Raw genomic sequence first — 230,686 nt, forward strand, 5'->3', positions numbered from 1 at the left:
GCTCCATCGGCAGCCACCGGCACGCCATTTTTGTGGTTAAAGTTCAGCAAATAAAACGCTATCGCATCCAGATCTTTGTCGGTCAGATACTGCGTGCTCTGCGTCACCACCTCACTCATTGGCCCGGAAAGCGCATCGTGCTGGCTGCGCCCCATGCGCAGCAAGTCTTTTAATTCATCTCTCGACATAGAAATGTTTCGCAACGAAGGTGCATACCAACCTTCAATCATCGCCCCCGTCAGATATTCAGCGCTGGAGGCGTCATAGCCTTTTTCCTGCATCGTCACACCTCTTGGGGTATGACACGCACCACAATGCCCCGGCCCTTCCACCAGATAAGCACCTCGGGCTAATAAATCAGTGGGCTGCCCGGTTTTATTTTCAGGGGCCGTCTCTTCGACGAACAACCAGTTCCAGACATGCAAAGGCCAGCGGGCCGACAAGAGCAAAGGGATCTCATTGTCTTTGTTTTTTGTATCCGCCGCCGGAACCTCATTCATGAAATAGTCATACAGTGCGCGAATATCTTGATCCGTCATTTTGGCGTAGGACGGATACGGCATCGCGGGATATAACGGATGCCCATCTTTTGCGATGCCCTGCCTGACGGCTTTTTCGAACTCTTCGTATGAATAATTACCAATGCCGAAGGTTTTATCCGGCGTGATGTTAGTGGCGTAAATATCGCCAATCGGCGTGGAGAACTTTTTCCCGCCCGCCATCGGCGCTCCGCCTTCGGTGGTGTGGCACGCCACGCAATCTGAAATCTTTGCCATATATTCGCCTGCCGAACTCGCGGCGGCATTCCCCGCGACGAACAAGCAGCCAATAGCCAATAAAGTCTGTTTCATGTCGCTCATCCCATCGCTTTAAGTTCGTTGACCGCGCGCCACGCCTGGTCAATCGCGGTATGCGCGTAGGCGTCCCAGTCGGAATCAGAGTTGGCTATCGCAATGCGGCCAATGGGTTGACGCGCGCGCTCAATGATTTCGGGCATTTTGTCCATATCATCGAACAAGGCGGTGGCGTAGTAAGAATAACCGTGCGCCCAGCGGTTAACGGTGATGGCAGTAATATCCCGTTCATGGTCAAAACCGGTTTGCCCGAGCATTTCCTGCAATTGTGTACGAATCATTTTTTCATGGGTGTCGAATGGCGTACCCAGTAAATACGCCCGCCCCTGGCGGAATTGTTCGCGCGCACTCAATTTGCTTCCCGGATACGTCGGTACATAAACCATATGCAGACACATCGGTTGATCGGCATTTTGCGGATGCTGGTAACCGCCCATGCTGACCGGATAATCCAGCTTCACGCGGCTATATGGTGCGGCGGGTGAATAAAATTCGTGGATGCCTAATTGCATGAATGACTGCCAGTTTTTGACCACCACATTGGTGTACACCAGCGGCGCTTTAACGTTGAGCCGCAGGTCAGCCTTTTGCTGTTCCGGCGTTTCAGGCACCAGATACGGGATCATCATGTTGTAACCCGCCATGATGGCTTTTCTCCCTTTCACGCGATGCGCTTTACCGTCATTCACGTAAGTCACCACCACACCGTCTTCGCTATTGGCCGCATTAATCACCATGCTGTTAAGGCGCAGGCGTGTGCTGTTTTCCGGCAGATCGAGCTTTTCATAATGAAGCCTGGCGGTAATGGAATCCTCCATGGTGTTACCCGGCAGCGCATCTGGAATCAGGTGCCTGACGATCAGCCGCGCAAGCCCGGCGTTACCATCAGGAAAATGATAAACATAGGGTTCATCGAGATCGGCCTGTGCCTCTTCATCAAGCGGCGGTAAATCCATGGCATCCATTCCCGGAAGCGCGCAGGTTCGGGCATCGCTACAACTTACGCCTTCAATACCGATGGCAAAAAAGTCGTTGGTGCGTTGCTGGAAATACATCAGCGCCATTTTGCTCAAGCCGACTTTTTCTACCAGGAAATCGCGGTAACTGTGGGTGTCCATCCACGCGGATTTTTCGTCGGCGGTCATGCCTTTCAGGTAATCCACTGGATTCACATGCAGATCCAAAATGGCTTTGCGATCGCTTTCGCTCAACGGGAAATCATTAATGAATGCTTCAAGGGGGCGACCATTGAGTTTATCGCGCGGAATATCATCAGCGACGGCGTGCCCAGGATCACCGCTGACAATTTTGGTTTCACCAAAGTTCTTTTTGTCGAAGAAAACGCCACGGCTGAGTTTTAAATCGGGGTAGAAATTAACGTCAAAGCTTTCCTTCATTCTGACGACGCTTACGCCGACGGTAGACAGCAGCCCATTTACCTCATCGCTAAAATTGCGGCTCGGCGATTGAAAGGCTTCACTGCCGCCATAGCCAATGATTTTTTTGCCGTCCGCTTTAAATTCATTACGTTTCGCGTGACCGCCAAAATCATCATGATTATCGAGCACCAGCACTTTGCTATTCTTACCCGCCAAATCATGCCAGAAGCTGGCGGCAGATAAACCACTTAGCCCGCCGCCAACAATCACCAGATCATATTCTTCTTCGATGGGCAGATGGTCGGTACTAAATTTTTCATGATCGCGGCCAATCGCATGTGCCATTTCAAAAGAACCGGGATGATTCCCACGCAGCCCAGTGAGCTGCGGTGGATAATAGTCATCGCCAATCATCACACTGGCTTTTCCGGCAGCTTTTGCAAAATCAAGTGGTGTCATCCCTGCGGCAATAGTAATTGCCACTCCATTGAGAAAATCACGTCTGGTGATAGACATATCAGTCCTTATTTAGCTTGTGGCTTTAGTTCTTCGTCGAGCTTTTTGGAGTCGTAGTAATCGCCCTGCCAGGTTATTTTCCCGTTATTGACGGTGATATAACTGACTCCTTCAAATTTAATCGGGTTATTTGTGGCCGGGCTTCCCGCCCATTCGCCGCTATTTTTACCGCTGAATTCCCAGCGAAAAGCGATAGTGTCGTGATCGTAAACTGGCTTGCTGGTCATTTTCCAGGTTAAATCTGGCACCGCTTTAATAAACGCGCCTATCACCTCTTTTTCGGCGTTACTTTTCCCTTTCACCGGCGTACCGCTGGCGGCATCGTAATACACCACATCATTGGATAAATATTGCGCGGCCTTTGCGGCGTCATGGGCATTCCACGCCGACATATAATCTTTAACCACCGTTAACGGAGACACTTCCGCTAATGCCAAATTTGAGAACAGCGCCAGGGACAGAACAGCGACTTTCATTGCTTTCATTTCATCACCTTAAAGTCTAATCGGAGCGGCGTTAATTATTCAGAGATGTCACACATGATGTGTTTCACTCGCGTGTATTCATCCAGTGAGTAGGATGATAAATCTTTGCCATAGCCAGATTTTTTGAAACCGCCGTGAGGCATCTCCGCACACAGAGGAATATGGTTGTTAATCCATACGGTGCCGAAATCCAGGCGAATGCTGAAACGTTGGGCGCGGTTGTGGTTGCTGGTCCAGATGCTCGCCGCCAGGCCATATTCCACATCATTGGCCTTCTCCAGTGCTTCCGCCTCGGAGGAAAACTTCTGCACTGTCATCACCGGGCCAAACACTTCGTGCTGGATGGCCTCGTCGCGTTGATCAAGCCCGGAAATAATCGTCGGTTCAAAATAGAAGCCTGGGCCATCCCCCGCTTTGCCGCCAGTTTCGATGACGGCGTGTGACGGCAGGCGGCTGATAAAACCTTTGACCTGTTCTAGTTGGTTGCGGCTGTTTAACGCGCCGTACAACGCGTCTTTATCTTCCGGCGTGCCAAATTTGATGGCGCGGGTTTTGGTGACCAATTTTTCGAGGAATTGCGCATAGATAGAGTCTTCAATCAAAATTCGCGTCGCCGAGGTGCAGTCTTGTCCAGCATTGAAGAACCCTGCGGTGGTGATGACCTCCACCGCTTTGGCAATGTCGGCATCGGCAAAGACGATGACCGGAGCCTTACCGCCCAATTCAAGGTGCGCTTTGGTCAAATTAGCCGCAGCAGAGGCAGCAACTTGCAACCCCGCACGAACCGAACCGGTTATCGAAACCAGTGACGCTTCGGTGCTGGACACCACCAGCGAGCCGGTTTCCGCTTTGCCGAGCACCACGTTAAATACCCCTTGCGGGAAAAGAGGTGCTGCCAGTTCCGCCAGAATCAACGTGCTGATGGGCGTGGTATCGCTGGGCTTTAACACCACCGTGTTTCCAGCGGCCAGTGCCGGTGCGATTTTCCACACCGCCATCATGAAGGGATAGTTCCACGGGGTGACCTGGCCGACAATCCCCAGCGGTTCGCGGCGAATCGTCGAGGTTAAGCCCTCGGCATATTCATAGGAGGCTTTTCCTTCCAGGCAACGCGCAGCACCAGCAAAAAAACGCAGCGCATCACAGGATGCCGCAATCTCTTCTTTTTCAATGAAATGCCGTAGTTGCCCGGTTTCTTCGCTTTGCGCCTGAATCAGGCGTTCAACATTACGTTCAATTTCATCCGCCAGTTTCAGCAGCGCACGCTGTCTCTGCGACGGCGTGGAGTGCTTCCACACCGCAAAAGCTGTTTTCGCCGCCAGATAAGCTTGCTCGACCTCCGCACGACCGGCGCTCGGCGACAGTGCGTAGGTTTCACCATTCACCGGGCTAACCAACTCGAAGAGGTTCTCCTGCGAACCCGCGACATATTGCCCATTGATAAAATGCTTCAGAATCTTCATCGTGCTCTCCGCTGGTTTAAACATATATTATATTATGTAATATGTTTGATGAAGTTTAAATTCAATAACATTTTGCTAACAATATGATATACATCCCATTCCGAAGTGATTCTTTACGCAGCGCTTGTATGCTATGTTCAGTGGCCTTATTCAAGGAGTCTCTCTTCAGGGAAAATTATGATTACGCATGCGGTGATATTCGCGCCAATCGGTCAGGCCAGCCGTTCCGATCAGATAGTTCAGCGGCTTTCCAACGCCATTATTACCGGCCTGCTTGAGGCAAACGAGCAGCTACCGAATGAAGCCGATCTGGCAAAAATGATGGGGGTTTCGCACATCACCATCCGGGAAGCGTTAAACACGCTGCGCGCGAATAATTTAATTCATACGGTGCGTGGGCGTAACGGTGGCAGTTTTGTGTGCGAACAAGCGTGGGAATTAAGTCACTCTCTTAATCCTTTTAAAACCCTGAGCACTGATTACCTGTCTGATTTGGGCGAGATGCACTGCGCGATTATTAGCCACAGCGCAAGGCTTGCGTCGCGCCGTATGACGAACGCCGATATTACCCGCCTGCGCGACTTTGTTGCAGTACTTGCCGCCTCCACCACGCCCGAGGCACGTACTCAGGCCGACATGCGCTGTTTGTTAGCCATTGCCGCCTGTTCACAGTCAGCACGTCTGGCAAACCAGGAGCTGATTTTGCAATCTGAATGGTCGTCACTGGTGGCGATGCTGTTCCGTTCAGAAAATATACATCGCGAGATTGTTGATCTGTATATCTCGTTAATTGACACGCTGGAATCTCACACTGAAATCGAGTCAGTTAACATTGCCAAAAAATTAATCGACACGTTTACTTTCTATCTGATAGAAAATAAATTGAAGCACAACGTAAATAATAACCAATAAAAACAACAGGCATAAATATGCTACAAACAACATCACTCCGTACTCTAAGCACCAAAATTGATAAAATCATTAACTCGACTATTGAATCCACCGTGTTGCTTGCCAGGGAAATTGAAGCTTCGCTGGCTGAAATTAAAGACGTTAAGCTGGAGCATCTGCTTGAGCCGTCAGTCAGAAAAACCATTCAGGATCATATTAAACAAACTCTGAATAGTAATGGTTACTGTGCGGGTGCCGGTTTTGCCAGCCATATTGAAAGCAGCGTCAGCAATAAGGAATTCTGGCTTCTGGAGTGGTGGTATAAGAAAGCCGATGGTGTAAAACAGGTGAATCTGGATTTGGACCAGGCCACACAACAGCGCCTGGATTTCCGTACCTTTGAATGGTTTAAGCAAGCGCCATCGGTGGATAACGCCTTTATCCATGGCCCCTACGTCGACTATATTTGCAATACTTCGTACACCCTCACCTGCGCCGTCCCGGTTCATTTTCAGGATCAGTTTTTAGGTGTTGCGGCGATAGATTTATTAGTCAGCCGTGTAGAGGATGAGCTATTACCTTATGCGGCTAATGATAAAGTTATTCTAACCAATAAAGAGCGCAGAATTATTTTCTCTACCCATCCACGATTCCGCGTCGGTGATTTACTGGATGCCAGTGTGACGAGTATTGTCTTTGAGAATGATTATTTTAATTTATATATGTGAATAAGTCGGATGTCGCTACGCTAAGCGACATCCGACATTGATATTAACCTTGTTCGGTATTTAATTTACGAGCGTATTCAATCGCATCATTCTCGGGTGCACTCGAGCGACCAAACGGTTTGCTGACGAACATATAAATCAGGCCCGAACCAATCACAATCGCCAGTCCTATCAGCACCGTCCAGCGGTCCATAAAGTTTTCACTCTGGGCCGGTTGCGCCAGTAACCAAATACCGCACAACCCGTAAGCCAGTGCCAGAATATTGACGATAATCCCCCACGAACCCACCGTCCATTCACCGGCAGGTTTCCACCCTTTCAGGCGCTGGCGCAATGCCGCCAGTACCACCATCTGGAAGGAAATATAGATACCGATGACCGCAAATGCGGTAATACGCGCCAGGCTATCAGGCTGGAAATAGACCCACACGCAGATAATCACCGGTAACAAACAGCTCACCATCATGGCGTTATCCGGCACGCTATGTTTGGAGATTTTCGACATCCATTCGCTGCCAGGTAGCATGTTATCGCGGGAGAAGGAAAATATCAGACGGCTCAAGGCAGCTTGCAAAGAAAGAATACAAGACAACATCGCAATCACCGCGACCACAATAAAGACCGTAGCACCGGTTGGCCCCAACGCTTCGTTGAGAATCGCCGGAATCGGGTCGGAAATTTTACCGTTTACAATATTGACTAAATCTGGGGACGATAACAAATAACCCATAATCGAAATTACCGCAGAGATGGCACCAAACACGATACTTAAAATCATCGCCACGGGAATTTTCTTACCTGGGTTTTTCACTTCTTCTGCCACATTACCGCAGGCTTCGAAGCCGAAGAACATAAACAACCCCATCAAAGATGCTGACATAAAGGCGGTGGTGTAATTGCCGTCGTTAGCCAACACGCCCATCGAGTCAAATACCACGGAGAAAGGTTGCGAGCGATGGAATATCAGCAGATAAATGCCGAGTGCAATAACGCTGACGATTTCACACCAGAAACCAATTCTCGCCACGCGAGCCAGGTTTTTGGTGCCTGACATATTCACGACCATCATAATCAGCAGCAAGACGACCGACGTCACCATCATATTGCCCGCACTAGTGGCGTAGTGGAATAACGAGGCCACGAAGGTAGAGGTGTATTCCGCAATCGAAGTAATGGTAACCACTAACGCCCAAAGATAGATCCAGGCGGCAATCCAGGCATATTTTTTACCCCAAAGTCTTCTCGCCCACGGATATAAGCCACCGGTAATCGGATATTGCGAGGCCACTTCACCAAAGACTAACGCCACCAGTAGTTGCCCGCACGCCACAATCAATATCCACCAGATAGCCGGTGGCCCCGCGAGCGTCACGGCCAACGCAAACAGCGAATAAACCGCAGTCAGTGGCGAAAGGTAGGTAAATCCCAATGCGAAGTTAGACATCAGCCCTATCGAGCGGTTGAATTGCTCGCCTTTAACTGGCTGATGTTGGTGATGTTGTTTGTCTGTCGTCTGGTCCATATCTTTTCTCTTTATGTGGCATAAGGGCAGGCAGTGTGTGTATTTTATAAAACATAATATGTTATATGTATACGCTCAATGTCACATAATTGTTAAAGATTTTGAGCGAGATTTTAACAAGAGAATTGTCGGATGACGCTACGCTTATCCGACCTACGATTTGGATTTTGTAGCACGGGTAAGCGTAGCGTCCCCCACCAGAAATTTGGATTTTGTAGGGTGGGTAAGCGTAGCGTCACCCGCCAGAAGTCAGGATTTTGTAGAGCGGGTAAGCGCAGTGTCACCCACCAGAAATTTGGATTTTGTAGAGCGGGTAAGCGCAGCGTCACCCACCAGAAGTCAGGATTTTGTAGGGCGGGTAAGCGCAGTGTCACCCGCCAGAAGTCAGGATTTTGTAGCACGGGTAAGCGTAGTGTCACCCGCCAGAAATTTGGATTTAGTAGAGCGGGTAAGCGTAGTGTCACCCGCCAGAAATTTGGATTTTGTAGCACGGGTAAGCGCAGCGTCACCCGCCAGAAATTTGGATTTTGTAGGACGGGTAAGCGCAGTGTCACCCGCCAGAAGTCAGGATTTTGTAGAGCGGGTAAGCGCAGTGTCACCCACCAGAAATTTGGATTTTGTAGAGCGGGTAAGCGCAGCGTCACCCACCAGAAGTCAGGATTTTGTAGGGCGGGTAAGCGTAGCGTCACCCGCCAGAAGGTTGTAAATGTGAATGGGTTAAGCGAGGTTAACGCAGACGTATTTCATCTCTAAATACTCATCAATCCCAAAGCGTGAGCCTTCGCGCCCCAGCCCTGATTGCTTGATGCCGCCAAATGGCGCAACTTCGTTGGAAATCAGCCCGGTGTTGACCCCTACCATGCCGTATTCCAGTGCTTCAGGAATTTGCCACTGGCGCTTCGCATCCTGCGTGAATATATACGCGGCAAGGCCAAATTCGGTATCGTTGGCGTAATTCACTACTTCGTCGTCACGGTCGAATTTAAACAGCGCAGCCACCGGCCCGAAGGTTTCTTCACGAGCAAAACGCATCTCTTGCGTGATATTGGCCACCACGGTCGGAGCGAAATAATTGCCACCCAACGGATGTTTATGGCCGCCAGTTAACAGCGTGGCGCCCTTTTGCAGCGCGTCATTCAGATGCAGCTCAACTTTTTCAATCGCTTTGGCATTGATAAGCGGCCCTTGTGTCACGCCGTCATCCATACCATTGCCGACTTTCAGGGCTTCAACCGCTTTCACCAGTTCATCGCACAACTTTTGATAAATCCCGCTCTGCACGTAGATGCGGTTGGCGCACACGCAGGTTTGCCCGCTGTTACGGAATTTCGACGCCATAATGCCCTTTACGGCAAGCCCAAGGTCGGCATCGTCAAAGACAATAACCGGCGCATTTCCGCCAAGCTCCAGCGAGAGCTTTTTGATGGTCGGAGCACATTGCGCCATTAATAAGCGCCCTGTTTCCGTGGAGCCGGTGAAACTGAGTTTGCGTACCGTGGCATTGCGACACAGTTCACCGCCAATTTCTTTGGCATCTCCGGTAATGACCTGCAACAGGGCTTTTGGCAAACCTGCCAGTTCGGCAAGTTTGGCTAACGCCAGCGCGGTCAGTGGTGTTTGTTCCGCGGGCTTAACGATAATTGCACAGCCTGCGGCTAATGCCGGAGCTACTTTGCGGGTGATCATCGCCGCCGGGAAATTCCACGGGGTGATTGCCGCACAAACACCAACAGGTTGTTTCGAGACGATAAAACGTTGATCCGGGTTGGTCGGTTGCAACAACACGCCATCGACTCTTTTCGCCTCTTCCGCAAACCAGCTAATGAACGAGGCAGCATAGTTTACTTCGCCACGCGCTTCAGCCAGCGGTTTGCCGCCTTCACTGGTAATCAGCCGCGCCAGATCTTCAGTATTTTCCTGAATCAGGCTCACCCAACGATGGAGGATTTTTGCGCGGCTTGCCGCAGTCTGCATCTTCCACGCTTTTTGCGCGATCTCTGCCGCCGCGATTGCCTGCTGAGTTTCAGCTTGCCCCATCAACGGCACTTCGGCGATTTTCTGCCCCGTCGCGGCATTGACCACCGACATGGTTTTACCCGACTGGGCGTGGCTCCACTCGCCGCCAACCGGGCAACTGTCGAGCAGCAGGTCTGTATTGTTTAAATTGATCATCTTGGGTCTCACATTTGCGTCGCGGTTTTAATGATATCCAGCGCTTTATCGAACTGAGCATCAGGGATGGTCAGCGGATAAAGGAAACGGATCACGTTGCCATTTTGACCACAGGTCAGTAGCAGCAAGCCTTGCTCCAACGCACGTTTCTGCACTTGCTGGGCAATTGCCGCAGACGGCTCGCCAGTTGTGGTGTCGTAAAATTCTGCGGCAATCATCGAGCCAAGGCCACGCACTTCCGCTAAGGCCGGGCAATTTTGTTTGATCTCGCGCAGCGCAGATGTCAGCCGTTCGCCCAGTGCTTCGGCTCGTTGGCAGAGTTTTTCCTCAGCAATAATATCCAGCACCGCATGGGCTGCCGCCACCGACAGCGGGTTACCGGCGTAAGTCCCGCCCAAACCGCCAGGCGCAGGTGCATCCATAATTTCCGCTTTACCCACCACGCCAGATAACGGCATGCCGCCTGCCAGGCTTTTCGCCATAGTCATCAGGTCAGGTTGATGCGCGTAATGGTTCATGGCAAACATTTTGCCGGTGCGCGCAAAACCACTTTGCACTTCGTCAGCAATCATCACGATGCCGTGGGTATCACAAATTTGGCGAATCGCCGCCACAAATTCAGGCGGAGCCACATTGAAGCCGCCTTCACCCTGCACAGGTTCGAATATAATCGCCGCTACCTGAGTTGCCTCAATGTCGGATTTAAACAGGCGTTCGATGGATTTCACCGCATCGTGAGTGGAAATCCCGTTCAGTTCGGACGGATACGGCGCATGGAAGACGGACCCAGGGAATGGGCCAAAACCAATTTTGTAGGGAGCCACTTTGCCGGTTAACGCCATGGTCATGTAAGTGCGACCATGGAACCCACCGCTAAAAGCAATCACACCAGGGCGGCCAGTATGGGCGCGGGCAATCTTCACCGCGTTTTCTACCGCTTCAGCCCCGGTGGTGAAAAAGGCCGTTTTCTTACGCCCAGCGATTGGCGCGGCGGCGTTAATTTTCTCTGCAAGCTGAACGTAGCTTTCGTAAGGGACAATCTGATAAGCGGTGTGAGTAAACGCTTGAAGTTGCTGCTCAACCGCCTGCACCAGGCGAGGATGCCGATGGCCGGTATTCAGCACGGCAATCCCGGCGGCAAAATCAATGTACTGCTTGCCTTCAACGTCAGTGATGGTGCTGTTTTCAGCCGATTGGGCAAAGAAATTACACATCACACCTACGCCACGTGGAGTAGCAGCCAGACGACGTTGATGGAGTTCGTTATTACTCATTTTTTTATCCCTCACACATTTATCAAATAGACAGGTTGTATTACCTGATTCATTTAGACAGTATCTGGTACCTTAATCGAGAGCCAAATCGTTTTAATAATAGGATCCAAATGCGTTCACTTGCCGTAGATGTGATCAAGCAGGCATTTATCCACACGCCTGGCGAGAAACTTCATAAGAAACTCTATGTTGCGATATGCAACTGCATCCTCGAAGGGAGTTTACGTCCAGCAGCGCGCATGCCACCGACCCGGGATTTGGCAAATGAACTGGCACTGTCGCGAAATACCGTATTACGGGTGTATGAGCAGTTGCAGGCAGAAGGTTATATTTCAACACGCACCAGTAGCGGCACATTCGTCACCGAAAGTGTGCTGGATAATCTCACCACGCAAGTCACTAAAACGGTACAAACCACACAGCCTGACGCACCTGCAACTCTTTCAGACCGTGGCCTTGAACTGCTGGGAAATGCCAGTGCCAGCCCCGCGCAATGGGGGGCTTTTATTCCTGGTGTGCCCGATGTGAATAGCTTCCCGCACCGCATATTTAAGAAGATTTATGATCGCGTCGCCAGGTCCCCTGACCCGCAATATCTGACTTATGACGCAGACGGCGGGCTCGAGTTGTTGAAATCCGCGTTGTCTGATTATTTGCGTACCGCGCGTGGAGTAAAATGTTCCACCGACCAGATATTAATCACCGAAGGGATTCATCAGGCTCTGGATTTAGTCACCCGCACGTTATGTAACCCAGGCGACCATGCGTGGATTGAAGAGCCCGGCTATTGGGGCATTAAGAATATATTACGCATCAATGCCGTCAATATGACGGCGTGTGATGTCGACGATCAGGGATTAGTTCCAGAACCGGCCCCCGCCGTGCGGCCAAAATTAATCTTCGTGACCCCTTCCCATCAATATCCGCTTGGTTCGGTGATGAGCCTGCCTCGACGGCAGTTATTACTTTCGCAGGCCAGGGAATTTAAAAGCTGGATTGTCGAAGATGATTACGACAGTGAATTTCGTTTTTCAGGCCAGCCGATACCGTCACTACAAGGGCTGGAAGAAAACAGCCCAGTCATTTATATCGGCACCTTCAGTAAAACGCTGTATCCCGCACTGCGTCTGGGTTATGTCGTGCTGCCCAAGCAGTTAGCGGCGCCACTTAAAAAGGTGCATAACGAGCTTTATCGCGGTGGTCATCAGATAGTTCAGGCAGCTTTAGCAGAATTTATCCGTGAAGGTTATTACGCCGCGCACATTCGCAAAATGCGCCAGTTATATAGCAAACGCCGCAGTTTATTGGTGGAACTGATTAAACAGTATCTGGGTGAAGCCTATCTTGGTTATTTTAACAGTAACGCCGGTCTGCATCTGATTATTCAATTCCCCCTTGAAGCGGATGATATTGGTATCTCAAGACTTGCGAATGCTGAAGGGATTCTCGTCAGGCCATTGTCGCGTTATTATTTTAATCAACAGAAAATGAAAGGATTATTAGTCGGTTTCGCCAGCATTCAGGATAGCGATATGGAGGCCTCGTTTATTCGTCTGGCGGAGATCATTAAGCAGAACGTCTGAAGCGAAAGCAGTGATTGAATTACGATAATGTTATGTTATAACGTTTTATAAATTCACATACCCACTGGAGAACTTCATGACTAAACGCATTTCCGCCGCGCTGCTGGGCGCTGGCATTTTACTGAGTAGTGCTCATGTACTGGCGCATAGCCATTCACACGGCAAGCCGTTAACTGAAGCTGAACAGAAAGCCAGCGCCGGAGTTTTCGACGATAACGACGTCAAGGACCGCACCCTCAGCGATTGGGATGGGATGTGGCAGTCGGTGAATCCTTACCTGTTAAACGGCGACTTAGATCCGGTGATGGCGAAAAAAGCCCAAAAAGATGGCAGTAAAACGGTGGCGCAATACAAAGCGTATTATCAGAAAGGTTACGCGACGGATATCGATACTATTGGCATCGAAAACAACACTATAGAGTTTCACACTGGCAAAACGATCTACACCTGCCACTACGCCTACTCTGGTTTTAAAATCCTGAATTACGCCTCTGGCAAAAAAGGTGTGCGCTATTTGTTTGAGTGCAAAGATAGCCAGTCAAAAGCCCCAAAATATGTGCAATTTAGCGACCATATTATCGGTCCGCGCAGATCTGAACATTTCCATATTTACATGGGTAATGATTCCCAGCAGTCATTATTAAAAGAAATGGACAACTGGCCGACGTTTTATGAGTACTCATTAAGCAGCAAGCAAATTGTCCACGAGATGCTGGAACACTAAAAAGCTATCGATTTTGCTCAGCGCATTCATCGGTTTACCGGGTCCTGGCTGAGGGTGAATGTGCGCCTTAATCTCAAACATCGGTCATCATAGCGCCGGAGTCATCACCGCTTCCGGCGCACTTTGCGCAATACAATTGCAGATATCGGGCAATAACGCTTCCATCTTCATCCTTAAACCTGGGATTGAAACCCTGTTTTATGATCTATGCTGAAGGCTACCAGTCAAGCAAGATGATTCACCCGCTGAATCACCGCTAGCAGTGTGCTTCTTGTCCTGCTTAACACTTAATAATGTCAATCAGTTACATCAGCATTGAATTGTTAATCAGGCGATGTAAAATTAACGTTAATATGTATTGCTGATGTGAATCATTCTTCAGATTCCTGGACTTCTTCTTCGCCATATCACCTCCTTCTCGGCGACCAGGTTTGAACCATTTTTTCAGGGAACGTTACGATGAAATTGCGAAATCTGTTGATCCTTGCTGTTGTTGCGACGGTTGTGGGCTGTAAAGCGCCCCCACCAAAAATGACGGACGACACTCTCGTCACCAGTGAGATCAATGGTGTCACATTGACGCACCGTTATGCGGTTAGCGCGCCAAAAGAATTCACCCCAGTCAACGCAAGTTTTAGGGCGCTGTATGCAGGGTCAATTATGAGCAAACCGGACTTCGGCGGAAAAGTCGTCAGCACCCTTGATAATGGGCAAAGTTACACCGTTTTGGGGCAAGTCGAGAATAATTGGCTGGCCGTTGCGCAGCAGGATAAACAGGAAATGTTGGGTTATGTTCCTGCACGTGCGCTGGTGAAAAGTGAACTGTATGCACAAACGCTGAAAAAAGATCGCCCTCGTCCACGCAAGGCCACCAAAAAAACCACCTGCGTTGCGGTCGATGGCAGTAGCAAAGCCTGCCAGAATGCGAACAGCGGCACCTGGATCATTGATTAACTGTCGACGTTTTACGTCATACCTTGTTGTTTAAAACTGTTCGGCTAAGAAGGATTTCTATGAAACTCTGGCTTTCGAGTCTGGCGCTACTGCTGGCATCTACTTCAGTGTGGGCGGCTGGTAACTATCGTATCGTCCAGTCTCCTTCGCAAAAGCTGGATGTCTGGATTGACGATGTGCAAAACAACACGCCGCAAAGCTGGTGTGCGCAAGAACTTCCCCTGCGAATCGTCGCCAATGGCGATAAAAATCCGGCGCTGCTCAATGTTTTTATGCCACGTCTGGGAACACTCCTGGAAAGCCAATGTAGCGCGGTGCAAATAGTCAGTTGGCGGATGGAAGACCCACAGGGTCAAGCACTCGCGGTTGGCACTGCGAGCAGAAGCAGCGACTGGACGGTGATTATCGCGCCGGTTGTTTCCAGCGAACTCAACACCCAACCCGCTCGCGAAGAAAACTCACCGTTAGCGGACCGCACGCCATGGCAGGAGTTTACGCTGCAAGACGGCTGTCATTTGCGCACTTTCTGGCAGGGTGATGCTAATTCGTCAGCGATGTTTATCCCAAATGGTAAATGTGAAAAAGGCGGCTGGTTGAATGGCCACAGTGAAATCATTCAGAGCGGCGCTAAAGGCGAAACACGCAATGTGATGACCTTTGTGCATGGCTTCCCGGTCAGCGGATTAAGCGCCGATGCCGGTTCTGACAGCCTGCTGATTACCAGTCTCAATAACGAGCGGATGGTGGTCAGTAATGAACATGCTCCGCAGAGTTGGATGATTTTGCCTTATCACTCAGAGCTGAATGGCTGGAAAGCCACTGGCATGGTTGCCGTTGAAGTACCACGCGAACTGGCAGTAGATGAAGCCGCTATCCAGAAGCGTTTAAATATTGTGCGCAAAGTTTGGTCGGCGTGGCTCGCACCGGATACCCCTATCACCTTGTTGTTGATTGATTCCCTGCGTCCGCAATTGCGTGATCCAGCGGTTGGCGCATGGCGCTCCCAGAAGTAACCCTGAATTTTCGTCGATTTCGAGCAGAGTAAGGCCATCATGACTGATAAAGATTACAACTCCGAACTACCCGACGCTCTGCCGCCTGGCTTCCGTTTCGACGAGTTTGAAATTCAGCAAGTGACTGAATCCACCAATACTAACGTGGTGTATAAAGCGTGGGACCACCAGCTTGAGCGCCCGGTCACTATCCGCGAATTTATGCCGCGTGCGCTGACGGTACGCAGCGATAATATGCAGCTGGTGTTACGCAGCAAGCAAGACAGCCAGGCGTTTAATGTCGGAATGAATCGTTTTGTGCAGTCTGCTCGCCAGCTCGCACAATTTAACCACCCCAATTTGCTGCAAGTGTTTAGCTTCTGGACACAAAACGAAACCGCCTATGCGGCGACACGCTACTCCAACGGCGTAACGCTGGCTGAATTGCATCAGCATCAGCCTGAAGTGATTAATGAAGCCTGGATTCGGCGCATCTTGCCGATGTTGTGCGGAGCGCTGGCAACATTACACGATGAGGGGTTTATCCATCGTGACCTGTCGTTAAGAAGCATTCAAATTCAGGATAACGGCGCGCCTTTGCTATTGAATGCTGGCGCTCCGCGTCCAGGAAAAACCGAAAATGGCGATGAGATTAAAACGCCACTCAATCCAGGTTTTGCGCCGCTTGAACAATATGCTGATGACCTCGAAAACCGGCTCGGGCCATGGACGGATATTTACGCACTGGGGGCGATTCTCTACACCCTGATCACCGGTACTTGTCCACCGGCCAGCGTTACCCGCACCATTCAAGACCCGTGCGTGAAGCTGGCAAAAAATCGGCCTGAAGGTTATTCCCATAGCCTGTTGCAGGCGGTGGATAACGCGCTGGCGTTAAAACCGGAAGACCGCCCGCAGTCTATTGCAGAATTTGCGGCGCTGGCGGACATGCCGTTAAGTGGTATCAACGGCGCGGCACCGTTGAAACAGCCTGGCACCATGCTGGTCGCGGTGGAAGATGCGGAAATCACCCATCTCTCGCCGTTCAAAAAACGCTACAAATTGCCGCTACAGATTGCCGCCAGTTTACTGGTAGGCGTGGCGATTGGCGGTTTCATTTTTAATAACAACGCCCCTTCTGTTTCTACTACCCAGACGGCCAAAACCGACAAACCGGTTGCGGAAAAAGCGGAAGCTGCCGGGACTAAAAGCGTGGTGCCTGTAGCGGATGGCGCGATAGCGCGCATTTATGTACGCATGAATGATGGCGAACAACTGGATGTTAATGGCAAGGCCGAAAAAGTGACACCAGGCGCCAATGGCTATGGCTTCCTGCAACTGCCTGCGGGCCAATATGAGCTTACGTTGCGTGATAAAAATCTGTCGCGAAGCATGACGTTATCGGTTGAAAAAGCGGGGACATGGTTGGTCAATCCGCAAGGGTAAATGGACGTTTAGCCAGGCGGTAAATTATCTGCTTTATCAGATTATGAGACATCTCCCGTAGCACTAGCCAGAAATTCGGCTAAGGTTTTCATAGGGTTGATCGCGGTAAACTTTCGCCGCGGTAGCCTGTAAAGGAGAACGATTAATGATAAATCCTGTTTTGCGCCGTCCTCGCACGTTATTTTTTGCGATTCAAATAGCTATCGGTTGTACGTTCGTCACTTTGCCTGCCTCAGCCGCAGACAGCCTGCCACAACCGCCTGATGTCATCCTTGGCCCGCTGTTTACCGATGTCCAGACGGCAAAATTATTCCCCGATCAGAAAACATTTGCCGATGCGGTTCCCAAGAATGATCCGTTGATGATCCTTGCGGATTACCGCATGCAGCGCAATCAATCGAGTTTCGATTTACGCCATTTTGTCGACGTTAACTTTACCTTGCCAAAAGAAGGTAAAAAGTATGTCCCGCCTAAAGGCCAAACGTTACGCGAGCACATCGACGGTTTATGGCCGGTGCTGACGCGCACCACTGACAGCACCGATAAATGGGATTCGCTGCTACCGTTGCCGAAACCGTATGTGGTACCAGGCGGGCGCTTCCGCGAAGTCTATTATTGGGACAGTTACTTCACCATGCTGGGGCTGGCGGAAAGCGGCCACTGGGACAAAGTTCAGGACATGGTCGATAACTTCGCCCATGAAATCGACACCTTTGGGCATATTCCTAACGGCAACCGCAGCTACTATCTGAGCCGCTCTCAACCGCCGTTCTTTGCCTTTATGGTCGAACTGCTCGCCAGCCACAAAGGTGACGAAACCTACACCACCTATCTACCGCAGTTGAAAGCTGAGTATGCCTGGTGGATGCAGGGCAGCGATACGCTGGCAGCAGGCGCTGAAAACTTGCGGGTGGTGAAACTGAAAGATGGCTCGGTGCTAAACCGTTACTGGGACGATCGCGATACACCGCGCGCCGAATCGTATCTGGATGACGTGACCACCGCGAAGAACAACCCCAACCGCCCGGCGACGGAAATCTATCGCGATTTACGCGCAGCTGCGGCTTCGGGTTGGGATTTTAGCTCGCGCTGGATGGATAACCCGCAGCAACTGGGCTCGATTCGTACCACCTCTATCGTTCCGGTTGATTTGAACGCTCTGCTATTCCAGATGGAAAAGACCCTCGCGAAAGCAAGCCATGTGGCGAAGGACAGCGCAGCTGCCACGCAATATCAGCAACTGGCCGATGCCCGTCAAAAAGCCATCGAAAAGTATCTGTGGAACGATAAGCAAGGCTTCTATGCGGATTACGATCTCAAGAACCACGCGGCTCGTTCGCAACTGACCGCTGCCGCGCTATTCCCGCTGTATGTTCATGCCGCTTCGAAAGATCGCGCTGAAAAAATGGCGGCCATCACCCGTTCGCAATTGCTGAAAACTGGCGGGCTGGCGACCACCAACCTGAAAACGGGCCAGCAATGGGACGCACCAAACGGCTGGGCGCCATTGCAGTGGGTGGCCACGGAAGGCCTGCAAAATTACGGCCATAACGATCTGGCAATGGAAGTCACCTGGCGCTTTATGACCAACGTGCAGCAAACCTATAACCGCGAGCAAAAACTGGTGGAGAAATATGACGTATCCACCACGGGTACCGGCGGTGGCGGAGGTGAATATCCGCTGCAAGATGGATTTGGCTGGACTAACGGCGTCACCTTGAAAATGCTCGATTTGCTGTGTGGCAAAGAGAAACCGTGTGATTCCACACCGGACAAATTGCCTTCTGCAACACCGGGGCCGGTGAAAGAGACGATTCAGCCTGCTAGTTCTGCGAAGTAGTTTTCCCCTCACCCTAACCCTCTCCCGAAGGAGAGGGGATTGTCTGGTTTCTCTCTCAGCCTCATCCTCTCCCGAAGGAGAGGGGATTGTTTTGTTTTCGCCTTGTCCTTCCCCTTCTCCTGGGGGAGAAGGACGGGATGAGGGCGCCCACTCCCCCGCCAAAATTGGCACTTGAAACAAAAAACAATAACGATAATAATTCGCATTCAATTTATTAGCACAAATAGCTAAATCAATACCTCCTGGGAATATAACTAAATGAAACTGGCATTTACAGTAAAGCGCTCTGCTTTACTCTGCGCGCTGGCACTCGCGGCACCCACTTACGCATTGGCAGAAGACACCGTCGTCGTTACCGCCTCCCCCGCACAAACCTCCACCAGCCCAACCGAAGGTTACAGCGCAACGGTCAGCCGTGGAGCAACCAAAACCGATGAGCCGCTGATTACTACCGGTCAATCGATTTCGGTGATTACCCGCCAACAAATCGAAGACCAGGGCGCGCTCTCGGTTAATAGCGCGCTAAATTACACTCCAGGCGTATTTACCGGCTTTGCCGGTGGTGCAACGCGTTATGACACCGTGGCTTTGCGCGGTTTCCACGGCGGCGACGTCAATAATACCTTCCTCGATGGCCTGCGCCTGATGAGCGACGGCGGCAGCTACAACGTGATTCAGGTTGACCCGTGGTTCCTCGAGCGAATCGATGTGATTAAAGGGCCATCGTCGGCACTTTATGGCCAAACCATACCAGGTGGACTGGTAATGGAAACCTCAAAGCGCCCGCAATTTGTCGAGGAAGGCCACGTTCGTGCGATGTACGGTAATCACAACACCAACGGCAGCGCATTTGATTACACCAATGCGATTAACGAAGAATGGGCGTATCGGATTATTGGTTTAACCAAAAACAGCGACACTCAGTACGAGAACACGCGGGACGAACGTTATGCGATTTCCCCGTCCCTGCTGTGGCAACCCGGCGAAAATACCTCGCTGTTGCTGCGCGCCTATCTGGAAAAAGATCCATCAGGCGGATTCCACGGCTCGGTTCCGGCTGATGGCAGTATTTATTCATCCACCGGGCGCAAACTCAGCACCGGTTTCTCTGACGTCGAACCGGGCAATGACGCTTTCAAACGCCACGAGCAAATTTACAGCTACGAGTTTGCACACAGCTTTAACGATGTGTGGGCGTTCCGCTCCAACGCCAGTTATACCCACTCGAACGTCAGCCTGAAACAGGCTTACCAGATTGGTTGGGCAGACGTGGCGCATGACGAACTGATGCGTTATTACAGCGGCGAAACTTCATCACTTGACGCTTACGCCATGGATAACCAACTGGAAGCCGATTTTGCAACTGGCGAGCTGGATCACAAAGTGGTGCTCGGCGGCGAATTCCATAAGTTCACCAACAATTTGTCCGATGACTCCGCTTACACCACCAACCTCAACCCGTGGACGGGTGAGTCTGGCGGCCCTGGCGGTTTCTATTATTACGACCCACGCGATCCCACGTATTCCACCATCAATCAGGGCCTGCTGACCAAAGCCGGTAAACGCCAGTATGAACAAACGGGTGTCTATCTGCAGGATGATATGCAGTGGAATCAATGGCACATGACGCTTTCTGGCCGTTACGATCACATCGTGACCAAGAGCCATATTGTGGCAGATGCCATTGATAGCGTCGTCACCGATAACCGTACTGACGATCACTTCAGTGGCCGCGCATCGTTGCTGTACGCATTCACCAATGGGATATCCCCATACATCAGCTACAGCCAGGCCATCACGCCGCAGGTTCTGCCGGATGCCGAAGGCAAGCTGCTGAAACCGACCACCGCTGAACAGTATGAAGCCGGGATGAAATACCAGCCGCTGGGTACGGCGGATCTCTACACCCTCGCCCTGTATGACCTGACGCAGAAAGATGTCGGGAACCGCGTGGTTCAGGGCAGTTACTATGAGCCAGCGGGTAAAGTTCATTCGCAAGGTGTTGAGCTGGAAGCACATTCTCAGTGGCATCCACGTTTCTCGACCGTTGCCGGATACACTTACAACAAAGTGCGCTTTAAAGATGCCATCGACGGTAACGATGGCAACACGCCATACGTCACACCAGATCAGATGGCCAGCCTGTGGGGAATGTTCAAAGCCGACTTCGGTATTAGCCTGGGTTCAGGTATTCGCTATATCGGCAAGCAATGGGCGGACAATGAAAACACCCTGCGCGTGCCTTCTGTAACGCTGCTTGATGCAATGGTGCGTGCTGAGATGGGGGCGTGGACGCCGTCACTGAAAGGTGCCTTCGTGCAAGTTAACGCCAATAACCTGACGGGCCGTGATTACGTTGCGGGTTGTTACGGCACCGGTTACTGCTACTGGGGCGCGGAGCGTTCTGTGATTGCTACTGTGGGATATGATTTTTAATCAGTGAAGTGGGTGTCGGATGGCGCAAGCGCCATCCGATATTTATTTGACCTTTTACTGAATGACACTCCCGGCAATATTCACTTCAGCCTTTGCACCCTGCTGTTTTTCCAGCGCGAGCTGCGCCAGTGGCGTATCGGCTTCATAACGCCCTTTCGCATCGAGGGTTTTCTCGTATTTGTTGTATTTCCACCAGGCATAGCCGAGGAAAATAACCAGACCGCCAACGTTATAAAACACAATGGTCATAATGCTCGCCCCCGTCGGGAAGGTAGAAGCAATAAACCCGACGGTGAAAATAACAATTAAGACGCTAACAATAGCGATGCCCTGCATTCGTGAACCCATGCGGAAATCACGGTTCACTTCATCGTATTTCAGGCGCAAGTTCAGGTAAGCCAGCATGATAAACAGCGGTGGCAACATTGACGCCGCCGCCGTCATGTTAATCAGGGTGTTCATCAACTCCTGCACGTTACCCGAACCAATAGTTGGGATAAGCATCAACGGAATGACAATCAAGAACTGAATCCAGGCCGCGCGAGTCGGTACGCCATGCTGGTTCAGGCTAACCGTTTTCGCACCAAAGATACCTTTCGGGATCTCAGTAAAGAAGATTTTGACCGGTGCCGCCGTCCACATCAGCAATGAACCAAACATGGCAGTGAACGAAACAATTCCGACAAAGCGATTCATCAGTATCACTGGCAGGCCAAAGTGTTGCGCCAGGCCGCCAAATACCTGAACCGTGCCACCGGTGTAGTGCAAATCAGCCTGGTGGACAAAGACGTTAATCAGCAGCGATGAAACGGTATACAGCACGCCGATAAACAGCCCAGAAAGAATGATCACTTTGACGAACGCTTTGCTGCCGCCCTTAACGTCATTGACGTACACCGCCACGGACTCTGCGCCACCCGCAGCCTGGAAAATCCACGCAATAATGCCGAGGAACGCCCAACTAAATTGCGGAGTAATGGCCTGCACGTTAATTGGGTCAGCCGGTTCAACACCGCCAATGACCGCAGCACCTGCCAACACAATGTAGGAGAAAGTGAGTAATAACATCAGCGTAGAAGTTACTGACGTCATCGGCCCGAGCAGTTTCGCCCCGTGGTTTGAAATCCAGGTGGAGAATGCGAACAGGATAATACTGATGATAGCCGTGGTTAATGGCGTGAAAATATAGTCATATCCGAGGAACGCATACGAGGCGTAGGCAATGACCCTTGGCAATAACGAGGTGAAGAAAAACAGGTTCACAAACCAATAGGTGTAGGCGGTGATAAATGCCCAACGGCCACCAAGTGCACTTTTTACCCAGGCGTAAACCCCGGCTTCTGAATTACGGTTTAACGAGACAAATTCAGCGATGATTAAACAGAACGGAATAAAGTAAATAAGCGTAGCCACCAGGAAAACCGGTGCCGATGCAATGCCAAGTTGCACGTTATTGTTAATGACGTTATTGAAGCTAAAAACCGCCGCAAATGTCATTGCCAATAAGCCAAACTTGCCAATGGTATTTCTGTTTGTTGAAGCCATGAGAACTCCACATTGTGTAGGGTATATTTTTTATAACTGCTTTTTGTAGGTCGGATAAACGTCAGCGTCATCCGACACTAAGCGGTGCTTAACACCTTATTTATTAAGGAAATAGGTTTCCTCAACCGTCACTTTTAAAATTACCTTTCTCATGCCCTCGCCATGTGAAAAACGGTGCGCCTGATGATTTTCAAAAATAACCACATTGCCAGCTTTGAGACGATAAGCCTCGCCCCGCCCGCGTAAATGCTCACGGTCAGTTTCGTCGCGATAAATCATTTCATGGGTTAAGTCGCTTTTATCCGCTATTTCAACGGTTTCTTGCCCAGCGAGGTAATAATGCACGTCGAAATAACGGCGATTCCCTTCAAATAATTCGCTATTTTCGCTGTTGCCTTCCGCCAGGCGATAGACCAGCGAATCGCCAATTGAATAAAAAACATTGGCTTTAATATTATTACGGTTATTAATCGCTTCCATGCAGCGTTGCCATTTCTTTCCGGCATGATAGATGCGTTTAAAATCTTCTAAGGTGTTTAAAATAATCATTCCACTTCCCTCGCTGGTGAAGCCTGCTGGAAATCGTATTTCGCCAATTCAACCGGGGTCATTTGTGACTGACTGAATGGCACCATGGTGAAGCCGTAGCTAAACGGTTTTAGATAAACCCGGAACGAATCCAGCACTTCTGAACCCCAGGAGTTAGAACCTAAGCCGAGAGTTTGGTCATCAAGATTCAGCGTCAGATAGTCGCTTTCCACAAGCTCATTGATGTGTTGCGCCTGCTGCAGCATGTCGGCGCTGTACGGCCAGAGACTGAAGTTAATCGGTTTACGCGGCTGAATAAAAAGACCATTCCCCTTTGCATCTTCAACAGTTAACCAACGCACCTGCTGGCGGTTACCGTTATCTTGTGGGAACGGATAGTTTTCAAACAGGCTGTCTACCGGCTGACGATAATGCCCAATCAGGTTGTTCTGGCAGCTATCGCCGTAGTTTTCACCCGGCCCACGGCCATAATATTCCACTTCGCTGAAACGCTTGCTGATGCCAAAATCGAGGCCAATTTTTGGAATAATCGCCTGATAATTTCCGTAAGGTGTGCCCGAAAGTTCAAGCGACACATGGCCCGCAGGGGTAATCCGCCACTGGTAGGTGCAACGCATGCCAAAATCGAAAACTGGCGGCGCAATCACGCTATCCACTTCAATGACCAGATCGTCACCTTGCGTGGTTTGGCGCATTGCGCGGAAATGGTGCTGCATCAGGTGGAGGTGATACGGCTGCCACAACCCTTCAAATTCCTGCTTATGGTTATCAATCGTCGGCTTGAAGAAGGTGAGATGCGGTGCGCGACCGACAATCTCTTCACCATTCACCAGCCATGAAGTCAACTCACCCGTCAGGCGGCAGAAGGTCAGGGAAAAATCTGCACCGCTGACGATTTGCTGATGCCCGCGCGTTTCGCTGTGCAGCGAACGGGAGGGTTTCACTGGCAGCGCTTCACGCGCGCCTGCCGCCTGGCGCAGGATTTGATAGTGGCCGAGCAAAGACATCGCTTCGCTGTATGGTGTTGCGTGACGTTTGTAAACTTCGACATTAATAAACACTTCGCCAGCTGGCAGCGACGGAGCGTTGAGGCGCAATTGTTCTTTTTCACCGGGTTGTAAACAAGGTGCCGCCACAGTCTGTTGCGCGAGGGTTTCACCATCGAGCTGATAACTGACCTGGAGTTCGATGTCGTTTAACGCGCTGAACCAATAACGGTTTTCCACCAGCAACACATCATCTTTTTCGGTTTGCTGCACCGCAACCGGACACAAAACCTGCTTATATTCACGCAGCCCTGGCCCTGGACGCTGGTCGGGATAAATCAGCCCATCCATGCAGAAGTTATAGTTGTTTGGGAAGTCGCCGTAATCGCCACCGTACTGATAACGCTCACGTCCTTGCTCGTCGTGCACCAACAAGCCGTGGTCGCACCATTCCCAGATGTAATGCCCTTGCAGGCTTTTATGTTGATTGATGACCGCCTGATATTCCGCCAGCCCGCCCGGCCCGTTACCCATCGCATGGGCGTATTCGCACAGAATGCGCGGCTTCGGATGCGGGTACTCGCCAAAGGCATTCATCATTGAGACGCGGGAATACATGGTGCTGATGACGTCCACCACTTCGGCATCGCGATCTTCTTCGTAATGCACCAGGCGTGTCGGGTCCAGCTCCTTACAACGTGCGGTCATCGCGCGGATGTTGCAGCCGTAGCCGGATTCATTACCCAATGACCAAATGATGACCGACGGATGATTTTTCTGTGCCAGAACATGGCGTTCGATGCGTTCGACGTAAGCCTGCTCCCAGGCGGGATCATCGGTAATGCGGCTAATATCACCTACGTTAGCAAAACCGTGGCTTTCCAGGTCGGTTTCCGCCATTACAAACAGCCCGTACTGGTCGCACAAGGCATAAAAGCGCGGGTCGTTAGGATAGTGTGCGGTGCGTACCGAGTTGATGTTGTGCTGCTTCATCAGAATGATGTCGCGCTCGGCGCGTGCCATATCAATGGCGCGGCCTTTTTGATGGTCATGATCGTGGCGGTTGACGCCATGCAGTTTCAGGTAGCGACCATTCACGTAAAACAAGCCGTCGCGCACTTTGATATCGCGGAATCCGACCTGCTGCGGCACCACTTCGACGATCTCGCCACGGTTATCGCGCAAAGTTAGCAGCAGCAAATAGAGATTCGGCTGTTCTGCGTTCCACTGTTTAGGTTGTTTGACCGGTAACACCAGCTGGCAACGCAAATCGCTGTGGACAGACAGCGCATCGTGTTGCTGTTCGGCGATACACTTTTCGCCATCAAATAGCTGTGCCAGTAGTTGATAGCCTTCGGCAGGTGTCGTTGCGATGTTACGTACATCACAGGAAAGCTGGAGTTCGGCATCACAGTAGTTTTCGTCAAACTCAGTGACGACCGTAAAATCATGCAGATGCACATTCGGCTGACCGGTCAGGTAAACGTCACGGAAAATCCCCGCCATCCACCACATATCCTGGTCTTCGATGTAGGTTGAATCCGCCCACTGCATGACGCGAACCGAGAGTAAGTTGTCACCGACTTGCACGTAAGGGCTGATGTCGAACTCTGCCGTCAGGCGGCTGCCTTTGCTGAACCCAACGTAGTGGCCGTTAACGTACACTTCAAAGTAGGTTTCTACGCCATCAAACTTGATGAGGATCTGGCGTTGTAGCCATTCGGAGGTCAGGGAAAACTGGCGCTGGTAGGCACCGGTTGGATTGTTGGTGGGAACAAAAGGCACATCAATCGGGAAAGGGAATCCTTCATCGGTATACTGCAAATGACCGTGACCTTCCATTTGCCACATGCCCGGAACGGTAATTTCGCCCCACTCTGGCATCGCCTGACGGTAAAACGCTTCAGGCACTTTTGCAGGATGGTCAAAATAGTTAAACGTCCATTTCCCGCTAAGTAACATAAAGCCGAGGCTTTCTTGCCGATCAAGCGTTTTAGCCTGCGCTTCGCTTGCGTAACGATGAAACCAGGCGCGTGGTGGCAGCCGGTTCTCAGATTGTTTGTTTATGTTTTCCCAGTTATTCACGCCAACATCCTCATTACGTGTGTATGAGGAAAACAATAGTAAATATTTACTAAAACTTAAAATCGAATTTTACTAAATGACGAGGGGATCACAATAATAGAGCCAATCCCCTAAATAATTCGAGTTGCAGAAAGGCGGCAACGCAGTGAGTCCCCAGGAGCTTACTCAAGTAAGTGACTGGGGTGAGCGAGGAAAGCCAACGTATCTGCGGCTTGAAGAATGACGGGGATTTTATGAGGTTGTAGTATCTCGCAACTGCAACGAGCTTGGGACAAACACCGAGAGCGGAATAGTACGTTCATCACGCAGGCGTTCCATTAAAAGATTTACCGCCTGGGCACCCATCGTTTCAGAATGGATACGCACGGTAGACAACGCGGGGAAAACAAAGCGTGCGGTAGGAATATCGTTAACGCTGATTAACGCCATTTGCTGCGGGACTTTAACCCCGTGTTCATGCAATGCACGCAACACACCAATGGCAATGGAGTCGGTAGCAACGAATAACGCTGGCGGGTAATCACCTGATGTAGCAAGCATTTTCAACGCGCACTGGTAGCCAGACTGGCTGCTAAAGTCGCCGTAATAAACATCTTTTGCGCTGACCACTTTCTTACTACGCCCATACTCTACGAAAGCTTCTTCACGCTGGTCGGCATAGGCTGGGTCATCGCGGCCACCAATAAAACCAATCCGCATATAGCCGCGCGAGATGAAGTAATCGATAACTTTACGGCTGATTTTGTACAAGTCCACGTTAACGCAATCAAAACGAGGATCATCAGTCACGCCATCAAGGAACACCAGAGGGAGTTCTTGTTGATCAAGCCATGCCCTGGCAACTGGCAGAGGTTTACCAATTATTAGTAAACCATCGACGGCGGCAACAACCGGACGTTCGCTTTTAAAGTCGTAACAAGAAACCAGAGTAATGCCTAATTTTTCGCATTGTGTTTCAATGCCATAGCGCATCGCCAGATAATAGGGGTCATTAATCTCGAGCTCTTGTCCGTGGGTATACAGTGCCGCAAACGTCAGCCGCTGACTTGCCTGCCGTTTCGCGCTGGGGACTTTGTATTCCAGTCTTTCTGCGGCTTCGAGGATTTTTTGCCGTGTCTGTGTTTTGACGCTCAAACTCGGGTCGTCATTGAGCACGCGTGAAACGGTCGCCACAGAGACCTGAGCCGCCTCAGCAATTTCCTTCAATGTAGCCATAACACCCCAATAATCACCTGATGAAAACAACAGCTTAATGTCATAACTGACCCGTGTATACCCATTCGTTTAACCTGTTTCACGGCAATCTGAAGTTGTGAGCCAGCTATCGCTTTGCTGCTTCAAGTGTATTTTTTAGTAAAATATTATCTAAGATAACTACCGTTACCCTGCCGTAACAATAATGCAAGCAAACGGCATAACCATTCGATACTTCTGATGCACTCTTTTATTGGTAAGGAAACGGCATGAAACCAGTACTTCGACTTGCCCCACTGGCGGTGTTGCTCGCGTTGTCGGGATGTCAGTCAACAGACCATGACTCGACAACCCTCAAAGCTAATCAGTTCCACAACGTTATTGACCGCAGCGGCGCGCCGCAAGCGATGCTCGATTACGATTTTGATGAGCATCAGCGCTTTAACCCGCTGTTTGATGATGGTGCGTGGCACGGGCATTTGCTGCCCGCAAACAGCGAAGGTATGGGCGGATTCCCGGGGCCTGCGCTACTGACCGAAGAGTACATCAACTTTATGGCGAATAATTTCGACCGCCTGAGCGTGTATAAAAACGGTGAGAAAGTGGCGTTCACCATGCAGGCGTACAGCATTCCTGGTGCTTTGATTCAAACGCTCTCCGCACCAGGTGTGACGGTAAAAATGACGCTGCGTTTTGTCATTTCCCGCACCTCTTTACTGGCGACAGAAATCACCACCGACACACCGCTTGAGCTGGTGTGGGATGGGCAGTTGCTGGAAAAATACCATCTACAGGAACAGAAAACGCAGTCAAACGAGACGATTGACCAGGCATTCCCTGCATATGGCCGCACACTACACGCCACCCAAGACGGACTGAACGTGAGCTTTGGTAAAGTGCGCTCCGACTCTAATCTGATGACGTCTGGCGAGTCGCAATACCAAATCCACAAAACGCTACCGATGAGCACGCAAATCAACGGGCATAGTTTTGTGGCAAAGGCGAATATTGCCCGTTCCACCACTATTTATACTACCTACTCGCACCTGCTGAATGCGGCGGAAGTGCAAAAAGAACAAGCCAAAATCACCGATATTCTTCAGCATCCACAGCCATATCTCAGCGCCTCGGAACAACGCTGGGAAGGTTATCTAAAGAAAGGGTTAAACAACCCTGATGCCACAGCGGCTCAGACTCGCGTTGCAGTGAAATCGATTGAGACGCTCAATGGCAACTGGCGCGGTGTTGCCGGAGCGATGAAGTTCGACTCCGTGACGCCATCGGTGACCGGACGTTGGTTCTCCGGTAACCAGACCTGGCCGTGGGACACATGGAAACAGGCTTACGCGATGGCGCATTTCAACCCGGATGTGGCAAAAGATAACATCCGCGCCGTATTTGCCTGGCAAATCCCGGCTGATGACCCTGTGCGCCCCTGGGATGTGGGCTTTGTGCCGGATCTGCTGGCGTATAACACCAACCCAGAGCGCGGGGGCGATGGTAGCAACTGGAACGAACGCAATACCAAGCCAAGTCTCGCCGCCTGGTCAGTGATGGAAGTGTATAAAACCACCGCCGATAAAACCTGGCTGGAAGAGATGTATCCGCATCTGGTGGCTTATCATGACTGGTGGTTACGCAACCGCGACCATAACCACAACGGTGTGCCGGAATACGGCGCGACTCGCGACAAAGCGCATAACACCGCCAATGGCGAGATGATATTTACCGTGAAACGCGGCAACAAAGAGCAAAAAATGGTCGGTCTGGAGAATTACAACCGCGTGTTACGCAGCGGAAAGTATGACAGCATCGATATTCCGGCGCAGGTGGCGGCAGCCTGGGAATCAGGGCGTGATGGTGCAGCGGTATTTGGTTTTATTGAACCAGACCAGTTGCAGCGTTATCTGGATAAAGGCGGTAAGCGCGAAGACTGGCAGGTGCTGTTCGCGGAAAACCGCGCGCCAGATGGCACTTTGCTGGGCTATTCGTTGCTCCAGGAGTCGGTTGATCAGGCCAACTACATGTACAGCGACAGTAGTTACCTGGCGGAAATGGCCGATATTCTGGGCAAAAAGGATGATGCGCAGAAATTCCGTGGTCACGCCAAAAAACTGGCTGATTACATTAACACCTGTATGTTCGACGACGCGACCGGCTTCTATTACGACATCCGCATTGAGGATAAACCGCTGGCAAATGGCTGCGCGGGGAAACCTATCGTCGCACGTGGCAAAGGGCCGGAAGGCTGGTCACCGTTATTTAACGGTGCCGCCACCCAGCCACATGCTGACGCCGTGGTTAAGGTGATGAAAGACCCGAAAGAGTTCAACACTTACGTGCCTTTGGGCACCGCAGCCCTCACCAATCCGGCATTCGGGCCGGATATTTACTGGCGCGGACGCGTGTGGGTGGATCAGTTCTACTTCGGGCTGAAAGGAATGGAGCGCTATGGTTATCGTGCTGATGCGGTCGAAATGGCTAATCGCTTCTTTGCGCATGCTAACGGGCTGATCACCGACGGGCCAATTCGTGAGAACTACAATCCACTAACCGGTGAACAACAAGGCGCACCTAACTTCTCATGGAGTGCCGCGCATCTTTATATGCTGTACAACGACTTCTTTACGCAAAAACAGTAAACATGAAACGGCCCCAGAAATGGGGCCGCTGAGAATAGCTTTTGTCGGGTGACGCTACGCTTACCCGACCTACAAAAGTAGTTGTAGGTGGGATAAGCGCCAGCGTCATCCACCATTTGCACAAATTATCGTCGAACCATGCGGTAAATAATTAGCACAATAATCGCGCCCGCAACGGCAACCAGGAAACTCGGTAAGTTGAAGCCCGTAACACTGCCACCAATATGAAGAAATGTCGCTATCCAGCCCCCTACAACGGCACCGATGATCCCTAAAATACAGGTAAGGATAAAACCACCACCGTCTCGACCAGGCATAAGAAGTTTTGCAATAACACCCGCTATCAAACCGAAAATAATCCAGGCCAGAATACCCATGTTAAACGTCCTCTTCATTATTGTGTTGGTCGTAACAAGTCAGAATCCACGTCAACATGACCACGGCTTCTGTTTGTCGGTACGCTAAGTATAATCAAGTGTTAGAAAAATGTGACTGACGTCACCAACATATTGAATTTGTGAAGATAAAAAACCGAGATTTATCTTAAGTTTTTCACTTTTGTGCCGATATAGTTTCTTACAGCTTTCAAAACACAACATGGACCTGGCCTTGAGTAACTATAACGAGCAGTTTCTGAAACAAAGTCCTCTGGCAGTATTAGGCGTGTTACGTGATCTCCATAAAAAGCAGGTACCGATTCGTCTGAGCTGGCAATCCGGGCAATTCATCAGCAAGATTCTTGAGGTCACTGCGGCAGGTTTGATTGTGGATTTTGGTAGCCAGGCGCAGGAAAACCAGGGCGCGCAGAAAGCAGCAAACATTCAATTCACCGCCGAAACCGAAGGGGCGAAGGTTGAATTTATCTTGCCGAAAATCACGGCGATAAATTACCTGAACTTACCGGCATTCCACGCCCCTATTCCACCGGCTTTATGGTTTGTTCAACGCCGCGAGTACTTCCGAATTTCAGCCCCCTTGCAGCCGTATTATTTGTGCAACACAACGCTACCCGATGGTTCTCCCTTCCGGTTCAGGCTGTGTGATTTGTCATTAGGTGGAATGGGTGCATTGGTTGATGGCCCACTGCCGGAAGGGCTGAAAGATGGGATGCGTTTTTCTCAGGTGGAACTCGATTTAGTACAGTGGGGGAAATTCCATTTTGATATGCAGTTGATCACCTTATCTGAACGGAAAGTGATCGACAGTAAGAACCAGACTGTCAGCACCCCGCGCCTGAGTTTCCGCTTTCTTAACGTTAACCCCGCCGTGCAGCGCGAATTGCAGCGTATTATTTTCTCGCTGGAACGGTCGGCCCGCGAGAAAGCAGGCCGGGTGAAATAGCAAAACTCATCGGACAGTTACATCGCGTTTAACGCTTTAGAGACCTTATACAAATACCGTGGTGCCTGTGGTGCCGGGTGGTTCTTCGCGATGTACTGGTAAAACTCGTCTGGGCTTAGGTCATTGATCTCATCAATGGCCTTTTTGCGATCTGAGGAGAACGTCCTGAGCAATGCCCCCGCACCGTTAGCATACGAGGCCAGTAACGCATATTGCATCGTTTCCGGGTCCTCAATACCGGCCAGAATGCCGTGTTCGAGAATGCTCAAATACGCAGTACCAATTGAGATGTTACGAGCCGGGTCTTTCAGCTCACTGGTTGACGGCTGCCCGCCCCACCCCAGATGGCGATAAACATCTTTGCCAGCTGTTGAGGCTTTAATCTGCATCAGACCCACAGCATTGGATTTACTGACCAGCGCAGGGTTACCGCCGGACTCCACAGCAATAATGGCTGTCACCACGCGTGGACTTACGCCCCACTCTTTTGCCGCTTGTTCGGTAATTGGCATCCATGTTAATGCGCGTTGTACCGGTTTTGTTGGATCCCACTCGGGTTGTTTGGTTGTGTGGCTCGAACAACCCGCTAATACCAGAACCAATACAATCAGCCATCTTATATTCACGCATCTATCCTTATATTACTAAGCCGTAGTTACCGCGATTCGTCGTTGTCGACGGGTGACAACCACCGTTTCAAGCGGCATGATAACCAATTCACTTTACGCAAGGAAATGCCATGTCGACGATTCGTTTAATTGCCCCCTCTGGATTCTGTGTTAATCAGGCTGCTGCTGCCCGCGGCATCGAACGTTTGAAAGCCGCAGGTCACCGGGTTGAGAACCAGTCTGTGGTGACGCGACGCTTCCAGCGTTTTGCCGGAACAGACGAACAACGACTGGCCGATATTCAGGATTTATCTGCACTGCCGTCAGAATGCGATATCGTGCTGGCGGTACGCGGCGGCTATGGTGCAACGCGTCTGCTTGAAAAGATTGACTATTCGAGCCTTGGACATGCCTTTGCTGAACGGACACCGATCATTTGCGGGCATAGCGATTTCACCGCAATTCAGTTAGCGCTCCTTTCCCAAACCGGGACGGTTACCTTCAGCGGGCCAATGCTTGCCGGTAACTTTGGCGCTGAAGAGTTGAATAGCTTCACCTGGCAGCATTTCTGGCAAGCAATTACTGAACCGAAATTTACCGTGGACTGGCAAAGCCCTACGCCAGCCTGTACCGCGAGCGGTACGTTGTGGGGGGGAAATCTGGCGATGCTGGTGTCGATGATTGGCTCGCCATGGCTCAAGGTTATCGATGGCGGCATTTTAGTGGTTGAAGATATTAACGAGCACCCGTTCCGCGTGGAGCGCTTGTTGCTGCAACTTCATCACGCAGGGATTCTAGCGCGTCAAAAAGCGCTGATTCTGGGCAGTTTTAATGGTGCAACGCTAAGTGATTATGATGGCGGGTATGATTTCGACGAAATGTGCCAAATGTTGCAACAACGCTTATCGATACCGGTCCTGCGGGGTTTACCGTTCGGCCATGAACCCGAAACAGTTACCCTGCCACTGGGTGCCTGGGGTGAACTGCATCACGATGGGCAAACTGCCAGCCTGACCGTCAGTGGTCACCCCGTTATGAGGCAAAAAAAGTAACTTTCGCCCTGCAGATAGCACAATTAATCAATGCCTTCCGTGTTAACATATGTACACGTTTGGCACAGGCAAAAGGGGAAAGATAATTTTGGACGCAGGGGCGATCGTCAGTCTGTTTATTTTAGGTTCCGTATTGGTAACTTGTAGCATCTTATTAAGTTCTTTTTCCTCTCGTCTTGGTATCCCCATTCTGGTTATTTTCCTCGCTATCGGCATGTTAGCGGGGATCGACGGTATCGGTGGCATTCCGTTTGATAATTATCCTTTCGCTTATTTGGTCAGTAACCTGGCACTGGCGGTGATCCTGCTTGATGGCGGAATGCGCACCCAGGCCAGTTCGTTTCGTGTAGCCCTTGGCCCCGCGCTTTCGCTTGCCACTGTTGGCGTATTGGTAACATCGGGTTTAACCGGTATGGCGGCCGCCTGGCTGTTCAATCTTAATTTAATCGAAGGCTTACTGATTGGCGCTATCGTCGGCTCAACCGATGCGGCAGCGGTGTTTTCATTGCTTGGCGGCAAAGGGCTTAACGAACGTGTTGGCGCCACACTGGAGATTGAATCTGGCAGTAACGATCCGATGGCAGTGTTTCTGACCATCACGCTGATTGAGATGATTCAGCAGGGGCAAACTGGCTTGAGCTGGATGTTCGTGGTGCATCTTATTCAGCAGTTTGGGCTGGGAATTTTGCTCGGCCTCGGCGGCGGTTATCTATTGTTGCAGATGATCAACCGCATCACTTTGCCACAAGGTTTGTATCCGTTGCTGGCGTTGAGCGGCGGGATTATGGTGTTTGGCATCACCACGGCGCTGAACGGTAGTGGGATTCTGGCGGTCTATCTTTGTGGTTTCCTGTTAGGTAACCGCCCGATTCGCAGCCGCTTTGGTATTCTGCAAAACTTTGACGGGCTGGCGTGGTTTGCGCAAATCGGCATGTTCCTGGTGCTGGGATTGCTGGTGAACCCTACTGATTTGTTGCCGATTGCCATTCCGGCGTTGCTGCTTTCCATCTGGATGATTTTCTTTGCCCGCCCGCTGTCTGTGTTCCTCGGTCTGCTGCCATTCCGTGGCTTTAATCTGCGTGAACGTGTGTTTATCAGTTGGGTAGGATTACGCGGTGCGGTGCCAATTATCCTCGCGGTATTCCCGATGATGGCGGGCCTCGAAAATGCTCGTTTGTTCTTCAATGTGGCGTTCTTCGTGGTGCTGGTATCGCTGTTGTTACAGGGCACGTCTCTGAGTTGGGCGGCTAAAAAAGCCAAAGTTGTGGTGCCGCCAGTCGGTTGGCCGGTTTCCCGTGTCGGTCTGGATATTCATCCGGAGAATCCATGGGAACAGTTCGTGTATCAGCTAAGTGAAGATAAATGGTGCATCGGTGCCTCCCTGCGCGACCTGAAAATGCCGAAAGACACGCGAATAGCGGCACTGTTTCGTGACAATGTTCTGATGAATCCTGGCGACCGCACGCGGTTGAAAGTCGGTGATGTGCTCTGTGTTATTGGCCGTGAGCGCGATCTGCCTGCACTCGGTAAAATGTTTAGCCAGTCACCTCCTGTGGCGCTTGATCAGCGCTTCTTTGGGGACTTTATCCTCGAAGCCAGCGCCCAGTTTGCCGATGTCGCGACCATTTATGGGCTTGAGCTGGATGACAGTGTGAACACGCAGCAAACGTTGGGTGAATTTGTGGTAGGCATGCTTGGTGCAGCGCCGGTCGTCGGTGACCAGGTAGAATTCGCTGGCATGATTTGGACGGTTGCCGAGAAAGAAGATAACCAGGTGCTTAAAATCGGTGTCAGAGTCGAAAGCGAAGAAACCGAGTAACAAAGTGGGTGTCGGATATCGCTTGCGCTAATCCGGCATCCACGTTTTGTAGGGCGGATAAGCGTAAGCGTCATCCGTCAGCTTTTAAGGTTGTGTCACAACAGGCACTCGCGGTGCCAGTGCACACATCAGTTCGTACCCTACTGTCCCTGCAGCATGAGCGACATCATCAATTTTAACCTCGTTACCCCACAACTCAACCGGGCTGCCGATCCCAGCCTGTGGGCATGGTGTGAGGTCAACAGCCAGCATATCCATGGATATCGCCCCGACAGTGTGCGTTAACACGCCGTCGACACGCACTGGCGTACCCGTCGGTGCATGACGCGGGTAACCATCCGCATAACCACAAGCGACGATACCAATTCGCTGTTCAGCATCAGTGCGATAACGGCTGCCGTAACCGACGGCATCGCCCGGTTTGAGATTCTGGATACCAATAATTTCACTTTGCAAACTCATGACCGGCTGCAAGCCGCTGGTGGCGACATCGCACCATTGGCCGCTCGGCGATGCGCCATACAGCACAATACCAGGACGAACCCAATCGAAATGCGCTTCAGGGTGCCACAGCGTTGCCGCAGAATTCGCGAGTGAGCGAGGGCAATCTAAACCTTCGGCTGCCTGCTCTACCCGCTTCATCGGTTCAACAATCCCTTCAGGCTGCTCCGCATCGGCAAAATGTGCCATCAGCGTTAACTGGCCGACGTTGGCAATAACCCGTAATTGCTGCCAGATAGAATGCACCCGATCAGCGCTGAACCCGAGTCGGTTCATGCCACTGTTCATTTTCAGGTAAACATCGAGTGGTGCGTTAAGTTTGGCATTCGCCAGAGCCTTCACCTGCCAGTTGCTGTGCAAACTGGTGGTGAGACGGTACTGGTCAAACAGCGGCAGTTCATCGGCGTGGAAAAAGCCTTCGAGCATCAAAATCGGCCCTTTCCAGCCGCGTTCACGCAGCAAAATAGCTTCTTCAATGTTGAGCATCGCGAAGCCATCAGTTTCATTTAATGACGACCAGATACGCTCCAGACCATGACCATAAGCATTCGCTTTGACGACCGACCAGACGCGTGAATGAGGTGCTGCCCGGCGGACAACTTTTAAATTGTTACGCAGCGCGCTGAGATCCAGCGTCGCAAGAACAGGACGGGTCATGTCCGCTCCTTGTTTAAAATTAATTATGAGCGTTATGCAGACGCTGTGAGCCTGTCGGATTGAAGCCTGGGGAGTAACGCGCTACCGCGAGATCATCAAACGGAATCGCCGGTGTTCTTCCAGAAATTAAATCACTTAACATCTGACCTGAGCCGCAGGCCATCGTCCAACCCAGCGTTCCGTGCCCCGTGTTGAGCCACAAATTCTTGAACGGTGTCCGCCCGACAATCGGTGTGCCATCTGGCGTCATCGGACGTAAACCGGTCCAGAATGTCGCCTGTTCAACGTGCCCACCGCGCGGGTAAAGATCGCGGACGACCATTTCCAGGGTTTCACGACGTGGTTGCCGTAATTCAGTGTTGTATCCAACAATTTCTGCCATCCCGCCGACGCGAATACGCTGGTCGAAACGCGTGATAGCAATTTTGTATGTCTCATCGAGAATAGTCGAAACCGGAGCGCCTTGCTCATCGGCAATAGGTATCGTCAGGGAATAGCCTTTGAGCGGATACACTGGAATATCAACGATATTTTTCAATAAGCCCGTGGAATACGAACCGAAAGCGACAACATACGCATCGGCTTTCACCACCTCTTTACCGCACTGCACACCAAAAATATTCTGGCCTTCATACAGCAAACGATCGACTGGCGTATTAAAACGAAACACTACGCCCGCTTCGGCGGCCATGCGGGCCAGATTTTGCGTGAACAACTGGCAGTCGCCAGTTTCATCATTAGGAAGACGCAGGCCACCCGTCAGTTTATGGGCGACATCAGCCAGTGCAGGCTCTACTTCGGCTAAACGACTGGCTTCCAGCAATTGGTACGGCACACCGGCATCTTCGAGAACCGCAATGTCTTTGGCCGCGTTTTCAAACTGCTGCGCGGTGCGGAACAGTTGCAGCGTACCGCCCTGCCGTCCTTCATATTGAATATTGGTGCTCTGGCGCAGTTCTTTCAGGCAATCGCGGCTGTACTCTGCCAGGCGCACCATGCGGCCTTTGTTTTCCATGTAATGGCGCATGTCGCAATTGCGCAGCATTTGCAGCATCCACTTCAGCTGAAATTGCGTGCCATCAAGGCTAATGGCCAGTGGAGCGTGGCGCTGGAACATCCATTTAATAGCTTTAAGCGGCACACCAGGAGCCGCCCAGGGGGCGGCGTAACCCGGTGATATTTGCCCGGCATTGGCCGCGCTGGTTTCCATGGCAGGCCCCGCTTCCCTGTCGATAACCGTGACATCATGCCCAGCCTGACGCAAATACCAGGCACTGCTGACACCAACAACACCACTTCCCAGCACCACAACACGCATATCCATTCCACCATTTAGCTAAAAGAATAATCTTCTGATTACAAATTGATAACCCAGATGAAAATGTTATTCAACATATGGCTTTATTATAGTGACTTTCCTCACATCCTTAGCTGATACAGCAGGATGGCGATAATTAGAATCTCCTGCGATGATTCTATTTTACGCAGAATATTATTCTGCATTTCTCGTCAAATACGGGGTGTTAAGATGAGTAAATCGTGAGGAAAAAATTTTGCTTGCAGCGGCTAAGTTTCAGGAGTTGTCTATTCTTGAAGGTGAGGCTTTCCATCCAGAGAGAGCCGCCAACAATGAGGGCGCGCTGATGGCTATTGTTACTGATTCCGCCACAAAGGATTCTAAACGTCTTAGTGATGGACCTGACTGGACGTTCGAACTGCTTGATGTCTATCTCGCTGAGATTGACCGTGTCGCTAAACTCTATCGGCTGGAGACTTATCCTCACCAAATTGAAGTGATTACCTCCGAGCAAATGATGGATGCTTATTCAAGTGTCGGGATGCCGATTAACTACCCGCACTGGTCATTTGGTAAAAAATTCATTGAAACGGAGCGGCTTTATAAACATGGGCAGCAGGGTTTGGCCTATGAAATCGTCATCAACTCGAACCCGTGTATCGCTTATTTGATGGAAGAAAACACCATCACAATGCAGGCACTGGTTATCGCGCATGCCTGTTATGGGCACAACTCTTTCTTCAAGAACAACTACTTGTTCCGTAGCTGGACGGATGCCAGCTCGATTATTGATTATCTGATTTTCGCCCGTAAATACATCACCGAGTGTGAAGAGCGTTATGGCGTAGATGAAGTAGAGCGTTTGCTCGACTCCTGCCATGCCCTGATGAACTACGGCGTGGATCGCTATAAACGTCCGCAGAAGATTTCATTGCAGGAAGAAACCGCCCGGCAGAAAAGCCGTGAAGAGTACCTGCAAAGCCAGGTCAACACGCTCTGGCGCACCCTGCCACGCCGTGAAGAGGAAAAGACGGTTGCTGAAGCACGTCGTTACCCTTCTGAGCCGCAAGAAAACCTGCTCTATTTTATGGAGAAGAATGCACCGCTGCTGGAGTCATGGCAGCGTGAAATTTTGCGTATCGTGCGTAAGGTCAGTCAGTATTTTTATCCGCAGAAACAAACACAAGTGATGAATGAAGGCTGGGCGACGTTCTGGCACTACACCATCCTTAATCATCTGTATGATGAAGGTAAAGTGACCGACCGCTTTATGCTGGAGTTTTTGCACAGCCACACTAATGTGGTGTTCCAGCCGCCGTACAACAGCCCGTGGTACAGCGGGATTAACCCGTATGCCCTCGGTTTTGCAATGTTCCAGGATATCAAACGGATTTGCCAATCGCCGACCGAAGAAGATCGCTACTGGTTCCCGGATATTGCCGGTAAAGATTGGCTGGAAACACTGCATTTCGCGATGCGTGATTTCAAGGACGAAAGTTTTATCAGCCAGTTCCTGTCACCAAAACTGATGCGCGATTTCCGTTTGTTTACCGTGCTTGATGATGACCGCAATAATTACCTGGAAATTGCCGCTATTCATAATGAAGAAGGCTACCGGAAGATCCGTGCTGAACTGTCCGCTCAGTACAATCTCAGCAACCTTGAGCCAAATATTCAGGTGTGGAACGTTGATTTACGCGGCGACCGTTCGCTCACGCTGCGTTATATCCCGCATAACCGAGCGCCACTGGATAAAGGGCGTCGTGAAGTCCTCAAACATGTGCATCGTCTGTGGGGCTTTGATGTGACGCTCGAGCAGCAAAATGAAGATGGTAGCGTTGAGTTGCTTGAACGTTGCCCTCCACGGCTCAATAGCCTGTAACCGTCACTGCACCGGCATAAAAAAACGCTTCCTTCGGGAAGCGTTTTTCGTATTAAGTGGGTTGATATGAAAATGCCAGATTAACGGCTGTGCATCGCCAAATCGCCCGGTAAATTTTTCTGCATCCGATGCCAGATTTCACCACTTTCACGGCCATAGGTACGAACGGTATCAAATACCTGGTCGTGCAGGCCTTGTTGGCAAATTTCTGCCAGACGGTGGTAGAAGCCTAATGCCAGGCTGCGCGCTTCAGGGCTTGAGAAATAGTGACGACCGATACGGGTATATAATCCTTTCATTCCATTGAGGATTAGCCCGTAAATCGGGTTGCCAGAAGCGAACGCCAGGCCACGGAAAATGCTGTAATCCAGCTTTGCAAACGCATCAGCGTGGTCTTCAACACTATTCGCCGTCGCCAGGACTTCTTGTGCTTTATCCGGATGCTGACGAACAGCGGTGCGGATAAAGATCGTCGCAATGTTGGTACGAACGGATAACAGATTATCAATCAGCTGCGGCACGCTGTCGTGATCGAGACGTGCCAGCGTTTCCAGAATGTTTAAACCTGAGGTTTCCCAGAAGTTATTCACTTTGGTCGGCTTGCCATGCTGAATGGTTAACCAGCCATCACGCGCCAGACGCTGAAGCACCTCGCGCAATGTGGTACGAGTGACGCCAATTAGCTCGGATAACTCACGTTCAGCGGGAAGAATTGTCCCCGGAGCGAAGCGGTTATTCCAGATACTCTCAATGATGTATTCTTCCGCGAAACCCGCTGGGCTCTGCGCCTTAATGACCATAGTATGCTTTCCATTACACAGGTTTTGCTAAAGAGACTCATCATACCAGATGCCTTGCGGCGCAGGTAGCAGCGACAGCCGCCAAATGTGGAATCGTGGTTTAATTTTGCACGTAATCACACATCCAAATAATATTCCAATACCTTGATTGAAATCTTGTGCGCGGTTAACCTGAAACACCTCGATTAAAACGCAATTTTATAATGTATCCGAAATGTTTCATTTTTAACGCAGGCTGATAACTATCCGCTCTGTATCTGAGACATGACGGGTCACAGGAGCATGATAATTCAACGATGGAAATGTCTACCGGGCGTGCGCTGTTTCGCAACTTCTTAGGCCAGTCTCCGAATTGGTACAAGCTGACTTTATTGACTTTTTTAGTCATTAACCCTTTAGTTTTTTGGTTTGTTAGCCCATTTCTGGCAGGCTGGTTACTTGTAGCAGAGTTTATCTTTACCCTCGCGATGGCGCTGAAATGTTATCCGTTAATGCCAGGCGGTATGTTGGCGTTTGAAGCGGTGTTCATCGGCATGACCAGTGCAGACCATGTGCGCACAGAAATCGCCGCCAACATCGAAGTCTTGCTGTTGCTTATCTTTATGGTGGCTGGCATCTACTTCATGAAGCAACTCCTGCTTTTGGTCTTTACCAAGTTGCTGTTGGGTATCCGCTCGAAGATTTTACTCTCGCTGGCATTTTGTCTCGCTGCGGCTTTTTTGTCAGCATTTCTCGATGCCCTTACTGTGGTCGCGGTGGTCATCAGCGTAGCAGTGGGTTTTTACGACATTTATCACCGTGTGGCATCCGCTGGCGACATTGACGGGGATCTTCAGGATGACTCGCGCCTTGATTCCGAGAATCGCAATACGCTTGAAGAGTTCCGCGCTTTCTTACGCAGCCTGATGATGCACGCAGGTGTCGGCACGGCACTGGGTGGCGTGATGACGATGGTGGGCGAACCGCAAAACCTGATCATTGCGAAAAATGCCGGTTGGCATTTTGGTGATTTCTTCCTGCGTATGGCACCCGTTACCCTACCGGTTTTCGTCTGCGGACTGCTCACCTGTGTTCTGCTTGAGTCCACCAAAATCCTCGGTTACGGCGAAAAACTGCCGGAAAAAGTCCGTGGGATTTTGCAAGACTACGATACCAGGAGCGCGCAGAAGCGCACGCGCCAGGACCGTATGAAGCTCATCGTTCAGGCATTGATTGGTGTTTGGCTGGTTATTGCGCTGGCACTGCATCTGGCTGAAGTCGGGTTAATTGGTTTATCGGTGATTATCTTCGCCACTGCACTTTGTGGTGTGACTGATGAACACCAGATAGGTAAAGCCTTCACCGAAGCGCTGCCCTTCACTGCCCTGTTAACGGTGTTTTTTGCGGTGGTCGCAGTGATTATCGACCAGCATTTGTTTACGCCGGTGATTCAATTTGTATTGCAAGCCGAACCGCAATCGCAACTGGCGCTGTTCTATTTGTTCAACGGTATTTTGTCATCGATTTCCGATAACGTGTTTGTTGGCACCGTGTACATCAACGAAGCGAAAGCCGCGCTAACCAGCGGCATTATCGATCTTAAACAGTTTGAGTTGCTCGCGGTGGCCATTAACACTGGGACTAACTTACCATCAGTTGCGACACCGAACGGCCAGGCAGCATTTTTATTCCTGCTCACTTCGGCGCTGGCACCACTGATTCGCCTATCTTATGGTCGCATGGTGCTAATGGCTCTGCCATATACGCTGGTGCTAACTGTGGTCGGCCTGTTATGCGTAGAATTTACTCTACTGCCAGCCACGGAATGGATGATGCAAACTGGTTTGATTTCCTCCCCCGCTATAGACGCCATACCGCACTAAGCTAAATTTACGGGCAGCCTGCTGCCCGTTTACCTTTTTGTCTGATAAACATTCAATTAGCATGTTATTTTGATGTGCGTACTGGTGCTGAAACCGAATTCGTTTACACTGCCGACTAAAAGCATGTTGCAGGGATACTGATTATGTTGCGATATTTGAACCAATGCTCCCGTGGGCGCGGTGCCTGGCTTCTTTTGGCATTCACGGCTTTCGCCCTGGAGATGGTGGCATTGTGGTTCCAGCACGTCATGTTGCTGAAACCTTGTGTAATGTGTATTTATGAGCGCTGTGCACTGTTTGGTGTAATGGGTGCGGGAATTGTTGGTGCGATTGCGCCGAAATCACCGTTGCGTTATGCCGGAATTGCACTGTGGATTTATAGTGCCGGGAAAGGTCTGCAGTTAGCATGGGAACATACCATGCTGCAACTTCACCCTTCTCCGTTTGTAACCTGTGACTTTGCCGCTCGTTTCCCAGGCTGGTTGCCACTCGATAAATGGTTACCACAGGTTTTTGTGGCGACAGGGGACTGTTCCGTGCGTCAATGGGAATTCCTGTCGCTGGATATGGTGCAGTGGCTGGTAGGAATTTTTGCTGTGTTCCTGGTGATTGCTGTGCTGGTGTTGATTGCTCAGCCATTCAAACCAAAACGTCGTGACCTATTCGGTCGTTAAGTCCAGGTCTCCAGAAAACAAAAACCCGCCGAGGCGGGTTTTTTATTATTAGTGGTCGCGACGATAAAGCTCCCACTGGTCCATACGTTCACCGCTCGGCAATAAGCAATCACCACGCTCACCCAAATCGGTTTTCACCGTCCTTAATTCACCGCCTTTGTCTTTGCAGTAAACTGACGCCGGGTTCGGCATGCCGATAACCTGAGGCGGTTTGGGTGCAGTGGGTTCTGGAGATGAACAGCCACTGAGTATGATCGCCCCAAGCACTAGTGTTATTTTTTTCATTATTCCTCCGTTATGGAGGCCGAATGGTAACAGTGCAGGACTGGGGAAAGCAAAATCAGCGGCAGACGTTTTTAGCGAGCAGACACGCTATGTTGATGAATCGCACTCATCGCTTGATGAAGGAGGTGCATCCCTGATTTACAGAAGATACAAACAGCGCCATGGGGATTTGTTTCTCGGACATCGTAGGGGGAAGTGCGATACTGTGAACCGCCACATGACGGACACTTAAATGTTAAATATTGGATAAAAACCTACTTTTACTTGTTATTGAAAGGGTACTGTATCAGGGAAAAACAGGTTTGTACGATTTATTTTTGCAAATCGGACAAACCTTAGCAATTGCTTCTACAACGCCCCATTCTCTCAGGAATGGCTAATCAACAGAGAGCTTATATGAAGCCTACGATACGATTCTTGCCGTTGTTTTTAGCCTCATAAAGCAACTTATCAGCCTGCTCCAGCATGTTATCCAGACCGTACGCAGAATCAGCTTCTACCATTCCACAGCTAAACGTCACTTTAAGTGATTCTTCGCGCCAGATTCGTTGAGCAACTTCATTTCGCCACTCATCCATCAGTTCGTAAGACTGCTTAAAAGTGATACCAGGGAAAATCACCACCATTTCTTCGCCGCCAAAGCGGTAAATTGAATAATCGTCCCCCAATATTCTTGCCCCAATACGACAGACATTTTTAAGCACCGTGTCACCGACGGGATGACCAAACGTGTCATTGATTTGTTTGAAGTTATCCAGGTCGATGATGGCCAGGTGGAAACTGATATTCTTGTTATGTAAATCAGCGGCATCTTGCTCAAATTTACGACGCGTACCTGCTTGAGTCAAAGTATCGGTTACAGAAAGAGTTTCAACTTCTTTAAGATGCTTATGTTTTTGCACCATACCTTCATAAAGACTTTCAAAGTTATCAACCTGACTATTAACCTCCAGTCCATTACTACTCATGTATAACAGGCTAATCAAGCGTTTGAAATAGATTCTAAACAGCGCAATAACCACAAAGTAAAAAATAGAAGATATTAAAATAACTAAAGCCAACAACTTGTATTCAGATTCAAAGGTATTGGTATAGGTTGATATGTTTACAGATGTATAAGCTATCCAACCAGGATTATTATAGGCACGATAATAAACAACCTTCCCTGTTTCTTCATCGACAAAAGATCCATATCTTTCGGTGGTTTTATCTAACCATGACTTTGGTACGCTTCTTTTAAACACAATATCTGTATTTGAATACATGACAACAACGCCGCTGCGCGATGCGACCTCAAATCTGCCATCATAAGGTATGGAGACATCCTGAAGCATTCTGCTCATGTTCTTCATATCAAGATCGAACGCTACGTTTCCGACCTGTTCCGAATGTGAGTCGAATATATTCATACTGACGGAGACAGAAAGTTTGGACTGATCTTTTGCCCTGTCGAGTTTCAATGTTTCATAGGGGTCTGAAAAAATTATTTCATCTTTTATTCCTGCGTGGGGGTACCATGGCCTCGCACTTGGAACAAATGGACTTAGTCTAATTTCTGGGTAAATTTTGTAATTTTCAAAAACATCAGAAACCAACGCAGAACTAAAAAACATTGTCGAATCAACAATTGAGGGGATAACCATGTTGAGATCGATGTATTCTGAAGACAAATACTTTTCAATTGCATTCCCTTTCATATTATCTGACAGCGAAAGCAATAATAGTTTCATCTCGTCCACCGGACGTTCCACGCAGGATTTTGCAGAGTTATCGGTAAACCTTCTCATCGTATCTCTAAAATCGTTTTCTTTTTCGTACTTAATGTAGAAAAGTGCACAAGTGCAGAGGAAGATAAAAGGAATCAACATGACAGACATGTGGATCATTATGGCTTTGTTTGTCGATATTTTCTGCATTTCTTAAATCGCCATGAACACTAATAAAATCACATTCTCAATTGAGAAATAGTGCTACTTTGTTAAAACGGGCGGCAATTATATACAAATTATCGAAATATACATTATTTATTACAGTGAAATTTACTTTACAATAATTTATCAAATAAAATACAAACGTGATGTGTGACGTTAATAATGAGAATTATTATAAAAGTTAATATGACGAGAATTTAAAGAATTGGATATTGTGAAAATACGGTCTACAGGTCATTTGGCGCTATGACACATTGCCATAGCGCTATTCAACCGTACGGGTCAATCAGCCCACTCAGGTTTGTTTAAAATGTGGTCCTGCCAGTCGCGCACTTCGGATTCTTTCACTGCGATATGACGCACAGAAATGCGTTCGCCGTGCATTGCCGCTTTTGAGCCAGTCAACAACGGGTGCCATGCCGGCAAGTCTTTGCCTTCAGCTAACAGACGATAAGCGCAAGTATGCGGAAGCCATTCGAAGGTAGGTAAATTGTCACGCGTTAGCTTGATGCAATCTGGCTCGTAGTCAAAGCGACGGGCATAGTTTTTACACTGGCAAGTTTTGATGTTTAACTGCTTGCAGGCAACGTTGGTGAAATAGATTTCATCCGTGTCTTCATCCATCAATTTATGCAAACAGCACTGGCCGCAGCCATCGCAGAGAGATTCCCACTCCGCATCACTCATTTCGTCAAGAGTTTTGCACTGCCAGAACGGCGCTGTTGTCATGATGGTGTCCTGTAATAAAAACAAGCGCACCTTATAAACAGTCTGAGCCGCAGATGCAAGTTTTGCCGCCCACAGGCGGCAAATTGATTATAGAACACGCGTAGTCAAACTACGGTTAGCAAAGCTCACTTCTAGTTCATCACCGCTGTTGAGCGGCCCAACACCTTCCGGGGTCCCGGTGAGAATGACATCTCCGGCACGCAGGGTGAAGAACCGACTCATATAGGCAATGAGTGGCACGATTTTATGGATCATATCGGAGGTACTGCCCTGCTGGCGGATTTCACCGTTGATCTTTAACGCAAGCTCTGAGTTTTGCGGATCGCCGCTAAATTCACTGGCGAGAACAAAACCTGAAATCGGGCAAGAGTTATCAAACCCTTTGGACTTTTCCCACGGCTGGCCCGCTTTTTTAAGTTTGCCTTGTAAATCACGCAACGTAAGATCAAGCGCTACGCCATATCCTGCAATGGCTTTGGTCACATGCTCTTCCGTCGCCTTTCTCAACGTTGAGCCGATCAGAATTGCCAGCTCCACTTCATGGTGAACGGAACCCAAATCCTGCGGTAGAACCAACGGCTGACGAATATCGCACAGCGCACTCTCGGGCTTAATGAACAACACCGGCTCATCGGGCGTCGCACTGCCCATCTCTTTGATATGTTTTGCGTAGTTACTGCCTACACATACTACTTTGCTGACCGGAAAATCCAGCAGCGCCCCCTGCCAGTTATGATGCTGATACATGCTTTCCTCTGCCTCGTTGCGTATATTGGGTATATAAGAACTGATGAGTCTGGGTTACTGCACAATCGCATCCGCCATTGTGCCGATACTTATCGCAAAGTAGTAAGAACGGTTCCAGTGCATAATTGTGCGGAAGTTGTTGTAGACCAGGAATGAGCGCCCCTGATTATCATCCGGTGTCACAATCCAGGCTTTTTTCTTCGACAGATGCAGTGGTGTGCCGTCTTTCTGTATGACACCTAATTTTCGCCACTGAGTGACGGTTTTGCCCTGGTTTGATTTAGTACCTGCAAGGGCACTATTGAAACCTTTGGGTAAAGTTATTTCTTTACCCCATGAGCCACCTGCTTGCCAACCTTCTTTTTTCAGGTAATTAGCCGTGGAAGCAAAAACATCGCTAGTGTTCTGCCAGATATCAATTTTCCCGTCACCATCGCCATCAGCACCGTAGTGCAGATAGGAAGTCGGCATAAACTGGTTTTGCCCCATCGCGCCTGCCCACGAGCCTTTCAACTCTTGTACCGGGATATGCCCCTGGTCGAGGATTTTCAGCGATGCCATCAACTCTTTGGTAAAAAAGGCTTCACGCCGCCCTTCAAAAGCGAGCGTTGCCAGTGCAGAAATGATGTCCTCTTTCCCTTGTATTTCACCAAACAAGCTTTCCATGGCCCATAGAGCCACAATGTACTGGCTTTGTACGCCAGTCCGCTCACTGACCTGGTTTAATTCACTTTGATGCTGGCGATACTGCACACGCGCTTTTTCAATCTTTTTCGGCGTGATCACTCGTGCCAGATATTCATCAAGCATGATTTTCTTTTCAAGCTGGTTCTGGTCAGATTTTATGACCCGATCAACAAAATGGACGTTGGCAAAAGCGCTGTTGATGGTGCGTTCACTGATACCCTGTGCTCGGGCCTGGGTCTTAAGGGTTTCAACAAAAGCGGGGAATTCGGCGGGATTACGCCCTTGTTCTGCAAGCGTGGTCGGCGCGGGCTTAGCCTCAGGCTGCGGCGCAATCGGTGTGTTTACAACAGATTGCGTCTGCGCATCGGCGGATGAAACGCTAAAACCACCCAGGATAAAGGCGATGACCGTTAAACAAATTGCTGGAGTATTCATTATTTTCCCCGCGGTTATTTGTTCTAAATATCATCTACCTTTATACCCGTCATACTTCAAGCTGCAGGGGTGTTGGCTGCACTCACAAACCCCAGTCACTTACTCAAGTAAGCTCCAGGGGATTTGCTCCCTTGCCGCCTACCTGCAACTCGTAGTATTTAGAGTATATGTATAGGAAGAATTGGGCACTAGTCTGAAACTTATTTTTTCGGACTACTTTCGAGGTGCATTTTTAACAAACTTTCTGGGGGCGGTGGCAATTGTAAATAATAGCCCTGATCTTTGAGTGCTTGCTTTACTTTATCAAAATCAGCGTTAGCCAGTTTTTTACTGCCATCAAGCGGCAATATCATCGCCAATTGGGGTGTACCAAAACCTTTCATCAATTCTTCAGGAACCCGAGAGAAATCGTCTTTTTTTTCGACATATAGATATGTCTGGTCACGCTTGCTACTTCTGTAGATCACACAAAACATTTTTTTTACTCTATTTTCGCCAGATGGTGGCTTGCCTGAATATACCTGTGACTATAACATGCCAGATGTACTTCGGAATATCGTCCCACAGCAGTGGGGATTAAAACTGAATTGAGTAAGGCCAGGATGTCAAACACGCCAATCGAGTTAAAAGGCAGCAGTTTTACCTTATCAGTGCTTCATTTACATGACGCACAACCCGAGGTGATTCTCCAGGCCCTCCAGGAAAAAGTATCTCAGGCTCCAGCCTTTCTGAAAAATGCCCCGGTGGTGGTGAATGTTGCCAGTCTCGATGGTTCAGTTAACTGGAAAAAAGTCCAGCAAGCAGTGGTTTCTTCCGGTTTGCGTGTCGTCGGTATTAGTGGCTGTAAAGACGAAGCGCTGAAAAAAGAAATTGAGCGTGCGGGCTTGCCACTTCTGACGGAAGGGAAAGAAAAAAATTCACGTGCTAAGGCCGCGCCCGTTGAGATTGCCGCCCCTGTCGAACCCGTTGTTAACTCGATCACAAAAACACGTTTGATTGATACCCCGGTTCGTTCCGGTCAGCGCATTTATGCACCAAACTGTGATTTGATTATCACCAATCACGTCAGTGCCGGTGCAGAACTTATAGCTGATGGTAATATTCATGTTTACGGCATGATGCGTGGCCGTGCCCTGGCGGGTGCCAGCGGCGATCGTGATGCACAAATATTCTGTACAAATCTTGCTGCTGAGCTGGTCTCAATAGCGGGTGAATACTGGCTGAGTGAACAAATACCAGCTGATTATTATGGGAAAGCAGCACGCCTGAGTCTGGCGAGTGGTGCTCTCTCCGTTCAACCTTTGAATTAAGCCCTTTTAACAAGGAATTCCTTTATGGCACGCATTATTGTTGTTACATCGGGTAAAGGGGGCGTCGGTAAGACCACGTCCAGCGCGGCCATCGCTACAGGTTTGGCCCAGAAGGGAAGAAAAACCGTCGTAATCGATTTTGATATTGGCCTGCGTAACCTGGATTTGATTATGGGCTGCGAGCGTCGGGTGGTATACGATTTCGTCAACGTTATTCAGGGCGATGCCACATTAAATCAGGCGTTAATCAGAGATAAACGCACCGAGCAGCTCTATATTCTGCCGGCATCACAGACTCGTGACAAAGACGCACTCACGCGTGAAGGCGTGGCGAAAGTGCTTGAAGACCTGAAAAATATGGACTTCGAATTTATTGTTTGTGATTCCCCTGCAGGTATCGAAACTGGCGCATTAATGGCGCTCTATTTTGCTGATGAAGCGGTTATTACTACTAACCCTGAAGTTTCATCAGTACGAGATTCTGACCGAATTCTTGGTATTCTTTCTTCTAAATCTCGCCGTGCAGAAAACGGTGAAGCGCCGATTAAAGAACACCTGCTTCTTACTCGCTACAACCCAGGCCGTGTTAATCGCGGCGACATGCTAAGCATGGAAGATGTGCTGGAAATCCTGCGCATTCCACTGGTCGGGGTTATCCCGGAAGATCAATCTGTTCTGCGTGCGTCAAACCAGGGTGAGCCGGTCATTCTTGACCAGGAGGCTGATGCTGGTAAAGCTTACGCAGATACTGTTGAGCGCCTGCTTGGCGAAGATCGCCCTTTCCGCTTCATTGAAGAAGAGAAGAAAGGCTTCCTCAAACGCCTGTTCGGAGGATAAGTTATGGCATTACTAGACTTTTTTCTCTCACGGAAAAAGAACACCGCCAACATTGCAAAAGAACGTCTGCAAATTATCGTTGCAGAACGGCGCCGTGGTGATAGTGAACCGCATTATTTACCGCAGCTAAAACGCGATATTCTGGAAGTGATTTGCAAATACGTCAAAATCGATCCAGAGATGTTAACCGTCGTTCTTGATCAAAAAGATGACGATATTTCTGTTCTGGAGCTTAATGTCACGTTGCCAGAAGCACAGGAAGCAACAACAAAATCTGCGTGATGCAACTGCTCAAAATAAGCCCTCAGAATTAATCCTCGGGGGCTTATTTATTTTTACGCACAGACAACTTTTTAATACAGACTATTCTTAAATAGTTAATGGTTTTATTCCATTATTACTCAACACATCCCTGTAATTATTCCCAGTAACTATCAACAAATATTAAAAATCAGCCAACAGCGTTTTTAATGCTTCACCCATCACTCGCCCACGCCAACCACTAATTAATTCCGGTTGTGTTGATGGTGATTTTAATTTCCAGTGCCAGTTCAACAGTTGGTTAATTTGTCGACGTGAAGCCAGCAATTCAACGCTTAAACCACAATCCTCGCTCACTTGCTGTACCAACGCTTTAATCGCTTTAAATACGCGGCGATAGCCCGGCATATCAACCAGATTGCTTAACGGTTCTGGCAATTCATCATCAGATAGTGCCTGAGCTTCAACGACCATCTCTAACAGTGCTTTGCCGTGGAAACGGATTTCACTCCCGCTCAGGCCAAGATGTTCCAGTTCCCCCAACGAACCAGGCATGTAACGCGCGACCTGCCACAGATGTTCTTCACGCACCACAAAATTGACAGCCATGTCGCGCTCGCGCGCTTTGCGCAGTCGCCACGAGGCCAGTTTCTTCAGACAAGCCAATTGACGTGTTCTCAACTGCCATGCGTTACCAATTTCGCGCCAGGCTTCTTCCGGGTCCAGCACATCCTGACGACGCGCTGCCATCAAGTTACACTCATCTAGTGCCGCTTCCATCCAGCCTGCAGCTTGTGTCTCTTCCATCAATTTATGCGCAATGGGCAGCAAATAAAGGACATCTGCGGCGGCATAGTCACACTGACGCTCGGTCAGCGGGCGAGCAAGCCAGTCGGTACGTGATTCACTTTTATCCAGGGCGATCCCCGTGAAGGACTCAACGATGGTGGCAAAACCACACGAGAGTGGGCGTCCACTAAACGCTGCCAGGATCTGCGTATCAATAAACGGATCGGGCAGCATGCTATACGCATTGAGGAATACTTCCAGGTCTTCGCTACCCGCGTGCAGGAATTTAATCACTGCTTTATTTTGCAGTAGCGCTTTAAACGGTGACCAGTCAGTGATGGTTAACGGGTCGATAAGCGAAGCTGTTTCACCGTCAAATAGCTGGATCAAACCCAGTTGCGGGTAGTAAGTACGGGTACGAACAAATTCGGTATCCAGCGCTATCGCTGGAAAGTGACGAGCGGCCTCACACACTGTGGCAAGGGCTTCATCGGTAACAATCATTTGGTAAGTCAAATTCAGTTCTCTTAGGTTTGCGCCCATAAAAAACGCCGGTTTACCGGCGTTAGGGCGACGGACTCGGAGCTCAGGCGTTATTGTTGCCTTTACTGACCGATTCGTCACGTAGTTCTCGTCGTAATATTTTGCCAACGTTTGATTTTGGTAGTTCTTCACGGAACTCAACAAGCTTAGGTACTTTATAACCTGTGAGGTGGCGGCGACAAAAAACAACCAATGCCTCTTCAGTTAAAGCTGGATCTTTTTTCACTACGAAGATTTTTACCGCTTCACCGGACGCGCCATTTGGAACGCCAACCGCCGCGACTTCAAGTACGCCGCTATGTTGCATAACCACGTCTTCAATTTCGTTTGGATACACATTAAAGCCGGAGACCAGAATCATATCTTTCTTGCGATCGACGATACGCATAAAGCCCTCCTCGTCCATCACAGCAATATCACCGGTACGTAGCCAACCGTCATGCATAATCTCATCTGTTGCATCCGGGCGCTGCCAGTAACCCAACATCACCTGCGGGCCTTTCACACACAGCTCGCCGGGCTCGCCCGGAGGCACTTCTTCGCCTTCGTCATCAATCAGTTTCACTTCGGTGGAAGGCACCGGTAAACCGATACTGCCACTGTGGTAATCCATGTCATGCGGATTAGCACTGACCAGCGGTGCACATTCCGTCAAACCATAACCTTCAAGCAGGAAGCGGCCGGTCAGTTTCTCCCAGCGTTCAGCCACCGCGTGTTGTACTGGCATCCCGCCGCCAGCCGAAAGATGCAGGCTAGAAAAGTCGAGTTGCTGGAATTCTTTATTATTGAGCAGCGCATTGAACAATGTGTTAACACCGGTCATGGCGGTAAATGGATATTTCGCCAACTCTTTCACCAGCCCCGGAATATCACGCGGGTTAGTGATAAGCAGGTTCTGCCCACCAAGCTCAATAAACAGCAGGCAGTTCATGGTGAGCGCAAAGATGTGATAAAGCGGCAGGGCCGTCACCACCAGCTCTTTGCGTTCGAATAACAATGGGCTGTAAGCCGCTCTGACTTGTTCCAGATTCGCCAACATATTGCGGTGCGTCAGCATCGCCCCTTTGGCAACGCCTGTCGTGCCACCGGTATATTGCAAGAACGCGAGGTCGGCATTCAGAATTTCAGATTTAATATACTGGAGACGATAGCCGTGTTGCAGGGCACTGCGGAAAGAAATGGCATCGGGAAGATGATACTTCGGCACCAGGCGTTTGATGTACTTAACCACAAAGTTGACTAACGTCCCTTTTGCCGCAGAAAGCTGGTCGCCCATACGGGTCAAAATAACGTGTTTTACCTGAGTTTTATCGACAACTTTTTCTAGCGTATGCGCAAAGTTCGAAACAATCACAATGGCGCTGGCACCGCTGTCATTAAGCTGATGTTCAAGCTCACGTGGGGTGTACAACGGGTTGACGTTCACCACCACCATGCCCGCACGCAAAATACCGAACAACGCGACGGGATACTGCAACAGGTTTGGCATCATTAACGCAACGCGGTCGCCCTTTTGCAGGCCAAGACCTTGTTGTAAATACGCAGCAAAAGCACGGCTTCGCTCTTCCAGCTTACGGAACGTCATCACTTCGCCCATATTCACGAACGCAGGCTGATCCGCATAGCGTGCCGTTGCTTGCTCAAACATATCAACCAGGGACTGATAACGGTCAGGATTTATCTCAGCCGCAACATCGGCTGGGTAGCGGTTAAGCCAAACCTTCTTCAAGGATCCACCTCTGAATTTATTATTCGTCGTCATCACAACCCCAATATATAAACACGCTGTTAACATAATATTAACTCAGCGTACCAGTTTATTAATTAGACTGATTTAAGGTTGCGAAGCACATCACTAATTATTTTTTATCGATTGTAGAAAAAAATAGACAGCGGACATGCCGCTGCCTATTTAACTTGTTAAAACAGTGAGTTACTCAGTTACGATAGTCTGAACCTGTGCCGGACCTGGATTATACCATCCGCCGCCCCACATCCCGCCGTAGCCGTAACGCCCACGATAAGGGTACGGCCCGCCCCAGAACCACGGGTCGATTGGCTGTGGCGGCATGACCACTTGTTGTGTAACACGCCAGCGTTTATAGCCATTGACCTGCATCACCATAAACTTGTAAGCGGTTTCGCCCACTTTGCCTTCCACCACACCAGTGATGGGACCCACAACGGTGACCAACTGGCCACGGAAATCGACCGGGTCGAGGAAGCCATTCACGTCAGCGTAAATACGCCCTCTGGAAGGCTCACCCAATTGCGGGCGCGCTCCGTCGTCGAGGCTGACGGTGGCAATTTCCAGACGTGTTCTGCCTTGTTTGTTATCGATGTTCACCACTCGCCCACCGAAACGCGCTTCTTGCCCAACGTAGAGTTGCGGTGCATTCATCACTCGCGCTAAATCTTGTTGCGGCGTGGCACTGGTGCCCTTAATCGCATCAGGGATGGTGACACAACCACTCAGCATAACTACGGCAGCAACTGCCAGTAATCGGCTAACAATTCTGAGATTCAAACCAGCCATAACCTTTCTCCTTGACGCAGTTTCGGCTTCCCAAAAACGTTGGGAATTATTCTCTGCCTGGAAGCTTCTTCCATGTCACTTCATTACGCAGATAAACCGGCTCGGCATGTTCTACCGCCACCGTACAACCATCATTTAATGCCTGAATTGCCAAAGGCAACATATCTTCTGCTGCAGGAAGTGTGACTTCACCATCACGGATCTGCAGTTCACTGCTTTGCGCCATATCTGGCCAGGCTTGCCAGCCCGTGCCTACTGTCGCCCATTCGCCCTGAAGATGCTTCAACCGTTCAGCAACCGCTTCTGGTTTTAACACAGCTTCAGTTTCTTCACCGTGCCAGACACCCAGTTCATCACGCTGGTATTCAGCCCAATACACTTCACCCATGCGCGCGTCGATAGCTGCCAATACACGGGTCGCTCCGGTCATACGCCAGGCACCCTGCGCCATGGTGGCCAGAGTCGAAATGCCAATCATCGGCAATTCAGCCCCCAGCGCCAGCCCTTGCGCAATACCAATACCGATACGCACGCCGGTAAAACTACCTGGGCCACGGCCATAAGCAAGCGCATTCAATGCGGTCAGACCAACACCCCCTTCATTGAGGATGTCTCGCACCAGCGGCAGGATACGTTGGGTGTGTTCGCGTGGGCAGAGCTCGAAATGGGCAAGGGTCGCCCCTTCATTATACAGGGCAACCGAACATGCTTCTGTCGCGGTATCGATGGCTAAAATTCGCATGGTATTGCCAACCTCTGGCAGGAAAATAAGGTCAAAAATCGGCGCGCATCATACCATAGCCTGGCACAAATTACTGCGCCGAGCGGTGGTTAAGGAATTCAACTGCCCGATTAATATCCCGTGTGCGCGGTGTGGGCGGCAGGCTGTTGAGGAATACAGCACCATAAGGGCGCATCACCAGGCGATTATCACAAATCACCAGCACACCACGGTCATCAACATCACGGATTAAGCGTCCAACGCCTTGTTTTAAGGTAATAACGGCGTCGGGGAGTTGCACGTCTTCGAACGGGTCGCCCCCACGCAGGCGGCAATCTTCCATGCGTGCTTTCAGCAAAGGGTCATCCGGCGAGGTAAACGGCAGTTTGTCGATAATCACCAGTGACAGCGCATCACCACGCACATCCACACCTTCCCAAAAACTACTGGTCGCGACCAACAATGCGTTACCTGCGTCAACGAACTGCTGCAACAACTGGCCTTTGCTGGTTTCACCCTGCAACAACACCGGTAATGTCATAGTGGCGCGGAATTGCTCGGCTAAATCGCGCATCATCGAATGGGAGGTACACAACATGAAGCAACGACCATTGTTAGCTTCGATAAGCGGCTTGAGCATTTTTGCCAGATGTTTGCCTGCTGCCGGTTGGTTAGGCGTTGGTAAACCACGCGGCACACACAACAACGCCTGGCTGGCATAGTCAAACGGGCTGGCTAATAACAAGGTCTGCGCATTGGCGATACCCAGACGTTCGGTAAAATGGCTAAGCTGGTCGTTTACTGAAAGCGTTGCCGAAGTAAAAATCCAGGTACCTGCTTTTTGGCTGATCACTTCCTGGAATTTATCGGCGACGGAAAGCGGTGTTAGCGCCAGCGTGAAGTTGCGCGCGTTACATTCATACCAGTAGCTGTAACCCGGGGTATCGACCTCTTTGAGGCGTTTGATTCGCCCACGTAAAATCACGATGCGTTCGAAAGCCGCGTCCAACAATGCAGAGCGCCCAAGGGAAAGTTTGGATACGTCGTAACACAGCTCAAGCGCATCATCGAGCAACAATAACGCACGTTGTACCGACGGTTCGGCCAGTAATTCTCGCAAATTGCCGCGGTAACCTGGGTCACCCATTTGCAGGCGAAAATCTTGCGTGCTTTGCGCCAGACGGTCCGAACTTTTTTGTAATTGCTGGGCGTCACGCACTTCAGTGCGATAAGCGATGGAGATATCTTTGGCTATGTCGAGTAACTGGCGGCTGGAGACCGATTGCCCAAAATACTGGCTGGCGATGTCGGGGATTTGGTGGGCTTCATCGAAAATCATCACTTCTGCTTCCGGAATCAGCTCGCCAAAACCGCCCTCTTTGACCACCATATCGGCCAAAAAGAGGTGATGGTTAACCACCACAACGTCTGAATCCATGGCTTTTTTACGCGCTTTCACCACAAAACAATCTTTGTAAAGCGGGCAATCTTGCCCCAGGCAGTTATCGTTGGTGCTGGTCACCATCGGCCAGACGGCAGAGTCCTCGGCAACACTGGCGCAAGTGCTGATATCCCCGTCCACCGTTTCAATCGCCCAACCCCGTAATTTGACGATGTCACTTAGCGTCTGGACTTGCAGATCGCCGCCCGCCAGCGCTTGCTGTTCTAAACGCTCAAGGCATAAATAGTTCGAACGCCCTTTTAACAGCGCCAGCCGCCCTTTGAAATCCAGCGCCCGCGCCACTGTTGGTAAATCGCGTGAGAAGAGCTGATCCTGTAAGGCTTTTGATCCCGTAGAGATAATGACTTTTTTGCCTGAACGCAGAGCCGGAGCCAGATAAGCGTAGGTTTTACCCGTACCGGTACCCGCCTCCACCACCAGCTCACGCCCGGAAGCGATAGCCTCAGCCACGGCTTGCGCCATCTGGCGTTGTGGTTCACGCGGTTTAAAACCCGTTATCGCCGTAGCGAGTTGGCCGTCTGCTGCAAAATCGTCTGTCACATTACCCCCTGGGTTTATTGACAGTGATTATGTCAGCCTGAGCGGTGTTAAGCCAGTGGAAGCCTTCTGTAGATTGTGGCAGGCTGTGCCACAGTATGAACAAGCTGAAAAGGAAACAGTGATGAGTATTGTGCGTATAAAACCGGAAGCGCGTTGGTCGGATGCGGTCATTCATAACAACACGTTGTATTACACCGGTGTGCCAGAAAACCTTGATGCGGATGCTTACCAGCAGACCGCCAACACGCTTGCGCAAATTGATACTGTGCTTGAAGAACAAGGCAGCGATAAGAGTAAGATCCTCGATGCCACCATTTTCCTGCCGGAAAGTGCCGACTTTGCCGCGATGAATAAAGCCTGGGATGAATGGGTTGTTGCGGGTCATGCGCCGGTGCGTTGTACCGTGCAGGCAAAATTGATGAACCCGCGCTACAAAGTAGAAATTAAGATTATCGCGGCAGTGTGACACTAAGCGGGCTGTAGCCCGCTTTACTTATCGTCGTCGTTTTCTTCGTAATGGTCGACATATCTTTCTTCTTCATCGTTTTCATCCGTGTTTTCTTCGTCACTCTCAGCGTTACCGACGTCGTCATCTTCAAAACGGACCGCGACCATCTCGCCAGTATGATTGGCACGAATTTCTGCGGCGACCAGTGTAATCGCTTCACCACTGCTCATGCCCTGGGACATCAGTTCCTGAATACGTTCTACAGCTTTCTGCTGTTGCTCATGGGATAATGCGGGTAATCCTGAAAACATTTTCGACTCCTGATACATTGCCTGGGTTAATTATTTCACGCTGCTAACAGGGTTTCCAGCGGGTTCACTGGTATAGCAGGATGATCACTCTCTTTTTTTAGTTGTGGTTTATAACGTTGCAGACTCTCACTTTTCGAACTTTGCCGTGGCATGCCGATGCTGTTCAACACGCTTTCAAAGCGACTGCACAGCAGCCATGGGCCATGCTTCTGCATTCCGGCTTCGCTGACCATCCTCATAATCGCTTTGATATTCTGGTTGCAGAACCTCGGGCAACATTAGTGACGCGTGGTCCTGAAACAACAATTTGCGTGGACGGTATCAGTTCAACGCATCACGGCGATCCTCTGCATCTACTACAGGAAACTCTGGATAGTTTTGGTTATCAGCCAGAGATACACCCGGAACTCCCCTTTTTAGGCGGTGCGTTGGGGTTGTTCGGTTATGACCTCGGTCGCCACTTCGAAAAATTACCCGAGCGGGCACAACGCGATCTTACTACACCCGATATGGCGATAGGCATTTACGATTGGGCGTTAATTGCTGACCATCAAAATCAGTGCCTGACTCTGCTGTGTTGGGGGGATATTGATGCTCGCCAACAGTTTCTTGAAACGCTGACCGCGTACAGCCCTCGCCAACCGTTCCGCCTGACGAGCGCGTGGCAGTCCAGTATGACCCGCGAGCAGTATGGACTTAAATTCCGTCAGGTACAGGAATATCTCAAAAGCGGCGATTGCTACCAGGTGAACCTCGCGCAGCGCTTTAACGCCAGTTACGAAGGCGATGAATGGCAAGCATTCGAATGCCTGAACGCGGCGAATCGGGCTCCGTTCAGTGCGTTTATTCGACTTCCTGACAGCGTGATTTTAAGCCTGTCGCCTGAGCGGTTTATTCTGCTGGAAAATCACAACATACAAACGCGCCCGATTAAAGGCACTTTACCGCGCCTGGAAGATCCTCTGGCCGATGCGCAGCAGGCTGAAAAACTGGCGAATTCACCAAAGGATCGCGCAGAAAACCTGATGATTGTTGATTTGCTACGTAATGACATTGGCCGTGTTGCGGTACCGGGCAGTGTAAAAGTCCCTGAGTTATTTGTTGTTGAGCCCTTCCCGGCAGTACATCACCTGGTGAGTACCATAACCGCACAATTGCCTTCGCATCTTAAGGCAACAGATTTACTGCGCGCCTGTTTCCCTGGTGGGTCGATTACCGGTGCACCAAAAGTTCGCGCTATGGAAGTGATTGAAGAACTCGAGCCGCAGCGGCGTAATGCCTGGTGTGGAAGTATCGGCTATTTAAGCTTCTGCGGAAATATGGACACCAGTATTACCATCAGGACTCTGACCGCCGAAGGAGGCAAACTTTACTGTTCGGCGGGAGGTGGAATTGTGGCTGATAGTGTTGAATCTGCGGAATATCAGGAAACTTTTGATAAAGTTAATCGTATTCTTCCACAACTAGAGAAGTGATGAGATGTCTGGTTCGTCCCTGAGTATGAACGATTTTTTATCGCGTTTTCAGCTGTTGCAACCGCCCGTAACGCGCACGACGAGTAATCATCGCCAGGCTGCGGTGCTGATTCCTATTGTACGCCGCCCACAGCCTGGGCTGCTGTTGACCCAACGTTCGACCATGCTGCGTAAACATGCCGGGCAAGTTGCCTTTCCAGGCGGTGCGGTGGACGACACTGATGAGTCATTGATTGCCGCGGCACTGCGCGAGGCATGGGAAGAAGTTGCCATTTCGCCAGAGCATGTTGAAGTGATCGGCACTTTGCCGCCGGTCGATAGCGTCACCGGGTTTCAGGTTACGCCAGTTGTCGGCATCATCCCTCCCGATTTACCTTACCAGGCCTGTGAAGATGAAGTTGCAGCGGTTTTTGAGATGCCTTTAATGGAAGCGCTCACCCTGGGTCGCTATCATCCGCTGGATATTCACCGTCGTGGTAACGCCCATCGCGTTTGGCTTTCCTGGTATCAACACTACTTTGTCTGGGGTATGACTGCCGGAATTATCCGTGAGTTAGCTTTACAGATAGGTGTGGAACCGTGATCACTCTTTAATTCTGCAAATACGGCTATATTTAGCAGAGTGTCTTGCTGTAGTTTTATTCCCCCATAGACATAAGGGGCAATAAAAAGAGTGGTTGATCTGACTGATTACTCCCTGGAAGCGCATTCTGCGGACCGGATTAGTCAAGTTATGGTTAACCATTAGTTTAATTCATGTGAATAGTTTACTACAGTGACCAATAAATTTTTAAACTAGCTAGCTGCGGTTTTGCAGCAGCAAATTTTATTTAGCCGGTGTCCTGAAAGGAGTTTAGTGTGATTAGCATATTCGACATGTTCAAAGTCGGCATTGGGCCATCCAGTTCCCATACCGTCGGTCCGATGAAGGCCGGTAAGTTGTTTGTCGACTCGCTGCTCGAAAATGGATTACTGGAAAGCACGACGCGCATCGCCGTCGATGTTTACGGTTCCCTGTCGCTGACTGGTAAAGGGCACCATACTGATATCGCTATCATCATGGGTCTTGCAGGTAACGAACCTGCCACTGTTGATATTGACTCCATTCCTGCGTTTATTCGCGATGTAGAAACGCGTGAACGTCTGTGGCTTGCCCAGGGTCGCCACGAAGTTGATTTCCCGAAAGATACCGGCATGTGTTTCCGTAACGACAACCTGTCGTTACATGAGAACGGCATGACTATCCATGCGTTCAGCGGCGATCAAAAGATCTACAGCAAAACGTATTATTCCATCGGCGGTGGTTTTATCGTTGATGAAGAGCATTTCGGCAAAGAGGCAGCAGATGAAGTTGTCGTGCCCTACTCGTTCAATTCCGCGGAAGAAATGCTGAATCACTGTAAACAGACCGGCATGTCCCTGTCTGGCGTGATCATGCAGAACGAACTGGCTTTGCACAGCCGTAAAGAAATTGAAGAGTATTTTGCCAACATCTGGCAAACCATGCGCGCTTGTATCGACCGTGGCGTCAATACTGAAGGTGTGCTGCCTGGCCCATTGCGTGTACCGCGTCGTGCTTCCGCATTGCGCCGTATGCTGGTATCCAGCGATAAACTCTCCAATGACCCAATGAACGTGATTGATTGGGTGAACATGTTTGCGCTGGCGGTGAACGAAGAAAACGCCGCGGGCGGGCGTGTGGTTACCGCTCCGACCAACGGTGCCTGCGGCATCGTCCCTGCAGTGCTGGCGTACTATGACCACTTTATCGAATCAGTCAGCCCTGACACCTACATCCGTTATTTCCTCGCATCCGGTGCGATTGGTGCGTTGTATAAGATGAACGCGTCAATTTCTGGTGCTGAAGTGGGTTGCCAGGGTGAAGTCGGTGTGGCCTGTTCAATGGCGGCAGCCGGCCTTGCTGAAATTCTCGGGGCCAGCCCAGAACAAGTTTGTGTTGCGGCGGAAATTGGCATGGAACACAACCTCGGTTTGACCTGCGACCCGGTTGCGGGCCAGGTTCAAGTGCCGTGTATTGAACGTAATGCGATTGCTTCTGTGAAAGCGATCAACGCCACCCGCATGGCAATGCGCCGTACCAGTGAACCTCGTGTTTCTCTCGATAAAGTGATTGAAACAATGTATGAAACGGGCAAAGACATGAATGCGAAATACCGCGAAACCTCTCGCGGTGGCCTGGCAATTAAAGTCCAGTGTGATTAATCCCTTCCGGCCCTCAGTGATGAGGGCCAGGCTAGTGCGGGTCATTCACCTGAACTTGAGAAGCCAACTGCTTGTTTAACCATTAAAAGGTGCTGCGTCTGCTCAACGACGCGGCTCCTGAACAACGAAACGCAAAAAAAAGGTTATTTTTCCAGCGCTCTACAAATCCCCCACTACACTTTGAATGTTCTGTGTGCCGATTTCGGTCGCGGTTCTACACAAGGTGATCACGGATGCAGACAGCTCAACGTATATTACGAGGCTACCGTCGCAGGCGTTTAATTGTCTGTATCGGCTTAGCTGTTCTGGCACTCGTGTTGACTCTGAGCGCACGCTATGTTGCTGAGCGCAAAGTGAATGAACAGCATTTGCAGGCGTTTAATCAACGTATTATCAGCACGCTAGAGAGTATTCTGATCCCCCTTGAACAAGGCAACAAAGAGCTTATTGCTTTAGTGGGAATGTCTTGTGAGGCCGCGCAACTCAAAATGCGCGAACACGCAGCACGCCTGCAAACAGTGCGTTCAATCGGGCTGATTAAGGATGATATTCTTTATTGCTCAAGTATTTTTGGCAGCCGCCACGTCCCGATTAATTTGCTACAACCCAAATTACCTTCATCTCTTCCACTGCTGTTTCTCTCAATTGACCGTTCATTACTGAAAGGCACGCCGATTCTGTTGTCCTGGACACCGTCATCCAACAGCAGTCACGAAGGCGTCATGCAGATCATTAATATTGAATTGCTGACCGGATTAATCCTTGAGCCTGAACGCCCATGGGTATCGCGTGCTGTACTTAATGTCGCGGATTCGCACCTCGAATATGGTGCAGGACTTTTGCAGCGAATTGTTGTTGAAGATGGGCAAGTCATCCATGAAATGGCTTCCGAACACTTTGCGTTTTCCATCACCACCATTGGCCCCTCACCTGGGGCATTGGCATTAAGCAATTTGCCAACTCAACTTCCACTGGCACTGATTCTCAGTATGCTGATTGGTTATATCGCCTGGCTTGCAACCGCCAATCGCATGAGTTTTTCATGGGAAATTAATGTTGGTATGGCCTCTCATGAATTCGAGGTCTTCTGCCAGCCACTAGTGAGCGCTCGTAATCTGCAGTGTGTCGGTGTGGAACTACTATTGCGCTGGAATAATCCACGCCAGGGCTGGATCTCCCCCGATGTATTTATTCCCCTCGCTGAGCAGCAAAACCTGATTGCCCCGTTGACCCGCTATGTGCTGGATGAAACCGTTCGCCACCTTGATATTTTTCCCAAATCACGTCATTTCCACATCGGGCTAAACGTGGCGGCCAGCCATTTCCATGAAGCTGAGATTATTGCCGATTTGCGCCGTTCCTGGTTCCCTGCACACCCGCTGCAAAAATTGACTCTGGAGTTAACGGAACGAGATGCGTTGCCAGATGTTGACTATCGTGTGGTGCGTGATTTGCATCGTATGGGCGTGGGTTTGGCGATAGATGATTTCGGTACGGGGCAGAGTTCCCTGGCCTATCTGGAAACACTGAATCCAAATGTACTGAAAATTGATAAGTCGTTTACTGCGGCTATCGGGACTGATGCGGTGAACTCGACGGTGACCGATATTATTATCGCACTGGCGCAGAGGCTGGGAATCTCTCTGGTGGCCGAAGGCGTTGAAACGCCGCAGCAGGCAGAGTATCTGCGCAGCCACGGCGTGAATGTCTTGCAAGGTTATTTGTATGCGCGACCAATGCCACTGAGCGAATTCCCTCGCTGGTTAAGGGGGAGCACACGCCCCCCGCGCCATAGAGGTCATCCTATTTCTGTCGTTCCGCTGCGCTGATTACTCTTCTTCATCTTCATGTTCGGAGCGTTCTTTCACCACACGGACCAGGTCCACACGGTAATCGTTCGCTTCGACAATCTGGATGCGAAGCGGAGCAACTTCAATGACATCACCCGCTTTCGGGATTTGGCCATTCACCGAGATAACCAATCCGGCAATCGAGGCGATATCTTCGCTGTCGTTAACCAGAGTATTGATATCCAGATGCTGCTGAATCGCATGCAGGTCAGTGGAACCTTTCACCAACCAACCGTCACCGTCGCGCACAATTTCTGGTGTTTCGTCAGCATCGGGGAATTCACCCGCAATGGCTTCCAGGACATCCAATGGTGTCACCAGACCTTGAACGACGCCGAACTCGTTGTTGACGATAACGAAGCTACCGCGAGCACGACGCAGCACACCCAGCAAGTTGATAGGGTCCAGCGTTTCCGGAACCACAATCGCCGGATATTGGGCCGCAATAGCCGCAACATCGCCACCATTTTCCAGCGCCACCAGCAGCTCTTTAGCCCGCACGATCCCGATGATTTCATCAAGCTCACCGCGGCATATCGGGAACAGACTGTGTGGAGATTCCAGCAGTTGTTCACGAATTTCAGCCGTCGATTTATCGGCATCAACCCAGGAGATTTCACCACGAGGCGTCATAATGCTACGCAATGAACGTGAAGCCAGCGTCAGTACCCCGTTTATCATGTAACGTTCTTCTTCAGCGAAGGATTCCGCTTCAATCGGGGTGATGGTTTTGTTGTCTTCATTCTGTGAGCGCGCCTGGCGCTTGCCATTCATTAAGCGCAAAATCGCATCAGCTGTACGAGCACGTAGCGGTACATTTGACTGATGGCGAATAAAGTTGCGACGCGCAATCTGGTTAAAGAACTCGATGATTATCGAGAAGCCAATCGCTGCGTACAGGTAGCCCTTAGGAATATGGAAACCGAAGCCTTCAGCAACCAGACTCAGGCCGATCATCAACAAGAAGCTCAGGCACAGCACCACGACCGTTGGATGCTGGTTAACAAAATTCGTTAACGGTTTTGACGCCATCAGCATCACACCCATCGCAATCACAACCGCCGCCATCATGACAGGCAGGTGATTCACCATCCCTACGGCGGTAATGACCGCATCTAGCGAGAACACCGCGTCCAATACAACAATCTGCAGTACTACGACCCAGAAACTAGCGTAGCCTTTCCCATGCCCATCATCATGCTGGCGGTTTTCCAGCCGTTCATGCAGTTCGGTCGTGGCTTTAAACAGCAAGAATAAGCCCCCGAATAGCATGATGAGATCGCGCCCGGAGAACGTCAAATCTGCGACGCTAAACAGGGGTTGGGTCAGTGTCACCATCCATGAGATCAATGACAACAAGCCTAGTCGCATCACCAATGCCAGAGATAAACCGATAAGCCTCGCTTTATCCCGTTGTTTTGGTGGAAGTTTATCCGCAAGAATCGCAATAAAGACCAGGTTATCAATACCCAGTACGATTTCCAGAACAATAAGTGTCAGTAAACCCACCCATATTTGGGGATCCATTAAGAGTTCCATGACAAGCTCCAGCTTTGGGAATCACTGCGCGGCAACCCGCAAAATACGGACGCAGAAAGTTGAATTAAGGTATTAACGGGGCGTGTTACGCCATTATGAAAGGCTGAGGATTCAGACCTGAAAATGAAAAGACGTCGGTGACGGTCCATACGGTGGGCTACTGCCCTTTACTCCTTAGTTATTAAACGGGATGCAAACAATATCAGAGCAAATTACCCTTTTGCAAAGATTTACCTGATTTTGCAATTTTACTGTCATTGACCAAGCGCATAATTTGCTCCGCGAAACAATATGTGTGAAGCAAAGCTAAATTACGGATCTTCATCACATAAAATATTTTTTTCACTGACTAAAATAAATCCGTCTTCAGTTACACATCTTTACTCATACCGTTATCTGAATCGATTCGCTCAATGAAACGGATAATCTACAAAACACCCATTTTAAGGGTGTGGTTATGTCCAACACAGGAGGTAGCAAGTGACTATTGCTATTGTCATAGGCACGCATGGCTGGGCAGCAGAACAATTGCTGAAAACCGCTGAAATGCTATTAGGCGAACAAGAAAATGTTGGCTGGATAGATTTCGTTCCCGGTGAAAACGCCGAAACTTTGATCGAAAAATATAACGCTCAATTGGCAAACCTGAAAACCGACAAAGGTGTGCTGTTTCTCGTCGATACCTGGGGCGGTAGCCCTTTCAATGCGGCTAGCCGTATTGTCGTCGATAAAGAGCATTACGAGGTCGTCGCCGGGGTCAATATTCCGATGCTGGTCGAAACCTTGATGGCACGTGATGATAACCCTTCATTTGATGAATTAGTGGCTTTGGCAGTAGAAACAGGTCGCGAAGGGGTTAAAGCCCTGAAAGCAAAACCTGTTGAAACTGCAGCACCTGTAGCGCCCGTTGCTGCACCAAAACCTGCGGCACCGCTGAAGCCAATGGGTCCAAATGACTACATGAACATTGGTCTGGCACGTATTGATGACCGTTTGATTCATGGCCAGGTGGCGACTCGCTGGACTAAAGAAACTAACGTGACGCGCATTATTGTTGTCAGCGATGAAGTTGCCGCCGATACCGTGCGCAAAACTCTGTTGACGCAAGTTGCGCCTCCAGGCGTAACAGCACACGTGGTTGATGTGGCAAAAATGATCCGCGTGTGGAATAACCCGAAATATGCAGGCGACCGTGTGATGCTGCTGTTCACTAACCCAACTGATGTTGAACGCGTCGTGGAAGGTGGGGTGAATATTAAGTCAGTCAACATCGGTGGTATGGCGTTCCGCCAGGGTAAAACTCAGGTGAACAACGCGATTTCTGTCGATGAAACGGATATTGAAGCCTTTAAGAAACTGAACGCGCGTGGCATTGAACTGGAAGCGCGTAAGGTTTCTACCGATCAAAAATTGAAAATGATGGACCTGATCGCGAAGGTGAAAAACTAATTACTAATGTAATTAGTTTGATTCTACGTTTTGCTCAGTTTTCACACATAAGTCACTCGTTTAAGGAGAAGTACAATGGAGATTACCACTCTTCAGATTGTGCTGGTGTTTATCGTAGCCTGTATTGCCGGTATGGAGTCGGTGCTCGATGAATTTCAGTTCCACCGTCCGCTGGTCGCCTGTACCTTAATTGGTCTGGTCCTCGGTGACATGAAAACCGGTATTATTATCGGTGGTACACTTGAAATGATCGCGTTGGGTTGGATGAACATCGGTGCGGCGGTTGCTCCCGATGCGGCTCTGGCGTCAATTATCTCGACCATTCTGGTTATCGCCGGACATCAGGGCATCGGTTCTGGTATCGCTCTGGCCATTCCACTGGCAGCAGCAGGCCAGGTTCTGACCATTATCGTTCGTACTATTACCGTGGGCTTCCAGCACGCAGCAGATAAGGCCGCCGAAAATGGCAACCTATCGGCACTCTCCTGGATTCACGTTTCCTCCCTGTTCTTGCAAGCAATGCGTATCGCCATTCCTGCCGTTATCGTCGCGGTTTCCGTGGGGACTAGCGAAGTGCAGAACATGCTGAACGCCATTCCTGAGGTGGTAACCAGCGGTCTGAACATCGCCGGCGGCATGATTGTGGTAGTGGGTTATGCGATGGTCATCAACATGATGCGCGCAGGCTACCTGATGCCATTCTTCTATCTGGGCTTCGTTACTGCGGCTTTCACCAACTTCAACCTGGTTGCATTGGGTGTGATTGGTGCTGTGATGGCAATTCTGTACATCCAGCTGAGCCCGAAATACAACCGTACTGCCGGTGCTACAGCGCCTGCTGCCGGTGCTAACGACCTCGATAACGAATTAGATTAATAGGTGAGCGAAATGGTTGATACCACTAAAACAGTAACTACCGAGAAGAAACTCACTCCGGGCGATATTCGTGGCGTGTTCCTGCGTTCTAACCTCTTCCAGGGGTCATGGAACTTCGAACGTATGCAGGCGCTGGGCTTCTGTTTCTCAATGATTCCGGCAATTAAACGCCTGTATCCTGAGAACAACGATGCGCGTAAACAAGCGATTAAACGTCACCTGGAATTCTTCAACACCCATCCCTATGTAGCCGCTCCGGTTCTGGGCGTTACCCTTGCGATGGAAGAACAACGTGCGAACGGTGCAGAAATTGATGATGGTGCCATTAACGGTATCAAAGTTGGTTTGATGGGGCCGCTGGCGGGCGTGGGCGACCCAATCTTCTGGGGTACTGTACGCCCAGTATTTGCAGCGCTAGGTGCCGGCATTGCCATGAGCGGCAGCCTGCTCGGCCCATTGCTGTTCTTCATCCTGTTCAACGCAGTCCGTTTGCTAACCCGTTACTACGGTGTGGCTTACGGCTACCGTAAAGGGATCGATATCGTTAAGGATATGGGCGGCGGCTTCCTGCAGAAATTGACTGAGGGGGCGTCAATCCTCGGCCTGTTTGTCATGGGGGCACTGGTAAACAAGTGGACGCACGTTAACATACCGCTGGTTGTGTCGAAAATTACCGACCAGACCGGCGCAGTTAAAGTGACCACGGTTCAAACCATTCTTGATCAGTTGATGCCAGGCCTTGTGCCATTGCTGCTAACGTTTGCTTGTATGTGGCTGCTGCGTAAGAAAGTCAACGCGCTGTGGATCATCATGGGCTTCTTCGTTATCGGTATTGCCGGTTATTCTATCGGCTTGCTGGGTCTGTAATTACCATGTTATGCAAACCGGGGCCCCTGCCCCGGTTTTTTTATTGTTTAGAATGAAGGTAGTGTTATGACGTTGACGGATGTGGTTTTACTCGTTTTCATTGTGCTGTTGCTCGCGTGGTCAATCTATGATGAGTTCATCATGGATAAGCTCAAGGGCAAAACCCTACTCAAAATCACCCTGCTGCGCCGTAATCGTATCGACAGCACCATCTTTGTTGGTCTGGTTGCCATCCTCATCTATAACAACGTCACCACTCACGGCACACCACTGACAACCTGGTTATTATCTGCACTCGCGTTACTCGCTATTTATATTTCGTGGATCCGTCAGCCTAAATTATTGTTTAAAACAGAAGGTTTTTTCTTCGCAAACGTGTGGATTTTATATTCACGAATTAAAGAAATGAATTTATCTGAAGACGGAGTGTTGGTGATGCAACTAGAGCAACGCCGTTTACTGATTCGGGTTAAAAATATCGATGACCTGGAAAAAATTTATAAACTAATGGTTGATAATCAATAAGTTATAAATATAGCAAAGTCTATATTTTGATATTTTTTGTACAGTTATTTAAATATAGCCGATGCTATTTCGCACAATTAGTGTGCTATTATTTTAACGTTTAAGTTACTTATTAAGTTAAATGAAAATCGTTATCATTTAAGCGTCTGGAATAATAGTTTCCAAATATTGTTTTATCTTTGAATAATATGTTAAGGTTGCGCCCGTCGTTGGGGAGTAGCCGATTTTCGCCATTGCGAAAATGTACATGTCAACATACTCGTTACTTGTTTTAGCAGGCTTTTTAAACAAGAAAATAACGTGGCATGTACGACTCAAACACTGAGTAGGCGAGACCATAGGCACGTAGCCATCGTTTTAGTTGGGGATGGTCGACGTGTATATGGATATTCCCAACTGAGGCGTTTGTATGAATCTCTCCGCTACAATTATTCTTGCTTTTGGCATGTCGATGGATGCGTTTGCTGCATCAATCGGGAAAGGTGCCACCCTCCATAAACCTAAGTTTTCCGAAGCCATACGTACCGGCCTGATTTTTGGTGTTATTGAAACGCTCACACCGCTGATTGGCTGGTGTCTGGGGATGTTGGCCAGTAAAGTTGTGCTGGAATGGAACCATTGGGTTGCTTTTATCCTGCTCGTTTTCCTCGGTATCCGAATGATCTATGAAGGGATTCGCGGCAACGATGATGAAGAGACACCAAAGCTACAACGTCATGGATTTTGGTTATTGGTCACGACAGCTATAGCAACCAGCCTTGATGCAATGGCGGTGGGCGTCGGTCTGGCATTTCTGCAAGTGAACATTATTGAAACTGCGCTGGCGATTGGTTGCGCGACCATGATCATGTCTACGATGGGTATGATGCTGGGCCGTTTTATTGGCCCACTACTGGGTAAACGCGCCGAAATTCTCGGCGGCGTGGTGTTAATTGGGATTGGTTGCCAGATCCTTTACGGCCATTTCAGCGCGCTAAGTTAAATATTCAAGCTACCTGGGCTTCGCGTCGCCAGACGCGAACCACAAAGTCAGTCTCACATTCAAATGCCGTTTCAGCCGCTAAGGCTTGCCACACTTCCGGGCGAGCGCGCCAGGCAAACGGCGTCATTTGTAGCAATGCTACCGCTTTATCACCCTTTAATGTCATCGGCCAGCTAATTTGCTGAGTCTGTTCTGCAATAAAACCAGGCAAAGATTCAGACTCAGAGCTGTGCAACACAATATTGTCGTAAATTAGGCCTTTCAACTGCATTAAATGACGGGGACCAGGGGTCGCCGTAATGACGATACCGCCAGGTTTTACCACCCGCGCCAGTTCTTCCGCTTTGCAGGGCGCGAAAATACGCACAACAGCATCAAGGCTATTATCGTCAAACGGTAAACGGTGACTTGAAGCAACGCAGAATTGCACCTGCGGGTAACGTTTAGCCGCGTAGCGAATCGCCACTTTCGCGACATCTAACCCCCAGGTCGTGCCATTTTGTTTTGCGACTACCTGTGCAAAACCGGCAGTGTAGTACCCTTCCCCACAACCAATGTCGAGTAAAGTCACGGGTGACGCTTGTTCAAGTTGTTGGCAAATGGCATCACGCAAAGGCTGGTAATGCCCGGCATCGAGAAACTTTCTGCGTGCCTGCATCATCTCGCTGCTGTCGCCAGGATCCTTAGAACGCTTATGCTGTACTGGCAGCAAATTGACGTATCCTTCTTTTGCCTTATCGAATTGGTGGCCTTGTGGGCAAAGATAACTCTTGCCAACAGCGGTAAGCGGCGCATGACAAAGCGGACAAAGATAGGACATGGGAACTCCAGGCAATCATAAAGGGCGCAAGTGTAACGCTAAACGCCCTGTTTCGAAAAGCAACTAACCGGCGGAGTTATCTGCGACAGGCTTATTTAACACCATTAAATTTGGGTCACCGTCCGGAAGACCATCAGGCTCAATATTTTCCAGTCGTAACACATCGCTCATAATTTGACTAAATACCGGGGCTGAAACTGCTCCGCCATAATAAGCCCCATTTTCTGGATCGTTAATCACCACAACCAGCGCAAAGCGTGGATTACTGGCTGGCGCAACACCGGCCGTGTAAGCAATGTATTTATTGATGTACTTACCGTCATCACCAATCTTCTTCGCCGTGCCCGTTTTTACCGCGACACGATATCCGTGCACCGCCGCTTTTACTCCACCGCCGCCAGGCAACGCCACGCTTTCCATCATATGTTCAACCTGATGAGCAATGACTTCAGACATCACGCGTTTCCCAACGACCGGTGGGTCAACACGGGTAATCGACAGCGGTCTGGAAATACCGTAACTACCAATGGTTGCGTAAACATGGGCCAGTTGCAGCGGCGTGACCATCAAACCATAGCCAAAAGAGAAGGTTGCACGATCCAGTTCTCCCCAGAACTTACGATGTGGTAAATAACCGCGGCTTTCTCCTGTCAGGCCCAGCCCCGTCGGCGAACCAAAGCCAAACTCTTTGTAGGTATCCAAAAGTTTTTGGATAGGCATTGCCAGCGAAAGACGTGATACCCCGGTATCGCTCGATTTTTGCAGGATCCCGGTCAACGTTAGCTGAGGGTAATAACCCACATCCCGAATCCGATGCCCGTCAATGGTATAGGGATGGGTATCCACCACACTGTCGGGTTGCACAATACCTTGTTGCAGCGCGGTCATCACTACCATGGGTTTGACCGTTGAGCCGGGTTCAAAGGTGTCACTTATTGCCCGATTGCGGAAATCGTTCAACGTGGCACCATCACGGTTATTCGGGTTAAATGTCGGGCAACTTGCCATAGCCAGAACCTCACCGGTATTAACATCAAGGATAACTGCGGCGGCTGATGCGGCTTTATTCCACGAAACCGCGTTGCTTAACGCATCTTCAGTCACCGTTTGCAGACGCTCATCAATGCTTAACATTAGGTTATGCGCGGGGCTTGCCGGATTTTCAGTGATATTTTCAATGACGTGACCGTGTCGGTCTTTGCGAACTAATCGTTCCCCGCCCCTCCCCATCAATTGTCGATTGAAACTCTTTTCTATGCCCTCAATACCCTGATCATCAACATTGGTAAAACCGAGCAAATTTGCTGCGACATGCCCTGCCGGGTAAAAGCGGCGTGACTCATCGCGCAACGAAATCCCCGGTAGTTTCAAACTCTCAATATATTGGGCTTTTTGTGGATCGAGTTGACGGGCAAGGTAGATAAATCGGTCGGAAGGGTTACGACGAATACGGGCGGCGATCTCATTGAGCGGCATATTGAGCGTTGTCGCAAGTGCCTGCCAACGGCTATTCACTTGCACACCACCTTTTTCCATCACCGTTTTGGGGTCAGCCCAGATAGCTTTTACCGGTACGCTGACTGCCAATGGTCGGCCCGTACGGTCTTCAATCATGCCACGTGGAACCGTAATCGTCTCTTCGCGTAGTGAACGCATGTCCTCTTGCTTGACAAGATTCTCTGGCGAGATGATTTGCAACCAGGCTACACGTCCTAATAAAAATACCAGACACATAAGAATAGCACTGCAAAGCAGAGCAAAACGCCACTGAATAAAGTTACCCACGACTCCAGGGGCAATTTTTCTCACTTTCAATCCTTCACAACAACTAAGCAATTGAAAATTTAAACATAATGATGAAATTAACCGGACAGGAACAGTGCTACAAGATGCACTGCTTTGCTACAAAACATAACTAGTCACGTCTTGTAGAAACATATGGACAAGTAGTGCATAAGATTCAGACATGAAAAAGCCCCGCTACATGAGCGGGGCTTTCATCAAAATTTGGCGTTATTCGCGCCAGGTCTAATTCAACGGAATTAGATAGCAGTGACGTTAACTGCTGCTGGGCCTTTCTGGCCGTCCTGGATTTCGAACTCAACGTTCTGGCCTTCAGCCAGAGTTTTGAAGCCGTTACCCTGGATTGCAGAGAAGTGTACGAACACGTCTTTGCTGCCGTCAGCAGGAGTAATGAAACCAAAACCTTTAGACTCGTTGAACCACTTAACTTGACCTTTGATCTTTGCCATTTTGCAAAATTCCTTAGATTGTTTTCTTTGCCCGAAGGCATAACTTAGCTAAAACAGAGACATTACTGCATGAGGCACTAATATAAGGCTCGGCAGAGAAGCGGTATTCAACGTCAACGTGTTTACTCAGAACTTCTTTACTGAAAATGCCACACATAAACAGAACTGTACCTCGTTTAACCCAAAGTGTTATCACATACAACGCAATCAATGGCAAGCCATTTTTCGGCGTGAATCGATCTGTCGCACAAATTCTGAAACCAATATTGTTCATAAAAATGAAATGCACAAAATGTGCATAAAATTAACGGCGAACAAACGTGATTCCAAGCGTTCAGGCGATGACCGCAGACAACGTTTTTACCATAGCCCAAAGCTAACTTTTCGTCCAGACGAAGGACGAAAAAGTCGACACCACAGACATTATCCTTATGATTTTTTTAGCATAGCTATTCAAAAAATGAGCAGCACAGAACGTCTCAAGACAGATTGAAATAGGCGATGGAAATAACGCGATTACCAGAATGAATAAAGTATGAACAGTAAGCTCTTTATATTGCACCAAAATAATGAAAGTTTAATGACACTCTGCTACACAATGAGGCAATAAAAACGTTTCACTATATTAGCCATATAATAAAATTATCTTAGGTTATCCAAAATAACACTTTAACTTTCTGGATAATATTTAAACTATTATTTTAAGCAAGAGTAAAGTTTGACCTACATGTCGTGGCATGAACAGCGATTCACCGCCATAGTCTTGCCAGAGGGTTGGTGTATTCCCTGCTCTTTCCATGCTTTCGTCAAAGCGTAACATCAGCCGATTTTCGTAACTGTGGTGACACATTACGAAAACCGTCGATTTAAAGATGAGATTTTAGAGGATCAAACCAGGGATTCATCCAACGCATGAGTCACGACAAAGCGGCGTAAACGCTTATGCAAGGATTAGCGTTCTGCCACCAGACGAATAAAATCGTCATCCTCTGCAACTTCTTCCTTAATCTCTTGCGGTTCTTCCTTCACAACTTCCGGCTCATTGGCTTCACACAGACGGCGTAGCAGAGCATTTTGTCGTTTCTGCTGTTCCAACAACTCTTCAAGCAGCTCGATCTGTTCATTACTACGGCTACTCGCTCGGTTAACAAAAAACCACATTACGAGGCCGATAACCAGCACCACCAGGGAAACTGTCAGGGACACGATATTCAACGCGCCAACACTTAATTCGTTCATCTTACCACCTCAGTAAAACGCGCTATTCTACACCTGCTGCGCCCGAAGGTAAGTATCGTGTGGATAAAAAGAGTCTACCAGGGAATAAATTTGTTAATTGTACAAACCCCGCTGAAAAATTGTACATCCTGATCGCACATCACGTTGACCATCTGCGTCCAGAGTAGTAAGCAGACAAAAAAAACCGCAACTAAGATGAACCATCTGTACTTTTTCACTACATTCTCCACATTAAAAGCTTTAGAGAGTAAGTCTGGCATACGCAACCTAAACCAGGCATCACTCAACTCAGATTTTATTTAAGAATCATCACATTGATACTTTAGTGCTACGCGCTACGCTTAACACTCTAATAAAGTAATAATAAGAGGTAGATATGCGTGTCGTGATCCGCACTATTCTGGTGATAGTGCTGCTGTGGATCGGTTTACTCCTCTCTGGCTACGGAGTATTGATTGGGAGCCATCAAAATGCAGCGGGTATGGGACTGCAATGCAAATACCTCACTGCACGAAATATCACCACTGCACAATTCATTCATAGTGAAAGTGGTATTATCGGACTGAGTGATTGCCCTGTATTGCGTAAAAGTGACAAGGTTATTGATAACGGACAGTAGATAATCGAAGAGTAAAAAAACGCCGCTATTTAGCGGCGTTTAATTTTTCATCAGAATGGATATTCGTGATAACCCATTTGCTCAGAAATAGTGCGCGCAGCGTCATGTAGCATAGCGACATATTCGTGAAGGCGGTCTTCAGAAAAACGCAAAGTCGGGAATGAAATACTTAAACCGGCAATCACAACACCAAAGCGGTCAAATACCGGCACGCCGATGCAGCGCAAACCTTCTTCTTGTTCTTCGTTATCTTCGCCAAAACCTTGCTTACGCACCGTATCCAGAACATCCATCAATTCGTCGGTGCTGGTAATGGTACGTTCAGTGCTGCGGGTGTACTCCACATCGGCAAGAATTTCACGTACTTCTTCACGGTCACGCCAGGCCAGAAGCACTTTACCAATTGCAGTACTGTACAACGGGTTACGACGACCAATGCGCGAATACATACGCAAGTTGTACATTGAGTCGATCTTGTGGATATAGACAATACTGTCTTCATCCAACGCACCCAAGTGGATCGTTTCTTTTGTCAGACGCGACAGTTCACGCATCTGGATGTCAGCACTACGAATCAAATCAACATTTTGCAACGCACGCGCGCCAAGTTCGAACAACTTCAGCGTAAGCGAGTATTTCTCAGATTCGCCTTCCTGAGCCACATAACCCAAGGATTTCATTGTCTGCAAAAAGCGATAGACGGTGCTTTTTGACATCATTACGCGTTGCGATAATTCAGTAATACCAATTTCGCGTTCTTCGCCAAGAGCCTGTAAGATGCCAAAAACTTTCAGGACAGAAGAGACAGAATCAGGTTGTTTATCCAGATCTGCGATTGCCATTAAATCACCTCGATCGCATTTGTTTTATAAAAATTAGAACCGGTTTTTAGTATAAGTTGACTACCATGTCATCGCAATGAATCTATTCTATATCGTTACAAATCTGCGACATATCCCGTAAATTTAGTGCTATTATTATTTCTCCCCGAATACAGCCCCGTGAATTCAATCTTTCCTATGGATAAAACCCTTGCTGATGGGCTGCCATTACCGCGGCGCTATGGTGCTATTTTAGCCATTGCGTTAGGTATTACTATGGCCGTGCTTGATGGCGTAATCGCTAACGTCGCCCTTCCCACCATTGCCCGCGAACTTAATGCCAGTCCGGCAGAATCCATCTGGATTGTTAACAGTTACCAAATAGCGATAATTGTTTCATTACTTTCCATGTCGTTTCTGGGGGATATTTTTGGTTATCGCCGGGTATATCAGTGCGGGCTAATGCTGTTTTGTGTGACATCCCTTTTTTGTGCGTTATCGAATTCTTTACCCATGCTGACATTTGCTCGCGTACTGCAGGGATTCGGCGGTGCGGCATTAATGAGCGTAAATACCGCGCTCATTCGGCTTATTTATCCACAAAAACACCTTGGCCGCGGCATGGGAATTAACTCATTTATTGTTGCCGTTTCATCAGCTGCCGGGCCGACTATTGCTGCCGCCATTCTATCCGTTGCTTCCTGGAAATGGTTATTTTTGGTTAACGTGCCCATTGGCATCATTGCACTATTATTGTCTCTGCGTTTCTTGCCAGCGAACCAACAAAAATCCCAGGGGCAGCGCTTTGATATTCCAGGCGCCATCATGAATGCCCTGACGTTTGGCTTATTGATTTCTGCCATCAGCGGGTTTGCTCAGGGCCAGTCTGGCTGGCTTATTCTCAGTGAACTGGCAGCCTTGCTAGTCATTGGATCTTTCTTTATACGCCGCCAGTTAAAACTCCCTTTCCCATTATTGCCGGTCGATTTACTGCGTATCCCGGTGTTTTCTTTATCCATTGGAACATCAGTGTGTTCTTTTACCGCGCAGATGCTGGCAATGGTTTCTTTACCCTTTTTCCTGCAATCGACATTAGGTCGTAGTGAAGTGGAAACTGGCCTGCTACTGACGCCGTGGCCCATCGCAACCATGATTATGGCTCCGGTCGCTGGTCATTTAATTGGACGAGTACATGCGGGATTATTAGGTGGAATCGGACTTGTAATGATGGCTTGCGGTCTGTTTGCTTTGGCGCTGTTGCCACATAACCCTTCTGACATAGATATTATCTGGCGCATGTTCTTGTGCGGTGCAGGTTTTGGCTTGTTCCAGTCCCCCAATAACCACACCATTATCTCTTCTGCTCCGCGTCACCGCAGCGGTGGTGCCAGCGGCATGTTAGGCACGGCCAGGTTACTCGGCCAGAGTTGTGGTGCAGCTTTGGTAGCACTGATGTTCAACCTGTTCACCACTCACGGAACGCACGCCTCGTTACTTCTGGCCGGCAGTTTTGCTACCGTCGCGGCTATTGTTAGCAGTTTGCGGTTATCTCAACCTACTGCTTCGCAGGCATAAAAAAAGCGTGCCAGCGATGGCACGCTTTTTTATCAATATTTATCACTACTTCAGATATTCGCCGTTACGCAGTGCTTCAATACGTTTGTCCAAAGGTGGGTGAGTCATAAACAATTCGCTCATTGACTTCGCCTTACCGTTGATACAAAACGCCATCATGCTACTGGCTTCTTGCGGTTCATAGCTGGTTTTCAGACGCTGTAAAGCAGCAATCATTTTTTCACGGCCGACTAATTTTGCAGATCCGGCATCAGCGTGGAATTCACGGTGACGTGAGAACCACATAGTAATGATGCTGGCCAGAATACCGAATACCAACTCCAGTACGGTCGCAATTGCAAAATAGACAAACGGGTTACCGTTGTTACTTTCACCTTCATCCCGATTACCTGACAGGAAGCCTGAGGCAACCTGTGCAATGATTCGCGAAATAAAGATAACGAAGGTGTTCACCACACCTTGAATCAGCGTCATGGTTACCATATCGCCGTTCGCAATGTGGCTAATTTCGTGAGCAATTACCGCTTCTGCTTCATCACGGCTCATGTTCTGCAACAGGCCGGTACTGACCGCAACCAACGAGGCATTACGGCGTGCGCCAGTAGCAAACGCGTTGATATCTGGCGCATGGTAAACCGCCACCTGAGGCATAGCGATACCCGCCTGCTGCGACTGCTGACGAACGGTTTCCATCAGCCAGCGCTCAGTTTCATTACGTGGCTGCTCAATCACTTCACCGCCAACTGAACGTAATGCCATCCATTTGGACATCAGTAACGAGATGATTGAACCACCAAAGCCAAACAACACCGCCATGATCATCAGACCCTGTACGCTGCTCGACTGGATCCCCGTCAGGCTTAGCACTAGCCCGAATACGACCATGACTGCAAGGTTGGTCAACAGGAAAAGCCCGATACGCATCATAATTTTCTTTTTACCTCGGTTAAAAATACGCATTCTGCGTTACCCCACATCGTAGGGGCAAGCCTGCTATTTTCAAGCATTCATCGTTGCCAAGTGGTTAATAATACATAACTTTACATTTAGAAAGAGCTAGGTTTACGCGGCTTGATAGAGGTAAAAAAAACAGGCACAAAAATTTGTGCCTGTTGGGGAGTTACTTAGCAGGAGCCGGTTGCTCGGCTGGCTTATCTTGCTGCATTTTTGCAAGGTCCAGCGCGATATGAACCGTTTCATCGAGATAAGGATCTGGTTCCTGATAATCCTTCGGCAAGTCTTCCAGTTTCTTCAACGGAGCTTTACCTTCCCGCTTGTAGCGATCGTTGATGCGTGCCAGACGCGTCGCATCGTCTTCCTGGTTTTCTTTCTCACGTTGAGCAAGATTCAGGGAAACAATATTGCGCTTCTCTTTCAGGGCATTGAAGCGAGCAATGTCCTTCATGATGTACTGGAACTCAGGATCGGCTGCAATTCTGTCCTGGTGCAGTTTGAGCAGTTGCGGTTCGAACGGTGTCAGATCGCCTGACTTGACGTAAGTTGCGGCATTAATGCTATCCCATGGGAGCGCGTTATCTTCGAACTTCTCGCCAGTTTCTGTCTCTTCCGTACCGGTCGGCATCATCACGTCTGGCGTAACACCTTTACGCTGAGTACTGCCGCCATTAATGCGGTAGAACTTCTGGATGGTGTATTGCACAGAGCCTAATGCAGGCCACTCAGGGCGAAGCATCTGATCGTAGATACGGTTCAACGAACGATACTGCTGAACAGTCCCTTTACCGAAGGTCGGCTCACCGACAATCAACGCACGGCCATAATCCTGCATTGCAGCGGCGAAAATCTCAGATGCGGAGGCACTGAAACGGTCAACCATAACAACCAGTGGGCCTTTGTAGTACACAACGCCATCGGTATCGCTGTCTTCACGCACTTTACCGTTGTTATCACGTACCTGAACAACTGGGCCACCGGGGATAAACAGGCCAGAAAGCGACACAGCTTCGGTCAATGCACCGCCACCGTTAGAACGTAAATCGATAATCACGCTCTTCACATTCTGTTTTTCCATCTTCTGCAACTGGACTTTGACGTCATCCGTCAAACCAACATAGAAGCCTGGAATATCCAGCACGCCGACTTTGTCTTTACCAACCGTTTTAATGGTGAGTTTAACGGCACGGTCTTCAAGACGAATACGTTCACGCGTTAACGTGACGATGCGTGTTTTAGTGCCCTTGCCCGCAGGTAAGACTTCAAGACGAACCTTACTGCCTTTTGGTCCCTTGATCAGCGCAACCACATCATCAAGACGCCAGCCAATCACATCAACCATGGCTTTGCCGGTTTGACCGACACCCACAATACGATCGCCTACGGTAATCGCTTTGCTTTTCGCCGCCGGACCACCCGCAACCATCGAGTTGATCACTGTGTAGTCATCATCCATTTGCAGCACCGCACCAATACCTTCCAGAGATAAACTCATTTCAGTATTGAATTGTTCAGTATTGCGTGGAGACAAATAGTTAGTATGCGGATCGATTTCGTGAGCAAAGGCGGTCATTGCCAGAGAGAAAACATCTTCACTGTTAGACTGCGCCAGACGGCGAATCGCAAACTGGTAGCGCTTAGTCAGCGTTTCACGAATTTCCTGATCGGTTTTACCGGTCAGTTTCAAACTTAATTCGTCAAACTTAACTTTGCTGTCCCACAGACTATTTAACTCGGCGGTACTTGCAGGCCACGGAGATTTGCTGCGATCCACATTGAAGGTGTCATTGCCGGTGAAATCCATCGGCTTTTCCAACACTTTCAGCGCGTATTGATAACGTTCAAAACGGCGCTTCTGGGCCAGATTATAGAGATCGTAAAATACGTCCAGTTTACCGGTGCGCAATTCATCGCCAATCTGTTTTTTCCGCGACACAAACTGCTCAACGTCACTGGCAAGCAGCACGTTGTGGCTATAGTCGAGGAGGTTTAGGTAGCGATCGAAAATTTTTGCGGAAAAATTTTCATCCAGATCAAACTGGCGATAATGCGAGCGAGTGAAGCGCGAAGTTACACGCTCACTCACCGTTGCATGCTGTGTCTCTTCCTTTAACTGCGGGATTTGAGAAGCTTGCGTGATATTTTCGACGGCCAGTGCGCTACCTGCAAGAAACAACAGACTAGCGACTGCCGTACGCTTAAAGAGTTTGTTCATGCCCGGGTCTGGCCTCCGTTTCAGAACTGCAAGTGTTCTGCGCGTACGATCATTGCCATACCAGAAGTTAGCTGTACACGTACGCCATCTTTGGTAATTTCCAGTACGGTGGCATCCATCGCGTTGTTACCCGCTTTGACTTTGATTGCCTGACCCACCTGCAATGCAGAAATGTCCGTAACCGGAGTGCGTTTTTCTTCACGCGGAACCTGAGGAGCCGCCGGCTTTTCTGCACGAGGTTTACGTTCTGTAGTCTCTGGACGACGCGGTGCAGGACGAGGTTTGCGATCGCGACGAGGCTTATCGGTAACGGTTTCACCGTTAGCAATAGCCGCTTCACGTTTCTTCGCTTGCTGCTCTGCACGCTGTGTCTGAACACGAGCTTTTGCTTCTTCAAGCTGCTTACGAGCATGCTCAACGTGCTGCTCATCGAGTTCACCACATGGGTTACCGTCGAGATCAACACGGGTCGCGCCGACTTTGATACCGTACAGGTAACGCCAGCTTGAAGTATAAAGACGTAACGCGGAACGAAGTTGAGTTTTACTGAGGCTCATCTCCCCTTCAACGCGCGCGACTAAATCCTGGAAGATACCAATCTTCAGGGGGCGGGCTTCACCTTCAGCGCTAAAGCACTGTGGGAAACGCTCTGCCAAAAAGGCGATGACTTCTTTGCTACTATTCAACTTAGGTTGATTTTCCATGAAATTTCCTGATTACAACGGAGTTGCCAACAATCCGCAGGCATGAACAGGCGACATTATAATGACGCTATCAGCAAATGCCACGTTATCCGTTGTTTATCATGCTATCGAGTGAAGAATTTTTTAAAATCCGTGTCGGCAAGCGTCAGCGAAAGCTGCGTTACCAGTTGAGATAAGCCGAGTTGGTCTTCAGGTGTAAAGCGCCCAAACTCAGTGCTATCAATGTCCAGGACCCCGATTAACTCATCGTTTACCATTAACGGCAGAACGATTTCGGAATTGCTGGCGGCGTCACAGGCGATGTGACCATCAAAAGCATGCACATCTTCAACGCGCTGAATGCTCCTGGTGGAAACTGCTGTACCGCATACACCTTTACCTACCGGGATGCGCACACAGGCAATTTTGCCCTGGAAAGGCCCTAAAACCAACGTATCGCCTTCCAGTAAATAGAACCCGGCCCAGTTAACACCTTCAAGACGTTCAAACAGCAAAGCACTGGTATTTGCCAACGTTGCCAGAAAACTTGTTTCACCTGCCATTAACGCACTAAAATCGCGGTTCAAGTCCGCGTAAAATTGTTCTTTGTTCATTGATTAACCATAGTATGTTGTCTTACTCAACTGCATAGCATAGTAAAATAAGCATTAAATGCCTTATGCCACAAGGTGTATCATTCCATGAATTAATATACGCTTAACGAATATTTGATTTTCTAAAGAGATACCCAATGCGCCAACGGTATTCCTTGCATATGACAACACATGAAAATACACGCCATTAGCAATGCTGTACCGCAGGCACGTTATCAGCGTTGCCCCGAATGCGATACACTTTTCTCGTTACCGCTGGTTAAATCGTCGCAGAGCGCGTATTGCCCACGTTGTGACGCTAAAGTCTTCCATGGTCGTGATTGGTCACTCACACGTCTGGCCGCTATGGCAACCGCCATGCTGCTACTGATGACAGTTGCCTTTTCAGAGCCACTGGTCCGCATCTATTTATTAGGTACGGCCATCGATGCCAATCTATTTCAGGGCATCTGGCAGATGACCAAACAGGGCGATCCGCTTACGGCCGCGATAGTGATGTTTTGTGCCGTTGGTGCCCCCGCCACACTGGTCGCGGGTATCATCTATCTCTACTTTGGTAATATTCTTGGGATGAATTTACGCCCGGTCTTACTGATGCTCGATAAGCTCAAAGAGTGGGTCATGCTTGATATTTATCTGGTCGGCATTGGCGTGGCCTGCATAAAAGTCAGAGAGTTCGCCTACATCCAGCCCGGCATAGGTTTAGTGGCGTTTATCGCGCTGGCCATATTGAGCTTATTAACCCTGATTCACTTAAACGTAGAACAACTGTGGTCACGCTTCTACCCGCAACGCCCGCCGCGCGCCTGGAATGCGCAACTGCGTGTATGCCTCGGGTGCCATTTTACTGGTGTGCCGGATAAACGTGGCCGCTGTCCGCGTTGCCATGTGCCATTAAGAGAACGCCGCCGCCACAGCCTGCAGAAATCCTGGGCCGCGTTAATCGGCTCGTTAATCTTTTTACTTCCTGCCAACTTGCTGCCGATTTCAATTCTGTACGTCAATGGCTCGCGTCAGGAAGATACTATCCTCTCTGGTATTATTTCCCTCGGCAACAGTAATGTTGCCGTGGCGGCAGTGGTTTTCATTGCCAGTATTTTGGTGCCTTTTGTCAAGGTTATCGTGCTGATTTCATTGTTGTTAAGTATTCATTTCAAATGCGAACGAGGGTTGAGAACGCGCATTTTATTACTACGCTTTATTACCTGGATTGGCCGCTGGTCTATCCTCGATCTCTTTGTTATTTCGCTTACGATGTCACTGGTTAATCGAGATCAGTTATTGGCATTCACTATGGGGCCGGCTGCGTTTTACTTTGGCGCGGCGGTTATTTTAACTATTCTTGCAGTCGAATGGCTGGATAGCCGACTACTTTGGGACGCACATGAGTCAGGAAATGCCCGCTTCACCGACTGAAGCGCGAATTAAAACAAAACGCCGAATTTCGCCCTTCTGGTTGCTGCCGATTATCGCATTGATGATTGCCAGTTGGCTCATTTGGTCGACATGGGAAGAACGTGGTACCACTGCGACCATTGATTTCCTTTCAGCCGACGGTATTGTCGCCGGGCGAACACCTGTACGTTATCAAGGCGTAGAAGTGGGAACCGTGCAAAGCATCAGCCTGAGCAAAGACCTGCGCAAAATCGAAGTCAAAGTCAGCGTGAAAAGCGATATGAAAAATGCGCTGCGTGCGGATACTCAGTTTTGGCTGGTGACGCCGAAAGCTTCACTGGCCGGCGTTTCCGGCCTGGATGCACTGGTCGGCGGGAACTATATCGGTATGATGCCTGGCAAAGGCAAACCCCAGGAGCACTTCACCGCTCTGGATACTCAGCCCAAATATCGATTGAATAATGGCGAGTTGATGATTCATCTTCACGCCCCTGATCTAGGTTCGCTCAACAGCGGCTCATTGGTTTACTACCGTAAAATTCCTGTTGGCCGGGTTTACGACTACACCATTAACAACAATACGCAGGGCGTCACCATTGACGTACTGATCGACCGCCGCTTTACCAAACTGGTGAAAAAAGGCAGTCGTTTCTGGAACGTATCAGGGGTAAAAGCCAACTTCAGCCTTTCCGGAGCACAAGTTCAGTTAGAAAGCCTCGCAGCGTTAGTGAATGGCGCAATTGCCTTTGATTCACCGGAAAACTCCGCTGAAGCGAAGGCTGAAGATGAATTTGGGCTGTATGAGGATCTGGCACATAGCCAGCGGGGAGTGATCATTGATCTTGCCCTGCCAAGTGGCGAAGGCCTGAAAGCAGGCTCAACCCCGCTGATGTATCAAGGCCTTGAAGTCGGTACGCTAACCAAGCTGAACCTGAATCCTGGTAGCACCGTCACAGGCCAGATGACCGTTGACCCAAGTGTGGTCAACCTAATGCGCAGTGGTACACGTATTGAGCTACGTAACCCTAAAATCTCGCTCAGCAATCCAAACCTCAGCAGCCTGCTAACCGGTAGCACCTTTGAGTTAGTGCCAGGGGAAGGTGACCCACAGAATCACTTTGTCGTATTCCCAAGCGATAAAACACCGCTACAACAGCCGAACGTTCTGACGCTAAACCTGACTGCACCTGAAAGCTACGGTATTGATGCTGGGCAACCTATCATTCTCCATGGCGTGCAAGTTGGGCAAATTCTTGAACGCACACTATCCGCTAAGGGTGTCAGCTTCTCTGTCGCCATTGATCCTGAATACCGCCAACTGATTCAGGGCGACAGCAAGTTCGTCGTCAACAGCCGTATTGATGTCAAAGTTGGTATCGATGGTGTTGAATTTTTGGGTGCCAGCGCCAGTGAATGGATCAATGGTGGGGTCAGGGTTATTCCTGGCAACAAAGGCGAGATGAAAAAGAGTTATCCGCTGTATGCCAACCTTGAAAAAGCGGTCGAAAATAGCTTGAGCGACTTGCCGACAACGACATTAACGCTAACTGCCGCCAGCCTGCCGGATATCCAGACCGGCTCAGTGGTGCTGTACCGTAAATTCCAGGTAGGTGAGATTATCAGTGTCCGTCCACGCGCCAATAGCTTTGATATCGATGTGAATATCAAGCCGGAATACCGCAACCTGCTGACAGACAACAGTGTGTTTTGGGCTGAAGGTGGCGCACGCGTGCAACTCAACGGCAACGGCCTGACGGTGCAAGCCTCCCCGCTCTCTCGCGCTCTAAAAGGTGCAATCAGCTTTGACAACCTGAGCGGTGCCAGCGCCGGTCTGAAAAAGGGTGACAAACGCATACTGTACGCGTCTGAAACTGCCGCGCGCGCCGTCGGTAGCCAGATTACCTTGCATACCTTCGATGCCGGGAAACTGTCTGCGGGAATGCCGATTCGCTATCTGGGAATTGACATTGGGCAGCTCGAGTCACTGAATCTGACAGCGTCACGCAGCGAAGTCGAAGCGAAAGCGGTGCTCTATCCTGAATTTGTGGATACTTTTGCTCGCGGTGGCACACGCTTCTCGGTTGTGACACCGAAAATCTCAGCCTCGGGTGTTGATAATCTCGACACTATTCTCCAGCCGTATATTAACGTTGAACCAGGGCGAGGCGCACCACGACGTGACTTCGAGTTGCAGGAAACCTCGATTACCGACTCTCGTTACTCTGATGGCCTGAGTATCGTGCTGGAAGTCCCTGAATCGGGGGCATTGAGCATTGGTACACCCGTTCTGTTCCGTGGTGTTGAAGTCGGTACGGTAACCGGTTTAACCCTCGGCAATCTATCAGACCGCGTGATGGTCGGCCTGCGCATCAGTAAACGTTTCCAGCATTTGGTGCGTGATAGCTCAGTGTTCTGGCTTGCCTCGGGCTACAGCCTCGATTTTGGCCTGACAGGTGGCGTGGTGAAAACCGGCACCTTCAACCAGTTCATTCGTGGCGGTATCGCGTTCGCAACGCCACCGGGAACACCGCTCGCGCCGAAAGCGGTCACCGGTAAACACTTCCTGCTTGAGGAAACTGAGCCGAAAGAATGGCGTCAGTGGGGAACTGCACTACCACGTTAATGCCCGCGCCCCGGTGTCTCACCGGGGCGAAATTGTTACATATCAACAAGTTAATAATTAAAGGGGTGCTATTGGGGTGCTGGAATTTGCAATAAAATAACCCAAAAAAGTCATAATATCTATGTTCGGTCAGAGTCATACCTTGGCTTTTCCCATGAAAAGCTCGCCCATAAAAAATTTTCACTCCTACTACTTGCCCAATATCAAAAGAATCATTACTGTATATTCATACAGTTCAATAATGAGAAGGTATAAGCAATGTACGTAGAACTCGTTTATGACAAACGCAACGTGGAAGGTTTACCGGGTGCCAAAGACCTCATACTTGCCGAACTGACAAAGCGTGTGCATGGGATTTTCCCTGCTGCTGATGTTCGCGTTAAGCCGATGCAAGCCAATGCCGTTAACAGCGATTGCACGAAGACCGAGAAAGAAAAGCTAAACCGTTTGGTGGAGGAAATGTTTGAAGAAGCCGAGTTCTGGCTCGTTAGCGAATGATGCTATGGACAACATGATCATTGCCGGGGTGAGAATTTACTTTCCTCGCCCTGGTGAGAAGCTTCCAGTTCCATCGGCTGACATGCGAACCTTTGCGATAAAGGATACTACTGGCGATCGCTGTTGTGTACTTGGTTTCTGGGATGGGAAATGGCGCGTTCTGTCGCTGCCGGAGTACGAAAGTTCGGGTAAAGCCATCATGGCTGCAGTAAGACAAGGGAAGCGTAATTGGCAATAATGATTGATAGTCTACAATCATAGTCCTGTTGAAATAACCAGGTTATCCGCGCAACGTATATGGACTAATATCAGATTATCTTAAATACTGGAAGAAATGGATGTTCATCGTTCTATACATGAAGAATCTCTGTGTATGGTTGAAATCATTCAGACGCATACCAAATTGTGCAACCGCCGTCTGTTAAAGCAACACACACCGCATTATCAAATAATTAACATCCGAAATATCATAACAAATAAATTATAATTTCATTTATTAAAAGACAAATTAATTGAAAACGCAATATAAATTGCATGTTATATATAATCATCTATTTTTACTAGAATAAGGTGGGATGAAGTGTTTTTGAAAGCCTGTGCAATTTTAATTGCGCTGCCACTCCCTCTTGCTGTTGCTGATGCTGATGCTGATGCCATCCACCACCCACAAACATTTAAATTTAATAACTACGATACCAATTCATTAAAAATAGAGATCGAAAACCGATGTGACAACATCTCAAATTCAGTGAGATGCCTTTCAAAAGAAACAAAAGAACACCCAGCAAGCAGTCCTATACAATACAGAGTAAATAGAAGTGGGTTCAGCATAGGTAAAAAATCAGTTATTGACATAAAACCTACCGGAGCTGTTTATAAAATAAATGACACTTGGATGACTTCGCTTCAATGGCATCCAGGTGTTAAAGTGGATGACAACCCTCGAATCAAATACCGAAAATACGATAGACTAAACTGGAAATTCATCTACGCTGATAAAAGACTATCCATCGCCAGTAATTTAGAATACCGATACACCAATTATGAAAATCATGAAAAATATGAAGGAACTCATTATTATTGGTTATATACCACAACATTCAGCTACGATTTAGATAGACACTGGAAGCCTTACACTAGAATTGGGTACATCCCTCGCAACAATGAAAACCATGAAAAAGACGCGATGGAAATTAATTACCACCTTGGTTTTAAATATATTTTCTAGTACTAATGCACAATTAGTATGCACCATCATTCGCATTCCGTCGCCAGACTGATGGCTATCAGCCAGGTGTTGCTGTAAACATGCTGTCATTGCACACAGCAATTCTGTCTTAGCGCTCAGCACCTGCCAGATGTGAACAACGGCCGGGACATCCCCACTGAGTCAGCACCTGCGCCAGATACTTAAAATCAAGGTAAAGAACTGGCCTACGTTTACAACTGGAAGTGTTCGGCGTTTGAAATTCTCTTATGTGAGAAATCTTGGAGCGTTTGTTGGAAGATGGATTCCGGTATTAGGGGTTGTCATTCTCGCTGCTGATGTCTCTACGATAGCTTACAAGGCTACAAATAAGTACAACATCATCGCCAGAGGTGACGATAAAATATGGTGACAGATGATGAAATTATTTCCTGGTACAACTCGAACTACAATGAGCCAAGAGGTTTGTTCAAAAAACGAAGTTGGCCTGTCACTATTGATACGAGCCTTACAACAGGTAGTTACGTCTGGGCACGGGAAACTGGCGTAGAAATCATGGATGACTATTTCAAGACCTTTCGCGTCAATCCTGAAGGATTTGAATTCTTGAAATATTGGCCAGAGGAATCAGCTATGATTTTTATACTGTGTCCTTGCTGTACGGATGACGACGAACCAGAACCTTTAACCCTCAAAATGTTAGCAGAGTCAGCCAGAACGGGGAAATGGCTCTATGGGTAAGCTTGATTGATACTCAGAGTAGCACTACTCAACACGCCAACTTTGATGGTCACAGCTTCATTGTGCACGTTTGGAACGGTATAGGTAATATTAATGAAACCATATCAGCTCGCACTATTTTGGTTGGTTTTTTTCGGGAGTTACTTAATTATTGTTTTTTTGGATACGTCCTGATACCAGAGGGAACGCTGTTAGAAGCAGTATTAAAAGTTAAACCTGATATTAACAGCGAAGAATGGGATAATTTTATGGGTTATGTCATTTTCATTGGCTCGGCTGTTGTTTGGGGAGTGACAGCAAGCCTGAGCAAAACTTGGGGGGAACCTCATTAATCCCTAAATTATAAATACAACAGAACCAGCACATAAAACCCGGCATCCGCCGGGTTTGGAACGATGTGGGAAAATTAATGAAGTTTTGTCCTTTTTCTGTGAAAAGGTCATCAGTATTCCGGGTGTCTTTATTTATTCAAGCCACACATCAACGTAAGTAATGGTGAATTTATAGGGGCCTGGGAATGTAAGCGGATCAATCTTGTCGAAAAGTATTTCCCCGGTAACCTCCACCTCCATCACATGCGGCGAAAATCCAAAACTAATCTTGGTCTTGGGTCGCGCCCAGTCCGGCAGTATTAAAATGGGCAGGGTGTTTGGCGTGCTGTTGTTCACCCCGTCACAAATGAGAGTAACAACGCCATTTTTTCGGGTCACAGCCATGCTGTAGATGTACCAACCGTTTAACAGCGTGAAGGTAGTTAAACGGTTATCCAGTCCATCGCCAGCAGGGACCCATTCACCATCCTGCCGCACGTATGGTGTACCATCCATTGGTGCTTCTTCTATTCCTCCACCTGAAGTTGGCGGCGACCCAACGGATGCGGTTCCAATATATGTGGCGGTGAAACGAATATACTGACCATTCATTCCCGCCTGAGGATGGAAAAAGTGAACTGTTCCATCATTGTAGATCGCGACATGTGCGGCGACATTGTTGTCAGAAACCACGCCAGCCTGTAACCAGTACGTTCCAGGAACCGCCCAGGCTGGTAGTTCAAAAATGGGCGTGTCATCGACCACAGCCTTTTTGACGCCATCACATGCCACTGTCACTATTCCGTTTTTTCTCGCACACAAGGCGGAATGAATTTCCCAGCCGTTCAGCGCAATGGTAATGGGTGTCCAGTCATGATCCATTCCGTCACTACCCGCTTCCGGGTTGCCAATAACTCGCGCAATTGAAGGCCCGGTAAACGGGAATACATCATAAATGTGCTGTTCATTATCTGGCGGGAACGGTATCACAACATCCGCAGCAGGCACCCGCTCGCCATCAGGCATCGTTATCTGCATGCCTGAATCACCCTGAATTTTAAACACGTTATTTACGGCACTGCTGCCCGTCAATATAACCCGCAGCCGGTAGGTAGAAGCGAAGTAAATACTGGACGTGATATTCGACAAATCAAGCAACGCGATATTGTTATCACTGCCTTCACTCCAGCTTCTGGAAAATACTTCTTCCTGATACTTTAGGTCCCATGTCGGAGTGAAAGTGAGCGTCACACCCTGCCCGCCAGCCTGACCTCCCGTGATGCCGGATGAGTGTCTTGATAATGCCAGTACCCCCTCTTCCGAAACAGTCAGAATATTCGCGGTATTAACATCGAGATGAAGCTCGGCCATCAAGGGATCGGCGGTAGTTCCTGAACCGGAAATGTCCACCGAATCGGTAGAGGCCGTAATTAATTCTGATGCGCCACTGCCCCCTGCATCTGAAGAAATAATAATCCCACGCCGGGCCGCTATTCCACCGTTAGACTGAGCTTCTCTGCTATCTTTAACGTCTTTTGAATCTTTGCTGTGCTGATTGTCATTTAATTTATTTTGCATACGTCACCTGCTACGAATTAAGACCACTGTTTCAGAATGATGGTGTAATCGCTCGCCGCCGCATCCGGCGTAAAACGCAGCGTCTTCAGACTGTAATCAGTGAGTTTGATTGTCGATACTGCGGCAAGCCCCAGGGAGATAGCCGTGGTGTCGCCAGACTGCGCCAGCACCGGCTCAAACGGTGCGTTTAAATCCACCTGCGCCTCAAGCATCACCGCACCGGCTGTGCCAAACGCCGTTATCTGGCAAATATCCATGGCGGCATTCACCTCCACTTCAAACGTGTCGCCGGCGTTCACCCGGTATGTAATTGACGTTCCCATTAAATGATCCCTTGTGGTGGCGTTGGCCATGCAGCTGGCATGACGGAAAGATTGACGGCCATCAGTGCGACTGAGTACATCTGAAGCTCTTCCAGCGTGTGGACTTGTTCTGCGGTTGCACCGCCATAAACTAAAGCTGACTGGAGAGGGAAAGCAGATATTGCCGCATCACTGAGCAGGCGTTTCTGCGTGGCTGTATTTTGTGAAACGATTTCCGACTGGGTTAACGGTGGCGGCGGAATATAAGCAGCAACCACACCATATTCACCGGCAGCGGCATTGGCATAAATATCCTGTCCATATTTTTCATGGTCATTTGCTGAGGCTGTGAATGAAATAGCCGCCCCTACACCATCAATATCAGCCACAATATTTATCGTGGTGTTATCAGCGCTGGAATAAACGAGGGCTCTTATATTGCTGAATTTTGAAATATCCATAATGTCCTCAGGCTACCCGAATAAAAATACCAGCCACATTCGCGGTACCAGCTCCGTCGTAAGAGAAAGAGAACAGCGATTTCCATGAGCCCGCAGGCGGGTCTATTGGGGTGAGTGATGCAGGATCGGTGAAGAGTAAATTGCCGTCATTGTCCATGAGGCCACAATAGGAAAGCCGACTTCCGACAACAATAGTCCCAACGTATATATCGTTATAAGGGTCCGTTGCTCTCAGCGCGAACATGCCAGTACTGCCCAGAGCGCCAGGCTCAGGAATGCCGCCACCTATACCCGCAACTATCGAATCAACTTCCTGTTTGGTGTAATAGTTGGTCATGTCCGGAGGCGGGCCTGCTGGCCCCGGTGGGCCTTCTGCGCCAGGATTGCCCGGCGTGCCTTGCGGCCCTGGTGGCCCTTCAGGTCCGGGTGTACCTGTTCCCGTATCGCCTTTATCTCCCTTATCCCCTTTCTTCGCCATTAACGACCAGTACGCGGTTTCCAGCCCGACATCGGGTATCTGTCCGGCATTGTCAGCCTGGCAATAAAACGCCGAGCCGAGATACTGCACCGCATCACGGAACAGGTAGGCCACATCGGCATACCATGGCCCCATCCAGTTGATGTTGGTATCGGTATCGAGCATCTCCTTTGCTTTATGCGCCCAGTGATAGGCGGAGAACTCAGGGCCTGCCCCTTGCTTGAAATCCAGTACTGGCACATCAACGGGGTTTTCAGCCCACTGCCGTGCACGCAACATGGCGGCGGTGGCTTCTTCATACGCCGCTTTGGTTTCCAGTAGCATGACCGGCGTTAGCTGATCGGGCGTTGGCGACAGCATAAAGCTTTGCAGGGAGCCCGGCGCACTGTCGGCATATATGAGAATATTCTTGATACGCTCGGCTTTTTGTAACCAATTAATAAAGACAGCGTACTTCCCGGGCGTCACCTGAAAGTCATAATTGCCCTGTGAATCGGTTATGGTTTCGTTATGGCCACCGTGGATTATTGAGGTTGTTGTGGTAATCGTGCGCAGGCTGATTTTGGTGTTAGCTACCGGCTGCATCATCGGGCCAAGTAGCTGGCCGTAAATCCTGATCATCGGCAGATTAACCGGCGGCAAGTCCAGCGGCCGCGGCTGTGTGGTTCGGATCCGCATAGTTAAAGCCCCAGGTCTTCGAGTTGATACGGTGCACCATTCTCTTTGAACCATTTGTTCATGAGGGCGCGCTTCTTTCCCTGCTCCATCAGTTGCTGATTGGTCTTTTCACGCTGCTGTTTTGCAATCACTACGCGCTGCTCCTGCTGCTGTTTGCGCTGCAGGTACAAGTTTGCATCCTGCATCCAGCTGCCATTGCGGAATACGGTGACCGTTCCCTGCACTGGCTCTGGCGGTGTTGCCTGTGTAGCGTGTGCAGGCGTCAGCCACACACCCGGCTCACGCGGTGACGGGCGGGCAAGAACAGACGTTACATGTTCGCCGGTTTCCGGATTAACGAGATGCACGTAGGGGCGTGAAAAAGCGTATTGGGGCTCAGCCCACCAGGTGGAGACTGCCTGGCTGGCCTTAACTGCCCAGATGATCGGAAGCTTTGGGACCGTCATCGGCATAGTCTCAGCACCACCAGCTGCATCTGTTGGTAAAGGAATGTCGTTTCCCGTGCCGTACAACCCCTCATTTCCGCCGCTATTGTTACCGTCTGCGGCCCAGTTCCCGGCAAAGGCATTATGCGAGTGCGTCCTGAACATATCCTGGTAATACACAAACAGGCTGGCGTACTGCGAGCGGCCCGCACCGTTATCCACGCCACGCACATAACGGCCACGCATATCGGGCACAAAGAATGAAGCTGAATCCGGTACCAGGCCGTTAGCGAGGGCAACCTGATCGCCAATGATGGCGTAAAGGTCGGGATAGGAGTCTTTTAATAATTGAGAGCCATCTTCAACAACTGCATTCAGCGGCGGCGTGCTGCTGTTCCACCATGCCGATGTTCCCACTACGCCCGTAGACTCAACCTTACCCACCTCATTACTTACAAACTCAGTGGTGGCCAGCCGTGTTGAACTGTCTTTAGGAGGTGGTGTAACGGCTCGCGGCTCACCCTCAAACTCAGGGCTCAGAATGGGTGCAGCACCCGCCACCATGTGTACACCGTGAATATCAGCAGGGTCATAGTGCAGACCGTCTGGTGTTCGGGCGGGTTCCGTAGCCAGGTCAAGCCGTAGCCAGTAAGTCGGATCATCGACATAGAACGATGTGTAAAAGGTTGAACCATCGTAGCCAATAATCGTTATGGAATACGCACCATCCACCCAGGGGGTAACCGGCATGCCCTCGTAAACAATGACGCCAGCACTATTGGTTTTGAGTGGTTGGGGAAGCGGCACCTTGGTAAATCCTCCTGCTTCATTCGCCAGTTGCATCAGATAAACATCCTGGCGATTGTCGGGATTCATGGCATCAGTATTGGAAAGCCCGACATATATTGTTGCATTTTCAGCTATGCTACCGAAATAAGGATTGATAAATTGCGAAGCTGGATTTGTGATTAGGCTGGACATAGGGCCTCTTTATTTAAAATAAAATAACCGAGTGTTTGCGATGAATTACGATTTACTGTATGCGAATATAATTATTATTTACTACACCTCACTCACATACTGCCAGTACAAAACATTTGAACAATTAAAACCAGGTACCCTATGGGGCGTACTTGCCTTCATCCCATTCACTTTTTTATTTGCGCATATGTGCGAATTTAAAAAATTTAATAAAAACACAGTTAAAAGGAATCAAACATGAAATCAATTCTTAAAAAATTTATCGGCTGGTCTTTATTGCTAATACTTTCCGGCATTACCTTTACTAACTCGGCCTTAGCTCACTCGGGAGGCACTAATTCCGAAGGTTGCCACACAAAGAAAAGCACTGGTGAATATCACTGTCATAATAAGAAGTAACTCATGAAAAAATTAATCATTACCTCAGCAATTAGCGTTCTAATTATAGGCTGTGACGCCAAAGCAAAAGATACGTGGCATTATTCAGACTTCACACCAACCAATGAAGAGCAAGGGCAACATCTTTACTTATACCGAAGTTCAGGGACGGTGACCCACAGGGCTAAATTTGACTACGCTCAAGATTGCGAGTTATTGCAACGCGCAATTCAATCATTGGAGCCTGGTGTAAAATGGTTCTGCGACGGAGCAGCAAGGTAGCGTAGTTGACACTAAATCCAACACTGTCGTATAGCCCTGCCCGTGAGGCGTCGAAACCTCTTAACGCGGCCAGAACCAACCCCGATAGTGTTGGATTTCTTATGCCTAAAATTCAGTGGGCGCATCGAGCGAACACTACCCGATTAAGTCGGGAGGGCGACTAATACAACTAATACAACTAATACAACTAATACAACTAATACAATACCCGAAAGGGAAATAAGTCCGCGGTTTCGCTAAGCCGTTTCGAACCTCCTGGCACCACTTTAATAGTGGTACTTCGAAAAAATTAACGAAGTCATCATGACTACTCTTATTGCAGATCCTCAATCAGTCGCATTCAGCTTCGAAAAAACCATCAGATTCGCACTGTCACGATTGACGCCAACCGCATCGAGTTAATTTACCACCAGGACTACAAAGCTATCTTCTGCCGTACCCTGCAACCAGGAGAAGTGGTGATCACCCACGAATCCATGATGGACTGGTTAAGATGCCAGGGTATGGTGTTCTTCACCCGCGAAGAGCTCAGGAACCTGAGGCTGAGTGACTTACTGGCTATTGCGGGTTGAGTTGCTGGCCCCGCAAGTGCGGGGCTATTTGTTATAGCCTTTGGTGATGGTAATGCGCGGCTCTTCGTCTGAGTCGCTTCTTTCAGGTGTGATAGCCCAGAATGCAAACGTTCGGATTGGGCCTGAGCGTTTGATCAAGGCTTGCTCCATTGGCTCCAGGGTGCTGAGCCATTTGGTGTATTTATCCGATAGAGCGAGTGCTGTTTCGGATTTTCTAATAAGCGCCTGACTCACAATCCTTCTGTTTGCATAATCTTTGGCGTGCTGCTGAAACTCTGGCCCCGCCATCATCTCAATGCCTCGCTTCATTCTTGTATCCATTGCGCCACCAGTGATTTGTTCAAGCGCTGCCTTGCCAGTCCCTTTTGCTATCCGTGCAGGAATTGCCACCATTGGTGTGTACTCAAGAACCTTAGCTGCAAATTTAACGGGTGCAGGAACGTCACCAACAAGTATTCTTTCAGCCAGAGTGTCAGCCTCTTTAAACTGGCTTGATAGCGTACTCACTATACCTGTCTTAGGTACCGAATTGATGGCATTTGCCGCCCCTTTAGCTACCTGGTAATACTTATCAAGGTAGTTTCTTGTTTCTGGGGTCAGGTATTTGAATAATTCATTTCTGGCTAACTTGTTTCTCATCAGCCCTTCATAGGAATTAACAAATCCATTGAGTGATACAGCTTGCCCCGCCTTTCTCCCTCCGCCAGTGAAAAGAAAGTGCAAAGCACTGGATGCCACTTCGCCGCGCATTTCGCTGGGGATATTGTCCATGATTTCTTTTATTTTTGTTGCATCACCCTTAGTCGCAGCGGTTACCGCCCCTTTTAATGACGGTATAAGGGATTTGCCGATATCCCTACCAAAGAGTTCTTTGGACTGGTATTCGAGCTGCTTTCTCTTCGCTACCAACTGCTGAGCTAAGTCAAATACAGAATCAAGGCCATTGGTGTTATCCAGGGATGTCATTTGATCCCCTCGCAGGGCTGAGCCGATGAGTTTTAGTTTACCGCGATCAGTATTTGCGTACGGGTCGTTAATGCCTCTTTTTGTTTTTTCCACATCCTTTCTGAGTTTATCAAGGGCGTGATAAGTAGGATTAACCTTCTTCCCATCAATTATTTGTGGTGACAAATAACGGAGCACATCTTTTTCAACCGGATCAAGTAAATCAGCTCGCCCTCCAAGCCTGGCTATCTCATCGGTAACCAGTTGCAATACCCCCTTCGCCTCAACCTGCATGTTAGCTGGTACGCTTGAGGCTATCCTTTTGTATAAAGAATCGGATTCAGTCGTTAGATCGGTGATCGCCTTATTGATGCTGCTTTTTACACTAAAATCCAGCGCAGACAGGTCTTCCACCCCACCTGCATCCGCAATTAATTTATCTGCCCGCCTGGCTATCTGCTCGACGGCTTCCCCCTCGACCGGTGACAGAATGCTTGCAGGCATCTGTTTAAGGGCTTGATAAAATTCAATGAATTGCGTATTACCAGAAAAGAAACTTGCAGGTATTAAATCAGGATTCAAGCCTAACGCCTCTGCTGCTTTAATTCTCGCCTCAATAGGCATAGCTTCCTGAGCTAATTTACTAAAATCACCTCGTAACCCCTCTTTTGTTGCTGCAATCATACTGGTCTGTTGTGCCGCTGGAGATAAAATTTCTCTTAATGCCTCTGGTGACAGCCGGGCGTTTATTTCACTCAGGGCAACATTAAGATCGCCAATCTCACGCAATGCAGCAGCCTGTTCGGCTGCGCTGGCTTCTGGCGAGAGGCTGGATAATATCCTTGACGTTTCCGCATCAACCGCTTTCTTTAAAGCAGTGGCAGCATCTTTAGCGGAGGTGCCTGCTTTCCCCCTGATTGAGGAGACAAGCCATTTTGCACTATTAATAACACCGGGTGGCAATGCCCCCAGCACAGTGAAGAGCGCCACATCACTGGCGCTAATATCCTCGCCACCCATCGCTTGCGTAGCTGATTCCAACCCCAATTCAGTTACGCCTGTCAATGCGGCAATCTTGGCAACCCCCATAATTCCAGCGCCTGCAATTCTTGCCACCGGAGCGAAGGCTAGAAGTTCAGCAATAACACTCGCAACATCCTGAGGTGATAACCCTGGCTTGTTTAATGCATATGAACCAGATGGTAAATCAACGATATCATTGCCCATCCCGTCTTTGCGCAGCTTCCCGCCCATTTCTGCGAGAATTTTTCTCTGTGACTCATCGCTTCCAAATAACTGCATCCAGGTCATTTTCGCAGCTAACGCTGTGAGCGTGTTGAGTTCTGGTGCATTACCTACTGCCTGTAATGTTTCCATTTCCTTAGTCATTCGACTTGAGCCGGTCACCACGTCCAAAGCCTTATCGATCCAGCCAGGCTCTTGAGGAGCTGGAATATCCGGTAAATCAATGCCAGATAATTTGGCTTTTAAATCCGGATTACTCATCAACCCGCGGCGCACAGCTTCTTCATACCGTGCTTTTTTGTCCTCTGGTAAAATTCCGCGACGATAGGCCTCTGCATAACGATCTTCCTTAGTAATCATTACAATCCTCCAAGCAATTCGTCATCACCTATTCTCGATAATGCAGCCTTTTTTCTGGCCTCGACCTCAGATTTAGCTTTTTCTTCAGCCTTGGCTTCAGTCTCAGCTTTCGCTCTAGCCTCAGCATCTCTGGCGGCTTCATCTTGCAGATATGCATCAAGCTGCTCCAGGGAGTACCCCATAGCCGCAGCCTCTTGCGCGTTCGCCGCAATGAGCTTGCTGTATTGAGTCTCGATATCTTTGAGGGACTGAAGAACAACCTTATCCCCCTGAGTAACATCAAGCTTGGCGATTAAGTTTAAAACTCGCTCACCCTCAGCGTTGGATAACGCCCCCATTCCCTGAAGGTTTTTAACGTTCGCCAGAAATTGCCCTGACTGCATCGATGCAACCAGGTTGCGGACGCGAACGCCTTTATCACCCAGAAGCATTTCAGGCAAGCGGCCCGTATATGGACCCACACCTTCAGAGAGCATGGGGATAATCTCCTGTATTTGCTTGAGCCCGCGGTGCAATCCCATTTGCGCAGTGGTAAATGCAGCGTCTCCAGCCTTCCAGTCTTTGGCGGCCTTAAGCTGTGCGCCAGTAGCGGTTTTCCCGGTGCGTGGGTTTACGCCAGTTTGCAGCATCTGAGTGTTATATTTATATGAAGAGAGTGGATTGCCGTTGATATCGGCCATCACATCGAGTCCGCCAGCTTGATCAAATTTCATTTTCTGGAAATCAAGCATGTCTCTTCTGTAGTTATTGAGATTTGCCGTGTTCGCATTACGACTAGCCTGGTTAGAGTATCCCAGCGCAATTTGCTGCTGCCCCAACGAAAGTTGCTGTGCAAGTTGCTGCTGACTTATGCCGTAGTCCATGATTTCTTTTGGTGCAAGCGTGCTCAGGGAAAGCTTTTGCGCCCAGCTTTTCCAGGCATCCAGCCGTTTTGGATCAGCGGCCGCCGCCCCCAGTTCGTTTACCACTCCCTCAGCGCTAAACGGGCCGGATTTATCAAACAAATGTGAATTCTGTTTAACGTATTCCTGCGCACCGGCCACATTGCCACTTTCAAGCAGGCCGCTGAGCTGGATAGCCATACTGCCAACCTGCTGGCGATGCTGATCATCACGTACACCCAGTGATTGCTGAATTTTCGCCGCGTACTCAGGAAACTTTGCAATCACACGCTGCACAGCATTAGGGTCATTTGACATCCAGGCAGCATCAAATTCCTGCCGGGCGCTTGTCAGACGGTCGCGCTCATCCATTTTCACAGACATGTCGAAGCCGCGCTGAAATAAGTCAGCAGCACCTTTTGCCGAGTTCAGACCAGACTGATCAGCCTGGCTTGCCATGCCGATGTAATTCGTCGGATTATATCTGCTTCCAATGGCCATATTATTTCCCCTTCCCTTTACCCATACCGAAGTAATACGGCATCTGGAACAGACTACGCTGCATGCCATAGTACGGTGCGGCGGCGGCTTGCCCCTCAAGTTGTGCAGCGCCAGCCATAAGGTCAGTCGCATCAGAAAGATTATTCGATGCCCAGCCGCCCATGGTTTTCGTTGCACTCAGGCCTTGCTGGCTGATATCACCCAGGGTGTCTATTTGCTGGCCTCTGGCGGTATTCAGGCTCTTAAGGTAAGTCTGCCCCAGCTGTGTGGCCGATGATGCCAGCACGTTTGAGGTGGCGGTATTACCCATCGTGCCAGCGGCTTCGGCACCCGCCATCGCGGAATAGGCTGCCTGGTCTTGCTGTATAGCGTATTCCGGGCTGGCGTAATATTCCGAGAGCGCTACCTGGCTGTTGATCGGGTTGGCTATCATCTGCATCTGAGCTGTCAGCGCCCCCTGTCCAGCCTTCATATACGGCGAAATGGCGCCATATTGCTTTTCGGTCAGCGTCCCATAGGCAGGAGCCAGGCTTTTAAGTGCTGCTGCTTCAGTTTCCGCGCCTTTTTTGGCTCCGGCACTGCTGAGAATTCCCATAGCAAACCTCTTATTTATTCTGCTGCTTCATGGTGTTGATTTCATTTTCAAGGCTGTTTATCCGCTTCTTCAGTGCGGCCTGCTCCTGTGTGAGTAGCTGTATTGCCTGACTGGCGCTGCTGAGGCGTTTTTTTACCTCGTCATTGAATGCAGGCTGGCGACTGAAGAACGATTTCAGCTTTTCTGAAAATGTCGGGGGAAGCTCAGAGAGATGGATTTTTACAGTATTGAGTGACAATGGATCAGACATCAAACAACCCTCACATGGCAGGCAGACACCGAGAATGGCGCAGCGGACACAATGCGAAAACGAAACACAATCTCATCACGCACAAAGCCAACCCGCGCCAGTTTCGGCTTGATGTTGTGATGATGTGGCGCATCAAAATGCATCTGCGTTTCGACCGGGAACACCACGCCATCCGTGGAGGCAGCCGCAAAGATGTGCTGAGGATGTTTTGCCAGCCCCGTGGCCACCGACAATTCAAGGTCAAACAGTTTTGAGTTCAGCAAAGACAGTGTTGAGGTGTAAAACTGGTGGGGCTGCGGCTTACCATCCTGATCGGTTGATTGCTCACTGAGCTGGCTCACCGTACCGTGATGGGTATTCCCTGCTGTGATCACGCCGCCACGGGCAATAAAATCAATGGCTTTGTGCGGGGTGTTGACGTTGTCACTGCAAAGCTGAAACCAGGCTTTGCTGGTTTTGTCATGACAGAAAACATGATGGCCGAATCGCACAATGATTAAGCGGTGAATGCCGGTTTCCAGATATTCAACCACACCGGCGGCCAGCTCATCAGGGGTCGCTTTTGCCAGGGCATCAATGACGGCCGGTGACGCGATATCTGTCGCACGACCGCTGCCCAACAGGTAAACCGACACGCGGCCACCGGCGGGATGGCTTATCACCGCAAACTCTTTCCCCGCCAGTGCCTTGCTGTGTGGGCCTGCGATGCCGACCGCAATCATTGCGCCGGGCTGGCTACGGTAGATAGGTTGAGACGGGTCAGACTCGCCGGATAGCGTGAAGAACTCAGTGGAAACCGTACCAAACAGGACAATGTCGTCGTTCAGCTCACCAATGCCTACAGCCGGATCGGGAAATGACTCAGCCGTTGTGAACGGGCGATAACGGTCGGGCTTTGCTTCGTTCGCTTCGGCGCTGATATCCGTCACGCCGAACGTATTGGTGCCTTTTTTAACCCAGGCGTAACGCGCACCGGCGTGAACGATATCCGACACATAGCCTAAATCGAATTGCGCGTTTTTAACCGTCGTAGGGCTGACAATCTGCATCCACAGGTATTGGGTATCATCCTCGCCGTCTGCACCGTTCGCATTAAACGTATAGCTCACCGTAACGGTTGTGCCTGAGATATAGAAACCGTTAACCATTGCATCCGTAATATACGGGGTTCCCGGTGGTGCAGGCTCCTGGCTGAAAGGCTCCAGGGCCAAATCCAGCTCAAGGGGTTCACCCACAGCACCAGTGGTTGTGGCCGGTGTCAGCGTCAGAATGATTTTCCCTTTAAGCGCCATAGACTCCGTGATGTCGAGTGTGCCGTCATAACCAAATGCAGCACTGCCCTTGCCCAGGGGAATTTGCTCGCCAGGGAAGTATTCAGATTCAGGCCAGTTCTCAAGCACGCTGTGTGAGCCATCACCTTTAAAAACGTGCATCTTCCCGAGGCTGGAAACCGCCACTGACTTGATACTGCCCGCCATCGATACGCGGTCATCACCCTCGATTTCCGCCATTGGCTCATGATTGCGGTAGAGTTGCTTTCCACAGACACGCATCACAGCGGCATCAGCAGGATTCAGCAATGCGCCCCGCGATACTCCGTCAACATCGGCAATATTCTCCGTGCCAGGGAAAGCCCGCAGGACACTGGCGGTGTTAATAATTTTCGGGGGATCATCAGCACATTGACCGGTAACAGCTCAACATACTGCGCATTCAGGGGGTTCTTGCCCATTCCCCGCCCGAGCTGGAGTGTCGTGATTTTTCCGTTTCTCATTACCATTTTTTCGCATAACTCCCGGAGCCGCCAATTGCCCACGGTGACGCAGGTTTATCCGGCACGTTGATAAAGTACGCCGCCAGTTGCAGCGTGCCGTTATAGGCTTCTGTCGCAAGATTGGGGGAAACGGGAAATTCAAACAGCAGGCAGAGCCGCACCGCCAGATTACTGGCAACAACCGACTTCCAGCGCAGTTCGATCATCGAATCCTGGCCTGGTAGCGGGCTGTTATCTTTGGCGGTGTCATCCGGTAACGTGAACTGATAATACAATTCCCATCCCTGCCCCTGCCATTCCGCCATCATCGCTTCAAGCTCTTTCAGGCTGTCTGACATCGTCACGCCGGAAAATCCGGTCAATGACTCACCCCGCCCCACACCTGTCTTTGCCAGCGCTGCATCACACAGTTCTTGTTTGGTTATCATCCGTCACCTCAGAAAAAGCCCCTTTCGGGGCCGTGAGAATTAACCTTTTTTAGACGCTGTGCTCATCGTCGCGGTTGAAATCTGGTTAGGGAGAATGATGCCGTTCATCTCCGGGTTCAGGTTGTTGACACCGAAGAAGACCAGCCATTTAACGGCGTAAATCACGCTCTTGCCGTCCAGCCAGTAGAGCATGGCAATAGGCAGGCCGAGTTTTTTGGTGGTCGCCTTCATAAAGCGAGCGCCGCCGCTGATATTACCGAGGTTGTCGAAACTGCCGAGAATGAGCTCAACGGAATCTTTACGCCAAAAAGAGGTAGGAGCCTGATCGGTGTTGTTGATGACGCTTAGCGCCACACCGGCCGCTCCTTTGGTCGTCACGTTCTGGTATGGACCATCTGGAATGATTGGTGGGCAATAGGTGACAATCGCCCCTTCAACTTTAACGACGCGGAAAGTCTTCAGGCGTGGTGTGGCGGTTTTCTTAATGTGATGGACGGCGTACACATCCGCAACGGTAAAGGCATCACCCGGACGGAGTTCGCCCGCCGTAATATCAACCGACATGGTGGCAAAGCGGTTATCAACCGGAACCTCACCATTGCCGCCGTTGTTTGTGGTCATGGCTTTAGGCACATAGGCCACATCTGCCGTTAACGTTGCAGTCACGGCCACTGTCGGAGCTGGAATGTAGCCGGTGTAATCCGTCTGGAAGGTTTTGAAGCCGGCGATGTTAGGAATGCGGGCTTCATCCCAGGCCGTCTTCACATCCCCCTGATGGAATTGCTTGGATTTTAATTCGTCAGCAATATCAACGTAGTGCTGTGGAGACAGGAACATAGAGCGTTCCGATCCCATCTTCACCCCCTGCTCATTCATGACTGCATCAGCCGTCGCCCCCATTTTCCAGTTCATCGGGCCGTTGCCGGTGATCACCAGTGAACCGGTGCGAGCGACTGTTTCAGCGACAGCCAAATCAACGTGAGCGGCAAGCTGCAGTTGCGCTGCGGCGGTTGCGGTGGCCATATTGCTCGGGTCCTGCATCTCCTGAAGGTTTAGCGCAATCTCGATATTGCCCGGACTGTTAAGGGAGGCAGGAACGCTGAGTTTTTGTAATGTTTCTGGATCAACGCCAGTGGTGTCCCAGCCAGAACGAACCTGCAAAATAGCAGGCTGCGGGCGCCAGAACGTATTGTTTGCGCGAGACATGTCTGTCGCTGGCGGGGTGTGTTTTGCCGCCTGCTGAGCAAGCACGACTGACGCGTCAAAACCTTCCACTGTCTGGTCAAAATACACCTGGAGGTTTTTAGTTAAATCATTGGTAGTTGGCATAAGTATCCTTAAATAAAAAAACCCGCACGCGGCGGGTTGGGAAATTTTGGGGTTAAAAAAACCGGCGATTGCCGGTGATTATTTTTTCTGGTCGCGTTTTTTAGCGCGGAGCTCGATGACTTTCGTTCTGTCCCCCGTGCGTTCTGCTTCCTCCTCTGCCTGAGCCAGTTCGGCATCGAGAGACTGAGGACTGCCGCCGGATACCTCCGGAATGGCATTCACCTGCTTACCCGGTGCATCAGGTGCACGTTGAGATTTCTTGCTGATATCCAGGAGCATGGCGCCAGCAAGGAAGGGGTTGTTGATTTCGTTGAGCTGCTTCATCAGTGCAGGATTACGGCCAATGGCGGCAATCATTTCCGGTGCGTTGGTAAATGTGCCGTTTTGATTGCCAAACAGAATGGCCGCCAAAACGCCCGGATTCAGGTTGTCATCGACATACTTTTCAATGCGGTCAAAATCCTTCAGCTTCAGTGCGGCATCTGCACGCTGTTGCACATAATGACCAACCGCCTCTTCAAATTGTGCTTTATGGGCTGCTTTGGCCTGCACCTGGCTGGTTTGCTGCTGTTTAAACTGCTCACGATCAGTGATGTATTGTTCAAACGCCTCTTCAAATGCTTCATCACTGTAAAACTCATCACGCTTTGGCTTTTGAGGTTCAACAACCAGCGCCTTGTGCTGGCCTGCATCCGCGCCAGTCTGTTGACGCAGCGCTTCAAGCTGTTCGCGCAATTCTTTTTCACGCGGTGTTTCATCCGGGATATTGAAATCGGGCAGAGGTGCGCCATCAAAGACGAGATCGGCAACCATGGTAATGATTTCAGGATTGTCGACGGTTCCAGGGATAGTTATTGCGCCGCTGTTGTCACCGTCACCAGGAGGCAATACAACGTCATCGCCTGGCGGGGTAATCGTGATGACCGGATCGGTTACGGTGATGTCACCTGTGGTGCTGCTGATGTCTGGATTATCCATTGATGTCACCTAAGAATTGGAGTTGAGAAGTAATGAGTGACTGCTGTCGCTCATGTAACGAATTAGCAATTTCAGTAATGGCACCTGCACGCGATACCTCGATATCACTGAGGTTTTTCAGCATTTCAGTACCTTTAAGCTGAATATCAGCTTCGGTATCAAAGACGCCGATCCCCGTGTCAATCAGCTGAGCTACAGACCGGAACATGTCGGCCTGTGCTTTCATAGCTGAAGACTGAGCAATAATATTTTCAGGGCTGTTTTGTGCGGCGGCGGCCTGCTGTTGCTGGAACTGCTGCACTTGTTTGGCTTCGGCTGGCGTTTCAGGCTCTTTTGCACCGGTCAGCAGTAACTGGCGGTTGACGGCGTTCTTCAGGTCGTCCAGCCCTTCACCGGCAATCTCATCGACCATATACAGCGCCATCTGAGACTGTATTTCAGGCGGGAGCGGGACGGCGGCCATGATGGCTGTCAAATTAGCGATAGCTTGCTGGCGGGAGCTGGCAAATGCAGGACCCACACCGACGACCACGTCATACTTACCCTGGCTGAGGTCATTGAGGCCGATAACTTCACCGGTTTCCTCGTCCTTCACCTGCGCATTCAGTGTGATTAGCTCGTCTTTGCCGTTGGGCTTCACTATACGGACAACACGATCAGAACCGCTGACATCGCGCAGCATGGACAACCAGACGCGCCCGAGATGCCGGGTGGACTTCTTCAGGTTGTCGATAAAGTTGTAATCCTGCTGATCGGTTCGGCCTGCGATGGTGTTGACCGCCCGGCCTGAGGTGTTATTGGGTACACCCTGCTCTGTAATGGCATTACCGGTCATCTGCGTGAGCAGGTTGTCAGCAGTAGCAATCAGTTGCTGTACGGCGGGGCTGGTGACCGTGGGCTGTGTCTGACTAAATGCAGGAGGAGAATCTTTGGGTAATGGGCCACCTGGCGGTAATGCTGCATCGTGCATGGGCATATAGGCTTTATCAGACGGGTCACCCCAGATAGTCTCAAGCCCGGCAATGAATTTTGTATTGACGATCATCTTCGCCGGGCGGGCTTCAATGGCCTCTTTGGTCAGCATGGAAAAACCGATGTTCAGCGCCCGCTGCGGGTCCATTGCCTTCTGCGTGAATCCTTCAACCTGTTCTTTGCCTTCGTTATAGAAGCGCTTTCCATAGTAGGGTACGAGGGGGATCATCGTGCCAGGCAGTAGAACGGGCTCTTCTAAAATACCTTCACCGTCAATGACCGAGCAGTAAACACGCCAGCGCTTTTGCAGCTCTTCGCCCGTCTTTTGATAGCCATAATCAGCCAGCTCATCCTTCACCTTTTCAATGTCTTCTTCCTCGTAGACAACACTGTGACCCGTGAGGGGGTTCAGGTAAGTGATAATGTTGACCTCTTCCTGGCGGCGCTCGTAGTAGCGTGCGATATACACCAGGTCTGAAGCAAACCAGTCGAAGTTGAAAGCGCTAGGTGATTCGAGAGAAGCGGGGTCTTTCTTGTACTTCTGCTTATAGGCTTCATGCGACATCGTGAACTGCTCGAAAGCGTGCGTGCCGTCTGATTTGTCGTAACGTTTGGCAGCGGCATCAAACCAGACAGTGGTGTAAGCCTCCGGCACATACTCCATCACAATACGCTTTACACCCTGCTGATCGGGTATGGCATCCTCGTTGTCTGGTGCTGTGGTCAGGCGCAAACAACCAAACCCACCGGCTACCGCATCTTCATAGGCTGTATCGCTGGCCTCTTCCCCTTCGCATCCGTTGAAATCAGCACGAAACTTGCCGTTAAGTTTCTCAGCCAGTTCAGCAGACGCATCCGAATCACCAGGCCGAAACTTCACACTGATTCGCGCATTCTTCCCTTCTGCAGTGATACGCTCGATGGAGTTGGCGGTTTTGTTAACCTCCAGCATGGGGCGCTTCTTCATTGTTTTTGAAGGGGTCCAGCCAGATGCGGTGTCACCTTCCCACTGAGCGCCGCTTTTACGTGCAAAACGAATGGCCCTGCGGATTGATTCACGTATGCCGGTTTGCGGAGTGTAGGCAGCATCGAACCGCTTGAGCGCGATTTCGTGAAACTCTTTCTTGTTTTTCATTAGCCGTAATCCATCGTGTTGGGTACGTGGTAACTGGTGTAACCAGGCTGCTGTGTGACTGGTGCTGCAAACGTGAGCGCCAGTGCATCTGATTTATTGGGAGATTTAACGCCGCGCTTCTTTGCATCCTCTTTGGACTCAATCAACAGCACACCGTTGCGGTAAGTGTATTTAAGGGCGCAAAGCTCAGCCTTCAGACCATCAACGCGAGGTAATGAAACAGGGGAGTCTTTGAGCCAATCCAACATGCTGCGCCATATCGCTGCACGGGTATTAAAGTTGCGACCATCACTCAGGCGAGTGGCGGAGTTCACACCAATGGTTATGTCCTTTGTCTCCGGGAACTCAAGAAGGCGATCAACTACGCCAGCACCAAGACCAATGACATCAACTGCAACTTGCTCAATACGATTTGGCGAACTCGTCACCCTATCCCGGACAAGCCCTGCAACAGCCATGGTGTCCATATGAGTAAACTCTTCAACCCAGAACACAACGCGGCCCTGCCTGAGGACAAGGCATGTTTTATCATCCCCAAATCGGGCAACATCGACACCAAGCTGAAGTGGGCCAATCGGCTCAACATCCATGAAGGAATTAGACTGTGCAGCTTCAACGAGTGGACCGGGGATATAAGCGTCATTTGTTGAGGCGTCGTAATCAATATCAATTTCCTGCGCCACGACAACCGGATCGAGTTTCCCGCACTGCTCTTTATACCAGGCCTCATCCTTGCGGGGATCATCGCGCCAGTGAAACGTAAATATCGATGTTTTACCGCTGTGCCTGCGACGGTAGAACGGGTTGCCGCTGCCGTTAGGTGTTGATACATCAATACGACAGTTAGACGTCTGAGACAGCGCCGCTTCAATAATTTCGGGGCGCTCATAGAATGCTGATTCGTCTTTGAAATATATCGAGGTACGCGCACCACGGCCGATATTGTCCCCCGCTTCACCTACTATCATCGCGCCATTTTCGACGTTCTGAATCTTCATGAATGGCGCGTGTTTCTTCTCGTTCCAGCCAGCAGGACGGAATTCGACAGGCAACATGCTGATAAACTGGCGCGCTTTCCAGAACAGTGATTTAGGGTCACTGGTATTATCAACGTACTCCTCTTTACGGGAGCCAAAGCCAACAACCGTGCCAGGGTAAAACAGGAACATGTGAACCGCTGCACCCACACAAAGCCAGGATAACCCCATATCGCGGGATTTCTCTGTCAGTCCGTCTTCCCTTCCCTGCCAGCGCTCATAAAGCCAGCCTAACCACTCCTCCTGTTTAGGGAATAACAGGAACGGTATGGTTGTCGGTAATCCAATTTCAGCGTTGCGGGGATCAAACGTCATACCCCAGTCATTAATAAAGTCGGCGGGGTGAGTTTTGTAGTAGGCCTTGAGAGCGGGTAAACAATCCGGGTTCTCTCTGATGGCTTTTAGTTTTTCAGCTCTGCGAGCAAATACAGCGGAATAATCGGGATTGCGGAAATCAAAAGAAAGCACCATGTGGCTAGCCCATAATTTTTTTGTAGGCCTCAGCGGCCTGCTCCGGTGTAGCGTCTGAAGATACGGTGATATTTAAATCCGGCTTATTCTCACCATTTGCAGGCGCGTCAACACCGTAAGCCTCTCGTTCAAGACCTATCAGCGTTTTGAGGCTATCGCTTAAATCTTTGACTGACTTAACTCTGGAAGGAAGGCTGATAATTTTGTGGTAAAGGTCATTGAGCTTATCCATGCCTTTATCGTCTGGATTGCGGAGTAGTTCGCCGAGCTTATCCAGTGAATCCACGTCCGAGCACTGTGCTGCCAGCTCATCGAAGAGCACATTAGCCAGCGCTCTGGCGCGGCGAATATCACCGCGATGCTCCATGCGAACCGTGGCAATAACCTCAGCAGTTGCCTCGATAAGTTCGCGTTCTGAAATGGCTGTTTCGGTGCGAACCTGCGTGCGAACCTCACGTCTGCGAACCAAATCGTCAGCCTTTGACTGAATCTTTGCGGCAAGGTCTCTTATCCACCCATCCTTTTTGGCTCGCTTACGGATTGCGGTATCGCTAATGCCATGCTGCGAGGCGATTTCTCGGACAGAGAGCAGGCCAGCACGATAATCAGCCTCTATCTTTTCCCAGTCCGGTGTTGCCATAATTACTCCGAATTGCTTTTCTGGGCTTCAATATGATCCATCATAAAATTGTTCACCTCGCGTGACAGCCAGCCGGCGAGATATGCGAGTGGTTCCTGATTGTCAGCGCTGACAGTGACGCCAACCAGTTCCAGAATTCGCCAGGCAGCATGGACACATTCATGCGTCAGACATTCAGCGTTGTACGCATCCGGATCAGCGAAAGTGATGACGATGAAGTCAATTCCGGTGTTTGAGTCTTCTATCGTGGATACCTGGGCGGTGAAGTTCTTATACAGAAACCCTTTACCAAATCGCTTATCGGCAGCGGCAGCGCTGGAACAAATGACGACCTGCACTCGATAAAGGGGAACAGTTAATTCTTTACAGGGGCGCAAAGCCATTATTGAAGCTCCGGTGTGAACGCACCCGCGGCAGGTGCTGGTTAACTTCCGCTTCCTCGACTGCCAGCAAGCTGGCAGTACTTCGGCGAGCGTTGCAGGGGTTTATGCTGGTTATTTAATTTTAGCCACGGGAATAACGAATACCGACTTACACGGAAACAGCGCGTTTGTGCTGTTTTCTTGATGTGGCCAACGCAATTAACAGCATTTAATAAAATCAGCTTAGTGGTGTGAGTTGGTCAGCTACACTTAACATGTACTTTTTCAGTAAGTACGATGTTCTTTTTAAGCTCCCGGCACAGTGAATTAGTGCCGGGATTTTTTTATCTATATCTTTTTGCCATTCAGGCGGGATAACAGTTTCTTTTCAAGCAAATTAACTACCGTTACGCCGGACCAGGATGATATTCCGCAAGCAACCGCCGTTCCGGTGTAGTGCCACTGAAAGCGCACAGCGAGCATCAGCACAAGCGCACTCGCAAAGGTTGAGATGATGATTTGGCATACCGCGCCCCAGAACGACGTCGGCATGCCAGAAAGAATGCTGTGGGCTATCTTCGATAACACACCGAGACCTGTAAAAATGGCAACGAGGATATACCCCGCAATTTCGTCTTCTGGGGGTTTGAATGGCATGGGATTTCGTCCATAAAAAAGCCCCGCGATAAGCAAGGCTTGAGGGTCATAGCGTAACAATGCCAGCGGCTATGACTTGGTGATGTTTTTTGAAATAAAAAAAGCCCCAACAGAGTGAGGCTGAGTAAAAACGAATACTCGATTAAGAAAGCTCTAAGGAGATACCGGGATAGGTATCAGACTGAACGCTGAGCGGCATGAACCTACAAGCGTATAAAGCAATATGGGAACACCCAGCGTTCAGACTGATACGCTCTCCAGTCGCTCCGGGTTAACCCATCTTCGTAGACTGAAAAGCATATGGTGCGGCCGGTGGGAATCAAACCCACCCAGGTGCTAAAGAAGGTAGTACACCTGAATATCAATTGACCGCACTGGTACCGGTTAACGGAGTTGAACCGCTGTCATCCTGATTTTGCAATCAGGCGTTCTGCCTGCTGAACTAAACCGGTAAAAAAGGCCCCGCAACGACGAGGCCTGAGCAAATCCTGGACTCAAAGCAAACGGTTCTCACACTACATGTCGCCAATAATGCGACAGGGCAAATCCTACATAGTTTATGCGTGTAATAATTCACATTTCATGCTGAATCGATTCAATTCAAAATGCCTTTTCAAAAATAACGAAACGCACAGAAAACGGATGACCTTAGCATTGGCTAAATACTGGAAATTTAAGTTGGAGCGGTCAGCGGGAATCGAACCCGCATCATCAGCTTGGAAGGCTGAGGTAATAGCCATTATACGATGACCGCTTTTTTGGTGCCGACTACCGGAATCGAACTGGTGACCTACTGATTACAAGTCAGTTGCTCTACCTACTGAGCTAAGTCGGCTTTGGTGGCCCTTGCTGGACTTGAACCAGCGACCTGACGATTATGAGTCGTTCGCTCTAACCAACTGAGCTAAAGGGCCGATGTATATTGCGCCGGAGGGAATCAAACCACCCAAGTTTTATTACGGTGGCAAGACCTGAATATCAATTGACCGCACTGGTACCGGTTAGTGGAGTTGAACCGCTTCCATCCTGATTTTACAATCAGGCAATCTGCCTGCTGAACTAAACCGGTAAAAAAGGCCCCTCGACGAGGCCTGAGTAAATCCGGGACTCAAAAAACAACTACGATTACCCTACAAAGTGTCACCTGCAAGCGACGGGATGAATCGTATACAGTTCACATGGGTTACTATTAACATTTCATGCTGAATTTCTTCGTTTTAAAACGCCTTTTCAAAAATAGACAGAAGCAATACAAAGCGAACGGGATTTAGCGCTGACGGAGTGCTGGAAAATGTAAACCGGGCATTAGCAAAAAATCGTCCCCGCATCATCACCTGCCTGGAAGACTGGGGGTAATAGCCATTAATCCTATCTCGCCAACGGTTTGATTAAACCTCTCCTCCTCGATCTCCACACCTATCACCCTACGCCCCAGAGTAAGAGCTGCTTTGATAGTTGAACCTGACCCCATAAAGAAATCAGCTACCACATCTCCGGGTTTGCTACTGGCATCGATAATCTGCTTCAGCATGTCGGCAGGCTTTTCACAGGGGTGCTTTCCTGGATAGAACTGAACGGGCTTGTGTGTCCATACATCGGTATACGGAACAGACACTGATACCGCAAAAGGACGCCGGAGCGCTTTAAACTCACCCAACAGAGCAGAATATTTCCGGTTTAACGACTGCCATGTTTCCACCAGTTGGTGATGTGGCTTATCCAACTCGTGCTTCGCATGCTTATCGATGGCTACCTGATTGAACAGCGCCTGGAGCTTTAAATAGTCTGTCTCATTTGGCAATTGCCACTGGCTGGCACCGAACCAGTGCGAAACCATGTTTTTCTTACCCGTCGCTTCCGCAATCTGTTTTGAGGTCACCCCCAGAGCTGCCCGGGTATTACGGAAGTATTCAATCAACGGGGTAAACACATGCTGTTTGGTGTCGTTGCACTGCTCTACATAACTGTCGGGCTTATACGGTCCAGGGTAATGCTCTGCGAACAGCACGCGCTCGGTCGCAGGGAAATAAGCCCGCAGGCTTTCTTTATGGCAACCGTTCCAGTGTCCAGAAGGTTTCGCCCAGATGATGTGATTCAGAATATTGAAGCGATGTCGCATCAGCAGCTCGATATCAGCCGCCAGTCGATGACCACTGAACAGGTAAATGCTGCCATTAGGTTTTAACACCCTCCAGAACTCAGCCAGGCACGTATCAAGCCAAGCCAGATAATCCTCATCGCCCCGCCACTGGTTATCCCAACCGTTTGGTTTCACCTTGAAATAAGGCGGATCGGTAACGATGAGATCGACGGAATTATCGGAAAGGGTAGCAAGAACTTGAAGACAATCAGCGTTGAATAACTCAACACTGTTTAAATTTACAGTATTTTTCATAGATCAGTAAACGAGTCTCTGATAGGCTCACTTTGCTTTAGCGCTAAAGCGGTGGGCCTCGGTTCGCTTGTGACCTTAAGACATGAGCGAATGGCTGGCTGAGTGCTACAACACCCACCAGCCGCCCATTTTCACTGCAGAAGCCTCCGGTTAATGGAGGCGCTTGTAACATCCAATCTGGTATTCCGATAAACCCGCCATTACTAACTGCGTCAGTATTAACTGGCATCGTTCACGCGTCAGATGTGTATTCTGGGCGATTTCCCCAACGGTTGCAGGTTCGTCGCTTAGTTCATTGAAAACAACCTTTGCTATTTCTGTCATATCTTGCTGTTTTAGCATGTCTTTTTACCCTTTAATTATGGCGTGACATACAGATAACTCTGGTCGGGTGAGCCAGCAAGATGAAATTCAGTATTCCCGTCTGACAGCGCAGTAAATGCGCTTATAAAGCGACAAAACCCCAGCATGATGCCGAGGTTTCTTGTTTGATAAGTGCTGTCTCTTAGTGACGACTCTTATCACGTTACACACAAAAATGCGGACCGCATTAGTGATTTTTTCGCTATTTTCTTATATCGTTCTCTAAATGTTGTCTGTAGTCATTGCCGCCATACCTTTAACTCCGTCTCGAGTGGTGATGTGGTATTTATTGATAAAGCTTCCGTTAAGGATTGTGGATGTTAAAACAAAGCCGTCAAAAAGCGATTCACTACAAAAGAGCCGCAATCGCCAACTGCAACGCAGATCTTCAATCAATTCTAGAATCCATCATTTCCGCCAATGGAACAGCATCCAAAGTTGGCATGAGACGAGAACAAATTTCCCCATCTGATAGTGCTAGTGGCTATCGTTTAATTAATCGAAGTAACACCTACCAAACAATATTATTCGGTCAATTAATATTATTTGAGCAAGGCAAAAGCCAAGCACTGATGACTATCAGTGATGATGTCAGTTTTTATGACATAAATGCAATCACATCCCAACAAATAAAACTTGATGCTGATGAAAACATTTCTATTGAAGAAAAAGAAAAAATAAAGAGAGAGTTTATTGATTCAATACTTTATTTCGGAGTATTGAAAAACCATATGATTGTTATTCAATCCAGCTCCCTTAGGGCAAGAGATCTAGAAACTCACCTTAATTGGCTTATACATAGCTTTGGTAGTTCATTTTCAGATGACAGCATTCTTATTTTAAAAGATAAACCAACTGAAGAAACAATCCAAAAATTGGAAAATAATCCAGTCAGAAAAATAAACCTCGGCAGTGTACCTGTGAAAAGTAAAACAGAAAGTGATAGCATTCAAATAACTCACACGCCAACCCCCTCACCTACCACTTCTATCCAGAAGGTGAGGAAAATGAAATTCATGCCCACTGGCAAGGGTGGGAATATTCTAAAAGCAGCCTTTGGTGAGCAGTGGTTCAATGAATTGAGACTCGAAGATTCCTTAGATGAATCAAATCTTCAGGTAAACTTAGAAATAACCTACTTTAGAAAGACCAATAAAGATGGTCAATTACTTATGGATACTTTAGCTACATCACTAAGAAATATGGATGAAGATGATATTGAAATATCACTCCAAGGTGGTGGAACTATTAAAGGTGGAGAATTGAAGTTATCTGGCTCGATTAACGTCCAATATAATAATGGACTAATGGACGAAAATCACTTATATTTACAGATGCACAAATGGCTACATTCTAAGATAGGCTCCGGAGAAGTAGCAGTGAAATAGCGGCATACTACAGAACGGAGGCTACAATGAGTTTCAAAGCATTTTTAATGCAATTTATTCTAGCCTTCCTTTTGGGTTGCATTGCATTTTATTATGTTGTTAATAATACAGCATTAAATTCTGCCCCGACCCCTTGGATCATTCTGACACTACTTCTTTTTTCTTCAAGCTACTGCATCCAAGCCTTATTCAAAATCCCAGAAGTTGATGAACATCCATCCTTAACCTCCGATGAACTTCGACGCTTGAGGCCAATAATATCCATAAAAAGAAGAAGGCTTACAGTTATTCTTTGTTATCATATTATTGCTGCCGTTGTCGTTGCTGTCGGTTTTTTTAGTATCAAAACATGCTCTGAGTATTTCCAGTTATTTTTCGTTATAACTGGCGGCCTTGTAATTTCATCGCTTTATACATTTTTATTTATAAAATCAAACATGGATGAAGCTCAAAGATTTAAAAGTATATTGATACATAGATCTGACACCGAAAAAAGAAGAAAAGATATTCTCGACAGTCTAAATAAAAAGTCCGAATAATCGAACCTTTTACTGGAGCTATACATTTTCAATAGTTAGAACTCTACATCCATATCGAGTGTTACATCTAACATACAAAGACAGCCGTCAATGAATCCTTCAGCCATTTGTATCTCTATTCTTATTAATTTTTCATCTTTTTTCTTCGCCTTAGCTATTTTCCGTTTGGACACGCCATAGAAGTAATGAGCTACAAGTAATGAATGTTCATAAGGTTTTTTATTCTTCAGACGAGCCATGCAACCTTCAATAACCAAGGCATCATCATCAGTGCAGGACAACCGATTTTTGCCCGTCTGAGGAAGCAGACCTTTAAACCCAGCAGCTATAGGAGAGTAATCGATACCTGAGTTATCGCTCGCGGCCCAACCTCCCCAGCGCTCTAATACCAGTTGAATATCACGCATTATTATTGCCCCCCCTTCTGTTCGTAATAAGCAGCTCCTGCGGGCTGAAGTGCTTTAAGGATTCTTCAAATTTCATGCGGCCACCTGCTGTTTTTTATAGAAAACCTGCTCACGAACCTGATCGCCGTTCATCAGCATGTCGTTGAAATCGCCGTTATCCGGCCAGCGTACGCTGACTTTAATGATGTCATTTTTCGCCATGAGATTGGCATGGGCACACTCGAACGCCGCCGCCTGACCAGTGGCAGAGTGCTTGTCCATGTCAGCAAAAATAACCAGATGTTTTACCCCTGCCGGCGCGCGGAATTTCTTCATGAAATTGCTGTTCATCACCGCCCAGGTATTGACGCCGTAAATCTGATAGCAGGACAGCGCCGTTTCGATGCCCTCCGCGATCCCCAGCGTTGAGGAAACGGGAAACATACGGATGGCTACAGAGCGTGCATATTCGAGATAATTTTCTTCCTGCAGGGATTTTTGCCGTTTGGCACTTTCACCCAGTGGCGCTTTATGCTCTCCCTCCAGTAAGGTGCGGTGGAGATAGCACAGTTCCCCTTTGTCGTCTGTGGCGAGGGCGTATAGAGCATGGTAAACGCGGCCTGCGTGGCGCTGGCGTTCACAGAATTTGATGGCATCAGAGGGTAATTTGTTGATCCCGCGTTGTCGCAAATATCCGGCACCTGGCGTGCTATGCAGCGGAAGCAACTTCGCGAATTTACTGATGGTGCGCTGGCGCAACTTCGCGGCAGAGCTGTGGGAAGGGATTTTTTCGCGCTGGTAGTCATTGCCAATAAGCTGATCCACCTCGGCACAGAGTGCCGAAAAGGTTTTGTTGGTCTGCGTGGCTGAAAGCAACTTCATGCCGTCACCGCTACCGCATACGCAGATCCATGTACCGGCACCGTCGCGATCGTCTATACGGAACTTACCACGTGCACTGCATACCGGGCACTCGCCTTTGTAGTGATTTTTCCCGGTTATTGGTGGCAGGCCGTAATGTTCAAGAATTTCGGGCCAGCGGCCTTTCGCCGCTTCTGCTGTCTTCACGCTGTTCTTCTCCCCAGCATACTACGAATGTTAGCAACCTGATGTCTGGCGTTGATGATCCGGTTTGTAGTCCCGGCATTGTCGGTGGATTCCTCCGGCTGACTGCCGGGCCTTTCCCGACCCTTCGCAAATTTGATGAGTTTGTGCTTGATGTAGTTATTTACCTCCGGGGTAATCTCCATCGGAAAATCGCTCAGCCCATTGGGCCACTCGTTGAATTTGTCGCGGAATGTATGAGCGCACCACCCGTCACCGATCGGTTTCCCCATTGATTCGCGCTGACGCTGATAAAATTTGATCTGGCTCCACCAGGACTGTTTGTCCGATTTGGTGTAAACCTTTCCGCCCTTTTTGAGTTTTTTGATATTGCGCTGCGTATCGGTTTCCACGTCCTCGCCGATGAGCGGTTTAAAGCCACATATCGGGCAGACATAGACACCTGCGGGCTTCATGAAGTGACATTCCGGGCATTCCTTCGGGAGCTTTTCCTCCCGTTCCTTAGCCTGGCGGACTGCCGCCTCTTTCATACCGTCACTTTTGGAAGGGAGATCGTTGTACTCAATGGCATCCGGGAACCCGAGGCGATGAACGGTGCCGCTGTGATCGAAGATGAGACAGGCGTCTTTTCCCGGCGCAGTACGAAGTCCGCGCCCCAGCGCCTGTAGCCAGCGAATTTCGCTTTTCGTCGGACGGGCGTAAATGACACAGCGAACGTCACTGTCGAAGCCAGCCACCAGTACGCCAACGCTGACAATGATTTTTGTCGCACCGGTTTCAAAGCGGTGGATCATCAGCTGGCGTTCTTCATGCGGAGTTTCGGCCACCATAACCTCAGCATTCACGCCCGCTTTGTTAAACTGCAGCGTGACGTAATTGGCGTGGGCCTTATTGACGCAGAACGCCACTGTCGGAAGGTCCCGACCGTTACGCAGCCAGTTATCGACAATATCGCCCACCAGGTCAGAGCCACACATGATCTCTGCCAGCTGTGCTTCGTCGTAGTCACTGCCGTATTCCAGTGATGCTTTGGTTTTTACACCCTGCAGATCCGGCTTCGTCGGCGCATAAAACTCAAACTTGCTGAGGTCACCGCGCTGAATCAGCTCACCGATAGTTGTTGGCTTAATCAGGCGCTGATAGTAATTCCCCAGGAACGGTGAGAACGGGGTTCCGGACAGACCGATTACTTTTGTCTTTGTCTCAGTGGTAAGGCGCTCGATCTCTTTCAGGATGCGGCGTTTACGCAGGTGTGCCTCGTCGATAATCAGCAGGTCGATATCCTGAGGAAATTCGCGGCGGATCAGAGTGTCAGCACTGGCGATCTGGATTTGGAGGGTTGGGTCATAGTTCGGATGGTCACGCCAGATAAAGCTGATCTGGTCTTCCGGAAGCCCGTACTGAGCGAAGCGTTGCGCCGTCTGGTTAATCAGAATGGTGTAAGGGGCGACAAACAGAACGCGCATACCACGGGTTACCAAACCAGCGGCAACAAAAGCAGCCAGCCCAGTTTTGCCGCTGCCGGTCGGCATGTACATCATGAACGACTCGTAAGACTTCCAGTCGCGACGCAACATGTTAAGGGCACGTTCCTGTGCAAAATTCGGTGTGATGGTCAGCATAATCAACCCCTCTAAGATTCACTCTTCCAGGAAAAACGATTCCCGGACTCATAACCCTGCAACGGCGTATCACCTTGCTAGTACGTCGCCATTTTTAACGTAGGCTTCAGAGATCGGCATCTCCCTAACCTATGGAGTTGCCTGTTGGAAAAGACCTATTCCCATCCCTCTCCGATCTCCCCCCTTACCCCCCTCTTACCTCTCCCTTATTCATGTACTAGCTATCTAGTACATTAGAGTGTAAAAAAGTAAGTGGGTGGTTCTGCTTCATCTGCAGCTGACGCCTTTAAGTCAGACTGCAACCATGCACCTTTAAACCTGTATCTGTCCGGGTACCTTTAAACCCGGAAACCATCAGTAACGCGGTTGCGTTTCAGCCAGGGGAGGTTCGGCTGTATACCCCTGTAACGCCCTGCCGTGATTTCTCACGAACAGGCGAAGTCGTACATTTGCTTCGTGCCGTGCTCGATTCTCTTTGCGAAAGGAAACCGGCTCGACTTCAAACGTCTCCACATATACGGCTGCATATCTGGCAACAGCCTTTTGACGGGCCGCTGGTGCTAAACTCAACAACTGTTTCTGAATCCACTCGCCATCTGCCTCGCTGAAAACTGGAGGCATAACAGTTCGGTGATAGTCAGGCATGGTCTTTCACACCATTGAGAAGCCATTGTGGTGAGCAACTAAGAGCTTCCGAAATCTCAAGCAAATGCCTGGGTCTATGCGAGGTTCCGGCTTCAATTCTTTGAATTGTTTGCTGCTTAATACCGGCCATAATTGCCAGCTGCTGTTGAGTTAATCCCAACTCCAATCGCCTTTCCTTCAAGCGCATAGAAATAGTCATGTAGCAATCCTCACATACAACGTTTGCGGTATTTCAATACACATTTTGTTGTTTGTCAAATACAATGATTGTTGTATGCTGTTTTGGACAAATTTATTTGGGGTGTGAAAATGCAATTGGCAGACAGGATCAAGCAACGTCGACTGGCGCTGGGACTTACTCAGGTTGAACTAGCTGAACTCACTGGAACTACCCAACAGGGAATAGTGTCCGTTGAATCTGGAAGAACCAAAAGACCACGCTACTTGCATGAATTAGCTAAGGCACTTCAATGCGATCCTGAATACCTAATTTCTGGCAAAGAAGCCGCAAATGTTTCCTTTGCCGGTAACTATGCCCCTGGTCAAAGATATCCAGTCCTAAGCAAGGTTCAGGCAGGCTGCTGGAACGAAGCCGTAGAGGCTTATACGCTTAAAGACATAGATTTATGGTTGGAGTCTGATGCGCACATCCAAGGAGATGCCTTCTGGCTTGAAGTTGATGGTGACTCTATGACGGCTCCTATTGGTTTGAGCATTCCCGAAGGTACTTTTGTCTTATTTGATACTGGCCGTGAGCCAGCCAATGGAAATTTGGTAATTGCCAAACTCACTGATTCTAACGAAGCCACGTTTAAAAAATTGATAATTGACGGGAGCCAACGCTATCTGAAAGGGCTTAATCCGGCATGGCCTTTAGTGCCAATTAACGGGAACTGTAAGATCATTGGCGTTGCCGTAGAAACCAAATTACGTCTCCTTTAAGACTCACATTTCAGTAAAACTAAATGATGAGCTCCCTAAATAGGGGGCTTTTTTTGGTAAATTTCCATCGATCACGACTAATATCCCACCCTCGCTTTGAGTATAAAACCCCTTCCCACCAAATTAATTAATCTGTAAATACAATACGTTATAGTAATTACAACAAATAAAACAACGTTTGTAGTTTACATAATACAACGAAATGAGTATTCTCATTTCATCGGCAAACAACGGAGCCAATGAGATGACCATCGTAGATAAAAATAGATATTCACATATCAGCCTTAGAGCCAAGGCAGGAGTCTATGTTGATTTCCCCATCATAGATAACAAGGGTTTATTTGAGCATTTTTACCGCTCAGGAAAAGAAGATGGTTATATTCTTGAAACCTTTTACTGCGATGATGTCAATCAATACGGAATTTATAAAAATGATGCTGGCATTTCATATCTAATTTCAACTTTTTCTTCCAAGGAAGATATTAACGTTAACTCAATGGTAGTTATTGTTAATTACTTTCCTTATATGCTAGATACTCTTGATATTGAATTTAAGTATGATTTACACACCAACATCGAAAACCTACCTAAATTTCATTATGAACTTTATGCAAGAGTGAAAGATGCTTTCATACCTGTTGCTGTTATTTCTGACATAGAAAAACTTAAGCGTTCAGAGATAGAAAAGATCTCCAAGTTCCCAGGCGCAAACGAATCCATTAAAAAGTTCAATGACTACATGGCAGACAAAACAGCCAAAGCATTCAAGTAGCCATATAAATGTAATTTACAGCCTAACGACTGGGGTCAAACTCAGTCGGAGGAAATAAACATGAATATTACCCCCGATAAGAAATTTAATAAAAAATTACAAGCTTGCAATGCTGGAATTATCCCATTTAATTTACAGCCTTATGGCATTGAGCAGCAATTTGTTATCAACATGCCTGACGACTCTATGTCTGGCACCATTGAGGCTGGAGAGCAATGCCTCGTAAAAAAGCATCAGGGTAATTTGTGGGATGCGGTCTACTTATATGAGCTTGACGGCCAGCATTTTATTAAACGCTTTCAGACGGTAAAAAATAAATTACTGATAATTTCTGACAATAAGCTTTATGAAACTTGGGAAGCGAACGAGGAAATTAAAAAGCAGATGAATATTATCGGAATGGTGACAGCTTACCTTCAGATTCATCGTATTGGTTGAGGTGTAATCATGAGTTTTATTAAAGATATCGCAGCATATAAAACAGCTCTGCTTTACATGAAGAACGGGCAAGAGGTTATTGCTCATCTTTACCTCAAAAAAGCATATGGATATTCATCATGACAAACATGATAGAACGCAACCGGAAAAGAATTCTTAACGCAGCGTTAATCAGGCTCCAGCGTAAAACAGGTGGCAATCTCCTGATGGTTAACTTACCAGATGGAAAAATCGAAACCGTAGAAATTACTGAAAGTTTCATGAATAAATTATTGCTACGTTTCGAATTTTTAGTTTATGGCGAATACGGAAAAAAGGAAGGTGAAGATTTTATTAAATCGACCTATGAAAACTCCATCGAAATAAACAGAGATACTGAATATCTGACTGAAGCCGGAAAAATGATTATCGACAATTTATTAAATGAAATAGTTGATTTCGTAAAAGATAAACAAGCTCGCGGGGAATTAAAAAATGGCGACTGAAAAGATACCAGCAGTAGTACATGCACCAATCAACGTCGTGCTGACAATCGAAAACGGAAAGGTGATCCACACGCGTCCGGTCCAGAACGGTGAAGTAACCGCTTCAATGGAGACGTTTTTATGGATGGCTGAACGTGCAGGTTACACGGTAATTCCACCAGAAAAAGGCGATATCGATGGCTCTGACAGCAATTCGTATACCTGAGTGGGTACATGCCCAAGCTGTTAACACTCTCGGCAGATACAGAAAGCGGCGGGTGATTCCCAGCCGTATGCATGGCTCGGGAAATCTTAGCCTGAAGGTTAACAGGCGCTGGAGACTTCTCTCCAGAGATGGTGGCCAGAACTGGGAAGTCATGAGCCACGAGCGCTACAGCAAACTGAAGGACAGAAAATAATGACCACCAGCAAAGTTAAAACAGGTATTGACGCAGCATTCAGTCGCCCTCTCCGCCCGGTGTATATCGTGATGCGTCACGGTTTTCGTAAGCGTTGCCTGAGCCGTAGCGCGGCGTTAAATAACCTCGCCAACTACATGACCTCTCATGCCTTCCGGCTGGCGCGAGTTGATACTCATTACCCGGACACGCCAGTCATTCGCGACGGTATGACGGTCCACCAGCTCGGACATTTCACCGAAGAATACGTGGATGCTCATCGCCGCTGTGTTCGCCGTCTGCGTCGCCTGCTGGCCCGTAAGCGCGAGATCCAGCAGTGGCAGGAAAAGCACGACGCACTAACTGATCGTTACCGCGATTTCATGAAAACGAAGCCGTTTTAAGGGGATGGTATGGCAAGCCAAGATAACGCAAACATTTTTTCGGTGGAGTCCACACATAAGATTCCGAATGTGAAACACCTTCGTCGGCAATCGAAAATTTACAGTCCAGAAGAATTTCTCGCACTGCCAATGGTGCAGGAATACATAAAAAACAATCCGAACCAGTATTTCGTCAATGAAGAGACTGGCGAGCAAATGATGGCTCAGGAACTGGCAGAGCTTTACTGCTCGGTTAATAACGGCAAGAAAATGAAGAAAGCCCTACGTCGCGCATTTGGAGGTAAATCGTGAGTAATTTAATAACTAAAAATTTTCGCCTAAACGCGCTGGCTAACCAGTATGCAGCAGCAGTTCATAGCCATCTCATTAAGCAGAACGCCGGCGAATGGTTTAACGTTAACGCCGATTCATTCCCTATCAGGGTGAATATTGTTGGAGGTATTACAGGAGTCAGGCAGCTTGTCGATGCTTACTTCCTCGAGGCACTGCAATTGAACTATCAGGAATGGGAGGCGGTAGCCATTGCACTGCTTGATAAATGTTTAGCGAAAGATAAATCGCTCAATCAGACGGGAATTGAAATCTGGGAAAGCATGATTTCCGATATGGGATCAACTGTTTCAGGTGATGGTAATGGCTGAGCATGCTGACCTGAACGACACGCTGGTGAAAGCCAGCGTCCAGATTGACGACGGATGTGACCATACAAAGCAGCTGGTTTGGAAGATGAATGCCAGGCGGGATATGCGGAACGGCATCAGTGTACCGAGGCCACCAGCTCCCAAGGTAGCAGCGGCGAAGATCGGACCGAAGAAGAAGCCCCGGAAACGGGGTTATCGAGTAGTGCAAAAAGCGATTGGCGCAGTGTGAGGTAAATAATGAATACAGTCTTTTTATTGCTTGCGGAGTTTGGCACCCCCACGATTCTTCTCGCGGATGTCTCAGAAAAATATTTTGGCATGAAACCAGCGACGGCTGAAAAGAAAGCTCTATTGGGGGAGCTTCCAATTGCCACATTTCGTGCATCTGAAAGCCAGAAAGCTCCAAGGATGATTCACGTTCAAGACCTGGCCGACCACATCGATCAGCAGAGGAAAAAAGGCAAAGCATTGTTCGAACAAATGCGTGCAAACTAAATATCACTACTGTCCCGATTTTGGCTTTGTTGCTTCAGGCGATCAAATTTCTCGTGAAGGGTATTCGGAAACATTTCTCTGTAAACTTTCCATAATGTATTCAGAGACCGATGCCCTGTCACCTGAGCGACATCTTCAATACTAAATCCGGCTTCAAAGAGCCGACTAGCACCCTCACGACGTAGATCATGATATCGAAGATCGGTAATAAATAAGGTGTCACGAACCTGGCGGAATGTTTGCGTGATACTTCGCTCATTAAACGGGAAGATTCGCTCATCTAGTTGGGGTTGTCTCTGAACAATATCCCAAGCCTCACCCAGGAGAGGTACCGTCATGTGATTACCCGTTTTCTTCTTTGGGTCCTTCCTGTCACGGACCAATACACTACGCTGTAGATCGTCAATATCATCCCAACGGATTTTACAGAGCTCACCTATACGGGTACATGTCAGTACTGATAAAAGGAATATATCGCCGAATGGTGCCTTACTGTGTGCTGTATTTTCTTTCTGTTTAAGCCCTTGAAGAAGAAGCTCAAACTCTTCGACAGAAGGCCGTCGATTACGCTGGTTTGACGTTCCAACCATCTTCATCTGCTTTAAAAAGATCCTGGCCTCGGCCATATGCTTCAGGTCAATTTCTATATTAAATAGAGGTTTCGCGGCTTGTAGCACAGAAGCGACATACGAAATGTCATCTGATATTGTTTTCGGTGAACAGCCCTGAGCCTTGCGAAAATGACAGAACTCGATATAAAGCTGTGAAGTTAGATTACTCAACTCGTTGGCTGCCAGTTCGCTTTTTGCTAATCGGCGCAGGACATCTTTTTTAGAGCGACCGAGCGAAACATCCCGGTGATTTATATATCTTGTTATCAACTCTGCAAGGGTTATGGTTTTCTGCGATTGCCCTATAGGATTAGGGAGACCAAACTCTTCAATGTACGCAACACGCTTAGTCCCCCAAGATTTCGCCAAAGTCTGTTTTGAGAATGTTTGGTTTTCGCGATAAATATACTTCCCATTCTTTTTCACACCCACAGTGCAGCGATACCGCGTTGTACCATCAGCCCTCAAGCGCCTTTCAACCGTATAAAATGCCATTCCTCTTAATCCTCATGGGGTGCTGGGTGGGGGACTGAGAGCAATAAAATACAATTAAATGACTTAAAATGCACCATAATAATACTGGACATCAATACAGCCAAATGACTTTATTTATTGAAATATATAATAATTATAATTTCACACTATTTACACCCTTCGGTGTCTCACCGGGGCGTTTGTGCTAGACTCCACTCTTCATTTTTTTCTGGACTTCCTTCGTGGCTCACTCTCAAAACGCCTTTCTCCCGCAATCCTTTCTTGATGTTATTCGCGATGCACTTCCGGCCGACCAAACGCTCGAAAGCTTTATCGAGTATTGCCAACGTCCTCTGCGGCGTAGCTTGCGAGTCAATACCCTCAAAATTTCAGTCAGCGATTTTCTCGCCCTGGTTGCACCTTACGACTGGCATCTGACACCTGTTCCATGGTGTGCTGAAGGGTTCTGGATTGAGCGAGATGATGAAGAAAGCCTGCCACTCGGTAGCACAGCAGAACATCTGAGTGGATTGTTCTACATCCAGGAAGCCAGTTCGATGTTGCCCGTTGCGGCGCTGTTTGCGGACGGCAACCAGCCAGTGCGCATTATGGATGTCGCTGCCGCACCTGGTTCTAAAACCACGCAAATTGCCGCACGCATGGGCAATCACGGTGCGATTCTTGCCAATGAATACTCCGCCAGCCGGGTGAAAGTGCTGCATGCCAATATCAGCCGCTGCGGAATTAGCAATGTGGCACTGACGCATTTTGATGGCCGGGTATTTGGTGCAGCCTTACCGGAATGTTTTGATGCGATCTTGCTCGACGCCCCCTGTTCAGGCGAAGGCGTAGTACGTAAAGATCCCGATGCATTGCGTAACTGGTCACCAGAAAGCACCGCCAGTATTGCCGATACGCAACGCGAATTGATCGCCAGCGCTTTCCATGCCTTGCGCCCCGGAGGCACGCTGATTTATTCCACCTGCACTTTAAACCGTGAAGAAAACCAACAGATTTGCCAGTGGTTGCTTGATGAATGGCCCGATGCCGTGGAAATAGCCCCGCTTAACGACCTGTTCCCGGAGGCAGGGAAAGCCATCACTGCTGAAGGCTACCTGCATGTTTTCCCACAGATTTATGATTGTGAAGGCTTTTTCGTCGCGCGCCTGCGCAAAACAGCATCAATCGAAGCACTCCCGGCCCCAGGGTACAAAGTAGGTAATTTCCCGTTCAGCCCCCTATTTGGCAAGCAAGCCGCTGAAGTCACCGCGGCTGCCAAAAAATCTGGGATAAGCTGGCAAGATGACCAACAGCTTTGGCAACGCGATAAAGAAATTTGGTTGTTTCCGAAGGAGATTGTTTCGTTATTCGGCAAGGTCCGTTTTTCTCGGATTGGCATACGTCTGGCGGAACAGTACAACAAGGGATACCGCTGGCAGCATGAAGCAGTGATTGCTTTAGTGCCCGGGGATTCGCCGCTGGCATTCGCGCTGACGGAGTTTGAAGCTGACGAATGGTATCACGGGCGCGACATTTACCCATATGTGACACCGTCACTTAATGAAGTGATTGTCACCTGGCAAGACCAACCATTGGGTCTGGCCAGGAAAGTGGGATCGCGACTGAAGAACAGTTACCCACGTGAACTGGTACGCGATGGCAAACTGTTCGCGACGAAGGCCTAATTCGCAAAATATTGTCGCCATGTGATTTGCAGTTTTGGTACGTTTGTCTACGCTCTAGTGTGGGAGGCCTTACTGGTCATACCACATGCACCCAGACCCAAGGAGAGTAAGATGACGAAAACTAACGTACGAATAGGCATCTTCGAAATTGATGATGCTGAATTACATGGCGAGCAACAAGGGGACCGCACTTTGAGCATCCCTTGTAAATCTGACCCGGATTTGTGCATGCAACTTGATGCCTGGGATGATGAAACCAGTATTCCCGCCGTCCTTGATGGCGAACATTCAGTCCTCTACCGTCAACATTACGACCAAAAATCTGATGCCTGGGTCATGCGTCTTGCATGATTCCAATCAACCCGTCGCTCAGGCGGGTTAATTAATCTGTACTGATTTCCCCTCTTCCCATGGCTTCCCCTACAATTAAACCAAACGGTGAAACTCTGAGGCGTTAATGTTTGCGTTAGTCTTATTTGTTTGTTACCTGGACGGTGATTGCGAAGATATTGTTGTGGACGTTTTTAATACCGAGCAGCAATGTGTGGTGGCCATGGATGACCAACGGATCCGTTATGGCGGATGCTTCCCAATAGAAGATTTTATCGATGGTTTCTGGCGCCCGGCTCATGAATACAGTTCGCTATAACTACTGTACCTGCACCATCGTTAGCTTGTTACCAAACACTGCGCCGGTATCAATATAGTTTTGGTTGTAAAAATGACCGACTTCTTTGAGTGGTGTATGGCCGAAATAGAACTCATCCGCCCCTTCTATTTCTTCACCGCGTCCCTGTAAATTTTTATTGAGCCGATCCCGGCTCCAGACCAGCAAATGCTCATCAACTGGCTGATTCCAACTGTAATGTGATGCTGGATAATCGGCATGAGCAATAACCAGTACTTTCCCATGGGTATGAAGCTCAATCACTAACGGCAAATCACGGCAATGTAATAAAGCCTCTTGCACATTATGTTGGCGCAGTGCTGGCAACTCCCGGTACCAATCGCCACCGTTCATTTGCCAAAGAATCCCCTCGCCCTCATCCAACGCTTCTAAAGCCATCTCTTCGTGATTGCCTTTCACCGCTTTAAACCACTTGCTACCCAGTAAGGCCAGACAACCGGGGCTATTCGCACCGCGGTCGATAAGATCCCCCACCGAGATAATAAGATCCTGATGGTAATCAAAATGCTGGAGTTTAAGCTGGCTAATTAACTCAGAAAGGCAGCCGTGTAAATCGCCAACAACAAAAATATGCCGCCAGTTCTCACCTTCAATTCGCTGATACATACTGACCCCACACCGCTTATTTATTGCTCAATTATAAACCAGTGTGCGGCGATGGTTAGCAGGTTGGGCGAACGAACATCTTTATCCGTTTACCGTGGTATTCCACAGGGTGTTCAAACCGGAAGCCAAAACGCTCGGCGAGGTGAATGGAGCGATGGTTATCATCATCAATAATGCAGCAAACGGGCGTGGTAAATTCACGGTCTGCCCATTCTAAAATCGCACCCAAGGCTTCATTGGCGTAGCCTTTACCGTGTACGGCTGGAATGAGCGTCCAACCGGCTTCAGGGAATTCAAGGGCTGGCATTAATTCACGTTGTGCATCTTGAAAACCGAACGCCCCGACAAAACGCCCTTTTGCTTTTTCAAACACCCCCCAGTAGCCATAACCCAGTGCCTGCCAATGACCGATGTAACGTAACAGGCGACTCCATGTCATTTCCTGCCCTTGCGGTTGACCACCACCGATAAATTTCACCATTTCCGGGTCAGCCCAACAAGCCGCTAAATCCGGGAAATCCTCCAATGCAAAGTGCCGCAAAACTAAACGTTCAGTTTCCAGACGTGGTGCTTCTTTAACCATTTTCATTTCCTTCTGAATCTTTTTTAATGATTCTGCCGCTATACCGCTCATGAAACAATAAGCACAGGTTAGCTGCTGTGAGATAAGAGAAATTGAGCGGGAGATAAAAATAGAAAAGGCTGCAAATTTGCAGCCTTTAGAGAGATGATACGAGTTATCTGGTAAATTTTTCCGCTTCTTCAAGCGTTTCAATATGGTTTATACCAAAGAGTGCGTGGTAATCAGTCCCACCACGTACCCCACCAGCTTACTATCGAGGATCAGTTTCAAACTTTCTGGCACCTCCGTTTCACTCTGGGACTTAGATTAATCTAGCAGTCCTGACGTTCGAAAAGTAACGGCAGATTCACAGTTTTGCCATCTGCTGGTCAAAATGCCAAATTAATCCTTGCACGCTTTGATCATACTTTACCGCTCAGCCGTTCATGAAAATCACTGCTGCGCAAATCCAGCCCCACAATTTTCACTCTACATTCATAGCGTTGGTAGCGAGTTTCAATCGCATCAAGCACCGCGACCGTCGAGACATCCCAGATTTGTGCCTGAGATAAATCAATAATCACCTGCTGCGGGTCATCGGCATACTGAAAATGTTCGAATAAATCATTACTACTGGCGAAAAACAGCGGCCCGGTCACCGTATACCGAACGGATTGCCCATCATCAGACAATGACCGTTGTGCATGAACAACATGAGCAATACGTCGGGCGAACAAAATCATCGCAAAGATGACTCCGCCAACGACACCCAAAGCCAGGTTTCCTGTCGCAACGGTGACTGTCACCGTCGTCACCATCACCAGAGTTTCGGGAAGCGGAATTCTTTTCAATGTGGCGGGTTTCACACTGTGCCAGTTAAGAGTTTTCACCGCCACGATGACCATGATCCCCGCCAGAACAACCATCGGGATTTTTGCCATCAGTTCGCTTAAACCGGTAACCAGCAACAGCAGCACCAGCCCCGCGGCAAGCGTAGAAACTCGTGTACGCCCTTTACCAAGCTCGACATTAACCATGGTCTGGCCAATCATGGCGCAACCTGCGATCCCACCGTAGAAACCGGCGAAGATATTAGATATCCCCAATCCCCAACATTCACGGCGTTTACTGGAGGGTGTATCTGTCAATTCGTCCACCAGCTTAGCTGTCAGCAATGACTCCATTAATCCCACAAATGCGATACTCAACGCACAAGGCCATATTATCCGTAATGTATCCAGGTTTAACGGCACCATTAATTCCGTTAATCCTGGTAAGCCGGCATCCATTGGCCCTGATTCTCCGACTGTCGGGACTGATAGCCCCATGCCGATACAAAGTGTAGTAATGACAATTATCGCCACCAGCGGCGAAGGCACCATTTTGAACACCCGTGGCAACAGGAGAACAATCAATAATGTCAGTGCAAACAACCCCCACACCAACGGGTTATTTCCCCAAATATGAGGCACCTGTGCAAAGAAAATCAGGATACCTAATGCGTTCACAAAACCGGTCATCACCGATAAGGGAATGTAACGCATCATGCGAGCTAGCCCGCTTACGCCGAACACAATTTGAATCAACCCCGCCAGCAATACGGCAGGGAAAATATATGCAACACCATGCTGATGCACCATTGGTCCGATAACCAGAGCAACTGACCCTGCAGCTGCGGTCACCATTGCAGGGCGACCACCAAAAATTGACATGGATAAACACAGTACAATGGAGGCCACCAGACTGACTTTCGGGTCAACCCCTGCGATAACTGAAAATGAAATGATTTCTGGAACTAACGCTAATGCTGTAACCACTCCCGCAAGGGATTCCCGGGCTAACAGGCGTGGACTACGCAAAACATACGCCAGAGAATTCTCACGGCTATGGTTTTCGGTTTGAGTGGTGGTCATATTTTTCGTCTTTGCAGGTTTATCGTTATTCGCTATGGCCCATTCAGGCCGGGCGTGATTGTACAGAGACGTTAGTGAGGATGCTAATTAATGTGATGTATAACATTCTGAACACTGAATGGCTTGCCCAATCTTCATCATGAATGTCGATTAATACCTATTATTCAAAAACGCTATCGATAGGAACACAGCATAAAAACACTTACAATAATGATGGCTTTTTAAAATTCTATAAAAATTGTTTTAGTTTGTGTATTTATTGAGGGATTCATTTTGTTTAGCTACTTAACTAATTGTAAATCGACAGGTATTTTCCTGTTGACTACCATGATGCTATTTTGTGGGAATGTTTTTGCTGACCCAGTACTGAACAAAATACTCAGCACCCATAGCATAACCCTGGCATGGGTCGATAACACCAGACCCATTGCCTGGCAATTAAATAACAAACCCTCTGGCATGGTGATAGATATCTGCCTCGATGTCGTACAAAGTATAGAAAAACGCTACAACACCAAATTAGATGTCAAATGGATAAAAATCCCCGCAGCCGCTCGCTTTGAGGTTATATCCCATAATCAGGCGGATGTTTTATGTGCAGTCGCAGCGAACTCCGGGCAACGTCATAAAATAGTTAAATTCTCTATTCCGTGGTTTTACACCAAAATGAATATTCTGACCAAGAAATCAGAGCAAGTTTTGAATGAAGAATTACTGAGTGGGCATACAGTCGGTGTTATCAGTGGCGGTACCGCCGCATTAGAATTGGCAAAGATGAATGAAAATTACAATTACTCAATTTCGGTGAAGTTAGTGCGCGATTTTAATGATGGTTTTGATTTGCTTGCCGATGGTCATATTTCAGCCTTCATCACTGATGACGTTATTATCCGTGGTAAATTGGCTGAAATGCCAAATAAAGAAGATTACCAGATCAACGCCAGTGGTTTTGGTAATACATTAGAATATGGTTTGGCCGTGGATAAAAATGCGGATGAAATGGAAGAAATCATTAATACCAACATAAAGACCATGTTTGCCACAAAACGATTTGATGAGCTCTATAACAAGTGGTTTATGTCTCCACTCACCTCCCCTGATGACATCGTACAACTGCCGATGTCACAGCAACTTATCAATGATAAGCTTCGCTATCAATTGCGTTAGCAGAACTGCTGATTATCGTGAAATCATCGGGTAAGATAACGGCCTGTGTACATGTCGACCTCAAGGAGATTAATTATGAAAAATAGAAACATAATGGCTATTTTTTGCGCAATAGCTCTGGCAGCAACAACATTGACAGGATGCGCTGGTTCCTCAAAACAAGAAAGTACCGGCGGCTATATCGACGATACGGTTATTACAACCAAAGTTAAATCGACTCTGCTGGCAGAGAAATCACTGAAATCTACAGATATCAGTGTCGTCACGTTTAAAGGGCGAGTACAACTTAGCGGCTTTGTCGCTTCATCCGCTGAGGCAAATAAAGCTGTTGCGCTAACCAAAACGGTTAAGGGTGTACGAATGGTTGAAAATGACTTGCTCGTGAAGTAACAGGCTTATTGGTCTTTACCCCAAGACTGTAGACAATTCTGCCCTATAGTTTGAGCATAGGAAGAGTCTATAGGCTTGGGGTACTCCACTTAACCTGCACCAGGACTACAGGACAAAAACTTGATTTATTCAACAACGCTCTTCATTTCCTAAGTACTATTCTATATAAAATGATTCTTACTTGCTCTTAATGATGGAAGAAACGGTATTATAAATAACAGAGTTATCAGGGATGTCTTTATTTACAAAAGTCATTGCACCGATAGTCACGTTATCACCAATTATGCAACTATGAGCTCCAATATCTGCGTTATCCCCTATGAAGGTAATGCCAATATCACCTCGTGAGCTTTTACGACCAATCGTAGTATTTTGTCGAATATTCATGTTTTTACCAATGATACACTCTGACCTAACTACAATTGTAAGTATCCCGCTTAACCGAACCATTCACTTTTAGAGATCTTCCGACATACTGATTATGTCCTTCGAGGAGATCACCATGCGAAAAGCCCGATTCACTGAGCACCAAATCATCGCCGTTCTGAAATCCGTCGAAGCCGGACGCACCGTCAAAGATGTCTGCCGCGAAGCGAGAATATCTGAGGCCTCGTACTACAACTGGAAAACAAAGTACGGCGGGATGGAAGCCTCTGATATCAAAAAGATGAAGGATCTTGAGGACGAAAATCGCCGTCTCAAAAAAATGTTTGCCGATCTCAGCCTTGAATGCCGTGCACTGAAAGATGTCATCGAAAAAAAGCTTTAAAACCAGCGATAAAGCGTGAGCTCGTCAACTATCTGACCGCGCAGTTTACGATGAGCATACGCCAGGCATGCAGGACGTTATCGCTGAGCAGGACGGTGTATTGTTACCAGCCCGATACCCGGCGTGATGAAGCGGTGATCCAGGTGCTGACCGGGATGGCAGAGCGCTATCCCCGCTACGGCTTTAAGAAGCTTTTTCAGGTGCTGCGCAGGCAGGGGTACGTCTGGAACCACAAGCGCGTACACCGGATTTACTGCCTGCTGAAACTGAATTTTCGTCGTAAGGGGAAGCAACGCCTGCCGGTGCGTAATCCGGCGCCGCTGGCGACGCCAGAAGCACTTAACCAGAGCTGGTCCATCGATTTTATGCACGATGCGCTGGTGTGCGGCAGGCGCTTCCGAACCTTCAATGTGGTGGATGATTTTAACCGCGAAGCACTGGCGATAGAAATCGATCTGAATATCCCGGCTCAGCGGGTAGTAAGGGTGCTGGACAGGATAGTGGCGAATCGCGGATATCCGCTGAAGATGCGGATGGATAACGGCCCGGAACTGATATCACTGGCTCTGGGGCAGTGGGCCGAAGAGCATGGTGTGTTGCTGGAATTTATTAAGCCGGGTAAACCGACACAGAATGCCTTTATCGAACGCTTTAACCGGACGTACCGGACAGAAATCCTGGATTTTTATCTGTTCAGAACGCTGAATGAAGCACGGGAAATTACAGAGCGCTGGCTGACGGAATACAACAGCGAGCGGCCTCATGAATCACTGAATAACCTGACACCGGAAGAATACCGACTGATGGCTGAAAAACCGGAAACCTCAAAAAGTGCGTGGAACTAAAACAGGTGTGCTTACACAATACCCAGATAGTGATTAATCTTCATACCAGCACCAATGTGCGCTGCTATGCTCATATCAGCCCCATATTTATGACGAAGATTATCATTAATTTTCCGAGCTAATTTCTTATAACGGTTATTAGGTAAGCTATATAGATAGTTGGCAATACGCCACCAGAAGTAAAACCGCTTCTTTCGGCTAAAAATAACCTTATGAAAAACCTTAAACCATGAGAATTGCTTATTCCCACTTCGGTTTATCACTTCTATTTGTAAACACTCTTTGAGATGGTCTATTGTATTTTTGATTGAATGTTGCAAAGGTGGTTGCTGTTCATAGATAAAATTAATCCATTAAAAATCTTTAGTGATAGTTTGTCTTTTTGTATAAACAGACTTTAAAATAAACAACTTCAGTTTAATCACTTCTTGACTCTCCCTGATTTAGGAAAAATTATAACGATAGTGAACACAACAATCCATTGATTTTGTGAATATTATGACGTCTTACATTCATGAATGTAAGCTAACAATCAAACCAAGAGCCGCCACTCATTCAGCGCGTTTTTTTCTTACCTGGTTTTGGTGAACTCATAGGCTTTAAAGCGATTAATCTCCTACCCAGCCAGCTTGGTTTACTCTTGCAATGGATCCCGTCCCCCTGCTACCAATCAACGCAGTGACGATGCGCACTAATGAAATTTTCTGAGTTCTGATTAGTTCCGGCATAAAAAACAGCCAGACAAGTAGAGTGTAAGAAACGGGGCACAGAAAGGAATTCACCCAGAAACTTTTGGGTAATAAGTCTCAAAAAATGACAGAAAAATATTTGGATTCGAGGGAAAAGGAGTTTATGTTGTTATGACTGTGTTACGGAAATCCAAAAGGACTGAATATCGATTTTTTGGATATTTTTGGATGTAGCGACATAAGCTATTGATTTGAAATACAGATAAAAAAAAGACCGAATACGATTCCTGTTCTTGTTCAAAGACAATTTAATTCTTATTTATCAGTATATTACCTCGCAGTTAGTTCATAAAATAGCCATCAAGGGATGCATTTGCGCACTCTAAAAATCAAATACTTATCAGAAATTTCGGACATCTTCGGACGAGTTTCGGACATGTTATCGCCACTTTCCATACTTCAACTATTCATTCCAATGATCGACCTATTCCATGTGACGGAGCAGCAGAGAAAAAAATTAACCATATCTGATTAAATTAATTAATAAATATCATCACTACTACGAGTATTTTCATATCAAATATCAGCTTTTTAACTAACTGAATTTGTTGAAAAATAAATGAGTTTTGCAGAAGCGTTTTCAGTCACATTTTTAGTTTGCTACCAATCATGGGGTCTCAGGTGCGGAAGTTCATATCCTGTCATGGCTGTTCTTTATGCCTGCAAATTGAACAAGTAAACGATGGGAATTACGAGGGGAAAACGTTGTCATTCTGACGTGATCTATACTTTCAGTTTTACGGGAGGTGACCATGTGTGGACGCTTCACTCAAATACAATCACGTGACGACTATCTGGCGTTTCTCGTCGAAGAAACCGATACTGATATCCCTTACGATCCCGAACCTATAGGCCGTTACAACGTGGCGCCTGGCACTAAAGTTCTCCTACTGAATAATCGTGAGGACCACCTTCACCTCGATCCCGTTGTCTGGTCATACGCACCTCAATGGTGGGACAAGGCTCCACTGATAATACCCGGGTAGAAACTGCGGCCACCAGCCGGATGTTCAAATCGTTATGGAATCATGGCCGGGCTATCGTGTTTGCTGACGGTTGGTATGAGTGGAAAAAGGAAGGCGACAAAAAGCTGCTGTATTACATCTACAGGAAAGACAGGAAACCGCTCTACTTTGCCGCGATTGGCAAGCAGCCGTTTGATTCAGGGGATGAAGCAGAGGGTTTTTTGATTGTGACTGCGGCGGCCGATAAAGGTCTGGTCGATATTCACGACCGCAGGCCGCTGGTATTTACACCAGAAGCTGCACTGGAATGGATGGATCCGGAAACTACCGGTGCACAGGCCAGCGAACTTACCCTTGATGCCGCTGTGCCAGCAGATGAATTTACCTGGCATCCGGTTACACAATCGGTCGGAAATGTGAAAAATCAGGGAGCAGATCTGATCAAGAATACTTCGGATAAAATTTGACAGTCAGCTTCTAGCGAAAAGCGGAAGTCGCGGTTGTGTTCAGAATGGATAAAAATTTGCTCAAAACATAGTGTATTAATCAATGGGGAATGGGTCATGACTATTGTAGATAGTGAGCCAGATTTTTTACAGATCTGACTCACACCGTCATGAAATTTCAACTAGTGCATATTCTTCCAGTTAAATTTTTTCCCCGTTGTATCCATAACTATAATCGGTTTTTGATATTTCTGCAGCCACTCTTGCATGCTAACGGTATTCCGATCAGCCCGATGTATGCCGAGCCATAACTCGGATAGCATATTAGCATCATCTGTAGACCATGGTGTTTGGTAATCTCCAAGCCACTTATTCTTTATCTCAACTTTAGGGCTATACCAAATGAAAGCGGGTATAGCCAAAGCCTCTTTGGGCGGATTAGCCCCAGCATGAGAATATACTACTGCGCGTGAAGGATCTCGTATTAAGGCGTGGTCAGAAAAATAGAAAACAGAAGAGCGCGTATGCGAAAGTTGGCTAAAAACCTTGCCCATAATATCGTCCGTGAAGCGTACAGAGTTATCATAGCAATCATCATCTGTACTTCCATTTTTAAAGACGGAAGCACCCTCAGGGAAACGTGAACAAGCTGGTTCGTGACTACCATATAGATGCAGAACAATGAGTTTCTTACCTGATTTTGTAAGAGTTGATTCAAGCTCTGGTAACAAAGCGTCATCGAATCCTTGATCAATCCACTGATGCTGTTTAGTTTTCATTGCAATACCAGTGATCACATTATTATATGCGCCACCTTTCCCCTGGCGGCTATACCAGTAGGTATCGTACCCGGCTTTGTTCGCAATACCAATGATATTGTCACCGTACTTAGCTGGCGTCGTTTCCTGTACTGAAGCCGCTGTGAGAGCAAGTGGTAGAGCCATGATGGTCACTGGCGCGGGGCTAATGGCATGTTGGAACAACAGAAGATTTTTCCTTTCTGCTTCCAGTTTAGGCGTCGTGTCTCTCTCATATCCATAAATACTCATATTTTCACGGCGCTCAGATTCCCCGATAATCAACACATAATTATCAATTCCGGTATCTGATACTGATATTGTGTAGTTAGGCGTGTTTTTATTAATATCGGAAGCAATACTCATATCGGAGATAGCTTGCATAAAGACCGTACCTGTACTAAGCGGAGTTGAATTTATAACTCGTTGAGCAAGGCTATCAACATTGCTTTTTCGTAATTGATGCAATATACCTTGTACAGTATAGCCAGTCAGTAATAACACCAATAAAATTACAGGGTATCGTTTATATTTTGAATGGATAGTATTTATACCACAGTTGATAGTTAGCATAAATAAAATCAGCAGCCCCACAAAGACAATACAACTTCGCCAATAAACGCCTAACATCGAAAATGCTTCGCCACCTGTAGTATTCATCACACTTAATGCAAAACCATAGGTAAATTTAGTATTAAAGTTATTCCAGGCATACAGCTGAAGGGATAAATCAACAGCTATGAATGTTAAAGCGATAAAGCCAAGTAGGTTTTTTAATAGTTTATTATTAATGCAGAGCAGGGTTAATAAAAGCAATACAAAAACCAACGTGCGATTAATAACAAAATTGTAACGTGCGCCAATAAAATTAACTATAACAACAATGGAGACTGAAATTACAAACAACATCTTACTTAAAACAATTTTAATATTTTCATAACGAATTTGTTCAGAGATTAATGACATTTTACAGTGCCTAAATTTTGGATTTTTTATACGATTTTTTAAAATAAAGAGGAGTATCTTGAGCACAGATTATCATATAAGCTGCGTGAATTTAAGCTACCTAAATTGACTGGTTAAAACAAATACGTATTCATAATACTATAGTGGATCGCATAATCAGGACACTGGAATAATTTTTTCCAATTGAGAACCTCTGACCTGCTCCCGGCTATTTTTTACTCATAATTGCTGCCTGTCCGATGGGTTATGAACGGAATAAGGAAGAAAGAAGAAGGAAGGCGACAAGAAACAGCCCTATTTAATCCACCGTGCTGATGGTCAGCCGATCTCCATGGCAGCGATCGGCAGCATTCCGTTTGAAGGACGAGTCGATGAGTCAGAGGGATTTTTGATGGTGATGTCAGCATCTCATAAAGGGCTGGTTGATATTCACGACCGCCGCCCTCTGGTTCTCTCATCAGAAAATGGATGAGGCAAATTGTCAGCGGGAGGCAAGCAGAAGATATTATCTCTAACAGTACTGTGCCAGCAGACACGTTTATCTGGCCCGCTGTTTTGCGCGACGTAGGGCACGTTAAGAATGAAGCGTCGGAGTTAATCAAAACCATCCGGTGATGCGCAAAGAGAAGCTTCGGGCATGTCTGCTGTGAGCGAACTGCGGACATAAGAGTGATATGTAAGGTAAAATAGAAATGAAAATCAAAAAACGGATGCCACTTCCAGTGAAAGAAAACAATTGCCAGACCTGTAATCAGCCAATGAGTAAAACACCAGACACACTGAATTTAGACTGTGGCGGAGATTGTTTAAGTTGCATGGCCTGGCATGGTGATCCTGACGCAATAGATGCGGTTGAGAGACTTACTGGCGAAAAAGTTGATGTCTGTGAACATCGATAACGTTCATGTGAGATTGAAGGTCAGCCATGAGCGAGGAGCAGACATTGCATCCTCGATAAAGCCAGGGAGCAGCGTTGTCCCATTACCCGTTTCGGAATGATGATTTTTCAGGCAGGGTACTTTATGCTGGTTAAACTCCCTTTATAGGATATAACCATGATAACCGTAGAGAAATCAGATCCATTTTCTTCAGAATCCCATCGCTTAATCGAAATGCTGTCCGCTGAACTTGCCGCTATTACTGGCGATAATGGCAAAACCAACTTCACCGTTGAAGCAATGAATGATGACAAAGCATTATGGGTATTGGCAAAAAATGTACATGGAGATGCGATAGGATGCGGCGCAATCCGGCCATTAACGCAAAATATAGCCGAGATTAAAAGAATGTTTTCAGACCAAAGCTTGCCAGGTGTGGGTAGTGCTTTACTTACTTTTCTGGAAACCTCCGCAAAACAAATGGGATATCGCGAGTTAAAACTGGAAACCCGGCATATCAACCGTCGGGCCGTGAATTTTTACGAGAAAAATGGATATGTCCGTATTGAGAATTATGGCCCATATATAGGTAGAGAAGAAGCTGTCTGTTTCGCAAAGGCATTGTGATGATTGTATTTGTCGGCCCTGACTTCCGCTTCTGGCACGTAGCTGTACTTTCAGTCTGCTATGAGCGATCTATAGTCATTCGCACCCTGAGAATTACACTTTGAAGTGATTCAGGGTATGCGCTTACTGGTTACGAATATTGAGCGAGAATCATGTGATGTTGTAGCCATCGCCGCCAATAAACGCAAGGCTGTGCTGGGCATCATTGCATACGGTGATGATTTCAGGCTGTACTCAGTCAGCTCAAGCCAGAAAGAGTATAACCATCTTACCTGCAACTCGGTGATGATAAAGGGTTAGACCCCGTGAGGTATGTCTGGCTATTGTACAGGATATACGTATCCGTTTACCGAACGAGAACCTCACGAGCGTCTTTCTTCAGGGTCAGAATCAATAACGATTCATTATGGCCGTTTATAGTACCCCAGTCTCTCCCCTTTCTTTTTACTGAAGAGCAGACAAGAAACCGTAAACGCCGGCGTTGACGCCCTTATAGTACAATGATTTTCTATATCCAAACTGACCTCAATTAGAGCATTACCATCGAGAGCCCTAGCATAAGTACATAGCCAACACCTAATTGAATGCAGTTCCTTTTGATAATCTGGAAAGGCGTTACACCAACGAATCCAGATACCGCAATAATTACTCCAGATATCGGGGAGAAGGTTCGACCTAAACTTGCAGAAAAATGTAATGGTACAAGCATTTTAAACACTGAAATACCCGCACCTTTCGCAACCTCAGCGCTCAATGGAGCAAAAGCGTTGAATACTGTGCCCGTCCCCATAATAAGAGAGCCAAAGAAAATCAGCAAACTAAAGATAATGACCATTATATAAGCAAAATGCCCATTACTTGGAATGAAACTAAATAGTGTATCAATGAACCCGATTTTTATGATACCAGCCACCAAAACCTGTGCGCATAATAAAATAGATACTACGGTAATAAAAGATTGCCCCATTTGGTCGAATAACCCTATAACCTTATCAGTTGATTTCTTGAGATCAAAGGTGCGGATCGTATCGGTAATAAAGGCGATGAAAAATGACAAAATGATTGCTGAAACAACATCAATTTTAATCTGAAGAAACTTGGGTAAATTTTCTTCTACCAAGCTTGAGAAAGTAAAGAGAAGGATCATTGGAACAATAGGTAACAGAGCATAATAAGTAGGTACATGTTTGGCAATCTCATTCTCACTAACTTCATTTTCATCCTGTTCTTGGGTTATACCTTCTTTTCTGTCCCAGTATGCCTGCATGAACATATGCAAAACACCAATGGCAACAAAAAGTATAGCTACGATAGGTAGCTGTTTATCTACGAAAACAGAGAATAAATCATAACCAGTGATTTCTGAAATGAGAACGCTACCCGTAGCTGCAGGACCATAATCAATACAGATACCAGATGCGATAACTGACGCAACAGCCGCTTTTGAACATCCAATTGACCGTAAAACCGGATAGAGTGTTGTCAGCATGAGTAATGCTAATCCAGACGGGCTTGAAATGAATAGTGCAAGAATCTGCATGAGGATATAGCAACTACCCAGAAGAATGTACTTTGCATTTATCTTCTTAAGCGGTTGAATACACAATTCAACAAGTTTAGCTGATGCTCCAATATCATTCATATAGCGTGAAAAACCAGCGATCACCATAATAATCAAGCCTAGTTTTGCAATGCTGTCCGAGAAAATTGATTTTATTTCTATAAAAATATCAATGAATCTGGAGCCAGATACAGCTTTTGTTATGCTTACACTCGGGAAATATAAAGCTGTAATAAAGAGGAGGAAAATACCACCGGTTAAAATAATCGACTGCGCATAGTATTGTTTTGCAATACCAGCACTCACCAAAATTATTACAAGGAAAGATGCGGCTAGAACAAATGTTTTGTCACCAAATGCGTATTTCAACGCCCAGAGCGCTAAAAAACACGACATTATAAACAAAATGGTTTTTGCTTTTTTGAACATTGCATTTTGCATGATATATCACTCTACATAGTATGTGGCATTACACATATGATATGGCTCCATAACCTATAAATTATGTTAACCTGATCTCAAAAGTGAAAATCGTCAAAAAAATAGCCAAAACACGTTGACTGCAGCACTTATGCGCAATCATAATTAAATAGTTATGAGTGCATAATTTAAATGACATATGGAGTTTATTATGAATACTGGTATGTTTGAATCCTGCATTACAGGGCACTGGTTCAATGCTGAAGCTAAAGCGCTCTGGTCTGACGTAGGCACTATTCAGGCATGGCTGGATGTCGAATCTGCTCTAGCGCAAGCGCAGGCCAGATTGGGCATGATCCCCCAGACAGATGCAGATAAAATCACAAACTCTGCTAAAGCAGAGCTTCTTGATATCGAAGCCATTAAAAAAGGAATTCGTGAAACATGCCATCCATTTGTTCCTGTATTGAAGGATTTCGAACGAGTGTGTGGCAAAGAAGCTGCAGGTTATCTGCACTGGGGGGCAACTACTCAAAACATTTTTGATACTGCAGCAGTTCTTCAGTTGCGAGCCAGCCATAAATTGATACTAGATTTTCTTCACAGGACTCTCGATACCATTGCGGCTCTTGCGGAAAAATCAAAAAGTTACACTCAGGCTGGACGTACTCATGGGCAACATGCACTTCCTATCACGTTTGGTTTTAAAGTGGCAGGCTGGTATGCAGAATTACAGCGAATTAAAATGCGTTTAGATGATGCCACTGCTGATGCATTTATTGTCAGCATGGGTGGAGCTGTGGGTACATTTTCAGCTATGGAAGGGAAGGGACGTGAGATCCAGGAAACGATCGCTGAAATTCTTGATCTGGGTTCCAATATCATACCTGTTCGTACATCCTGTGATTCCCAGACGCATTACGTTAATGTTTTGGGACAGCTGGCCAGTTTTGCAGAGAAGGTTGCACAGGAGCTTATTTTCCTGCAAAGAACAGAACTCGCTGAGCTCGAAGAGAGTTTCCACCACGGAAAAGTTGGAAGCTCTACGATGGCACAAAAACGAAACCCTCAGAATGCACAGAACCTTGTTGGTTTAGCACAACTCATGCGTTCACGCATTCCTCTTTCATATATGTCTATGATTCGAATGAATGAAGGAGATGCTGCAGAGAGTAATATCATGGATGTTACTCTCCCTGAGATTGCAGTTATTTCAGTTTCTATCAGTGAGAATTTGTATAATCTTTTAAGTGGTCTTCAGGTTTACCCAGAAAAAATGCTTGAAAATATAAAGATCACAAAGGGATTGATTTTGTCAGAGTCAATTATGATGGCACTTGCAAAATCTATTGGACGTTCAGATGCTCATCATCTTCTTTATGAAGCTGCGATGGAATCAGTGCTTAACAATGCACCATTCTCTGATTGTATCCGTAATCAACTTAACAAAGGAGATATAAAGGCAGAGATTAACATAGAGGAATTACTGGATGAATCAAGTTATATTGGTGAAGCTGAAAGTTGCGTTGATTTTGTGTTGCAGCAATATAAGTCGTAACAAGTTTTAATGTGAAAACATTGCTTATTTTTAAGAATATAGAGCCTGAGTTCTACTCCAGGCTCTATAATAAACAAGTGTAAACATATATGCTTTAGTGTTATGCATTATTTTAAATCACTAACTGATTAAAATAAAGAGAGTATTTATAACACGTTTTTTTGCAGTTCAGTTGTTTTCACAGTTACATATTCGATGTAATCAGAGATGTGAGGGTTTAAAGAGCTATTTAATGAAAAAAGCACCATTTCATCATAAATATCAAGATCAATGTCCTTTACAATAAGGTTTTCATTTAACTGTGACATAACAGGAAATGAAGATGCAAGGAAAATTCCTGTGTTTTCTCTTGCAAAACATAACGCTAGCATCGTATCAGAGACTTCAGCTACAACATTTATTTTAACCCCAGCATCGTTGAATTTTTTTCTTATTTTTGTTGATAGAATGTTCCGTTGTGTATACATGATGATATTTCTAAAACTGAAATCATCAACATGTAATATTTCTTTTTTTGCAAGTTCATGATTTATGTGCATGATGCAAACAATTTTTGACTTAAGTAAAGGTTGGACTGATAATTCAGCCAGGCTGTTGTTAATATCAGTGTTACCAAGAGCAATATCTGCTCTTCCTTCCCTGAGCTCATTAATCATATCAACAGAGTTAACAACTGAAAATGAAACATTAAGGTTACTTTTTTCTTTAAAATAACTAGCTGTTAAGGGACCAAGAAAAGAATATGCAATAGATGGTGTGGATATTATTCTAATTGTTTGTAATCGACGACTTTCCCAGTTGCCATCATCGATGCGTTGTAATGAAGAAAATATATTATTGATTTCTTCATAGATAAACAAGGCATCTGCTGTAGGTGTTAACTTTCCTTTTTCCCGTAAAAAGAGAATTTTACCTGCCTTATCTTCAATATTAGATATTGATTTACTCACTGCTGGTTGGCTAATCCCCAGTTCGTCTGCAGTAAGAGTTACAGAGCCTCTTTCAATCATAGTTTTGATGATTTCCAAATCTCTGAAAGACGCCCAACGAATGGATGATGTTTTTTTCATATTGCTAGCTAGCCTGTTTTAAGTTTCTTTTGGAAATACTTTCGTGGATTTAATTCACGATGTAGTACGCCTCGCCTATCTAATTATATAATTCACCGATATAAATCACAACATAACTTTCTCAAACCTAAATAACTGTTCCGAATAGTAGATCACAGGATGGTGGTTGGCTCCATCGGAACATTTAGCACATACACAGATGCAAGTCTTGTTGTGCCTAGTTTTGCGAATCGATAGATGACATGCCTTGTCCGACATAGCTTAAACCAATATGTAGCACTATTATGATCAGTTATTTAGGCTTTAATGGTCTATTATGTTCTAAGAAGCGTAAGTTGTTGTGAATTATAATTATTTATTGGGCTGTAAATAGTCTTTTTTAACCTGGTAAATGTTACTGTTTCAACATTTGTTATGTGACATCATTCAAGTTAATGTAATATTTTTATATCTCTTCTTTAAATTTGTCAAGGAGACTTAAGTAGGGTGCAAAAGATTCACTAATCGTGGTTTGCCACCATCGAAACTATATGGATATAATTTTCTATTATTTGTCGATAGACACTTGCTCTCACCTTCCTTAACATTCAACATGCCAATTTTATATATTCAATAACCATTATATTATCTTTTAATGAAAATGGAATTCATTGAATAAATAAGATTAAGGTAAATGGGGGCAAGTATCCAATGCATCGATGAGTGAGCTTCCTGGACAGTATGAAAAACGGCACTGTTGCAACTTTCCATATACACGGTATTCCACAGGGAGATGGCAGCGTCAACCCGCTGGCGCGATAGCTCTGATTTTCCGGTTTTCTGTCCCTGATTTCTCCCAGTCGGTGCATGAAGGGGTCCGCTTGGAAAAAGGAATCTACCATATTAGATAACTCCCTCGAAACACTTAATGTCCGCTGTTGGCACACAGCAGACGTTATGGCATTTAGCAATCAGCTCAACAAACTCAATCTATCTAACCTTCACCACCAGCAAGTCTTCCCAGCGAGTGGTGTAACGTGGTGAAAGCATATCCCTTTTCATCTGCCACTGTTGCTGGATACCCTGCCCCGCAAAATACAGCGCCCCTTTCCCGTTTTTGTGGTTCAGATGGTCCAGCACTTCCATTAATGCCGCACTGTTTTGTCGCGGCGCGTTGTCGTCAAACAAATTGAGCTGAGCCACGCCCTGGCTGAAAAAGTCGCCCAGCATAATCCCTGCTTTCTGATAGCGGTACCCATCTTTCCAGATGACATCCAGACAACGCATCGCCGCCGCAATGATGTCACGAGTGTCCTGCGTGGGCGTGAGTAGCTTCACTGCAGCCTGATTCCCGTAGTAGGGTTCATTCAGTGCAAAGGGGCTGGTTTTGATGAAGGCTGAAATGTAGCGACAGTACTGATGCTCACCACGAAGTTTTTCAGCACCACGTGATGCATAACTGCAGATAGCCTGGCACATTTGCTCGTATTCAGTGACGCGATCCCCGAATGAACGAGAACAAACGATTTCCTGTTTGGTGGGAGCAAATTCTTCGAGTTCAAGGCAGGGTTCGCCACGCAGTTCACGAACCGTGCGCTCGAGCACCACACTAAAATGCTTTCGTATAAAACGGATATCAGTGTCAGCCAGTTGCAGGATGGTCTTGATACCCATCGCTTCAAGCTTTTTACTGATACGACGACCTATTCCCCACGTTTCATCGACAGGTAATACTGCCATAAGTTTGCGCTGCTTATCCACATTCGACAGTTCCACAACGCCGCCGGTCTGCTGTTGCCATCTTTTCGCTGCATGATTAGCGAGCTTTGCTAAAGTCTTGGTTTGCGCTACCCCTACGCCCACCGTCAAATGAGTACGCAGCAAAAGCGTGGCTCGAATCTCCCGACCAAAGTCCTCAAGATCCCGACAACTTCGAACGCCGGTCAGGTCACAATAATGCCTCGTCAATTGAGTAAATTTCACAGCACGGCGACATCTCCTCAAGTGTAGTCATCACCCGATCTGACATATCGGCGTAGAGTTCATAGTTCGAACTGAAGCAGGCAACCCCGAATCTCCGGAATAAATCCTTTTGTTTGAAATAGGGGTCACCCATTCTGACACCGATGGCTTTAGCTTCAGCGCTTCGGGCAATGACACAGCCGTCGTTGTTCGAGAGCACGACGACCGGTTTCCCTTGCAGATCAGGCCGGAAGGCAGTCTGACAACTCGCATAAAATGAATTTACATCGACCAGGGCAAACATACTCAGCTCGTAGACTTGATGATAAAGGTGACTACACCAAAGATATCGAGCGTTTCTTCGCTACCGATGAGGATCGGAGAGTATGCGCTGTTCATTGGGTTAAGCTGTACAGTGGGACGAAGTTGCAGCCGTTTAACCGTAAACTCGCCATCTACTGATGCCACTACGATGTCATTATGTTCAGCTGTACGGGAGCAATCAACGACCAGTAAATCAGTGTCGTTAATCCCCCCTTCTATCATCGAATCCCCCGCAGCTCGCACAAAGTAAGTGGCGCTGGGATGCTTAACAACCAGGTCATGAATGTCTAAGCGTTGCTCGATGTAGTCCTGGGCCGGAGATGGAAACCCACACGGTACCGGGTCACTGAACAGAGGTAACGTAATAACTTCCCGCAGTAATACCGGATTGATAAATTCCATAAGATAGCCCCAACAAACACTGTATTTATATACAGTATGCCTATCAATGAAACTGATCAAGCGATCCGGCGTACCTGGCTGACGTGGTCCTGAGCAAAAGGGGATATCGATCGCTGTCGCCTGGTGAGTCGTTGTGATTATTTGATTAGTTCCGGTATTAGAAAAAACAGCCCTGACGGCAGTGTCAATCTTGATGGGTTAACGAAGGGATTTGTGAAGGCGAGGAATGCATCCGGAATAGAGTTTTCTGAACAGCCGCCGACATTCCATGAGATCCGGAGCCTGGCCGGTAGATTGTATGAAGCGGAACGCGGGAAGGAATTTACTCAGAAACTTTTGGGCCATAAGACTCAAAAAATGACTGAAAAATATTTGGATTCGAGGAAAAAGGAGTTTATGTTGTTATGACTCTGTTAAGGGAGAAATCGAAAGACCGAATATCAGTTTTCGGACATTTTTCGGACATAGCCATTTAACTCATTGATTTAAAATACAGATAAAAAAAAGACCGAATACGATTCCTATATTCGGTCCAGGGAAATGGCTCTTGGGAGAGAGCCGTGCGCTAAAAGTTGGCATTAATGCAGGCAGACTTCGCCTTGCCTTCTAAGAATAGTTTACCGGCGCAGCTTTTCCAGTCGGGCGCTAAAGTGTTCGAAAAAAAACTGTGTTACAGGTGACATTTAAGACAAAAACCGCCATATCCGGCTCTCGGATATGGCGGTTTTTTATGACAAATAAAGAAGTTAGCGTGTTTAGTTACATAGCTTCTGTGCACGCTCAATAAATGGCGCGAGGCTCTTTTTTTGCCCTGGCGCCTGTGGATCATCTATCTGAATGACAGAGATTGGCTGGCCAGTGGTCTTGCCGCTCGCCACTTGTTGCTCAGCAATATCATTTAGCGGGTACTGCATCAGTGTGCTTGGGTTGATGACAAACAACGCCTGGCCCGCACGGCAACTCAACATCACCTCTTCGCGGTTAAACGCCCAGTTATCTTTACCCATTTCAAAACGGCTCACGGTGATAATTTGTGGTGCCGCAAACGCACCACCTGCGCAAGCCAGCAACAGCAATGTCAAAATACTTTTTTTCATGAATTTCTCTTGAGCAAATAATGTCTTCAGTACGGTTCCCAGGTAGCGAAAATGCTAACCGCAAGGAGTACCACCACCGACAAAATGATTTCCAGCCAGGTTAACCGGACAAACTGTTTTGTTGCCGTTGGAGCACGGTTGAATCGGGGCACCAAATAATAACGGTTATACAGTGCGATGATAATCATCACGGCGACAAAGACAACCTTCACCAACAAGAAACGCACATAGTCGCTTTCCAGTGGCAATGACCAGCCCAGAATCATCAGACTGTTGATTAATCCGCTTAGTAGCACAGCGGCAACCGCCAGATGCCCGTAACGGGAAAAACGCATCATCGCGGTGATCGCAGCCCCCCGCCAGCGTGGTTTTCTAGCCATGCGCATGCACATAATCAGCGGCAAAAGGCCTCCGACCCACCAGCCAGCGCTCAGTAAATGCACTGCGTGGTTCAGGCGCTGTAAGCCACCATAAAAATCTTCGCGCATTGCGGCATGCCCAACACCAGCCAGCAAAATGAGTTGCCCTGCGGCGAGGGTTAGCAATAAAGATTGCAAGTTGCGCGGTTTTAACATCAGCACCACAACCGTCACGACACCGAGTGAAATCTGCCACAGCCACACAGAACCAAAACGCGTGCCCAGCACGGCTAGCCAAACCTGTGGATTGATGGTGTCCTGCCATCCACTGCCCATCATTCCCGCCTGGGCACATAACAGCAATACTGCGCTAAGCATTGTCATCCAGACTGCAGAATGCCACTGCCATTGCAGACGGCGGATGAGGACCGGCTTAAATGCCTGAGGCGCTAACATTGAGCATGAAATGGTGCTGCCAAGCAGCACCATAAGGGCAGCAAAATGGATGAATCGCAGCGCGATATAGAAAGAAGGTAGCATCCCGCTTATTTCACCGAGAACAGGTACTTCCCTTTGGTTTTATGTCCGTCAACCGACACCACATGCCAGTCGACCTGGTAAGCACCTGGTTTCAGTGCCTCCTCGACTGGCACGATGAGCTGTTTTTCGTCTTTTTCGTTACGTTTTGCCATGCCGGTTTTCACGGCGACTTGCTGTGGCCCGGTCAGCGTAATCCCGCTAAAATTAGCTTCTACTCCTTCAGAAAAATTGAGGGTAATTGCCTGCGGTGACGCCGTGACTGAAGCATCTGCCGCAGGGTATTGATGCTCAAGATGCGCATGCGCAAATGCTGAGCCAGAAGCGGTAAGAGCCGTTAAAAGAGTCGCGAGGGTAAAAAGACGAGATCGAGTGAAAGCCATATCAACTATTCCTTTTTCTTATTCAAGACGGCAAAAGGATAACCTTGAGCCCAGGTGAAGTCGAGATGAGAACAGCTATCAATAAATGTAAAGACTTGTCATCAACTTCATCTGCAAGTACCTTTGCGGCACAAAACAGGAGACCAAAATGAATCACAATCTTGCTGAATTACCCCAGGACGAAATGGATAAGATCAATGTGGATCTTGCTGCGGCAGGCGTGGCCTTTAAGGAACGTTATAATATGCCGGTGATTGCCGAAGTCGTTGAACGCGAGCAACCTGCCCACCTACGCGATTGGTTCAGAGAACGCCTGATTGCGCATCGCCTGGCATCAGTTAATCTTTCACGTCTGCCATATGAGCCTAAAGTGAAATAAATATTCACAACCTTAAACTTCCTGACAAAATTGATGTTAAGATTTTTCTTGGGTTTTAGAACCAAACACAGGAATTACCTGTTGCGGCCATAGGAAGATGGCTGTTAGGTAGATTGATTAAGGAAGAGCATATGCCTGTCTGGAATGTTGCGGCGGCGCAATACGGCGCCACCCCCGATGACCTCGAATCTAATATCTCACATCACTTAGACTTTGTTCGTTGTGCAGTCCGTGAACAAATTGATCTCCTGATTTTTCCCGAACTATCCCTCACTGGTTTCAACATAGAAAATCACCACGACTGCGCACTACCCTTCACTGATGAACGTCTTAATCCTCTGCAAAATGCCGCCATAGAACACAAAATGACTATCGTCGTGGGTTTGCCCCTGCGGTGTAAAGGAGGTGTTTCACCCGGTTCTGTAGGCTTTTTGCCTGATGGTTCGCGCGTCGCCTGTTGCAAACCTCTTTCAAGCGATATTGACCTTCCAGGCCAGCATACCCCTTTGGTTGGTTTGCATAATCGTAGCGTCGCGATGGGGTTCAGTACCGGCAGCGATGAAGAAACCTGGCCACGCAGCGCTGCTGAGATGGGCGCAAGTCTTTACGCCACAGGCAAGTTCATTAACGAAATCAGTTACCAGCACGATGAAATGTATCTGCAACGTTGGGCGCGTAAATACAATTTGCCGGTATTGCTGGCTAATCATGCTTTTTCGACCGGCAAATACCGCTCCGCGGGACGTAGCGCCTGTTGGGATGATCGCGGCGAGTTAGTGGTGCGCGCCGATCATGGCGAATTGCTGGCCGTTGGTCGGCGCGATGAGAAAGGTTGGCACGGAGAAATCATTCCATTACGCTAGCGCGTTATTGAAACCAGCGAAGTTCTGATGGAGTGAATATGCTGCGCATTATTGATACGGAAACCTGCGGTTTGCAGGGCGGCGTGGTGGAAGTGGCGTCTGTCGATATCGTCAATGGTGAGATTGTTAATCCAATGAGCGATCTGGTGCGTCCGGATCGTCCCATTGGTCACCAGGCGATGGCCATTCATAAGATTACTGAAGAAATGGTGGCGAATAAACCGTGGATTGAAGATGTCATTCCGCGCTACCACGGCAGCCCCTATTATGTTGCCCATAACGCCAGCTTTGACCAGCGAATGTTGCCTGAACTGCCTGACAGCGAATGGATTTGTACCGTAAAACTGGCCCGCCGTTTATGGCCCGGTATCAAATACAGCAACATGGGTTTATATAAATCGCTCAAGCTTGAAGTGGAAACACCGGCAGGCTTGCATCACCACCGCGCCCTGTTCGATTGCTACATTACCGCCGCTTTGCTGTTGCGGATTATGGAAGAATCCGGCTGGACACCCGATCAGATGGTGACTATTACTGGCCGTCCGGCGATGGTCACCACCATGGCGTTTGGCAAGTATCGTGGCCAGCCCATTGCTGAAATTGCGGATAAAGATCCGGGCTATTTACGTTGGATGTTAAATAACATCAAAGAATTAGCACCGGATCTCAGAATGACGCTGAAACATTATCTCGAAGGGTAAAAACGCATTACTCCACACGCCCTGGTAAGGTGCCTTGCGCCAGGGCAATCAAGAACGCGAACTCCAGCGCCACACCTTCGTATGATTTGAATCGCCCTGATTTCCCACCATGCCCCGAGTCCATATCAGTACATAACAACAGCAAGTTATCGTCGATACGTGTTTCGCGCAATTTTGCGACCCATTTGGCGGGTTCCCAATACTGCACTTGCGAGTCGTGCAAACCCGTGGTCACCAGTATATGCGGATAAGCCTGCGCGGTGATTTGGTCGTATGGGCTGTACTGTTTGATGTAGTGGTAATACTCAACATCTTGCGGATTCCCCCATTCTTCAAATTCACCCGTGGTTAACGGAATTGACTCGTCTAGCATGGTGGTAAGCACGTCAACAAATGGCACTTGCGCGACCACACCGTGAAACAAATCCGGACGCATATTGATAGCCGCGCCCACTAATAACCCGCCTGCGCTCCCCCCCATGGAATACAACAGATTTTCATCGCCGTATCCCAACTTCAGCAAACCATCACACACATCCAGATAATCATTGAATGTATTCATTTTCTTTAGGTATTTGCCGTCTTCATACCATTGTTGGCCAAGCTCACCGCCGCCACGCACGTGGGCAATCGCATAGACAAAACCACGGTCTAACAGGCTCAAACGGCTGCTGCTGAAATCAGCATCCATACTGCTGCCATACGAGCCATAGCCGTACACCAAAAGTGGATTTTTCCCACGGATGAAATGTTCACGGTGATAAACCAGTGATACCGGCACCTGGACGCCATCTCGTACCGTTATCCATAAATGTTCACTGCGATAGTGACTGGCATCAAATCCCGCCACTTCGCTTTGTTTAATGACGCGCCGCTCGCCGGTATCCATATCCAGCTCGAATAAGGTATCAGGCGTAGTCATTGACGAGTAACCGTAACGTAGTCGGGAAGATTCCGGTTCAGGATTGTAGCCAACCCAAGTTACGTATGCCGGATCGTCAAAAGCAATTCCGGTCACTTCGTGCGTTTTACGGTTAATTTGCCGTAGGCTGGTTAGCCCTTGCTGGCGTTCTTCAACAACCAGCCAATCGGTAAACAACGTAAACCCTTCCAGCATGACGTTTTCACGTGGTGGAATCAGCTCTTCCCATTGGCTTTCGTCGCGCACTTTTGAGCGATACAAACCAAAGTTTTTGCCTTCACGATTCGAACGCAGATAAAAATGATGTTGATAGTGATCGAGAGTGTATTCGTGGTCTTTACGGCGTGGTGCAAAACTTTGTGGCTGCGCATCCACCAGCTCGGCATCCAGCAACAACACTTCGCTGGTCGTCGCGCTGCTCAGGTAAATCAGGACAAAATGCTTCGAAGTCGTTTTATGCACGCTGACATAAAACATTTCGTCCTTCTCTTCGTAAACCAACTCGTCGGACGTGGAAGGATGCCCTACCGTATGTCGCCAGACCTGATATGGCAGCAGCGTTTTAGGGTGCTTGCGGACGTAGTAAAGCGTGGCGGAATCATTCGCCCAGACAAAACTGCTGTCGACATTTTCCAGCACTTCCGGGTACCAGTTCCCGGTTTCCAGATTGCGGAAACGCAAACCGTACTGGCGACGCGAAAGAAAATCTTCCGCCAATGCCAGCACAGTATTGTCAGGCGTGATGCTCATCCCGCCCATCGTATAAAATTCACTGTGGGCAGCACGGCGATTACCATCCACCAGCGTGCTCCACTCTTCCCATTCAGCCAGCATCACCGACTGGCGCTGATAAATGGCGTATTCATTTCCGGTTTCAAAAACCTGGCGATAACGATAGCCATTTTGCGTATAGGGCGCGGAGACATCGCGTTGTGGGATACGGTCGATCATCTCTTTGAGCAAGCGTTCTTGTAGCGCCTGTTGCGTGCTCATGACTTGATGGCCGTAATCATTTTCCTGATGCAGATAATCAAGTACTTGCGCATCTGCGCGCTCGTCGTCGCGCAACCAATAATAGTTATCGATGCGGGTATCGCCATGAACTGACATGGTGTGAGGAATTTTTTTAGCTTTTGGTGGCATGTCGATTTTCATTTTTGAGTTAACACCCTGTAAGGGTGGCAAATTAAGACAGCCTTGCAAGCGTAACGTGGGATTTTGAGAAAAATGCCGGGGTTAACCCGGCAGATTGAGTTTCTGTTGCTGAATATCTTTTTCAATACCTTCGCGCACATCTTGTGGGATTTTTAGCGCATCACCTAACGCACTGAGATAGCTACGTTCCATAAAGTGGTCGATGTCGATTGCCGCACAGCTGAGGAAATAAAGTTCCAGAGCTTCTTCTTCGTTATTAACGCCTTGTACCAAACGCTGTGGATCAAGCGGTTGATCGATAGCCTGTTGAATCAGCGTACGGCCTGACTCTTCAATACCCGCATCCCGCAACTGTTGTTCGATTATCTGGCGCTCTTTGTCATCGATATGGCCGTCACTTTTCGCGGCAAAGACCAATGCCATTACCAGACGCTGGGTCCGCACATCAACTGGCGATTGTTGCTGCCCAAATTGCGGCTCCCCCTGATGGGTTTCACGGACGCGATCTTTATATTTGCTCCACATCACGCTTCCAGCGACTGCCCCACCGCCAACCAACAGCGCGCTGGTTCCGTATTTAGTGAGTAATTTACGCGATGATTTACTTGCCAGCAGTAACCCCGCTAAGCCACCCAGCGCGCCAGGTACCAGTAATTTGCTCAGCCCCTGAGGATCTTGAGTGGGTTGATTGTGCCTGGAAGATTTTTGGCCGGGCTGTGTCGCTTGCCCCAGCATAGACTGAAGCTGCTGTAACCAATTACTCATGAGAGACACCCTTGTTTTAGAACATAGCCACTGAGGTTAGGTGAAAGGCTGTCAAGAAGTGTCTGATAAGACTAAAGATGAGAAAAGAACCGCGCCGGTATTCCGACGCGATAAAACTTAAGCGGCTTTGGTGCGTTTACGTGGATGTTCGGCTACTTTATCATCAGAAGCCTCTTCTTCAGTAACGACTTCAGGCGTTTCATCTGCTGCTGTTGCCGTTTCCAGCTCTGGCAATTTTCCGCTTTTCAGTACGGTCGAAAGCACATCTTTGTTTTCTGCCATCCACATGGCCAGCACGTCATTTTGGCCTTCTTCGAGAGCAATTGGGCTTTGAGTGAGCCAGTCACTCAACACTTCGGCCAGGTCGAGCATTTTGTCATAGGCGTCTGCGTCCTTTTTACTGGCAAATGACATTTTTTCTTGCCCCTCTCGTACTACAACGTATTTGATTTCAACCGCCATTTTGCAGCTCCGGCTTAACTGTTTATTTAAACAGTATAATAATATTACCCTTGCATCGCAAGCGGGAAAGTCGCTGCGTACGCAAACGTTTTCGTTTATAATTCGCCGGTCTATTTTCTCCGTTTGGGTATACAGATTATGTCAATGTTGGGAACAGCGCTTCGTCCTTCAGCTACACGTGTGATGTTGTTGGGTTCAGGCGAATTAGGAAAAGAAGTGGCAATTGAATGTCAACGTCTGGGGCTGGAAGTGATTGCCGTAGACCGCTACGCTGATGCCCCAGCGATGCACGTCGCGCACCGTAGTCATGTCATTAATATGCTTGATGGTGCCGAACTTAAAAAGCTGGTCGCTGCTGAAATGCCCGATTTTATCGTTCCCGAAATTGAAGCCATTGCCACGGATATGCTGGTAGAACTGGAGCAGCAAGGCCAGAACGTTGTCCCGTGCGCCCGAGCCACTAAGTTGACCATGAACCGCGAAGGTATTCGTCGTCTGGCAGCTGAAGAGTTAGAACTGCCCACTTCAAGCTACCGCTTTGCCGATAGCGAAAGCGCTTTCTTGCAAGCCGTCGAAGAAATTGGCTTCCCTTGCATCGTTAAACCGGTAATGAGCTCTTCAGGCAAAGGGCAAAGCTTTATCCGCAATGCCGACCAGTTAGCCAAAGCCTGGGAATACGCTCAACTCGGTGGCCGGGCAGGCAAAGGACGCGTCATTGTCGAAGGGGTGGTGAATTTTGATTTTGAAATCACTTTGTTGACCATCAGCGCAATCGATGGCGTGCATTTCTGCGCGCCAATTGGTCATCGTCAGGAAGACGGCGATTATCGTGAGTCGTGGCAGCCACAAAAGATGAGTGATGTTGCGATTTGTCGCGCGCAGGAAATTGCCGAGAAAGTCGTGAAATCCCTGGGGGGCTTCGGGTTGTTTGGCGTTGAGCTGTTTGTCTGTGGCGATGAGGTCATTTTCAGCGAGGTTTCCCCGCGTCCACATGATACCGGCATGGTGACGCTGATTTCTCAGGATTTGTCAGAGTTTGCATTACATGTCCGCGCCTTCCTCGGCTTGCCAATTGGCGATATTCGCCAGTATGGCCCGGCGGCTTCTGCGGTGATCCTGCCAGAATTAACCAGTGATAACGTCCAGTACGGTAACGTCGCGGGTGCGGTAGGTGCCGGTTTGCAGGTGCGTCTGTTTGGTAAGCCGGAGATTGAAGGTAAACGCCGTATGGGTGTCACGCTGGCAACAGGTTCTAGCGTGGAAGATGCGATTGCGCGTGCGATTGCCGCAACCAAAGCGGTTATCGTCAAAGGATAAAAAAACCGGTCACATCGTTATCTATGTGACCGGTTTTACGCAGCTACAACTTAAAGAATGGCGTATTATTTCGCGCCTTCAACCGCTTCACGAGCAAGCTGAGTAATACGGTCGTAATCACCTGCTTCCAGTGCGTCAGCCGGAACCAACCATGAGCCACCGATACACAGAACGCTTTTCAGTGCCAGGTAATCACGGTAGTTAGCCGGTGTGATCCCGCCAGTTGGGCAGAAACGAACCTGAGAGAATGGGCCCGCAATAGCTTGCAGTGCTTTGGTGCCACCATTCGCTTCAGCCGGGAAGAATTTGAATTCTTTCAAGCCGTAATCCAGACCCAGCATCAGTTCAGAAACAGTGCTGATACCCGGAATCAATGGAATTGAGCCTTCGGTTGCCGCTTTCAACAGTGGCTCAGTCAGACCCGGGCTGATAGCGAACTGCGCGCCAGCTTCGGTCACTTCTGCCAGTTGCTCTGGGTTCAGAACGGTACCCGCACCAATAATCGCTTCTGGTACTTCTTTAGCGATAGCGCGAATCGCGTCCATTGCACATGGAGTACGCAGAGTCACTTCCAGAACGCGCACGCCACCAGCAACTAATGCTTTAGCCATTGGTACTGCGTGTTCCAGTTTGTTAATTACAATAACCGGGACAACCGGCCCTGTTTTCAGGATCTGTTCCGCAGTAGTTTTCCAGTTTTTCATCTAATAAGGCCTCTTCAACCAACTTTATAATTCGTTTCCAGTGCGGCAATTGCTACATCTGGTCCTTAAAATTTAATGCAGGTCGCGCCCTGTTCCGCGCCAGATAACTGTTCGCGTAACGCGCTAAATAGTTCACGGCCGGTTCCAACGCGATCAGCGCTGAGGTCCGGGTGATATGCAGTGCGTTTTGCAAGCTCTGCATCATCGACCAGCAATGTCAGTTCACCCGTTTGACCATTGACGCGAATCATATCGCCATCACGGACTTTCGCCAGCAACCCACCATCATAGGCTTCTGGCGTAACATGGATTGCTGAGGGCACCTTACCTGATGCACCCGACAGTCGTCCATCAGTGACTAACGCAATTTTGAAACAGCGGTCCAATAATACCCCAAGTGGCGGCATAAGTTTATGTAATTCTGGCATGCCATTCGCTTTTGGCCCTTGATGGCGCACAACAACCACGCAGTCACGGTCCAGCAGACCTGCTTCAAACGCTGGCAAAACGTCATGCTGGCTTTCAAAGATGACGGCGGGAGCTTCGATAATTTGATTTTCTACGGGGACTGCAGAGGTTTTCATTACTGCACGGCCGAGGTTACCGCTAAGCACTTTGGTGCCGCCGTGTTTGGAGAATGGTTTTTCAAAGGTTGCAATGACATCGGTATCGAGTGCGGTTGTCGCACCTTCACGCCATGCAAGCTGCCCATTATCCAGCCATGGTTCCATGGTGTAGTGATGCAGACCAAAGCCCGCAACAGTGTTCACGTCTTCATGCAGCAGGCCACCTTTGAGCAATTCGCGCATTAGCACTGGCACACCGCCCGCGGCCTGGAAGTGATTGATGTCCGCCGGGCCGTTCGGGTACAGGCGCGCCAGCAAAGGCACCACATCAGAAAGATCAGAGAAATCATCCCAGTTAATGATGATACCTGCTGCACGCGCCATCGCGACCAGGTGCATCGTATGGTTGGTAGAACCGCCGGTTGCCAACAACGCAACAATGCCATTGACCACTACTTTTTCGTCAATCATTTTACCGAGTGGCATCCACTCGTTGCCATTTCCTGTCAGGCGCGTTACCTGACGTGCCGCTGCCGCCGTTAGTTCATGGCGCAGAGGGGCATCCGGATGAACAAACGAAGAACCCGGGAGCTGCATCCCCATAAACTCAACCACCATTTGGTTGGTATTGGCGGTGCCGTAAAAAGTACAGGTGCCTGGCGCATGATAAGAAGCGGCTTCAGATTCCAGCAATGCCAGACGGTCAACTTTGCCTTCAGCATAAAGCTGGCGAATGCGTACTTTCTCTTTATTGGCCAAACCACTGGCCATTGGGCCTGACGGCACAAACACCGCTGGTAAATGGCCAAATGAGAGTGCAGCCATAGTCAAACCGGGGACAATTTTGTCGCATACGCCCAGGTACAGCGCGCCGTCGAACATGTTGTGGGACAGGCCGATAGCGGTGGACATCGCGATAATTTCGCGGCTCAGCAATGAAAGCTCCATGCCGTCCTGGCCCTGAGTCACGCCATCACACATTGCTGGCACACCACCTGCAACCTGCCCTACGGCACCAACAGAGTGCAACGCTTTACGAATCTGATCAGGGTAATACTCATAAGGTTGATGCGCAGAGAGCATGTCGTTGTAGGAGGTAATGATCGCAATGTTGTTACGCAGCATACTTTTCAGCGAAGCTTTATCTTCCGGCTGACAAGCAGCAAAACCGTGGGCCAGATTTCCGCACGCCAGCTCAGATCGGTGGACTGTGTTGGACTTCGCTTTTTCGATGCGAGCCAGATAAGTTTCACGGGTCTGGCGGGAACGTTCAACGATGCGCTTTGTTACGCGTAACAAAATTGGATTCATAAAAGATCCTCTTTAAAGTGGCTGCCGTCGCTTTGGGCAGGTGGTCGAGGTTACCGGCTCTTTTCTCTCAATGAGGCGGCAATCCGTACCATCAGGGCAAAATCGCTTCAGCTAGTGTAAATAAAAAAGCCCTGCTGGTGAATCCAGTCAGGGCTTTTATATTAAAAAATTTTCACCACTTTGGCGCTAGATCATGTTACCGGTAAAATACGAATCGTTTGTTACACGATTTTTACACAATGACACCGATTCCATCCGCTAAATCAGTCGAGTTGCAGGTAGACGGCAAATGACCGAATCCCCAGCAGCTTACATTAGTAAGTGACTGGGGTGAGCGAGTGCTGCCAACCCCCCTGCAACTTGAAGGATGACGGGGATTACTCAAATTCGTTCCATGAACGCCCATCACGGGTAATCATCGCCACCGATGCCACTGGTCCCCAGGTTCCGGCCTGATATGGCTTAGGTGCGTCATTGTCCGCAGCCCATGCTTCAGTGATGGAGTCGACCCATTTCCACGCTTCTTCTACTTCGTCACGACGCACGAACAGTGCCTGAATACCACGCATGGTCTCCAGAAGCAGGCGCTCGTAAGCATCTGCCAGATGTGTTTCGTTAAAGGTTTCGGAGTAACTCAGATCCAGTTTGGTGGTTTGCAGGTTGTGCTTGTGATCAAGCCCTGGCACTTTGTTGAGCACCTGGATATCCACACCTTCGTCCGGTTGCAGACGGATGGTAAGTTTGTTTTGCGGCAAATCTTGCCAGGAATCTTTAAACAGGTTCAGTGCAGGGCTCTTGAAGTAAACCACGACCTCAGAGCATTTTGTCGGCAGACGTTTCCCGGTACGCAGGTAGAATGGCACGCCAGCCCAACGCCAGTTGTCGATATCCACACGGATAGCCACGAAGGTTTCAGTGCCGCTCGTTTTGTTGGCACCTTCTTCTTCCAGGTAACCCGGGACTTTTTTACCCTGTGCAAAGCCCGCCGTGTACTGGCCACGAACCGCTTTCTCGCGCACATTGCTACGGTCAATACGGCGCAGGGATTGCAGAACTTTCACTTTCTCGTCGCGGATATGGTCGGCAGTCAGATCGGATGGTGGTGACATGGCAATCATGCACAGGATTTGCAGCAGGTGGTTTTGAATCATGTCGCGCATTTGACCGGCCTGGTCAAAGTAACCCCAGCGCCCTTCAATCCCGACTTCTTCCGCTACGGTGATTTCCACATGATCGATAGTTTTGTTATCCCAGTTATTGGCAAACAGGGAGTTCGCAAAACGCAACGCCAGCAGGTTCAGTACGGTTTCTTTACCTAAGTAGTGGTCAATACGGTAAACCTGGCACTCTTCAAAATACTCACCAACCTGATCGTTGATTTGCTGAGAAGTCACCAGTGAGGTGCCGAGTGGCTTTTCCATCACCACACGAGCAGGTTTAGCGTTAAGTTTCGCTTTACCCAATCCTTTGCAGATGGCACCAAAAGTACTTGGTGGCATCGCAAAGTAGTTAATCGTGACACGGTTTTGCTGATCGAGCATCTTACCGAGTTTGGTAAACGCCGCAGTATCGTTAACATCCAGGTTGCAAAAATCGAGACGGCTACTCAATTTGTCCCACAGGCTTTCGTCGATCTTTTCCTTCATAAAGGTTTCGATCGCTTCGCGTACCACTTTGGTATACGCCTCTTTATCCCAGTCTGCGCGGCCTACACCCAGGATGCGAGTGTCCGGGTGAATCTGCCCCGCCTTTTCCAACTGATACAGGGATGGCAGCAGTTTCCGACGCGCAAGGTCGCCTTTTGCACCGAAAATCACCAGGTCACATGCCTGAGCTGTCTGCGTTACCGCCATGTCTATTCTCCTCGTTTCGGATGTCCGGGGGGATTCACCGGCCCGTTTGTAATTTTATTACAGAATAATGTACTGCTTTTAGTGAATTCAGGTAAACCTTTGCCCATTATCAGATCACATTCATGGGCAACATTTGCCCGTCAGTGCCACTTTTAGCGATGTGCCGTGGAATTTTCTGACGATTTATTGTTGATGTATATCATGTCTAAAGTTAGACGCTGATCATGTAATGAAAAAAAACAACATCATTACACCTATTCTCCCGCCCAATCGATGATGGGCAAGCGTATATTCTTGCTAAATCGTGTCGCGATTTCTCCTGTTAGTGAAATCGACAAAATCCATGAGTGCCGGACACCTATGAATATGCTGGACAAAATCCAGTCCCAACTGGAACACCTTAGCAAATCAGAACGTAAAGTCGCAGAAGTGATTCTTACCGCACCGCAAGATGCCATTCACTCAAGCATTGCTACCCTCGCCCGCAGCGCTGACGTTAGCGAACCGACAGTCAACCGCTTTTGCCGCCGTCTTGAAACCAAAGGCTTCCCGGATTTTAAATTACATTTAGCGCAAAGTCTGGCGAATGGCACTCCTTATGTAAACCGGAATGTTGACGAAGATGACAGTGTAGAAGCTTATACCGGCAAAATCTTTGAATCAGCGATGGCAAGTCTTGACCAGGTCAGGCAATCACTGGATATGGCTGCCGTTAATCGCGCAGTAGATTTACTCACGCAGGCGAAGAAAATTGCCTTCTTTGGTTTGGGTTCCTCGGCCGCGGTCGCACATGATGCGATGAACAAATTCTTCCGTTTTAACGTGCCAGTTATCTATTCTGACGATGTGGTGTTACAGCGTATGAGCTGCATGAATTGCAGTGAAGAAGATGTTGTCGTGCTTATCTCGCATACCGGACGCACCAAAAATCTCGTTGAACTGGCGCAATTAGCGCGTGAAAACGACGCCATTGTGCTGGCCATTACCTCTGAAGGCTCACCACTGGCTCGCGAAGCCACCCTCTCTTTACTGCTGGACGTGCCGGAAGATACCGACATTTATATGCCTATGGTTTCTCGCCTCGCGCAATTAACGGTGATTGATGTACTGGCAACCGGTTTTACTTTACGTCGTGGCGCGAAATTCAGAGATAACTTGAAGCGAGTCAAAGAAGCGCTCAAAGAATCGCGTTTTGATAAGGAGCTATTCGTTTCTGGCGATAGCCAGTAAAACAAAATTAGTCTGCTTAAATCGTTTGAGTTGCAGCCAGCACTCCCGCAGCTCGAAGTAAGACAGATATAACAAAGCTGTAACTTTTTAGGTCATTCGGTTAAGTTGTTACATTGCGTTTTTCAACGCATTCCGATTTACCGAATCTTTTGTTAACACAACACCAAAGTTGTTTCAGTCAACGGAGTAATACATGTCCAGACGGCTACGTAGAACCAAAATCGTTACCACTTTAGGCCCGGCAACCGATCGCGACAATAATCTGGAAAAGATTATCGCAGCCGGCGCAAACGTGGTGCGTATGAACTTCTCCCACGGTACTGCAGAAGATCATCAGATCCGTGCTGATAAAGTTCGTGAAATTGCCGCGAAACTGGGTCGTCATGTCGCTATTCTGGGCGATTTGCAAGGGCCAAAAATTCGTGTCTCTACCTTTAAAGAAGGTAAAGTTTTCCTCAATATCGGCGACAAATTCTTACTGGATGCCAACCTGGGTAAAGGTGAAGGCGATAAAGAAAAAGTCGGTATCGATTATAAAGGTCTGCCCGCTGACGTGGTCACCGGTGACATCCTGCTGCTCGATGATGGCCGTGTTCAGCTAAAAGTACTCGAAGTTCAGGGTATGAAAGTGTTCACCGAAGTCACCGTAGGCGGCCCGCTGTCGAATAATAAAGGCATCAACAAACTGGGTGGCGGCCTGTCAGCCGAAGCGCTGACCGATAAAGACAAAGCTGACATCATCACTGCAGCGAAAATCGGTGTCGATTATCTGGCGGTTTCCTTCCCACGTTGTGGTGAAGATCTGAACTACGCTCGCCGCCTGGCGCGCGAAGCAGGCTGTGACGCGAAGATTGTCGCAAAAGTTGAGCGTGCTGAAGCGGTATGCGACGAAGCGGCAATGGATGACGTTATCCTGGCTTCTGACGTGGTTATGGTTGCCCGTGGCGACCTGGGCGTTGAAATCGGTGACCCTGAGCTGGTCGGTATTCAGAAAACCCTGATTCGCCGCGCACGTAAACTGAACCGTGCGGTGATCACTGCGACTCAGATGATGGAGTCAATGATTACCAACCCAATGCCAACTCGTGCCGAAGTCATGGACGTGGCGAACGCCGTTCTTGATGGTACCGATGCGGTGATGCTTTCTGCAGAAACCGCTGCGGGTCAATACCCGGCTGAAACGGTTGCTGCAATGGCGCGTGTTTGCCTGGGTGCAGAAAAAATCCCAAGCATCAACGTCTCTAAACACCGTCTGGACGTGCAGTTCGACAACGTTGAAGAAGCGATTGCGATGTCGGCAATGTATGCGGCAAACCACCTTAAAGGTGTTACCGCCATCATCACCATGACCGAATCAGGCCGCACCGCGCTGATGACTTCCCGTATCAGCTCTGGTTTGCCAATTTTCGCCATGTCCCGTCATGAGCGTACGCTGAACCTCACCTCTTTGTACCGTGGTGTGACGCCTGTACATTTCGATAGCCCAAGCGACGGTGTTGCTGCTGCAAATGATGCAGTGAATTTGCTGCGTGACAAAGGCTACCTGATTTCCGGTGATTTGGTTATCGTGACCCAGGGCGACGTGATGAGTACCATTGGTACCACCAACACGACGCGCATTCTGTGCGTTGAGTAATTCAATCGCTGTATGACAAAGGGGCCAAATTGGCCCCTTTCTTATTTCTTCGGATATAACTCTTTGCGACGGTAGGGTTCTGTTTCCCCTTCCTTGCGGGTTTTGAGCAATTTTAAAATCCAGGTGTATTGTTCAAGATTCGGCCCCACCAGAATTTCGACTTCTTCATTCATTCGGCGAGCAATGGTGTTGTCATCCGCATCAACTAAATCGTCCATCGGAGGACGAATATGAATGTCTAAGCGGTGAGTTTTGCTGTTGTACACCGGGAACAATGGCACAACGCGCGCACGTGCTACTTTCATCAAGCGGCCAATTGCCGGTAATGTCGCTTTATAGGTGCCGAAGAAATCGACGAACTCACTATGCTCAGCACCATGGTCCTGGTCAGGCAAATAATATCCCCAATACCCCTGACGCACAGAGCTGATAAACGGTTTAATCCCGTCATTACGCGCATGTAACCGGCCACCGAAACGGCGACGCACGGTATTCCACATGTAGTCAAATAATGGGTTACCCTGGTTATGGAACATGGCGGCCATTTTTTGCCCCTGCGACGCCAACAACATCGCCGGAATATCCACGCCCCATCCGTGCGGCACCAGGAAAATCACATTTTCTTCCCGCTGCTTTAACTCGTCGATAATCTCTTTGCCATGCCAGTCAACACGCTGCATGACCTTTTGCGGGTCCTTGATCGCCAACTCAGCCATCATCACCATCGCTTGAGGAGCAGTAGCAAACATCTCGTCGATGACAGCTTCGCGCGAGGCTTCCGGCATCTCCGGGAAGCAATACAGCAAGTTAATTTGTGCGCGACGGCGGGCACTTTTACCAAAGCGCCCGGCTATACGCCCAACTTTACCCAGCAGAGGATCGCGTATTGACGGCGGTAACATCGCAATACCAGCGAAAGCGCCAACGCCTAGCCAGGCGCCCCAAAATTTCGGGTGCAAGAAGGCCTTTTGAAATTCAGGAATGAACTCACTGTGACTTTTTTTAGTTTTTTCCATTCATATTCTCAGTACAGCATCAAATCATTGATGACATGAATTTATCAGTATCTTAGCGGGGTAATGCCTTTCAGACAAAGAAAAAGCCGGTTACTGGGAACCGGCTTTATTCACAGCACTGGATTAATTGAAACTGAGCTGTGGAGTGACTTCACGAACCTGAGCCAGATATTCGTTACGATCGGAGCCTGTCAGCCCTTCGGTACGTGGCAGTTTCGCGGTCAACGGATTCACCGCTTGTTGGTTAACCCACACTTCATAATGCAAATGCGGCCCCGTAGAGCGCCCGGTATTCCCTGACAGTGCTACACGATCGCCGCGTTTCACTTTCTGACCTGGCTTCACTAACAGTTTCTTCAAGTGCATGTAGCGGGTGGTATATGAACGCCCGTGGCGAATAGCCACGAAGTAACCTGCCGCACCGCTACGTTTTGCCATCACCACTTCACCATCACCGACAGCCAACACTGGCGTACCTTGCGGCATCGCAAAGTCGACACCTTTGTGCGGCGCAACACGACCGGTGACCGGGTTAAGGCGACGAGGATTAAAGTTTGACGAAATACGGAACTGTTTAGCCGTCGGGAAGCGCATAAAGCCTTTCGCGAGACCCGAACCGCTTCTGTCGTAGAACTTGCCGTCTTCTGCACGAATGGCGTAATAATCTTTACCGCCACTGCGTAGACGCACGCCAACCAAACGGCTTTGCTCACGTTTGCCTTCAAGCATTTCGCGAGACATTAACACCGCGAACTGATCGCCTTTTTTCACTTTGCGGAAGTCCATTTGCCACTGCATGGCCTTGATAACTCCGCTGATTTCAGCGCTGGTTAATCCAGCATCTTTCGCGCTGCTAACAAAACTACTGCCTACCGTGCCTTTCAAAACATTGTTAACCCATTCGCCTTGCTGCATTTCGCTGCTGAGCTTAAAGGCCGTACCTGAACGGTCGTAGGTGCGTGTTTCACGGCGCGACATTTCCCAGGTCAGGCGTTGTAACTCGCCATCAGCATTTAACGTCCAGGAAAGTTGTTGACCGATTTTCAGGTTACGCAGATCTTTATCAACCGCGGCAAGCTGGCTGATATCACCCATATCAATACCGTACTGGTTCAGGATGCTGCTAAGCGTATCCCCGGTAGACACGACATACTCATGAACCCCAGCTTCACCGGCGGTTTTATCATCCAGTTCATCTTGCGGAATGGTGTCGTCTTCAGCGTCTGGAGACTGGTCTAAAGGTTCACTGGCCTCAGGAAGCAACGAACGGATCTCGTTTTTCTCAAGCTCAATGGTTTTGATAACAGGGCTGGCTTCAGGATGATAGACGTACGGTCGCCAAACAGCGACCGCAAGTGTAAGAACTGTAAGCGACCCCAGCATAACGCGGTGGGGCCGGGACAAATTGTCGAATGCCAGGGCGACAGAGCGGGCTATCTGTTGCACGTATTCACTTCCTCGTTAATCTCCTTTCAGGCAGCTCGCATACTGGTTCGCAAGCCCGTTCAAAAACTGCATATAGCTGTCTTTGCCGAGCTTAACCTCAATCCCCAGTGGGTCCAGCGTTCCGGAACGGACGTTAGTACCACGGGCTACGGCATTGATCACGGCTGGCCTGAATTGTGGTTCAGCAAATACGCACACGGCTTTTTGCTCAACCAACTGTGTTCTGATGTCATGTAAACGCTGCGCACCGGGCTGGATTTCAGGGTTCACGGTAAAATGACCAAGAGGTGTTAGACCGTAGTGTTTTTCAAAGTAGCCATAAGCGTCGTGAAAAACGAAATACCCTTCACCTCTGAGCGGTGCGAGCACGTTAGCCACTTGCTTGTCGATGTTGGCTAATCCTAACTCGAAAGATTGCAAGTTGGCGTCAAGTTTGGCTCTATTTTGGGGCATAAGTTCCACTAATTTATCGTGGATTGCAACCGCCGACAGCCGCGCTACCTCTGGTGAAAGCCAAATATGCATGTTGTATTCACCATGATGGTGATCTACATCACTATTTTCGGCTGAATTGTCATGTCCTTCATGACCATGGTCATCGTCGTCACCGCCTTTCATGAGCAACGGTTTCACACCCGGCAATACAGCCAATTGCACTTGTTTTTGTTCAGCTAATTGATTAACCGACTTCTGCATGAAGGCTTCCATTTCTGGGCCAACCCACACCACTAAGTCCGCGCTTTGTAAGCGTTTTACATCCGATGGGCGAAGTGCATAATCATGCTCAGAAGCGCCATCTGGCAGTAAAACCTCTGTCGGTGTCACGCCGTCAGCGATCGCTGCGGCAATAAAACCTAATGGCTTGATAGAGGCAACCACGGCGGCCTGTGCGGGCACGGCTGCGGTAGCCATAAAAGCAGTTGTTAAAGCTGCGCAAAGAAATGAGTTTTTATGTAACATAATGCGACTTATCATCGTTATGAATCAGAGATGTGTGATATTATAACATTCGCTAACTTCTGCAACCCCTGAAATTGTCATGACAAATCTGGTATCACTGGAAAATATTTCTGTTTCTTTCGGACAACGCCGTGTGCTGTCTGATATTTCACTCGACCTCAAGCCAGGCCGAATTTTGACGCTGCTCGGGCCAAATGGCGCTGGAAAATCAACGCTGGTGCGTGTGGTTCTTGGGCTGGTAGCACCTGACGAAGGAGTTATCAAGCGCGACCGCGACCTGCGTATTGGTTATGTGCCGCAAAAACTGCATCTGGATGCCACCCTGCCGCTCACGGTAAGTCGTTTTATGCGCCTGCGCCCTGGCGTGAAAAAAGCGGATATTCTGCCAGCGCTTAAACGCGTTCAAGCCGCTCATCTGATTGAAGCCCCGATGCAAAAGCTTTCCGGCGGTGAAAACCAACGCGTCCTGTTGGCACGCGCGCTGCTCAATCAACCGCAATTGCTGGTGCTTGATGAGCCTACGCAAGGTGTTGATGTGAATGGCCAATTGGCACTGTATAACCTGATTGATCAACTGCGCCACGAATTGGATTGCGCGGTGTTGATGGTTTCCCACGACCTGCATCTAGTGATGGCAAAAACTGATGATGTGCTGTGCCTTAACCACCACATTTGCTGCTCCGGTACGCCAGAAGTGGTGTCGATGCACCCGGAATTCATTTCGATGTTCGGCCAGCGTGGTGCGGAGCAGTTAGGCATTTATCGTCACCACCATAATCACCGTCACGATCTTACCGGACGTATCGTTCTGCGCAGAGGGAATGGCCAGTCATGATTGAATTGTTGTTACCCGGCTGGCTTGCCGGGATCCTGCTGGCGTGCGCTGCTGGCCCGCTTGGTTCGTTTGTTGTCTGGCGTAGAATGTCTTACTTTGGCGATACCCTCGCCCACGCTTCTTTATTAGGCGTGGCCTTTGGCTTATTGCTCAATGTAAATCCGTTTTATGCGGTGATCGCCGTTACGTTAATGCTGGCTTTCGGCCTGGTCTGGCTCGAGAAACGCCCACATCTGGCATTAGATACCCTCTTAGGTATCCTGGCACACAGTGCTTTGTCGCTGGGTCTGGTGGTCGTGAGTTTGATGTCTAACGTCCGTGTCGATTTGATGGCCTATCTGTTTGGCGACCTGCTTTCAGTCACCATGCCAGACATTATCTCAATTGCGTTGGGCGTTGCGGTGGTCGTCGGCGTTCTGCTTTGGCAATGGCGCAACTTGTTGTCGATGACTATTAGCCCGGATCTCGCCCATGTAGATGGGGTTAACCTGCAACGAGTGAAGATGCTGTTGATGCTGGTGACAGCCCTGACGATTGGCGTTGCAATGAAATTTGTTGGTGCGCTGATTATCACTTCGCTGCTGATTATTCCTGCGGCAACCGCACGTCGTTTTGCGCGCACGCCTGAGCAGATGGCAGGTTTCGCGGTGATTATCGGTATGCTTTCCGTGACGGGTGGGCTGACGTTCTCAGCATTCTATGACACGCCCGCAGGGCCATCAGTGGTATTGAGTTCGGCGGTGTTGTTTGTGCTGAGTATGGCGAAAAAGCAGGCTGCATAAACCATTATTTAGCACCCGGACTGCTGGCAATAGTTCGGGTGACAAGAACAGTTGAGTCGCTCTTTGGCGCTCAGTTCAAAGAGCGGCGACTAAATCTCCAGTAGTGATCATCAACGTCATCGGTTCTACTGGTGAGGGTTCAAACCCGACGCGTAAATAAAAATCCCTGGCTTCCTCAGAGAGAGCGTGAACCAGCATCCCACGGATACCAATCGTTTCTGCTGTCTGAATGACCCGTAGTCCGGCATCACGCACCAGCGCCCTGCCGATGCCCTTCCCGTGTAACGATTTATCAACTGCCAGACGCCCCAATATTACTACCGGGATCGGGTCAGGCATATTACGACGAAAGCGACCTGGCGCTGAGTTCGGTGCAACCGCACTTGATGCCAGTGAATAGTAAGCCAGCACCCTTGCTTCATCACAACAAACGAAAGTACGGGATGCACCGGTTAACTGATTTTTCATCGCCCGCTGTCTGAGCCAGCTATCCATAGACTCCACTCCGCAACAAAACTGGCTAACAACATGTTCAGCGCGTAGAGGTTCAGGAGCGGCAATCATTTTTTATGATTCCAGGGTGCGATTGTCTGCATGGTTTTACGCAGTGCCGCATTGGATTCCGGCGCCTGATCAAGGCGAGCAAGAAACTCCTGATAAGCTTCGGGGTCCACCATAATAATACGCTGTTCAAGCAGCGTTTCTTCAGCCGCTGCCCGAGCAGCATCCAGAACAAAATCAGTACGATTTTTCCCTCTGACTTTTGCTGCACGGTCGATCAGGTCGCGCTCGGTGGACTTAATACGCAAATTTAACGTTTCACGCTTAACACCGATGTTTTGTGCACCAGGCATGATATCTTCCTCATAGATGTTTGTGGGTAATAAGTATACAGCTTGCGTAACGTTGATGTCATTACACACCAAAGAAAATGTACAACAACTTCACGGCCCGGCTTCTGCCAGCCATTCTCCAGGAAGAGGTATTGAAGGCGTATCGTGAATTCCCTGAGCAGGCACGTAGCTGACGGTGTAGCGGCGATGGGTTTTAGAAAGCGTTGATGATGGGTGAGTCTGGGTTGAGGTCGTAGCCATTTGGCAACCTCCGATAAGAAGATTTAACTTCCACCACCAGAGGTTCCAATCCCGACGCCTGATTTTGCAGGTGCGCAGGAAAGATACCGCTAACTATTACCGACGACTAGAGTTTTTCTCTATGATAATTAAGACAATTTCACAAACTGGAATCTGTCTCGTAAAAGCCTATGAAACTCATTTCACAGTGACCTGACCGTTCATTAGCATCGGGAGAAGCCCTGTTGATATCATATTGCTGCCTGTTCAGACTTTACCGCAGCAACAGCGTCAGAACGATTCTGATTGAAAACGGTTCGATATGTTACACATTCCAGTAATACCAACCGAGTACTTTAGATAGGATTATCTACAAACGACCGTAGTTAAAAACAACCCCGACTAAAGCCGGGGTTATCAACAATAGATGAGCAGCTTTTTATACCCGTCATACTTCAAGCTGCAGGGGTGTTGGCTGCACTTCTTCACCCCAGTCACTTACTGAAGTAAGCTCCTGGGGATTCACTCCCTTGCCGCCTAACTGCAACTCGAATTATTTAGGGTATAGATCATTCAAGGCTGTGCGGTTGGCACAATCCCAAAATGAGTCCAGGCTCTTGGCGTTGCCATTCGCCCGCGCGGCGTACGTTGCAAGAAGCCCTGCTGAATCAGGAAGGGTTCGAGTACATCTTCAATCGTTTCCCGTTCCTCACCAATTGCTGCCGCGAGGTTGTCCAGCCCGACCGGGCCGCCAAGGAATTTGTCTATTACCGCTAACAATAGCTTGCGGTCCATATAGTCAAAGCCTTCGGTATCAACATTCAGCATATCCAGCGCTTGCGAAGCGATGTCACCATTAATGGTGCCATCGTGCCGTACTTCCGAAAAGTCACGCACACGACGCAATAAACGGTTAGCAATACGCGGTGTACCACGCGCACGACGCGCCACTTCCAGCGCGCCCTCTTCGCTCATCTCAAGCCCCAGCACGCTGGCACTGCGGCCAACAATGTGCTGCAAATCGGCAACCTGATAAAACTCGAGGCGCTGCACAATGCCGAAACGGTCACGCAGTGGCGAAGTCAAAGAACCCGCTCGAGTTGTCGCGCCAATCAGGGTAAACGGGGGTAAATCAATTTTGATTGAACGCGCCGCCGGGCCTTCACCAATCATAATATCGAGCTGGTAATCTTCCATCGCCGGATACAGTACTTCTTCAACAACCGGTGAAAGGCGGTGGATTTCATCAATGAACAAAACATCATGCGGTTCGAGGTTGGTCAGCATCGCTGCCAGGTCACCTGCCTTTTCCAGTACGGGGCCGGAAGTGGTTCGCAGGTTAACGCCCATCTCGTTGGCAACAATGTTAGCCAGCGTGGTTTTACCCAAACCTGGTGGGCCGAAAATTAACAGATGATCAAGCGCATCCCCACGCAGTTTTGCCGCCTGGATGAAGATCTCCATTTGCGATGTAACCTGCGGCTGGCCGACATAATCCGCCAGAAAACGCGGGCGAATGGCTCGGTCAATTAACTCATCAGGGGTGATGGTGTCTGGCGATACCAGACGGTCTGCTTCAATCATCCTTCATCTACCTCAGGGGCTTCAAAGTGCTGCGCGGAGTGCTTCGCGGATCAGCGTTTCACAATCAGCACCGGCACGCCCTACTTTGCTAATCATACGGCTGGCTTCTTGTGGTTTATAGCCCAGTGATACTAGTGCCGCAACCGCTTCTGCTTCTGCGTCGTCAGCCACGCCACTTTCCGGAGCGGTGAGCACCAGATCAGACGCCGGAGTAAACAGGTCGCCGTGCATACCTTTGAAGCGGTCTTTCATTTCAACAATCAAGCGCTCAGCGGTCTTTTTACCTACGCCTGGCAATTTGACCAATGAACCAATTTCTTCACGCTCTACGGCATTCACAAATTGTTGTGCAGACATACCGGAGAGGATGGCCAGCGCCAGCTTAGGGCCAACGCCATTCACTTTGATGAGCTCACGGAACAAGGTACGTTCTTGTTTGTTGTTGAAACCGTAGAGCAACTGCGCGTCTTCACGCACCACGAACTGAGTGAATACCACCGCTTCTTTACCGATATCCGGTAATTCGTAGAAGCAAGTCATCGGCATGTGGACTTCATACCCTACGCCACCGACTTCCATAAGTACCAGCGGCGGTTGTTTTTCAAGGATGATGCCTCTGAGTCGACCAATCACGATATGCTCCTGCGTTTAGCGTTTATGCCAAAAATTTTGCTTATCATATTAAAAAGGCTGGATAGATATCCAGCCTTATTTATTTTAATCGTCCCCGTGCCAGATTAAGCCGTGTATCACTCATCTGCATCGAGTTCTGCGTCACATGGCAATGCGTAATGGCAATTGCCAGTGCATCGGCCGCATCCGCTTGTGGGTTAGCAGAGAGTTTGAGCAAAGTGCGTACCATATGCTGCACCTGGCTTTTCTCCGCACTGCCGATACCCACTACCGTCTGTTTTACCTGACGGGCGGCATATTCAAACACCGGAAGCTCATGGTTTACCGCCGCAACAATCGCAGCACCTCGTGCCTGTCCGAGCTTTAAAGCAGAGTCGGCATTCTTCGCCATAAACACTGATTCAATAGCGAAATACTCTGGCTGGAACTGGGTAATGATTTCGCTCACCCCCGCGTAGATGAGTTTCAAACGCGAGGGTAAGTCGGTCACCTGAGTACGAATACAGCCGCTGCCTAAATAGGTTAGCTGCCGGCCAGTCTGGCGTATAACGCCATAACCGGTAACGCGTGACCCCGGGTCGATGCCGAGAATAATCGCCATCACGCGTCCCTCATAAACAGCTGTAAGGTTTCAGACAACACCATTACAGGGTTGCCGCAACCTCGTCAGAGATCTCACCGTTGTGATAAACCTCTTGCACGTCATCGCAGTCTTCCAACATATCGATAAGGCGCATCAGTTTCGGTGCGGTTTCTGCATCCATATCCGCTTTAGTGGATGGGATCATAGAAACTTCGGCTTCATCAGCTTTCAGACCTGCTGCTTCCAGTGCATCGCGGACAGCGCCCATGTCTTCCCAGGCGGTGAACACGTCGATAGCACCGTCGTCATAAGAAACGACGTCTTCGGCACCCGCTTCAAGCGCGGCTTCCATTACGGTGTCTTCATCTTTGCCAGGAGCATAAGAGATAACGCCTTTTTTGGTGAACAGATAGGCTACGGAGCCATCAGTTCCCAGGTTACCACCGCATTTGTTGAACGCGTGGCGTACTTCTGCCACGGTACGGTTACGGTTGTCACTCAGGCATTCAACCATTACAGCTGAACCGCCAGGACCGTAACCTTCATAAATGATGGTTTCCATGTTCGCGTCTTCATCGCCGCCCACACCACGTGCAATCGCGCGGTTTAAGGTGTCACGCGTCATGTTGTTAGACAACGCTTTATCAATCGCTGCACGCAGACGCGGGTTAGAACCCGGATCACCACCGCCCAAACGGGCTGCAGTTACCAGCTCACGGATAATTTTGGTGAAAATTTTACCGCGTTTGGAATCCTGCGCAGCTTTGCGGTGCTTTGTGTTGGCCCATTTACTATGACCTGCCATAACTATCTCCAAAAGCGCCTTTTTCAGGCGGCATTAATTACAAACTCTTCAATCGCTTGCCGGTTGCTCCACGACTTTGTCATAGCCGCCGCAGCATGTGCGTCCGTCCATTCCCAGGCCAGATGTTCCGAAATGGTTATCTGGCGTTCGTGAGGCAGCGCAAGGCAGAACCAATATTCCGTATTGCGCGTAATTCCCGGAGCATAGCGATGACGCAAATGTGTAAAAATTTCAAACTCCACACAGCGTTGGCAGTCAATCAAAGCCAGTTGTTCTGAAACAACGTCGATATCAACCTCTTCCTTTACTTCACGCTGTGCGGCATGCAGCGCAATTTCCCCTTCTTCCAGGCTGCCGGTAACCGACTGCCAGAAATCAGGATCATCGCGCCGCTGTAGCATCAGCACCCGCCCGGTGTCTTGTGCAAAAATCACCACTAATACCGAAACGGGATGCTTATAGCCCATTATTCTTTCTCAGCCTTTTTAATCACCGCGACACCCAGTTCAGCCAGCGCTGTTGGGTTGGCGAAGCTTGGGGCTTCAGTCATCAGACACGCTGCTGCGGTGGTTTTCGGGAACGCGATAACATCACGGATGTTGTCGGTGCCGGTCAACAGCATGGTCAGACGGTCCAGACCAAATGCCAGGCCTGCGTGCGGTGGTGTACCGTATTTCAGGGCATCGAGCAGGAAGCCGAACTTCTCGCGCTGGTCTTCTTCGGCGATACCCAGAATGCCGAACACGGTCTGCTGCATCTGGCCGTTGTGGATACGCACGGAACCGCCGCCCACTTCGTAACCGTTAATCACCATGTCGTATGCGTTCGCAACAGCAGCTTCCGGATCTGCCGCCAGTTGCTCTGGGGACATATCTTTTGGTGCAGTGAACGGGTGGTGCATCGCGGTCAGGCCGCCTTCGCCATTGTCTTCAAACATTGGGAAGTCAATAACCCACAGCGGTGCCCACGCTTTATCATCGGTGATACTCAGATCTTTACCGATTTTCAGACGCAGTGCACCAAGCGCGTCAGCAACCACTTTCTTATTGTCCGCACCGAAGAAAATCATATCGCCATCTTGCGCACCGGTACGGGCCAGAATAGCTTCAACGATTTCTGCGTTCAGGAATTTAGCGACCGGGCTGGTGATCCCCTCGATGCCTTTAGCACGCTCGGTCACTTTGATGTAAGCCAGACCTTTCGCGCCGTAAATCTCAATGAACTTGCCGTAATCGTCAATCTGTTTACGGCTTAACTGTGCGCCACCTGGCACTCGCAGTGCTGCAACGCGGCCTTTAGCATCATTTGCCGGGCCGGCGAACACTTTAAACTCAACGTCTTTAAGCAGGTCAGCAACGTCCACCAGCTCCATCGGGTTACGCAGGTCTGGTTTATCAGAACCGTAACGACGCTCAGCTTCAGCGAAAGTCATGATTGGGAAATCGCCCAGGTCGACGTTTTTCACATCTAACCACAGTTCACGCACCAGTTTTTCCATCACTTCACGCACTTGCGGAGCAGACATGAAGGAGGTTTCAACGTCGATCTGAGTAAATTCAGGCTGACGGTCAGCACGCAAGTCTTCGTCACGGAAGCATTTAACGATTTGATAGTAACGGTCAAAGCCAGACATCATCAGCAGCTGTTTGAACAACTGTGGGGACTGCGGCAATGCGTAGAATTTACCTTTGTGAACACGGCTCGGCACCAGGTAGTCACGCGCGCCTTCTGGCGTGGCTTTGGTCAGCATTGGGGTTTCGATATCCAGGAAACCGTGGTCATCCATAAAACGGCGCACGAAACTGGTGATTTTCGCACGGGTTTTCAGGCGGTTCGCCATTTCAGGGCGGCGTAAATCCAGGTAACGGAATTTCAAACGCGCTTCTTCGGTGTTGACGTGGTTGGAGTCCAGCGGCAACGCTTCAGAGCGGTTGATAATGGTCAGGTCGGTAGCGAACACTTCCACCGCGCCGGTTGCCATATCTTTGTTGATGTTTTTTTCATCACGCGGGCGAACGGTGCCGGTGATTTGAATGCAGAACTCATTACGCAGTTCGGAAGCAAGCTGGAACGCGTCCTGACGGTCCGGGTCGAAAAACACCTGCACGATGCCTTCGCGATCGCGCATATCAATAAAGATAAGGCTACCGAGGTCACGACGACGATTGACCCAACCACACAGTGTTACTTGTTGTCCCACATGGGATTGATTGAGCTGCCCGCAATATACTGTACGCATGAGATATCCCTTAAATTAGCCGCTCACTGTGTGCAACCTGCACCGGTGGCCACTATTTTTGTATGTCAGATATAGTTGAAAAAAGGGGGCTATTATACTGGAAATATTGGCCCGCGATAAGAACTGACGCGTTTCAATGCGCCTTGTTTGGCCTATTCTCACAAAAATTAACAAAATTTGTAAACTGTCGAACATATGTTCCGTCGTAATGTGTTGCGAGATAATTCAATTTTGAACCGGAGTCACCGAATGTTAGAACTGAATACTTCCAAAACCGCACTGGTCGTTATTGATTTGCAGGAAGGCATTTTGCCATTTGCAGGCGGCCCGCACAGCGCACAGGATGTGGTGGCTCGTTCAGCCAGGCTGGCTGAAAAATTCCGCGAGAATAACGCCCCGGTTATTATGGTGCGTGTTGGCTGGTCTAAAGACTTTGCCGAAGCACTCAAACAACCGGTTGATGCACAGGCAGGCGCTCATGCGTTGCCGGAAAACTGGTGGCTTTACCCGCAAGCGCTGGGCAAAAAAGACAGCGACATTGAAGTCACTAAACGCCAGTGGGGAGCCTTCTACGGCACCGATCTGGAGCTTCAGTTACGCCGTCGTGGCATCGACACCATCGTGCTATGTGGGATTTCCACCAACATCGGTGTGGAATCTACTGCCCGTAACGCATGGGAATTGGGCTTCAACCTGGTGATTGCTGAAGATGCGTGCAGTGCTGCAAGCAGCGAACAACATCAAGGCAGCATGACGAATATCTTCCCGCGCATTGGGCGCGTACGCAGCACTGACGAAATCCTCGCTGCACTGTGATTTATATCGGCCTTCCCCAATGGTCGCACCCTAAATGGGGGCGTCTTGGTATAACTTCTCTGGAAGATTATGCTCGCCACTTCAATTGTGTGGAAGGCAATACCACGCTGTACGCCTTGCCTAAAGCGGAGACGGTACTTCGTTGGCGCGAGATGACCGACGACAACTTCCGCTTTTGCTTTAAATTCCCGGCCACCATTTCCCATAACGCCGCGCTTCGTCAGTGCGGAGATTTGACCGCCGAATTTCTTGAACGCCTGTCTCCACTGGTACAGCGCATCGGGCAATACTGGCTGCAACTTCCCGCAAAATTTTCCCCTGCCGACTTACCTGCGCTGTGGAATTTCCTCGACGCTTTGCCAAAAGAATTCACCTACGGCGTCGAAGTTCGCCACCCTTCTTTCTTCGATAAGAGTGCCGATGAGCAAGCATTTAATCGGGGTTTGCATCTGCGTGGTGTTAACCGGGTTATTCTGGATAGCCGTCCGGTGCACAGCGCTATCGCCAACAACGAAGCGATGCACGAAGCCCAGCGTAAAAAACCCAAAGTACCGGTTCATGCCGTCGTCACCGCACATCACCCGATGGTGCGCTTTATCGGCAGCGACGATATGGTGCAAAATCAGGCGCTTTTCGACGTTTGGCTTAAAACCTTGCCAAAATGGCAACAAAACGCCACGCCTTACCTGTTCCTGCATACGCCTGACATTGGGCAAGTCCAGGATTTAGTCCATACACTATGGCGCGGATTGCAGCAGGCTCTTCCCGATTTGGGCAATGAGCCTGCCATTCCTAAGCAAAACTCCCTATTTTAGGGGTAGCGACAGCTTATAGGTTGCACTGCTATTATATGCAGTGCTGGAACTATCTCTAAAGGATGTGAGTATGGTAAGCGCGCTCTACGCCGTTTTGGGTGCTTTGTTGCTGATTAAGTTCTCGTTTGATGTTGTCCGTATGCGTTCGCAATACCGGGTCTCTTATGGTGATGGTGGCTTTAGCGAACTTCAGAGTGCGATTCGTATTCACGGTAATGCAGTGGAATATATTCCTGTCGCATTACTGCTTTTATTATTGATGGAAATGAACGGCGCTGAAACCTGGATGGTGCATGTTAGTGGGTTGCTGCTGATTGTTGGCCGCCTGATGCATGCGCACGGTTTTCACCACCGTTTAATCCGCTGGCGTCGTTCCGGCATGAGCGCCACCTGGGCTTCATTGATCCTGATGGTGCTGGCTAACCTGTGGTATATGCCATGGGAGTTGGTTTTCTCGCTGCATTAACGCAAAATATGCCCCTTTCGAAATTTCGAATTTCCGGATTTAACATTATGTCTGACCGCGATACCTTGTTTTCCGCCCCGATCGCCAAATTAGGTGACTGGACCTTTGACGAACGCGTAGCTGAAGTGTTCCCCGATATGATTCAACGTTCGGTACCAGGCTACTCGAATATCATTTCGATGATTGGCATGCTGGCGGAGCGCTTTGTGGCACCGGGTAGCCAGGTTTACGATCTTGGCTGTTCACTTGGCGCGGCAACGTTATCGGTGCGTCGTAACATCCAGCACGACAACTGCAAAATTATCGCGGTAGATAACTCCCCTGCTATGGTCGAGCGCTGCCGCCGTCATCTTGACGCCTTCAAAGCGCAAACTCCGGTCGAGGTCATCGAAGGTGATATCCGCGATATCGTTATCGAAAATGCCTCGATGGTGGTGCTGAATTTCACCCTGCAATTTCTTGAACCCGATGACCGCAAACTGCTGCTGGAAAAAATCTATCAGGGGCTGAACCCTGGCGGCGCGTTAGTGCTGTCGGAAAAATTCAGTTTTGAAGATGGCGAAGTCGGCGAATTGCTGTTCAATATGCACCACGATTTTAAACGTGCGAACGGCTACAGCGAGCTGGAAATCAGCCAAAAGCGCAGCATGCTGGAAAACGTGATGCTCACCGACTCTGTCGAAACACATAAAAAACGCCTCAAACAAGCCGGATTTGACCACGCAGAATTATGGTTCCAGTGCTTTAATTTTGGCTCTTTGGTTGCACTGAAATCAGGAACGCCTGCATGATCGACTTTGGTAATTTTTATCAGCTTATCGCAAAAAGCCCGCTGGCCCCGTGGCTGGAAACACTGCCGGCGCAAATTGCCACCTGGCAGCGCGAGAACCTGCACGGTCAATTCAAACACTGGTACAACACCGTTGAATACCTGCCTGAACTAGCGCCATATCGCCTGGATTTATTGCACAGCGTAACGGCAGAATCTGAGGCACCGCTCAGCGATGGTCAGCGTCTGGGTATTGAAAAACTGCTACGCAACCTGATGCCATGGCGCAAAGGGCCATATTCGCTGTATGGCGTGGACATCGACACCGAATGGCGTTCAGACCTGAAGTGGGATCGTGTTTTGCCACACATTTCTCCACTTACCGGGCGCACGATTCTGGATGTCGGCTGCGGGAGCGGTTATCACCTGTGGCGCATGATTGGCGCGGGCGCGCATCTGGCTGTGGGTATCGACCCAATGCAACTGTTCGTTTGCCAGTTCGAAGCGGTGCGTAAGCTGCTGGGTAATGACCAACGCGCGCATGTCCTGCCACTTGGCATTGAGCAACTGCCAGAGCTGAACATCTTTGATACCGTCTTTTCGATGGGGGTGTTGTATCACCGCCGTTCACCGCTCGACCACCTTTACCAGTTGAAAAATCAGTTAGCCAAAGACGGTGAACTGGTGCTGGAAACGTTGGTGGTAGAAGGCGACGAAAATACGGTACTGGTGCCTGGCGAACGCTACGCGCAAATGCGTAACGTCTATTACATTCCATCGGCATTAGCGTTGAAAAACTGGCTGGAGAAATGTGGTTTTGTTGACGTAAAAATTGTCGACCATTGCTACACCACCAGCGAAGAACAGCGCCGCACTAGCTGGCTGACGACCGAATCGCTGGCCGATTTCCTTGACCCGAATGACAGTAGCAAAACTATCGAAGGCTACCCTGCCCCGCTACGTGCCGTTCTGGTGGCGCGCAAACCGTAATATTATCTGCACAATCCAGCCCCGATAAATCTCGGGGCTTGAGACTGATGACAAACTTCTTCGTAGGTCAGATAAGCGCAGCGTCATCCGACACCACTGGCGTAAATGGTGGATGACGCTAACGCTTACCCACCCTACAAAACACATTTATCACCCTTTGTCAGCAATCTGGGCTTTTTATACCTCAGGCGTTTTCTTCAATCCATGCCGCAAGCGTTGCGGGTGTTTTCAACACACTGGCAACGTCCGTCGGTGGAATAGCACAGCCAAATTCTGCCTGCACTTCCAGAACGATATCTACTGCAGTAATTGAATCAAGAATATCGGATTCAATAAGCTCGTCGTTAAACGCGACTTTGCGGGACAACACATTTTCAAATATCGCTAATACTTTCTGTTCCATATATATGCCCTTAGATCTTCAGCAGGTACGCGCCTGAACATCGAGTAATTTACGGTCAATTTTGCCGTTAGTGTTAAGAGGTAAGGTATCCATGATGACAATCTGCGAGGGCACCATGTAAGACGGTAAAATTTGCGTGAGGTTAGCTTTAATCTCTTTTTCCGAGAGCTTTGAAGCGCAAAAGGCAGCCAGGCGTAATACAGCACCATCTTTTTTGGTCAGCGGTAAAACCACTGCTTCACTGACGCCTGAAAGCGCAAGCAATCGGCTTTCAATTTCATGAATTTCAATACGATAGCCATTGAGTTTAATCTGGCTGTCGTTACGCCCCTGGCAATATAAATACTCTTTACCCGCGCGCCCTAAATCACCGCTTTTGTAGCCGCGCCAATGCTTACTTTCATTCCACAAAAGCTTTTCAGCATTCTCTTTTGGTAATCCAAGATAGCCTCGCATCACATTTTTACCCCAGATAATTAATTCGTTATCTGCGGTAATTTCCATTTCTGAATGCGGCATCATCGCGCCGATAGGCAATAGATCTCCTTCTTCGTGCAGGATCTCATCGCTTATCTCAATCACTGTGGTGGCAATCGTTGCCTCTGTTGGGCCATAAGAGTTGAGTATTTTTGCCTCAGGGAAAAGACGGCGCAGATGTTTTACCAGGGTTTTACTCAGCACCTCACCAATAAAGACAAAAACTTTCAGATCGCTGAGATATTCTGCACGAAATTCTGGTAGCAATAATTTTTGATAAGCGAAAGATGGAGTAGAAACCCATACAGAGACTTTTTGCTGTTGCAAATGGGCTAGCCAGTTATCCGCAGTAATATCCTCTTTAGCATTAAGCACGATATGACCTCCAGTCGCCAAATTGCCGAGTAATGGAATTAACGATAAATCAAAACTGAATACCGCGTGATTCATCAGCACCGGATGCGCAGGCAAAGAAAAATCATTGCGAACCCACTGCATGAAATTCCAGACGCTTTCGCGACCAATCTGCACTCCTTTAGGTTTACCGGTGCTCCCCGAAGTAAACATAATGTAGGCTAAATCCTGCTCTTCCAACTGCTGAGCCGTGACTCCGGTTGCTACAAATACCTTTTGCTGAACGTCGTAATAATAAGGCGCACGGGCTAATTCACAGATTTCTTTCAGGCGTTCTGCCGGATAGATATTATCAACTGGAATATAGGGGATTTGATGTAATAAACAACTATAGATGGCGCTGGCAAACTCTGCTTGTTGATGTCCATAAAGCACCACAGGAACATTCTTAGCGAGTTTTAGCACAGCAAAACGTTCCGCCCAGTCAAGCACAGTACAACCGAGTTGCCGCCAGCTCAAACTATCATCGCTGCCACTTATCGCCAATTGCTGAGCGTTTTTCGGTGCAAGTAACACAGCATGTAGATAATCACTTAGCTGTTGTAATTCGTCATTATTCTTCATACAGGAGACATTCCGCTAAAAATATAAAGAGAGGCTGCTGCACTTGCCAGCGTCAACATTCGCCCCATAAAGACAATTAAAGGCATTTTTAACCATGTGGACATTTTTTGGCTGCGCTTTGCCAGCCAAAGGATCATATTGTGAATAACCGATATGCCACCAAACAACGCACCGCTGACAACGTAATTCAGCTCCAGTCCATTCCAGGCTCCCATGCAAAACAGCGTGCAGAAAATACCGATATTTTGCGCTATCACTTTGTGGTTTCTGAAAAACTCCACCTTCATCAGATTCATATAAATCGGCATAAAGACTACGTCTCGCAACCACTCCGATAAGCTAATATGGAACCGACGCCAGAAATCTTGCGGGTTTTTTGCCAGTATCGGTAAATTGAAATTGGCGGGTAAATTCAGCCCAAACAAACGCCCGGCGCCTATCGCCATATTGCTGTAACCCGCAAAATCAAAATAGAGATAGAAGCTATATGCCAGCGACATCACTACGCCAACAGTCAGCGTAAAAGGCCGATGGCTCCAGTGGCTAATCACCAGGTTATCAATCAACATGGCAAACAAAAATTTCTGCACGATGCCATAAAAGATTTGTTCCATAGATTGCAGGAACACCGCAGTTGTCAGCCGAAATTTAGGTTGAGTGATATCCTGAACCCAGCTTCGCCAGCGATACATCGGCCCGGCGAGAATAACAAAGGGTAAAAAGAGGTAACTAAAGTACTGGAAGAAATTGCGGGAATCTTTCTTATTGCGATAAAGTAAAACGTCCACCGCTCTGAAAGTCATGAAAGAAAGACCTAACATTCCCCAATGATTATTCAGATGTAATTTAACCAGAACCAATGGCAGCAAACTCAATGTCACCGGCTGCCAGGTTTTCAGCCACGACTTATCTTTTAAAGCCGCAATCACGTATAAATACGCAAACATCAATAATGGAATGGTTATCTGGTTTTTGAAAACGTATCCCCAGACAGCAATTAATGCAAACGCAGAAAACAGTGAAGCGTAGGTCAATCGGTTACCCAGCAAACGATTAACGCCCGCAAACAATAGCGAACTGGCAAACAACACAGCAAAGAAAGGTGCACTGGTATACATTCACTGACTCCTAAAATTGCTGATATTCAAAATGCAGTTTGATATTCATGCTGTTATCCACTGAAGACCATGTCACGATGGTTACCAGCAGAAACAGATAAAGGAAAAAGAGTCGGATGGCTTTTTTCATTTTTTGAATGCCTCAGAAATAAAACGGTCCATGGCCACCCATGCCAGTTCAGTAGGATGAAGACGATCCCAGTTCCATCCCGGTTGATAGCTTTGGTCGTACATATCAAAATAAGGCGTGTTATATTTTTTCAACGTCTGCTGGATAAAACGATCTGTCGGCTGGAATTTATCCGTATTCTTTAGCGCCCACGGATTAAGCGGATCGATAATGACGACGACATTAACCTGGCGTTCATGCAGCAGCTTCATCATTGCTATAAACGACTCTTTTTCTCGACCCGATGGAGGCGCGGTATACCAATCTTCTGGCGTTTTATCTTCGGCAAATATCTCTTGATCCATCCATAACGTGGCGGCACTTTCATGACGAGCACGGTTAAGTTGCTGGGCTTGCTGTAATTCTGCATTCCAGTCAATATTTAACTCGTTAGCGGGCGCCACCGGCCACGGCTGCGTATTTGACTGGCGAATATGTGCCAGTGATAAGAAATAATCTCTGATCATTTCGCAGAATGAAGAGAACTGATATTTAATTTCACGCCAGACAATTTTTGTGTGCCAGCCAAAAATACGCATCTGGCTAAAAGTGAGATGATCCACATCTTGCGCATCGATATGGGTTAAATAATGGGTCAAAACAGGACGCATAGTGGCATCTGACATTAATGGTTTAAACACCGAGTCCGGGAAATGGTCAGCGAAAATCGTCGGAGGAATACCATCAAAAAAGAAACTATCGGGTGACAAGAGCAATACCAGTTTCGTTTTTGGTGACAGATCTTGTTTAAAGCGCGTCAGCAAGGCGAGTTGCGTCATGTTATCGACGAAGCTATCACCGTAGGCCACAGTGGGCTGATGCAGTTTGGTATTAAAAAAATTATATACCGCAAAATGCTCATCTTCAGACGTGGCAACTTCCGATGCTCCGAGGAAGAAAATGGCGTGACCATTCAGAGCATACGAAATGGTTGCCATTTTCTCTGCCTGAACTTTACGTGTACCTTCCATTGTTTTTATTAATGGTAGAAATTTTAATGCCGGTTGTAAGCTATCGATAAAAGGTGGAATGGTTAAAACCAAAGCAGCAAGGATTGCCATGGAAATGTGCAATAAAATAGCTTTATTTATTTTCATGATCGGCACAACTTTATCGAAACCAAATAAAATAGAAAATATTACTCTATCAACATATTTCTAAAGGGATTTTGATAATAAAGAAATGGACCACTCTATTCATTGAGTGATTGGTATCCGTATGTAACGCTATGTACAAAGCAACAAAAACAACCAATATTTAACAAATTAGCTACAACCACCCATTTTATTGCTGTCATTATGTATATCGAGAATCAAAGTCTCAGAGAACGGCTATGACGCAGAGAACATCTCTATGCTGGGTCGCCATGCATAACGCTCACAGCATGTCTATTTCACTAGTTGTTTATGCAACTGTTCAGCTATTTTCTCGATGCGTTCTGTTAGCTCTTTAGTGACATTGGTTAGCTCAGTATTCATCTCAATCAATTTGATCATCTGTTCGGCTTGTTCTGCTGCAAATTTTAATCGTTTTTCATTGGCCTGCGCTAAATCTTCCCGATGCAAAGCATCAGCTTCCCCGTGTGCTTTATCCCTTTCAGCCTGGCGCGTTTGCGCAAGTAAAATGAGTGGAGCGGCATAAGCAGCCTGGAGACTAAATGCCAGGTTTAACAAGATAAATGGATAGAGGTCAAAATGGCTCACGCCCGTAACGTTAAGAACGATCCAAACTAAAACAATAAGAGTTTGTGCGCCAAGAAAAAAAGGCGTGCCAAAAAACCGGGCAAACGCTTCAGCTTTTAATGCAAACCAACTTTCCCCGAAGGTTGGCGTTAAATGCTGGTGAATACGATGGAAACGTAAATGATCGCGATTCGTTATTTTGCCAGATGGCTCTTTGCTGGATAACGTCATTTTCACTACTCCTCAGCCATTAATGGATATTAATAAAACTAAAGTCTAGCAGAGGATTAAAGCGCGTTTCGGGGAGGGTTTCGGGAAAAAAGTGCACAGGAAAAGTCTGAGAAGAAAAAGATGACAGGATCTGCCCATTCAAAGAAAGAAGCATCAAGCCTTTACTCAACAATGCCGATATCTGAGATCAAAGGCACAAATTATGATCATGTTTTGAGAAATAACTTGCCGTTTCATCAGAATATCTTACCGTAGGGAAAAATTGGTTTATACCAGTCTGGCGAAAAATGAAAAATATAAGCAATGTAGATATCAACAGAGAACGCCTGGAAAGGTGGTTATCTGAGACAAATTTGACACCGGGTTCACGGCTTCCTTCAGAGCGGGAACTATGTGAATTGCTGGATACCCGAAGAATGACATTACGGCAAGTTTTGCTGGAGTTGGAAGTTGCATCCCTTATCTTCAGGAAAAATCGTAGCGGCTGGTTTATTGCCCCCAAGCGATTCATCTATAACCCTAAAGCACAGTCCAGCTTTAATGCAGAAGCCCGGGCGCAGGGGCGGCAACCATTTTGGGGATACCTGGAAGAAGAACAGTGCGAAGTGCCCCCCCTTAATGTGGCAAAGGCTTTCTCAGATAATTCTCGCAGTTATCGAGTTACTGGCTGGTGTGGCCTTGATGGGCACAAAGTTTTTTATCACGAGTCTTATATTGATGCTGACTTTGCCCCTGACTTTATCAAAAAAATACACAATCAGTCATTTGCAGATGTCTGGGAAAAAGAATATGGCCAGTTTTTGAGTATAAAAAGCATGCTATTTAAGCCCGTAAAAATACCCGACCAGGCTTGCAAGGAATTAGGTGTTGCGCCAAATTCGTTCGTTATTCTGGTTGAAAAGCATCGGGCAACGCGTGAAAAAAGAGTCGTTCAAGTTGACTTCGAATACTGGAGATTGGAGTCCGTTGAACTATATATCCAGGATGAATGAGGGTAAAAATGAAAACATCTGAAAGAGTCTGCCTTGCTGAGCGAGCCAGGAATATCCCCCTATATTTACATGCCTACGCATTTCATTTAAATATGCGATACGAACGAATTTTGCCAGGAGATCTACTGGATATCGCACATCAGAACCAATTACGGGGTGTGAAAATTCATGTTGAAGATGGTGAGTCTCAGGCATTACAAATGCTGAGTGACCTTCAGTTAATTGATTTCAGGAAGAAAGCAGAAAACTACGGCCTTGATGTTAATATTGAGACAAGCGCTTCTGATCAAAAAACTCTGAATGATGCCATCAGGATTGCCCACCTGACAGGCGCATCATCAGTACGTTTTTATCCTCGCTATGAAGGGCATCTGCAAGATGTAATGAAAAAAATAAGCCTGGATATAGAATACTTATCTCAATTTGATGATTGCGGCTTAACATTCACAATTGAGCAGCATGAAGATTTGAAAGGGGAGGAACTGGTCAGCTTAGTAAAACATAGCGGGATGAAGAATCTCTCAATTCTTTTTGATTTTGGCAATATGATCAATGCTAACGAAAAACCACTCGACGCCCTACGCGCAATGGCTCCTTATATAACACAAGTACATGTAAAAGATGCCAAAATCATTAAGGATAATTCCGGATGGGCGCATGAAGCATGCCGCTCGGGGTATGGGGAATTACCAATGGAAGACATGCTCAGGGAGTTACTGCTGCTTGGAGAAGATAAGCCCCAGGTAATTTCTTTCGGACTGGAGGAAGAAGTCGAATACTTCGCCCCTGCTTTCCGTTTCGATGATGAAGGCGATAATCCATGGATACCCTGGAGAACCGCAAGTTATACGCCACTTCCTGAAACCGATAAAGTTGATGAACGCCTTGCTCAGGAAGCAGAACACGCAATAGAGCAAATACACTACGTCAGAAATATATGTAATAAATTTATTAACGAAAAATAATTTAAAGTATTTCCAATCAACATCACAGGCACAATTTACATAACTTTCTAATCACAGTGACATTGCTCAATCGTGAATATAGAAAGTTAATCTCTCTACGCTTCTATGTAAGTGAAGGAATAATTATGTTCATGAACAAGTGGGCACGACTGTGTTTTTTAGTCCTTGGCGGTGGAACGATATTTAAGCTTTCAAGTATGAAGGATGTATTTTACGTCCCAATGCAAAATGATTGGGGTTTAACTAACACACAGATTGGTCTTGGTTTTACTGTATATACAATAGTCCAGACAACAGGACTATTTCTTTCTCTTTATATTGCTGACCGCTACTCTAAGAAAATACTGTTACCCTTTGGATTGATTGGTGTTGGACTATGTGGGTTGTATTTATCAACCCTGCCTTCATTTACAGGCTTCCTGCTTTGCTTTGCGGCAATGGCCTTCTTTGGGGATGTTATTTTCTGGCCCGTGTTATTAAAAGCGGTACGCCTGCTGGGAAATAAAGAAGAACAAGGACGAATGTTTGGTTTTCTTGAGGCTGGACGTGGCGTAGTGGATGTCATTGTCGCATCAGGAGCATTGTTTATTTTTGTTCAATTCGGCGAGGGAAAAGCAGGCATGCAGGCTGGTCTACTTTTCTACACGCTAATAACACTTGCTGTAGGTGTTGTTACATACTTCATTGTTGATGATGATGACAAAGTTACCACTCAGGATAACAGCAATGCGAATATGGAAGTCATCAGAGGTATCAAGCATGTCCTTTCCTGTGCAAACGTCTGGCTGGCTGCATTTGGCATATTCTTTGTATATGCGGCTTACTGTGGATTAACTTATTTCATTCCTTTCTTAAAGGATATCTATATGTTACCCGTTGCCCTTGTTGGGGCTTACGGTATCATCAACCAATATGCGTTAAAAATGGTCGGTGGTCCTATTGGTGGATTCCTTGCCGATAAAGTAACCAAATCTCCGACAGTCTATTTGAAGTGGACATTCCTGCTCGCTGCTATTGCCATGATCTGCTTCATTCAGTTACCTCACCAATCCATGAATGTCTATGTAGGTATGGCGGTAACGTTAGGATTTGGCGCAATAATATTTTCCCAACGTGCGATATTCTTTGCTCCGATGGATGAGATCGGAATATCACGTCAGTATAGTGGTTCAGCAATGGCATTTGGTTGCATCATAGGTTACATGCCAGCAATGTTTGCTTATACCCTATACGGTGCTCTTCTGGATAATTTTAAAGGAATTACCGGATATAATTATGTATTTAGCATGATGGTAACCTTCAGCCTGCTTGGCTTCGTGTGCTCTACAGTTCTCGCCAGAAGAATTAAGAAGCAAAAAGCGGTATTAGAAATAACATCCGCACAATCTTAGTTTTCCATTTATTATTTCTCAAAAATCAACTGTATTTATGACGAGAAATAGAAAATAAGCTTATAGATATAAATAAAAAAAGCCCCAGCAATACGCTGGGGCCTGGTACGAGCGAGCATCACATGGGCAACATGATGCACGGTCAAAAACTTTCAGCCTTCATCTTTCAAGTTGCAGGCTCACTTGCAACCAACACAGCCTTCATTGCAGCCACCACGTCGCCATCAACGCAGTAACGGTTAAATTCATCAGCTTCGGCATCAGCACTCATTGATACACCCGCTTTACGGTAACGCATCGGTGAAGCCACTGTCTGCCCGGCAGAGCTATGCATTTCATCAATGCCGCCTTCGACAAACTTTTTCAAGTTGCTCAGCCTGACGCCTGCACCCGCCATTATTATTGGAGCACGGGAAAGCTGTTTTAGTTCCCTTAGTAGTGAAAGTCCTAGTTCAGCATTCTGCTGCTGGCCTGAAGTCAGGATGCGTGCCACGCCCAATTCGGTTAATTGCTCCAGCGCCTGATGAGGGTTATGGCACATATCGAACGCACGGTGGAACGTTACCGCCATTCCTTGAGCTTGTTCCATCACCCGCTTCATGCGAGGAACATCAATATGCCCTTCACCATCGAGCATGCCGATAACCAACCCCGGATACCCCAATTCACGCACGAACGCGATGTCTTCGAGCATGGTTTCAAATTCAGCATCTGTGTAACAAAAATCGCCGCCGCGCGGGCGAATAATTGGATGTACGGGGATCGAAACTCGTTGCCTCACCTGGCGTAATACGCCCGCAGACGGGGTCAAGCCCCCCTCTTTTGGCGCGGCACACAACTCAATTCTGTCCGCTCCTGCTTGTTGCGCCGTGACTGCACAGTCAATTCCATAACAACATATCTCAAGCAAAGGCATTGATTACTCCTTAAAAATCTTCAGCCAGGTGGTTGTGCCACAGGTTCAGAATGATAATCTGAAACGACGCTCCCAAAAAGGTAGCTTTACTCTAAATAGTTCGAGTTGCAGGTAGGCGGCAAAGGAGATTATCCGATGAGCTTACTTGAGTAAGTGATTCGGATAATTGAGAGCAGCCATCACCCCTGCAACTTGAAATATGACGAGTATAATCATGGCATTCAATTTTGATGAAGGCATCGACCGTCGTCACAGCGACAGCTCGAAGTGGAATAAATTTGGTGATGAGGTTTTACCAATGTGGGTGGCGGATATGGACTTTCGCTCACCTCCTTGTATCCTCGATGCGCTCCATCAGCGGGTTGAACACGGCGTTTTCGGCTACGGAGTCAGGCCGCGAGAGTTAATAGAAGTGGTCATTGAACGCATGGCTAGCCGCTATCAATGGCAGATTAAACCTGAGTGGATTGTCATTTTGCCCGGCGTGGTTGCGGGGCTGAATTTAAGTGTCAGAGCCTTCACTTCACCGAATGAATCAACGATTGCCCCCACACCAATTTATCCCCCGTTTAGAAAATCATCCGCTTTTGCCCAGCGTCCACAGCTCAATGCGCCATTACGTCTGGAAAATGGCCGCTGGGTTATAGATTTACCGTCACTCGAACCCTTGCTCACCGGCAAAGAAAAACTGCTGATGCTGTGTAATCCGCAAAACCCAGGCGGTACCGTTTATCGTCGCGACGAATTGCAGCAGCAACTCGAGTTTGCACAACGCCATGATTTAATTGTCTGTTCGGATGAGATCCATGGTGATTTGTTACTTGAGCCTGATGCGAAACATATTCCTTTCGCAACACTGAGTGCAGACGCTGAACAACGTTCCATTACCCTGCTCTCGCCATCCAAAACCTTTAATATCGCTGGTCTTGGCGCATCACTGGCGATTATCCCTGATCCGAAATTACGTAAGCAATTCAATACCACGCGTGATGGCATTGTGCCGAGCGTTGATGTGCTGGCATTGACCGCCGCGACCGCAGCCTGGCGTGATGGTGAATCCTGGTTGCAGGAGTTATTACCGTATTTGCGTTGCAACCGCGACCGCCTGGTAAGCGCGATTAACAATATGCCTGGTTTGACCATGGCAACACCGCAAGCGACTTATCTGGGATGGGTCGATGCAACGGCTTTACCGGTCGACAACCCTACGTTGTTCTTCCAGAAAGCCGGCCTGGGCTTCTCGCCAGGCACCGACTTTGGCGAGGCAAAATTCGTACGGATTAACTTCGGTTGCACATCGGCAAACCTTGAAGAAGCGATTAAACGAATGAAGGCGGCTGTACAATCAATCCGCTAGCTCACTGGCAACAATCTCTTCAATACTCCACGGATGGAATTTGATGGTCACTTTGCCGTCCGTGACCGCCAGTGTTGGGTTTGGCAAGCGTTCACGTTCACCTTTTGGCGAACTGGTTTTCACCGAAATTCCCGTCTGGCGCAACCCCGCGTCAGACATTAAATCCAGCGCCCGCGCATTCAGTGTTGCAGGCTCGCCCGGCAGCACAATTTCCACATGTTCCCAACCTTCATGCGGGTAGCGTTTTTCACCCGGCCACGGCAGTTCAACGACGCTAAATTTCCAGTGTGCAACACAAATCGGTTCATCGAGCTTAAACAGGCAAATTGGCCGGTCATTAATGATATTTTCTGAAAGCAACGTCCCACATTTTTCCAGACCTTCGCGCCAACGTTGCGCCGTTGTATTTTGATGGCAACGCAATGAAATGTGATCGGCGTCAAGCGGAGCTATTTCCAGGTCAAGGCGCGCAGCAAGGTTAGCTAACGCTTCGGTAAAACGCGGGAGATCCGCTGAAATATCATTCAGTTGTTCAATTGTCTGCCAGTTGGCCATCACCCTATCCTCTCAAATCACGAATGGGGGCTAATCTACCTTTTTCATTCAGCATCACCAACACCCATTGGGCGGCTAATTTTCTGAATGGTTAAACCCTATACCGTTAAGAGTAGTACAGGGCGCACTGGGCAAGGCTTTTGCTGACTCAAGGGATTAAATACAGTTATACTTACGCCCTAATTTTATCCCCAACGATACGGCTGCTGTAAATTAACGGCTGCCATAAGCAAAAGTAAGGTATCCCGGTGAATATTCAGGCTCTTCTCTCAGATAAAGTCAGTCAGGCACTGATTGCCGCAGGTGCGCCTGCGGATTGCGAACCGCAAGTTCGTCAGTCAGCAAAAGTTCAGTTCGGCGACTATCAGGCCAATGGCGTGATGTCAGTTGCGAAATCACTGGGCAAGCCACCACGACAAGTCGCAGAGTTGGTGATTGCGAATCTGGATTTGACCGGCATTGCCAGCAAAGTTGAAATCGCCGGCCCTGGCTTCATCAATATTTTCCTCGACCCGGAATTCCTGGCGAAAAGTGTCGATGCGGCAGTCAGCTCAGATCGCGTAGGCGTGACCATTTCCGAACCGAAAACCGTGGTGGTTGATTACTCTGCGCCAAACGTGGCGAAAGAAATGCACGTCGGTCACGTGCGTTCCACCATCATTGGTGATGCCGCGGTGCGTACTCTGGAATTCCTCGGCCATAAAGTTATCCGCGCTAACCACGTTGGTGACTGGGGTACGCAGTTCGGCATGCTGATCGCGTATCTTGAAAAACAGCAGCAAGAAAATGCCGGTGAAATGGCGCTGTCCGATCTCGAAGAGTTTTATCGCGCCGCGAAAAAGCATTACGACGAAGATGCTGAATTTGCCGAACGCGCTCGTGCATATGTGGTGAAACTGCAAGGCGGTGATGAATACTGCCGCACCATGTGGCGCAAACTGGTCGATGTGACCATGACGCAAAACCAAATTACTTACCAGCGCCTGAACGTGACCCTGACCCGCGACGACGTGATGGGTGAAAGCCTGTACAACCCAATGCTGCCGGGCATTGTCGCTGACCTGAAAGCAAAAGGTCTGGCGGTTGAAAGCGAAGGCGCAACCGTGGTCTTCCTCGACGAATACCAGAATAAAGAAGGTGAGCCGATGGGCGTCATCATCCAGAAAAAGGATGGCGGCTACCTGTACACCACGACCGATATCGCGTGTGCGAAATATCGTTATGAAACCCTGCATGCTGACCGCGTGCTGTACTTCATCGACTCCCGCCAGCACCAGCACCTGATGCAGGCGTGGACCATCGTGCGCAAAGCCGGTTACGTGCCAGATTCTGTACCGTTAGAGCACCATATGTTCGGCATGATGCTGGGCAAAGACGGCAAACCGTTCAAAACCCGTTCCGGTGGCACCGTAAAACTGACCGACCTGCTGGATGAAGCGCTGGAACGCGCACGCCGCCTGGTGACTGAGAAAAACCCGGATATGCCTGCTGACGAACTGGAAGCGCTGGCAAATGCAGTCGGTATTGGTGCGGTGAAATACGCGGATCTTTCGAAGAACCGTACCACCGACTATATCTTCGACTGGGACAACATGCTGGCCTTTGAAGGTAATACTGCGCCGTATATGCAGTATGCCTACACACGTGTGCTTTCCGTGTTCCGCAAAGCCGCTATCGACGAAACAGAACTGCTAAAAGCGCCAGTCGTGATTCGTGAAGATCGTGAAGCCCAGTTGGCGGCACGTTTGCTGCAATTTGAAGAAACGCTGAATGTGGTTGCGCGTGACGGTACGCCGCATGTGATGTGTACTTATCTGTACGATGTTGCCGGTCTGTTCTCTGGTTTCTATGAGCACTGCCCAATTCTGGCCGCAGACTCTGAAGAAGCACGTAACAGCCGCCTGAAACTGGCGCTGCTGACAGCGAAAACGCTGAAATTAGGTCTGGATACTCTGGGTATCGAAACCGTAGAACGTATGTAACAGTACAAGGCTCGCCGTTTTATACGGCGAGCCTGCTTTGAATGAGTTTAACGAATAATCCCACGCGCTGAATGCGCAAAAAACCGTTCATAAACAGCCGCAATAGCGAAATCGCTGAGCGATGCTTTTACCGCGATCTTCACTTCATCAATCGATAAAGACTGCTGATACAGCATGCTATAAAGCGTATGCACAAAATCCTGCTGCCTGGCTTCTAATGCCAGAAAGGCTGCTGCATTAACATCTACGCCGGTAGGACTCGCATGGTTACCATAGGCCATCACGAATGGTGGAATATCCTGCACCACGCCCGACTGGTCTGCCACTCTGGCATGTGCGCCCAACACACAAAACTGGTGAATGGCACACAGGAAACCAACCTGCGCCCCATCATCAAGAATCACATGCCCGGCTAATCCGCTGTTGTCGCCCATCAACGTGCCGTTACCCACTACGCAATCATGGCCGATGTGAACACCATCGAGAAAGCGATTGTCATTGCCAATCAAGGTGGTACCTTGCCCCTGAATTGTGCCGCGATGAAGTGTGGATTTTGTGCCAATCTGATTACGGTCACCAATGACTAGCTTTGTCGGTTCGTTAGCGTATTTAAGATCCTGATTAACTTCACCTATAGAAGCATATTGACCAATAGTGTTATCGCGCCCAATGGTGGTAAGCCCATTAATGACAGAATGCGAGCCGACTATGGTTCCCTCGCCAATAACTACACCTGCGGAAATAACACAAAATGGACCAATGCTCACGTGAGCGCCGAGCACAACACCAGGCTCAACCACACTGTTACTGGCCACCCGAGCTAACGGGGAAATTGACATCAAATGTTTCCTGATGAAGGCACAGCAAAAACAACGCCAGCATCGGTTAATTATTAATCCAGAACGTGGATTAACAAGCAGGGAGAGATGAACGGGAAGCGCAGCCTCGCCATTCGAATATCGTTAAGGGGGGAAAGCAGTGGAAGGCTTATCGACGACATGAATAATAATGAAATGCGCGACACAATACGCCATTTATTTATTATTAAATTGGCGGAACTTTGCAGTAATGACGAGTCTATTTGATTTTATGAAAAATTGCAGACCCGGTTCCCCAGGCCTGCACGATGAACTTACAGATAAATGCGCAGATACTCACCCAGACAGAGGATCGCCATCGCCTGGCCGTATGGCATAGACGTCAGTGGGATCTGGCGATAGAACTCCAGATTACTGCCCATTCCCGTACCAAATGAAACCTGCAACAACTCCCCATCTGGCGAGATATTTTTCACAACACCCTTCATCGCCTTTTCCGCCACTTCGGCATACTGTTTGCCGATATAGCGCTTACGGATACCTTTCAGAATGCCGTAGGCAAAACCTGCCGTCGCTGACGCTTCCAGATAGGAATTTGGGTCATCAAGCAAGGTGTGCCACAAACCGCTCTCATCCTGGCATTTTGCCAACGCAGCCACCTGGCTTTCCAGTACTTGCACCAGATAACGACGCACCGCGTTATTTTCTGGCAAATCGACAAGCTCAAGGAAGTCAGGAATCACAATGGTCAGCCAGCTATTGCCACGCGCCCAACGCGCCTGAGCAAAGTTATGGTTACCTTCGTAATTCCAGCCGTGGAACCACAGCCCGGTTTCACGGTCCATCAAGTTCTGTACGTGCAGCAGGAACTGATAAGTTGCTTCTTCGACATATTCCGGGCGATTAAGCAATTTGCCAATTTTCGCCAGCGGCAACACGGTCATCATCAGCGTGTCATCCCACATTTGCTGATGATTTTCTTCCGCCAGCGTAATGTGTTGCATGCCACCGTGTTCGGTGCGCGGCATTTCGTACATCGCCCACTCCGCCCAGCTTTCCAGCCACGGTAAATAGGACGGATCGCGCGTTTCTTCGTAGCGATACGCCAGCGTCAGGAATGGCGCCATAGTATTGACGTTTTTGGTGGTTGCACCTTCAGCAAAACGGTCGGTGAACCAGTCATCAATAATCTCACACATCTTCTTATCGCCAGTCTGACGATAATATTGATAAATGCCGTACAAGCCGACCCCATGAGTCCACTCCCAACCTGCCCAGCCTTTGGTATCAATGACTCGTCCGTCATCCAGACGCAGCAAGAATTGGCCCGTTTCATCCTTAATATTAATCAGATTGTCCGTCACCTTGTGGATCAGGGTATTAAGCTCATCCCGGGCAATAAAATGCTCCGGCTGGCACAGTAATGGGCTGTGTTTGACGGGATAAATGATCATTAACTTAACCTCTGTGATGTATTCGAATTTAATGCTGAAGCCTTTTTCAACGATGGTGCTGCAGGCTTGTTACGATTGAGATAACCAATATTGTTGTTGCCCCATAGCGAGTCATATGGCATGCCTGCCAGCAGTTCTACAGTCGCTCGCGCTTCTGGGGTAATTGCTTCCGGCACCGCGCGGCCAGCCTCACGCATCTTCGCTGTTTCTTCACGTAGCACACTGTGAGTTTGCATATTCAATTTAAAGCGTAAGGAAATTAAGAAACCGCAAATCAGTACCGCGACCGTACCAAAACTCAGAATCATTAAAATGGTATGGCTTACCGCAGGTGGCTGCGTGGTCTGCCCGGAAACAAAACCGGAAAACTGCATCACAATACCCACCAGCATCACCGCACCAGCCTGAGAGGCTTTACGCGTCAGAGTCATAATCCCGGCGAAGATACCTTCACGGCGTTGGCCGGTAATAACTTCGTCCACATCTGCAATGTAAGTGTAGATGTTCCACGGTACGTAGTTGATACCGCCGCGGCCCAGACCAGCAAGTGCAGAAACCAGCAACAGCAACGAGAAGACGTCGCTTAAACCGGCGTAATACAGCACCGCGAAAGAAATGGAGCTCATGCCGAACAATGTCACCACTAAACGGTAAGAAGGTGCCGGGCCGTACTTAATACACAGCGGGATCATGCCGATAACCGCGACAAATTGCAGAATGGCCATCGTACCCATCAGGCTGGATGCCATCGCTGCACTTTGCATCAACACAAACACCACGTAATAGGTAAACACGGCGTTGAACACGTCCTGCGCGATGTAGCCGCCCAGATACATACCGAGGTGTTGACGGAAAATCTTCACTCGCAACGTTGAGGTAAGCTCAACGTTCAAACGTTTCATACTCTGAGCAAAGGTCAGGTTTTTCTTCTCTTCTTCGGCGCGCAGTGCGGCTTCCGTCCACTCGCTACGCGGGCGTTCCCAGGTAAAGAACCACACCAGAGTCAGTACAATTGCGCAGATTGAAGCGAAGACCAGGCTTGAGTAGAAGAAGGAAATCGCGTTGTCTTTACCAAAGTGACTTAACAGAATACCCGGCAGGAATGCGGCAAGAATTGCCGACAACTGTGCCATTGAGATACGCGCACCGGAGAATTTCGTTTTCTGCTTAAAGTCATCTGTCATTTCCGGTACCAGTGTTTCGTAAGGCACCAGAATCATGGTGTAGACCACGTCAAAAATCAGATAGGTTACCAGGTAATACCAGTAACTCATCTCACCAACCCACATGAAGCTGTAGCTGAAGACTAATGGAATGCCGAGCAGAATAAAGAACTTACGGCGACCGAAACGTTTACCAAGCCAGGTTGAACCAAAGTTATCGGTCAGGAAGCCCATCAACGGACTAACGACCGCATCAAGCACGCGGGCCAGGGCGAAAATGAATGTCGCCTCAATCGGTGTCAGTCCACAGAAAGTAGTATAGAAATAGAGTAGCCATGCAGCGGTCAACGCAGTTGTGCCTGCACCAAGAAAGTCGCCCGATCCATAGGCAAGATAGTTTGCTAATCCAATCTTACGTGTTTTCATTGCCGTCAAACCCCATTGCTTTTGTTATAAGAGATTGCTCGTTCTGGCGCCTTTTGGTGCCTGCGAGAATCTTAGGAAGCTAAGGTAAAATGACCCGGCAATTGAAACCTTTCCATTTTTGCCATGCCCTGGCGGATATTGGCAAAATCACAAAGAGTCCTGGCACCTGCCTCACCATTTTATAAAACAATGGTTTATTTTTATCAAAAGAGAGTGTTATAAATGAGGTACTGAAAGGAAAAAACCGCACAAAATGCGGCTTTGAGGGTTAATGATAATTTACGATAACCTGATTACTACGGACCTTTAGTGGCGGAAAAAGGGAACCACCACCGGGTACTTCCCAGACAAAACGCAGCGGTTCATTTGCCGCCACATTGGTTAACCCGCGCGTATTACCACTCTGCCCTTCTATCTCAACGCAGCGCGACAACGAGCATAATCTGACCAGCAATCCTGCGGGCGTTGGCCCAATCAACTCATAGCGCCAGGCGACCATTGTCATTACGCCACTTACCGCTTGTGACGGAGCCAACGCACGCGATGACGCAGCAACTCCGCGGTGGCTGAGTGTCGCGCCCACGCCACTTGCCTGCCATGCCCCTTCGCCTGCGGCATGGGCCATAAAGGGTAAAAATATGAGCATCCACCAGCGACCCATCATTTCGCTCCGATAGTCGCAGTCATACGGATGTTACGATTTTCCGAAAGCTCAAGGCTGGAAAGCACCATTAATTGCGGCAGGCTACGGCGCAAGAAGCGCGCCAGTAGTGGGCGCAATGCGTGGTTGACCAACAACACTGGCGGTGCGCCGAGCATTTCCTGGCGCTTCAGGGCATCCTGAGCCTGCTCTAGCAGACGATCCGCAAGCCCCGGTTCAAGCCCACCGCCACCTTGCAACGCCTGCAATAACAAGCGTTCCAGCGCTGCATCAAGGCCAATAACCTGGACTTCGCCATTCCCCGGGAACCACTGTTGGGTAATCGCGCGGCCAAGTGCGACACGCACCACTGCGGTTAACTCATGTGGGTCACTCTGCACTGGCGCGTGCTCCGCGAGGGTTTCCAGAATGGTGCGCATATCGCGAATAGGGACTTTTTCAGCCAGCAAGTTTTGCAGCACTTTATGCAGTGTGGTCAGCGTCACCACCCCAGGCACCAGATCTTCGGTTAGCTTAGGCATTTCTTGCGAGACACGGTCGAGCAATTGCTGCGCTTCCTGGCGGCCAAACAACTCAGGGGCAAACTGTCCAATCAGATGATTCAGGTGGGTAGCGACGACGGTACTGGCTTCCACCACTGTAAAGCCCTGAATCTGCGCCTGCTCTTTTAAGGCGCTTTCAATCCAGGTGGCCGCAAGACCAAAGGCAGGATCGGTGGTCGTTTCGCCCGGCAGCGTACCTGCGGCAGTACCAGGGTTGATGGCGAGCCAACGACCCGGATAAGCATCACCGCTACCAATTTCGACGCCTTTCATCAGAATGCGATAACGCGCTGGCGGCAAATCCATGTTGTCACGGATATGCACCACCGGCGGCAGAAAGCCCATATCTTGCGCGAATTTCTTACGGATACTACGGATACGCCCTAACAACTCGCCGTCTTGCTGGAAATCGACCATCGGGATCAAGCGATAACCGACTTCCATTCCCAGCGAGTCTTCGAGCTGAACATCATTCCACGTCGCTTCAACTGCCTGCGGGTTTTCGTGCGGTTTCACGGGAGCCGCTGGCGCTGCAGGTGACTCCATCTGTCGGCCACGCATCCACCAGGCCAAAGCCAGCAATGCTGCGGTGAACAGCAAGAAGACGAAGTTAGGCATTCCAGGCACCATGCCGAGCAACCCTAACACGGCCGCACTGAGCATCATCACTCGCGGGTTGTTGAACAGTTGGGTCACCATCTGCTCGCCGACGTCTTGATCGGTTGCCACGCGGGTCACAATGACGCCTGCCGCCGTTGAGATAACCAGTGCAGGGATCTGCGCGACCAAACCATCACCAATGGTCAGTAGCGTATAGCTTTCTGCCGCAGCTCCCACAGCCATATCATGTTGCAGGACACCCACCAACAAGCCACCGACCACGTTAATCACCATGATCATCAGACCGGCTACGGCATCACCACGTACGAACTTACTGGCACCGTCCATCGAGCCGTAAAAATCCGCTTCCTGAGTCACTTCAGAACGGCGTTTTTTGGCCTCTTCTTCACCAATCAACCCGGCATTCAGGTCGGCATCAATCGCCATCTGCTTACCTGGCATGCCATCCAACACAAAACGTGCCCCCACTTCGGCAATGCGCCCGGCACCTTTGGTGATAACCATAAAGTTGATGATAACGAGGATGATGAACACCACGATACCGATGGCAAAGTTCCCACCCACCAGGAAGTGGCCGAAGGCTTCAACGACTTTACCTGCCGCCGCACCACCGGTGTGACCATCCATCAAAATGATACGCGTGGAAGCCACGTTCAGCGCCAGGCGCAATAACGTGGTAAACAGCAAAATGGTCGGGAAGGCGGCAAACTCCAGGGTCTTCTGGGTGAACATTGCCACCAACAGCACCATGATGGACAGCGCGATGTTAAAGGTGAACAGCAAATCCAGTACAAACGCGGGGAGCGGCAGCACCATCATCGACAAGATCAGCAGGATAAGTATCGGCCCGGCAAGAATTTGCCATTGCCCTGATTTCATTGTGGCAGGCAGACGCAACGTAGCGAGCAAATTAGCCATCGGAGTCCTTCTCGTTTGCAAAGTCCAGTGCTTCAGGCACCGGAAGATTTTCAGGTTTTTTCGGGATTAAACCACCAGCGACACGCCAGCGTCGCAGTTGCCATACCCACGCCAACACTTCTGCCACGGCGGAATACAACTGGCCGGGAATTTGTTGACCTATTTCCGCGTGGCGATATAACGCACGTGCCAACGGAGGCGCTTCCAGCATCGGAATACGGTGTTCGTTGCCAATTTCACGGATACGCAGAGCAACCAAACCCGCACCTTTCGCCAGAACTTTGGGCGCACTCATTTTGTTTTCGTCGTACTGCAACGCCACGGAATAGTGTGTGGGGTTGGTGACAATCACATCGGCCTTTGGGACATCAGCCATCATGCGGCGGCGCGCAATTGCCCGCTGCTGCTGACGTATACGGCCTTTTACGTGCGGGTCACCTTCTTGCTGCTTAAATTCGTCGCGGATATCCTGGCGGCTCATGCGCAATTTTTTCAGGTTGCTGAAAATCTGGAAAAACACGTCAAAGCCAACCATTGGCGTCAACCCCAGCACAATCAACATGCCGCACACCGCCACCATATTTAGCGCGTGGCCTAACGCCGCCAACGGAGGTTCACTCATCAGCCGCATCATTTCCGGCCATTTGTGCAGCAAATACCAGGCCGTGACGCTGCCCACCAAAATGGCTTTCAGGATGGCTTTGAGTAATTCAGCTCCGGCTTGCGCGGAAAACATGCGCCCTAACCCAGCGATCGGGTTCATTTTGCTGAACTTAAACTGTATTGATTTGCCACTAAATAACAGACCGCCCAGCAGCATCGGTGCGGCAATGGCCACAATCACCAAACCAAAAATCAATGGTAACAATGCCCACACCGCCTGTTTAATCAACAAACTGATCTGGCCGACGATTAGATTTGGGTCGTTAATTATGCTGTGGTCAAAGTGCAAACCAGCTGACAACATCGCAGCCAGTTGCCGTGCCAGTGGTTCTCCTCCCAGCCAGATAATGCTGATTCCCACCAGCAGCATCAGCAGTGAGGTTAATTCACGGGAACGGGGGATCTGCCCATCTTCGCGAGCTTTTTCAAGTCGGTGGGGTGTGGGTGCTTCTGTTTTATCGTCGTCGCTTTCTTCAGACACCGCAACAATCTCATGGCCGCAATTACCAGCACAGCATGCCAGAGGGGGATAAAGCTAATGGGAGGAAAACGGGGGGATTTGTGGGTTTGTTTGCGGCGTTAACGGTGGTGCGATGAATTTGAGACAGGTAATTTTAGGGGATGATTGCCGGTAGCGAGTGGGCTACCGACAATCATCATTAATTCATTATGCGACTGATTGTTGCGAGGCTAATAACAACTCTTTATTCATCATCAAGAAAATACGTCCCTTTTGCATTAATTCAACATTGCTTGAAATACCCATTTTCTTCATTGCGCTTCGTTTGTGGTGGCTGACTGTTTTAAAACTTTTATTCATTGATTTTGCAATACACATGACCGATATTCCCTGAACATACAAAGACGTCACTCTTGTCTCACTGGGACTCAGTTTATTTGTGTTAGCCACCTGGCGGCGCGAAACCAATAACTCCCTAAGGGTCGGATTAATAAAGTCAGCCAATGATTTACGAATCATATTCAACGCGACATCAAAGCGCCCAAAGGAGATGTGGCCCGGCAGCATCAACGAAGAGAAGAAACCCAGCAATGCCTCGCGGGCAAAGACTATCACACGCTCAGACTTACAGTTGAGTAGCATGGTGAGTTCAATTTCATTAAGCCATGTTTTTTCGAAAACAAATACCGACAGACCACCATCAGAATAATGACTATTTTTAATGCAACCAATAATAGAACACACCGCTTCCCTAACATAGCAGTTATCGCAATAGACAGAGATATTATCCATTTTATGACTCTTCCGAAAAAGGGGAGGCTACCCTCCCCTTTATTGAGTGACAGTTATTTGAAGTTATATTTAATGCCGATCATCGCAGAGGCATCGCTATAACCTTTATCACCGACCTGGTTTGTGACATTGCCCCAGACATTGAGGTTGTTATTAATTTGTCCCTCAACACCGACTTTCAATTCAGCAATGTTTTTTGTCCCCGTCATTGAGGAAGACACATCATTCATCACCGCACCAAAGTTATTGGTATTGTGGATCCAGTTGGCCTCGATAAATGGCTCAAACTCACGGTCTTTACCATTATCAATTTGGTTATGGCTTTTGAGATACGCCCTGACGCCCAAACGCGTCATCACGTTGCCATCGCCCTGGGACTCCACATGAGTACCATTCGCTTCGGTATGTTGATCCGCTTTAACGCCCATCCAGATAGCCTGCGCCTGCGGTTGAACATACACCTTGTTGGTGGTGCCTTTACTGCCTTTGAATTCGCCAGTTTTAAAGGTATATCCGGTCTCAACCGAGGCCGTTAAACCATCAGACTTGTAGGATTCAGAAGCTAATTCGTCACCCTTAACACTGTTATTAAACCAGTTGTACTGTGCCCAGCTATCAACATATGCCCCGGTGTTTTCCGCTTCATTGGCAAGCCAGGTGCCGTAAACCCCAACGCTATAACCGTTGACTGAGCCATCCGCACGGTAGTTTGTGACGGACGAACGGGTATTGCTTTGGTTATTACCGTAACCGGCCATCACGCCAAGATGGGTACGGTTCTCGCCTTCCGTACCCCACTGCGCAATGTCGCCACCCATTTGTAAAACGTAGCGGTTGCTTTGCGTTTTTAATTGGCCCGAGTCATCACGGAACCCTGTGTGACCACCAATGTTACGCATCCACATGCTGGTGACGTTGGTTTCACCCGTCAGCGCATCCACATAGTTTGTCTCTCCCAAACGATCGTGGAGAGTGGTAATAAACATGGTATTCGCCGCTGCAATATTAGCGGTATACGCTCCGGCTTCCGGACGCACTATCGGACTGTCTGAATGCGCCGGATCGACTGGCGTATCAGGGGAAACCGGTGTATCCGGATTATCAGGAGTGAAAGGAGCCGGAGCCTGAGACGCCAGGTACCAGTTGCCATCCGCTTGTCCTTTATTCAGGAAGTAGTCGTATGCCCCAGCGACCGCACGCCCCTGCAAGGTGAAATCACCTTGTGATGCCCCGCCCACCTGCACCACTTCAATCCCTTTTTCGGTCAGCGCGCCATTACCGCCAAGGTTCGTGACCTGGACACGCGTACTGCCAGAAGTATCCCCTGTCACCACCAGTTTATCGGTCACTGAGTTGTCATCACCCAGCACGGTATTTAACGCAAGCAGCCCATTGTCACCGTTGTAATGACCATTGACGATCAATGTGTTACCAGCAGTAGCGCCCGCCAGATTTATCTCACCCTGGTTATTAAGATCCCCGACGTTCAAAGTGCTGGCCGCCTGATTTTCATAGCCACTGAGCGCGTTGAGCGCCGCTAGCGTTCCCTGGTTGTTAACCGGTCCAGTGACTTCACCGTTACCGCCAAGCGCTGCTCCTGAGGCGATATTCACTCTGCCATTGCCGGATAACTTACCGTTTGCCTGTTCGTTACTGCCCAGTATCAGACGGCCATTTTGGACATCCGTGGTACCGCTGTAAGTCTGCTCGTTGTCGATAATTAGCGCGGCATTACCTGTTTTCTCAAGGGAACCGGTGCCCGTAATCACGTTGGATAATAACCAGTCGCTATCAGCCGTCAGATGCACAACACCGTTGTCCAACACGTCTGCATCACCGAGGTTTTCAGCCGCTGAAGCACGCAGGTCGCTGCCGCTGTCGACTGTGAACTCCCCGGTAAAGGCGCTGTTATCCGCCGTGAGTGTGATATCTGAATTATCTTTTAACTCAACCGCCCCAGCACCTGCCAATTGCTTACTAAGTTGCCCAACTACAGCAGCATCGCTTGCCAGTTGTTTTGCAAAGGTTAAGCGGTCTTGTGCCGTTGCCAGAGTCACCGTGCCGGTATCACCAAAACCTGAAACATTATTCAGCAGCGCCTGTGAACCGCCTTCCAGTGTGACATCTCCGCTAAAGCCGGTGTTGGCTCCGTTTACGGTCAATACGCTTGGGTCGATAACCAGCTTCCCGCTGCCGTTCAGAGTGCCAGCATTAATTGTCCCGCCATCGGTATCACCCGCTACCCGCTGGGTGTCCGAAATGGTGAGCTCGCTTCCGGCTGTTAACTGCAACTGGCTTGCCGCTGCGGTGTTTAGCGCCCCGACTTGCTGGCTGTGGCCCTGCATCTCGACGGCGGCATTTTCTTCAATGCGCAGGTCACGGGTTTGGCCTAACACACCGTCATTTGCCAGTTGCAACGTGCCGCTTTTAACCACGGTCTGCCCGGTATAGCTGTTATCCAGATTAGAAAGTGAAACCGCACCCGTTGGGCTATCGATATGCAAATCGCCCGAGCCGATAATTTTGGCGCTTAAATCACTGGCAGGGCCGCTCTTACCGTTGCTGTTAAGTACCAGCGCGTCGTCCCCAACGCTTTGTAATTCAACCTGCTTGAGGCCATAGTTGATATACAAACCGTCAGCGTTGTCGCCGCTGGTCAAGCGGTAATCCCACGTCCCTTTCGCCACCGTCGCACCCTGCTGGGTGATGTCCACGGTTACAGAGTCGGAGATAACGTTATCGTCCTGGTCTCTCAGCTCAAGATTGCCACCGCTTCCGCTTACCGAACCTGCGCTATCGGCCAGTTTGACCAGCGTTTGTGCATCGTCTTGTTCCATCAGAGAAAGATGATTCTCCGGCAATGGATTATCGTTAATGGCTGAGGTCAACGACACCGCTACGACACCCGGGCCGCTGATACCAAGGCTGTTTGTAGTATGAACGGTGTTCTCTGCCACCGACATGCCCGGGTTCAGCGCCCCAAATTTTGCCGTCCCGCCATTGAAGTTCAGGGCGCCAATAGTCTGCGTACCCGCACCTACCATCGCAACGCTTCCGGCGCTCAATTTCAGGTTGGCATCACTTAACGCTTGAGCGTTGATCCCCTCCAGCGCGAAGCTGCTGTTTGTCAGCTCCAGCGTCCCAGCAAAAGCATCACCTTTGTTGTTGTCGGTAAAGCTAAAGGCTTTATTGGAAAGGTCAGCTTTGACCGTGCCGGAGCCTTTAAGATGGCTCTTTAACGCCACATCCTGGGTGTTGTTTAACGCAAGGATGCTGTTGGTATCGATATTAAATGTCGTCCCGCTTACATCATCGACGGCATCACCCAGCGCCAGCAGGGTATTTTGCTCCGTAAAGGTGGAACCATTGGTCAGATTAATGGTTTCAAAGCCAGTCAGAGCGTTGACGTTTTCCAGAACATACGCTGAGTTATCCAGATTCAGCACATCATCAACACCAGCCCCCGCATTAAGGGAGGTGAAAATAGTCGTTTCCTGAGCGGTGACGTCTTTGAGATTAAAAATGTCACGCCCGGCACCCGTGGTGAAATCGGTCCCGGTACTGCCGCTGTTTAAATTGACGGTGTTATTTCCGGTCTGGAGGTTAACTTGACCGACAATATTACCGCCCGCATTGTTAGTGAAAGTCATCCCCGCGCCGGAATTGCTTGCCACCGCGACCTGAATTGCACTGTTCGCTTTGATAGAGCCATTATTGACGAAGGTGCTGACCTTACCGTTATTCAGATTGACCACTTCTTTCGTCAGTGATTTTGATGTGAGCGCGCCAGACTGAACCACGTTAGCCGTCGTGCCCCCCACCACCAGCGCAGAACCGCCGTCAGTAGCCATCACATTAATGGCGGTGCCGTTTTTCACATCACCACTGGTATTGGTCACAATGCCCGACCCGTTTGCACCTGTTACATTAATCGTCAGACCATCTGAATCCAGTAGATTCAAATCAGCTGTGGTAGTCGAGCCATCAGCGTGTTTGAGCGCAATACCGGCCCCAGAACCGCTGACCGTAATCACACCACTATTGGATGTTCCCAGTTCAGCACCGGTACGAATCCCTGCGCCCTGCTCGACATTAAGTTTGGCATTGTTCAGACGGATACCGGCAACTTCCGCCCCGTTCTCAATCGCATTACCCGTGCCGGTCACGCTGATGGTGGCGTCTGTCACGGTCAGTTGCGAATCGCCCGTAGCTTTCAGTAACCCCGTCTTCGCTGGGGCTTCGATCAACACACCATGAGCACCATTTTGAGCAATAGTCGTGCCCTGCCCACTCAATGCAAGCGAAGCACCATCTTTCAGGCGATAGGCTGCCGTTCCACCGGTGGCTTTAACCGTACCAGTGTTAGTCACTTTTGAGTCGCCACCCACAATATCGACGGCAATTCCATTGACGGTGATATTGCTGCTGTTCTCCAGGTTGCCGCCGTCGACCAGCACACCGGTGCTGTTATCTGCAGTAAAGGTCAGCGAACCTTTATGGATAAGCGTACCTTTGTTACGCGCGATATAGCCCATGGCATCGCTGGCTGCATTAGAGTTATCGAGTGTTGCATAAGATGTTAATTGGGAAGCACCCGTTGCGCCTGCGGCACCAGTAATCGTGGTTGAATTACCATCAACAATACCTGCCGTGGCATTTTTAGCTGTCAGCGCCAACATTACGCCCTGATCCAGCACACCTTGCGCGCCACCTTCAACTTTGACTGCCGTCGAGCCTGCAGCATCGACATTCAGTACCATCTTCCCGGTATTGAGTTTACTAATAGTTTTGCCGTCTTCACTTTTCCCAGTAACTAACAAAAGGGTGCTGTTTTCACCACTGGCATTCATAACGGAAGTACTATCCGCACTGCCGATGAACGAAGAACCGCCATCAATGCGATACAGCGTCGACCCTTTGGTGGAGACATTTTGGCTGCCGATGCTATTGTCTTTGATGGATGAACCTACACCGTAAACGTAATAACCAATCTGGTTTTCACCCTCTTCAAATGCCACTTTCCCGGCACCTTCGAGTGTTACCACGCCTTTGTTACGGGCATGGACACCAATAGCGCGGTCGCCTTTAAGCTCCACGGTTCCAGAGTGCGTAACATTAGCCCCTGCACCTTCGGACCAGATACCGTAGTTTGCAGTTTTAGTCGCTGGATCAACCCCCTGATTAACAATAATGTCTCCACTGTTTGTTGCTGCGCTATTCGTAAGCACCTGCATGCCCACGGAGTTAATCCCGTTAAGATTAATGGTCCCGCTGTTTGTTATCTGTTGAGCGCCAGAGGAAGAACTGATGCCAATATTCTTGCTACTGGCGTTAGACGCACTTCCCATCCGACCGTTAACATTAACGATACCATTTTGATTAACGACTGAGGCGCTCCCCCCAGCAGAAATAGCAGTAGCGCCCTGCGTCTGGGTGCCAATAGTAATAGTCCCGCCAGCGTTGTTATTTAACGTCCCGCCATTTAATAGGCTAACACCCAGGGTTCCCAACGAGGTTACCGCTACATCACTAGTCACGTCATTTACAGATCGCTGAGCCAGGCGTCCAATATAGAGCTGCCCGTTATTGTCGAAACTTGATTTGCTCTGTAGCACGACACCGGTGGCTTTATAGTTACCATTGGCTGATGACGGCTGGGCTAATGCGGCCAGGTTAATATTACCGTTGTTAGTAAACTGCGTTGTATCGTTAGTGATAACGCCAGTTGAGCCTGCATTATCCTGACGAGGAGCAATGTTAATCACACCATTGTTTAAAACAGTACTGGTACCAGAAGCATTAATTGCAACCTGCTCACCATTGCCAATGTTAAATCCACTGGAAGTATATTTATTAAAGGCAGACATATCCGCATTGGTGCCGGCATCAATAACACCTTCGTTATGGATTTGGCTATCTTTTGCAAAGACAACATAGGCTCCGCGCAAAGAATTATATACAGTACCAATGGTTCCGAGGTTGGTTAGCGTCGCCCCGTTAAGTAAACGGACTAATGACGCATCGGATCTAAACATCTGAATATTGGCATCCTGGCTGATATTGACAATTGCCCCACTACCATCAGCTTTAATAAATGCAACCCGACCGCGATCGACATTCATATTTATCGCATCACTATCCGGAATAGGCGTCTTAACATACACCTGCTTCAAGGATTTATCGTACGCCAACTCTAACTGAGTATCATAGTCTGTACTTTTCAAACTTCCGGCGTTAATCGCCTGCTGCAAAGCAGTATTATATTGTTGGAAGCTTTCGAGATCGTTAACAACAAAGCTGCCAATTTTGCTGGCTACCTGTCCTTTAAAGCCACCAATAAAAGATGCTGCATATTTTGAATTGGAGTTATTGTTGCTAACGTAGCCTAATTCAGCGACAGTTTTTGAATTATAATTCAGCGTACCATTATCTGCGATGTTAAATACCGCAGAAGTTGTGACATCAGCCTGACTGCCTTTCATTATCACCGCAAGGCGGTTTGCTGCATTATTCATCCAGTTAGCACTGGTAATGCCAACATTGACATCTACCACAGAGCCTGACTGAACAGAGTAAAGGGACGTATCAACGTATTGCCCATGTTCTCCGACAGCGATTGACATCGGGAAGACAAAATCTGCCGCGCGCGTGACCGTCATTTGAGCATTATCATAGACAGAAACAGAGGTCTGATTATGAGTAATCGGATCTTCAAAAGTGATTGTTGAGCCTTTATTACCTAACCTAAAAATATCTCCGGAAATGTAATCCGCCCCGGCAACAACGACCCCTGCATCAAGTGCTTGTTGCAAGGTAGTATTTTTGAACCCTGACGCACCCATTGTTATATTTGCAAAACCATTACTCCCGCCTGTAATTAGATTCACCGGACCAGAAAGAATGGAATAAGCTGAACTTTGAGGATTAAAGAAATCTATCTCTCTATCAATAGCAAAACTTTTTTCTGTCGCAAGCGTGGATAAAATACAGGTCAGTAAGAATTTCCTGGTGAACACACCTTCAGAGGTAACATTTCCCGTGGAAGAAGATTTACTTTTTTTACGCCCTTGAGCTAACTCAGAAGCCACAATATATCGACCCAGCGTTGCATTCCATATAACACTATAAAATTTGTTCATGTTTTTACCCGATCACACTTAAATGAGAGTGACTTAATTAATGAGGAATAGATATCGGATGCGATATCCAATCAGTGACTAAGACAAAATCAGCGAATTTAGTGCATAACCAGGCCGCCACAGGAAAGTGGATAGTGCAATAAATTTATTATTTCTGATTTTGATAAGTGCTCAATTTTTCTATCTAACTTATACCTTTTTGATATCCTTTATCATTTCATTTCCTTTATCCACCTACATATAATGCCTGTAGCCGTTTAGCATGAATTCGGTAGTACGCCCCTTTTTCACTTGTTATAAAATCATCTCCCAACCCAACCAGGGAGAGATGAATTTTTAAATCTTTAAGAGTGGCCCAGAGAATTTGACTCGAGGACTTTAGGTTTCTGTTATCCCAGACTGCTTTTAATATATCGTCTCGCCTCACAGGATGCTCTTTGCCATTAGCCAGTAAATAGGCTAACAACACCATTTGTAACTCTTTTATGGATATCACACTCACATTCAGCGCGTAGGATCTTTTCTCATCATCAAGAAAAAGTTTAATGATTCTACGGCGACGGATATCCACCTGGATATTGTCATTGATCAAAAAACCAAAAGTATCTTTATACATGTTAAACGCCCTAACTATCTTAATTGTCAATTTAAGGCTCTCTTCAAACTTCACGTAGTCTATATAAAGCCAAAAAAGCCGTAATCCTCCCCGTAAAACTGATGGCAATTGTTATACCCACGTTAAAATCAGTTTTAAATTCTACATAAATTTATTAGAAAGAGACATATATCGCACAGCGATCGATTTTCGATTTTTTAACTCAGAGCTCATCACGAAGCTATATCAATACAAAATTTTGTTTTAATGACAAAATCAGATAAATGCACCGATAAAAAACTTAACTTGTTAATATTTATAGAAAAATAAAAACCATAAAACTTGGGTGGATTTGTCTTATTTTGGACTTTCAACTGAGCAGCTTTGTGATGAAGTTTGCATTTACCCCCAATTGTTAAACATATGTTTACAACACTCTGCCTGACCACTATCTGGTGGCTTTCCAGTTCGTGTTTTAAATTAGCCAACACTCCTCTTTAAAGGTGAGTTATTAGGTGCCAGGTAATTGAACCATGGAAAAGCTCATAGTAAAAATCATTGAACAGAAATCCATTCATGGAATAAATCATTGAACTAGACTTGAATCGTCTGTTTATAGATGAAGAGAGAAACGCGATGCCTAAACAGGAAGAAGGGAAATTTGATTATAATTTAATACATTACCTGGTCACCATTGTCGAAACGAGCAGTATGGTGAGTGCAGCAGAAGTATTGGGGGTTGCGCCTTCAGTCGTCAGTTACGCGGTAAAAAAACTGCGTGATCATTACGGAGACCCGCTTTTTGTTCGTTCGCTCAATGGTGTGAAGCCCACTTCGCTGGCGCTGAATCTTTATCAGAAATTCACGTTGATCAATAACGACATTATTGAAGCGATTAATCTCAAACAGTTACAAAGTACTGCGACGCGTAAAATTTTCATCCAGACAGAATCCTTAAGCGAGTTATGGATTACTGAGAAACTTTGGGAACACGGTATTGTTCCTGAGGAGTGCGTGGTGGAGTTCTGCAGCCTACCTGCAACCAACGAGCAACGGAGTAATAAACTTCGCAGTCGGGAAGTAGACCTGGATATCGGTTTAACCATTCAGGGTGACAGCAACATTCTCGGGACAACTCTTTACTCGTTTGAATACGTCATTATATGCCGCCAACAGCACAAAACCGTAGGTGACAGCATTACCCTGGAACAGTTCACCCAGGAAAAGTACCTCGGCTTTAGTTTGCGCCATTCAGATACGCAATTAAAAAATGACTTTAGCCGCGTGATAAGTTCGCGAGTTCTTGCCCCTGAAATCCGAAGTGAAAGCGCAGTCAATTTGCTTTTGGCCACGCTATCAAGAGATTTACTACTGATTATTCCTAAACAATACTCCTCGTTCATTCGATCTTTCCTGCCATTCAGAGAGGTCAAGTGTGATTTCTTCCAACAAAGCAGTCTCTATTTCAACGCGCACATGCATAAACAAAATGGGGATGACGAGTTGCTAAACAAAATAGTCAGCATTTTGAAAGCACCGATAATGGCGGATGAGAACATTTTTTGAAGTATAAAATTGGGTAGTATCATCGTGCAGGGAAATCCTCCCCCGCACGATGTTCAGACTTAAAAGCCTAAACTATCCAGCAAATCATCAACCTGATCCTGGCTTGCCACCACACCCGCCGCGCTGGCGTTCATTTGTGGGCCGTTAAGCAGGCTGTCAGCCGGGCGTTTTGCTCGGGCATCCAGTTCTGGCATGTTCTCCATCAACACCATCAACAACTGGCGTTCAATTTCCTGGATAACATCCATCATGCGCTTGATTACCTGGCCGGTTAAATCCTGGAAATCCTGTGCCATCATGATTTCCAGAAGCTGGGCATTAGTGAAACTGGTATGCGACGGGACGCCAGATAAATAACTACGCGTATCGGTGACCAGTTCACGGGCATCACCCAGCTCGATGGGGTTTTCAAACCAGGCGTCCCAACGGCCAGTTAATGCTTTGGCATCGCTTTCCATTTTATTCTGGTGAGGCTGTGCGAGCTCCACGCAGTTCAGTGCGCGTTCGGCGGCCTGCGCCGTCATTTGCACCACGTAGTCCAGACGGTCGCGGGCATCAGGAATAGCTTCCGCCGCTTCAGCAATCGCCTGGTCAAGGCCCAGTTCGCGCAAGCTGTCACGCAGCATACGGGTCAGGCTACCTATCCGAACGATAATATCGCCGGTTGAATTTAACTCTGACGCGGGGTTTGTAGATGAGTGCATGTGCCTCTCCTTACATGCCGAGCTTTTCGAAGATTTTGTTCAACTTCTCTTCCAGAGTGGCGGCGGTGAACGGTTTCACCACATAACCACTCGCCCCGGCTTGTGCTGCGGCAATAATGTTCTCTTTCTTCGCCTCAGCCGTCACCATCAGCACTGGCATTGCCGCCATTGCGCCATCGGCACGAATGGTTTTCAGCAACTCCAGGCCATCCATGTTCGGCATGTTCCAGTCAGAAATCACGAAGCCAAAGCCGCCACCATTCAGTTTATTCAACGCATCAACGCCATCTTCAGCCTCTTCAACGTTGTTGAAACCCAGCTCTTTTAACAGGTTACGGACAATGCGACGCATGGTAGAGAAGTCATCCACCACCAAAAATTTGAGTTCTTTATCTGCCATTTATAGAGTTCCTTCGGTTAAATACGTATTGCCTGTCCGGCACTAATCTTCATCAACATCTGCTGACTAATCTGGCTTAAATCGACCACTTCGCTAACGCCACCACTGTTAATGGCTTCACGCGGCATGCCGAACACCACACAACTTGCTTCGTTTTGGGCGATGGTCCATGCCCCGGCTTTATGCATTGCCAGCATCCCGACGGCACCGTCATTCCCCATTCCGGTGAGAATCACGCCCACGGCATTTCGCCCGGCGAATTTCGCCACGGAATGGAACAACACATCCACGGCCGGGCGATGCCGGTTCACAGGTGGGCCATCGTGAATCTTGATTTGGTAGTTCGCCCCGCTGCGAGCAAGCTCCATATGTTTATCACCAGGGGCGATGTACGCATGACCTGGCAATACGCGCTCGCCATCCTCAGCTTCTTTTACGGCTATCTGGCACAACTTGTTGAGCCTGTCGGCAAACGAGCGCGTAAAACCTGGCGGCATATGTTGGGTGATCAGCACCGCTGGGCTTGAAAGCGGCAACGGTTGTAGCACATGGCGAATCGCCTCAGTACCACCAGTTGATGCACCGATGGCTATCAATTTTTCTGAACTGAGCAATGGCCCGGCTTTGATTGCCATCGGAGCCGCCGCTGGTGCGCGTGCGGCCAGTTTGGCTTTGGCCGCGGTGCGCACTTTCTCAGCAATAGTTTCGCTGTACGCCAGCATCCCTTCGCGGATCCCCAACTGTGGTTTAGTGACAAAATCAATCGCCCCCAACTCCAGCGCCCTTAAAGTGACTTCCGAACCTTTCCCCGTCAGTGATGACACCATCACCACCGGCATCGGGCGCAGACGCATCAATTTTTCGAGAAAATCCAGCCCGTCCATACGTGGCATTTCGACATCCAGCGTCAGTACGTCCGGGTTAAATTTTTTAATCAAATCCCGCGCCACCAGCGGGTCTGGCGCGGTTGCCACCATTTCCATGTCGTCATGACTGTTGACTATCTCAGTCATGATTTGACGCATCAGGGCAGAATCATCGACACACAGCACAGTTATTTTTGTCATGATTTTTCCTTACTCAGTCCATATACCGTCTGCCCACGCAGCAAAAATTCGCGGCTGAGATTACTGAAATTTTCCGAATGCCCGGCAAACAGCAATCCGCCCGGTTTAAGCAACGGTACAAAGCGCTGCAAAATTTGCTGCTGCGTTTCTTTATCGAAATAAATCATCACGTTGCGACAGAAAATGGCATCAAATGGCCCAGGAATTGGCGCTTGCTTGTCCAACAGGTTGATTGGCGCAAATTCCATATGACTGGCCAGATCGCTACGTACGCGCACCAGCCCATCGTGTGGCCCGGTGCCGCGCATGAAATAGCGCTGCATCTGGAGTGGAGCCAGCGTTTTCAGTTCATCCTGGCGATAAACCCCACTTTGCGCCTTCTCCAGAACCTGAGTGTCAATATCACTGGCAAACACTTTCCAGCGCCCCGGCGCCATCCCGATAACATCGGCGAGCGTAATCGCGATGGAGTAAGGTTCTTCTCCGGTCGAGGCCGCAGCACTCCACACTTTGTATTCACCACTCCGTTTACGCGCATGCTCTGCGAGAATCGGGAAATGGTGACCCTCGCGAAAAAATGCCGTCAGGTTTGTGGTCAGGGAATTAATGAACGCCTGCCATTCGGCATTAATACCGTTGGCTTCCAGCATGCTCAAATAGTGCCCAAAATCCTCCAGCCCTAAAGTGCGCAAACGGCGCACCAGGCGGTTGTAAACCATGTCGCGTTTATGATCGGCCAGCACAATACCTGCGCGCTGGTAAATCAACTGGCAGATCCGACGAAAATGCGTGTCGGACAGCGGTAGACGCTGTGTCATCTGTAACATTAATGACGTTTGTCCGTTGGACAGTGGTGATGTCATAGCGCCTTCTTGATCATGGAGTGACAAGCACCCCGTTAGTGACTAAATCTTTGCTGATGCCTTGTTCAGTAGCACTTTCCAGATTAAACACTGCAACGACACCACTCAGGTGTTCGGCCTGGCTTGCCAGCGCATCGGTGGCGGCTGCGGCTTCTTCTACCAGTGCAGCATTCTGTTGGGTGACCTGATCCATCTGGCTGACTGCCTGCGCCACCTGTTCGATGCCGCGACGTTGCTCGTCAGAGGCGGAAGCAATTTCGCCCATAATGTCGTTAACCTGCGTCACCGAACGGACGATCTCCGCCATCGTCGTCGCGGCGGTATCCACCAGTTGCGAACCCTGATGCACGCGGTCAACCGACTCTTCAATCAACACTTTGATCTCTTTTGCCGCCTGCGCACTGCGTTGTGCCAGGTTGCGCACCTCGCCTGCGACTACGGCAAATCCACGCCCTTGCTCGCCAGCACGAGCCGCTTCAACGGCTGCGTTCAGTGCCAGAATATTGGTCTGGAAAGCGATACCATCAATCACGCTGGTGATGTCACCAATTTTCTTCGAGCTTCCGGCGATGTCGTGCATGGTACGTGCGACATTGGCCGCTTGCTGGCCGCCTTGCTGCGCGGTATCGGCGGCAGTGCGAGAAAGCTGCGCTGCCTGGCGCGCGTTGTCGGCGTTCTGGCTCACGGTTGCGGTGAGTTGTTCCATACTGGCGGCGGTTTCCGCCAGCGACGCAGCCTGCTGTTCGGTACGTGATGAAAGGTCATTGTTGCCCGCAGCAATTTCTGCGATACCGGTGTGCATCGCGCTGCTGCCCTGGCGAACCTGCCCCACCGTCTCTTTAAGCTCCTGCTGCATGTTTTTCAGGCTGCGGAAAATCTCAGAGATTTCGTTACGCCCAAAGACACCGATCGGGCGTGCCAAATCCCCGGCGGCAATATGCTCAAAATGACTGCGGACGATTTCAAGTGGGCGCACCAGCATTCTGCGTGACCAGACGATTGAGCCAATCAGCATCAGAATCGCAATCACCGTGACACAGGCAAAAATAATGGCCGAGATCTGGTAATTGGTTTTGCTGTCTGCACTCGACGCCGCCACGATGTCATTAATACTTTGCTGCCAGGCATTAAAGTTGGCATCAAAAATATCCTGTGACTTCTGAATCGGCGCGCTGAGGAAATCAGAAAGCTGATTGCTCTCAAGCCAGGTCGACTGATGCTGCAGATCATCGCGCCAGGTGGCGTAACTTTGTTTGGTTGACGCCATCATCTCCTCACCTTCTTTATTCAAAGGTGGGATTTCCAGAAACTGGTTAAACAACATGTCAGCCTGTTTCAGGCTGCCGCGCGCGTTGGCCATCAGCCGTTTAATATCGTCTTGCGGATAACTGAGTGCCGTCAGCGTCCCGGCCCGGCTCAGCGCCGTGCTGGCCTGCAACAAAGCCGCACGGCTTTGCGTTAGGGTGTCACGTTGCTGGTTTCCGACTTCAACCATTTTTAAATTCTGAAAGTCATCCCTGAATGCCCAAAAGGACAGTCCATTACTGCCAATCTGCAATACGCCGCAGACGATCAAGATTAACAACAGCGTGGTCGAAATTCGGATACGGTTGAACATCACATCCCCTCAGCTGGCATGTCTGGCAGCCATTAATGATTCTTAGAAAGTTTCCCAATTGTCGTCATGCCCACTGACGGTGGCTTTACTGGTCTTGAGAACCGGTGTCGCCACACTCGAGGCAATAACAGCAGGCGTCGTCGCAGGTTCAGCCTGTAAACGGAAGGCTGCGACCAGTTGGTTTAGCATGCTGGCTTGTTCTTCAAGGGCGGCTGCGGCAGAAGCCGATTCTTCCACCAGTGAAGCGTTCTGTTGCGTGACGCGGTCCATTTCAGACACCGCCAGCGCAACTTGATCGATACCGCGGCTTTGTTCGTCTGAGGCGGAAGCAATTTCGCCCATGATGTCTGTCACGCGCGTCACCGCATTGACGATGTCGCTCATCGTTTCCCCGGCGCTTTCCACCAGCACTGAGCCGGTATCCACGCGGGAAACTGAATCTTCAATCAGCGATTTGATCTCTTTGGCGGCCTGCGCACTGCGCTGCGCCAGATTACGCACTTCGCCCGCGACTACCGCGAATCCACGGCCTTGCTCACCGGCACGTGCCGCTTCCACCGCGGCGTTCAGCGCCAGGATGTTGGTCTGAAAAGCGATGCCATCAATTACGCCGGTAATGTCAGCGATTTTTTTCGAGGAGCCTGCGATGTCGTGCATGGTTTTCACCACGCCATCCACCACTTTGCCGCCACGCTGGGCCGTTTCGGAGGCGCTTAAGGCCAGTTGTGAAGCCTGGCGGGCATTTTCGGCGTTCTGTTTCACCGTCGCAGTAAGCTGTTCCATGCTGGCAGCTGTTTCTTCAAGCGAAGCGGCTTGCTGTTCGGTGCGCGATGAAAGGTCATTATTTCCGGCAGCAATTTCGCTGGCTCCGCTATAAATCGCGTCGGAACCATCACGCACGCTGCCAACGGTGATAATCAGTTCTTGCTGCATATGGCGCACGCTGGAAGTCAGCACGCTGATTTCATTGCGCCCGCTGGACACGATATTTTCCGTCAAGTTGCCGTTAGCGATTTCACGAATATGGCCGATAACCACTGACAGCGGTTGCAGCAGAATGCGGCGCATCCCAGCCCACACCAGCAGAATCACTGCAAAGAGCGTTAACGCCAGTCCGGCGATTTGCCATTTGGCAAAGTTGTAATTATGGGTGCTGGCAATAAACGACTGCTCATACATGCGGTCGTTCATGGCGATGTAATTACCATATTCAGTCTGGAGGGCGTTTTGCAGGCTTTGCGTGGACTGCGCAAAATAGGCGTCCATGTTGCCACTTTCCAGGTAACCCACCAGTTCGCTCAGCGCCTGGTTGTAGTTCTGGTAATCGTCATCAATGCCTTTGACCAGGGTTTCCAGCTCTGGGTTAATAGCGGGGATTTGTTTAAACAGGGCGTAATGTTGCTGGGCGCTGGCCAGGGATTTTTTAGCGTTATTGAGCAGTTCGGTTTTAGCCGCACTTTGCCCGTTGCTGGCATCCATCATCATACGAGCGGCGGAGCGGCTGAGATTGATGCGGGTTTGCAGCATCAATTCCCAGGTATTAGCCAGTTCCGATTGTTGAACGCGTAACTCTCTGGAAACTTTAAAACTGTCGTTATTATCTTTAAGTGAGTTAAAAAACATTCCGCCAGAGATGAGCTGGAGGAGTGCAAACACCACCAACACCATCAAAAGCACGGTGACAACGCGAATACGGTTCAACATATAACACCCTTTTAATGATTTCTTATCGGTGTTATCGGCATACGGTGTCGAAACTTTACGTGAAACTTTTGGGATGTTTTTGTCGGATAAGGACGTCGGGGCACTGCGTTTGCCCAACCTACGGACGAGCGGACAATGGCGGTAGTTGCATGATTGCTGACATGTTGTTGCATAAGGCATTCTGTATTAACAAATGCGACAAAAAGTAAAAAATAGTTGAATCCGGACGCTGTTTGCTTCAATTTATGGGCCGAATACTTATTGGGCAAACATAATAATTATATATGGTTCAATAGGTTAAATTATTGTTACTAAACCGGATGGGGTTACTACGTAAGTGTCAAACTCAAACAAACTCACGCTGTTTATTTTGCTATTCATGTTCGCCGGTATTCTCTCGGGCGCCGCCATTCATGAATACGCTGCCGCAGACAACATCAAAAGTTATGCCGAAAACATCACGCTGTTTACCGACATTTTTTTACGACTGATCAAAATGGTGATTGCCCCTTTGGTGTTTAGCACCTTAACGGTTGGCATCATGAAGATGGGCGAAACGTCAACTATTGGCCGCGTCGGTGGTAAAGCGATGGTGTGGTTTGTCTCCTCTTCCATCCTTTCCATTCTGGTGGGTTTGTTCATCGTCACGCTTCAGCAGCCAGGTGCGGGCATGAATCTCCAGGTTCCGGCAGGTGATGTGCAAACCGGCCTTGCGGTTAGCGGCATGAACCTGAAAGCCTTTATCTCGCATACCATTCCAACCAGTATTGCGGGCGCGATGTCGAATAACGAAATCCTGCAAATAGTGGTGTTCTCTTTATTCTTCGGTATTGCGGGCGCTTCGCTTGGCGAGAAATTCAACACGCCATTAGTGGCAGCGCTGGATGTGGTTTCCCACATCATGCTGAAAGTGACGGGTTATGTAATGTACGTGGCACCGCTGGCAATTTTTGCCGCGATATCTTCTGTGGTGGCCACCGAAGGTTTGGGTATTTTGCTCAACTACGCCTCGTTTATCGGCGGTTACTATCTGGCGATCATCCTCACCTGCATGGTGCTGATTGGCGTCGGTTACATGGTGCTCAAGCGTGATGTGTTCCGCCTGATTGCCATGCTCAAAGACCCAGTTCTGGTTGCGTTTACTACCAGCAGCTCAGAAGCGGCTTATCCTAAAACATTGGATCAGCTCACGCGCTTTGGTTGCTCACGTAACATTGCATCCTTTGTTCTGCCGATTGGTTATTCGTTCAACCTGGTCGGTTCGATGGTGTACTGCTCTTTTGCTTCGATGTTTATCGCCCAGGCCTATAACATCCACCTGAATTTCTCTGAGATTGTGGTACTGATGCTGACGTTGATGCTAGCATCGAAAGGTATCGCTGGGGTGCCGCGTTCTGCACTGGTGGTGCTGGCTGCCACCATTCCAAGCTTTAATATCCCGGTGGCAGGTATTTTGCTGCTGATGGGTATCGACCACTTCCTCGACATGGGCCGTTCAGCGATTAACGTGCTGGGTAACGGTGTGGCAACAGCGATGTTGTCGAAAAACGAAGGCGAGATGGAAGAAGAAGTCGAAGCTGGCGAACGCGTAGAAGCGTAATACGCTGATGATAGTGGCGGATGGCGCTTGCGCTTATCCGCCCTACAAAAAAACCGCATCGCGTAGGTCGGGCAAGCGCAAGCGCCACCCGACAACCCGCTAAGCCAAATCAGGCTACGCGGCTAACATCATCGATCAGTGCCATCTCTTCACTATTCAGCAACTTCTCAATGTTCACCAGAATCAGCATACGGTCACCCAGTGCGCCGAGACCAGTCAGGTATTCCGTTGACAGCGTGACGGCAAATTCAGGTGCCGGGCGGATTTGTTCAGCCGTCAGCGACAACACATCAGACACGCCATCCACCACAATCCCCACCACACGTTGGCCGAAGTTCAGCACGATAACCACCGTGTTATCGTTATATTCCACGTCATCTTGCGCAAACTTAATGCGCAGATCGAGGATAGGCACAATCACACCGCGCAGGTTGGTGACCCCTTTGATAAACGCAGGCGTGTTGGCAATACGCGTCACTTGATCGTATCCGCGAATTTCCTGCACTTTTAAAATGTCGATGCCGTACTCTTCGTCGCCGAGAGTGAAAACGAGGAACTCTTGCCCTACCGTTTCCCCGGTCATTTTTGTCACATTAGTTAATCCAGTCATTTAATTATCCTATTCTAAAACCCGGAGGATCAGGCGGCGTGGCCGGCCATACGTTGTTCACGGTTCAAACCTTGCAGCGCAGAAACATCAACAATCAGCGCCACACTGCCATCGCCAAGAATGGTGGCAGCAGAAATACCCGGCACTTTGCGATAGTTACTTTCGAGGTTTTTCACCACCACCTGGTGCTGACCAATCAACTGGTCGACCAATAGTGCGTAACGCCGTCCGGCACTTTGCAAAATCACCACGATGCCCTGCGTCGCTTCAGTTTTAGCGCCAGTCACATCAAACACTTTCCACAGTTCAACCAGCGGCAAGTATTCGCCACGCACTTCAAGCACGCGCTCGCCACCCGCCAGCGGATGCAAATCATCTTCCTTCGGCTGTAACGACTCCATCACCGCGTTGAGCGGCAAGATAAAGACTTCGTCACAAACTTTGACCGACATGCCATCAAGAATAGCGAGGGTCAGCGGCAACATAATGCGGATGGTGGTGCCGACATTGGCCTGCGATTTGATTTCAACATGGCCACCCATTTCCTGGATGTTACGTTTCACCACGTCCATACCGACACCGCGCCCGGACACATCAGTGACCTGCTCGGCGGTGGAGAACCCTGGGGCAAAAATCAGCATGCCCACTTCATCGTCAGACATGTTTTCGTGTACCGCCATGCCTTGCGACAGCGCTTTGGCAAGAATGCGCTCACGGTTCAGGCCAGCACCATCATCAGAAACTTCGATGCAGATATTCCCGCCCTGGTGTTCTGCCGAAAGAATCAAATTTCCTACCGCCGATTTACCCGCCGCGTGGCGTTTTTCCGGCGATTCGATACCGTGGTCGAGACTGTTACGCACCAGGTGAGTTAATGGGTCAATAATGCGTTCGATTAAACTTTTATCCAGCTCCGTTGAGCTACCCTGCAAAGTCAGTTCGACTTGTTTACCCAATTTACCCGCCAGATCACGTACCAGACGCGGGAAGCGACTGAAGACATACTCCATTGGCATCATTCGGATAGACATCACTGACTCTTGCAGGTCACGGGCGTTACGTTGTAACTGACCCATACTGGTAATCAATTCGCCGTGTTCAACCGGGTCAAGTTCGTTGGAACGTTGGGCTAACATCGACTGGGTAATCACCAGTTCGCCTACCAGGTTAATCAGCTGATCGACCTTTTCCACGGCGACACGGATGCTGCTTGACTCACTGACACGCGGCGGTTTGCTTTCTCTTTCGCTACGTGGTGCAACGGGTGGCGCAACCGCAGCCACTGGTTGCTCTGCATTCACAGCAACAGCAACCGGCATTTCAGCTGCTACAACTTCCGCAACTTCTTCTGCTGTGCGGCTTGCCACTAATGGCAGGAATTCGATCTGTTCAGGTTCGATAACAAAACAGAGCACCGCGCTGATGTCATCGGCACAGACGGTGGTTTCCAGCGTCGCGGTCACTGAGCTTTCACCCTGCTCGACATCGCTTATCGTGCCGAGGTTAGATAGCTCCTCGAGCAACAAACTGCGCTCGCTGGCTTTCAAACCGGTAATGGCAATGCGTAAATAGCCGTCACTGGCAGGCGCTGTTTCAACAGTTTCTTTTTCAACAACCGTTAATTTTGTAGCCTGCGTTGGGGCTTCACCTTTGGCTTCCAGAGCCAGTTGGCGTAACGCTTTGCAGATATAATCGAAACTCTCAGCATCCGGTTCCCGGGAGTTTTTATAAGCGTCCAACTGTTCCTGCATAATATCTTTGGTTTCCAAAAACAGGTTGATGATATCGGTGTTGAGTTGCATCTCACCACGTCGCGCTTCGTCCAGCAGGTTTTCCATTAAGTGCGTGGTTTCCTGCAAAATGGAGAAACCGAACGTTCCCGCGCCCCCTTTGATCGAGTGCGCAGCACGAAATATGGCATTCAGCTGTTCTGAATCCGGCGCTTCAGGCACCAGGTTCAGCAGATGTTGTTCCATATCAGCCAGTAGCTCGTCGGCCTCGTCAAAAAATGTTTGGTAAAAATCGCTGATATCCATACTCACGCTATCACCTCGTACCGGATTGTGGCGGTAATGTGTTCTGCGCCGGTTCTACGGCCACAGGTTGTTGGAGAATGCTTAGTGGCTGATTATCGCTTTCTGCGTTTTCGTGCACGATGGCCTCTTCAGCTTGTTTATTCAGTACCAGCAAACTAATGCGTCGGTTGATCGCATCGCCAGGTCCGCGGTTTGTCAGGCGCATGGTGGATGCCATGCCCACAACACGCAGGACCTTGCCGTCGATAAGTCCACCCGACATCAGTTCGCGACGCGAAGCATTTGCCCGGTCCGCAGATAACTCCCAGTTGCTATAACCACGCTCTCCCATGGCATAAGGCAAATCATCAGTGTGACCAGACAAGCTAATTTTATTAGGAAAATCATTAAGTAACGGCGCAATACTGCGCAGAATATCGCGCATATAAGGCTCAACTTCAGCGCTACCGTTTTTAAACATTGGGCGGTTCTGGCTGTCGATGATTTGTATCCGCAGCCCCTCTTGAACCAGGTCAATCTGCAGATGCGGACGCAGTGCTCGCAACCTGGGATCGGCGTCAATCAATTGATCCAGTTTGTCGGCCAATCGCTTGAGACGACTGGTTTCCATTTTTTTCCTGAGATCTTCAATGTTGGGTTGTCTTTTCACTTCGCCCTGTTGTTGGGTCACATCATCGCCACCGCCAGGAATCGGGCTTTGGCTATCGGCAATGCGTTGCCCGCCGGTAATAGCGGCAGAAAGTGGTGTACGGAAGTAGTCGGCAATTTGCGCCAGTTCTTTAGGGCTGGAGATGGAAATCAGCCACATCACCAGAAAAAAGGCCATCATCGCGGTCATAAAATCCGCGTAGGCAATTTTCCATGAACCGTGCGCGCCGCCGCCGTGGGCTTTGTGTTTGCGTCGTTTTACGACAACAATCGGGCGCGCGTTGTGTTTCATACTTCTTCTTCCGTGGCACGCTGCTGCGTGTTCGGGGAACGAACAGCACGCACATGTTCTTCAAGTTCAATGAACGACGGACGTTCACTGGAATAAAGAGTTTTACGGCCAAATTCGACAGCGATTGGCGGCGCATAACCGTTAAGGCTTGAGAGCAATGTGACTTTCACGCACTGCATCATTTTTGTGGTTTCAGCACTCTTTTGACGCAGAACGGTCGCCAGAGGCGAGATAAAACCGTAAGCCAGCAAAATCCCAAGGAAGGTTCCGACCATGGCGTGCGCAATCAGCGACCCCAGTTCACCTGCCGGTCTGTCGGCGGAAGCCAGTGCGTGAACCACGCCCATCACTGCCGCAACAATACCGAATGCCGGAAGGGAATCCCCCATTATTGCCAGGCTATTTGCCGGTATTTCCGCTTCACTTTCGTGGGTTTCAATTTCTTCATCCATCAACGCTTCAATTTCAAACGAGTTCATATTCCCGCTGATGATCAGGCGTAGATAATCAATAATGAAATCCAGCATCAAAGTGTCAGCTAAAATGCGCGGGTAGCTGGCGAATATTTCGCTCTCTTTAGGATTTTCAATATCACGTTCCAGCGAAAACATCCCTTGTTGACGTGACTTCGCCATCAAGCGATATAACAACGCCATGAGATCCATATACATGCTTTTGGTATATTTCGAGCGACGAAAAAGTAATGGCAACGCTTTTATCGTCGCTTTAATCGCTTTACCGTTATTACCCACGATAAAGGCCCCAATACCCGCCCCACCAATGATGATAAATTCAGCTGGTTGATAGAGTGCGCCAAGATGACCGCCAGTCATCATATAGCCGCCGAATACTGTCGCAATAACGACCAGATAACCTATTACAATCAGCACGAGTACATCCTTCTGCTGTTAAATGTGACGAGGAATCACAAATCAGAGGTGAAAACAGTCAGGCGCGGGGCAAAAAAAAGCAGCGATAATTGCTTATCGCTGCTGGAGTGTTTATCCACACCGAACTGTTAAACGGCCTGTTTGACCTGTTCATCCAGCAGTTGTGGAATAATATCGGCAGTATTCGAAGAAAGTTTACGTCTTTTTACTGCTCTCGATGGAGGCTGGCACAAACTACAAGCAAAGCTGCCTGCTGGCTGGTGTGCGTGGGTGATAAAGTTACCACCGCAGCAATTACAACTACTCAATTCAAGCATATTGCTTTCAACAAAACGGACAAGGGTCCAGGCGCGAGTCAGCGCCAGTAGCGGGCCACCCTCTTGTGCCGGACACTGTTCAAGATAGAGGCGGTAAGCTTTGATGACCGCGTCAACACCGGAACATAATCCGGTGCGTAGTAAAAACTGCCAGGAGTTGCAAAACATGGAAGCATGGATATTTTGCTCCCAGGTCATAAACCAGTCGGTAGAAAAAGGTAGCATTCCTTTCGGCGGAGGACTCCCGCGGAGCTCTTTATAAAGTTTGATTAGTCTGCCACGGCTTAATTGTGTTTCGCTTTCAAGCATCTGCAATCTAGCGCCCAGCGTTATTAATTCCATCGCCAGTTGTATGTCGCGGGCTTCCTGAACAATACTTTTCTCGCTCATTTTGTTACGCCCTTTTTTTGCGAGGTGCCTCGTCTATCGGCGACACCTCTTTTAATAAGCGGGTGGATAACAAAATGCCAGTATGGATTTGCTGTAAATCGTCCACACGTGAGTCTTGTGTTAAACGAGTAATTGATTGGTTATCACTAAAACGGAACTGACAAATCAGTTGATTGGTTTCCGCCAATTTTACCATTTGTGGCAAGGTTAATTCGCTAAGGGTATTGGCCATATCCTCGCTCACGCCCAAACGAAACATTGCTGAAGGTTTGTCGCCATTAATAAGGCGTTGCGCAAGAAGTAAATACGACAAATTAATATCGTAGATATGTTTTAACAACTCGGATGTATGCATTTTGTTCATCCTGAAAAACTAACTTTTATACATGCGGCGATGCCGCACCCCGTGAGTCGCCGGGAATTCCCGGTTAAAATTAAAACAACCAAAAAAAGCTCGTTAATTAACCGATAGGATGCACTGAATCCACCGCGCCAAAAATGCAGTGAAACTTCCTTGTGGGTGCGTTCATATCCGAGCGTAAAAATTTGTAAGAAATTAAGATTTTTCCTAATTCCGCGCAAACTCTACTCGTAGCCCTTTAGACATACAATGCGGGGGTCGTTAAATTTTCAAGTTTATGTGATGGAGATCACATATATTTACTGTATGCATCCCACTAAAACATCAGTGAGACTTTCCATTTGAATGTTTTATAAACAAACTCGGTATATCCGTTACGTTTATCTGGAAAAACCTTATCTTCGCGCTAACAACCCTATGACTTACGAGCAATAACACGGTCAGGAATTATCTTATCTGTGTGATTTATCTCGCATTTTCAATTAGACCAACGAATACACTAATAAAAATCCCACTTTCAGCATGTAACACCTTGTAAGACATTATTTTGCCTAAGAAAAAGAAGTCATTCGCTATAGAAATGGAGCGGCATAGTAACCATAAAAAATAATACAAAAGTTTGATGGTAAAACGATCAATTTATACTTCACATTCTCATTACAACTATTTTACATTAGCGTTATTTATGAATTTTCTTGAGCAGGCTCACAGTTCCTGTGGTTACTATACTTGCGCAATAACGTAGATTGATATAGGAAGATGTTAACCGTCTGGTTCTCAGGCAACAGGAGGTTGTAATGAGTTACAAACATATACTGGTTGCTGTCGCTGTCAGTCCTGAAAGCCATTTGCTGGTCGCCCGGGCAGTTTCTATTGCCCGGCCAGTTAATGGTAAAATCACTTTAATTACACTCGCCTCGGAACCCGAACTCTATAATCAATTCGCCGCGCCTATGCTTGAAAACTTACGGGAATTAATGCTTGAAGAGACGCAGATCTTTATTGATGAACTGCTCGAAAAAGCTAATTACCCCATTACTAATACTGTTATTGCTACGGGCGAATTAAGTGAGCATATTCTGGCAATCTGCAATCAGGGATCGGTAGATTTAGTGATTTGCGGCAACCACAATCAAACCTTTTTCAGCAAGATAATTTGCTCCGCGAAGGCGGTAGTCGAGTCAAGCAAGGTGGATGTGTTGTTGGTACCATTGGGCACTTAATGTTTATGGCTAATGTTTATGGCTAATGTTTATGGCAGTCCGTGATTTTCCGTTCACCCGTTAATCTTCTTTCTCTTATAGCTCAATGAACGGTGAACGTATCAAGGGGTTAACGCCAACCCCTTGATAATCCCGGCGTCCGGCAAATCAATCGCCGCAAGCGGTAAACCTCCAGTTTGCCTCCGTGTCAGGGTCGGTTGCGATTCGTTCCCGACGATCGCGCCCTCCAGTCGTTCCCGACGACTGGACCCTGCCACCTGGAGCCAAAATGGAGGCGATTGAAGCCGGAACCAAAGGTCAACATCAGAGGATAAAGACCACACCGAACCGGTTTTGACCTTGTTCCCGGTATAAATTGCCCCAGAAATCGTAGGTCGGATAAGCGTGAGCGTCATCCGACAAAACAAGTTGGCGCGGAAATCACGCCAGCTTCGGAAACGTCGCCACCTTCTTATCCAAATTTGATTCATCGCAACGCTGCACGGCCTTCTTTAGGTCGTCAATAAACCTCTGTTGCCAGCGATGAATGTCATTCTTTTCAATCACCGCCATCATTTCACTGTGGCGTGATATTCGCTCAGCAAGCGGCATGGTTAATGCGCGATCCAGTGCCGCGGCAACATCATCGCGGTCATATGGATTAACAATGAGAGCGGACGATAATTCATTCGCCGCGCCAGCAAATTTCGACAGCACCAATACCCCTGGATTAGCCGGGTCTTGTGCCGCCACGTACTCTTTTGCCACCAGGTTCATGCCGTCACGCAGCGGCGTTACTAAACCGACATCGGCATGTCGGAACACTTTCATCACCAGTTTGCGGTCAAAGTGCTGGTTCAGATAATACAGCGGCGTCCAGCCCAGTTGCCCGTATTTACCATTAATGCGTCCTGCTTCCGTTTCCAGTTGATGACGAATGTCCTGGTACGCCTGAACATCGCCGCGCGACGTCGGCGCAATTTGCGTATAACGAATTTTGCCGTGGTGCTGCGGGTAGTTTTCCAGCAAAGCTTCAAAAGCGAGGAAGCGTTCCGGCAGCCCTTTGGAGTAGTCCAGTCGCTCTACAGAGAAGATGTTTTTGATGCTCCCCAGTTCGGCTTTGAGCTGCGCGAGTTTTGGTGGCAGCGGCCCCTCGGCGCTCTTTTTGATCTCTTGCGGCTCAATGCCTATCGGGTAAACCTCGGTGCGGAAGCTATTGCCAAACGCTTGATGCTGGTTCTTACCTTTATTTTCCAGACGCGTCTGGGTGGCAACACAATCGAGGAAAGCCTGACGATCGTTTTCAGTCTGGAAGCCCAGCAAATCGTATTCACACAACGCCTCAATCAGCTCGCCATGCGGCGGCAGCGCGTTGAATATTTCAGGGGTTGGGAATGGAATGTGTAAGAAGAAACCAATACGATGATCGAGCCCCTGTTTGCGGCATTCGGCGGCAAAAGGCAGCAAATGGTAGTCGTGCACCCACAGAATGTCGTCATTCTCCAGCAGCGGCTTGAGTTTGCTGGCCAACAGAGTATTGACCCGTTGATACCCTTCCCAGGCTTCTCGCTGGAAATCGACCAGATCCAAACGATAATGAAACGCTGGCCAAAGTACCGCATTCGAGAATTGTAGATAATAGCTTTCGTAATCTTGTTGGCTCAGATTGAATGACGCCCAGGTAATGTTACCTCGTTTGGTCTTTTTTAAAGCAGCATCGGGGTCTCCCACTTCACCGCTCCAGCCAAACCATAATCCACCCGCCGTTTTTAACGCGCCTAAAATTCCCACCGCCAGGCCACCGGCACTGGTTTTTTTATCGTCCGGCGGCGCAATGCGATTAGAGACTACCACTAAGCGGCTCATAATCTTCTCCCCGTAAAATGTCTGACTTTTGTTGTTCTATGTAATGCGTTAATTTTCCAAGCCAGTGATAAACCATGCGCACATTTGCCAGTCGGTAATGGGCACTTGTCACGCCCGCACCGACTTTGATGGTCAGCCCGCCAAGGGCATTGACCTGTTTAAATCCCGCCTCGTCCGTAAGGTCGTCACCAATAAATATCGGGGTGCGCCCGGCAAAAGGCGCTTCCTGCATAAATGCGCGTATCGCGGCCCCTTTATCGATGCCCAGCGGTTTTAACTCCACCACACATTTCCCTGGCTGTAATGCCAGTTCGGGATAGCGTAACGTCATCGATTTCGCCAGTTCTAAAATGGCATCGGCGGCCTCCGGTGCGTGGCGATAATGCAGCGCAAAGGCCATGCCTTTGGCTTCAATCTCTGTGCCCGGAAACGGCAGGAGTGCTTCACTTAATTGCTGCTGGAGCGCGTTTACGACCGGCTCCGGTAGGGTCACAACGTGGGTTTTATCATTGATGTCACGGCGTTCAGCCCCATGCACGCCCGCAAGCGGGAAGTGAAAGGGTGTCGCGAGCCTATCGAGCTCGGACATTGAGCGCCCTGAAATCAATGCCAGTGCCCCGTTGCTCATCACGGACATTTTTTGCAGTAACGTGCGCACGGCGGCCGGAATGTAGACTTGATCCGGGTGCGGTTTGATTTCTGCTAGCGTGCCATCGAGGTCAAAGAAAAAGGCAAGGTTTCCTGAAAGTAGAGGCGGTACAGATGAGACTTCAGCCACCAGCGGCTCCTCCTTACATGGTTAATCTCGCCACCGTAACGGTAACGAGAGATGATGATTAGCCATGTAAGTATAGACAGGGTGACGGGTGTCGCAATTTTCCAGGATAAATCACCAGGCTGCATGCAGCCTGGTGTCATGGTATGGCAGAGATTAGAAGAAGCTGGCGATCAGGCCTGAAATAGCCACCAGCCCCATGACCGTAACGAACACATTGCTCGCTTTGCCACGGAATTTCGCCAGTGCCGGCACTTTGTGGATAGCGTACATCGGCATGATAAACAGGATCATCGCGATGATTGGGCCGCCCAACGATTCAATCATGCCAAGGATGCTTGGGTTCAGTGTTGCCACCAGCCACAGGCTCAGCAGGAAGAACAGCGCAATCGCTTTATTCAGTTTGCGGTCATCAAAACGCTTGCCGTTGTGGCGAGCAATTTTCTTAACCAGACCATGCAGACCTTCACGCGCGCCCAGGTAGTGACCGAAGAAGGAACTGGAAATCGCCAGAATTGCCACCAGTGGGCCAAAGATGGAGATTAACGGGTTATCGAATTTGTTCGCCAGGAAGCTCAGCATCGAAATATTTTGCTGTTTTGCTGCCAGCAAATCCGCAGGCGTCACGCTCAGAACACAGCTAAAGACGAACAACATGACAAATGCCAGCAGGATCGTCGAGGTTTTACGCAATGTCTGGCTGGATTTTTCATCCGCGTGATTGCCATATTCACGGCGCTGTGACAGCGCAAACGAGGAGATAGCCGGAGAGTGGTTGAAAGCAAATACCAGCACCGGAATGGTCAGCCACATGGTGCTGGTGAAATCGATAGCACTTGGCATCTGCGACAGCGCAGCAGTATTCCAGTGCGGAATCAAATAGAGTGAGAGGAACAGTAAAATACCCACTAACGGGTAAACCATCAGTTCGGTGATTTTCAGCATCACACGTTCGCTGGTCAACATTACCGCCATCAGCGCGACAATCAGCACAATCGACAAAATAGCTCGCGGTGGAGACGCCATTCCCAATTGGTTAACCATCAGAGAATCAATGGTATTGGTGATGCCCACGCCGTAGATCAGCAGAATTGGGTAGATGGCGAAGAAATAGAGCAGTGTAATTAAGATGCCCGCTTTAGCGCCGAAATGCTCTTCCACCACTTCGGTGATGTCGCTGCCAGGGTTACGTGAGGATAAAACAAACCGTGCAAGGCCACGGTGTGCAAGCCAGGTCATCGGCCCAACAATCACCGCGAGGGCGACTAGAGGCCAAAATCCGCCCATTCCGGCGTTGATTGGCAAGAACAACACCCCTGCCCCGACGGCGGTTCCGAACAGACTTAATACCCAAGTGGTATCAAACTTACGATTTTCAGGAACACGTACTTTACTGCTGGTGTAGTTTACATCACTGCTCATTGGCTCATCTCCTTGAGGCCGAATTTCAACGCCGCCAACTATACTTTAGCAGCGTGACTATTTCAGTGATTCACCTCTTGGTTTGCATTAGTTTCTGGACGGAAATACTGATAAGTGAAGTGATGTCACATTAAAAAACTGGTGGATGTCGCTTACGCTAATCCACCGGATGACTTTTCTGCGAGGCCGGGTATTTATACCGTGCGTTTCGCTTTCTGTTTGTAACGGTCGAAGATAACCGCTGCTAACAGGATCAGACCGCGCACCACATACTGCGAGAATGGTGAAATATTCAGTAAGTTCATGGCATTTTCTACGGTGCCGAGAATCAAGATACCGGCAATCACGTAGGAAATTTTGCCAATCCCCCCTTTCAGCGATACGCCACCCAATACGCAGGCAGAAATCACAATCAGTTCGTAGCCAATAGAGGTCATTGGCTGGCCGCTGGTCATACGCGAAGCCAGTATTATCCCTGCAGCAGCCGAGACTAAGCCAGAAAGAATGAAGATAATGATTTTGGTGCGCACCACAGGAACACCTGCAAGACGCGCCGCTTCTTCATTACCGCCAATCGCCAGCGTGTTGCGGCCAAACGTGGTTTTATTGAGTAAGAAACCGAAGATTATCAGGCAACCGACCGTCAGCCAGATTGGTGCAGGCAACCCCAACCAGTTGGCATAACCCAGCGTAAAGAAGCGCTCATCTTCAATGCCGACCGCTTTACCATCAGAAATAATGTACGCAAGTCCGCGCACAATCTGCATGGTGGCAAGTGTGGTAATCAGGGCGTTGATTTTCAGCCTGGCGATGACAAAACCATTAACCAGGCCGCTTAATACGCCCAGCAACAACCCAGCCGCCACGCCAATCCACAGGCTTTCAGTCAGGTTGATGACCACCGCCGTGGTGACGCCCGCACAGGCAATCACTGACGCAACAGACAAGTCAAAATCACCGGATGCCAGGCAGAACAACATGCCACACGCCACCATTCCCGACATCGAAATGGCTAATCCCAACCCTTTCATGTTCACAAAAGAAGAGAAGTTTGGCACAAAGATGGCGCAGGCGATAAACAGCACCGCGAACACCACCAGCATGCCGTAGTTGTCCCAGATGCGCCCAAGACTTAAAGACGACTTTTTCTTGCTATCGCCCGACGAGGCATTGGTTGATGATGCTTTCGTTGATGATGGAGTCAATGCAGACATTTTTCTCTCCTTACTCATGCGGCTGACGCGCTGGTTTTTGGCATCGCCAGGCTTAATGCTTGCTGTTCATTGGCTTCGCCATGCAGCAGTTCACCGGCTATTTCCCCTTCGCGCATCACAATGATGCGGTCGGCAAGCCCTAACACTTCAGGCAAATCGCTGGAGGCAAACAGCACCGCCACACCTTGAGCCGCAAGCGCATAAATCACGTTGTAGATTTCGTGTTTTGCGCCGACGTCGATACCGCGTGTTGGCTCATCTAGCAGAATCACTTTCATCTCTTCTGATAACCAGCGCCCTAAAATCGCTTTTTGTTGGTTACCACCAGAGAGATTCATGATCAGCTGTTCAGCCGATGGGGTTTTGATATTCAGGGAACGGATGTGAGAGGCGGCGTTGTCGGTTTCCCAACGGTTATTAATCAGGCAGCCTGCACTAATATGTTTGCGCCGCGCACTGATATTGATGTTGTCGCGCACCGAGTGCACCGGAATAATACCGTCCGCTTTACGGTCTTCCGGGCAGAGCATCATGCCGGCACGAATCGCATCCGCCGGTTTATTGATGTTGATAACTTCGCCATCAATCTGCACTTTGCCTTCCGTGATGCGCGTGCCGCCAAACATCCCTTTCATTAATTCGCTACGCCCGGCACCGACCAGGCCAAATAGCCCAACGATTTCGCCGCTGCGTACTGAAAGTGAAATCGGCGTGCGTACACCTGGAGCTTTTACGCCCTCAAGCCGCAAACGCTCAGCCCCATGGTCGCGTGCTTGCCAGCCATAAATATCACCGAGGTCGCGCCCGACCATCGCCTGTACCAGCGAATCATGGTTGACCTGTTTCATGTCATCGAAGGTGCGCACGTAGCGACCATCTTTGAACACGGTAATCGCATCGCTGAGGGCGAAAATCTCTTCCATGCGATGCGAAACGTAAAGGATGACGCGGCCTTCAGCGCGTAATTCACGAATCACGCGGAACAAATTGTCGATTTCACGACGTGAAAGCGAACTGGTGGGTTCATCAAAAGCGATAACTTTTGCGTTACGTGCCAGCGCCTTGGCGATTTCCACCATCTGCCACTGGCCGATAGACAAATATTTGAGCGGCGTGCTCGGGTCAATATCCAGCCCCAGATGCTCAAGCTGTATTTTGGCTTCGTAATTGAGTAGCGAGCGGTTCACAAACCCTGCTTTATGCGGCAGTTGCCCAAGGTAAATATTCTCGGCAACCGACATTTCCGGCACCAGGTGGAGTTCCTGATAAATAATCGCGACACCGGCATTAAGTGCCGCAGGGGTATCAGCAAAGGTAACGGGTTCCCCACGCAGCACAATGCTGCCTTCAGTAGGCGCATAGTTCCCGCTGAGGATTTTCAGCAGCGTTGATTTTCCTGCGCCATTCTCCCCCATTAGAGAGTGAACTTGCCCGGCATAGCAGTCGAAACTGATGTCCTGTAAGGCTTTCACGCCGGGGAAGGTTTTGCCTATACCACGAAAAGAGAGATACGGTGTCTGGTGTTGCATGACATACCCCAATGTCGGATGACGCTTGTGCTTATCCGACCTACAGTTGGTGTTGACGTTGGTGAGATTTGGGTAGGGTGGATGAGCGCAAGCACCATCCACCACAAACGTTACTTACCGCCGAGACCTTTTTTCGCCAGCTCTTCTTTAAAGTTTTCGCGCGTGATCAGCACCACGTCAGTCACTTCGGTGAACTTCGGTGGTTCAGCCCCTTTAGTGACCCAGTTGTAGAGCATTTCGCTGCTCTTATAACCGTGAACGTCCGGGCTTGGCAGCAGTGAACCATAGAAGCCGGTAGCCTGCGCCTTCGACAGCTCGCTTATCGCATCCACCCCATTGATACCTACACCAATCACGTCTGGCGCTTTAAAGCCCTGACCTTCAGTGGCGCGCACGCCGCCCAGCACGGTGTTGTCGTTCATGCCGACAATCAGCCAGTGTTTCACTTCAGGGTGCTGAACCAGCATGGAGTTTGCGGCATCGAATGCCCCAGGGATGTCGTTAGATTTAGTTGGGACTTTGTAGATTTGTTTTTCCGGGAAACCGGCGGCTTTCAGAGCGTCCATCGAGCCAGAGGTACGACGGCGAGCGGTGTCGAGTTCATCTGCTGTAATCGCCATCACCGCCGACTCTTTCACATCCCAGCCACGTTTCTGCATCTCTTTGTACAGCTCTTGCCCCTGGCGCTCGCCGATTTTGGTCGCTGCCATCATCACTAACGGCACGGTGTCCATCGGTGCGCCTTTGGCGGTGACAAACTGGTCATCCACGGCAATGACTTTCATGTCGTAGCTTTTCGCTTTTGCGACAATTGCTGAACCCAGTTTTGGATCTGGCGTACAGATAACAAAACCTTTCGCGCCGCTGGCGGCCAGGCTGTCGATAGCATTAAGGGTTTTTTCGCCGTCCGGAACCGCGATTTTAATCACTTCAAAACCGAGATCTTTGCCGGCTTTATCGGCAAATTTCCATTCAGTCTGGAACCAGGGTTCTTCTGGTTGTTTCACCAGAAAACCGAGCTTCATGGTTTCAGCGATAGCGGATTGTGACATAACCGCCGCAATGCCGATGGCCGCTAGCGCCTTAGTAAATTTGTGCATGGTAAACTCCCGCTCGATCTTATTTTATGTAGGGTAAGGTTTAGTTAAAACAAGCCATTAGCCGTTTCGACTTTTAGCTATTGGGCTTACGATAGTTGTAGCGGGAAATTAATCATCCATAGGAGAGCGCAATCACACGCCAGAAATACAGTAAAAGCGTACATACATTCAGCCATTAAAGGCATAAGAATGAGCAGATATGTATGATGAATTGAGAGGTAATTAGCTGAATTATCCATAAGTACAGCCAGCACATCCTTGCGGCTTTGTTGACTATCAGGCGGGAAATGTATTGATCAGAAAATAAAATGTTTTAATAAAAAACAATGCGGGAGTAATACGATTTTTTTGTTAATACGAATACTCAGGGGAATAAAATATTCCCTGAGTATTCACCACTACCACGGATAATAAATATGATCCGCCTGGTCGCGGGCTGGGGCTTCATCACCTTCCAGACGAGCTGCAACGGTCAATGCAAAATCAAACACTTTGCCCAGCCCCCTTCCGCTAATCAGATTACCGTCTTCCACAACATCAGCGTCAACATATTCACCGTCTTTCACCTGCTGCCATAAATCACCGGAGCAGACGTAACGGCGACCTTTCAATAAACCATTTCCACCCAATACACGTGCCGCGGCGGAGCAAATCGGGCAGATAAATTTGCCCTGTTCGTCATGACGGCGCACGAAGGCAATCACACTGGCGCAACCTGCCAAAAAGGTGCTGCCTTCCGGGCCGCCGGGTAAAACCACAGCATCAAAGGTTTCATCAAAACATTCGCTTAATGTGGCATCGGCAACCATCGGAATATCGTGGTAACTCACCACGGCGCGCGTATCTACGCAAGACAGTGTACGAACGTTAACTTGAAGGCGGCGCAAAATATCAATAATGACAATAGCTTCACCTTCTTCAAAACCAGGAGCCAGCAGAACAGCAACAGTTTTCATTCCAACTCTCCATGTTGCCCCCGCAGGCCTGCGGGGGCGAAATATTTACCAGTAGAGATTCCATACCTTGCGCACGCGGGTCAGTGCTTCCAGGTAGAAATAGTCACCCCAACTACAGCATTCATCGACACCTTTGCCGCTTGCCATGTGATAAACCGAGTGTTTCAACAAGCCTTCACACGCTTCATCGTCGCGTGCCAGATAGTTATCCGTCAGTGACTGGATAATCCGCAGCGCCATCTCTTCATAATGGGCACGATGTTCATCCAACACCGGCAGCGTGTTGACCAGT

General features: G+C 48.7%; 214 protein-coding genes, 5 tRNA genes, 7 pseudogenes and 1 riboswitch (2 of these 227 running past the window's edge). Of the genes and pseudogenes, 86 read left to right on the plus strand and 140 right to left on the minus strand.

Annotated features, from left to right (window positions below):
- The 4 genes in view from EC843_RS02880 to EC843_RS02895 are tightly spaced (at most 35 nt apart) and all read right to left on the minus strand, a layout consistent with a single transcriptional unit that may run on beyond the window.
- A protein-coding gene (locus tag EC843_RS02880) for a cytochrome c (protein WP_064546559.1) crosses the window boundary here: on the minus strand, positions 1-851 show its 5' portion. The gene continues 331 nt to the left of window position 1, outside the view; 851 of the gene's 1,182 nt are visible here — the first part of the coding sequence; the start codon lies at positions 849-851; its stop codon lies beyond the left edge, outside the window.
- A gap of 5 nt (positions 852-856) precedes the next feature.
- On the minus strand, positions 857-2,749 hold the full coding sequence (locus tag EC843_RS02885) for an NAD(P)/FAD-dependent oxidoreductase (RefSeq protein WP_064546186.1): 1,893 nt from the start codon (positions 2,747-2,749) through the stop codon (positions 857-859).
- A gap of 8 nt (positions 2,750-2,757) precedes the next feature.
- The gene (locus EC843_RS02890) at positions 2,758-3,234 is read right to left on the minus strand and encodes an ester cyclase (RefSeq protein WP_121813603.1); all 477 of its coding nucleotides are present in this window, start codon (positions 3,232-3,234) and stop codon (positions 2,758-2,760) included.
- Between the two features lie 35 nt (positions 3,235-3,269).
- A complete protein-coding gene (locus EC843_RS02895) occupies positions 3,270-4,697 on the minus strand; it encodes a gamma-aminobutyraldehyde dehydrogenase (protein WP_133521566.1) in 1,428 nt (475 codons plus the stop codon).
- 177 nt (positions 4,698-4,874) lie between these two features.
- On the opposite strand from EC843_RS02895, the gene EC843_RS02900 reads away from it, so the two are divergent.
- On the plus strand, positions 4,875-5,609 hold the full coding sequence (locus EC843_RS02900) for a GntR family transcriptional regulator (protein ID WP_133521567.1): 735 nt from the start codon (positions 4,875-4,877) through the stop codon (positions 5,607-5,609).
- 17 nt (positions 5,610-5,626) lie between these two features.
- Positions 5,627-6,316, plus strand: coding sequence for a cache domain-containing protein (locus EC843_RS02905; protein ID WP_121813605.1), 690 nt, complete (start codon positions 5,627-5,629; stop codon positions 6,314-6,316).
- A gap of 43 nt (positions 6,317-6,359) precedes the next feature.
- On the opposite strand, the gene EC843_RS02910 is transcribed toward EC843_RS02905, so the two are convergent.
- The 4 genes from EC843_RS02910 to puuE form a co-directional block, all read right to left on the minus strand.
- Positions 6,360-7,838 (minus strand): APC family permease, encoded by a 1,479-nt coding sequence (locus tag EC843_RS02910; RefSeq protein WP_133521568.1) that lies wholly within the window; start codon positions 7,836-7,838, stop codon positions 6,360-6,362.
- A gap of 113 nt (positions 7,839-7,951) precedes the next feature.
- Positions 7,952-8,527: a hypothetical protein gene (locus tag EC843_RS02915; protein WP_133521569.1), complete on the minus strand. Its 576-nt coding sequence runs from the start codon at positions 8,525-8,527 to the stop codon at positions 7,952-7,954.
- Between the two features lie 28 nt (positions 8,528-8,555).
- Complete coding sequence (locus tag EC843_RS02920; RefSeq protein ID WP_121815633.1) at positions 8,556-10,007, minus strand: NAD-dependent succinate-semialdehyde dehydrogenase; 1,452 nt, start codon at positions 10,005-10,007, stop codon at positions 8,556-8,558.
- An 11-nt stretch (positions 10,008-10,018) separates the two neighbouring features.
- Positions 10,019-11,284, minus strand: coding sequence for a 4-aminobutyrate transaminase (puuE, locus tag EC843_RS02925; protein ID WP_133521570.1), 1,266 nt, complete (start codon positions 11,282-11,284; stop codon positions 10,019-10,021).
- A 110-nt stretch (positions 11,285-11,394) separates the two neighbouring features.
- Between puuE and EC843_RS02930 the strand changes: the two genes are divergently transcribed.
- The 7 genes from EC843_RS02930 (at position 11,395) to EC843_RS02960 (ending at position 21,259) form a co-directional block, all read left to right on the plus strand.
- Entirely contained in the window at positions 11,395-12,867 is a 1,473-nt protein-coding gene (locus EC843_RS02930) for a PLP-dependent aminotransferase family protein (protein WP_133521571.1), read from the plus strand.
- A gap of 76 nt (positions 12,868-12,943) precedes the next feature.
- On the plus strand, positions 12,944-13,591 hold the full coding sequence (zinT, locus tag EC843_RS02935) for a metal-binding protein ZinT (RefSeq protein ID WP_133521572.1): 648 nt from the start codon (positions 12,944-12,946) through the stop codon (positions 13,589-13,591).
- Between the two features lie 459 nt (positions 13,592-14,050).
- Complete coding sequence (locus EC843_RS02940) at positions 14,051-14,545, plus strand: SH3 domain-containing protein (RefSeq protein WP_064546168.1); 495 nt, start codon at positions 14,051-14,053, stop codon at positions 14,543-14,545.
- Between the two features lie 59 nt (positions 14,546-14,604).
- Positions 14,605-15,558, plus strand: coding sequence for a hypothetical protein (locus tag EC843_RS02945; protein WP_133521573.1), 954 nt, complete (start codon positions 14,605-14,607; stop codon positions 15,556-15,558).
- Positions 15,559-15,597: 39 nt separating this feature from the next.
- Positions 15,598-16,983: a protein kinase gene (locus tag EC843_RS02950; RefSeq protein WP_133521574.1), complete on the plus strand. Its 1,386-nt coding sequence runs from the start codon at positions 15,598-15,600 to the stop codon at positions 16,981-16,983.
- Between the two features lie 145 nt (positions 16,984-17,128).
- Entirely contained in the window at positions 17,129-18,823 is a 1,695-nt protein-coding gene (locus EC843_RS02955) for an alpha,alpha-trehalase (protein WP_133521575.1), read from the plus strand.
- Between the two features lie 258 nt (positions 18,824-19,081).
- A complete protein-coding gene (locus tag EC843_RS02960; RefSeq protein WP_133521576.1) occupies positions 19,082-21,259 on the plus strand; it encodes a TonB-dependent siderophore receptor in 2,178 nt (725 codons plus the stop codon).
- A gap of 54 nt (positions 21,260-21,313) precedes the next feature.
- Here the strand turns inward: EC843_RS02960 and EC843_RS02965 are convergent, their stop codons facing one another.
- The 4 genes from EC843_RS02965 to ebgR form a co-directional block, all read right to left on the minus strand.
- Complete coding sequence (locus tag EC843_RS02965) at positions 21,314-22,804, minus strand: amino acid permease (protein WP_064546158.1); 1,491 nt, start codon at positions 22,802-22,804, stop codon at positions 21,314-21,316.
- A 96-nt stretch (positions 22,805-22,900) separates the two neighbouring features.
- Entirely contained in the window at positions 22,901-23,353 is a 453-nt protein-coding gene (locus EC843_RS02970; protein WP_064546156.1) for a beta-galactosidase subunit beta, read from the minus strand.
- Entirely contained in the window at positions 23,350-26,424 is a 3,075-nt protein-coding gene (gene ebgA, locus EC843_RS02975; protein WP_133521577.1) for a beta-galactosidase subunit alpha, read from the minus strand. Before ebgA ends, EC843_RS02970 begins: the two co-directional genes overlap by 4 nt.
- A 231-nt stretch (positions 26,425-26,655) precedes the next feature.
- Positions 26,656-27,639, minus strand: coding sequence for a transcriptional regulator EbgR (ebgR, locus tag EC843_RS02980; protein WP_064546152.1), 984 nt, complete (start codon positions 27,637-27,639; stop codon positions 26,656-26,658).
- 248 nt (positions 27,640-27,887) lie between these two features.
- On the opposite strand from ebgR, the gene ygjK reads away from it, so the two are divergent.
- The gene (ygjK, locus tag EC843_RS02985; protein ID WP_133521578.1) at positions 27,888-30,260 is read left to right on the plus strand and encodes an alpha-glucosidase; all 2,373 of its coding nucleotides are present in this window, start codon (positions 27,888-27,890) and stop codon (positions 30,258-30,260) included.
- Positions 30,261-30,385: 125 nt separating this feature from the next.
- Here ygjK and EC843_RS02990 read toward each other — a convergent pair whose 3' ends face one another.
- Positions 30,386-30,637, minus strand: coding sequence for a GlsB/YeaQ/YmgE family stress response membrane protein (locus tag EC843_RS02990; RefSeq protein ID WP_064546149.1), 252 nt, complete (start codon positions 30,635-30,637; stop codon positions 30,386-30,388).
- 232 nt (positions 30,638-30,869) lie between these two features.
- Here EC843_RS02990 and EC843_RS02995 point away from each other — a divergent pair, with 232 nt between their 5' ends.
- The gene (locus tag EC843_RS02995; RefSeq protein WP_064546555.1) at positions 30,870-31,601 is read left to right on the plus strand and encodes a flagellar brake protein; all 732 of its coding nucleotides are present in this window, start codon (positions 30,870-30,872) and stop codon (positions 31,599-31,601) included.
- Positions 31,602-31,618: 17 nt separating this feature from the next.
- Here the strand turns inward: EC843_RS02995 and emtA are convergent, their stop codons facing one another.
- On the minus strand, positions 31,619-32,227 hold the full coding sequence (emtA, locus tag EC843_RS03000) for a membrane-bound lytic murein transglycosylase EmtA (RefSeq protein WP_064546147.1): 609 nt from the start codon (positions 32,225-32,227) through the stop codon (positions 31,619-31,621).
- A 113-nt stretch (positions 32,228-32,340) separates the two neighbouring features.
- Here emtA and ldcA point away from each other — a divergent pair, with 113 nt between their 5' ends.
- Positions 32,341-33,261 (plus strand): muramoyltetrapeptide carboxypeptidase, encoded by a 921-nt coding sequence (gene ldcA / locus EC843_RS03005; RefSeq protein WP_121813617.1) that lies wholly within the window; start codon positions 32,341-32,343, stop codon positions 33,259-33,261.
- A gap of 88 nt (positions 33,262-33,349) precedes the next feature.
- Positions 33,350-35,080: a potassium/proton antiporter gene (locus EC843_RS03010; RefSeq protein ID WP_133521579.1), complete on the plus strand. Its 1,731-nt coding sequence runs from the start codon at positions 33,350-33,352 to the stop codon at positions 35,078-35,080.
- Positions 35,081-35,164: 84 nt separating this feature from the next.
- Here the strand turns inward: EC843_RS03010 and dadX are convergent, their stop codons facing one another.
- Together dadX and EC843_RS03020 are read right to left on the minus strand one after the other, a co-directional pair.
- Positions 35,165-36,238 (minus strand): catabolic alanine racemase DadX, encoded by a 1,074-nt coding sequence (gene dadX / locus EC843_RS03015; protein ID WP_064546141.1) that lies wholly within the window; start codon positions 36,236-36,238, stop codon positions 35,165-35,167.
- 19 nt (positions 36,239-36,257) lie between these two features.
- Entirely contained in the window at positions 36,258-37,556 is a 1,299-nt protein-coding gene (locus EC843_RS03020) for a D-amino acid dehydrogenase (RefSeq protein ID WP_064546139.1), read from the minus strand.
- Positions 37,557-37,881: 325 nt separating this feature from the next.
- On the opposite strand from EC843_RS03020, the gene EC843_RS03025 reads away from it, so the two are divergent.
- Positions 37,882-39,417 (plus strand): SpoVR family protein, encoded by a 1,536-nt coding sequence (locus EC843_RS03025; RefSeq protein ID WP_064546553.1) that lies wholly within the window; start codon positions 37,882-37,884, stop codon positions 39,415-39,417.
- A gap of 80 nt (positions 39,418-39,497) precedes the next feature.
- Here EC843_RS03025 and fadR read toward each other — a convergent pair whose 3' ends face one another.
- Positions 39,498-40,217, minus strand: coding sequence for a fatty acid metabolism transcriptional regulator FadR (fadR, locus tag EC843_RS03030; protein ID WP_064546136.1), 720 nt, complete (start codon positions 40,215-40,217; stop codon positions 39,498-39,500).
- A gap of 296 nt (positions 40,218-40,513) precedes the next feature.
- Between fadR and nhaB the strand changes: the two genes are divergently transcribed.
- Both nhaB and dsbB read left to right on the plus strand, forming a co-directional pair.
- Entirely contained in the window at positions 40,514-42,079 is a 1,566-nt protein-coding gene (gene nhaB / locus EC843_RS03035) for a Na(+)/H(+) antiporter NhaB (protein WP_121813620.1), read from the plus strand.
- Between the two features lie 143 nt (positions 42,080-42,222).
- Positions 42,223-42,753 carry a disulfide bond formation protein DsbB gene (dsbB, locus tag EC843_RS03040; RefSeq protein ID WP_064546132.1) on the plus strand — a complete coding sequence of 177 codons (531 nt, stop codon included), beginning with the start codon at positions 42,223-42,225 and terminating at the stop codon, positions 42,751-42,753.
- Between the two features lie 48 nt (positions 42,754-42,801).
- On the opposite strand, the gene EC843_RS03045 is transcribed toward dsbB, so the two are convergent.
- The 7 genes and pseudogenes from EC843_RS03045 to EC843_RS03075 form a co-directional block, all read right to left on the minus strand.
- Positions 42,802-43,038: a DUF333 domain-containing protein gene (locus tag EC843_RS03045; RefSeq protein ID WP_121813621.1), complete on the minus strand. Its 237-nt coding sequence runs from the start codon at positions 43,036-43,038 to the stop codon at positions 42,802-42,804.
- A gap of 128 nt (positions 43,039-43,166) precedes the next feature.
- Positions 43,167-43,286, minus strand: a pseudogene (locus EC843_RS24725) (cold-shock protein); the annotation flags it as partial.
- A 144-nt stretch (positions 43,287-43,430) separates the two neighbouring features.
- Positions 43,431-44,954: a sensor domain-containing diguanylate cyclase gene (locus EC843_RS03055; RefSeq protein WP_133521580.1), complete on the minus strand. Its 1,524-nt coding sequence runs from the start codon at positions 44,952-44,954 to the stop codon at positions 43,431-43,433.
- A 297-nt stretch (positions 44,955-45,251) separates the two neighbouring features.
- Complete coding sequence (locus EC843_RS03060) at positions 45,252-45,698, minus strand: YcgN family cysteine cluster protein (protein WP_064546127.1); 447 nt, start codon at positions 45,696-45,698, stop codon at positions 45,252-45,254.
- 87 nt (positions 45,699-45,785) lie between these two features.
- Positions 45,786-46,445, minus strand: coding sequence for a fumarylacetoacetate hydrolase family protein (locus EC843_RS03065; protein ID WP_121813622.1), 660 nt, complete (start codon positions 46,443-46,445; stop codon positions 45,786-45,788).
- A gap of 54 nt (positions 46,446-46,499) precedes the next feature.
- A complete protein-coding gene (locus EC843_RS03070; RefSeq protein ID WP_064546123.1) occupies positions 46,500-47,567 on the minus strand; it encodes a lytic murein transglycosylase in 1,068 nt (355 codons plus the stop codon).
- A gap of 200 nt (positions 47,568-47,767) precedes the next feature.
- Entirely contained in the window at positions 47,768-48,043 is a 276-nt protein-coding gene (locus EC843_RS03075) for a YcgL domain-containing protein (RefSeq protein ID WP_064546121.1), read from the minus strand.
- A gap of 126 nt (positions 48,044-48,169) precedes the next feature.
- On the opposite strand from EC843_RS03075, the gene minC reads away from it, so the two are divergent.
- From minC to minE, 3 genes are read left to right on the plus strand one after another with little or no spacing between them, the layout of a single operon-like run.
- Positions 48,170-48,877, plus strand: a complete 708-nt coding sequence (minC, locus tag EC843_RS03080) for a septum site-determining protein MinC (protein WP_064546117.1) — start codon at positions 48,170-48,172, stop codon at positions 48,875-48,877.
- A gap of 24 nt (positions 48,878-48,901) precedes the next feature.
- Positions 48,902-49,714 carry a septum site-determining protein MinD gene (minD, locus tag EC843_RS03085; protein WP_034495914.1) on the plus strand — a complete coding sequence of 271 codons (813 nt, stop codon included), beginning with the start codon at positions 48,902-48,904 and terminating at the stop codon, positions 49,712-49,714.
- 3 nt (positions 49,715-49,717) lie between these two features.
- Positions 49,718-49,996 carry a cell division topological specificity factor MinE gene (gene minE, locus EC843_RS03090; protein ID WP_064546115.1) on the plus strand — a complete coding sequence of 93 codons (279 nt, stop codon included), beginning with the start codon at positions 49,718-49,720 and terminating at the stop codon, positions 49,994-49,996.
- A gap of 162 nt (positions 49,997-50,158) precedes the next feature.
- Here the strand turns inward: minE and rnd are convergent, their stop codons facing one another.
- From rnd to EC843_RS03115, 5 genes are all read right to left on the minus strand, one after another.
- Positions 50,159-51,268 (minus strand): ribonuclease D, encoded by a 1,110-nt coding sequence (gene rnd, locus EC843_RS03095; protein WP_133522052.1) that lies wholly within the window; start codon positions 51,266-51,268, stop codon positions 50,159-50,161.
- Positions 51,269-51,350: 82 nt separating this feature from the next.
- Complete coding sequence (gene fadD, locus EC843_RS03100; RefSeq protein ID WP_133521581.1) at positions 51,351-53,036, minus strand: long-chain-fatty-acid--CoA ligase FadD; 1,686 nt, start codon at positions 53,034-53,036, stop codon at positions 51,351-51,353.
- 204 nt (positions 53,037-53,240) lie between these two features.
- Positions 53,241-53,843, minus strand: a complete 603-nt coding sequence (locus EC843_RS03105; RefSeq protein ID WP_064546109.1) for a Slp family lipoprotein — start codon at positions 53,841-53,843, stop codon at positions 53,241-53,243.
- 46 nt (positions 53,844-53,889) lie between these two features.
- Complete coding sequence (tsaB, locus tag EC843_RS03110; protein WP_064546107.1) at positions 53,890-54,585, minus strand: tRNA (adenosine(37)-N6)-threonylcarbamoyltransferase complex dimerization subunit type 1 TsaB; 696 nt, start codon at positions 54,583-54,585, stop codon at positions 53,890-53,892.
- A 70-nt stretch (positions 54,586-54,655) separates the two neighbouring features.
- On the minus strand, positions 54,656-56,566 hold the full coding sequence (locus EC843_RS03115) for an ATP-dependent DNA helicase (protein ID WP_133521582.1): 1,911 nt from the start codon (positions 56,564-56,566) through the stop codon (positions 54,656-54,658).
- 121 nt (positions 56,567-56,687) lie between these two features.
- Here EC843_RS03115 and EC843_RS03120 point away from each other — a divergent pair, with 121 nt between their 5' ends.
- Entirely contained in the window at positions 56,688-57,032 is a 345-nt protein-coding gene (locus EC843_RS03120; protein WP_121813626.1) for a RidA family protein, read from the plus strand.
- A gap of 119 nt (positions 57,033-57,151) precedes the next feature.
- Here EC843_RS03120 and EC843_RS24730 read toward each other — a convergent pair.
- Positions 57,152-57,325 (minus strand): annotated as a pseudogene (locus EC843_RS24730) (YoaH family protein); the annotation flags it as partial.
- A gap of 116 nt (positions 57,326-57,441) precedes the next feature.
- Between EC843_RS24730 and pabB the strand changes: the two are divergent.
- From pabB to EC843_RS03145, 4 genes are all read left to right on the plus strand, one after another.
- The gene (gene pabB, locus EC843_RS03130) at positions 57,442-58,800 is read left to right on the plus strand and encodes an aminodeoxychorismate synthase component 1 (protein WP_133521583.1); all 1,359 of its coding nucleotides are present in this window, start codon (positions 57,442-57,444) and stop codon (positions 58,798-58,800) included.
- Between the two features lie 4 nt (positions 58,801-58,804).
- Complete coding sequence (locus EC843_RS03135; RefSeq protein ID WP_064546098.1) at positions 58,805-59,383, plus strand: CoA pyrophosphatase; 579 nt, start codon at positions 58,805-58,807, stop codon at positions 59,381-59,383.
- A 275-nt stretch (positions 59,384-59,658) separates the two neighbouring features.
- Complete coding sequence (gene sdaA, locus EC843_RS03140) at positions 59,659-61,023, plus strand: L-serine ammonia-lyase (protein ID WP_064546096.1); 1,365 nt, start codon at positions 59,659-59,661, stop codon at positions 61,021-61,023.
- Between the two features lie 233 nt (positions 61,024-61,256).
- Complete coding sequence (locus tag EC843_RS03145) at positions 61,257-62,852, plus strand: cyclic diguanylate phosphodiesterase (RefSeq protein WP_133521584.1); 1,596 nt, start codon at positions 61,257-61,259, stop codon at positions 62,850-62,852.
- Here EC843_RS03145 and yoaE read toward each other — a convergent pair whose 3' ends face one another.
- On the minus strand, positions 62,853-64,412 hold the full coding sequence (gene yoaE, locus EC843_RS03150) for a CNNM family cation transport protein YoaE (RefSeq protein WP_064546092.1): 1,560 nt from the start codon (positions 64,410-64,412) through the stop codon (positions 62,853-62,855). It lies immediately after the preceding gene.
- Between the two features lie 480 nt (positions 64,413-64,892).
- Here yoaE and manX point away from each other — a divergent pair, with 480 nt between their 5' ends.
- The 5 genes from manX (at position 64,893) to mntP (ending at position 69,111) form a co-directional block, all read left to right on the plus strand.
- Positions 64,893-65,861 carry a PTS mannose transporter subunit IIAB gene (manX, locus tag EC843_RS03155; protein WP_064546090.1) on the plus strand — a complete coding sequence of 323 codons (969 nt, stop codon included), beginning with the start codon at positions 64,893-64,895 and terminating at the stop codon, positions 65,859-65,861.
- Between the two features lie 75 nt (positions 65,862-65,936).
- Positions 65,937-66,737 carry a PTS mannose/fructose/sorbose transporter subunit IIC gene (locus EC843_RS03160; RefSeq protein WP_133521585.1) on the plus strand — a complete coding sequence of 267 codons (801 nt, stop codon included), beginning with the start codon at positions 65,937-65,939 and terminating at the stop codon, positions 66,735-66,737.
- Between the two features lie 12 nt (positions 66,738-66,749).
- Positions 66,750-67,604 (plus strand): PTS mannose transporter subunit IID, encoded by an 855-nt coding sequence (locus EC843_RS03165; protein WP_064546086.1) that lies wholly within the window; start codon positions 66,750-66,752, stop codon positions 67,602-67,604.
- Between the two features lie 66 nt (positions 67,605-67,670).
- Positions 67,671-68,129 (plus strand): DUF986 family protein, encoded by a 459-nt coding sequence (locus EC843_RS03170; RefSeq protein ID WP_133521586.1) that lies wholly within the window; start codon positions 67,671-67,673, stop codon positions 68,127-68,129.
- A 199-nt stretch (positions 68,130-68,328) separates the two neighbouring features.
- Positions 68,329-68,492: riboswitch (yybP-ykoY riboswitch) on the plus strand.
- Between the two features lie 46 nt (positions 68,493-68,538).
- Positions 68,539-69,111 carry a manganese efflux pump MntP gene (gene mntP, locus EC843_RS03175; RefSeq protein WP_064546082.1) on the plus strand — a complete coding sequence of 191 codons (573 nt, stop codon included), beginning with the start codon at positions 68,539-68,541 and terminating at the stop codon, positions 69,109-69,111.
- A 4-nt stretch (positions 69,112-69,115) separates the two neighbouring features.
- Here the strand turns inward: mntP and rlmA are convergent, their stop codons facing one another.
- From rlmA to mgrB, 6 genes are all read right to left on the minus strand, one after another.
- Positions 69,116-69,931, minus strand: coding sequence for a 23S rRNA (guanine(745)-N(1))-methyltransferase (gene rlmA / locus EC843_RS03180; RefSeq protein WP_133521587.1), 816 nt, complete (start codon positions 69,929-69,931; stop codon positions 69,116-69,118).
- A gap of 63 nt (positions 69,932-69,994) precedes the next feature.
- Positions 69,995-71,740 carry a peptidoglycan glycosyltransferase FtsI gene (gene ftsI / locus EC843_RS03185; protein ID WP_133521588.1) on the minus strand — a complete coding sequence of 582 codons (1,746 nt, stop codon included), beginning with the start codon at positions 71,738-71,740 and terminating at the stop codon, positions 69,995-69,997.
- Positions 71,741-71,973: 233 nt separating this feature from the next.
- A complete protein-coding gene (gene cspE, locus EC843_RS03190; RefSeq protein WP_001062678.1) occupies positions 71,974-72,183 on the minus strand; it encodes a transcription antiterminator/RNA stability regulator CspE in 210 nt (69 codons plus the stop codon).
- 13 nt (positions 72,184-72,196) lie between these two features.
- Positions 72,197-72,340: a DUF2627 domain-containing protein gene (locus tag EC843_RS03195; protein ID WP_074388558.1), complete on the minus strand. Its 144-nt coding sequence runs from the start codon at positions 72,338-72,340 to the stop codon at positions 72,197-72,199.
- Positions 72,341-73,134: 794 nt separating this feature from the next.
- Positions 73,135-73,422 carry a YebO family protein gene (locus EC843_RS03200; RefSeq protein WP_064546076.1) on the minus strand — a complete coding sequence of 96 codons (288 nt, stop codon included), beginning with the start codon at positions 73,420-73,422 and terminating at the stop codon, positions 73,135-73,137.
- Between the two features lie 74 nt (positions 73,423-73,496).
- Positions 73,497-73,640, minus strand: a complete 144-nt coding sequence (gene mgrB, locus EC843_RS03205; protein WP_064546552.1) for a PhoP/PhoQ regulator MgrB — start codon at positions 73,638-73,640, stop codon at positions 73,497-73,499.
- Positions 73,641-73,798: 158 nt separating this feature from the next.
- Here mgrB and EC843_RS03210 point away from each other — a divergent pair, with 158 nt between their 5' ends.
- Complete coding sequence (locus tag EC843_RS03210; RefSeq protein ID WP_064546074.1) at positions 73,799-74,041, plus strand: YobH family protein; 243 nt, start codon at positions 73,799-73,801, stop codon at positions 74,039-74,041.
- Positions 74,042-74,091: 50 nt separating this feature from the next.
- Here EC843_RS03210 and kdgR read toward each other — a convergent pair whose 3' ends face one another.
- Complete coding sequence (kdgR, locus tag EC843_RS03215; protein ID WP_121813634.1) at positions 74,092-74,883, minus strand: DNA-binding transcriptional regulator KdgR; 792 nt, start codon at positions 74,881-74,883, stop codon at positions 74,092-74,094.
- A 177-nt stretch (positions 74,884-75,060) separates the two neighbouring features.
- Between kdgR and EC843_RS03220 the strand changes: the two genes are divergently transcribed.
- A complete protein-coding gene (locus EC843_RS03220; protein WP_133521589.1) occupies positions 75,061-76,437 on the plus strand; it encodes an MFS transporter in 1,377 nt (458 codons plus the stop codon).
- Between the two features lie 45 nt (positions 76,438-76,482).
- Here EC843_RS03220 and htpX read toward each other — a convergent pair whose 3' ends face one another.
- The 4 genes from htpX to EC843_RS03240 all read right to left on the minus strand — a co-directional run bounded on the left by htpX (position 76,483) and on the right by EC843_RS03240 (position 80,903).
- Positions 76,483-77,364, minus strand: coding sequence for a protease HtpX (gene htpX, locus EC843_RS03225; protein WP_034496301.1), 882 nt, complete (start codon positions 77,362-77,364; stop codon positions 76,483-76,485).
- A gap of 193 nt (positions 77,365-77,557) precedes the next feature.
- Complete coding sequence (gene prc, locus EC843_RS03230; protein WP_064546068.1) at positions 77,558-79,606, minus strand: carboxy terminal-processing peptidase; 2,049 nt, start codon at positions 79,604-79,606, stop codon at positions 77,558-77,560.
- A gap of 20 nt (positions 79,607-79,626) precedes the next feature.
- The gene (gene proQ, locus EC843_RS03235) at positions 79,627-80,310 is read right to left on the minus strand and encodes an RNA chaperone ProQ (protein WP_064546066.1); all 684 of its coding nucleotides are present in this window, start codon (positions 80,308-80,310) and stop codon (positions 79,627-79,629) included.
- 104 nt (positions 80,311-80,414) lie between these two features.
- Positions 80,415-80,903, minus strand: coding sequence for a GAF domain-containing protein (locus tag EC843_RS03240; protein ID WP_064546064.1), 489 nt, complete (start codon positions 80,901-80,903; stop codon positions 80,415-80,417).
- 171 nt (positions 80,904-81,074) lie between these two features.
- Between EC843_RS03240 and yebS the strand changes: the two genes are divergently transcribed.
- The 8 genes and pseudogenes from yebS (at position 81,075) to EC843_RS03270 (ending at position 87,699) form a co-directional block, all read left to right on the plus strand.
- Complete coding sequence (gene yebS, locus EC843_RS03245; protein WP_064546062.1) at positions 81,075-82,319, plus strand: membrane integrity lipid transport subunit YebS; 1,245 nt, start codon at positions 81,075-81,077, stop codon at positions 82,317-82,319.
- Entirely contained in the window at positions 82,288-84,921 is a 2,634-nt protein-coding gene (locus EC843_RS03250) for a PqiB family protein (protein ID WP_064546060.1), read from the plus strand. Before yebS ends, EC843_RS03250 begins: the two co-directional genes overlap by 32 nt.
- Before the next feature lie 258 nt (positions 84,922-85,179).
- Entirely contained in the window at positions 85,180-85,419 is a 240-nt protein-coding gene (locus tag EC843_RS03255; protein ID WP_133521590.1) for a DinI-like family protein, read from the plus strand.
- A 4-nt stretch (positions 85,420-85,423) separates the two neighbouring features.
- The gene (locus EC843_RS24480) at positions 85,424-85,657 is read left to right on the plus strand and encodes a hypothetical protein (RefSeq protein WP_166642024.1); all 234 of its coding nucleotides are present in this window, start codon (positions 85,424-85,426) and stop codon (positions 85,655-85,657) included.
- Positions 85,658-85,999: 342 nt separating this feature from the next.
- A complete protein-coding gene (locus tag EC843_RS03260; protein ID WP_133521591.1) occupies positions 86,000-86,647 on the plus strand; it encodes an oligogalacturonate-specific porin KdgM family protein in 648 nt (215 codons plus the stop codon).
- Positions 86,648-86,786: 139 nt separating this feature from the next.
- A pseudogene (locus tag EC843_RS24995) lies at positions 86,787-87,038 on the plus strand (STM2901 family protein); the annotation flags it as partial.
- Positions 87,032-87,367, plus strand: coding sequence for a DUF1493 family protein (locus EC843_RS03265; RefSeq protein WP_133521592.1), 336 nt, complete (start codon positions 87,032-87,034; stop codon positions 87,365-87,367). The pseudogene EC843_RS24995 and the gene EC843_RS03265, both read left to right, overlap by 7 nt.
- Entirely contained in the window at positions 87,352-87,699 is a 348-nt protein-coding gene (locus EC843_RS03270) for a hypothetical protein (RefSeq protein WP_133521593.1), read from the plus strand. Before EC843_RS03265 ends, EC843_RS03270 begins: the two co-directional genes overlap by 16 nt.
- A gap of 132 nt (positions 87,700-87,831) precedes the next feature.
- Here the strand turns inward: EC843_RS03270 and EC843_RS03275 are convergent, their stop codons facing one another.
- The 5 genes from EC843_RS03275 to EC843_RS03295 are packed head-to-tail and all read right to left on the minus strand — an operon-like array spanning position 87,832 to position 92,581.
- Positions 87,832-89,256 (minus strand): hypothetical protein, encoded by a 1,425-nt coding sequence (locus tag EC843_RS03275; RefSeq protein WP_133521594.1) that lies wholly within the window; start codon positions 89,254-89,256, stop codon positions 87,832-87,834.
- A gap of 17 nt (positions 89,257-89,273) precedes the next feature.
- Positions 89,274-89,579 (minus strand): hypothetical protein, encoded by a 306-nt coding sequence (locus tag EC843_RS03280; protein WP_133521595.1) that lies wholly within the window; start codon positions 89,577-89,579, stop codon positions 89,274-89,276.
- Positions 89,579-90,019: a tail fiber assembly protein gene (locus EC843_RS03285; protein ID WP_133521596.1), complete on the minus strand. Its 441-nt coding sequence runs from the start codon at positions 90,017-90,019 to the stop codon at positions 89,579-89,581. Before EC843_RS03285 ends, EC843_RS03280 begins: the two co-directional genes overlap by 1 nt.
- Positions 90,020-90,026: 7 nt before the next feature.
- Positions 90,027-91,175, minus strand: coding sequence for a prophage tail fiber N-terminal domain-containing protein (locus EC843_RS03290; RefSeq protein ID WP_166642025.1), 1,149 nt, complete (start codon positions 91,173-91,175; stop codon positions 90,027-90,029).
- A gap of 2 nt (positions 91,176-91,177) precedes the next feature.
- A complete protein-coding gene (locus EC843_RS03295) occupies positions 91,178-92,581 on the minus strand; it encodes a phage tailspike protein (protein ID WP_133521598.1) in 1,404 nt (467 codons plus the stop codon).
- 237 nt (positions 92,582-92,818) lie between these two features.
- Between EC843_RS03295 and EC843_RS03300 the strand changes: the two genes are divergently transcribed.
- Both EC843_RS03300 and EC843_RS03305 read left to right on the plus strand, forming a co-directional pair.
- Positions 92,819-92,980 (plus strand): YHYH domain-containing protein, encoded by a 162-nt coding sequence (locus EC843_RS03300; protein WP_133521599.1) that lies wholly within the window; start codon positions 92,819-92,821, stop codon positions 92,978-92,980.
- A gap of 3 nt (positions 92,981-92,983) precedes the next feature.
- Positions 92,984-93,241: a hypothetical protein gene (locus tag EC843_RS03305; protein WP_133521600.1), complete on the plus strand. Its 258-nt coding sequence runs from the start codon at positions 92,984-92,986 to the stop codon at positions 93,239-93,241.
- A gap of 596 nt (positions 93,242-93,837) precedes the next feature.
- Here EC843_RS03305 and EC843_RS03310 read toward each other — a convergent pair.
- The 21 genes from EC843_RS03310 to EC843_RS03400 all read right to left on the minus strand — a co-directional run bounded on the left by EC843_RS03310 (position 93,838) and on the right by EC843_RS03400 (position 111,110).
- Positions 93,838-96,147 (minus strand): hypothetical protein, encoded by a 2,310-nt coding sequence (locus EC843_RS03310; protein WP_243739135.1) that lies wholly within the window; start codon positions 96,145-96,147, stop codon positions 93,838-93,840.
- A gap of 215 nt (positions 96,148-96,362) precedes the next feature.
- Positions 96,363-97,745: a phage DNA ejection protein gene (locus tag EC843_RS03315; protein WP_166642026.1), complete on the minus strand. Its 1,383-nt coding sequence runs from the start codon at positions 97,743-97,745 to the stop codon at positions 96,363-96,365.
- Between the two features lies 1 nt (position 97,746).
- Positions 97,747-98,340: a hypothetical protein gene (locus EC843_RS24485; RefSeq protein WP_166642027.1), complete on the minus strand. Its 594-nt coding sequence runs from the start codon at positions 98,338-98,340 to the stop codon at positions 97,747-97,749.
- Between the two features lie 10 nt (positions 98,341-98,350).
- A complete protein-coding gene (locus EC843_RS03320; protein ID WP_133521603.1) occupies positions 98,351-98,590 on the minus strand; it encodes a hypothetical protein in 240 nt (79 codons plus the stop codon).
- Positions 98,590-100,230, minus strand: a complete 1,641-nt coding sequence (locus tag EC843_RS03325; protein WP_347813634.1) for a packaged DNA stabilization protein — start codon at positions 100,228-100,230, stop codon at positions 98,590-98,592. The genes EC843_RS03320 and EC843_RS03325 overlap by 1 nt, the downstream gene beginning before the upstream one ends.
- Positions 100,164-100,322, minus strand: coding sequence for a hypothetical protein (locus tag EC843_RS24490; RefSeq protein WP_166642028.1), 159 nt, complete (start codon positions 100,320-100,322; stop codon positions 100,164-100,166). The genes EC843_RS03325 and EC843_RS24490 overlap by 67 nt, the downstream gene beginning before the upstream one ends.
- A gap of 41 nt (positions 100,323-100,363) precedes the next feature.
- Positions 100,364-100,792 (minus strand): packaged DNA stabilization gp4 family protein, encoded by a 429-nt coding sequence (locus tag EC843_RS03330; RefSeq protein WP_133521605.1) that lies wholly within the window; start codon positions 100,790-100,792, stop codon positions 100,364-100,366.
- 39 nt (positions 100,793-100,831) lie between these two features.
- Positions 100,832-102,121 (minus strand): P22 phage major capsid protein family protein, encoded by a 1,290-nt coding sequence (locus tag EC843_RS03335; RefSeq protein ID WP_133521606.1) that lies wholly within the window; start codon positions 102,119-102,121, stop codon positions 100,832-100,834.
- A gap of 78 nt (positions 102,122-102,199) precedes the next feature.
- On the minus strand, positions 102,200-103,099 hold the full coding sequence (locus EC843_RS03340; protein WP_133521607.1) for a hypothetical protein: 900 nt from the start codon (positions 103,097-103,099) through the stop codon (positions 102,200-102,202).
- A complete protein-coding gene (locus EC843_RS03345; protein ID WP_133521608.1) occupies positions 103,092-105,206 on the minus strand; it encodes a portal protein in 2,115 nt (704 codons plus the stop codon). The genes EC843_RS03340 and EC843_RS03345 overlap by 8 nt, the downstream gene beginning before the upstream one ends.
- Entirely contained in the window at positions 105,206-106,714 is a 1,509-nt protein-coding gene (locus EC843_RS03350; protein ID WP_133521609.1) for a TerL protein, read from the minus strand. Before EC843_RS03350 ends, EC843_RS03345 begins: the two co-directional genes overlap by 1 nt.
- Before the next feature lie 4 nt (positions 106,715-106,718).
- Complete coding sequence (locus tag EC843_RS03355) at positions 106,719-107,354, minus strand: hypothetical protein (protein WP_133521610.1); 636 nt, start codon at positions 107,352-107,354, stop codon at positions 106,719-106,721.
- A gap of 2 nt (positions 107,355-107,356) precedes the next feature.
- Positions 107,357-107,737 carry a hypothetical protein gene (locus tag EC843_RS03360; RefSeq protein ID WP_133521611.1) on the minus strand — a complete coding sequence of 127 codons (381 nt, stop codon included), beginning with the start codon at positions 107,735-107,737 and terminating at the stop codon, positions 107,357-107,359.
- A gap of 327 nt (positions 107,738-108,064) precedes the next feature.
- A complete protein-coding gene (locus tag EC843_RS03365; protein ID WP_133521612.1) occupies positions 108,065-108,373 on the minus strand; it encodes a hypothetical protein in 309 nt (102 codons plus the stop codon).
- Positions 108,374-108,748: 375 nt separating this feature from the next.
- Positions 108,749-108,825 (minus strand) — tRNA-Cys (locus EC843_RS03370).
- A 227-nt stretch (positions 108,826-109,052) separates the two neighbouring features.
- A tRNA-Gly gene (locus EC843_RS03375) sits at positions 109,053-109,127 on the minus strand.
- Between the two features lie 5 nt (positions 109,128-109,132).
- Positions 109,133-109,208 (minus strand) — tRNA-Thr (locus tag EC843_RS03380).
- Positions 109,209-109,210: 2 nt separating this feature from the next.
- Positions 109,211-109,287 (minus strand) — tRNA-Ile (locus tag EC843_RS03385).
- Between the two features lie 78 nt (positions 109,288-109,365).
- Positions 109,366-109,442: transfer RNA gene (locus EC843_RS03390), tRNA-Tyr, on the minus strand.
- 261 nt (positions 109,443-109,703) lie between these two features.
- Positions 109,704-110,768 carry a site-specific DNA-methyltransferase gene (locus tag EC843_RS03395; RefSeq protein WP_133521613.1) on the minus strand — a complete coding sequence of 355 codons (1,065 nt, stop codon included), beginning with the start codon at positions 110,766-110,768 and terminating at the stop codon, positions 109,704-109,706.
- A gap of 150 nt (positions 110,769-110,918) precedes the next feature.
- Complete coding sequence (locus EC843_RS03400) at positions 110,919-111,110, minus strand: TrmB family transcriptional regulator (protein ID WP_133521614.1); 192 nt, start codon at positions 111,108-111,110, stop codon at positions 110,919-110,921.
- 338 nt (positions 111,111-111,448) lie between these two features.
- On the opposite strand from EC843_RS03400, the gene EC843_RS03405 reads away from it, so the two are divergent.
- The gene (locus EC843_RS03405) at positions 111,449-112,519 is read left to right on the plus strand and encodes a hypothetical protein (RefSeq protein WP_133521615.1); all 1,071 of its coding nucleotides are present in this window, start codon (positions 111,449-111,451) and stop codon (positions 112,517-112,519) included.
- Positions 112,520-112,545: 26 nt separating this feature from the next.
- Complete coding sequence (locus EC843_RS03410) at positions 112,546-113,058, plus strand: hypothetical protein (protein WP_133521616.1); 513 nt, start codon at positions 112,546-112,548, stop codon at positions 113,056-113,058.
- A 35-nt stretch (positions 113,059-113,093) separates the two neighbouring features.
- Here the strand turns inward: EC843_RS03410 and EC843_RS03415 are convergent, their stop codons facing one another.
- The 5 genes from EC843_RS03415 to EC843_RS03435 all read right to left on the minus strand — a co-directional run bounded on the left by EC843_RS03415 (position 113,094) and on the right by EC843_RS03435 (position 116,975).
- Positions 113,094-113,468 (minus strand): antiterminator Q family protein, encoded by a 375-nt coding sequence (locus EC843_RS03415; protein WP_133521617.1) that lies wholly within the window; start codon positions 113,466-113,468, stop codon positions 113,094-113,096.
- A gap of 69 nt (positions 113,469-113,537) precedes the next feature.
- On the minus strand, positions 113,538-114,512 hold the full coding sequence (locus EC843_RS03420; RefSeq protein ID WP_133521618.1) for a toprim domain-containing protein: 975 nt from the start codon (positions 114,510-114,512) through the stop codon (positions 113,538-113,540).
- Positions 114,509-116,131 (minus strand): DEAD/DEAH box helicase, encoded by a 1,623-nt coding sequence (locus EC843_RS03425; protein ID WP_133521619.1) that lies wholly within the window; start codon positions 116,129-116,131, stop codon positions 114,509-114,511. Before EC843_RS03425 ends, EC843_RS03420 begins: the two co-directional genes overlap by 4 nt.
- Positions 116,132-116,485: 354 nt before the next feature.
- Positions 116,486-116,776: a hypothetical protein gene (locus EC843_RS24735; RefSeq protein ID WP_133521620.1), complete on the minus strand. Its 291-nt coding sequence runs from the start codon at positions 116,774-116,776 to the stop codon at positions 116,486-116,488.
- Positions 116,769-116,975 (minus strand): helix-turn-helix domain-containing protein, encoded by a 207-nt coding sequence (locus EC843_RS03435; RefSeq protein WP_133521621.1) that lies wholly within the window; start codon positions 116,973-116,975, stop codon positions 116,769-116,771. The genes EC843_RS24735 and EC843_RS03435 overlap by 8 nt, the downstream gene beginning before the upstream one ends.
- A gap of 110 nt (positions 116,976-117,085) precedes the next feature.
- Between EC843_RS03435 and EC843_RS03440 the strand changes: the two genes are divergently transcribed.
- From EC843_RS03440 to EC843_RS03490, 10 genes are all read left to right on the plus strand, one after another.
- A complete protein-coding gene (locus tag EC843_RS03440; RefSeq protein WP_133521622.1) occupies positions 117,086-117,718 on the plus strand; it encodes a LexA family transcriptional regulator in 633 nt (210 codons plus the stop codon).
- Positions 117,719-117,962: 244 nt separating this feature from the next.
- Positions 117,963-118,490, plus strand: a complete 528-nt coding sequence (locus EC843_RS03445; protein ID WP_133521623.1) for a hypothetical protein — start codon at positions 117,963-117,965, stop codon at positions 118,488-118,490.
- A 60-nt stretch (positions 118,491-118,550) separates the two neighbouring features.
- Positions 118,551-118,928 (plus strand): S24 family peptidase, encoded by a 378-nt coding sequence (locus EC843_RS03450; RefSeq protein ID WP_133521624.1) that lies wholly within the window; start codon positions 118,551-118,553, stop codon positions 118,926-118,928.
- Between the two features lie 119 nt (positions 118,929-119,047).
- Positions 119,048-119,413, plus strand: a complete 366-nt coding sequence (locus EC843_RS03455) for a hypothetical protein (protein WP_133521625.1) — start codon at positions 119,048-119,050, stop codon at positions 119,411-119,413.
- Positions 119,403-119,618 (plus strand): hypothetical protein, encoded by a 216-nt coding sequence (locus EC843_RS03460; protein WP_133521626.1) that lies wholly within the window; start codon positions 119,403-119,405, stop codon positions 119,616-119,618. Before EC843_RS03455 ends, EC843_RS03460 begins: the two co-directional genes overlap by 11 nt.
- A 192-nt stretch (positions 119,619-119,810) precedes the next feature.
- Positions 119,811-120,194, plus strand: a complete 384-nt coding sequence (locus EC843_RS03470) for a hypothetical protein (protein WP_133521628.1) — start codon at positions 119,811-119,813, stop codon at positions 120,192-120,194.
- A 9-nt stretch (positions 120,195-120,203) separates the two neighbouring features.
- Positions 120,204-120,485 carry a hypothetical protein gene (locus EC843_RS03475; protein ID WP_133521629.1) on the plus strand — a complete coding sequence of 94 codons (282 nt, stop codon included), beginning with the start codon at positions 120,204-120,206 and terminating at the stop codon, positions 120,483-120,485.
- Positions 120,482-120,835, plus strand: coding sequence for a hypothetical protein (locus EC843_RS03480; protein ID WP_133521630.1), 354 nt, complete (start codon positions 120,482-120,484; stop codon positions 120,833-120,835). Before EC843_RS03475 ends, EC843_RS03480 begins: the two co-directional genes overlap by 4 nt.
- Positions 120,828-121,064: a hypothetical protein gene (locus EC843_RS03485; RefSeq protein ID WP_133521631.1), complete on the plus strand. Its 237-nt coding sequence runs from the start codon at positions 120,828-120,830 to the stop codon at positions 121,062-121,064. The genes EC843_RS03480 and EC843_RS03485 overlap by 8 nt, the downstream gene beginning before the upstream one ends.
- A gap of 8 nt (positions 121,065-121,072) precedes the next feature.
- Positions 121,073-121,330 carry a pyocin activator PrtN family protein gene (locus EC843_RS03490; protein ID WP_133521632.1) on the plus strand — a complete coding sequence of 86 codons (258 nt, stop codon included), beginning with the start codon at positions 121,073-121,075 and terminating at the stop codon, positions 121,328-121,330.
- Here the strand turns inward: EC843_RS03490 and EC843_RS03495 are convergent.
- The gene (locus tag EC843_RS03495) at positions 121,327-122,436 is read right to left on the minus strand and encodes a site-specific integrase (RefSeq protein WP_133521633.1); all 1,110 of its coding nucleotides are present in this window, start codon (positions 122,434-122,436) and stop codon (positions 121,327-121,329) included. The two genes, EC843_RS03490 and EC843_RS03495, sit on opposite strands and share 4 nt — an antisense overlap.
- A 221-nt stretch (positions 122,437-122,657) precedes the next feature.
- Here EC843_RS03495 and rsmF point away from each other — a divergent pair, with 221 nt between their 5' ends.
- From rsmF to EC843_RS03510, 3 genes are all read left to right on the plus strand, one after another.
- A complete protein-coding gene (gene rsmF / locus EC843_RS03500) occupies positions 122,658-124,100 on the plus strand; it encodes a 16S rRNA (cytosine(1407)-C(5))-methyltransferase RsmF (RefSeq protein WP_133521634.1) in 1,443 nt (480 codons plus the stop codon).
- Positions 124,101-124,211: 111 nt separating this feature from the next.
- Positions 124,212-124,451, plus strand: coding sequence for a YebV family protein (locus EC843_RS03505; RefSeq protein ID WP_064546055.1), 240 nt, complete (start codon positions 124,212-124,214; stop codon positions 124,449-124,451).
- Between the two features lie 106 nt (positions 124,452-124,557).
- Positions 124,558-124,749 (plus strand): YebW family protein, encoded by a 192-nt coding sequence (locus EC843_RS03510; protein WP_064546053.1) that lies wholly within the window; start codon positions 124,558-124,560, stop codon positions 124,747-124,749.
- On the opposite strand, the gene EC843_RS03515 is transcribed toward EC843_RS03510, so the two are convergent.
- The 3 genes from EC843_RS03515 to EC843_RS03525 all read right to left on the minus strand — a co-directional run bounded on the left by EC843_RS03515 (position 124,750) and on the right by EC843_RS03525 (position 127,869).
- Positions 124,750-125,394, minus strand: a complete 645-nt coding sequence (locus tag EC843_RS03515; RefSeq protein ID WP_133521635.1) for a metallophosphoesterase — start codon at positions 125,392-125,394, stop codon at positions 124,750-124,752. It lies immediately after the preceding gene.
- A 55-nt stretch (positions 125,395-125,449) separates the two neighbouring features.
- Positions 125,450-125,977: a GNAT family N-acetyltransferase gene (locus EC843_RS03520; protein ID WP_133521636.1), complete on the minus strand. Its 528-nt coding sequence runs from the start codon at positions 125,975-125,977 to the stop codon at positions 125,450-125,452.
- 401 nt (positions 125,978-126,378) lie between these two features.
- Positions 126,379-127,869 carry a SulP family inorganic anion transporter gene (locus EC843_RS03525; RefSeq protein ID WP_133521637.1) on the minus strand — a complete coding sequence of 497 codons (1,491 nt, stop codon included), beginning with the start codon at positions 127,867-127,869 and terminating at the stop codon, positions 126,379-126,381.
- A 327-nt stretch (positions 127,870-128,196) separates the two neighbouring features.
- Here EC843_RS03525 and EC843_RS03530 point away from each other — a divergent pair, with 327 nt between their 5' ends.
- Positions 128,197-129,036, plus strand: coding sequence for a transporter substrate-binding domain-containing protein (locus EC843_RS03530; protein WP_121813638.1), 840 nt, complete (start codon positions 128,197-128,199; stop codon positions 129,034-129,036).
- A gap of 75 nt (positions 129,037-129,111) precedes the next feature.
- Positions 129,112-129,426, plus strand: coding sequence for a BON domain-containing protein (locus EC843_RS03535; RefSeq protein WP_064546043.1), 315 nt, complete (start codon positions 129,112-129,114; stop codon positions 129,424-129,426).
- A gap of 177 nt (positions 129,427-129,603) precedes the next feature.
- Here EC843_RS03535 and EC843_RS03540 read toward each other — a convergent pair whose 3' ends face one another.
- Positions 129,604-129,813, minus strand: a complete 210-nt coding sequence (locus tag EC843_RS03540; protein WP_243739111.1) for a hypothetical protein — start codon at positions 129,811-129,813, stop codon at positions 129,604-129,606.
- 115 nt (positions 129,814-129,928) lie between these two features.
- Here EC843_RS03540 and EC843_RS03545 point away from each other — a divergent pair.
- Together EC843_RS03545 and EC843_RS03555 are read left to right on the plus strand one after the other, a co-directional pair.
- A protein-coding gene (locus EC843_RS03545) for an IS3 family transposase (protein ID WP_166642030.1) occupies positions 129,929-131,040 on the plus strand; the annotation gives its coding sequence in 2 pieces (ribosomal slippage) (positions 129,929-130,181 and positions 130,181-131,040; 1,113 coding nt in all).
- Positions 131,041-132,541: 1,501 nt separating this feature from the next.
- Positions 132,542-133,221, plus strand: a pseudogene (locus tag EC843_RS03555) (SOS response-associated peptidase family protein).
- A 161-nt stretch (positions 133,222-133,382) separates the two neighbouring features.
- On the opposite strand, the gene EC843_RS03560 reads toward EC843_RS03555, so the two are convergent.
- Positions 133,383-134,963: a phosphoethanolamine transferase gene (locus EC843_RS03560; protein WP_133521641.1), complete on the minus strand. Its 1,581-nt coding sequence runs from the start codon at positions 134,961-134,963 to the stop codon at positions 133,383-133,385.
- 268 nt (positions 134,964-135,231) lie between these two features.
- Here EC843_RS03560 and EC843_RS03565 point away from each other — a divergent pair.
- From EC843_RS03565 to EC843_RS03575, 3 genes and pseudogenes are all read left to right on the plus strand, one after another.
- A pseudogene (locus EC843_RS03565) lies at positions 135,232-135,578 on the plus strand (SOS response-associated peptidase family protein); the annotation flags it as partial.
- A gap of 77 nt (positions 135,579-135,655) precedes the next feature.
- Complete coding sequence (locus EC843_RS03570) at positions 135,656-135,862, plus strand: hypothetical protein (RefSeq protein WP_133521642.1); 207 nt, start codon at positions 135,656-135,658, stop codon at positions 135,860-135,862.
- Positions 135,863-136,018: 156 nt separating this feature from the next.
- Positions 136,019-136,468: a GNAT family N-acetyltransferase gene (locus EC843_RS03575; RefSeq protein ID WP_133521643.1), complete on the plus strand. Its 450-nt coding sequence runs from the start codon at positions 136,019-136,021 to the stop codon at positions 136,466-136,468.
- Positions 136,469-136,997: 529 nt separating this feature from the next.
- Here the strand turns inward: EC843_RS03575 and dcuC are convergent.
- Positions 136,998-138,470 (minus strand): C4-dicarboxylate transporter DcuC, encoded by a 1,473-nt coding sequence (gene dcuC, locus EC843_RS03580; protein ID WP_133521644.1) that lies wholly within the window; start codon positions 138,468-138,470, stop codon positions 136,998-137,000.
- 190 nt (positions 138,471-138,660) lie between these two features.
- Between dcuC and EC843_RS03585 the strand changes: the two genes are divergently transcribed.
- The gene (locus tag EC843_RS03585; RefSeq protein WP_133521645.1) at positions 138,661-140,007 is read left to right on the plus strand and encodes an adenylosuccinate lyase family protein; all 1,347 of its coding nucleotides are present in this window, start codon (positions 138,661-138,663) and stop codon (positions 140,005-140,007) included.
- A gap of 146 nt (positions 140,008-140,153) precedes the next feature.
- Here EC843_RS03585 and EC843_RS03590 read toward each other — a convergent pair whose 3' ends face one another.
- The 3 genes and pseudogenes from EC843_RS03590 to EC843_RS03600 form a co-directional block, all read right to left on the minus strand.
- On the minus strand, positions 140,154-141,077 hold the full coding sequence (locus EC843_RS03590; RefSeq protein WP_133521646.1) for a LysR family transcriptional regulator: 924 nt from the start codon (positions 141,075-141,077) through the stop codon (positions 140,154-140,156).
- Between the two features lie 969 nt (positions 141,078-142,046).
- Positions 142,047-143,322 (minus strand): annotated as a pseudogene (locus EC843_RS03595) (Y-family DNA polymerase).
- A gap of 2 nt (positions 143,323-143,324) precedes the next feature.
- Positions 143,325-143,744: a translesion error-prone DNA polymerase V autoproteolytic subunit gene (locus EC843_RS03600; RefSeq protein ID WP_133521647.1), complete on the minus strand. Its 420-nt coding sequence runs from the start codon at positions 143,742-143,744 to the stop codon at positions 143,325-143,327.
- 105 nt (positions 143,745-143,849) lie between these two features.
- On the opposite strand from EC843_RS03600, the pseudogene EC843_RS03605 reads away from it, so the two are divergent.
- Positions 143,850-144,152, plus strand: a pseudogene (locus tag EC843_RS03605) (tyrosine-type recombinase/integrase); the annotation flags it as partial.
- A gap of 347 nt (positions 144,153-144,499) precedes the next feature.
- Here the strand turns inward: EC843_RS03605 and EC843_RS03610 are convergent.
- The 3 genes from EC843_RS03610 to yobA are packed head-to-tail and all read right to left on the minus strand — an operon-like array spanning position 144,500 to position 146,120.
- Positions 144,500-144,841: a YebY family protein gene (locus tag EC843_RS03610; RefSeq protein ID WP_133521648.1), complete on the minus strand. Its 342-nt coding sequence runs from the start codon at positions 144,839-144,841 to the stop codon at positions 144,500-144,502.
- A gap of 26 nt (positions 144,842-144,867) precedes the next feature.
- On the minus strand, positions 144,868-145,740 hold the full coding sequence (gene copD / locus EC843_RS03615; protein WP_133521649.1) for a copper homeostasis membrane protein CopD: 873 nt from the start codon (positions 145,738-145,740) through the stop codon (positions 144,868-144,870).
- A 5-nt stretch (positions 145,741-145,745) separates the two neighbouring features.
- On the minus strand, positions 145,746-146,120 hold the full coding sequence (gene yobA, locus EC843_RS03620) for a CopC domain-containing protein YobA (protein ID WP_064545923.1): 375 nt from the start codon (positions 146,118-146,120) through the stop codon (positions 145,746-145,748).
- Between the two features lie 148 nt (positions 146,121-146,268).
- On the opposite strand from yobA, the gene EC843_RS03625 reads away from it, so the two are divergent.
- The 3 genes from EC843_RS03625 to exoX all read left to right on the plus strand — a co-directional run bounded on the left by EC843_RS03625 (position 146,269) and on the right by exoX (position 148,063).
- Entirely contained in the window at positions 146,269-146,499 is a 231-nt protein-coding gene (locus EC843_RS03625; RefSeq protein WP_034495983.1) for a DNA polymerase III subunit theta, read from the plus strand.
- A 131-nt stretch (positions 146,500-146,630) separates the two neighbouring features.
- Entirely contained in the window at positions 146,631-147,362 is a 732-nt protein-coding gene (locus EC843_RS03630; RefSeq protein ID WP_121813648.1) for a carbon-nitrogen hydrolase family protein, read from the plus strand.
- 38 nt (positions 147,363-147,400) lie between these two features.
- Positions 147,401-148,063, plus strand: a complete 663-nt coding sequence (gene exoX / locus EC843_RS03635) for an exodeoxyribonuclease X (RefSeq protein WP_064545921.1) — start codon at positions 147,401-147,403, stop codon at positions 148,061-148,063.
- A 7-nt stretch (positions 148,064-148,070) separates the two neighbouring features.
- Here the strand turns inward: exoX and ptrB are convergent, their stop codons facing one another.
- The 3 genes from ptrB to EC843_RS03650 all read right to left on the minus strand — a co-directional run bounded on the left by ptrB (position 148,071) and on the right by EC843_RS03650 (position 151,367).
- Positions 148,071-150,128, minus strand: a complete 2,058-nt coding sequence (ptrB, locus tag EC843_RS03640; RefSeq protein ID WP_064546017.1) for an oligopeptidase B — start codon at positions 150,126-150,128, stop codon at positions 148,071-148,073.
- 93 nt (positions 150,129-150,221) lie between these two features.
- On the minus strand, positions 150,222-150,905 hold the full coding sequence (locus EC843_RS03645) for a tellurite resistance TerB family protein (RefSeq protein ID WP_064545920.1): 684 nt from the start codon (positions 150,903-150,905) through the stop codon (positions 150,222-150,224).
- A gap of 117 nt (positions 150,906-151,022) precedes the next feature.
- Complete coding sequence (locus tag EC843_RS03650) at positions 151,023-151,367, minus strand: YebG family protein (protein ID WP_064545919.1); 345 nt, start codon at positions 151,365-151,367, stop codon at positions 151,023-151,025.
- Positions 151,368-151,505: 138 nt separating this feature from the next.
- On the opposite strand from EC843_RS03650, the gene purT reads away from it, so the two are divergent.
- Positions 151,506-152,684 carry a formate-dependent phosphoribosylglycinamide formyltransferase gene (gene purT, locus EC843_RS03655; RefSeq protein ID WP_121813649.1) on the plus strand — a complete coding sequence of 393 codons (1,179 nt, stop codon included), beginning with the start codon at positions 151,506-151,508 and terminating at the stop codon, positions 152,682-152,684.
- 65 nt (positions 152,685-152,749) lie between these two features.
- Here the strand turns inward: purT and EC843_RS03660 are convergent, their stop codons facing one another.
- From EC843_RS03660 to zwf, 3 genes are all read right to left on the minus strand, one after another.
- Positions 152,750-153,388 (minus strand): bifunctional 4-hydroxy-2-oxoglutarate aldolase/2-dehydro-3-deoxy-phosphogluconate aldolase, encoded by a 639-nt coding sequence (locus EC843_RS03660; RefSeq protein WP_121813650.1) that lies wholly within the window; start codon positions 153,386-153,388, stop codon positions 152,750-152,752.
- A 65-nt stretch (positions 153,389-153,453) separates the two neighbouring features.
- On the minus strand, positions 153,454-155,265 hold the full coding sequence (gene edd / locus EC843_RS03665; protein ID WP_064545912.1) for a phosphogluconate dehydratase: 1,812 nt from the start codon (positions 155,263-155,265) through the stop codon (positions 153,454-153,456).
- Positions 155,266-155,642: 377 nt separating this feature from the next.
- Complete coding sequence (zwf, locus tag EC843_RS03670) at positions 155,643-157,118, minus strand: glucose-6-phosphate dehydrogenase (RefSeq protein WP_133521650.1); 1,476 nt, start codon at positions 157,116-157,118, stop codon at positions 155,643-155,645.
- Between the two features lie 360 nt (positions 157,119-157,478).
- Between zwf and EC843_RS03675 the strand changes: the two genes are divergently transcribed.
- Positions 157,479-158,348, plus strand: coding sequence for a MurR/RpiR family transcriptional regulator (locus EC843_RS03675; protein WP_064545908.1), 870 nt, complete (start codon positions 157,479-157,481; stop codon positions 158,346-158,348).
- Positions 158,349-158,541: 193 nt separating this feature from the next.
- Entirely contained in the window at positions 158,542-159,984 is a 1,443-nt protein-coding gene (gene pyk, locus EC843_RS03680; RefSeq protein ID WP_064545906.1) for a pyruvate kinase, read from the plus strand.
- A gap of 41 nt (positions 159,985-160,025) precedes the next feature.
- Here the strand turns inward: pyk and lpxM are convergent, their stop codons facing one another.
- The 3 genes from lpxM to znuA form a co-directional block, all read right to left on the minus strand.
- Positions 160,026-161,000 carry a lauroyl-Kdo(2)-lipid IV(A) myristoyltransferase gene (lpxM, locus tag EC843_RS03685; protein ID WP_064545904.1) on the minus strand — a complete coding sequence of 325 codons (975 nt, stop codon included), beginning with the start codon at positions 160,998-161,000 and terminating at the stop codon, positions 160,026-160,028.
- 123 nt (positions 161,001-161,123) lie between these two features.
- Positions 161,124-162,446 (minus strand): murein DD-endopeptidase MepM, encoded by a 1,323-nt coding sequence (mepM, locus tag EC843_RS03690; RefSeq protein WP_074388553.1) that lies wholly within the window; start codon positions 162,444-162,446, stop codon positions 161,124-161,126.
- Between the two features lie 15 nt (positions 162,447-162,461).
- Positions 162,462-163,406 (minus strand): zinc ABC transporter substrate-binding protein ZnuA, encoded by a 945-nt coding sequence (gene znuA / locus EC843_RS03695; RefSeq protein ID WP_133521651.1) that lies wholly within the window; start codon positions 163,404-163,406, stop codon positions 162,462-162,464.
- Positions 163,407-163,485: 79 nt separating this feature from the next.
- Here znuA and znuC point away from each other — a divergent pair, with 79 nt between their 5' ends.
- Both znuC and znuB read left to right on the plus strand, forming a co-directional pair.
- Positions 163,486-164,241, plus strand: a complete 756-nt coding sequence (gene znuC, locus EC843_RS03700; RefSeq protein WP_064545899.1) for a zinc ABC transporter ATP-binding protein ZnuC — start codon at positions 163,486-163,488, stop codon at positions 164,239-164,241.
- Entirely contained in the window at positions 164,238-165,023 is a 786-nt protein-coding gene (gene znuB, locus EC843_RS03705) for a zinc ABC transporter permease subunit ZnuB (protein ID WP_064545898.1), read from the plus strand. The genes znuC and znuB overlap by 4 nt, the downstream gene beginning before the upstream one ends.
- A 75-nt stretch (positions 165,024-165,098) precedes the next feature.
- Here znuB and EC843_RS03710 read toward each other — a convergent pair whose 3' ends face one another.
- The 9 genes from EC843_RS03710 to aspS form a co-directional block, all read right to left on the minus strand.
- Positions 165,099-165,587, minus strand: a complete 489-nt coding sequence (locus tag EC843_RS03710) for a GNAT family N-acetyltransferase (RefSeq protein ID WP_133521652.1) — start codon at positions 165,585-165,587, stop codon at positions 165,099-165,101.
- A complete protein-coding gene (locus EC843_RS03715) occupies positions 165,584-165,877 on the minus strand; it encodes a DUF1778 domain-containing protein (protein WP_064545895.1) in 294 nt (97 codons plus the stop codon). Before EC843_RS03715 ends, EC843_RS03710 begins: the two co-directional genes overlap by 4 nt.
- Before the next feature lie 90 nt (positions 165,878-165,967).
- Positions 165,968-166,117, minus strand: a complete 150-nt coding sequence (locus EC843_RS03720) for a type I addiction module toxin, SymE family (RefSeq protein WP_133521653.1) — start codon at positions 166,115-166,117, stop codon at positions 165,968-165,970.
- 552 nt (positions 166,118-166,669) lie between these two features.
- Complete coding sequence (gene ruvB / locus EC843_RS03725; RefSeq protein ID WP_133521654.1) at positions 166,670-167,680, minus strand: Holliday junction branch migration DNA helicase RuvB; 1,011 nt, start codon at positions 167,678-167,680, stop codon at positions 166,670-166,672.
- A gap of 21 nt (positions 167,681-167,701) precedes the next feature.
- Complete coding sequence (ruvA, locus tag EC843_RS03730; protein ID WP_064545891.1) at positions 167,702-168,313, minus strand: Holliday junction branch migration protein RuvA; 612 nt, start codon at positions 168,311-168,313, stop codon at positions 167,702-167,704.
- Positions 168,314-168,392: 79 nt separating this feature from the next.
- The gene (gene ruvC, locus EC843_RS03735) at positions 168,393-168,914 is read right to left on the minus strand and encodes a crossover junction endodeoxyribonuclease RuvC (RefSeq protein ID WP_064545890.1); all 522 of its coding nucleotides are present in this window, start codon (positions 168,912-168,914) and stop codon (positions 168,393-168,395) included.
- 43 nt (positions 168,915-168,957) lie between these two features.
- Positions 168,958-169,701, minus strand: a complete 744-nt coding sequence (locus EC843_RS03740) for a YebC/PmpR family DNA-binding transcriptional regulator (RefSeq protein ID WP_064545889.1) — start codon at positions 169,699-169,701, stop codon at positions 168,958-168,960.
- A 23-nt stretch (positions 169,702-169,724) separates the two neighbouring features.
- Positions 169,725-170,168 (minus strand): dihydroneopterin triphosphate diphosphatase, encoded by a 444-nt coding sequence (gene nudB / locus EC843_RS03745; RefSeq protein WP_064545887.1) that lies wholly within the window; start codon positions 170,166-170,168, stop codon positions 169,725-169,727.
- Positions 170,168-171,940 (minus strand): aspartate--tRNA ligase, encoded by a 1,773-nt coding sequence (gene aspS / locus EC843_RS03750; RefSeq protein WP_121813652.1) that lies wholly within the window; start codon positions 171,938-171,940, stop codon positions 170,168-170,170. The genes nudB and aspS overlap by 1 nt, the downstream gene beginning before the upstream one ends.
- Positions 171,941-172,189: 249 nt before the next feature.
- Here aspS and EC843_RS03755 point away from each other — a divergent pair, with 249 nt between their 5' ends.
- The 5 genes from EC843_RS03755 (at position 172,190) to cmoB (ending at position 175,796) form a co-directional block, all read left to right on the plus strand.
- On the plus strand, positions 172,190-172,756 hold the full coding sequence (locus EC843_RS03755; RefSeq protein WP_133521655.1) for a hydrolase: 567 nt from the start codon (positions 172,190-172,192) through the stop codon (positions 172,754-172,756).
- Complete coding sequence (locus tag EC843_RS03760) at positions 172,753-173,571, plus strand: DUF72 domain-containing protein (protein WP_133521656.1); 819 nt, start codon at positions 172,753-172,755, stop codon at positions 173,569-173,571. The genes EC843_RS03755 and EC843_RS03760 overlap by 4 nt, the downstream gene beginning before the upstream one ends.
- Positions 173,572-173,641: 70 nt before the next feature.
- Positions 173,642-174,037 (plus strand): MAPEG family protein, encoded by a 396-nt coding sequence (locus EC843_RS03765; protein ID WP_064545876.1) that lies wholly within the window; start codon positions 173,642-173,644, stop codon positions 174,035-174,037.
- A 47-nt stretch (positions 174,038-174,084) separates the two neighbouring features.
- A complete protein-coding gene (cmoA, locus tag EC843_RS03770) occupies positions 174,085-174,828 on the plus strand; it encodes a carboxy-S-adenosyl-L-methionine synthase CmoA (RefSeq protein WP_064545874.1) in 744 nt (247 codons plus the stop codon).
- Positions 174,825-175,796 (plus strand): tRNA 5-methoxyuridine(34)/uridine 5-oxyacetic acid(34) synthase CmoB, encoded by a 972-nt coding sequence (gene cmoB / locus EC843_RS03775; RefSeq protein WP_064545872.1) that lies wholly within the window; start codon positions 174,825-174,827, stop codon positions 175,794-175,796. Before cmoA ends, cmoB begins: the two co-directional genes overlap by 4 nt.
- Before the next feature lie 184 nt (positions 175,797-175,980).
- On the opposite strand, the gene EC843_RS03780 is transcribed toward cmoB, so the two are convergent.
- From EC843_RS03780 to EC843_RS03800, 5 genes are all read right to left on the minus strand, one after another.
- Complete coding sequence (locus tag EC843_RS03780; RefSeq protein WP_133521657.1) at positions 175,981-176,199, minus strand: acyl carrier protein; 219 nt, start codon at positions 176,197-176,199, stop codon at positions 175,981-175,983.
- An 18-nt stretch (positions 176,200-176,217) separates the two neighbouring features.
- Positions 176,218-177,654, minus strand: coding sequence for an AMP-binding protein (locus EC843_RS03785; protein WP_133521658.1), 1,437 nt, complete (start codon positions 177,652-177,654; stop codon positions 176,218-176,220).
- The gene (locus EC843_RS03790; RefSeq protein ID WP_133521659.1) at positions 177,651-178,772 is read right to left on the minus strand and encodes an MBOAT family O-acyltransferase; all 1,122 of its coding nucleotides are present in this window, start codon (positions 178,770-178,772) and stop codon (positions 177,651-177,653) included. Before EC843_RS03790 ends, EC843_RS03785 begins: the two co-directional genes overlap by 4 nt.
- A gap of 126 nt (positions 178,773-178,898) precedes the next feature.
- Positions 178,899-180,038, minus strand: a complete 1,140-nt coding sequence (locus tag EC843_RS03795) for a D-alanyl-lipoteichoic acid biosynthesis protein DltD (RefSeq protein WP_133521660.1) — start codon at positions 180,036-180,038, stop codon at positions 178,899-178,901.
- A gap of 291 nt (positions 180,039-180,329) precedes the next feature.
- A complete protein-coding gene (locus EC843_RS03800) occupies positions 180,330-180,854 on the minus strand; it encodes a DUF1003 domain-containing protein (RefSeq protein WP_064545862.1) in 525 nt (174 codons plus the stop codon).
- 287 nt (positions 180,855-181,141) lie between these two features.
- Here EC843_RS03800 and EC843_RS03805 point away from each other — a divergent pair, with 287 nt between their 5' ends.
- The 3 genes from EC843_RS03805 (at position 181,142) to EC843_RS03815 (ending at position 184,202) form a co-directional block, all read left to right on the plus strand.
- A complete protein-coding gene (locus EC843_RS03805; protein WP_133521661.1) occupies positions 181,142-181,846 on the plus strand; it encodes a GntR family transcriptional regulator in 705 nt (234 codons plus the stop codon).
- An 8-nt stretch (positions 181,847-181,854) separates the two neighbouring features.
- On the plus strand, positions 181,855-182,811 hold the full coding sequence (locus EC843_RS03810; protein WP_064546015.1) for a TIM barrel protein: 957 nt from the start codon (positions 181,855-181,857) through the stop codon (positions 182,809-182,811).
- Between the two features lie 131 nt (positions 182,812-182,942).
- Positions 182,943-184,202, plus strand: coding sequence for an MFS transporter (locus EC843_RS03815; protein WP_133521662.1), 1,260 nt, complete (start codon positions 182,943-182,945; stop codon positions 184,200-184,202).
- Between the two features lie 166 nt (positions 184,203-184,368).
- Here the strand turns inward: EC843_RS03815 and cutC are convergent, their stop codons facing one another.
- Positions 184,369-185,118 carry a copper homeostasis protein CutC gene (gene cutC, locus EC843_RS03820; RefSeq protein WP_064545856.1) on the minus strand — a complete coding sequence of 250 codons (750 nt, stop codon included), beginning with the start codon at positions 185,116-185,118 and terminating at the stop codon, positions 184,369-184,371.
- 214 nt (positions 185,119-185,332) lie between these two features.
- Between cutC and EC843_RS03825 the strand changes: the two genes are divergently transcribed.
- A complete protein-coding gene (locus EC843_RS03825) occupies positions 185,333-186,475 on the plus strand; it encodes a PatB family C-S lyase (protein ID WP_133521663.1) in 1,143 nt (380 codons plus the stop codon).
- Here the strand turns inward: EC843_RS03825 and EC843_RS03830 are convergent.
- The gene (locus EC843_RS03830; RefSeq protein WP_064545852.1) at positions 186,464-187,030 is read right to left on the minus strand and encodes a VOC family protein; all 567 of its coding nucleotides are present in this window, start codon (positions 187,028-187,030) and stop codon (positions 186,464-186,466) included. The genes EC843_RS03825 and EC843_RS03830 overlap by 12 nt on opposite strands.
- A 248-nt stretch (positions 187,031-187,278) precedes the next feature.
- Here EC843_RS03830 and argS point away from each other — a divergent pair, with 248 nt between their 5' ends.
- Positions 187,279-189,012 carry an arginine--tRNA ligase gene (gene argS, locus EC843_RS03835; RefSeq protein WP_064545850.1) on the plus strand — a complete coding sequence of 578 codons (1,734 nt, stop codon included), beginning with the start codon at positions 187,279-187,281 and terminating at the stop codon, positions 189,010-189,012.
- A gap of 47 nt (positions 189,013-189,059) precedes the next feature.
- On the opposite strand, the gene lpxA is transcribed toward argS, so the two are convergent.
- The 9 genes from lpxA to EC843_RS03880 form a co-directional block, all read right to left on the minus strand.
- Positions 189,060-189,851 (minus strand): acyl-ACP--UDP-N-acetylglucosamine O-acyltransferase, encoded by a 792-nt coding sequence (gene lpxA / locus EC843_RS03840; RefSeq protein WP_064545847.1) that lies wholly within the window; start codon positions 189,849-189,851, stop codon positions 189,060-189,062.
- Positions 189,852-190,144: 293 nt separating this feature from the next.
- A complete protein-coding gene (locus tag EC843_RS03845) occupies positions 190,145-191,284 on the minus strand; it encodes a glycoside hydrolase family 105 protein (RefSeq protein ID WP_064545845.1) in 1,140 nt (379 codons plus the stop codon).
- Entirely contained in the window at positions 191,284-192,873 is a 1,590-nt protein-coding gene (locus EC843_RS03850; protein ID WP_064545843.1) for an MFS transporter, read from the minus strand. Before EC843_RS03850 ends, EC843_RS03845 begins: the two co-directional genes overlap by 1 nt.
- A gap of 268 nt (positions 192,874-193,141) precedes the next feature.
- A complete protein-coding gene (locus EC843_RS03855) occupies positions 193,142-193,534 on the minus strand; it encodes a flagellar protein FlhE (protein ID WP_064545841.1) in 393 nt (130 codons plus the stop codon).
- Positions 193,534-195,615, minus strand: coding sequence for a flagellar biosynthesis protein FlhA (gene flhA, locus EC843_RS03860; RefSeq protein WP_133521664.1), 2,082 nt, complete (start codon positions 195,613-195,615; stop codon positions 193,534-193,536). Before flhA ends, EC843_RS03855 begins: the two co-directional genes overlap by 1 nt.
- Positions 195,608-196,759, minus strand: coding sequence for a flagellar biosynthesis protein FlhB (gene flhB, locus EC843_RS03865; RefSeq protein WP_064545837.1), 1,152 nt, complete (start codon positions 196,757-196,759; stop codon positions 195,608-195,610). Before flhB ends, flhA begins: the two co-directional genes overlap by 8 nt.
- A gap of 186 nt (positions 196,760-196,945) precedes the next feature.
- Entirely contained in the window at positions 196,946-197,530 is a 585-nt protein-coding gene (locus EC843_RS03870; protein WP_064545835.1) for a LuxR C-terminal-related transcriptional regulator, read from the minus strand.
- Positions 197,531-197,583: 53 nt separating this feature from the next.
- Positions 197,584-204,669, minus strand: a complete 7,086-nt coding sequence (locus tag EC843_RS03875; protein ID WP_133521665.1) for an autotransporter outer membrane beta-barrel domain-containing protein — start codon at positions 204,667-204,669, stop codon at positions 197,584-197,586.
- A gap of 226 nt (positions 204,670-204,895) precedes the next feature.
- A complete protein-coding gene (locus tag EC843_RS03880; protein ID WP_133521666.1) occupies positions 204,896-205,285 on the minus strand; it encodes a hypothetical protein in 390 nt (129 codons plus the stop codon).
- Positions 205,286-205,864: 579 nt separating this feature from the next.
- On the opposite strand from EC843_RS03880, the gene EC843_RS03885 reads away from it, so the two are divergent.
- The gene (locus tag EC843_RS03885) at positions 205,865-206,830 is read left to right on the plus strand and encodes a LysR family transcriptional regulator (RefSeq protein ID WP_133521667.1); all 966 of its coding nucleotides are present in this window, start codon (positions 205,865-205,867) and stop codon (positions 206,828-206,830) included.
- Positions 206,831-206,889: 59 nt separating this feature from the next.
- On the opposite strand, the gene cheZ is transcribed toward EC843_RS03885, so the two are convergent.
- Genes cheZ through tar form a run of 6 tightly spaced genes read right to left on the minus strand, consistent with a single transcriptional unit; the run spans position 206,890 to position 213,186 of the window.
- Entirely contained in the window at positions 206,890-207,534 is a 645-nt protein-coding gene (gene cheZ / locus EC843_RS03890; RefSeq protein ID WP_064545826.1) for a protein phosphatase CheZ, read from the minus strand.
- Positions 207,535-207,544: 10 nt separating this feature from the next.
- On the minus strand, positions 207,545-207,934 hold the full coding sequence (gene cheY / locus EC843_RS03895; RefSeq protein ID WP_064545825.1) for a chemotaxis response regulator CheY: 390 nt from the start codon (positions 207,932-207,934) through the stop codon (positions 207,545-207,547).
- A 17-nt stretch (positions 207,935-207,951) separates the two neighbouring features.
- Positions 207,952-209,001, minus strand: coding sequence for a chemotaxis response regulator protein-glutamate methylesterase (locus tag EC843_RS03900; RefSeq protein ID WP_064545824.1), 1,050 nt, complete (start codon positions 208,999-209,001; stop codon positions 207,952-207,954).
- Entirely contained in the window at positions 208,998-209,864 is an 867-nt protein-coding gene (cheR, locus tag EC843_RS03905) for a protein-glutamate O-methyltransferase CheR (protein WP_133521668.1), read from the minus strand. Before cheR ends, EC843_RS03900 begins: the two co-directional genes overlap by 4 nt.
- Before the next feature lie 13 nt (positions 209,865-209,877).
- Positions 209,878-211,482 carry a methyl-accepting chemotaxis protein gene (locus EC843_RS03910; RefSeq protein ID WP_133521669.1) on the minus strand — a complete coding sequence of 535 codons (1,605 nt, stop codon included), beginning with the start codon at positions 211,480-211,482 and terminating at the stop codon, positions 209,878-209,880.
- Between the two features lie 42 nt (positions 211,483-211,524).
- The gene (tar, locus tag EC843_RS03915) at positions 211,525-213,186 is read right to left on the minus strand and encodes a methyl-accepting chemotaxis protein II (protein ID WP_133521670.1); all 1,662 of its coding nucleotides are present in this window, start codon (positions 213,184-213,186) and stop codon (positions 211,525-211,527) included.
- A 337-nt stretch (positions 213,187-213,523) separates the two neighbouring features.
- Here tar and EC843_RS03920 point away from each other — a divergent pair, with 337 nt between their 5' ends.
- Positions 213,524-214,786: a dicarboxylate/amino acid:cation symporter gene (locus tag EC843_RS03920; RefSeq protein WP_064545816.1), complete on the plus strand. Its 1,263-nt coding sequence runs from the start codon at positions 213,524-213,526 to the stop codon at positions 214,784-214,786.
- 109 nt (positions 214,787-214,895) lie between these two features.
- On the opposite strand, the gene cheW is transcribed toward EC843_RS03920, so the two are convergent.
- The 6 genes from cheW to flhD all read right to left on the minus strand — a co-directional run bounded on the left by cheW (position 214,896) and on the right by flhD (position 220,324).
- Entirely contained in the window at positions 214,896-215,396 is a 501-nt protein-coding gene (cheW, locus tag EC843_RS03925) for a chemotaxis protein CheW (RefSeq protein WP_064545814.1), read from the minus strand.
- Positions 215,397-215,425: 29 nt separating this feature from the next.
- Positions 215,426-217,432, minus strand: coding sequence for a chemotaxis protein CheA (cheA, locus tag EC843_RS03930; RefSeq protein WP_133522054.1), 2,007 nt, complete (start codon positions 217,430-217,432; stop codon positions 215,426-215,428).
- Positions 217,433-217,442: 10 nt separating this feature from the next.
- Complete coding sequence (gene motB, locus EC843_RS03935) at positions 217,443-218,372, minus strand: flagellar motor protein MotB (RefSeq protein ID WP_064545810.1); 930 nt, start codon at positions 218,370-218,372, stop codon at positions 217,443-217,445.
- Positions 218,369-219,262 (minus strand): flagellar motor stator protein MotA, encoded by an 894-nt coding sequence (gene motA / locus EC843_RS03940; protein ID WP_064545808.1) that lies wholly within the window; start codon positions 219,260-219,262, stop codon positions 218,369-218,371. The genes motB and motA overlap by 4 nt, the downstream gene beginning before the upstream one ends.
- Positions 219,263-219,390: 128 nt before the next feature.
- Positions 219,391-219,969, minus strand: a complete 579-nt coding sequence (gene flhC, locus EC843_RS03945; protein WP_064545806.1) for a flagellar transcriptional regulator FlhC — start codon at positions 219,967-219,969, stop codon at positions 219,391-219,393.
- Between the two features lie 4 nt (positions 219,970-219,973).
- On the minus strand, positions 219,974-220,324 hold the full coding sequence (gene flhD / locus EC843_RS03950) for a flagellar transcriptional regulator FlhD (RefSeq protein ID WP_064545804.1): 351 nt from the start codon (positions 220,322-220,324) through the stop codon (positions 219,974-219,976).
- An 803-nt stretch (positions 220,325-221,127) separates the two neighbouring features.
- On the opposite strand from flhD, the gene uspC reads away from it, so the two are divergent.
- Positions 221,128-221,553: a universal stress protein UspC gene (gene uspC / locus EC843_RS03955; protein WP_133521671.1), complete on the plus strand. Its 426-nt coding sequence runs from the start codon at positions 221,128-221,130 to the stop codon at positions 221,551-221,553.
- Positions 221,554-221,973: 420 nt separating this feature from the next.
- On the opposite strand, the gene otsA is transcribed toward uspC, so the two are convergent.
- The 8 genes from otsA to EC843_RS03995 form a co-directional block, all read right to left on the minus strand.
- The gene (gene otsA / locus EC843_RS03960) at positions 221,974-223,398 is read right to left on the minus strand and encodes an alpha,alpha-trehalose-phosphate synthase (RefSeq protein ID WP_064545798.1); all 1,425 of its coding nucleotides are present in this window, start codon (positions 223,396-223,398) and stop codon (positions 221,974-221,976) included.
- Complete coding sequence (otsB, locus tag EC843_RS03965; RefSeq protein ID WP_064545796.1) at positions 223,373-224,176, minus strand: trehalose-phosphatase; 804 nt, start codon at positions 224,174-224,176, stop codon at positions 223,373-223,375. The genes otsA and otsB overlap by 26 nt, the downstream gene beginning before the upstream one ends.
- A 153-nt stretch (positions 224,177-224,329) precedes the next feature.
- Entirely contained in the window at positions 224,330-225,595 is a 1,266-nt protein-coding gene (locus EC843_RS03970; protein ID WP_064545794.1) for an HAAAP family serine/threonine permease, read from the minus strand.
- 194 nt (positions 225,596-225,789) lie between these two features.
- Positions 225,790-226,809 (minus strand): L-arabinose ABC transporter permease AraH, encoded by a 1,020-nt coding sequence (gene araH / locus EC843_RS03975; protein WP_064545793.1) that lies wholly within the window; start codon positions 226,807-226,809, stop codon positions 225,790-225,792.
- A 14-nt stretch (positions 226,810-226,823) separates the two neighbouring features.
- Positions 226,824-228,338: an L-arabinose ABC transporter ATP-binding protein AraG gene (araG, locus tag EC843_RS03980; RefSeq protein WP_133521672.1), complete on the minus strand. Its 1,515-nt coding sequence runs from the start codon at positions 228,336-228,338 to the stop codon at positions 226,824-226,826.
- 110 nt (positions 228,339-228,448) lie between these two features.
- On the minus strand, positions 228,449-229,438 hold the full coding sequence (locus EC843_RS03985) for an arabinose ABC transporter substrate-binding protein (protein ID WP_064545789.1): 990 nt from the start codon (positions 229,436-229,438) through the stop codon (positions 228,449-228,451).
- 398 nt (positions 229,439-229,836) lie between these two features.
- Positions 229,837-230,394: a DJ-1 family glyoxalase III gene (locus EC843_RS03990; protein WP_133521673.1), complete on the minus strand. Its 558-nt coding sequence runs from the start codon at positions 230,392-230,394 to the stop codon at positions 229,837-229,839.
- 45 nt (positions 230,395-230,439) lie between these two features.
- On the minus strand, positions 230,440-230,686 hold the 3' portion of the coding sequence (locus EC843_RS03995) for a glycoside hydrolase family 88 protein (RefSeq protein WP_064545785.1). Its footprint extends 959 nt past the window's final position; 247 of the gene's 1,206 nt are visible here — the last part of the coding sequence; its start codon lies off the right edge, out of view — the gene reads right to left on this strand; its stop codon occupies positions 230,440-230,442.

This window comes from Buttiauxella sp. JUb87, assembly GCF_004361975.1.
GTDB classification, from domain to species: domain Bacteria; phylum Pseudomonadota; class Gammaproteobacteria; order Enterobacterales; family Enterobacteriaceae; genus Buttiauxella; species Buttiauxella ferragutiae.

Excerpts from the sequence above, each read along its gene's own strand:
- EC843_RS02885 (WP_064546186.1), bottom strand. The coding sequence starts at position 2,749 with ATGTCTATCACCAGACGTGATTTTCTCAATGGAGTGGCAATTACTATT.
- EC843_RS02890 (WP_121813603.1), bottom strand. The coding sequence starts at position 3,234 with ATGAAAGCAATGAAAGTCGCTGTTCTGTCCCTGGCGCTGTTCTCAAAT.
- EC843_RS02895 (WP_133521566.1), bottom strand. The coding sequence starts at position 4,697 with ATGAAGATTCTGAAGCATTTTATCAATGGGCAATATGTCGCGGGTTCG.
- EC843_RS02900 (WP_133521567.1), top strand. The coding sequence starts at position 4,875 with ATGATTACGCATGCGGTGATATTCGCGCCAATCGGTCAGGCCAGCCGT.
- EC843_RS02905 (WP_121813605.1), top strand. The coding sequence starts at position 5,627 with ATGCTACAAACAACATCACTCCGTACTCTAAGCACCAAAATTGATAAA.
- EC843_RS02910 (WP_133521568.1), bottom strand. The coding sequence starts at position 7,838 with ATGGACCAGACGACAGACAAACAACATCACCAACATCAGCCAGTTAAA.
- puuE (WP_133521570.1), bottom strand. The coding sequence starts at position 11,284 with ATGAGTAATAACGAACTCCATCAACGTCGTCTGGCTGCTACTCCACGT.
- EC843_RS02930 (WP_133521571.1), top strand. The coding sequence starts at position 11,395 with ATGCGTTCACTTGCCGTAGATGTGATCAAGCAGGCATTTATCCACACG.
- zinT (WP_133521572.1), top strand. The coding sequence starts at position 12,944 with ATGACTAAACGCATTTCCGCCGCGCTGCTGGGCGCTGGCATTTTACTG.
- EC843_RS02940 (WP_064546168.1), top strand. The coding sequence starts at position 14,051 with ATGAAATTGCGAAATCTGTTGATCCTTGCTGTTGTTGCGACGGTTGTG.
- EC843_RS02945 (WP_133521573.1), top strand. The coding sequence starts at position 14,605 with ATGAAACTCTGGCTTTCGAGTCTGGCGCTACTGCTGGCATCTACTTCA.
- EC843_RS02950 (WP_133521574.1), top strand. The coding sequence starts at position 15,598 with ATGACTGATAAAGATTACAACTCCGAACTACCCGACGCTCTGCCGCCT.
- EC843_RS02955 (WP_133521575.1), top strand. The coding sequence starts at position 17,129 with ATGATAAATCCTGTTTTGCGCCGTCCTCGCACGTTATTTTTTGCGATT.
- EC843_RS02960 (WP_133521576.1), top strand. The coding sequence starts at position 19,082 with ATGAAACTGGCATTTACAGTAAAGCGCTCTGCTTTACTCTGCGCGCTG.
- EC843_RS02965 (WP_064546158.1), bottom strand. The coding sequence starts at position 22,804 with ATGGCTTCAACAAACAGAAATACCATTGGCAAGTTTGGCTTATTGGCA.
- EC843_RS02970 (WP_064546156.1), bottom strand. The coding sequence starts at position 23,353 with ATGATTATTTTAAACACCTTAGAAGATTTTAAACGCATCTATCATGCC.
- ebgR (WP_064546152.1), bottom strand. The coding sequence starts at position 27,639 with ATGGCTACATTGAAGGAAATTGCTGAGGCGGCTCAGGTCTCTGTGGCG.
- ygjK (WP_133521578.1), top strand. The coding sequence starts at position 27,888 with ATGAAACCAGTACTTCGACTTGCCCCACTGGCGGTGTTGCTCGCGTTG.
- EC843_RS02990 (WP_064546149.1), bottom strand. The coding sequence starts at position 30,637 with ATGGGTATTCTGGCCTGGATTATTTTCGGTTTGATAGCGGGTGTTATT.
- ldcA (WP_121813617.1), top strand. The coding sequence starts at position 32,341 with ATGTCGACGATTCGTTTAATTGCCCCCTCTGGATTCTGTGTTAATCAG.
- dadX (WP_064546141.1), bottom strand. The coding sequence starts at position 36,238 with ATGACCCGTCCTGTTCTTGCGACGCTGGATCTCAGCGCGCTGCGTAAC.
- EC843_RS03020 (WP_064546139.1), bottom strand. The coding sequence starts at position 37,556 with ATGCGTGTTGTGGTGCTGGGAAGTGGTGTTGTTGGTGTCAGCAGTGCC.
- EC843_RS03025 (WP_064546553.1), top strand. The coding sequence starts at position 37,882 with ATGGCTATTGTTACTGATTCCGCCACAAAGGATTCTAAACGTCTTAGT.
- fadR (WP_064546136.1), bottom strand. The coding sequence starts at position 40,217 with ATGGTCATTAAGGCGCAGAGCCCAGCGGGTTTCGCGGAAGAATACATC.
- nhaB (WP_121813620.1), top strand. The coding sequence starts at position 40,514 with ATGGAAATGTCTACCGGGCGTGCGCTGTTTCGCAACTTCTTAGGCCAG.
- dsbB (WP_064546132.1), top strand. The coding sequence starts at position 42,223 with ATGTTGCGATATTTGAACCAATGCTCCCGTGGGCGCGGTGCCTGGCTT.
- EC843_RS03045 (WP_121813621.1), bottom strand. The coding sequence starts at position 43,038 with ATGAAAAAAATAACACTAGTGCTTGGGGCGATCATACTCAGTGGCTGT.
- EC843_RS03055 (WP_133521580.1), bottom strand. The coding sequence starts at position 44,954 with ATGCAGAAAATATCGACAAACAAAGCCATAATGATCCACATGTCTGTC.
- EC843_RS03060 (WP_064546127.1), bottom strand. The coding sequence starts at position 45,698 with ATGACAACAGCGCCGTTCTGGCAGTGCAAAACTCTTGACGAAATGAGT.
- EC843_RS03065 (WP_121813622.1), bottom strand. The coding sequence starts at position 46,445 with ATGTATCAGCATCATAACTGGCAGGGGGCGCTGCTGGATTTTCCGGTC.
- EC843_RS03070 (WP_064546123.1), bottom strand. The coding sequence starts at position 47,567 with ATGAATACTCCAGCAATTTGTTTAACGGTCATCGCCTTTATCCTGGGT.
- EC843_RS03075 (WP_064546121.1), bottom strand. The coding sequence starts at position 48,043 with ATGTTTTGTGTGATCTACAGAAGTAGCAAGCGTGACCAGACATATCTA.
- minC (WP_064546117.1), top strand. The coding sequence starts at position 48,170 with ATGTCAAACACGCCAATCGAGTTAAAAGGCAGCAGTTTTACCTTATCA.
- minD (WP_034495914.1), top strand. The coding sequence starts at position 48,902 with ATGGCACGCATTATTGTTGTTACATCGGGTAAAGGGGGCGTCGGTAAG.
- minE (WP_064546115.1), top strand. The coding sequence starts at position 49,718 with ATGGCATTACTAGACTTTTTTCTCTCACGGAAAAAGAACACCGCCAAC.
- rnd (WP_133522052.1), bottom strand. The coding sequence starts at position 51,268 with ATGATTGTTACCGATGAAGCCCTTGCCACAGTGTGTGAGGCCGCTCGT.
- EC843_RS03105 (WP_064546109.1), bottom strand. The coding sequence starts at position 53,843 with ATGGCTGGTTTGAATCTCAGAATTGTTAGCCGATTACTGGCAGTTGCT.
- tsaB (WP_064546107.1), bottom strand. The coding sequence starts at position 54,585 with ATGCGAATTTTAGCCATCGATACCGCGACAGAAGCATGTTCGGTTGCC.
- EC843_RS03120 (WP_121813626.1), top strand. The coding sequence starts at position 56,688 with ATGAGTATTGTGCGTATAAAACCGGAAGCGCGTTGGTCGGATGCGGTC.
- EC843_RS03135 (WP_064546098.1), top strand. The coding sequence starts at position 58,805 with ATGTCTGGTTCGTCCCTGAGTATGAACGATTTTTTATCGCGTTTTCAG.
- EC843_RS03145 (WP_133521584.1), top strand. The coding sequence starts at position 61,257 with ATGCAGACAGCTCAACGTATATTACGAGGCTACCGTCGCAGGCGTTTA.
- yoaE (WP_064546092.1), bottom strand. The coding sequence starts at position 64,412 with ATGGAACTCTTAATGGATCCCCAAATATGGGTGGGTTTACTGACACTT.
- EC843_RS03160 (WP_133521585.1), top strand. The coding sequence starts at position 65,937 with ATGGAGATTACCACTCTTCAGATTGTGCTGGTGTTTATCGTAGCCTGT.
- EC843_RS03165 (WP_064546086.1), top strand. The coding sequence starts at position 66,750 with ATGGTTGATACCACTAAAACAGTAACTACCGAGAAGAAACTCACTCCG.
- EC843_RS03170 (WP_133521586.1), top strand. The coding sequence starts at position 67,671 with ATGACGTTGACGGATGTGGTTTTACTCGTTTTCATTGTGCTGTTGCTC.
- mntP (WP_064546082.1), top strand. The coding sequence starts at position 68,539 with ATGAATCTCTCCGCTACAATTATTCTTGCTTTTGGCATGTCGATGGAT.
- rlmA (WP_133521587.1), bottom strand. The coding sequence starts at position 69,931 with ATGTCCTATCTTTGTCCGCTTTGTCATGCGCCGCTTACCGCTGTTGGC.
- cspE (WP_001062678.1), bottom strand. The coding sequence starts at position 72,183 with ATGGCAAAGATCAAAGGTCAAGTTAAGTGGTTCAACGAGTCTAAAGGT.
- EC843_RS03195 (WP_074388558.1), bottom strand. The coding sequence starts at position 72,340 with ATGTGTGGCATTTTCAGTAAAGAAGTTCTGAGTAAACACGTTGACGTT.
- EC843_RS03200 (WP_064546076.1), bottom strand. The coding sequence starts at position 73,422 with ATGAACGAATTAAGTGTTGGCGCGTTGAATATCGTGTCCCTGACAGTT.
- EC843_RS03210 (WP_064546074.1), top strand. The coding sequence starts at position 73,799 with ATGCGTGTCGTGATCCGCACTATTCTGGTGATAGTGCTGCTGTGGATC.
- kdgR (WP_121813634.1), bottom strand. The coding sequence starts at position 74,883 with ATGGCAATCGCAGATCTGGATAAACAACCTGATTCTGTCTCTTCTGTC.
- EC843_RS03220 (WP_133521589.1), top strand. The coding sequence starts at position 75,061 with ATGGATAAAACCCTTGCTGATGGGCTGCCATTACCGCGGCGCTATGGT.
- htpX (WP_034496301.1), bottom strand. The coding sequence starts at position 77,364 with ATGATGCGTATCGGGCTTTTCCTGTTGACCAACCTTGCAGTCATGGTC.
- prc (WP_064546068.1), bottom strand. The coding sequence starts at position 79,606 with ATGAACAAACTCTTTAAGCGTACGGCAGTCGCTAGTCTGTTGTTTCTT.
- proQ (WP_064546066.1), bottom strand. The coding sequence starts at position 80,310 with ATGGAAAATCAACCTAAGTTGAATAGTAGCAAAGAAGTCATCGCCTTT.
- EC843_RS03240 (WP_064546064.1), bottom strand. The coding sequence starts at position 80,903 with ATGAACAAAGAACAATTTTACGCGGACTTGAACCGCGATTTTAGTGCG.
- yebS (WP_064546062.1), top strand. The coding sequence starts at position 81,075 with ATGAAAATACACGCCATTAGCAATGCTGTACCGCAGGCACGTTATCAG.
- EC843_RS03250 (WP_064546060.1), top strand. The coding sequence starts at position 82,288 with ATGAGTCAGGAAATGCCCGCTTCACCGACTGAAGCGCGAATTAAAACA.
- EC843_RS03255 (WP_133521590.1), top strand. The coding sequence starts at position 85,180 with ATGTACGTAGAACTCGTTTATGACAAACGCAACGTGGAAGGTTTACCG.
- EC843_RS24480 (WP_166642024.1), top strand. The coding sequence starts at position 85,424 with ATGGACAACATGATCATTGCCGGGGTGAGAATTTACTTTCCTCGCCCT.
- EC843_RS03265 (WP_133521592.1), top strand. The coding sequence starts at position 87,032 with ATGGTGACAGATGATGAAATTATTTCCTGGTACAACTCGAACTACAAT.
- EC843_RS03270 (WP_133521593.1), top strand. The coding sequence starts at position 87,352 with ATGGCTCTATGGGTAAGCTTGATTGATACTCAGAGTAGCACTACTCAA.
- EC843_RS03275 (WP_133521594.1), bottom strand. The coding sequence starts at position 89,256 with ATGCAAAATAAATTAAATGACAATCAGCACAGCAAAGATTCAAAAGAC.
- EC843_RS03280 (WP_133521595.1), bottom strand. The coding sequence starts at position 89,579 with ATGGGAACGTCAATTACATACCGGGTGAACGCCGGCGACACGTTTGAA.
- EC843_RS03285 (WP_133521596.1), bottom strand. The coding sequence starts at position 90,019 with ATGGATATTTCAAAATTCAGCAATATAAGAGCCCTCGTTTATTCCAGC.
- EC843_RS03290 (WP_166642025.1), bottom strand. The coding sequence starts at position 91,175 with ATGCGGATCCGAACCACACAGCCGCGGCCGCTGGACTTGCCGCCGGTT.
- EC843_RS03295 (WP_133521598.1), bottom strand. The coding sequence starts at position 92,581 with ATGTCCAGCCTAATCACAAATCCAGCTTCGCAATTTATCAATCCTTAT.
- EC843_RS03300 (WP_133521599.1), top strand. The coding sequence starts at position 92,819 with ATGAAATCAATTCTTAAAAAATTTATCGGCTGGTCTTTATTGCTAATA.
- EC843_RS03305 (WP_133521600.1), top strand. The coding sequence starts at position 92,984 with ATGAAAAAATTAATCATTACCTCAGCAATTAGCGTTCTAATTATAGGC.
- EC843_RS03310 (WP_243739135.1), bottom strand. The coding sequence starts at position 96,147 with ATGACTAAGGAAATGGAAACATTACAGGCAGTAGGTAATGCACCAGAA.
- EC843_RS03315 (WP_166642026.1), bottom strand. The coding sequence starts at position 97,745 with ATGGCCATTGGAAGCAGATATAATCCGACGAATTACATCGGCATGGCA.
- EC843_RS24485 (WP_166642027.1), bottom strand. The coding sequence starts at position 98,340 with ATGGGAATTCTCAGCAGTGCCGGAGCCAAAAAAGGCGCGGAAACTGAA.
- EC843_RS03320 (WP_133521603.1), bottom strand. The coding sequence starts at position 98,590 with ATGTCTGATCCATTGTCACTCAATACTGTAAAAATCCATCTCTCTGAG.
- EC843_RS24490 (WP_166642028.1), bottom strand. The coding sequence starts at position 100,322 with ATGGGCAAGAACCCCCTGAATGCGCAGTATGTTGAGCTGTTACCGGTC.
- EC843_RS03330 (WP_133521605.1), bottom strand. The coding sequence starts at position 100,792 with ATGATAACCAAACAAGAACTGTGTGATGCAGCGCTGGCAAAGACAGGT.
- EC843_RS03335 (WP_133521606.1), bottom strand. The coding sequence starts at position 102,121 with ATGCCAACTACCAATGATTTAACTAAAAACCTCCAGGTGTATTTTGAC.
- EC843_RS03340 (WP_133521607.1), bottom strand. The coding sequence starts at position 103,099 with ATGGATAATCCAGACATCAGCAGCACCACAGGTGACATCACCGTAACC.
- EC843_RS03345 (WP_133521608.1), bottom strand. The coding sequence starts at position 105,206 with ATGAAAAACAAGAAAGAGTTTCACGAAATCGCGCTCAAGCGGTTCGAT.
- EC843_RS03350 (WP_133521609.1), bottom strand. The coding sequence starts at position 106,714 with ATGGTGCTTTCTTTTGATTTCCGCAATCCCGATTATTCCGCTGTATTT.
- EC843_RS03355 (WP_133521610.1), bottom strand. The coding sequence starts at position 107,354 with ATGGCAACACCGGACTGGGAAAAGATAGAGGCTGATTATCGTGCTGGC.
- EC843_RS03360 (WP_133521611.1), bottom strand. The coding sequence starts at position 107,737 with ATGGCTTTGCGCCCCTGTAAAGAATTAACTGTTCCCCTTTATCGAGTG.
- EC843_RS03365 (WP_133521612.1), bottom strand. The coding sequence starts at position 108,373 with ATGCCATTCAAACCCCCAGAAGACGAAATTGCGGGGTATATCCTCGTT.
- EC843_RS03395 (WP_133521613.1), bottom strand. The coding sequence starts at position 110,768 with ATGAAAAATACTGTAAATTTAAACAGTGTTGAGTTATTCAACGCTGAT.
- EC843_RS03400 (WP_133521614.1), bottom strand. The coding sequence starts at position 111,110 with ATGCTAAAACAGCAAGATATGACAGAAATAGCAAAGGTTGTTTTCAAT.
- EC843_RS03405 (WP_133521615.1), top strand. The coding sequence starts at position 111,449 with ATGTTAAAACAAAGCCGTCAAAAAGCGATTCACTACAAAAGAGCCGCA.
- EC843_RS03410 (WP_133521616.1), top strand. The coding sequence starts at position 112,546 with ATGAGTTTCAAAGCATTTTTAATGCAATTTATTCTAGCCTTCCTTTTG.
- EC843_RS03425 (WP_133521619.1), bottom strand. The coding sequence starts at position 116,131 with ATGCTGACCATCACACCGAATTTTGCACAGGAACGTGCCCTTAACATG.
- EC843_RS24735 (WP_133521620.1), bottom strand. The coding sequence starts at position 116,776 with ATGCCTGACTATCACCGAACTGTTATGCCTCCAGTTTTCAGCGAGGCA.
- EC843_RS03435 (WP_133521621.1), bottom strand. The coding sequence starts at position 116,975 with ATGACTATTTCTATGCGCTTGAAGGAAAGGCGATTGGAGTTGGGATTA.
- EC843_RS03440 (WP_133521622.1), top strand. The coding sequence starts at position 117,086 with ATGCAATTGGCAGACAGGATCAAGCAACGTCGACTGGCGCTGGGACTT.
- EC843_RS03445 (WP_133521623.1), top strand. The coding sequence starts at position 117,963 with ATGACCATCGTAGATAAAAATAGATATTCACATATCAGCCTTAGAGCC.
- EC843_RS03450 (WP_133521624.1), top strand. The coding sequence starts at position 118,551 with ATGAATATTACCCCCGATAAGAAATTTAATAAAAAATTACAAGCTTGC.
- EC843_RS03455 (WP_133521625.1), top strand. The coding sequence starts at position 119,048 with ATGACAAACATGATAGAACGCAACCGGAAAAGAATTCTTAACGCAGCG.
- EC843_RS03460 (WP_133521626.1), top strand. The coding sequence starts at position 119,403 with ATGGCGACTGAAAAGATACCAGCAGTAGTACATGCACCAATCAACGTC.
- EC843_RS03470 (WP_133521628.1), top strand. The coding sequence starts at position 119,811 with ATGACCACCAGCAAAGTTAAAACAGGTATTGACGCAGCATTCAGTCGC.
- EC843_RS03475 (WP_133521629.1), top strand. The coding sequence starts at position 120,204 with ATGGCAAGCCAAGATAACGCAAACATTTTTTCGGTGGAGTCCACACAT.
- EC843_RS03485 (WP_133521631.1), top strand. The coding sequence starts at position 120,828 with ATGGCTGAGCATGCTGACCTGAACGACACGCTGGTGAAAGCCAGCGTC.
- EC843_RS03490 (WP_133521632.1), top strand. The coding sequence starts at position 121,073 with ATGAATACAGTCTTTTTATTGCTTGCGGAGTTTGGCACCCCCACGATT.
- EC843_RS03495 (WP_133521633.1), bottom strand. The coding sequence starts at position 122,436 with ATGGCATTTTATACGGTTGAAAGGCGCTTGAGGGCTGATGGTACAACG.
- EC843_RS03505 (WP_064546055.1), top strand. The coding sequence starts at position 124,212 with ATGACGAAAACTAACGTACGAATAGGCATCTTCGAAATTGATGATGCT.
- EC843_RS03510 (WP_064546053.1), top strand. The coding sequence starts at position 124,558 with ATGTTTGCGTTAGTCTTATTTGTTTGTTACCTGGACGGTGATTGCGAA.
- EC843_RS03515 (WP_133521635.1), bottom strand. The coding sequence starts at position 125,394 with ATGTATCAGCGAATTGAAGGTGAGAACTGGCGGCATATTTTTGTTGTT.
- EC843_RS03520 (WP_133521636.1), bottom strand. The coding sequence starts at position 125,977 with ATGGTTAAAGAAGCACCACGTCTGGAAACTGAACGTTTAGTTTTGCGG.
- EC843_RS03525 (WP_133521637.1), bottom strand. The coding sequence starts at position 127,869 with ATGACCACCACTCAAACCGAAAACCATAGCCGTGAGAATTCTCTGGCG.
- EC843_RS03530 (WP_121813638.1), top strand. The coding sequence starts at position 128,197 with ATGATGCTATTTTGTGGGAATGTTTTTGCTGACCCAGTACTGAACAAA.
- EC843_RS03535 (WP_064546043.1), top strand. The coding sequence starts at position 129,112 with ATGAAAAATAGAAACATAATGGCTATTTTTTGCGCAATAGCTCTGGCA.
- EC843_RS03540 (WP_243739111.1), bottom strand. The coding sequence starts at position 129,813 with ATGAATATTCGACAAAATACTACGATTGGTCGTAAAAGCTCACGAGGT.
- EC843_RS03560 (WP_133521641.1), bottom strand. The coding sequence starts at position 134,963 with ATGTCATTAATCTCTGAACAAATTCGTTATGAAAATATTAAAATTGTT.
- EC843_RS03570 (WP_133521642.1), top strand. The coding sequence starts at position 135,656 with ATGAAAATCAAAAAACGGATGCCACTTCCAGTGAAAGAAAACAATTGC.
- EC843_RS03575 (WP_133521643.1), top strand. The coding sequence starts at position 136,019 with ATGATAACCGTAGAGAAATCAGATCCATTTTCTTCAGAATCCCATCGC.
- dcuC (WP_133521644.1), bottom strand. The coding sequence starts at position 138,470 with ATGCAAAATGCAATGTTCAAAAAAGCAAAAACCATTTTGTTTATAATG.
- EC843_RS03585 (WP_133521645.1), top strand. The coding sequence starts at position 138,661 with ATGAATACTGGTATGTTTGAATCCTGCATTACAGGGCACTGGTTCAAT.
- EC843_RS03590 (WP_133521646.1), bottom strand. The coding sequence starts at position 141,077 with ATGAAAAAAACATCATCCATTCGTTGGGCGTCTTTCAGAGATTTGGAA.
- EC843_RS03600 (WP_133521647.1), bottom strand. The coding sequence starts at position 143,744 with ATGGAATTTATCAATCCGGTATTACTGCGGGAAGTTATTACGTTACCT.
- EC843_RS03610 (WP_133521648.1), bottom strand. The coding sequence starts at position 144,841 with ATGAAAAAAAGTATTTTGACATTGCTGTTGCTGGCTTGCGCAGGTGGT.
- copD (WP_133521649.1), bottom strand. The coding sequence starts at position 145,740 with ATGCTACCTTCTTTCTATATCGCGCTGCGATTCATCCATTTTGCTGCC.
- yobA (WP_064545923.1), bottom strand. The coding sequence starts at position 146,120 with ATGGCTTTCACTCGATCTCGTCTTTTTACCCTCGCGACTCTTTTAACG.
- EC843_RS03625 (WP_034495983.1), top strand. The coding sequence starts at position 146,269 with ATGAATCACAATCTTGCTGAATTACCCCAGGACGAAATGGATAAGATC.
- EC843_RS03630 (WP_121813648.1), top strand. The coding sequence starts at position 146,631 with ATGCCTGTCTGGAATGTTGCGGCGGCGCAATACGGCGCCACCCCCGAT.
- exoX (WP_064545921.1), top strand. The coding sequence starts at position 147,401 with ATGCTGCGCATTATTGATACGGAAACCTGCGGTTTGCAGGGCGGCGTG.
- ptrB (WP_064546017.1), bottom strand. The coding sequence starts at position 150,128 with ATGCCACCAAAAGCTAAAAAAATTCCTCACACCATGTCAGTTCATGGC.
- EC843_RS03645 (WP_064545920.1), bottom strand. The coding sequence starts at position 150,905 with ATGAGTAATTGGTTACAGCAGCTTCAGTCTATGCTGGGGCAAGCGACA.
- EC843_RS03650 (WP_064545919.1), bottom strand. The coding sequence starts at position 151,367 with ATGGCGGTTGAAATCAAATACGTTGTAGTACGAGAGGGGCAAGAAAAA.
- purT (WP_121813649.1), top strand. The coding sequence starts at position 151,506 with ATGTCAATGTTGGGAACAGCGCTTCGTCCTTCAGCTACACGTGTGATG.
- EC843_RS03660 (WP_121813650.1), bottom strand. The coding sequence starts at position 153,388 with ATGAAAAACTGGAAAACTACTGCGGAACAGATCCTGAAAACAGGGCCG.
- edd (WP_064545912.1), bottom strand. The coding sequence starts at position 155,265 with ATGAATCCAATTTTGTTACGCGTAACAAAGCGCATCGTTGAACGTTCC.
- zwf (WP_133521650.1), bottom strand. The coding sequence starts at position 157,118 with ATGGCGGTAACGCAGACAGCTCAGGCATGTGACCTGGTGATTTTCGGT.
- EC843_RS03675 (WP_064545908.1), top strand. The coding sequence starts at position 157,479 with ATGAATATGCTGGACAAAATCCAGTCCCAACTGGAACACCTTAGCAAA.
- pyk (WP_064545906.1), top strand. The coding sequence starts at position 158,542 with ATGTCCAGACGGCTACGTAGAACCAAAATCGTTACCACTTTAGGCCCG.
- lpxM (WP_064545904.1), bottom strand. The coding sequence starts at position 161,000 with ATGGAAAAAACTAAAAAAAGTCACAGTGAGTTCATTCCTGAATTTCAA.
- znuA (WP_133521651.1), bottom strand. The coding sequence starts at position 163,406 with ATGTTACATAAAAACTCATTTCTTTGCGCAGCTTTAACAACTGCTTTT.
- znuC (WP_064545899.1), top strand. The coding sequence starts at position 163,486 with ATGACAAATCTGGTATCACTGGAAAATATTTCTGTTTCTTTCGGACAA.
- znuB (WP_064545898.1), top strand. The coding sequence starts at position 164,238 with ATGATTGAATTGTTGTTACCCGGCTGGCTTGCCGGGATCCTGCTGGCG.
- EC843_RS03710 (WP_133521652.1), bottom strand. The coding sequence starts at position 165,587 with ATGATTGCCGCTCCTGAACCTCTACGCGCTGAACATGTTGTTAGCCAG.
- EC843_RS03715 (WP_064545895.1), bottom strand. The coding sequence starts at position 165,877 with ATGCCTGGTGCACAAAACATCGGTGTTAAGCGTGAAACGTTAAATTTG.
- EC843_RS03720 (WP_133521653.1), bottom strand. The coding sequence starts at position 166,117 with ATGGCTACGACCTCAACCCAGACTCACCCATCATCAACGCTTTCTAAA.
- ruvB (WP_133521654.1), bottom strand. The coding sequence starts at position 167,680 with ATGATTGAAGCAGACCGTCTGGTATCGCCAGACACCATCACCCCTGAT.
- ruvC (WP_064545890.1), bottom strand. The coding sequence starts at position 168,914 with ATGGCGATTATTCTCGGCATCGACCCGGGGTCACGCGTTACCGGTTAT.
- EC843_RS03740 (WP_064545889.1), bottom strand. The coding sequence starts at position 169,701 with ATGGCAGGTCATAGTAAATGGGCCAACACAAAGCACCGCAAAGCTGCG.
- nudB (WP_064545887.1), bottom strand. The coding sequence starts at position 170,168 with ATGGGCTATAAGCATCCCGTTTCGGTATTAGTGGTGATTTTTGCACAA.
- aspS (WP_121813652.1), bottom strand. The coding sequence starts at position 171,940 with ATGCGTACAGTATATTGCGGGCAGCTCAATCAATCCCATGTGGGACAA.
- EC843_RS03755 (WP_133521655.1), top strand. The coding sequence starts at position 172,190 with ATGTTAGAACTGAATACTTCCAAAACCGCACTGGTCGTTATTGATTTG.
- EC843_RS03765 (WP_064545876.1), top strand. The coding sequence starts at position 173,642 with ATGGTAAGCGCGCTCTACGCCGTTTTGGGTGCTTTGTTGCTGATTAAG.
- cmoA (WP_064545874.1), top strand. The coding sequence starts at position 174,085 with ATGTCTGACCGCGATACCTTGTTTTCCGCCCCGATCGCCAAATTAGGT.
- cmoB (WP_064545872.1), top strand. The coding sequence starts at position 174,825 with ATGATCGACTTTGGTAATTTTTATCAGCTTATCGCAAAAAGCCCGCTG.
- EC843_RS03780 (WP_133521657.1), bottom strand. The coding sequence starts at position 176,199 with ATGGAACAGAAAGTATTAGCGATATTTGAAAATGTGTTGTCCCGCAAA.
- EC843_RS03785 (WP_133521658.1), bottom strand. The coding sequence starts at position 177,654 with ATGAAGAATAATGACGAATTACAACAGCTAAGTGATTATCTACATGCT.
- EC843_RS03790 (WP_133521659.1), bottom strand. The coding sequence starts at position 178,772 with ATGTATACCAGTGCACCTTTCTTTGCTGTGTTGTTTGCCAGTTCGCTA.
- EC843_RS03795 (WP_133521660.1), bottom strand. The coding sequence starts at position 180,038 with ATGAAAATAAATAAAGCTATTTTATTGCACATTTCCATGGCAATCCTT.
- EC843_RS03800 (WP_064545862.1), bottom strand. The coding sequence starts at position 180,854 with ATGACGTTATCCAGCAAAGAGCCATCTGGCAAAATAACGAATCGCGAT.
- EC843_RS03805 (WP_133521661.1), top strand. The coding sequence starts at position 181,142 with ATGAAAAATATAAGCAATGTAGATATCAACAGAGAACGCCTGGAAAGG.
- EC843_RS03810 (WP_064546015.1), top strand. The coding sequence starts at position 181,855 with ATGAAAACATCTGAAAGAGTCTGCCTTGCTGAGCGAGCCAGGAATATC.
- EC843_RS03815 (WP_133521662.1), top strand. The coding sequence starts at position 182,943 with ATGAACAAGTGGGCACGACTGTGTTTTTTAGTCCTTGGCGGTGGAACG.
- cutC (WP_064545856.1), bottom strand. The coding sequence starts at position 185,118 with ATGCCTTTGCTTGAGATATGTTGTTATGGAATTGACTGTGCAGTCACG.
- EC843_RS03825 (WP_133521663.1), top strand. The coding sequence starts at position 185,333 with ATGGCATTCAATTTTGATGAAGGCATCGACCGTCGTCACAGCGACAGC.
- EC843_RS03830 (WP_064545852.1), bottom strand. The coding sequence starts at position 187,030 with ATGGCCAACTGGCAGACAATTGAACAACTGAATGATATTTCAGCGGAT.
- lpxA (WP_064545847.1), bottom strand. The coding sequence starts at position 189,851 with ATGTCAATTTCCCCGTTAGCTCGGGTGGCCAGTAACAGTGTGGTTGAG.
- EC843_RS03845 (WP_064545845.1), bottom strand. The coding sequence starts at position 191,284 with ATGATCATTTATCCCGTCAAACACAGCCCATTACTGTGCCAGCCGGAG.
- EC843_RS03850 (WP_064545843.1), bottom strand. The coding sequence starts at position 192,873 with ATGAAAACACGTAAGATTGGATTAGCAAACTATCTTGCCTATGGATCG.
- EC843_RS03855 (WP_064545841.1), bottom strand. The coding sequence starts at position 193,534 with ATGGGTCGCTGGTGGATGCTCATATTTTTACCCTTTATGGCCCATGCC.
- flhA (WP_133521664.1), bottom strand. The coding sequence starts at position 195,615 with ATGGCTAATTTGCTCGCTACGTTGCGTCTGCCTGCCACAATGAAATCA.
- EC843_RS03870 (WP_064545835.1), bottom strand. The coding sequence starts at position 197,530 with ATGGATAATATCTCTGTCTATTGCGATAACTGCTATGTTAGGGAAGCG.
- EC843_RS03875 (WP_133521665.1), bottom strand. The coding sequence starts at position 204,669 with ATGAACAAATTTTATAGTGTTATATGGAATGCAACGCTGGGTCGATAT.
- EC843_RS03880 (WP_133521666.1), bottom strand. The coding sequence starts at position 205,285 with ATGTATAAAGATACTTTTGGTTTTTTGATCAATGACAATATCCAGGTG.
- cheZ (WP_064545826.1), bottom strand. The coding sequence starts at position 207,534 with ATGCACTCATCTACAAACCCCGCGTCAGAGTTAAATTCAACCGGCGAT.
- cheY (WP_064545825.1), bottom strand. The coding sequence starts at position 207,934 with ATGGCAGATAAAGAACTCAAATTTTTGGTGGTGGATGACTTCTCTACC.
- EC843_RS03900 (WP_064545824.1), bottom strand. The coding sequence starts at position 209,001 with ATGACAAAAATAACTGTGCTGTGTGTCGATGATTCTGCCCTGATGCGT.
- cheR (WP_133521668.1), bottom strand. The coding sequence starts at position 209,864 with ATGACATCACCACTGTCCAACGGACAAACGTCATTAATGTTACAGATG.
- EC843_RS03910 (WP_133521669.1), bottom strand. The coding sequence starts at position 211,482 with ATGTTCAACCGTATCCGAATTTCGACCACGCTGTTGTTAATCTTGATC.
- tar (WP_133521670.1), bottom strand. The coding sequence starts at position 213,186 with ATGTTGAACCGTATTCGCGTTGTCACCGTGCTTTTGATGGTGTTGGTG.
- cheW (WP_064545814.1), bottom strand. The coding sequence starts at position 215,396 with ATGACTGGATTAACTAATGTGACAAAAATGACCGGGGAAACGGTAGGG.
- cheA (WP_133522054.1), bottom strand. The coding sequence starts at position 217,432 with ATGGATATCAGCGATTTTTACCAAACATTTTTTGACGAGGCCGACGAG.
- motB (WP_064545810.1), bottom strand. The coding sequence starts at position 218,372 with ATGAAACACAACGCGCGCCCGATTGTTGTCGTAAAACGACGCAAACAC.
- flhC (WP_064545806.1), bottom strand. The coding sequence starts at position 219,969 with ATGAGCGAGAAAAGTATTGTTCAGGAAGCCCGCGACATACAACTGGCG.
- flhD (WP_064545804.1), bottom strand. The coding sequence starts at position 220,324 with ATGCATACATCCGAGTTGTTAAAACATATCTACGATATTAATTTGTCG.
- uspC (WP_133521671.1), top strand. The coding sequence starts at position 221,128 with ATGAGTTACAAACATATACTGGTTGCTGTCGCTGTCAGTCCTGAAAGC.
- otsA (WP_064545798.1), bottom strand. The coding sequence starts at position 223,398 with ATGAGCCGCTTAGTGGTAGTCTCTAATCGCATTGCGCCGCCGGACGAT.
- EC843_RS03970 (WP_064545794.1), bottom strand. The coding sequence starts at position 225,595 with ATGAGCAGTGATGTAAACTACACCAGCAGTAAAGTACGTGTTCCTGAA.
- araH (WP_064545793.1), bottom strand. The coding sequence starts at position 226,809 with ATGTCTGCATTGACTCCATCATCAACGAAAGCATCATCAACCAATGCC.
- araG (WP_133521672.1), bottom strand. The coding sequence starts at position 228,338 with ATGCAACACCAGACACCGTATCTCTCTTTTCGTGGTATAGGCAAAACC.
- EC843_RS03985 (WP_064545789.1), bottom strand. The coding sequence starts at position 229,438 with ATGCACAAATTTACTAAGGCGCTAGCGGCCATCGGCATTGCGGCGGTT.
- EC843_RS03990 (WP_133521673.1), bottom strand. The coding sequence starts at position 230,394 with ATGAAAACTGTTGCTGTTCTGCTGGCTCCTGGTTTTGAAGAAGGTGAA.